This is a genomic window from Streptomyces yatensis (assembly GCF_018069625.1).
Lineage (GTDB): Bacteria > Actinomycetota > Actinomycetes > Streptomycetales > Streptomycetaceae > Streptomyces > Streptomyces yatensis.
In genome coordinates this window covers 6980627-7206423 of record NZ_CP072941.1, presented here as the reverse complement: position 1 = coordinate 7206423, position 225797 = coordinate 6980627, and the positions used below count along the sequence as shown (strand labels likewise).

Here is a 225797-nt window from a genome sequence, read left to right as displayed (position 1 = left end):
CAGCCCCCGTCATCGAGCTGCAGCGAACCGCGGACATGCATCCGGCGGTACGGCGCGGCCTGGGACACCGCCCATCGGTCGGTGCCCGAGGAGGGAGTGACCGACAGATTCTCCGCGCCGCGCCAGAAGTTCTGGGTCGCGTTCCCCTGGAACCAGTCGGCCTCGGCGTGCACCGCGCCGTTGATGGTCACATCGTCCGGTGACATCCCCAGGCCCAGCACCTGCGTGTAGAAGCCCACATTGACGTCGGCGCTGTAGGTGCCCGGCTTGAAGAGCACCGCATAGCGGTTGGAGCCGAACTGGTTCCGCTCCTGCTGCTGGAAGATGGAGTTCAGCCGGCCCTGGATGGTCGACGCGGGCATCGTCGGATCGAAGACGGCGACGTTCGGGCCGAGGTCGGGGCCGTCGCCCGGCTGCTCGGGCGCGGCGGCCACCTGGAAGGACTGGGCGGCGCTGCCGTTGCAGGTGTACTGCGTGAGCTGCACCCCGTCCTGCGTGGAGGCGCTGGGCACATCGAGGCATTTGCCGCTGTGCCGGTTGACGAAGTGATACGCCCCGCCGCCCTCGTCCACGGCGCGCCACTGCTGGTTGTCGCCGCCGCCGTAGGTCCACAGCTGGACGGGGGCGCCGTCGGCCGTGGACACATCCGTCATGTCCCACGCCTGGGCGGAGTCGTTGCGGTTGTCGACGCGGACGTAGCCGTCGCCGGTGTCCTCGAACTTCCACAGCTGGGCGGCGGAGTTGTTGCAGGCGTACTGCTGGACGGCGGTGCCGTTCACCGTCGCCGCGCCCCGCGCGTCCACGCACTTGCCGCTGCCCTTGTTGACGGCGGTGGCCCAGCCCGTCGGCAGCGCCGCGGCCTTGGCGCTCGCCCCGGGGGCCGTGGCCAGCGAGCCGCACACCGCGGTGAGCAGCGCGAAGACGGCCAGCAGAGCCGCTCTCGGGGATCGGGCGGGCCTCGGGGGTCTGGAGCGTCTCGCCCATCGTGCCGGTTCTCGCATCACGGAAGCCTCTCCTCGTGGGGTGGGGAAGAGCGCCCCGGTGCGGTCACAGGGCGGTCGCGGCGCGTTCCAACGAGTCCTCGTCACCGGCTCGTTGGTTGGTCCGTACCGCGGTTTTGAGGACGGTATGACCATGGGATTCCGGTGTCAATACGAGCCTTAAGTCAAGCCGTGAAATTGTGTGCGCTGTGGTGTGTGGGGCGAGGCCGTGCCGCGTGCGGAAGCGTCTGTGCTGCGTACGGGCGAGGCCGCACTGCGTACGGGCGGGCCTGTGCTGCGTACGGGCGAGCCCGCCCCGGTGGCCGCGTGTCAGCCGCGCCGGCCGCGGGCGCGCGTAGTGGGATGGCCGCTGTGGCGCGCGATACGGGGATCCGGCGGAACAACGGTTTCCGGCGCAACGGTGCCACGGCGCTGCGGCTCGTGGCCGTCGCCGCCCTCTACTACGCGGGCGCCTGGATCGGACTGCTGCAGGAGCTGGTGCGCGATCAGGTGACCCCGCTGTGGCCGCCGACCGGCATCGCCCTGGCCTGTCTGCTGACGCTTGGGCCCATGGCCTGGCCGGGCATCGCTCTCGGGGCCGTCGCGGTCAACGCCCCCATCGGCCCCTCGCCCCTGGCGGTCCTCGCGATCGTCGTGGGCAACACCCTGGCCCCGATCTGCTCGTATCTGCTGCTGCGGCGGGTGGGCTTCCGACCCGCCCTGGACCGGCTGCGGGACGCGCTGGTCCTGGTCTTCCTGGGCGCCCTGGCGGGCATGCTGATCAGCGCCACCGTGGGGACCGCCGCGCTCATCGTGTCGGGCGCGCTTCCGGTGGGCGACTTCTGGACCGCCTGGTCGGTGTGGTGGACGGGCGACGCGATGGGGGTGCTGGTGATCACCCCCCTGCTGCTGGTGCTCCACCGCCTGCTCCGCCGCGTCCGGCTGCCCCGTGACGTCAGCCCGTACCGCCTGCTGGAGGCCGCGGTCCTGCTGCTGGGCACGGCGGCCGTCACCCTGGTCGCCACGCGGACCGAGGTCAGCCTGCTCTTCCTCGTCTTCCCCTTCCTGATCTGGGCCGCCCTGCGCTTCCAACTCGCGGGCGCCGCCCCGTGCTCGCTCATCGTCTCGGTCCTCGCGATCGCCGCGACGGCGGAGGGCACCGGTCCGTTCTCCCACCATGCGCTGCCGGCCCGGATGGTCACCCTCCAGGCGTTCAACGGCTCGACGGCCCTGACGGCCCTGCTGCTGTCGGCGATCATCACCGAACGGAACGCCACCCGCCGCCAGATCGAACACGTCTGCGCCCAACTGGCCGAAGCCGTCTTCCGCCTCGCCCCGGACGAGCCCCGCCCGCCCGAAGGCGACCGGAAGTCCACGGACCGGCGGTAGGGGGCTGACCGAGGGCGCCGCCGGGAAGGTGCGCCGGGCTGGAAGCACCACTCGGCACCGGGCGCCCGGAACCGCTCCCCCGCGATGGCCGTCCTTTCCAGCGACTCTCGACGGACAGGGACCATGACCGCGACCCACGCCACCCGCTATCTCTATCTGACCCGCCACGGCGAGGCCACGCCGGACGAAGACGGGCTCACCCCCACCGGCCGCCGCCAGGCCGCGCTGCTCGGCGAGCGGCTCCGGGACGTCCCGCTGTCGGCGGTCCACCACGGCCCGCTGCCCCGGGCGGCCGAGACCGCCCGGCTGATCGGTGACCGGCTCGACGGCGTACCCGCCCATGCCTGCGAACCGGCGGGCGACTATGTGCCGTACACGCCCCGCCGAGCCGAACTGCCCGCCGATTCCGCGGACTTCCTGCTCGACTTCGTCCATCGCTTTCCACCCGATGAGCGCGCTCGCGGCCCGCTGCTGGCCCGTACCGCCGAGGAGCGCTTCACCGGGCCCGTGGACGGCCCCGAGGACCGCCATGAGCTGGTCGTCACCCATAACTTCCTCATCGGCTGGCTGGTCCGAGCCGCGCTCGACGCCCCGAAGTGGCGCTGGCTCGGCCTCAACCAGTGCAACGCGGCGCTGACGGTCATCCGCTATCCCCCGCCCGGCCGTCCGCCCTCGGTGCTCTTCTCCAACGACATGGCGCATCTGCCCGCGCCGCTGCGCTGGACCGGCTATCCGCCGGAGCTGCGCCTCACTTCCTGACCACGCGCAACTGGCGCAACCGGCCCCCGGCTTCCGCCGGGGGCCGGGCCCGCGCTGTTGGGCCCGGCCCCCGCCGTGTCCGAGTACGCAAGCAGCCCAGCAAGCGTGAATAAGGACAGCCATACGGTAGAGCCGGGCACTGACAACGGGGTCGCGGCGAACCGAGGAAGACACTCGAACGTATGAGCGGTTCGCCAAGGGCAGAGCGCCGCCCCCTTCCCGTCGGGCGCGACGCTCCTACCCTGAGGGGGTGAGCAGCCACGCGTCGAACCGAGCCCGCGTCATTCCCCTGCGTCCGGCCACCACGGACCCGGCACCCCAGGCCGGGGCCACCGCCGAGGCCGCCGGAGCCCCCGCGGCGGGCCCCGCCGTTCCGGCCGCCCCGGTTGCCCCGGTTGCCCCGGGCGGCCCGGTTGCCCCGGGCGGCCCTGTCCGGCGGGAGCAGCCGGGCCGGGAGCCGGTGAAGGAGCCCCTGCTGCGGGATCTCGTCGGAGGCGTGCTGCGGCGCGAGCGGCTGGCCCAGCAGCGCACGCTCAAGGACGTGGCCGAGGCGGCCCGGATCTCGATGCCGTACCTCTCCGAACTCGAACGGGGCCGCAAGGAGGCGTCGTCCGAGGTCCTCGCGGCCGCCGCCCGCGCGCTCGGCCTCAGCCTGGCCGACCTCCTCGCCATGGCCCAGGGCGAGCTGATCCGACTCGTCTCCGGCCCGCGGCGGCGGCGCGACGGCGCGGTGGTGTCGGTCGCGTCCCTCACGTCCGTCGCCTCCGCCGGCTCCCTCACGTCGGCCACCTCCGTCGCGTCCCCCACCTCCGTCACGGACCGCGGGTCCCGGCACGCGGGGCGGCAGGGCGAGGTACGGCTCGCCGCCTGAGACACCGTGACATCGCCGCCCGACGCCCCGCGCCCGAGGCACCGGCCCGCCCGGGCCGCCCCCGACCGACGCGACGGCCTCGCCCGCGCCGCACACACAACGCCTTCGTAGCCGCGGCACGTGCCGCTCGACGAGCGTTCGATAAGTTGCCCACCATGACTGAACCGGGGTCCATCGCCTGGCCACCTGCCCCGATCACGACGGAGCGGCTCGTGCTCCGCGAGTCCGAGGCCCGGGACCGTGCGGCGTTCATCGAGCTGTTCAGCTCGCCGGAGGTGAACACCTACCTCGGTGGCCCTCGACCGCGTGATGCGTGCGAGCGCACGTTGCCCGAGACGCCCGAGAGGCGCCCCGGCCTTTTCGTGATCGAGCTCGACGGAGCGATGATCGGCACCATCGAGCTCAACCGGCGCGACGCGGAGCGCCGGAGTCATGTCCGCCCGGATGCCGGGGAGGCCGAACTCGGCTACCTGCTCCTGCCGGAGGCATGGGGCCACGGCTACGCCGCCGAGGCGTGCACGGCGGCGCTCGGCTGGTTCGCCGACGCGCTTCCGGGCCATCCGGTGGTGCTCTGCACCCAGACCGCCAACACCCGCTCGATGCGCCTCGCGGCGAAGCTGGGGTTCACCGAGGTGCAACGGTACGAGGCGTGGGGCGCCGAACAGTGGATGGGCGTATGGCCCCCGGTCCCGCCGCCCGCTTGAGCTCCTGTCGATGCGGCCGTACTCGGCGAGCCCGGCGCCGAGTGGGGTGGGATGGCCCTCGCGGCCGCACATCCGCAGCAGGCCATGTCGGAGTACCTTCCGGGAGCGATGAGGCATGCCGAGCTCTCCCATGTGCCGTGGCCTGGCCGGTAGGCCGGCCGTTCTGGGGATCCGCGGGCTCGCAGGGCGCCCTCTGCCACGAGCTGCGATCTCATCACTCATACACTGGGTACATGTCCGCTATGTCTGCCGCCGAGCCGTCACCGCCTGCTGCCGAGGTGCTGCGGCAGCGCTATGTGCGAAGGCTTCCCGACGCGCTAGGCGAACTGGCCGGGCCGGCGCACGGCTCCGTCCAACTGCCGCTGCATGTGGCGTGGTCGGGTCTGACGCGGTTCGATCTGGACCGGCCGCGGTCGCGGATGAGCATGTACCGCACCGTGCTGGCCGAAGGGCAGCACGGCGGCCTGATCGCCCTGCTGAACCGGGACCTCCTGATAAACCAGTGGCCCGTCCTGCGCACGCTGATCAGCCGCGCCATCCGCGACGTATGGGAAGAGGCTTTTCCCGAGCTGGCCGCCGCCCGCCCGGCAGCCGCAGCGTGAACCTCAGCCACCTGCACCGCCGGCTCCTCTCCGACATCCTGGCCATCGGCGCCCCCTACCCCCTGGTCATCACCGGCGGGTACGCCGTCCAGGCGCACGGCCGCCCGCCTGGCGGGCGCGGAGTGGTACGAGGACGACGAATTCATCGCCTACGGGCTCACCGAGAGGGACACGTCCACCTTGCGGGACTGGGCCCGGGACTGGGCCGACGACCTCGCCCAGCGCCTGCACGAGGACGCCCAGGACGACTGACCAGCCGCGCGGGAGGGTAAAGCCACGGGCAGTCGCCAACGAGGCTACAGAGCTGTACGAGGTTGTCCGTCGACAGGTCGAGGTAGAGGGGCAGGGCCGTGCAAGCGGTCGGTGATGACCTGGCGCAGGGGCGCGGCGATGAGGGGCTGGTCGCCGTGGGAGAGGCGGCGGGCCGTCCGGGCCCGCCGCCGTACCGCCGCCCGCCGCATCCCTCTGATGCCGTTTGGTGACAGGAAAGACACGCCACCCCCACACCAGGCCCTCACAATTCCTGTGTCGCCACACCCGCCGGCTCCACTGGCAACTACGGGGGAATTCCATGCATCGCTCCATCACATCCGCCGCCGCGGCCGTCGTGCTCGCCGCCGCCCTCGTGGCGTGCGGGGGTTCGGACGGGGACAGCAACAAGGCCGAGGCCACGAAGAGCGCCGGTTCCGGCGGCGCCGCCGCGTCCGACGGCCGGCGGACGCCGGACGCCGCGCCCACCAGCACAACGCAGAGTGCCGCCAAGGTCGGTGACACCCTCTCGCTGGAGGGCCTGCCCGGTATGGGCTCCACGGGTACCAACGTCCAGGCCGACGTCACGCTGAAGAAGTACGAGGACCACGCCAAACCGGCGCTGGAGGCCTTCGCGGCCCCCGACGGACAGCGCCTGGTCGCCACGGAGTTCACGATCCTCAGCACCGGCGACGCCACCTACGACGACCCCGGCAACCTGGGGGCGAAGGTCGTCGACTCGACCGGGAAGGTGTACCCCGGCAAGCCCGGTAGCCCCACCGCCGGTGAGTCCATGGACCTCACCATGATCCTCCAGCCCGGCGACAAGGCCACCGGCTGGGTGATCTTCAACGTGCCGCAGGACGCGAAGATCACGGCCGTGACGTACCAGATGGACTCGCTCCTGCAGACCAACGGAGAGCACACCGGCAGGTGGAACCTCCCCGCCTGAGTCCGGAGTCCGGAGTCCGGAGTCCGGAGCCCGGAGTCCGGAGTCCGATGGGCCGGGAGGTTCGAAGGAACGCGCTCAGAAACCCCGGCCCGCCCGCCGGCTCAGCACCTCGTCGGCGAGCCCGTACGCCACCGCCTCCCGCGCCGTGAAGACCTTGTCGCGGTCCATGTCGGCGCGGAGCGTGGCGGCGTCGTGGGGCGTATGGCGGGCCAGCACCTCCTCGACCTGCGAGCGGATCCGGAGCATCTCCTTGGCCTGCAGGCTGAGGTCCGAGACCGTGCCCTGCTGACCGCCGCTCACCGGCTGCCCCAGCAGCACCCGGGCGTGCTCCAGCACGAACCGCCGCCCGGGGTCTCCCCCGGCCAGCAGCACCGCCGCGGTCGAGGCCGCCTGCCCCACACAGAACGTCGAGATGGGCGCGGACACGAACGTCATCGTGTCGTAGATCGCCATCAGCGAGGTGAACGAGCCGCCCGGTGAGTTGATGTAGATCGCGATCTCCTGCTCCGAGCTCGACGATTCGAGGTGGAGCAGCTGCGCGATGACGACGTTGGCCACGCCGTCGTCGATCTCCGTGCCGAGGAAGATGATCCGCTCGGACAGCAGCCGGCTGTAGATGTCGTACGCGCGCTCCCCCTGCGTGGTGCGCTCGACGACGGTCGGAATCGTGTACTGCCCCATGTCAGATCCCCATCCTGCGTCGCGCCCCGGCCGGCCGTACGTCCGCGAGGGACTCCAGGACCCGGTCGACCATTCCGTACTCCTTCGCCTGCTCCGCCGTGAACCACCGGTCGCGGTCGCCGTCGCGGGAAATGGTCTCCACGCTCTGTCCGGTGTGTTCCGCCGTGATCCGCTCGATGGACCGCTTCATGAATTCCAGGTTCTCGGCCTGAATCGCGATATCGGCCGTGCTCCCGCCGATACCGGCGGACGGCTGATGCATCATGATGCGGGAATTCGGCAGTGCGTAGCGCTTTCCCGGCGCTCCGACGGTGAGCAGAAACTGCCCCATGCTCGCGGCGAATCCCATGGTGAGCGTGGAGACGTCGTTCGGAATCAGCCGCATCGTGTCGTAGATCGCCAGCCCCGCCGTCACCGAACCGCCCGGGCTGTTGATGTAGAGGTTGATGTCCGACCGCGGATCCTCGGCCGACAGCAGCAGCATCTGCGCGCACACCCGGTTCGCGGACACCTCGTCCACCTGCGTCCCGAGGAAGACGATGCGCTGGGTCAGCAGCTGCGAGGCGAGGTGATCGTCGAACCGCGTGGGTGCCGTGTCCCCCTCCGCGGCTCGCGGAATAGGCCCCGGCTCCCAGCCGGTGGTGAATGCTCCGAATGTTCCCATCGGACCTCCCTGTGAGTGCCGCCTGTGCGTACCGCGACGCACACCGCCGCGGTCCTTTCACCATGGGCCCCATTCGCTTGCGCGGTAAGGAATCTCGGCCCGCGGCAGATTCGCCCACGGCAGACCCGGTCCGGCGGCCCATAAGGCGGTCTTGCGGGGCGTCTCGCCATTCCCGAGACTGCCGGTAAACGAGCCGACAGGGGGGCGGGCGCGATGGCCGTGCGACGACGAGGGCAGCGGTTACGGCAACGGCAACGCCGACGTAAAGCGGCCTTACGGCGAGCGAAGGCACGGCTGCACCGCACGGCCTGGAGCGGCGGCGCGGTGGCACTCCTCGCGCTGGCCCTGCTCTGGAAGACGGTGTGGCCGTACGTCGTCGGGGCGATCCTCATCGGCCTGCTCGGCGGCGTCGGCTGGTGGTTGCGGCGTACGCAGCTGCGCACCGTGGCGGAACACCGCGCCTGGCAGACCGAGGAGGAGAACGCGGCGCGCGAGCGGTCCATGGCCGAGGTCGACGCCATGACCTGGCAGCGGTTCGAACGGTACGTCGCCGAGCTGTGCCGCCGGGACGGCTGCACCCAGGTCGTCGTCTCCGGAAAGTCGGGTGACCTGGGCGCCGACGTCGTCGGCCGGATGCCCGACGGGCGCCGGCTGGTGATCCAGTGCAAGCACTACGCACCCCATCGCACCGTGCCGAGCGGCGATATGCAGAAGTTCCTCGGCACCGCGAAGGCCGAACACGCCGCGGACGTGGCGGTGTTCGTCGCCACCTGCGACTTCACCCGGGAGGCGGAGCGGCTCGCGGTGAAGCACGAGATCGTCGCCATGCACCGCAACCTCCTCGGCGCCTGGGTGCGGGGCTCCACCTTGGAGTCGCTGATCCCGCTCAACGGGGCGGGCCACGGCCGTCGGCCACGGGGCCTCAGGGACACTCGGGGCACAGCCGCCCGCCCCGCGACGGCCCCACGCCCACCGGGCCAATCCGGCGCCCCCGGCCCCGGCCACCACAGCCCTCGATGAGCTCCCGGCCCAGCCGACCGACCCATGCCGATCAGGCCCCGGCGGGGGCCGTATCAGGACCTCATACGGGCAGTCTTGTGCGCGACCCGTGACACACACAGCATCACGGGCCTACCGTCACAACCAGGTTCGACCCATGCCGAGCGCGAGCCCCCTCTCCCCAGGTGTGGCCTCTCGCCGCGATCGAGCCCGCTCGCGCCCCCGCGCCAATCCCCGGGGGCGCTGGCATGTGCCCGCACGGTCGCGCCCCGGCGTCAGGGTGTCGCACGCAGCTGTGCGGCCTCCTGGCGCAGCGCCTCCACGGTGGCCGTCACCTCGGGAGAGCGGTCGCGGGCCGTGACGGCGACCATCGCCCGGCCGAGCCAGGCGGGGTCGTCGACGCGGACGGTGCGGACGCCGGCGGGGATCGCGGCGGCGGCCACTTCGGGGAGTACGGCGATGCCGAGACCGGTGGCGACGAGGCCGAGGCGGGTGGGCCATTCGCGGGCGGCGTAGGCGATCCGCGGGTGGTCGAGGGTGGGCCAGGCGCCGAACTGGGGGTCGTCGCGGAGGCCCTTGCCGACGATCCAGGGCTCGTCCCTGAGCTCGGTGACCGGGATGGTTCCGCGACCGGCGAACCGGTGGTTCGCGGGGACGGCGAGCAGCAGGCCGCCGTCGAGGAGCAGATCGCGGCGCAGTCCGTCGAATGCGTAGCCGGGCAGATCCGCTCCCACGCCGATCACCGCGACATCGATGCGGTGGGCGCGGAGTTGGCGGAGCTGGGTGGGCGAGGACGCCTCGCCGAACTCGACGATCAGCGCCGGATGGTCGTCGCGCAGCCGGGCCAGGGTCCGGGGGACGAGCACGGCGGCGGCCGAGGGGAAGGCCGCGATGGAGACGCGTCCGGTGACATGGTCCGTCAGCCCGGCGAGGTCCGCGCCGACGGCGTCGATCTCGCTGAGGACCGTCGCGGCCCGGCGGGCGAGCACCATACCCGCGGGTGAGGGCGTCACCCCACGGGCGCCCCGGACGAACAGCGGTGCGCCCGCGGCGGCTTCCATCGCCGCCACCTGACGGGACACCGCCGACTGGGTGTATCCGAGTGCGTCGGCCGCGGCGGTGAACGATCCGGTGTCGACGACGGCCCGGACGACGCGGAGACCGGTGAGGGACAGCTCGGCCATGCCACCACTCTGACACATTCCGGAACCGCATGTCTCCTATACCAGACCTTCGCTGGTGGAATGCCCAGACCCGTCGCACGCTGGAGGAGCGACAGCAGCCAGACCATCACAGGGAGCACTCATCATCATGGCGAAGACGTGGTTCATCACGGGCAGCTCGAGGGGGTTCGGCCGCGAGTGGGCGGACGCCGCGCTGGAACGCGGCGATCATGTGGCGGCGACGGCCCGGGATGTCAGCCGGCTGACCCCTCTGGTCGAGCGGTACGGCGATGCGGTGCTGCCACTGCGGCTCGATGTCACCGACCGCGCCGCGGTGGATGCGGCCGTGCGGCGCGCCCATGCGCATTTCGGTTCGCTGGACATCGCCGTCAACAACGCCGGCTACGGGCATTTCGGCATGGTCGAGGAGCTGACCGAGGACGAACTCCGGGCCCAGCTGGAGACCAACTTCCTGGGCGCGGTGTGGGTCACACAGGCCGTTCTGCCCCTCATGCGGTCGCAGCGATCGGGACGGATCCTCCAGGTGACCAGCGAGGGCGGCGTACGGGCCTTCCCCGGCATCGGCGCGTACCACGCCTCCAAATGGGCCCTTGAGGGATTGTCGGAGTCCCTGGCACAGGAGGTGGCGGCCTTCGGCATCCATATCACCAACGTCGAGCCCGGCCCCTATGCCACCGACTGGCTGGAGCGCGGGGCGCGGCACAGTGAGCGGCACCCGGACTACGCCGAAGTCCACGAGGCCACCGCGGTGGATTTCGAGGTCGGTGACCCGCGGGCGACCCGCGACGCGATTCTCCGGATCGTCGACGCGGAACGGCCCCCGCTGAGGATCTTCCTCGGCAAGTCCTTCACCGATGTCGCCGATCTCTACGAGGAGCGCCTGGCGACGTGGCGGGAGTGGCAGCCGGTCTCCCTGGCGGCGTTCGGTTGAGCGCCGTTCGGGTAAGCGGCGCTCGGTTGCGGGGCACGCCCGGGGCCCGCTGCGCACCCTTCTCGACGCGCCCCCGACCGCACCGCTCGCTACGCTTGAGGGGAGGTCGGCAACGGACATGAAGCCGGCCATCACTCCGGGGAGTGGTCCCCATGGCAGCCGCTGGCAGCTACGGCGCAGCCCTCACCGACCTCGGCGAGCGTCTCGTCGGCGACGTGATCACGCCGGGCGACGCGGCCTATGACGAGGCCCGCAAGATCTTCAACACGATGATCGACCGGCGCCCGGCCGCCATCGCGCAATGCGAGACCGCACAGGACGTCGCCCACGCGATCCGCTTCGCCCGCGACCAGGGTCTGCCGATCGCGGTGCGCGGCGGCGGACACAGCGTGGCCGGGATGTCCCTCGTGGACGACGGTCTCGTCATCGACCTGCGCCGGATGGACGGGGTGACGGTCGACCCCGTCGCCCGTACGGCCACGGTCGGCGGCGGCGCGATCATGAGCGGGCTCGACCGGGCGACGCAGCCGTACGGCCTGGCGACGACCGGAGGCCGGGTGTCCACCACCGGGGTCGGCGGCTTCGTACTGGGCGGTGGCGCGGGCTTTCTGGACCGCGCCTTCGGTCTGGCCTGCGACAACCTCCTGTCCGTGGAGCTGGTGACGGCGCAGGGCGACCAGTTGCACGTGGACGAGAAGGAGCACCCGGAGCTGTTCTGGGCCCTGCACGGCGGTGGCGGCAATTTCGGCGTGGCCACCGCCTTCACCCTCCGGCTCCATCCGCTCACCACCATGACGGCGATGCTGCTGCTGTGGCGCCCGGAAGCGGGTCCGGCCGTGGCGCGCGCCTACCGCGACTTCTTCGCGTCCGCGCCGGGCCAGGTCGGCGGAGGGCTGCTCTATCTCACCGGCCCGCCGGAGGAGTTCGTTCCCGACGACATGGTCGACACCCTCGTCTGCGCGGTGCTCATCACGTACACCGGCCACGAGGAGCAGGCCCGCGCCATCTCCGCTCCCCTGCTGCGACTCGGCCACGACGCGGAAATGATCACGGAGCTGCCCTACGCGGATCTGCAGTGCATGCTCGACGACCCGCCCGGCTACCGGAACTACTGGTCCGCGGAATACCTCGACTCCTTTCCGGACCAGGCGGTGGACCGCTTCTGCTCGCGCGCCTCCGACATGGTCGTCCCCTCCCCCTCCCAGCACGTGCTGTTCCCCCAGGGCGGAGCGGTGAGCGGGGGACCCTCCGACTATCCGCTGCCCTGGCGCGGGGCGGCCTGGATCGTGCACCCCTTCGGCCTGTGGGACGACCCGGCCGACGACGCCCGCGTACGGCAATGGGCCCATGACACCCGCGCCGACGTCCGGCCGTGGTCCCGCGGCGCGGTCTACCTCAACTTCATCGGCAGGGAGGGCCGGGACCGGGTCATCGAGGGGTTCGGCGCCGAGAACTACCAGCGCCTGGCCGGGGTGAAGGCCCTGTACGACCCGGACAACGTCTTCCGGCTCAACCACAACGTCGAGCCCCGCATCGAGCCCCGCCCGGCGGGGCGGTGACGCCGGACGGGCCGGCGTCTCGTCCGCTCCCGCCACGGCAGGCCGCGTCAGGAGAGCCAGTCGGTGTAGCGGGTGGTGGCGAGGTGGGCGCCCTTGTCGGTGAGGACGTCGCCCTTGACGGCGGCGAACATGCCGGCGGTGGGGTCGGTGACGACGGTGCGGTCGTCGCCCGTGTGGGACAGGGTGATCCGGCCCAGCTCGTCCAGGGTGAAGACCTCGGGGCCCGCGATGTTGTGAATGCCGCGAATGGGGGTGCCCGCGGCGACCTCCGCCACCGCGGCGGCCACGTCCTTGGCGGCGATGGGCTGGATCGGCGTGGCGGGCAGCCGGACGGTCTCGGCGTCGGAGGTCCAGGACATGGTGGCGTCCATGAACTCCATGAACTGCGTCGCCCGGACGATCGAGTACGGGATCGGCCCGGCCGCGAGGATCTCCTCCTGGAGCACCTTGGCCCGGTAGTAGTCCAGCTCCGGCACCTGGTCCACGCCGACGATCGAGAGGATCACGAAGTGGCCGACGCCGCCCCGCTGAGCCGCGGCCAGCAGGTTGTCCATCGAGGTCTGGAAGAAGGCCGGGGAGGCTTCGTCGAAGGTCGGCGAGTTGGTCAGGTTGACGACGACGTCGGCTCCCTCCACCGCCTCGTCCAGCCCCTGGCCGGTGATGACGTCGACGCCGGTGGACTGCGAGTGCGGCACCGCCTCGTGCCCGGCGGCGTTCAGATTCTTGACGACCTGCGATCCGATCAGCCCGGTACCGCCGATGACTGCGAACTTCATGACATGCCCTTCGTCGGGATTACGTCTGAAACACGGCATATGGGTACCCACACGAGCGGGGCATCCACCAAACTCGGACACATCTTGTCCGAGAAAATACGCGGACACAAGTTGTCCGAGTAGACGGGCTGATTACAGTGGTCCCGTGAAGATGTCCGGCGGAGTCGAGTGGGCCCTGCACTGCTGCGTCGTGCTCACGTCCGTCGAGGAGCCCATCCCCGCGACCAAGCTGGCGGAACTGCACGATGTCTCGGCCAGCTACCTGGCCAAACAGCTGCAGGCGCTCTCCCGGGCCGGGCTTGTGCGCTCGGTCCAGGGCAAGGCGGGCGGTTACGTACTCACCCGGGAGCCCGGCTCGATCACGGTGCTCGACGTGGTGGAAGCGGTCGACGGCCCCGCCGCGGCGTTCACCTGCACGGAGATCCGCCAGCGGGGCCCGCTGGCCACCCCGGCCGAGTCCTGCACCACACCGTGCCCGATCGCCCGGGCGATGTCCGGGGCGGACGCGGCCTGGCGGGAAGCGCTGCGCGCCGTCTCGATCGCCGATCTGGCGCTGGACGTCGCCGAGACCTCGGGGCCGTCGGCGATGACGCGCGTCAGCGCGTGGCTGACGGCGCCGCAAGGCTGAGCGCCACGCGCGGCCCCTGAGGACCCGAGGCCACCGAGTCCCCCGAGGCCCGAAGACCCCGAGCCCCCTGCAACCCCCGAAGCCCCGGGGACCCCGAGGCCCCCGGGGAGCCCTCGGCCCCCGAGGACCCCGAAGGCCCTGCGGACCCTCACTAACCCTCGATGAAGGTGACCGTCTCGTCGAGCGGTGCCCGACCCGTACGCTCGAGCCTCTGCGCGGGGTCTTCGTACCCGATCGACATGCCACAGAAGAGCATGAGCTCGTCCGGGGGCGAAACGATCTCCGAGACGCTCTTGCGGAACTTCGCCCACGCCATCTGCGGGCAACTGTGCAGCCCCTCGGCGCGGAGCAGGAGCATGACGGTCTGCAGATACATGCCGAGGTCGGACCACTGGGCCGGGCCCAGGTCGCGGTCGATGTAGCAGAACAGCGCGGCGGGCGCACCGAAACACTGCCAGTTCGCGGAGGCGGCCCGCTGGCGCCCCTCCACGTCCTCGCGCGCGACACCGAGCGCCCCATAGCGCTGCTCGCCGAAGGCGGACCGGCGATCGCTGTACGGGGACTTCATATCGGCCGGGTACTGCACGTACTCCGCCTCATCGAAGGGCTCGCCCGCGGCCAGGCGCTCGCCGGCCCGCTTCTTGAGCTCGGCGAGCGGCGCGCCGGTCAGCACGTAGATGTTCCACGGCTGAACGTTCGATCCGGACGGCGCCCAAGCCGCTGCGGACAGCACACGCTCCAGCACCTCTCTCGGGACGGGCTGGTCGGTGAAGCCTCGCACTGCCCGTCGACTCGTGACCGCCTCATAGACGTCCAAGATCGTCTCTCTCCCCTCTTGCTCCATACGACGCGATACGTCCATCTCAGTTACACTCACTACAGTATCATTCAATACTATCTCGTGTTTAACTATCGTCGAGCGCTCATGCTCAGCTCTGCCCCGGGCTCCCCGCCCCGGGCGTCACTCTTGGAGAAAGTTCATGGTCACGCTGCTGCACATCGACTCGTCCGTGCTTCCGGGCGAGGCGTCCTCGTCCCGTTCGGTCACGGCCGCCTTCCGCAAGACCTGGGAGGAGCAGCACCCGGAGGGCACGGTGATCTACCGCGACCTCGCCGCCGACCCCGTCCCGCACATGACCGCCGCCGCCTGGTCCGCCGGTTACACCGCCCCGGCCGAGCGCACCCCGGAGCAGTCCGTGGCGTTCGCCGTGCGCGAGACGCTCATGGAGGAGCTGGAGCAGGCGGACGCCATCCTGATCTCCGCCCCCATGCACAACTTCTCGATCCCCTCGACCCTCAAGGCGTGGCTCGACAACGTGCTCCTGCTCGGCCGCACCGCGGGCGAGACCCCCTCCGCCGAGGGCACGCCGACCGTCGTCGTCGCCAGCCGCGGCGGCTCCTACGCACCGGGCACCCCGCGCGAGGGCTTCGACTTCGTGCAGAACTACCTGGAGGCGGCCCTCAAGCGCACCCTGGGCCTGGACCTCGACTTCATCGTCCCGGAACTCACCATGGCCCCCCGCAACCCGGCCATGTCCGAGCTGATCCCCCTCTACGCGGCATCCCGCGAGCGCGCCTTCGAGGACGCGACCGCCAAGGCCATGGAGCTCGCGAAGCGACTCGCCGCGTAGCCCGTACCGGACGACGAACGCCGTGTGACGCCGCGCCCCAGGCTGGTCACACGGCGTTCGCGCCCCCACGCAAGAACAGAGGGGCGCCGGCCCAAGCCCCAGGACCCCCACAACCCGGACTGGGCGAAACGCCCCTACTCCTAGCCCTCCGCGGGATAGGCGAACCGGTTCAGCAGATCCGTCAGCTGCTCGGGCTCACCGGGCGCCAGCTCGGCGACCAGCCGCTCAGCCAGCGGCTCCGCCGCCACATGGGCGGCGTCGAAAAGCTCGACCCCCTGAGGCGTGATCTCCACCGCCCGCACCCGCCGATCCCCCGGAACGGCCTTCCGTACGACCAGCCCCTTGCGCTCCAGGTCGTCCACGACCCGCATGATCCCCGCCTTGTCCGACCCCGTTGCCGCCACCAGGTCCCGCTGCACGGTCGGCCCGCAGTCGACCAGCACGATCAGCACGGCGAAATGGCGCAGCTCAATGCCGAGCGGCCGAAGCGCCTCCGTCATCACCCCAGCCGCCCTCCAGTGCGCCCGGCGCAGCAGCAACCCGAGCGCGAACGGCGAGGCATCCCCGGGGCGACCGGTCGCACGCGAGGCGGTGGGCTGGGGCGAAACATCGGCGGTCATGAGACCACATTACAGCCAATCATCCGTTCGATACGGTCTCACTTGAAACCAAATCCGGCGACCAGGCTTCCGCGCCCGCTACGGCTTCTCCCCCAGCGCGGCGCGGAGCCAGTCGAGAGAGCCCTGATTCAGGAGTTCGTCAGCGAGGCGCTTGCCGGTGTCCGTCACCAACCGGCCGCGGCTGTTGTCGACCCATCGCTGAGCGTTTTCGTATCCCTGCGCCAGGTATTCGAGCCCCTGCAGCAGACATTCGAGCTTGTCCGCGTCCCGAGCGCATACCGCCTCGGGCGACTCCTTCGCTTCGTACTCACCGACCCATGCCCGCACAGCGGAGGCGAGCACCTCGGGCATATCGGCGGTCTGGTCCGCGGTCACCGCCTGTGGGTCGGGGCCGGGCGCGTACTTCTTGCCCAGGTGGTTCATGTCGCCGGTACGCGTCTCCTGAGAGTCGTGCCAGACGGCCATGAGCGCGGCCCGCGCCGGATCGGCGCCTTCGAGCTGAGCGATGACCGAGGCGATCAGCGACGTGCGCCAGGCATGCTCGGCGACGGATTCCGGGTCCCGCACCCCGGCCATCCACCAGCCCGTCCTGCGGTTCTGCTTCAGCACCCCGGCTTCGAACAGAAAACGTGCCACCGCATGCAGATCGTCAGCCACCGTCAACTCCTCTCACGCCTCAGCGAGGCGGATCGCGATCGCTACCGCCGGGCCACCACCATCATCCTCTCGGCCTGATCGTCGCGCCCGCCCCCAGGGGCGCACGAGGCGAAATAGGGCGTGCGACCCCCTGTCACGCAACTACTCCTGTGTCAGGAAATTGTCACACCATCACGAGATCGACCCGGATGCGCTGGAATCGTCATCCACACATCAGGGGGGATCTGATCATGTCTGATAACGCCCAACTCGCCCGGACTGGCTCCGCCGCCGGCGCCATCGTCGTCGGCAGCACTGTGATCACCGGCTGGTGGCTGCTCGCCGTCGCCGCCGGCATCATCGCCGCGGGCGCACTCGCCATCCGGTTCGGCTTCCGCCGTGGCCGCCAGGCGGGCCAGCAGTGACCCGACCCGGCGTGCTCGCAGCACACTCCCACCGCTCAGGCATGGTGTTCACCGGCGCCGTGGCCCTCACTTTGGCGGCGGCCTGGGCCGCACAGCACGCCCTCCAAGCGGCCCACTATGGCGGCCCAGCCGGCAGCCGCCTCGCTGCGGTGTGGACCATCACGTTCGCGATGCTCATGCTCCAGACCGTCATGTACCACCTGGAGCGGACCCGCCGCCTCACCCCCCGCATCAAGCGGCAACTGGACGCGTTGCACGTCTCGATCCTCATGCCCACTTACAACGAGGACCCCGGCTACCTACGGCTTGGTCTCCAGTCCTTCATCGACCAGTCGCGCCGGCCGGACTCCGTCCATGTCGTCGACGACGGGTCAACGAACACCGACTACGCCGAGGTGCGCGCCTGGTGGCACGTCGCGGCCGCCACTGCCGGGATCGCGACCTCCTGGCAGCGCGTGCCCAACGCCGGGAAGCGGCACGCCCAGGCGCACGGCGTGCGCAAGAGTTCCGACGCGGACATCTACGTCACCGTCGACTCCGACTCCTGCCTGGCACCGAACGCCATCGAGCAGGCGTTGGTGCCGTTCGCCCGCCCGCGGGTGCAGTCTGTCGCCGGGATCGTCATCTCCACCAACCACCGCGCGAACCTGCTCGCCAGGATCACGGACCTGTGGTTCCTCACCGGGCAGTTGGTCGATCGCAGCGCCCTGTCCGCCATGGGGAGCGTCCTCGTCAACAGCGGTCCGCTCGCCGCCTACCGGGCTGACGTCGTCCGGGACAACCTCGACAGCTACCTGAACGAGACGTTCATGGGCCGCCCCGTGATGTTCTCGGACGACTCCCTGCTCACCCTCTACGCCCTGCTGCGCGGCCAGACCGTCCAGCAGCCCTCAGCCGTGGTTTTCACCGCCATGCCGGAGAAGACCGGACACCTGCTGCGCATGTACCTGCGGTGGATGCGCGGCTCCACCATCCGCTCCATCTGGCGCATGCGCTACCTGCCGCTGAACCGGTGGGCGTACTGGGCCCACCTGCTGCGCTGGTTCCAGGTGGCGCTGTCCACCACGGTCCTGGTGTGGCTGCTCGTGGTCGAACCGGCCGCCTACGGCAACTACCCGCCCGTGAGCTTCCTGGTGGTGCCTTTCCTCATCGGCTGGGCGCAGGGCCTGCGTTATCTGGGCATCATCCGCAGCGACGAGCGGATTCGATCCCGCATCCTCACCTGGCTGCTCATGCCGCTCGCGGTGGTGTGGGCCTGGACGGTGCTGCGGTTCATGCGCTGGTACGGCGTGGCGACGTGCGCCAAGACGGGCTGGGGGACGCGTCAGAACGGGGCTGAGGTCTCCCTCGGGGGCGGGTCCGGCGGCGGTGCTGATGCTGAGGCGCCGTTGGCCAAGCTGCTTGACCCACTCAGCGAGACCACTATCGAAATGCGGATTCCGCGGCGCACCACAGCCTGATCGAGTACCGGACTGGAGCTATCGCCCACGCCGGTGGACACGGGGATTCTTCATTCCGATCGTTAACGCCCCCTCGTCCGGCCTTCAGGCCGGGCGAGGGGCTCTTTGATGTGTCAGCTCCCCAGCACGTCGATGAGGTGATCGTCCAGGTCGGCGACGAAGTCCTCCCGCCGCCAGGGTCGCAGTTCCTTGCGTGCCCGACGCAGGCGGAGCGCCGGCACACGTCCGCCAGTACTCGCGGCCGAGTCGATGCAGGTGTGCAGGAGGGTTGCGGCGCTCTCCGGAGCGTCCAGCCGAATGCAGGCCAGGGCCTGATCGGTGGAGATGATGGCCCGCTGCACCCGCTCCCGCGCCGGCCCCAGCGCCGCCGCGCTGCCGGCGAAGAAGTCGTGAGCGACCGCCGCGTCTCCCACATACAGCTCACACAGCCCTTCGAAGCCGCGTAGGTGATCAGCGCTGAAGCTCGTGGCCGCTGGGTCGGTGCCGGTGTCGTTCTCGCGGTCGATGTCGTACCAGGCGAGGGACAGCGCGGTCTGTGCGTGCCGCTCGGCACCCGACCGAGCGGCGATCTCGGCCTGGAGCGCATGGGCTCGGGCCCGCACGCGGACGCTGTCGCCCGTACGGGCATCCCGCACCGCTGCATCGACCAGCCGGCGCGCCGAGTCGAGACCAGGAGTCGAGTAGAGCGTCACCAGAGCGTGGCTCATGTGGACAACAGCCCTGCGCCACCGGTCGTCGAGCTGCCCGGCCGTGGCCGTGGCGGCTGCGTATAGGGCGTGGGATGCCTGGTCGTCGCGGGTTTCGAACGCCAGCCGTCCGGCGAGGGTGTACGCCTGTGCCGCGACGGTGCGCAGTTCGGGCAGCAGGGGTTCGGGGACGCCACCGGTCAGCAGTCGCCGACAGGACTCGATCACCGGGGCGAGCAGTAGCTGTAGCCGGGCGAAGGGCAGCGAGCCGACTTGGGCGTTGACGTCGCCTACGGCCGTCGTCAAATCGGCCAGCAGTACGTCATCGACGCGTGCCGGATCGGTGAGCGCGGCCGCCATCGACAGCCGGGTCGTGGGCCCGAGCAGGGCGAGCAGGCCGGAACCGTCATCGGTGGCGGTACGTACCAGTAAGGCGCGCAGCTCGCTCAGTCGGTTGCCCGCCTCGCCAAGGTGCGCCAGGGCGTCGAGCAGCTCGGCGAAGTCGCTGCCCGGCCCAAGGGCAACGTGGCCGTCGGTGCCTCGGGCGTAGAGGTGTGCGAGCAGCAGCTGATACCGGTCGCTGGGGAGGACGGGGCGTTTCGCGCTCTCCCATCGTGCGACGGATCGCTGCACGCTCGGAACCGATGAGTCGAGGGGCTGGCCGAGGCGGCGCGCGGTGTCGATGAGTGCCCGGGCGGTGTCGGCCAGGGACCACCCTCGCGCCCTTCGGAGGGACTTGAGGGCAGCAGCGCCGCGAAGTGTTGCGCACGTGCTCATGCCCTCATCATGCCGGTGGCCCCCGTCACACGGGCACGATCAGCTGCGCTTTCCCCCGCTCGGCACCGTAGTTGATCGTGTACCAGGTGCCCGACTCCCCGCGCGGACCTGCCAACGGGAAGCCGGCGATCATCTCCGAGCGGTCGACCATCCACCGGTTTCGGGCATGGAAGGCCGGAGTCCCAAGCTCCGGGGCGCATAGCTCCACCACTTCGGCGATGCGACCGCGGCCGCGCGTAATGGCCTGCCGAGCCTCGGTGGGCTGTTGCCGGACCGTGCCGGGGACGACCACGGTGATCTGCGCTTCGGAGTTTTCGGCCAGCCACAGGAGGGCCAGGCTGTCGATGCCCTTCGCGCCCCCGATGTAGAAGCGGGTGCCGGCATCGGCAAAGGGCGCGAGGTAGCTGGTGAACAACTCGGCATAGGTGGGGAGTTCACGATGCGCGGTCGAGCGGGTTCCCGTAATCGTCACAGCACGACTCATGATCCACTCCGTGTCACAGGTTGTCATATCCCGCCGCGTCTGCCCGTGCGGTGAGATCGCTGCATGGACGCATCCCATTACCGCGACCTCGCCGACGAACTGAAAGCCTACGGACTGTCGAGCCGAGCCCTGACCTGGGCGCCGCCCCACGGCGACACCGTGGAGATGGTGGAGGTCGGCCAGTACTGGGATGCTGTGCGCGCCCCCGTGGAGATCGGCGAGCGGGCGCTGGAGTTACTCGGGGCAGCGACGGGCGCCGTCATCGCCGATTACGCACAGATGTACTGGCTGCTCGCGCCCGGGAGCGCCCAGTACTGGCGGCGCCTCCCGCAGGTGCGGGCGCTCGGCGCGGCCCCGACTTCCTACATGGGCGTTCCCGCTATCGGCCACACCGGCGGGCCGGTACTGCACTGGCGTATCCCGCTCGGGCCCGACCGCTACCTCACCGACAGCCCGCTCCTACGCGGGGCCCTGGCACAGGCGGTTGCCGCCGAGCTCGGCACCGACCGGGAGGTCGGCCGGTGACCAGCGCCCCCGACACAACCCCCGATCGCGGCCCCTCGCCCCGCGCCCCTCGTCCTGGGGCCGTACCCGCGGTCCCTTCAGTTCGCCGAGGGCCAGTTCGAGCTGCTGGCCGTGAGCCTGGAGTCCGCTCCTCTTCCGGAGGAGCGGACGGCATGACGGCCAGCCTGCCGTCCGGCCTGGAGCTACCCGATCCTGACGACTTGACCGGGCCCCAACTCCAGGGCTGGCACTGCGCCCTGTGCGAGCGGCGCCTGTTCGCCGACCAGCGGCTCGGCACGGTCGAGTGGACCTGCGGCGGCACCACCGAGGTGGTCGAGCTGTGGGTATGCCGACCGTTGTGCACGGAGGCCGCCGGTGCGTAGGACCGCCCCGTTCGCCTTCCGTACCGCCCGGCTGGGCCTGCCGCTCAGCGCGATCCCCACGATCCCCGCGCTAGCGACGCTCGCGGTCCACCTCCGCATCGCGGGCGATCCGGCCCCATAGACCGGGTGGGCCGCCGGGCTCCGGCCCCCCGCCGGAGCACGCCACCAGCGGTCCGCCTTCCAGACCCCCTGCCGGTCGGCCCAGCCGAGGCGCGGCCGCCGACACGACAGGGGATGAAGGGACTCCGGCCCGGACTCGGACCCCGGGCCGGAGCCCCGCCCACAGAAGACTCGTCCCAGCCGCTTGGGAACCCGCCGGAAAGCACTGACACCCGTACACATCGTCCGTACTCTCGACAGCAGGAGGTGACCACCGTGTCGCAATGGGTAAACCCTCGAGCAGTCGAGATCGTGCGATTCGCGGGCCGGTTCCAAGCGCCTGACGAACTCCCGGATGACGCCTGCGGATGCTGGTCCGGCCGTCGACGGCGACCGGGAGCGACTCAGCGCCCTCGACGGCTCGCGGCCACCGTGTTCGTTGGCGCCGAAGGGGCGCTCTACGCCGTGCCGTGCCATCGGTGCGGCGGCACGGGAGTCACCCCGTGATGGCGACGAGGGACGTGCCTGGTACTGGTCGCCTCTCTGTGGGGGCGTGACTGGTCAACGGCTGGCCGAGCTTGCGGTCGTACCGTCCGTCAGCCCTGTGGGGGGATGCTCAATGCCCGGACGAGCTGGGTCAGTTCCTCGCGGAAGAGTTTGTCCGGGCTCACCGTCTGGGTGCGCATATGCCCGTAGATCTCCAGTGACACCAGACCGTGCAGATGTCCCCAGAGCCGCAGGGCGAGCGCAACGGCGGCGGGCGGCAGTTCCGGGAAGGCCGGGCGTACCTTGTCGAGAAGCCCGGGGTCGAAGTCTGACCACGCGAACTCGCTGCCCTTGTAGAGATGTGCCGCATGGGGCCAGGCGGCCGCAGCGAGTGCGGTGAGCCCCGTGCAGACCCGGCGTGCGGCGTCCGGGGCGGCGCCACCCTCGGGGGCGTGGTAGCCGGGAACGGGGTCGCCGTAGACGAGCCGGAAGCCCTCGGGGTTGGCCAGCGCCCAGTTCCGGAAAGCGCCGGCCCACGCCTGGATCTGGGTGGCCGGGTCCGTGGCGGGGGCTGCTCCCCAGGCGGCTTCCACGGCGTCGGCCAGCGCGGTGTACACATCGCTGATGAGCGTGGTGACCAGGTCGTCGCGGGTGGCGAAGTAGCCGTAGATGGCGTTGGCGGTCATGCCCATCTCGCGGGCGATGGCCCGCAGGGTGATGGCGTCGGGCCCGCCCGAGGCCATCAACCCGAGTGCCACGCTCTTGATTTCGGCCGTCGCCTCGGCCCGTAGCCGCTCACGTCGTCCTCTGCTCCCTGTACTCGCCACCCGCCCACTCTACAGCGTCACCTTCCTTGGCGGCCGTATCCAAACTGCACGCCGTATAGTCTCTGCACAGTGTCACCGAGTTGTTGGTGCGCACCCATGTCCGCGCGAACAGGGGAGAATCATGTACATCGGAGTCATAGGAGCCACGGGAACCATCGGCAGCAGGATCGTCTCCGAAGCGCTCGACCGGGGACATCACGTCACGGCGTTCAGCCGCGATGCCTCTCAGGCGGAGATCAACGACAAGCGCGAGAACATCACCTGGGCAAGCGTCGACATCCTGGACCCCGCGAGCATCGCAGCCGTCCTGCCCGGACTCGACGTGCTGATCAGCGGGTTCCAGCCCGGCAATGCCGCCAAGGACATGGCGGATACGGTGCGGCGCTCGGTCGCCGATCCCACCGTCTACGCCACCGCGGCACGGGCCCTTCTGACGGCGCTCGAGACCCACCTCAGGACCCGGCTGATCGTGATCGGCGGCGCGGGCAGCCTGGAGATCGAACCCGGAGTGGTGCGCGCCGACTCCGACGAGCTTCTGTACGCCAGCCTCGATCAGCTCGGGCTGCCCCGGGAATACGCGGCAGCGGTGCGCGGCCACCGGGACGCCTTGAACGTCCTGCGCACCTCGAACCGGCTCTGGACCTACTTCAGCCCCGCCGAGGACATCGCCCCCGGCGAGCGCACCGGTCGCTTCCGGATCGGTGGTGATCAGCCCGTCTTGGATGCCGACGGACGCAGTCGCATTTCGGCGGAGGACGCCGCTGTCGCTCTGATCGACGAGGCAGAGCTGCCGCGTTTCGTGCAGCGCCGCTTCACGATCGGCTACTGAAAGCCGCGTCCGCTATTCCCCACGGGGAAGTGCACGAACTTCCCCGTGGGGACTGACGACACCTCCGTCGAGGCGTCTGTCGAGGCGTCGCACGCCAGGGACGCATGCCCTATTCGGTCTCGAGGAGCCTCAACAGCATCCGACGCAGTTCAGATTGGTCTCGTTCGTCGAGTCGCGCCATCATCGTCGAGAACTCCGAGGCAAGAGCTTCGAGGGCCTTGGCGCGCACGCGCTGCCCCTCGGGAGTGGTCATGAGGCGATGGCGGCGCAAGTCGGTCTCGTCGATCTCTCTGCGCACCAGCCCGCGCTCAACGAGGTTCCGCAGGTACGTCGTGACGCTCGCCTTGGGAAGCATCAGCTTCCGTGTGAGTTCCGCCGGGTACTTACACGCGTCCACCTCGTCGAGCACGAAGAACTCCTTCGTCTCGAGCCCCAGCTCTTCGAGCTGCGGGGCGGCAGCGTTCATGACCCTGGTCAGAAGTCGTTGGTTCAACTTCCACAGCTCAGCAGCGTCATCCGCCGGCATGGCACTCCTTGAGATATGGTACGGACTCGCGCTAGTTCGGTTTGGAACAAGACGGAAACCGAACAGCTCCCCAGGATTCTACGCGGAAGGCGCTGACCCCTCGTGCCACAGCACATCTCCATCCCCCGCGACACCCTCGACCTCGCCGCCGATCTCTACCTCCCGGACGGCTTCGCCGCCGCAGAGCCTCAGGCCGCGGTCGTGCTTTCCACGCCGGGAAGCAGCGTCAAGGAGCAGATCGGCGCGAACTACGCGTCCCGACTCGCCGAGAACGGCTTCGCCGCCCTCACCTTCGACCCTTCCCACCAAGGACAAAGCGGTGGACAGCCCCGTGACCTCGAGGATCCCTACCGTCGCGGCGAAGACATCTCCTACGCGATCGACGCGCTGAGCACCATCCCCGGCATCGATCCACAGCGGATCGGCGCGCTGGGCATCTGCGCCGGTGGCGGCTACGCCGTGCACACCGCTCGCACCGATCACCGCATCAAGGCGATCGCCACGGTCGTCGCCGGCAACATGGGCGAGTCCTGGCGCGGGCCCGGCTTCTCCCCCGACGGCCCCGCCGCAGCACTCGATGACCTTGCCGCGGCGCGGACGCGGGAGGTCATCGGGCACGACCTCGAGCGGGTCAACTGGCTGCCGGACACCCTCGAGGACGCGGCGGCGGCCGGATTCACCGACATCGACACCACTCAGGCGATCACGTACTACCGAACGCCGAGAGGCGGCAACGAGCACTCGACCAACCGCCGCCTCCGCCGCAGCGACGCGCTGCTCCTCGGCTACGACGCCTTCCACCTCGTCGACCGGCTGCTCACCCAACCGCTCCAGGTGATCGTCGCGGGGCGCCAGGGGAACACCGGCCAGTACGAGGCGGGCATGAAACTGTGGAAGCTGGCCCCCAACCCCATCGATCTGCTCATCGTCGAAGGCGCCGGACACTACGAGATGTACGACGAGCCCCGATACGTCGACCAGGCGATTGAACGGCTGACGGCCTTCTACAGCGCCCATCTGTAGCAGTTCGCCACTACCAGGCGTTGTCCGTGCCGAGGAACAGCTCGGCGATCCGCCACTCGCCCCCGGCGCGTTCGAGCCCGAAGGTGTAGAAGCCGGTCGCGACCACGCCCCCGCCCCCGCCCGCGTTCGACGTGAGCATGAGGTACGCGTGCACCAGCGCCGCCTCGGCGTTCGCGCTGTGGAAGGCCACGTTGACCAGGTTGTGCCGTCGCTGGTCGGTCTCCGCGGCCATCGCGTCCCGTACGAACGCGAGGATCGCCTCACGTCCGACGACGGGCCCGAGGTCGGTCTCGTCAGCGATCTTGAACGTCCATGTGGCGTCCTCGGTCAGGACGGCACCCAGTGCCTCCAGGTCCTGCTGGTCCAGGGCGAAGGCGTAGCGCGCCAGCGTCTGGTGGACGGCGAGCTGGTCGGCCGGGTCGAGGGCCACCTGCCCCGGGCGGATCGCGGCGAGGTGGGCGCTTCCCCAGCCGGGGGCGGCCTTCGCGCTCATGCGACCGTGAGGACGATCTTGCCCCGGAGGTGTCCCTGGGCAGCTCGCTCATGCGCCGCGCGGGCGTCCGCGAGCGGGAAGGTGCTGTCGATCGCCACGCGGATCGTGCCGTCCGCGAGCAGCCGCCCGAGCTCGGCGAGTTGCGCGCCGTGCGAGCGGACCTGGGCGGCCGTGACCGTGACACCCAGCTTCGCGTTCTCCTCGTCGTCGAACTCGCCGAAGTACACGGGGTAGAGGGACCCGCCGCGCTTGACGGTCTGCAGGAAGCGCCTGCTGTCGGGGCCCCCGACGGTGTCCAGGACGAGGTCGACGTCACGGGCGACGTCCTCGGGCCGCTCCTTGGTGTAGTCGATGAACTCGTCGGCGCCGAGTTCGCGCAGGAACGCCTCGTGGCCGCCGGAGGCCACGGCGATGACGCGGGCCCCCTTCCACTTGGCCAGCTGGAGGGCGAGGTGCCCCACGCCACCGGCGGCGCCGTTGACGAGCACCGTCTTCTCGCCGTCGAGTGCCATCGGGCGGTGCTGGGCGGCCTGGAACGGCGAGGGATGGTCGTGCCCGAGCTCGATCAAGAACTGCCACGCGGTCAGCCCCGACATCGCCAGGGCGGCGGCGTGCACGTGGTCGACGCCGGCCGGCTTGCGGGCGAAGTCGGACGCCGGCGCGGTGACGTACTCGGCGTAGGCCCCGGCCTGGAGCGCGGTGGGGAAGCGCAGCAGCCCGAACACCTCGTCTCCGGCCGCGAAGCCGTCGCCGTCGGCGACATCGGCGGCAACCGCTTCCACGACGCCCGAGACGTCCGTCCCCGGGATCAAGGGGAGATCCATCGGGGGCTTCAGCTCGGCCGGTACGTTCGGCATTCCCTCGCGGGCGTACCAGTCCGGAGGGTTGACGCCGACCGCGTGCACACGGACGAGCACCTCACCCGGCCCCGGTTCCGGAACGGGCGCCTCCTCGTGACGCAGCACCTGGGGGCCGCCGAACTCGTGCAGCCGGATCGCCTTCATGGTCTGTGTGGCCTGTGTGGGCACAGCTCTCTCCTGCGTCTCCCCGAGGGGTAAACTAAGTGAACCACGGATCCGTTTTTCCGGACCAGTGATCCGAATATACGGGTCACTGGTCCGGATATGCAAGGGAGGGCAGATGAGGGCGGATGCCCGGGCCAACCACGACCGTCTGCTGGCCGTCGCCGGCGCCGTCATCACCGAGCAGGGCGTCGACGTGTCGATGCGCGATATCGCCCGCCGGGCCGGGGTCGGGCTGGCGACGCTGTTGCGCCACTTCCCGACCCGGGAGGCGCTGCTCGAGGCCCTGCTCCGCACGAGCTTCGACGAGCTGACGGCGCGGGCGGCCGAGGTCGAGACCACGAGCTCACCCCAGGACGCGGTGATGTTGTGGCTGCGCGACTTCGTCGCGTGCACGAAGAACTACCGCGGAGTGGTGACGGCGATGATGAAGGCGATCGAGGACCCCGAGTCCGCGCTCCACACCTCCTGCGTCACCATGCGCGGGGCCGGCACCCGGCTCCTCACCCGCGCCCAGGCCGCGGGCGTGGCGCGGACCGACATCGACGGCGCCGACCTCTTCGCCCTGGCCTCGTCGCTCGCCTGGCTCGGCGACCAGCCCGGGCTCGAGGCGCGCGCCGAGCGCCTTTTCGGGGTGGTGGTGAGCGCGATCCTGACGGATCGAGCGGCGGTGTGAGGCCGGAGGACGGACCCCGTCGCGGGCACCGCCCCCTTTGCCCGTCTTAGCCCGTCGATCCGCGCGGGCTACGCCACGCAGCCCGCTGCCGTTCGCGAAGCCCCCCTCGCGCTCACAGACGTGCCCGTCGAGGCCGCCGAGCCCGCCCCCGCGCCCGCGCGGCACGCATCCGCCGCCGCGCCCACGCAGCACCCACATCCGCCTCGCGCCCCCGGCGCCCCGGCGACCCGGCGACCCGGCGACCCGGCGACCCGGCGACCCGGCGACCGGCCACACCTCTCAGGCGGCGAACGCGTCCACCCCGGTCAGCTCGGCGAACAGCGCCCACAGGCGGGTGGCCTGCTCCGGGTCCGTGGCCCACTCCTTGACGCCGACCCGGGAGCCGTCCGCCGGGGCGGGCTCGGCGATCTCGCAGTCCTCCAGGTAGACGCCGCCCCTGCCGTCCAGCTGGGGGGAGGTCGCCGCCCACACCTGCGTGGCCGCACCCTGCTGCGGTGTCTTGAACGCCTCGGGGTGGAGCAGGTTGCCGTCCTCGTCGATCCAGCCCCGCTCGACCATCTCCTGCTTCGGCAGGTGCCGCTGCAGCGGAGTGAGGATGCCACCGGGGTGCAGCGAGAAGGCCCGCACGCCCCGCTCCCGGCCGAGGCGGTCGAGCTCCACGGCGAACAGCACGTTCGCCGTCTTGGCCTGGCCGTACGCCTCCCACTTGTCGTAGCCGTCGCGCCAGTGGACGTCGTCCCAGCGGATGGGGGAGGCATGGTGGCCGGTGGAGGAGACCGAGACGACGCGGGCGCCGCCCGCCTCGATCGCCGGCCACAGGCGGTTGACCAGGGCGAAGTGGCCGAGGTGGTTGGTGGCGAACTGGGCCTCCCAGCCCGGCCCGACCCGGGTCTCGGGGCAGGCCATGATGCCCGCGCTGTCGATGACGATGTCCAGGTTCCGGCCCGAGGCGAGGAACCGCTCGGCGAAGGCGCGCACGCTGTCCAGGTCGCCGAGATCCAGTTCGCCCACCTCGACACCGTCGATCCCGGCCAGGCCCTCCCGCGCCGCGCCGACCCGGCGGGCCGGGACCACGACACGGGCGCCGGCCTTCGCCAGTGCGCGGGTGGTCTCGACGCCGATGCCCGAGTAGCCGCCCGTCACCAGAGCGAGCCGACCGGTGAGGTCGATGCCCGCGAGGACGTCGTCGGCGGTGCTCCGGGCGCCGAAACCCGAACCGATCCTGTGCTGGGGTGTGGTGCTGTCGCTCATGACGGCACGCTATGGATTCGAGGGCGCTCGAAGTCAAGCGCGGCCCGCGGCGGTGGCCCGGACAGGCCGCGAACGAGGAAGCGGCCCCGGCCGGACGGACGAATCGTGCCCCCACGCACGATGTCAGTGACGGTTCGCCTCGGCGGGCGGGATCGGTACGTTGGCATCGTAGTCGTCCTGGCCGCCTGGATCGTGCTGGTGCGGTGGTTGACCTCTACGACCGACCGGACCGGCGCCGACTCGACCCGGACCGGCGCCGACTCGACCCCGATCGGCGCCGAGTCGACCCCGATCGGTCACTTGACGATGTCCAGGATCGCCATCATGCCCTCGTCCTCATGGTTGAGGATGTGGCAGTGCAGAACGGTCTTCCCGGTGTAGTTGGTGAAGCGGATCCGGATGACGAGCTTGCCCTTGGCCGGAACGTTGGCGATGTCCTGGAGGCTGTGGCCGTGGTGGGGCACGCCGTTGATGCTCATCAACTGGAAGTGGTTGGTGTGGGTGTGGAAGGAGTGCTCCTCGTTGCTCTTGTTGACGACGGTCCATTCCTCGGTGGTGTTCAGCTTCGATCTGAGGTCCACCCGGTGCGGGTCGAACTGCTTGCCGTTGATGTAGTACTTGGTCCCCGCCGTGTTCTCGGAGAACACCACGGTGCGCCGGCGTGCGAGCGGGAGGTGGCTCAGGTCCTCCGACGGAGCGAAGGTGGTGGGCATGGCCACCCGCGCCACCGGTTTCCCCGAGGAGACCAGGGTGGCCAGCTTCGCCCGGGGGAACTGATTGCCGGCCGGGCCGGTGCTGTACGGAAGCGTTTCCAGCACGGTGCGCCCGGGCCGGCCACCGGTGACCAGTACGTCGAAGCGGGTGGCGGCCGCCAGGAGGAGGGTGTCCCTGGTGAAGGTGCGGTCGACGGGAAATCCGTCCCGTCCGATCACCCTGAACCGATACCCCCGCAGGCGCAGCTTGTAGTAAATGTTCGCGCTGATATTGGCCAGCCGCCACAGCTGGACCTCGCCGGGCCGGATGCGGATGGTGGGGTCGAGCTGGCCGTTGACGGTCCGGTGGGTGGGGGCGCCGATCTTCAGGCCCTGGGTTTTGACCGCGTCACCCTGCACCTGGAAGTCCTTGAGCGCGATGGTGTGCTCGGTGATGTGGCGCAGGGCCGGCGGCAAGTACTGTTGCAGCCCGTCGACCACGATGATTCCCGCCAGTCCCCCGGCGACCTGGGGAGCCGAGAGAGGATGGGCGTGCGAGTGGTACCAGTAAGTGCCGGGCTTGAGGGCCTGCGGGAACCGGTATCGGTAGTGGTACGTCTTGCCCGCCCCGATATGGATCAGGACGTTGTCGGCGGGGGCCTTGGGTGACACATGCAGCCCGTGCACATGGAGGTTGGTGTAGGGGCGCACCCGGTTCACAAAGTCCAGCTCCACCTTGTCACCCGGGCGGATCCGCAACGTGGGGGGCATATAGCGGTCGTTGTAGGTGAGGGCCCACCGCTTGCGGCCGGCCACGTCGACCTTGCGCCGCTGTACGACGAGCCGTGCCCGCAGCAGCCCGTTGTGGCTCACCAGCTCCGGCGGATCCTTCAGCCGGGCGCCCAGTGCCACCTCTCGCCGTACCGCCGGTTTCGGGGACGGTGCGGAACAGCTGGACAGCGCCGTGGCGAGGGCGAGAAGCGTCACGGCGGCACGGCAGGTCGGTCGGGATCCCATCGCTGTCTCCGGAGGTGAGCGGGGGACGATGTGTGTCGCGGCGCCGCCGGGGCCCGAACTCGAGGCCCGGAACGCCCAGGCGGAGCCGGAACTCGAGGCCCGGAACACCCTGGCCGGCACCGAGCCGTTGGCCGTTGTGCGCCGTGCCCATCCCACCCCGCCGCCTCGGCCACCGCACCCCGACACGCTGACCGGGTCCGCTGAATGCCTCCGGAGACCGAGGCCCTGCGGGATGGAAGTTCCGTCATGCGACATTGAAGAACGGAGTGACCACGACGGCGCTGTGGAGGTCAGGCGGATCGCGGCACGATGCTCACCGCGCGGTAGTCGTACCCGTCCTGTTTGAAGCCGGGGGCCTCCCACTCGAGGTCCACCTGCTGTCCGGGCGACAGGGTGCGGAAGCCGGTCACCTGGATGTCGGAGAAATGGCCGAAGCAGCCGCCCGGAGTCTCGGGCGAGTCGAGCACGCCCCAGCCTTCCTCGTCGCTCCACTCACGGACCGTCGCAGTCACCATGGGGGAACCCTACGGGTTCCGCTCGGGCCCGTGGCACTTGGCGTCAGGAGTCGCGCACTCGTTGCACGGTCAGTCCTCCGCGTCGCGGACCAGGAGTGCGATCTGTACCCGGTTCTCGACCGCCAGCTTGGCGAACAGGCTGCTGGTGTGGGCCTTGACGGTCGCGACGCTGATGTGCAGCCGCTGGGCGATCTGCGGGTTGCCCAGTCCGTCCGCGATGGCCCGGGCGGTTTCGCGTTCGCGTTCGGTCAGTGTGGACAGCTGCTTCCGCGCGGCTTCGCGGAATGAGTGGCGGGCGTGGGCGGACTGCGGGCCGGTGGCCGCGGCGATCACTCGTGCCGTGGCCGCCGGGGACAGCACGGGGTTGCCGTCCGCGACGGTCCGCACCGCGTCGAGGATCTGCGGCGGTTGGGTGTCCTTGAGGACGAACCCGAGTGCTCCGGCGCGCAGGGCGCCGAGCACGAGGTCGTCGGAGTCGAAGGTGGTCAGCATGAGCACCCGTGGCGCCGGGCGCCGGGTGAGGAGTTCCCGGGTCGCGCTGAGACCGTCGCGGCCGGGCATCCGCACGTCCATCAGCACGACGTCCGGCCGCTGCTCGTCCACCACGGCGATCGCGGCGTTCCCGTCGGCCGCCTCCGCGACGACGGTCAGGTCCGGTTCGCCGTCGATGACGAGCCGCAGCGCCATGCGCACCAGCTGTTCGTCGTCGACGATGACGACACGCACCGGCTCCCGCTCGCTGTCCACTCAGGTTCTCTTTTCGTGGGTGGGGTGTGGCCAAGGTAGTTGTGCGGTGAGGAGATATCCGTCGTCGGGTGTGCGGTGGTGGTTGAGCTTTCCGCCGGCGAGGTCGATGCGTTCGGTGAGGCCGAGCAGCCCGAATCCCGATGCCGGTGGCTGTGCGGTGGCCCTGGTGGCCGCGGAGTTGTGCACGCTGACGTTGAGCGTGTCGCCCGCCGTTCCTTCGAGGGCGATGCGTACGGATGCGCCGGGGGCGTGTTTCGCGGCGTTGGTCAGGCCCTCTTGGACGATCCGGTAGCAGGTTCGTCCGACGACATCGGACGGAACCCCCGCCACGGTGGTGGCGAACGTGACGTCCAGTCCCGACGCACGGGCATCGGCCACCAGGTCGGGGATGCGGTCGAGGGAGGGTTGCGGCGGTTCCGGGCGGCCCGGGTCGGCCCGGAGCACACCGAGGACGTCCCGTAGTTCTTCCAGTGCTTGGTGGGAGCCGTCGGCGATGCCGCGGACCAGCACGCGGTTCTCCTCGGCGGTGAGGTCGCCGCGGTGGTCCAGCACTCCGGCCTGCATGGCGACCAGGGAGATCCGGTGCGCGAGCACGTCGTGCATCTCGCGGGCGATCCGATTGCGTTCCAGGGCGCGGGCCTGCGCCGCGCGGGCGGTCTGTTCCCGTTCCGCGCTCTCCGCCCGTTCCCGCAACGACCGCACTTCGACCCGGCGCGCGCCGATGGCCATGCCCACGGCCACCGCGATGCCCGCGGTCAACGCCGGGAAGGTGAGTTCGAGCCACCACGAGTCGGACGTGCGCTGCACCGGGTAGAGCCCGCCGGTGAACTGTGACGCGGTCACGAAGGCCAGCCCAACGACCCCGCTCTCCACCGGACGGCGACGAGTGGAGAGCGAAACCAGCGCCAGAAACGCGGCGCCGGCGGCGAGTGCCGACGCGGTCGAGGCGATCGCGACCGTCATGGCGACGGCCAGCGGGAACCTCCGCCGCCAGACCAGCGCCGTCAGGCAGCCGAGAGCCACCAGCGGATCACCGATGAGGAACCACGAGCTGGTTTCGCCCGTCTGCTGCCGCATCACCACACCGATGGAAAGCCAGAACGGTACGCCCGCCGCCGCTGCCGCCGCGAGCCGCCAGGTCTGCTGCCACCACTCGAGCCGTGGCACGACGTCCGTGTTCACCTGGTCATTATCGCGAGACCGTACGGCCGGCGAATCCGACCAGGGGTGGGGCGCGACCTCGACCAGAGTCGAATCAGCACCTCGCCCGTGGTGGCAGACGGTTCGAGCCGCCGGGCCGATGTGCCGGCCGCGCCGCGCGAACAGACTCGTTCACGTGCCGAGACAACCGGACACGAGACGGAGAAACGCGATGCGCAAGGGTGGCTATGCGGCCCTTGAGGCGGTCGGGTTGGTGATCACAGCCCTGGCCGCCCAAACGGTGATCCGCGGTTTGCTCGACCGGGACTCCGAGGTGCTGTGGGGCATCCTCGACTGGGTCCCTGGCGGCTTCACCGGCCGGCTGATCCTCCTCGGATGCATCGCGCTCCTCGGAACGGTGGCCGGTGGCTGGGCACACACCCGCCAGAGACCGAACACCGGGTCTTTCGGTCATTCCGGCCGAAGCCACGGCCGAGGAAAGCTCTGACGGCACCGGGACGCCCCGGCTCGCCGATGCGGCACGTGAATGCGGCCGGCGGCGGGCCGTACCAAGCCGCCCATTCCGGCACCCCCCGTGCGTCCCGCACACCTCATGCGCCCCATTCACCCCACACGCCCCGCACACCCCTATACACCCCGTATATCCCATACACCCCGTAGGCCCCCTCAGGAGGACCTTCGCATGCGCAGAACCCTGCCCCTCGCCCTCGCCACCACCGCGGTAGTGGCATCCGCAATGGCGGCGACCGCGATTCCAGGAGCATCGGAGGCGGCCGCGACACCGGACACCGTGCGGTGGGGCCCGTGCTCGGAGAAGGCCGCCTCCTCGCGCCTCGAATGCGCGACGCTCGAAGTCCCGCTGGACTACCGGGATCCGGACGGCCGCCAGATCGAGATCGCGATCTCCCGGCTGGCGAGCGAGAAACCGTCGCAGCGCCGCGGCGTACTGCTGACCAATCCGGGCGGCCCCGGCATCACGGGGCTGGGCTACCCGGCCGTTCTTGCCTCCTCAGGGCTGCCGCGGAAGGTGCTGGACTCCTACGACGTGATCGGCTTCGACCCGCGCGGTGTCGGCCGCAGCACGCCGGTGACCTGCGACCTGACGCCGGAACAGCAGAAGCGCGGCAACCTCCCGCCGTACGCGCACACCGCGGCCGATGTCGCGCGGGAGGCGGGGAACGCGCGGACCATCGCCGAACAGTGCGCCACCTCCCGGACGGCGTCGATGCACCCGCACATCACCACCGCGAACACCGCGCGCGACATGGACCGGATCCGGGCGGCGCTGGGCGTGCCGAAGCTGTCGTACCTCGGCGCCTCCTACGGCACCTACCTCGGTGCGGTGTACACGACGATGTTCCCGGAGCGCAGCGACCGGATGGTGCTGGACAGCAACCTGGGCCCCGGCGGTTACGACGTCACGGCCACGCGGTTGTTCGCCCGTGGGATGGAGGACCGGTTCCCGGACTTCGCGGCGTTCGTGGCCGCGCACCCCGAATACGGTCTGGGCACCACACCGAAGCAGGTGACCGCGAAATTCTTCGATCTCGCGGCGCGGTTGGAGGCGAAACCGGTCCAGGGCTACGACGGGAATCTGTTCCGCGGGATCACCTTCGACTCCCTCTACAGCGATGCGAACATGCCCCAGCTGGCCAAGACCTGGCAGGCGCTCGACACGAACCGGCCAGCGCCGCCCAACCCACCGCTGCCGAACATGGAGAACTTCATGTCCGCCCGCTTTTCGGTGATATGCGGCGATAATCGCTGGCCGGAAACGGTCCGGGAGTACCAGCGGAATGTCGCGGTCGACCGGCTGAACCACCCCATGCTGGGCGGCTCCTCGGCCGGTATCGGACCGTGCGCGTTCTGGCCCGACACGCGGGTCGAGCCGCCGGTGCGCATCGGTGGCCGGGGCCCGTCGAACGTGCTCATGGTGCAGAACGAGCGCGACCCGGGCACTCCGCTGGTCGGCGCCCAGAAGCTGCGGCGGGCGTTCGGGAAGCGGGCCACGATGGTGACGGCCGACCAAGGCGGGCACGGCGTCTATCCGTTCGGCCCCAACACATGCGCGAACGACGCGGTGACGGCATTCCTGACCACCGGGCAGCGTCCGACGCAGGACCTCGCCTGCGCGGCGGAGCCGGGCAAGTAGCGGGAGCCCAGACATGTTCAAGGACGTGCGGCACCGCCGGGCCGTGCAGCGGGTCAAGGCCGGGGACGGGCGAGCGCTGAAGCGTTTCCGCTGGTGGCAGATGCTCTCCCGGGCACTGTTCTACCTCCGGCTGATGAACGACGACGGCCGGCAGACGGTCTACGCCGTCGACGTCAGGCATCAGAAGCAGTCGTCCGGGGTCATCGCCCATCTGTACCTCGACGGCAGACATCACGCCGAGTCCAAAGTCCCCGCCGTCTTCCCCGTCCAGGGCGGCACCGTCGAAGTAAGGGCGAGCACCTTCGGACTCAAGCGCTGCCACTACGTCACCGCCGGGAGGACCGAGCACCAGCTCGTCCCGGACCCCAAATCCGCCGAAGGCCGCCGCGCCCGCCTCGACCGATCGCACCCCGCACTGAGCCGCTGGATCGGCTTCCTCTCGGTGATCGTGCTCGCCATCGGCCTGGTGCTGCTGGTCCTCCAGCTCGCCGAACAGATCACCCGGGCCCCGGAGGGGGTCGCCCAGTACGTCGGCACCTTCACCTCGCCCATCGACCTACCGGCCTGGGGCAACACGTTGGTCGGGCTCTGCACGGTGGCGGCCAGCACCGAGCGGGCGCTGCGGCTGCGTTACCACTGGCTGCTCGATGGCGGGGCGGGATGAGGCGGTGAGCAAAGCCCCGTACCGATCTCGGTGCGGGGCTTCGTGGCTGGTCCATCACTGTGGGCGCAGACGGGTTCGAACCGCCGACATCTGCCTTGTAAGGGCAGCGCTCTACCGCTGAGCTATGCGCCCTGGGGGAGCTGTCAGCCTACAGGGTCCCCGGGGTGGTGCGGCAATCGTGAAGGCGGCCCGGGGAGGGGGCCACGTCGGGGTTCGGTGAGAGAAGTCCGCAGATCGCGAACCGAACCGAGCGCTGTGCTCGTCAGTGTCGGGTGGGAGAATGACATTCGGACCTGGGCAATCCATCGGGAGCGGGTAGTGGCGGCGACATCTGCAGAGTCTGCGCGTCCATCGCGGGAGTCTGCGCGTCCGGGAGCCCGTATGCGTCGTTCGCGGCGTCCCTCCGTGCTCGGGCTGATGTTGCTGCCGGTGCCGTTGTTGGCGGTGGTGGGGGCGCTTTCGTTCGCTGGTGGGAGCGGGGGGCGGCGGTGGTTCGGGGGGCGGGGGGAGAGTCAGCGGGCCGAGGCGCAGGCGGCCAAGGACGCCGCGGCGGCGGCGTTCTATGAGCTGGACACGGCGCAGCGGGATCTGCGGATCTCCATCGAGACGATCACCGCCGTGGACGATTCGCCCGCCGCGCGCCGGACGGCGGCCGACTTCTCGGCGCTGGGGCAGCGGATCGACCAGGTCAGCCGGGACTACATCACGGCGGTGGACGCGCATGATCTGGATCGGGACGATCTGGACGCGGCGACGGCCTCCCGGGCGCGCGCCGATCTGACCCGGGCGACGGACGCGCTGGAGCGCACCAAGGCGGATCTGGACCGGTTCGCGCAGGGGCTGGGCCCGCTGCTGGAGCAGGCCGAGACGCGGCTGGCGCGGCTGGCGCCGGCGGTGGAGCGGGCGCGGCAGGCGCTGCTCGCGGCGAGTAACGCGCTGGACGCGGTGCGTGCGTCGGGGCTGCGGGCCGACGATCTGGCGGCCCGGCTGGCGCTGTCGCCCGAGTTGACCAAGCTCAATCAGGGGGCCGGGCAGCACGGTGTGCAGGAGACCCTGCGGCGCGCCGATGATGTGCTGCGCAGGGCGGAGGCGGTGCGCGGGGAGGCCGAGCGGCTGCCGGAGCGGGCGGCGGAGATCGACAAGCGGCTGGTGTCGCTGCGCACCCGCGCGCAGGCGATCACCACGCGGGCCGCCGGGGTCGAGCCCGTCCTCAGCGAGCTGCGCCGTCGCTACACCGCGGCCTGCTGGCAGGATCTGCAGCAGGTCCCCGCGCAGGCGGCGCGGGACGTGGCGCAGGCCGAGGAGAAGCTCAAGGAGGCGCAGGCGGCGCGCGAGGAGCAGCGCTGGCCGGACGCCACCGCGCTGCTGGCCACCGTACGGGCGCTGCTGAACAGTACGGACGAGGCCGTCTCGGCGGCCGGGGACCGGCTGCGGCGGCTGGACGAGGTGTCGTTCGACCAGCAGAAGGAGATCGAGCGCACCCGGTTCGCGATCCGCGACGCGCAGCGGCTGGCCATGGCCGGGCGCTCCACGCCCGATCCGCGCCACGCCCGCCCGCTGGACGACGCCGTGGAGCGCCTGGAGCGGGCCATCGCGGGGCTGGAGGGGCGGCATCCGGACTGGTGGCACTTCCTCTCCGAGACGGAGGCCGTACGGCAGACCGCCGCCCGGGTCGTCCAGGGGATTCGGGAGGAGCGGGGCAGCGGGCACTGAGCCCGCGTGCCAGGGTCCCTGTCGTCCGGGGCCCTGTCGTCCGGGGCCCTGCCGTTCGGGGCCCTGTCGTTCGGGGCCCTGTCGTTCGGGGGGCTGACCTGCGGTGCGGTGGTTATGCTCCTGCCATGCCTCGCTATGAGTACCGCTGCCGCGCCTGCGGCACCACCTTTGAGCTGAACCGGCCGATGGCCGAGTCCTCCGCTCCCGCGTCCTGCCCGGACGGGCACGGCGACACGGTGAAGCTGCTGTCCACCGTGGCCGTCACCGGCGCCTCGTCCTCCTCCGCCTCCCCGGCCCGGCCGCCGTCGGGTGGCGGTGGCGGTTGCTGTGGGGGCGGCTGCTGCGGCTGAGGGTGCGCCGGTGTTCAGCTGCGGGTGCGCCCGTGTTGAGCTGAGGGTCGGCGGCGGTTGAGCTGCGGTTGAGCCGACGGGGGCGGGGGCGGATCCTGGGAGGTACGTACCCGTGCCGCGCCTCCGTACGTACGCGACGCACCCCGATGTGCGCGCGTACGTCATTACGCGACGGTGGCGTGGCGTCCGCGGGGTACCGCCTCGACCGCGCGGAGCGCGAAGCCGAGGTCCGGCGCCAGCAGAAGGAGGCCGGAGATGGCTATGGGCCGCCCCTCCCCCATCGGTCCTCACCCCGCCGGAGTCGCACGGCACTTCCCGGAGCGGATCGGCGCGCACACCTCGCTCGATGAGCATCTGCCGGTCGATCACCGGCTCAGCAAGTTCTACCGCGTCGGCGCCGGGCTCATGGGGCTGGTGCTCGTCGCCTTCGGCTGCCTGGGCCTGGTCGACCAGGTCGGCTTCTTCGACATCGGCGGTGACACGGTCGCCGGGCTGAACACCAACGGCGCGCTGAGCGTGCTCTCCATCGTCATCGGACTGCTGCTGTTCGTCGGCATGGTCATCGGCGGCAACTTCGCCTCGACGCTCAACCTGGTGCTCGGGATCCTCTTCCTGCTGAGCGGGTTCGTCAATCTGGCGGTGCTGGAGACCACCTTCAACTTCCTGGCGTTCCGGATGCAGAACGTGCTGTTCAGCTTTGTGGTGGGGCTGCTGCTGATGTGGTTCGGCATGTACGGACGGGTCAGCGGCGGGCTGCCGCATGACAATCCGTACTGGGTGACCCGCCACCCCGAGCAGGCCGAACGCGAGGCCGCCCACGCCCGGGACCTGATCGCCGCGCGCGGGCGCGCCGCCGAACAGACCGGTACGACCGCCCCGCCCGGCACCCCGGTCACGCCTGGAGCCCCGGGTGGGCCCGTTACGGCCGGTGCCGGTGCGGGGGCAGAGGGGGGCCGTGAGTCCGCCGAGCGCCGCGGTGAATCCGGTGAGCGACGTGGTGCCGGCGAGGAGTCGGGTGAACGGCGCGGTCAGCCGCCCGGTAAGTGGGGCAAGCTGGATCAGCCCGGCGGCGCCGAGCCCACCGATAAGCCCGACAAGCCCGACAAGCCCGGGGGCCACCGCTGGGCCCGGTTCTTGCGCCGCCCCCGCTCTCGGTGACGCGGTCGCGGTCGGCCCGGCCCTCGTGACGCGGTCCGGCCTCCTGACGAGGTCGGCCCGGCCGCCTCAGCCCAGTCGGCGCGCGAGCGTCAGGCCGTCGGCGACGGTCAGCATGACCGCCTCCATCCGGACGTCCGCCGCCACATGATCGTTGAACGCCTGGATCGCGGCGCCCGCGGTCGACGGCGTCGGGGCCGTGACGTCCCCGTGGTAGAAGACGTTGTCCGCGACGATCAGACCGCCGGGGTTCATCCGCGGGACCAGTTCCTCCCAGTACGGGATGTAGTTCCCCTTGTCCGCGTCGAGATAGGCGAGATCGATATGCGGCTCGGCGGGCATCGCGCGCAGGGTGTCCAGCGCGGGCGCGATCCGCAGGTCGATACGGGCCTCGACACCGGCCTTGGCCCACGCCTTCCGCCCGTACGCCGTCCACTCCTCCGACACATCGCAGGCGATCAGCCTGCCGTCGGCGGGCAGCGCCTGGGCCATGGCCAGGGCGGAGAAGCCGGTGAAGGTGCCGACCTCGACGATGTGCCGGGCACCGACCAGCCGGACCAGGAAGGCCAGCAGCGGGGCCTGCTCCTCGGCCGACTGCATCCCGGCCTCCCGCGGGAGGCTGCGGTGGGTGACCTCGACGAGCTCGCGCAGTACGGGGTCGAGCGGCGGATTGTGCCGCAGGACGTAGTCGTACAGCTCGGCCGTGATCGGTGTGCTCTTGCTCTCGGCCATCGCGGCCCCCTTCGGTCTGCTCGGCTTCCCGGGCGATGTCGCACATGCCGACTGTCGTCTCCGGCGTGTCCGGCGTGTCCGCGTGTCTGTGGTGACGTGGTGCCTGTGGACACTGTGGTGACTTGGTGACTGTAACCCGACGTCACGACAGCGCGAGAAGTTCCGAAGGGGGCCCTGGGCGGATGGCGGGACGGTTCAGTCCCGGCCGCGGGAGACGGCGCGGATGACCTGGCTGCGGGCGCGCGCCCAGGTGACGGAGGACCGTTCGCCCAGGGCGCGGACGATGGCCTCGCCCGCCGCGACGCCCGTCTCCTCGACCACGGTCACCTGGGGTGCCGTCCAGCCGACGTCGGCCAGCTCGCCGTGGCCGGGGCGCCAGGCGCGGTCGGCCGCGAGCAGCAGATCGGTGTCGAGCAGCGAATCGCCCGCGGCGAGCACCTCGTCCGCTCCGGTGCGGTTTTTGATCTCGGCGACGGCCGCGCTCTTGGTGAGCGGCTTGGGCACGGCGTAGATCTTGCGGCCCTGCAGGGAGACCGTCCAGCCGCGCGGCTCGGCCCACTGCGTGAGTTCCTTGACGTACTCCTGGGGCAGCAGCTCCCGTTCGACGACGAGATAGGCGAAGAGCTCCTCGGCCACCCGCTCCTTGAGCAGCCAGGCGGGGTCGGCGGTGGCGCTGAGGTGGGCGCGCACCTCCTCCAGGGGGGCGCAGGCGTCGGCGAGGGCGGTACGGACCCGCTGGTTCCAGTCGGCGTCGGGCTCCCCGTTCACCAGCAGCTGGCCGCCGTTGGCGCAGATCGCGAACCGGGAGGCGGGGCCGGGGAGGCGGATGCGGCGGTACTGCTCGACGGTGCGGGTGGTCGTGGGGACGAAGACGGAGGTGCGGACCAGCTCGGCGAGCAGCCCGGCGGCGGTCTCGGTCATGTACGACAGCGGTCGGCCCTCGTACGTCTCGACGCACAGCAGCCGTGGGGCCTCGGCGTCCGGCATGTCGAGGCCGAGCGCGGCCGCGGAGTAGATCAGGGTGCGGTCGAGATCGCTTGCCACCAGGACGCTCATCGTGCGGCCACCGTTCTTTCGTCTCTGTTGGCGATGCCCGCCGTGTTCGCCTCGTGTGCCGTGTCTGTGGTGTCTGCTGTGCCTGCTGCGTCTGCTGTGTCTGGTGTGTCTTGTGTGCCTGATGTGGTTACTGCTTTTCCGTCGGCCCCGGTGGCACCCCGGGTGTAGCGCGGGTGGATCAGCCCGACGCAGGTGTACGGGAGCCCGTCGATCTCCTCGACCGGCACTCCGCGCTGCTCGGCGAGCAGCCGCACATGGTCCAGGTCGGCGCCCGCGCCGCGCTGGGCGAGGATCTTCCACGGGACGCGCCGCAGCAGCACCCGGGTGGTCTCGCCGACGCCCGGCTTGACGAGGTTGACGTCGTGGATGTCGTACTCCTGGCTGATCCGCTCGACCGCGGCCCACCCCTCCCAGGTGGGGGTGCGGTCGGTGGCCGCGAGCTGCCCGGCGTCGGCCATGGCGGCCTCGGCGACCTCCGCGAAGCGGCCCGAGACGGTGTCCAGGAAGTATCCGGAGACATCGGATCCGGCGAGCTCGCGGTAGTACTTCGCGCCGTGGAAGTCGTTCGGCCCGACGAGGTCGGCGCGGAGCACGGTGCGCGATATCAGCCCGGAGACGGTGGAGTTGAGGCATGCGGAGGGGACGAGGAAGTCGTCCCGCGTGCCGTAGGTGTCCACGCAGCGGCCCGGGTCGGCGAGGACCGCGATCCGCGGGTCGAAGTCCGGGTACGGGGCGAGGGCGTCCGACAGCTCGCGGGTGATGGCGCCCTTACCGGTCCAGCCGTCGACGAAGACGACGTCGGACGGGTCGTGGTGGTCCGCCAGCCAGCGCAGCGCGGCGGTGTCGATACCGCGGCCGCGCACGATGGAGACCGCGTAGTGCGGGAGGTCGAGCCCGTGGGCGTGCTGCGCCCAGCGGCGCATCAGCACCCCGACGGGGGTGCCGGCGCGGGCGAGCGAGACGAGGACGGGGCGCGGGGAGCGCTCGGCGAGCACGGTCTCGGTGACCGCGCCCACGGCGCGGGCGATCCGGGCGGCGGAGGCGTCGAGGGCGGCGCGGAAGAGCTCCTGGTAGCGCGCGTTCGGCTGGTACTCCACGGGCAACGACTCGGCGTAGTGCGCGCCCCCGCTCTGGATCGCCTCCTCCCGCTCCTCGGTGGGCGCTTCGAGGGTGACGTGGGAGAAGTCCTGGAGCAGCCAGCCGACCTCTTCGGGCGCGTAGGACGAGAAGTCCGGTCCGCGCAGGGGCTCGTACGACGGTTGGTGCATGGGCGGAGCCTGTCGTTCGGGGACGGTGCGGGGGGTGGGTGGGGTCTGGGGGCGGTACGCCGGCACGACGGCCAGGACCAGCCGGTCCGTGTGCGCGCCCAGCGCGGCGAGCAGCCCGCCGGGGGCGTGCAGCGCGGGCGTGTCGGCGGTCGAGTCGACGACGGCGACGACGGCGTCGAAGCGGCGGCGCGGATCGGCACCGGGCGCCACGTTGTAGGCGTAGCGCGGCCCGGGGCCGTCGGCGGGCTCGTCGTGCGCGGGGAAGGTCAGCCGGGTGCGGATGGCGTATCCGGGGTCGTCGACGGCGAGCACGGGTGAGCGGGTGGTCGTCGAATACCGCACCTCGACGCCGTCGAGGACGTCGTCGAGCGCCTTCGCGAGACGCAGCGGCGCGTACATCAGCTCCTCGAACCCGAGGACGAGGACGCGGCGGGGGGAGGGGCGGGGCGGCCGGGGCCGGCTCGCGTGGTCCCCGGTGGGCGTGGCCTGGTCGTCCGGCGCCAGCGCGTTCGCGAGGTTCGGCGCTTGCGACAGCGCGTTCGCGAGGCGGGTGGCCATGGCGGGGAGTGCCGCTTCCAGGCGGGCGCGGTGGGCGGGGGTGAAGCCGTGGCGGCCGCCGTCCGGGAGCCCTTCGGGCCAGCCGAGGTCCACGCGGGCCACGGCCGAGCCCGCGTCGGGGGTGGCGCCTGCCGGGGGTGCCGTGGGGGTGGCGCCTGCCGAGCCCGCGTCGGGGGTGGCGCCTGCCGGGGGTGCCGCGGGGGTGACGCCTGCCGAGCCCGCGTCGGGGGTGGCGCCTGCCGGGGGTGCCGCGGGCGCGCCCTCGTCCGGGGCGGTCGCCGCCTCGTGTGCGGCCACCAGCTTCGCGCCGCGCTCCAGGACGTCGTCCGGCAGATGCACCGTTCCGGCCGCGGCGGCGACCAGGTCGACGCGGGCGCCGAGGTCGGCCGCGAAGGCGTCCAGGCGGGCGCGGTCCTCGGGCGAGCGCATGTCCACCAGCGCGACCACCACATAGTGGTCGCGGGGGAAGCGGCGGTGGAGGGCGGCAATGGTGTTCAGGACCGTACGGCCCGTGGAGAACTCGTCGTCCACGAGGACCAGCGGGCCCGTCGAGGCCAGGAGCCCCGGGTCCTCGGGGAGCAACAGATGGGAGGTGGCATGGCTGTGCTCCTCCTCGAAACCGCCCACCGTGGCGACGCCCGGGACCGGGCGACGGGTGGAGTGGAGGTACGGGGCGAGGGCGAGCCCGTCGGCGACGCTGTGGCCGAGCCCGGTGGCGGTCTCGGCGTACCCGAGCACCACCGCGCGCGCCGCCGCCTCGTCGCCCAGCAGCTCCCGCACCCGGCGGCCGAGCCGCACGCCCGCGTCGTGGACGATGGCGGGGCGCTGCGGGACATGCTTGCCGAGCACGTTGGAGACCAGCAGATGCGCCCGCTTGGGGTTGCGCCGCAGGGCCAGCCCCAGCAGCTCGCGCAGCTCGGCGCCGCCGTCGCCGCCGCCCTGGCCGCTGACGCCGTTGCCGGCCTGGCCGCTGACGTCGTTGCCGGCCTGGTCGCTGTCGTTCCGGCCGCTGACGCCGCCCCGGCCGCCCTCGCCCTCCCGGCGCGCCTCACCGCCCCGGCGCGACACGCCCGCCCGGCGCACCCCGCCGTCCAGCCGTACTCCCAGCCGGTCCGCGACCCACTGTCCCGACCACACGTTGCCCACGCTCACGCCGCCCTGCGCCTCGTTTCCATCGTCGTTCGTCCGGAGTCGTCCGGAGTCGTCCGGAGTCGTCCGGGGGTCCGTCCCGGGCCCGGTTCGCTTCGCTCTACGTCCGCAGGCTTGCCGCCAGCAGTTCCACGAAGCTCACATCCTCCCGGGCGACCCCGAAGACCTCCGCGCGCCGCAGGGTCCGCTCGGCCCACGCCCGGTGCGGCTTCACCTCGTTCATTTTGTTGGTGTACGAGGAACGCAGCACCCCTCCCCCGCAGCGCTGGGGCTCCAGGATGTCCACCGCGTCGCTGAATTCCTCGTGGCTGACGACCGACAGCGCGTGGACGGGGGCCACGTGGGTGGGGTGGATGCAGGTCTTGCCCTGCAGACCGTTGGCGCGGTCCAGTTCGATCTCGCGCAGCAGCCCGTCCATGTGGTGCTCGATCAGCGCGGTGCGCAGGGCTTCGGCGCGGCCGCTGCTGAAGGGGCTGATCCGCAGTTGCGGTTTGAACATCCGCTCATGGGGTTTGAAGTACTCCCACACCGGCCCGGTGATCGTGAAGCCCGTGCCGTCGGCCCGGCCCAGCATGTTCACCACGTCCGCGATCACGGAAGCGACCAGCTGGACGTCGTACGCGGTCATGTCCGGCGCCCTGCGGAGCCCGTACGCCGAGCACAGATCGGTGACCCCGAGGCGCAGCGCCAGCACCCGCTCGCGGTACTTGTCGACAATCCGGCTGATGCCGCTCAGGGTGTCGGTGCGCGTTTCGCGGTGCATCAGCTCGGGCGATTCGAGAACCGGCATCGCGAAGAGCCGCCGTCCGCCCAACGCCTCGGTCACCTGGGCGCTTTCGGCCGACATCAGCGCCTCGAGGAAGGCCCGGCCGCGCTCCTCGGTGAACTTCGGCAGTACGAATCCGGACAGCAGCCGCACCCCCGCTCCGAGCCGGGTGACGAGATCGACGATCTGCTCGGGGGTGCGGACCCGGATGAAGAGCAGCGGCAGCGGGGTCCCGGGGGCGAGCCCGGACAGCTCCGCGAACTGCCGTATGAGGTTCTCCTCCGCCCCCGGCACCTCGGCGTCGTCGATGGAGTCCTCCAGGCACAGCACCATGGACACCACGCCGCGACCTGCCTGTTTGACGATGTCCTCGGCGAGCTTGGGCCGGGTCGCCGGGCAGTACAGGGTCGCGCCGAGCGCGACGGCCAGCGTCCGGGCGGGCGAGTCCACGCCGAATTCGACGGGCTCGCGATGAAAGACGTTCGCCCGCACCTCAGCCGGCAGATGTTCGAAATGCCGCATCTAACTCCCCGTACTGCCGGTACGCCGCCTCGGCCACGCTGACCCGCGGTTGGCCGATAATCGTACGTGCGACCCTGGGTCAAAAGTTCCCCAAGGGCGTGAAAATCACGTAACCCATGTGCGTCCGCATGGTGTCCGGCATACCCGCCCTGCCGTCCTGTACCACCTCCCCGCCGCCACCCGCCCCGCACCCTGCGTTGTCCCAGCACCCACTGGGAAGGCAGGATTGCCGCCATGACGCAGGCGATGCTGAAGGGATCGAACATCCCGCTGGAGGCCACGGCCATACGCGCGGTGTTGCGCTGGACCCCCGGCACGGACGTACCCGACGTGGACGCCTCGGCGCTGCTGCTGGACGCGGACGACCGGGTGCGCTCGGACGAGGACTTCGTCTTCTACAACCAGCCGAACCACCCCTCGGGTCTGGTCCGGCACCTCCCCAAGAAGCCGAACCAGGACGCGCTGACGGACACCATCGAGGCCGAGTTCACCGGGCTGGAGCCCGCGGTGCGCCGGGTGGTGCTCGCCGCGTCCGCCGACGGCGGCACCTTCGGACAGGTGAGGGATCTGAGCCTGCTGCTCTACGACGCCTCGTCCGGTGCGCCGCAGGAGGCGGACGCCGAGCCGATCGCGATCTTCGCGGTGCTGCCGGAGACCGGTAGGGAGGCCGCGCTGATCTGCGGTGAGCTCTACCGGCGCGGCGACACCTGGAAGTTCCGGGCCCTGGGACAGGGCTACGAGACGGGGCTGGTCGGGCTGGCCACGCAGTACGGGATCTCGGTGGAGGACGGCGAGGCCGCGGGCGGCTCGGACGGCGACGGAGCCGCGGCCCCGGCCGGGGCAGGGCCGGAAGGCGGCGCCGCTCCGGAGCCCCCGGCCATCCCCGCTCCCACCCCCGAGCCCCTGACCGCCGGCGCTCCGGAGCCCCTGGCCGCTCCCGAACCCCCCGCCACCGCGGCGCCCGCGGCCGCCGCCACCCACGCACCCCCGGCGGCCCCCGGCACACCGCCCCCGTCGTCCGAAGCGCCGACCCGGCCCCACTCCCCCGCCCCGGCGTACGGCTATCCGCACGCGGCGTCGCCCGACCCCTGGGATCCGCACCGCACCCAGCCCATGCAGCCCCCCACGGCGCACGGCGACAGCGGCTTCGGCTATGTGCCCCCGCAGGCCCCGCCCCAGCCGCCGCAGGCCCCGGCCGCGGGGTATCCGCAGCCGCCCGGCCAGCCCCCGGCGCAGCCCGGCTACGGCTATCCGCCCCAGCAGCAGACGTACGGCTATCCGCAGCCGCCCGCGTACGGCTATCCGCAGCAGGTGCAGCCGACGGGGCCGGTGGCGCCGCCCCCGCTGCCGATCCCCGTCCAGGTGCCGGACCCGCATTTCGTCCTGCCGCCGCAGGGGCCGCAGTTCCAGAACCGATAGCTCCGGAACGGACGGATGGGGGCGGGGCCGCGGGCCGGTCGGGTCACACCGTGACCCGACCGCACCGCCGGCAGCCGGTCAGCCCGGCCGCCCTGCCGGCAGCCGGTCACACCTTGGACTTGTAGCCCCGGCCCCATTGGAGGCCCCATCCGTACAGCCGGTCCAGCTCCGCCTGGAAGCCGTAGACGTACTTCACCTCGCGGCGGACCATCATCTCGCCCTTGACGTTCTCGATCAGCACGACGGCGCAGGAGCGGGCTTGCGGGGCCCGCTCGTCGAGCGCGATCTCCACCCGCGGCCCATTGCTCGGATAGAGCGTGACCAGGCCGTGGGTGCGGTCGAAGGCGGGGGTGCCGTCGTAGATGTAGACGAACACGAGCAGGCGCTTGATGTCGTCCTTGTGGTCCATGTTGACGTAGACCGTCTCGCCGGATCCGGAGCCGAACCGGTCGTCCCCGCTGAGCTTGACGTACGGCGCCTCGTTGAGATTGCCGAAGAACTCCCCGAGCGGCTGCACCACGCCCTTGGAGCCGCTCTTCAGCTCGTACATCACCGCGAGGTCGAGGTCGACATTGACCATCGCGGGCCCCTGGGCCTGCACCGGCTCGGGCTTGAACATCCGCAGGGGGTGGCGCAGCGAGCCGCGCCCCGCCCTGCTGTTGAAGTCCGAGGTGCGCATCTGCCAGGAGAGGTTGATCCGCAGATTGCCGCTGGCGGCCCCCTGTTTGGTCAGCGAGATCGTCGATTGCCGCTTGGTCAGCTCGACCACACCGGACGCGTCGCCGCTGTCGAACTCACGCCACGCGGACCGTCCCCAGTTGCTCCAGAACGCCATGGTGCGCACCCCACCCTTCGTGGCCCCGCTGCCTCAAAGCCGATCAACTGCCGCGGGGCGGCCGGGAGGTCGGAAGACCTCGGCCGCCCCGCTCAGAGCGTTCCTCAAACACCGCCGCGTCACACTCCCCGGAGGTCGGACTCCGGGAGTGACTTCGGTCGGACTCGGGCTCCGGACTCACGGACTCCGGACTCACAGACTCCGGACTCACGGACTCCGGACTCACGGACTCCGGACTCCTCCGGACTCCCGGACTCAGACTCCGGACGTGACTTCCGTCTTGGTCTCCGAGCCCTCGCCCGCGGCCGTCATCCGGCGGTTGCGCACCACCGAGGACCAGTACGAGGCGGCGATCAGCACCACGCCCACCAGACCGGTGATGACCTCGTTGATCTCGTACTTGATCGTGACCAGCAGGATGACGGCGAGCGCGCCGATCGCGTAGTGCGCGCCGTGCTCCAGGTAGACGTAGTCGTCCAGGGTGCCCCTGCGGACCAGGTAGACGGTCAGCGACCGGATGTACATGGCGCCGATGCCCAGACCCAGCGCCATCTCGAAGATGTCGTTGGTGACCGCGAAGGCGCCGATGACCCCGTCGAAGGAGAACGACGCGTCGATGACCTCGAGGTAGAGGAACAGGAAGAACGCGGCCTTGCCGGCGAGGCCGGCCACGGAGGCGCCGCTGGAGCCACGGCCGCCGCTGCCACCGCTGCCGTTGAGCTGGGCGTTCGCCGCGCTCTTCGTCTCCTCGCCGTCCTCGTCCGCGCCCTTGGCCTCGTCGGCCTCGTCCTCGTCTTCCTCCTCCTCTTCGAGTTTGTCCTCGAAGTAGCTGGAGATGCCGCCGACGATCAAGTAGGTGACCAGACCGGCGACCCCGGCCAACAGGACGGTGGAACTCTTGTCACCACCGCCGTGGGCCACGTCGGTGGCCACGGTGGTGGCGGAGATCAGCAGCACGACCAGGGCGACGACGACCGAGAAGGTGTCCAGCCTGCCCAGCTTGGCGAGCGGCTTCTCCAGCCACCCCAGCCACCTGATGTCCCGGTCCTCGAAGATGAAGTCGAGGAAGATCATCAGGAGGAAGATCCCACCGAAGGCCGCGATCGCCGGATGCGCCGCCGTGACCAGGTGCTCGTACTTGTCCTTGTCGTTGATCGCGAGATCGACGGCCTCGACGGGACTCAGCTTCGCCGTGATGGCGACGATGATCACCGGGAAGACCAGGCGCATACCGAAGACGGCGATCAGAATGCCGACCGTCAGGAAGATCTTCTGCCAGAAGGCGTTCATCTTGCGGAGAATGCCCGCATTGATGACCGCATTGTCGAATGAGAGCGAAATCTCCAGGATCGAGAGGATCCCGACGATTGCGAGCCCCTTCCACCCCCAGAGGACGCCGGCCAAGGCCAGACCGATCACCGTAATGGCGAACGACCAACCAAAGGTTTTGAGGAGCACTGCCAACCCATTCCTTCGTCGTAAGGTCTCCCCCGCGCGCCGTTTACGCGGCTTTACGAAACGTTGACTCCGAAGTCTAGAGCGATGCCACGCAGACCCGACGCGTACCCCTGCCCCACGGCCCTGAACTTCCACTCGCCCCCATAGCGATAGACCTCGCCAAAGATCATCGCGGTCTCGCCGGAGGCGTCCTCGGAGAGGTCGTAGCGGGCCAGCTCCTGGCCGTCCGCCTGGTTCACCACCCGGATGAAGGCGTTGCTGACCTGCCCGAACGTCTGGCGCCTGGTATCGGCGTCATGGATCGAGACCGGGAAGACGATCTTGTCGACCTGGGCCGGGACCTTGATCAGATCGATCAGCAGGGACTCGTCGTCGCCCTCGCCCTCCCCGGTGAGGTTGTCGCCGGTGTGCTCGACGGAGCCCTCGGGGCTCTTGAGGTTGTTGTAGAAGATGAAGTACTCATCGCCGAGCACCCGCCCCGACTGGCACAGCAGCGCGCTGGCGTCGAGGTCGAACGGCGCTCCGGTGGTGGAGCGCGCGTCCCAGCCCAGGCCGATGAGCACGTGTGTGAGATTCGGAGCGGCTTTGGAGAGGGAGACATTGCCCCCCTTGGCGAGTGTGACGCCCATGATGCTGATTCCTCCCCGGGGTGGTGCGTGGGTGATGCGCGTCCGGCGCCGCACCCCTGCCTCTGGGGCGCGGGGGTGCGGCGCCGGAATGGCTCGCGCGGAGGCCGCGTGCGGCCTCGTACGGGCCCCTGAACAGCCTTGGACGGCCGGTGACGGCCCTCGATGGCGCTCGACGGCTCGCTCAGACGTTGACGCCGAAGTCCTGCGCGATACCGCGCAGGCCCGAGGCGTACCCCTGGCCGATGGCGCGGAACTTCCACTCCGCCCCGTTCCGGTACAGCTCGCCGAAGACCATGGCGGTCTCCGTCGAGGCGTCCTCGGAGAGGTCGTAGCGGGCCAGCTCATTGCCATCGGCCTGGTTCACCACGCGGATGAAGGCGTTGCGCACCTGGCCGAAGCTCTGCTGCCGGGTCTCGGCGTCGTAGATCGACACCGGGAAGACGATCTTGGCGACATCGGCGGGGACGCCCGCCAGGTTCACCTTGATCTGCTCGTCGTCGCCCTCGCCCTCACCGGTGATGTTGTCTCCGGTGTGCTCCACGGAGCCGTCGGGGCTCTTGAGGTTGTTGAAGAAGACGAAGTTCTGGTCGTTGCCGACCTTGCCCTCGGCGTTGGTCAGCAGGGCGCTGGCGTCGAGGTCGAAGTCCGTGCCCGTGGTGGTACGGGCGTCCCAGCCCAGACCCACGACGACCGCGGTCAGGTTCGGGGCTTCCTTGGTCAGCGAGACATTGCCGCCCTTGCTGAGGCTGACTCCCACGAGTCCTCCCAAAAAGGTTCGTCAGGAGCACTGCGTGCCCCTTCATCAAAGGTTTCCCATCAGGATCAACGCGTCGATCCTAGTGAGCGGTTCCCCGCTACTACAGGGTTTCGAGGGCCTTGACGTAGTCGTTCAGGTCCCGGGCGTCGGGCAGACCGTTGACGATCGTCCAGCGCACCACACCCTCCTTGTCGATCACGAAGGTGCCGCGCACCGCGCAGCCCTTGTCCTCGTCGAAGACTCCGTAGGCGCGGCTGGTCTCGCCGTGCGGCCAGAAGTCCGACAGCAGCGGGTACTCAAGACCCTCCTGCTCGGCGAAGACCCGCAGGCTGAAGGGCGAGTCATTGGAGACCGCCAGCAGCTGGACCTCGTCGTTGACGAACGTCGGCAGCTCATCGCGGAGCGCGCACAGCTCGCCGGTGCAGACGCCGGTGAAGGCGAACGGGTAGAAGAGCAGCACGACGTTCTTCTCGCCCCGGAAGTCGGAGAGCCTGACCGACTCGCCGTGCTGGTTCTTCAGCTGAAAGTCGGGGGCCTTCGTACCGACCTCTATCGCCATGGGGACATCCCTTCGCTCACGTTCGGAAGATCACGTTCGAATGATCATGTGGTGCGCGTCCACCCTACGGGCAGAGCCCCCCTCCGAAAGGGAACGGAGGGGGGCTCTGAGGTGTGGATCCGCCAGCCTCAGCGCTTACCGCTGCGAGCGGCCTTCGGCGTGACCAGACGGCTGCCCGTCCAGTCCTTGCCCGCGTTGAAGCTCTTGGTCTGGGACAGGCCTGCGGTGGTCGCGGCCTCGTTGATGTCGCTCGGCTCGACGTAGCCGTCACGGCCGGTCTTGGGCGTCAGCAGCCAGACCGGTGCGCCGTCGTCGATCATCTGGATGGCGTCCACCAGCGCGTCCGTCAGATCGCCGTCGTCCTCTCGGAACCACAGCACAACGGCATCGGCCACATCGTCGTACTCCTCGTCGACGAGCTCCTGGCCGGTGATCTCCTCGATGGACTCGCGGAGCTCCTGGTCGACATCGTCGTCGTAGCCGATCTCCTGGACCACCTGTTCGGGCTGAAAACCCAGCCTCGCGGCAGGGTTGGTCCGCTCCTCCGCGTGGTCCGCGGTCGCGCTCACGGATTGCCTCCTGTCATCTTGCATTCACTCTTCGAGTCTGTGGGGCCCCGCGCGCGTACGCGAGGGCTTGGGCGTAGTCCACACGGGCCGGGCGGATCGCGCAAGTACCCGGCCAGCGATCCCGCCCAAACGTTGACGTGTCGCCGCAACTCCCATCATGGAGGAACGACACGCAACGGCGCGCGGCCGACCGGATTGCCCGAGGATGTCCGGCTTACGTGTGTGTCTAGCCACCCTACGCCGCCCCGGCGCCGAACGGCCGTACGCAGACGACCCCGGTCGTGGGCGTAAGGTTGCGATTCGGCCGTCGCACGCCGAACGGCCGCCGGAGCGCCCGTCTCACCTGGTGATGGTTACCACTCGGTAGAGGTGACGTATCCCGTACCCGAGGTACACGATGGACAACGGCGCTACAGCAGCAGAGCACGAATCCATGTGCGTGCACAGCACGACCGAAAAGCGAAGGAATAGCGTGGCTTCCGGATCCGATCGCAACCCGATCATCATTGGCGGCCTTCCCAGCCAGGTCCCGGACTTCGATCCCGAAGAGACCCAGGAATGGCTCGACTCGCTCGACGCAGCCGTCGATGAGCGAGGCCGGGAACGTGCCCGCTACCTGATGCTTCGCCTGATCGAGCGCGCCCGCGAGAAGCGTGTCGCCGTGCCCGAGATGCGCAGCACGGACTACGTCAACACCATCGCCACCAAGAGCGAGCCGTTCTTCCCCGGCAACGAGGAGATCGAGCGCAAGGTCCTCAACGCGACCCGCTGGAACGCGGCGGTGATGGTCTCCCGGGCGCAGCGCCCGGGGATCGGGGTCGGTGGCCACATCGCCACCTTCGCCTCCTCCGCCTCGCTGTACGACGTGGGCTTCAACCACTTCTTCCGCGGCAAGGACCACGACAGTGGCGACCAGATCTTCTTCCAGGGCCATGCCTCCCCCGGCATCTACGCCCGGGCCTTCCTGCTGGACCGCCTGACCGAGGACCACCTGGACGGGTTCCGTCAGGAGAAGTCCAAGCTCGGTCACGCGCTGTCCAGCTACCCGCACCCGCGGTCGATGCCGGACTTCTGGGAGTTCCCGACCGTCTCCATGGGCCTGGGCCCGCTCGGCGCGATCTTCCAGGCGCGGATGAACCGCTATATGGAGGCACGCGGCATCGCCGACACCTCCAACTCCCACGTCTGGGCGTTCCTGGGCGACGGCGAGATGGACGAGCCGGAGTCGCTCGGCCAGCTCTCCCTGGCCGCGCGTGAGGGCCTGGACAACCTGACCTTCGTGGTCAACTGCAACCTGCAGCGGCTCGACGGCCCGGTGCGCGGCAACGGCAAGATCATCCAGGAGCTGGAGTCGCAGTTCCGCGGCGCCGGCTGGAATGTGATCAAGCTGGTGTGGGACCGCACCTGGGACCCGCTGCTGGCCCAGGACCGGGACGGGATCCTGGTCAACAAGCTGAACACCACGCCGGACGGTCAGTTCCAGACGTACGCGACCGAGACCGGTGGCTACATCCGCGAGCACTTCTTCGGCGAGGACCAGCGGCTGCGCAAGATGGTCGAGGGCATGACCGACGACCAGATCCTGCACCTGGGCCGCGGCGGTCACGACCACAAGAAGATCTACGCGGCGTACGCGGCGGCCAAGGCCCACAAGGGCCAGCCGACGGTGATCCTCGCGCAGACCGTCAAGGGCTGGACGCTCGGCCCGAACTTCGAGGGCCGCAACGCGACCCACCAGATGAAGAAGCTGACGGTCGACGACCTCAAGCGCTTCCGCGACCGGCTGCACCTGCCGATCCCGGACCAGGAGCTGGAGTCCGGCCTGCCGCCGTACTACCACCCGGGCCGGGACTCGGAGGAGATCCAGTACATGCACGACCGCCGCAAGGCGCTGGGCGGCTACGCGCCGACCCGTGTCGTGCGCGCCAAGCCGCTGCAGCTGCCGGGCGACAAGACCTACGCGGCGCTCAAGAAGGGCACCGGCCAGCAGTCGATCGCCACCACCATGGCGTTCGTGCGGCTGCTGAAGGACCTGATGCGGGACAAGGAGATCGGCAAGCGGTTCGTGCCGATCGCGCCCGACGAGTACCGCACCTTCGGCATGGACTCGCTCTTCCCCTCGGCGAAGATCTACTCCCCGCTGGGCCAGACGTACGAGTCGGTCGACCGTGAGCTGCTGCTGGCCTACAAGGAGTCGCCGACCGGGCAGATGCTGCACGACGGCATCTCCGAGGCGGGCTGTACGGCCTCGCTGATCGCGGCGGGCTCCGCGTACGCCACGCATGGCGAGCCGCTGATCCCGGTCTACGTCTTCTACTCGATGTTCGGCTTCCAGCGCACCGGTGACCAGTTCTGGCAGATGGCCGACCAGCTGGCGCGCGGCTTCGTCCTGGGCGCGACCGCCGGTCGTACGACCCTGACCGGTGAGGGCCTGCAGCACGCGGACGGCCACTCCCAGCTGCTGGCCTCGACCAACCCGGCGGTCGTCGCGTACGACCCGGCGTACGGCTTCGAGATCGCGCACATCGTCCAGGACGGTCTGCGCCGGATGTACGGCGAGAACAGTGAGGACGTCTTCTACTACCTCACCGTCTACAACGAGCCGATCCAGCACCCGGCCGAGCCGGAGAACGTGGACCGCGAGGGCATCCTCAAGGGCCTCTACCGCTACCGGCAGGGCGAGAAGGGCGCCATCCCGGCGCAGATCCTCGCCTCCGGTGTCGCGGTGCCGTGGGCCATCGAGGCCCAGCGCATCCTGGCCGAGGACTGGAACGTCAAGGCGGACGTCTGGTCGGCCACCTCCTGGAACGAGCTGCGCCGCGACGCCGTCGAGGCGGAGGAGCACAACCTGCTCCACCCGGAGGAGGAGCAGCGCGTTCCGTACGTCACCCGGAAGCTGGCGGACGCGGAGGGCCCGAAGGTGGCCGTCTCCGACTGGATGCGTGCGGTTCCCGACCAGATCGCGCGCTGGGTGCCCGGCACGTACCAGTCCCTGGGCGCGGACGGCTTCGGCTTCGCCGACACGCGCGGCGCGGCCCGGCGCTTCTTCCACATCGACGCCGAGTCGATCGTGCTCGGTGTCCTGACGGAACTGGCCCGTGACGGCAAGATCGACCGCTCCGTCCTGAAGCAGGCGATCGACCGCTACCAGCTCCTGGACGTAGCCGCGGCCGACCCTGGCGCGGCGGGCGGCGACGCGTAGCCGTCTGCGACGGCGGGGAGCCGTGACGCGGTAGCCGTCCCCGCCGCGCAAGCCGTCTGCGACGGCGGTGACCCCCGACGCGGGGGCGGGCTGGATCCCCAGCCCGCCCCCGCGTCTTCGTGTGCCCCGGGGCCCCTGTCCGCCCGGGCCCCGCCCCGGGCGGACAGGGGGTGGGGTGCGGCGGGGGCGACGCCCCACACCTCGCCCGGGCCAGGGAGCTCCGCCCCACACCCCGACCCCAGGGGCTCCGCCCCACCACACCCCGTCCCCAGGGGCTCCGCCCCCGGTCCCCCGGCCCGAGCGCCGGACGGACCTGGCACCAGGCCGGATCCGGGAGCGGCGGAGCCGCACCGCAGAGCCCGCCCCACAGACGGCGATGGGGCCCGAACACCCAGACCCCGGACCGACCACAGCCACCCGACCAGCCCCCGGCCGGCGCCCTGGGACAACCCACCCGACCCGCGTCAGACGGAGCCCCGGGGCAGCGGAGCCACCCGATCGCGGCCACCCCAACGGAGGGTGGTGAACCCCCGTCCGCGCGGCGCGTGGCCACACACCCGCAGGGCCCCCGGGGCCCAGGGGCGAAGCCCCGGTTCGGGAAGGGGCGGGTAGGGGAACACCCAGACCCCGGACCGACCACAGCCACCCGACCAGCCCCCAGCCGGGCCCCGAGCAGCGGAGCCGCACTCGATCGCGGCCGCCCCAACGGAGGGTGGTGAACGCCCGTCCGCGCGGCGCGTGGGCACACACCCGCAGGGCCCCCGGGACCAGGGGCAGAGCCCCCGGTTCGGGAAGAGGCGGGTAGGGGAACACCCAGACCCCGGGCGGACCGGTCAGCGTTCCCAGATTTTGAAGGCCCGTACCTGGTACGGGGTTTCGGGGGCCCAGGACCCCGTGGGGTACGTGCGGAACTCGGCCGTCTCCGCGCACTCCCCGCTCTGATACGCCGTCACCGGACGGCCCGTCCGGTTCGCCAGCGAGGCCGCGGTCGTGCCGGACGGCAGGGGGACGCAGCTTTCGATGTCGACGCCGGCCAGTTCATGGGTCTGACGCGCCCCCGTGAAGCCGCCGCTCCGCCACAGGCACAGCTGACCGGCGGCGCAGTTCCCCAGGCGCGGTGGCGCGGCCGCGGCCCGGGCCGTCGCGGCCGAGGCCCCCGCCGCAGCCGGGGCCGCCGCGCGGCCGGGGCCGCCGCCGCGGCCGGGGCCGCCGCCGCGGCCGGGGCCGCCGCCGCGGCCGGGGCCGCCGCCGCGGCCGGGGCCGCCGCCGCGGCCGGGGCCGCCGCCGCGGCCGGGGCCGCCGCCGCGGCCGGGGCCGCCGCCGCGGCCGGGGCCGCCGCCGCGGCCGGGGCCGCCGCCGCGGCCGGGGCCGCCGCCGCGGCCGGGGCCGCCGCCGCGGCCGGGGCGGCCGCCGCGGCCGGGGCCACCGGCGCGAGGGTGGCGGCGAGAGTACTGGCGAGGGCCAGAGCCGAGACCGCGGCGGCGGCCGTAGTGATCTTGCGCATGTCGTTTTCGCTCCCCGTGTGGAACCTGTGGAAAGAACAGAACGGGAGCCAGCGTGTCCGCCGGCTCCCGTTCGCCACCATGGGGTCGATCAAGGTCCACCCTGATAGGGGGTTGACCGCGAGGGGTCAGATGTGGACGCCCCCGCCGGCCGCCTCCGCGTTCTCACCGCGCTTGGTGAAGCCCGCGACCAGCGCCGCGACCACCGAGACGACGGCGGCCACCGTGAAGGCGAGGCCCATCCCTGACACGAAGGTGTCATGCGCGACGGCCGTGATCTTCCCCGCGATCTCCGGCGGAGTGCTCTTGGTGACGGGCGCGATGCCGACCTCGACGGCGTCCGACGCCTTGGACTCCGCGCCCTTGGGCATCGGCGGCAGCCCGGCGTCGGCCCACTTCTGCGGCAGCGTGTTGTCCACCCTGCCCGCCATGACCGCGCCCAGGACGGCCGTGCCCAGGCTGCCGCCGACCTGCATCGCGGCCTGCTGGAGGCCGCCGGCGACACCGGCGTGCTGGATCGGGGCGTTGCCGACGATGACCTCGGTGGCGCCGACCATCACCGGGCCGAGGCCCAGACCCAGCAGGGCGAACCAGATGGACATCTCGAGCCCGCCGCTGTCCACGTCCAGCCGGGAGAGGCCGAACATCGAGACGGCGGTGATCACCATGGCGGTCACCAGCGGCACCCGCGGCCCGAACTTGGTGATCAGCGCGCCGGCCAGCGGCGAGGCGACGATCATCATCGCGGTGAGCGGCAGCAGCCGCAGTCCGCTGTCGACGGGGCTCAGCCCGTGCACGTTCTGCAGATAGAAGGTGACGAAGAACAGCCCGCCCATGAAGCCGAAGGCCATCAGCACCATCAGCACGGTGCCCGCGCTCAGCGCCACCGAACGGAACATGCTCAGCGGCAGCAGCGGCTCCCGCGTCCGGCTCTCCCAGAAGACGAAGACGACGAAGCAGACCACCGACAGGCCGAGGAAGAGCAGTGTGCGCTGGTCGGTCCAATGCCAGTCGGCGGCGTTGATCAGCGCCCAGATGAGGCAGAACATCGCACCGGACAGCAGCACGATGCCGGGGAGGTCGAAGGAGCGCGGGGCCTTCTCTGCGCGGTGGTCGACCAGCAGCAGGAGGCCCAGGACCAGCGCCAGGACGCCGACGGGCGCGTTGATGAAGAAGACCGACTGCCAGTTGACGTGCTCGACGAGCAGTCCGCCGACGATGGGGCCGGCGGCGGTGGAGGCGCCGATCACCGCGCCCCAGATGCCGATCGCCATGTTGAGCTTCTCGGCGGGGAAGGTGGCGCGCAGCAGTCCGAGCGCCGCGGGCATCAGCAGCGCGCCGCACAGGCCCTGCAGCACCCGGAACACCACGACGAGCGAGACCTCGCCGGAGAAGCCGATGGCGGCCGAGGAGATGGCGAAGCCGATGACGCCGATCAGGAAGGTCTGGCGGTGGCCGAAGCGGTCACCCAGCTTGCCGGCCGTGATCAGCGCGACGGCGAGGGCCAGCAGATAGCCGTTGGTGATCCACTGGACATCGGCGAGCGAGGCGCCGAGGTCCTTCTGGATGGCCGGGTTGGCGATGGCGACGATCGTGCCGTCGAGGGCGACCATCGTCACGCCGAGGGCGACGGTGAGGAGCGTCAGCCATGGATGACCCCGAAGCCCTTTGGGGGCATCGGCTATGGGAGGTTCCGACGCCGAATCGGCGACGGTGGTCGAAGAGGTCATGACCGGAGGCTAATGTCAGCGTCTGACAATTGACAAACCGATTCATCCGCCGGTAACTGACGTTTCTGTCACAGGTATTCTGAGCAGCCACAACGCGGCCCCGAGCCGACAGAAAGCGAGCCGATAGGTGACAACGGACGAGGCAGTGGCGGATCCGAAGACGCCACCACCGCCCGGGCTGCGCGAGCGCAAGAAGCAGCGGACGCGGAACGCCCTGGTGCGCTCCGCGCTGGAGTTGTTCACCCGTCAGGGATATGAGCACACGACGGTCGACGAGATCGCCGGGGCGGTCGAGGTCTCCCAGCGCACCTTCTTCCGGTACTTCGCCAACAAGGAGGAGGTCGCCTTCGCCAGCCAGGAGTCGGCCGAGTGCCACTTCTTCGCCGCCCTGTGCGGGCGCCCCGCGGACGAGGCGCCGCTGGCGGCGCTGCGCGGCGCGGTGCTCGACGCCTGGGGCAGCATCGGGGACGCCATCGAGCAGATGGTGCCGCCCGAGCTCCATATGCGGATGTACCGGGTGATCGAGTCGACGCCGAGCCTGCTCGCCGTGCATCTGCGCCGCACCGCCGAGATGGAGGAGCGGCTGGCGAGCGAGATCGCCCGCCGCGAGGGGCTGGACATCGACGCCGACCCGCGGCCGCGGCTGGTGGTCGCGATGTTCAGCGGAGTGATCCGGGTGTCCGGGAAGCTGTGGGGCGAGGGCGAGGAGGACAGCATGGTCACGTTGCGAGACCTCACCGCGTTCCATCTTGATTACGTGGGCCCTACCCTCGCCGAACAATGGGATAAATAGCACCAATTCCGACATACCTCCCTTGAATTCCCGCCGTCAAACGTGAGATGAATCACGGCATTTGGCGCGTGGCACCACGCTTCTCCTAGGGTGTGCCGCGGTGACTTCCTTCTCGGAGCTCGGCTCCCCCTCCCCCGGTTCCACCGCTTGGCGCGCCCTGCTCGCGCTGGCGGTGGTGTTCGTTCTCCTCGCCACCACCGGGTGGACGGCCGTACGGAGCCACAGAGGAGCCCCGTCCGCGCTCACCGCGTCGATCAACGCCTGGCGCAACGGATCGCTCGGCGGCCGTGCGCTGCCCGATCCGTACGGCTCGCCGCGCGCCCTCGGCCGCTGGTTCGACTCGCTCACCAGGGCCCAGACGGACCGCCTGGTGCGGCGCTATCCGCTGGCCGTGGGCAATCTCAACGGCGCGCCGGTGGAGCTGCGGTTCAAGGCCAACCGCGTCGCCCTGACCCAGGCGCGCGGCGACGAGCGCAAGCGGATGCACGACCCCCAGCTCACCCCGATGGGCCGCTCCGACGCGACCCGCCGGATGGATCGCTACCAGGATCTGCTGGGCGCCGGGCGGCAGATCCTCTCCTTCGATCCGTCGGGCGGCGGACGGGCCGCCGAGGTCTTCGGCGACCTCGCCCACGCCAACCGGGTCTCGATCGTGGTGCCGGGGGTGGACACCGACATCCTGACCTTCCAGAAGTCCGGGCGCCCGTACACCGCCACGGTCGGGATGGCCCACGCGCTCTACGAGAACGAGCGGGCCGACGCCCCGGACACCAAGACCGCCGTCATCGCCTGGGCCGACTACACCTCCCCCGCCGGAATCGGCATGGACGCGGCCACCGGCAAGCTGGCCGCCCAGGGCGCGGTGCGGCTGCGCGCGCTGGTCGACGCGCTGCCCGCGCTCTCCCGGGTCTCGCTGATGTGCCACAGCTACGGCTCGGTGGTGTGCGGGGTCGCCGCCCGCGATCTGCCGCCCAAGGTCACCGATATCGCCGTGGCCGGCAGCCCCGGGATGCGCGCCGACCACGTCTCCGACCTGGGCACCAGCGCCCGGGTGTGGGCGATGCGGGACTCCGGCGACTGGATCGGGGACATTCCGCATCTGGAGGTCGGCGGGCTCGGTCATGGCGCGGACCCGGTCTCCTCGGGCTTCGGCGCCCGGCTGCTGTCCGCGGACGGGGCGGATGGACACGCCGGATACTTCGAACCGGGCACGACCAGCCTGGACAACTTCGCGCGGGTGGGAATCGGTGCTGTCCAGTCCGTGAGCTGCGGCGACGGCGACGACTGCACCGCGGGGCTACGCTGACGGCCGGCGCAAACACCGGAAACTCTAGTGACGCGCGTAGCCTCAAAGGGGGACGGGCGGGCCACCGCCGCATACGATGAGCCGCATGGGTGATGTGCTGGCCGGTTTTCAGACCGTCTGGGAGTTCGACACCGACTCCATGCTCATCCGCTTCGAACGGGGGATCCGCACGCCGAAGCTGCTGCAGGCGCTCGGCGAACGCCGCATCCCCTTCGAGGCGCTGTCCGGAGTGGAGCTCGCTGTCGGCAAACGGGGAACGGTGGTGCTGCGCGCCGTGCCCAGACCAGGCGCCGACCCCCTGATGGACGCCGCGGACGGCCAGCTCAAGGAGGCGTACGACCCGTACCGCCTGGTGCTGCCGGCCGAGCGGGAGACGCTCGCGGACTACTACGCCGAGCGGATACGCGAGTCCCTCTGCCCGGACGCGGACGTCCCCGCCGAGACGCAGCTGGTGACCGTGCCCCCGGCGCCGCTGTCCTTCAAGGCCTACGACGGCAAGGCGTCCTTCGACGGCAAGGCGATCTCCTTCCGCTGGTTCTGGACCGGCGCCTCCTCGGAGAAGTGGAAGGTCGGGGACCAGCGCTTCCGGATCGACGAGCTGACCGGTGTGGAGTGGCGGTCCCCGGAGAGCCGGGGCTCGGCGGGCACCGTCCCCAAGGAGGGCTCCGCCAAAGGCGCATCGGCCAAAGGCGGTGCCGCCAAGGACGGCACGGCCAGGAACGGCACCGGCAGGGCCGCCCCCAAGGGCGGTGGCCACGGCTATCTGCGGCTGCTGCGGCGCTCCGCAGAGGACGAGCCCCTCGGCCGCCCCGACCAGGACCCGGCGGCCGTCGTGTTCGGGATGGGCTACGGCCTCGTCCACCAGTCGCTGCCGTTCGCCGCGGCCGTCCTGGAGGCGATACGGGCGTCCTCCCCGGTGCCGTGCACCGAGGGCGCCCCGAGCCCGAACCGGGCCGCCGCCCCGCGCCGCGACCCCGCCGACATCGCCGAGCGCATCCGTCATCTGGGCGAGCTGCACACGGCCGGGCTGCTGACCGACGACGAGTTCAGCGCGAAGAAGGCCGAGCTGCTGGCGGAGCTGTAGGTGTCCGGTCCCTCCTCCGGCCCGGCGTCCGGCGCCGCCTCCGCCACGGCCGCTTCCTCCACCGCGCACGAGAGCCTGCCCAAGGCCGCCCGGCGGCAGGCGGGCGCCCTCGCCCGGGCCCTGGTCACCCCCAGCTATCCGGCGACACCGCTGTTCGCCCAGTCGCCCCGGCGCTGGCTGCGCCGGGTGCCGTACGGCGTGGCGATGATCCTCACCACGATCCTGGTCCCCACCTCCGCGCAGGTCCTCTCCAACGACTACGGGGTGGGCGGCGGCGTGGCCACGCTGATCGGCATCGTCCAGACCACCCCGCTGCTGCTGTCCGTCACCCGTCCGCTGCAGGCGTGGTGGATCGTCCTGCTCTCCGACATCGTCTGCGCCCTCGTGGTGCTCGGCACCGCCGACCACCTGGAGAACCGGGTGTGGCCCTGGCTGCCGGGCCCCATCATCGGCTATCTCTTCCTGCTGCTCGCCCTCGCCCTGCGCGAGCCGCGCCGCACCCTGGTGGCGGTGTGGCTGGTCACCGGCACCGCCGGACTCTCGCTCGGCATGGCCTTCCCGGACAAGAGCAACGGCAGCAATGTGGTGCTGTTCGTGCTCGGCGGAGTGGTGCTGCTGGTCGCCGGGGCGCTGCGGGAGCGCGGGGACGCCCAGCGGCGGCTGGCCGAGCAGGAGACGATCAGCGAGGCCGAACGGGCCCATCGCACCCTGCTGGAGGAGCGCACCCGGATCGCCCGCGAGCTGCACGACGTGGTCGCCCACCATATGTCCGTGATCACCGTGCAGGCCGACAGCGCCCCGTACCGCATCGGCGGTCTGCCGTCCGAGGCGGAGCGGGAGTTCTCCACCATCGCGGCCACCGCCCGGGAGTCCCTCGCCGAAATGCGGCGGCTGCTGGGCGTGTTGCGCAGCGAGGAGACCCGCGGTGAGCGGGCGCCGCAGCCGGGGCTGCGGCAGGTGCCACAGCTGGTCGAGGCGACGGTACGGGCCGGCATACCGACCACGCTGACCATCGCGGACGAGGTGGCCGAGCTCGAACCGCTGCCGCAGGCCGTGGGGCTGTCCGCGTACCGCATCGTGCAGGAGGCGCTGGCCAATGTGGTGCGGCACGCCCCGGGCGCCACCACCCGGGTCGCCGTCTCGGCGGCCGAGGACCGCTCGGCGCTGACCCTGCTGGTGGTCAACGGCCCGCCGGTCAGCGCGCCCACCAAGCCCCTGGAGACCAGCGGCACCGGCCATGGCCTCGTCGGCATGGTCGAGCGCGTACGGCTCGTCGGCGGCATGCTCGACACCGGCCCGCTCCCCGACGGCGGCTTCCGCGTCGCGGCCCGGCTCCCCCTGGTAGACCTCGAAGAGACGGACCCGTCATGACCATCAAGGTGATCATCGTCGACGACCAGGCGATGGTGCGGGCCGGGTTCGCCGCCCTGCTCGCCGCGCAGAGCGATATCGACGTCGTCGGCGAGGCGCCCGACGGGCGGGAGGGCGTGGAGGTCAGCCGGCGCACCCACCCCGACGTGGTGCTGATGGACGTCCGGATGCCCGAGATGGACGGGCTCGAGGCGGCCCGGCAGCTGCTGGACCCGCCGCGCGGGGTCATCCACCGGCCCAAGGTCCTGATGCTCACCACCTTCGATGTGGACGACTACGTCTACGAGGCGCTGCGCGCCGGGGCCAGCGGCTTTCTGCTCAAGGACGCCCCACCGGCCGATCTGATCTCCGCGGTGCGGGTGGTCGCGGCGGGCGAGGCGCTGCTCGCCCCGTCCGTCACCCGCCGGCTGATCGCCGACTTCGCCCGCCAGCGCCCCGCCCCGCGCCGCGACGGCCCGTCCTCGCGGCGCGGCGGGCTGACGCCGCGTGAGACCGAGGTGCTGGAGCTGATCGCGCGGGGCCTGTCCAACCAGGAGATCGCCGAGTCGCTGGTGCTCGCGGAGCAGACGGTGAAGACGCATATCGGCCGGGTGCTGGCCAAGCTGGGGCTGCGCGACCGCGCCCAGGCGGTGATCTTCGCTTACGAGTCGGGCCTGGTGACACCTGGTCAGTGACCCCGGGCCGGGCCGCGACCCCCTACTGGGGTATGACATCCCACTTGGCACCGGGGGGTGACGTACCGCCACCCGACGGCTCCCTACCTTTCCCTCCGTTCACCGACTGAACCGCTGACGGAAGAGGATGCCCCGGCCATGTCCCAGACGCTACGCACCAGGCACTACGCGCGACGCCTGATCACCGCGGCGCTCACCATCACCGTCATGGCGGGGACGGCCGGCTGGACCGTGGCCCACGAGGAGCAGGCCATCACCGGCCCGCCGCCCGGCACCACCGCCTGGCTGTCGGACCATTCGCTGGGCGGGGCCGGGCGCGAGCTGCCCGATCCGGCCGCCACCTCGCCCGCCGGGATCGCCCGGTTCTTCGCCCGCCTCACCGACGTCCAGCGCGAGGCGCTGGTCATCCGGCATCCCCAGGTGGTGGGCAATCTGGACGGCGCACCGCTGAGCCTGCGGTACGAGGCCAACTCCCGGGCGATCCGGGCCGCCTGGCACCAGGAGCGGAAGGCCGACCCCGCGAGCCCGCTCGCCGAGCGGTACGCGGCGCTGCTCGCACCCGGCCGCCGGATCCTCGCCTTCGATCCGCGCGGACGCGGCCAAGTGGCCGAGGTGTACGGCGACTTGGCGACGGCCCGGCGCACGGCCGTGATCGTGCCGGGCTCGGACATCGACCTGGACGCCTTCGACCGCACGGGCGATCCCTACGGCGCCCCGGCCGGGATGGCGCGGTCGCTGCGGGCGCAGATGGCGAAGGACGCGCCCGCCATCCCGACCGCCGTCATCGCCTGGGTCGGCTATACGACCCCGGTCGGGCTGGGCCCGGACGCCGCCACCAGCCGGCTGGCCAAGGCGGGCGCGCCCCGCCTTGACCGGTTTCTCGCGGGACTCGCCGTGACCACCGCGGCGACCGCCGACGCCCCGCCCGCCGTCTTCTGCCACAGCTACGGCTCGGTGGTCTGCGGTCTTGCCGCCTCCGCGATGGACCGCGCCCGCGTCTCCGACCTGGTGGTGCTGGGCAGCCCGGGGATGCGCGCGGACAGCGCCGGAGCCTTGCGCACCGGGGCCCGGGTCTGGGCGGCGCGGGACCGCACCGACTGGATCCGGCGGGTGACCGGCTATGACTTCCTGGGCCTGGGCCACGGCGACGACCCGACCGATCCGTCCTTCGGCGCCCGGGTGGTCTCCTCCGAGAGCGCCCAGGGCCACACCGGCTATTTCGCACCGGGGACCGACTCGCTGCGCAACTTCTCGCGGATCGCGCTCGGGGACTTCGACGCGGTGCGATGCGCCGAGGAGGACGGCGGCAGTCCGGGCACGGGGCCGGACTGCCGCCAAGGTCTCGTCTGACCGCCGTCCCGCCCGCCAGGCAGCGGGTGGTGCCGGCTGCCGTCGGCCCGTCGGCCGTGCGCGCGTTTCTGGGCGCCGGACCGCCCGGACGGAGCGCCCCGGGACCGCCCCGGGCGGAGCGCCCCGGCGAGCCGACAGCCGCGACCCGCCGGGCCCTGGCGCCCGCCGCTACGACCCGACGCTCGCCATCACCAGCACGGCGACCGCCCGCCGCGCCCCGGACGTCCGCCCGGCGCGTCCTACCGGTCACACTCGGCACCCGGCAGCACCGCGCACCGGCGGCATCGTGGTTTCCCGGCCCCGGACGCCCGGGGAGCGCCCCGGCGAGGCGACAGCCGCGACCCGCCGCTACGGCCCAACGCCCGCCATCACCTCACGGCAACCGCCCTCCATTCCCCGGACGTCCGCCCGGCGCGTCCAACCGGTCACACTCGGCACCCGGCAGCACCGCGCACCGCGCACCGCGCACCGCGCACCGCGCACTGCGCACTGCGCACCGGCGGCATCGTCATGCGTGGTACGCCGTACAAGCCCAGGCACTGCCCGGCGCGCCGGGGGCACCGCGCACCGCGCACCGCGCACCGACGGCATCGTCATGCGTGGTACGCCGCACCTGGTCGGCACTTCCTTCGCTCCGGACAGGCCAAGGCACTGCCCGGCGCCGCAGGCTACTCGCGGCCCGCGCTCGTCAGGCTCATATCGGCGTAGCGGGCGCCCGCCACCTGTCCGGCGATCGGCTCCAGCGCGGCCAGCTCGTCCGCGCTCAGCTCGATCCGGGTCGCGCCGGTGTTCTGCTCGATCCGGGCGCGGGTGCGGGTGCCGGGGATCGGCACCACGGCGAGCCCGTGCACCTGGGCCTGCTGCTGCACCCAGGCCAGCGCGATCTGGGCGAGCGTGGCCCCGCGCGCCTCGGCGATCTTGCGGATCGGCTCCAGCAGCGCGGCGTTGGTGGCCGCGTTGTCGCCGGTGAAGCGGGGCTGCAGGCGGCGGGAGTCGTCCTCGCTCAGCTCCTGCTCGGCCTGGACGAAGGAGCCGGTGAGGAAGCCGCGGCCGAGCGGCGAGAACGGGACGAGGGCGACGCCCAGCTCGGCGGCGGTGGCCGCGACGCTGTTCGCTCCGCCGTCCTCCACATCGCGGGTGAACAGCGACCACTCCGACTGCACCGCCGCGATCGGATGCACCGCGTGCGCCGCGCGCAGCTCCTTGGCCGTGACCTCGCTCAGCCCGAGGTGCTTGACCTTCCCCTCGGCGACCAGCTCGGCCATGGCGCCGACGCTCTCCTCCAGCGGCACCTCGGGGTTGCGCCGGTGCATGTAGTACAGGTCGACATGGTCGACCGCCAGCCGCCGCAGACTGCCCTCGATGGCCCGGCGGATGTACGGGCGGTCGTTGTGGACTTGCATCTTGCCGAACGGATCGCTCTCGTCGCGCTCGATGGCGAACTTGGTGGCCAGGGTGATCCGGTCACGGTGGGCCCGGACGAAGGGGGAGATGAACTCCTCGTTCCGCCCGAAGCCGTAGACATCGGCGGTGTCGAAAAGCGTGACGCCCAGCTCCAGGGCCCGCTCCAGCGTGGCCCGCGCCTCCGCCTCGTCATGGGTCGGTCCGTAGCCCCAACTCATGCCCATGCAGCCCAAGCCCTGGACGCCGACCTCCGGTCCGCCGGCCCCCAGGCCGACGGTCGCGATGGTCTCATTCGTGCTGTTGCTCATACGGGGTCAAACCTCTCGGACGCCCGTCGGGCGTCAGCGTAGACATCGATCTTGTAGTCGAGGACTTCGAGCGTGCTCTGGAGCTCGGCGATCCGCTCCCGCACATTCGCGCGGTGCGTGGTCAGCAGCTCCTCGCGCTCGGCGAAGGTGTGCTCGCCCTCGCGCACCAGCTCGGCGTAGCGGACCATGTCCGCGACCGGCATCCCGGTCAGCCGCAGCTTGCCGACGAGGTCGAGCCAGTCCAGGTCGCGGTTGGTGAAACGGCGCTGGCCGGTGTGCGTACGGTCGACATGAGGCATCAGCCCGATCCGCTCGTACCAGCGCAGGGTGTGGGCCGTCAGCCCGGTATGGGCGACCACCTCACTGATCGTGTAGCCGTCCCGCCCGCTGGGCCGGGGGTGCCCGCCCCTCCCCGCGCAGGCGCGGACCTTCACCGGGGCGCTCTCCATCAGGGTCATGCCGATTCACCTCTCGCAGGTCGCCGATCCGCACACCTCATCGACGTCTTCAACGCTATTGACTTGGAGTGCACTCCAAGCAAGCGAAGATTTGGCGGAACCTTGGCACCCGCGGTGGGGCTGCTCCCCTCCCCTCCCCGCCCCTTCCCGGCACCGGCCGATATGCGGCTCCGCCGCGTGCGGGGCTCCGCCCCGGGCCCCTGCCGCGTCGCGGGCAGCGCGGCCGTCGCCCCGGCCGGCGAGCCGATCACGGCCACGGCCGACCCGCCACCCCCAGGTTCCAGGGGCGGAGCCCCTGGTAGCGGGAAGGGGCGGGGAGGGGAAAGGACCCCCGCCGGACACCCCGTAGGCTCATGGGCATGGAGAGCCTGCGGATGATCGAGAACTGGCCGGTTCCGACGGCGGCGGCCGCCGTCGTACGCGCGGACGGCACCCTGGCCGGATCGTACGGCCCGACCGGCCATCGCTTCCCCCTCGCCTCGGTCACCAAGCCGCTCGCCGCCTACGCCGCGCTGCTCGCCGTCGAGGAGGGCGCGGTGGAGCTGGACGAACCGGCCGGGCCCGAGGGCTCCACGGTGCGCCATCTGCTGGCGCACACCTCCGGGCTCGCCTTCGACGAGCACCGGTCGGTCGCCGCGCCGGGCAACCGCCGGCTCTACTCCAACGCCGGGTTCGAGGTACTGGGCGATCACATCGCCAAGGCCACGGACATCCCGTTCCCGGAGTATCTGCGCCAGGCGGTGCTGGAGCCGCTCGGCATGACCGCCACCGAGCTGGCCGGCTCGCCCGCCAAGGACGGCGTGTCGACCGTGGACGACCTGGTGCGCTTCGCGGCGGAGCTGCAGGCCCCGCGGCTGCTGGCGGCCGAGACGCTGGCCGAGGCCAGCTCCGTGGTCCACCCGGGTCTCACGGGTGTGCTGCCCGGCTACGGCCATCAGCGGCCCAACGACTGGGGGCTCGGCTTCGAGATACGCGACGGCAAGTCGCCGCACTGGACCGGCGCTTCCTCCTCGCCCCGCACCTTCGGACATTTCGGCCAGTCCGGGACGTTCCTCTGGGTCGACCCGGACGCCCGCGCCGCCTGCGTCGCCCTGGCCGACCGGGCCTTCGGCCCCTGGGCGGTCGAGGCCTGGCCCCCGTTCACCGACGCGATCCTGGCCGAACTGGGCGCGTAGACCGCCCTCGGCCACAGGCCCTCCGCCATAGACCCTCAGCCGTAGACCGGCTCCGCGTGCATTTCCCAGATCAGCAGCTCGGCGGGGCCCTCGGCGCGCGCCTCCAGCCCCTCCGCGTCCGAGAGCCGGGCCGCGTCGCCGGGCCCGAGGGTCTCCCCCTCGATCCGCGCCGCGCCGCGCACCGCATGCACGTACACCCACGGCGCGTCCGGCAGCGCGGTGCGCTCGCCGTCCGCCAGCCGCCGCACATGCAGCACCGCCTCGGTGCGCTCCAGTGCGTACGGGGTTCCGTCGGCGATGCCGCGCACCACCTCGTACCCGGGGTCCTTCGCGGCGTCCGGGCCCGGCACCAGCCACATCTGGACGAAGGTGAGGGGCTCGGCGCCCGCGTTGCGCTCGGTGTGACGCACTCCGCTCCCGGCGCTGAGGCGCTGTACGTCGCCGGGGCGCACCACGGTCCGCGCGCCCGTGGAGTCCTCGTGGGTGAGCTCGCCTTCGACGACCCAGGTGACGATCTCCAGATCGCGGTGCGGATGCTCGGCGAAGCCCGCACCGGGGGCGAGCCGCTCCTCGTTGCAGGCGACGAGGGACCCGAACCGCACGTTGCCGGGGTCGTAGTACCCAGAGAACGAAAAGGCGTGGCGCGTCTCGATGCCCACGCCCTCCCCACCCGGATACCGTGCACCGGACCGCTGTATCCACATCACCCGGTCCACGGTAGTGCGCCCCGACCCGTCCGCCCCCGGCCCCGCCCCTACCCCCGCGTAGCCTCCCGCCCCCAGCGCTCACCACCCGATAAGGCAGTCTTGTCCTCGTGCCTGAACCAGCCTCGAACACCCCGCATCCGCACAGTGCCACCCTGCGCCGCCTGGAGAAGTCCTCCGGGAAGCTCGCCGCCAACGCCATCGCGCGCATGGACGAGCAGCTGCCGTGGTACCGCGCGATGCCGCCCGAGAACCGCTCCTGGATCGGGCTGGTGGCACAGGCGGGCATCGCGGCCTTCACCGAATGGTTCCGCCACCCCGAGGCGCCCCAGGCGATCAGCACCGATGTGTTCGGCACCGCCCCGCGCGAGCTGACCCGGGCGATCACACTGCGGCAGACCGTGGAGATGGTCCGCACGACCATCGAGGTCATGGAGTCGGCGATCGACGACGTGGCGGCCCCGGGCGATGAGTCGGTGCTGCGCGAGGCGCTGCTGGTCTACGCGCGGGAGATCGCCTTCGCCACCGCCCAGGTGTACGCGCAGGCCGCCGAGGCCCGCGGCGCCTGGGACGCCCGGCTGGAGTCGCTGGTGGTCAACGCGGTGCTGTCCGGGGAGGCGGACGAGGGCGCGCTGTCCCGGGCCGCGGCGCTCGGCTGGAACTCCCCCGAGCATGTGTGCGTGGTGCTGGGCACCGCCCCCGACGGGGACAGTGAGCTGACGGTCGAGGCGATCCGGCGGGCCGCCCGCCACGCCAAGCTGCAGGTCCTCACCGGGGTGCTGGGCGACCGGCTGGTGGTGGTCGCGGGCGGCTCGGACAATCCGCTGCAGGCGGCGAAGGCGCTGATCGGGCCGTACGCCCCGGGTCCGGTGGTGGCCGGTCCCGTGGTCTCCGACCTGCTGGCCGCGACCCGCTCGGCGGGGGCGGCGGCGGCCGGGCTGAAGGCGTGCACCGCCTGGCCGGACGCGCCCCGTCCGGTGCTCGCCGACGATCTGCTGCCCGAGCGCGCGATGGCCGGGGACCCCGCTGCCCGTGACCAGTTGGTGGAGGAGATCTACAGACCGCTGGAGGAAGCCGGTTCGGCACTGCTCGAGACACTGAGTGTGTACCTCGAACAGGCGAGCAGTCTGGAGGGGGCGGCCCGGATGCTCTTCGTTCACCCGAACACCGTCCGCTACCGGCTACGACGTGTGACGGACGTCACCGGATGGTCACCTTCCGACGTCAGGTCGGCGTTTACTCTGCGCATAGCCCTGATCCTGGGCCGTCTCGCCGACGCGAACATATTGCCCTGACCGTTTGTTGGACCTCCACAATTCCCCTGACGGTTCTTCGTCCTTGTCCTCACGGGCGAGTCGGACCGTCCACAAGAGAGAGTGTGAGAGTGCTCGTACTCGTCGCTCCCGGCCAGGGCGCTCAAAAGCCCGGCTTCCTCACCCCCTGGCTCGACCTGCCCGGCGTCACCGAACGTCTGACGTGGTGGTCGGCCGTGTCCGGGCTGGACCTCATCCACTACGGCACCAAGGCCGACGAGGAGGAGATCCGCGACACCGCGGTGGCCCAGCCGCTGCTGGTGGCCGCCGGTCTGGTCTCCGCCCACGCGCTGTTCGGCGAGGGCATCGAGGGCGCGACCGGTCTCGCGGGGCTGCCGAGCCGTATCGGCGCGGTCGCGGGCCACAGCGTCGGCGAGATCACCGCGGCCGCTGCCGCCGGTGTGCTCACCGACGAGGCGGCCATGGTGCTGGTCCGCCGGCGCGGGCTCGCCATGGCGGAGGCCGCGAGCCGCACCGAGACCGGAATGGCCGCCATACTGGGTGGTGAGCAGGACGATGTCGTCGCCCATCTCGACAAGCACGGACTGACCGCGGCGAACGTCAACGGCGCCGGACAGATCGTGGCCGCGGGCACCGCCGAGCAGCTGGCGGCGCTGGCCGAGGACAAGCCCGAGGGGGTGCGCCGCGTCGTACCGCTCAAGGTGGCCGGCGCGTTCCACACCGATCACATGGCCCCGGCGGTCGCCGCCCTCGAGGCCCTGGTCGCGGGTGTTCCGGTGGCCGATCCGCGCACCGCTTACGTCTCCAACCGTGACGGCGGGGTCGTGACGTCCGGGGCCGGGGTGATCGAGCGCATGGTCGCCCAGGTGTCCAACCCGGTGCGCTGGGACCTGTGCATGGAGACCTTCCAGGAGCTGGGCGTCACCGCGCTGATCGAGGTGGCCCCGGGCGGCACGCTCACCGGCATCGCCAAGCGCGCGCTGCCGGGCGTCACCAACCTGGCGCTGAAGACTCCGGACGATCTCGACGCGGCCCGTGCGCTGATCGAGGAGCACGCCATTCCCGCCGTCGCCACACCGGCCGAAGAGGAGCTCCGAGAAGCATGACCGCGAAGATCAAGCCCAGTAAGGGCGCCCCGTACGCGCGCATTCTCGGCGTCGGTGGCTACCGTCCGACCCGGGTGGTGCCGAACGAGGAGATCCTCAAGCACATCGACTCCTCGGACGAGTGGATCCGTTCCCGCTCGGGCATCGCCACCCGGCACTGGGCCGGTCCGGATGAGACGGTCGCCGCCATGTCCGTGGAGGCGGGCGGCAAGGCCATCGCCGACGCCGGCCTGAGCCCGGAACAGATCGGCGCCGTGATCGTCTCGACGGTCTCGCACTTCAAGCAGACCCCGGCGATCGCGACCGAGATCGCGCATCTGCTGGGCACCGGCAAGCCGGCCGCCTTCGACATCTCGGCGGGCTGTGCCGGCTTCGGCTACGGGCTGACCCTCGCCAAGGGCATGATCACCGACGGCACCGCGGAGCATGTGCTGGTCATCGGGGTCGAGCGGCTTTCGGACCTGACCGACCTGGAGGACCGCGCGACGGCCTTCCTGTTCGGCGACGGCGCCGGCGCCGTGGTGGTCGGCCCCTCCAAGGAGCCCGCGATCGGCCCCACCGTCTGGGGCTCGGAGGGCGACAAGTCCGACACCATCGCCCAGACGCTGCCCTGGGACGTCTACCGCGACCAGGACGCCGCCGAGGTGCGCTACCCGGCGCTGCGCCAGGAGGGCCAGGCGGTCTTCCGCTGGGCCGTCTACGAGATGGCGAAGGTCGCCCAGCAGGCCCTGGACGAGGCCGGGGTCGCCCCGGAGGACCTCGACGCGTTCATCCCCCACCAGGCCAATATGCGGATCATCGACTCGATGATCAAAACCCTCAAGCTGCCGGAGCACGTCACGGTCGCCCGTGATGTGGAGACCACCGGCAACACCTCGGCCGCCTCCATTCCGCTCGCCATGGAGCGGCTGTTGGCGACGGGGCAGGCGAAGAGCGGCGACACCGCGCTCGTCATCGGATTCGGAGCGGGTCTCGTCTACGCAGCGACGGTCGTTACCCTCCCTTAGGCTCCATAGTCCATATCCACGCAGCTCGGCAGAAGTCGGACGCTGCGCCACCACCGCAACACACCGAAGAAGGAGCGCCGCAATGGCCGCCACTCAGGAAGAGATCCTCGAGGGTCTCGCCGAGATCGTCAACGAGATCGCCGGTATCCCGACCGAGGACGTCCTGCTGGACAAGTCCTTCACCGACGACCTGGACGTCGACTCGCTGTCCATGGTCGAGGTGGTCGTCGCCGCCGAGGAGCGCTTCGACGTGAAGATCCCGGACGACGACGTCAAGAACCTCAAGACCGTCGGCGACGCCGTCGACTACATCCTCAAGCACCAGGGCTGAGCCCCCTCAAGGCCGTTGTCGCCACCCATGCGGTGGCCGGTCCAGCACCTTCTACACGTGGAGTAGGAATTCCTGTGAACTCGACCAATCGCACCGTGGTCGTCACCGGTGTTGGTGCCACGACGCCGCTGGGTGGCGACGCCTCATCGACTTGGGAGGCCCTGCTGGCCGGCCGGTCCGGCGTCAACCTCCTGGAGGAGGAATGGGCGGCCGAGTTGCCGGTCCGCATCGCCGCGAAGATCGCGGTGGAGCCGGGCACGATCATTCCGCGCCCGCAGGCCCGCAAGCTCGACCGCTCCGCGCAGTTCGCGCTGCTCGCCGCCCGTGAGGCGTGGGCGGACGCGGGCTTCACGGCCAGGGCGGGCGAGGACTCCTCGATCGACCCCGACCGGCTCGGCGCGGTCGTGGCCTCCGGCATCGGCGGCGTCACCACGCTGCTCGACCAGTACGACGTGCTGCGCGAGAAGGGCGTCCGCAAGGTCTCCCCGCACACCGTGCCGATGCTGATGCCCAACAGCCCGGCGGCGAACGTCAGCATCGACCTCAACGCCCGCGCGGGCGCGCACACCCCGGTGAGCGCGTGCGCGTCCGGCGCCGAGGCCATCGGCTACGCCATCGAGATGATCCGCACCGGCCGCGCCGATGTGGTCGTCGCGGGCGGCACCGAGGCGTCCATCCACCCGCTGCCCATGGTCGCCTTCGGCAACATGATGGCGATGTCCAAGAACAACGACGACCCGCAGGGCGCCTCACGCCCCTTCGACGTCGACCGCAACGGCTTCGTGATGGGCGAGGGCTCGGGCGCCATCGTCCTGGAGTCGGCGGAGCACGCCGCGGCGCGCGGCGCCCGGGTGTACGCGCAGGCCATCGGCCAGGGCATTTCGGCCGACGCCCACCACATCACCCAGCCGGAGCCGTCCGGCAACGGCATCGGGAACGCGCTGCAGAACCTGGTGGAGAACACCGGCATCAGCGGTGCCGAGATCGTGCACGTCAACGCGCACGCGACCTCGACGCCGCAGGGCGACCTGGCGGAGATCAAGGCGCTGCGCAAGGTGTTCGGCGACGACGTGGACCACATGGCGGTCTCCGCCACCAAGTCCATGACGGGCCATCTGCTCGGCGGCGCGGGCGGTGTGGAGACGGTGGCCAGCGTGCTCGCGCTGTACCACCGGCTGGCCCCGCCGACGATCAACATCGGCTCGCTGGACCCGGAGGCGGACGCGGACGTCGTGACCGGCGAGGCGCGGGCGCTCCCGGCCCAGGGCCCGATCGTGGCGCTGAACGACTCGTTCGGCTTCGGCGGCCACAATGTGGTGCTGGCCTTCCGCTCGGTCTGACGCGCGGACGGCCTGACGGCCTGACGGTTTGATGCGCTCTCCGACGCGCTGATACGCGGGTGTGGCCCTACCCGAGTGTGGCCCTACCCGAGTGTGGCCCTACCCGAGTGTGGCCCTACCCGAGTGTGGCCCGCCTCCGGCTCCGGCCGGGGGCGGGCCGTTCGTATGTCAGGGGGCCTCACCGTCGAAGCTGGCGAAGTACGAGGCCACCATGTCCTCGTCGCCGTGGCCCGCCTCGATGGCCCGGCGGAACCGCTCCTGGCCCGCGGCCGCCAGGTCCAGCCGCACTCCGGCGCGCTCCCCGGCCTCCACGATCAGCCGGGCGTCCTTCTCGGCGGTCTTGGTCGCGAAGCTGGGCTCGAGGTCGCCGCGGAGCAGCTGGCCGGACTTGACCCGCATATAGCCGTTGTCCAGCGGTCCGCCCTCCACCCCGTCCAGAAAGCCCTGGAAGTCCACGCCCAGCCCCTTGGCGAGGGCGACCGCCTCGGCGGTGGCGTGGGTGACGTTCAGGACCCAGCTGTTGAGCACCAGCTTGAGCCGGGTGGCGGCGGCACCCTCCGCGCTGTCGCCGACCCACACCGTACGGTTGCCGATGGCGTCGAAGACCGGCCAGACGACCGGGCGGACGGGGTGGGGGCCGGCGGCCAGCACCAGCAGCTGTCCGTTCTCCGCGGGCTGCTTGGTGCCGAGGACGGGCGAGTCGATGAGGACGAGGTCCTTCTCCTGGGCGAACGCGGCGAGCGATTCCATCGCCTCCAGCCCCGCCGTGGTGGCCTGCACCCATACGGCCCCGGGGCGCAGCGCGGGGGCGGCCTGCCGCATCGTCTCGAGGGCCGCGGCGCCGTCGTAGAGGATCGTCAGGACGACATCGGCGCCGTCCACGGCCTCGGCCGGGGTGTCGGTGACGCGTACGCCGTCCTGGCCGAGCGGCTCGGCCTTGGACCGGGTGCGGTTCCACGCACGGACGTCGAGCCCGGAGCGGGCGAGGTTGCGGGCCATGCCGGAGCCCATGATGCCGGTGCCGAGGACCGCGACGGACGTTGCCGGGAGTTGTTCGGTCATGCCGCCACGCTAAGACCTGAAGCGCGCTCCAGGACAAAGGGGTGGCGGCGCGTCAGCCACCAGGACCAGCGCGGTCAGGCACTCGGACGACCGTGTCAGGCACTGGGACGATCGTGTCAGGCGCTCAGACGACCTGGTGCAGCCAGCGGACGGGGGCGCCCTCACCCGCGTAGCGGAACGGCTCCAGTTCGTCGTCCCAGGGCTTGCCGAGCAGCTTGGCGATCTCCGCCTCGAGGTCGCTCTCGCCGCGGACGGAACGGGCGAGGGCGGCGCGCAGCCGGTCCTCGGGGATCAGGATGTCGCCGTGCATTCCGGTGACGGCGTGGAAGATGCCCAGTTCGGGGGTGGAGCTGTAGCGCTCGCCCTCGGCGGTGGCGCAGGGCTCGGCGGTCACCTCGAAGCGCAGCAGATGCCAGCCGCGCAGTGCGGACGCCATTTTGGAGGCCGTGCCGACCTCACCCTGCCAGGAGAACTCGGCACGCCAGGTGCCGTTCGCCGCGGGCTGTTTGATCCAGTCGAGGGTGACACGCACGCCGAGGACGCCCGCGATCGCCCATTCGACGTGCGGGCACAGCGCGCGCGGAGCGGAGTGCACATACAGAACTCCACGTGTCGTCACCGGGGCCTCCTGTGCGGTTCGAGGTGCGCCTTCCCCAGCGGCCTCGCGCCCGTACCGGTCCCGCCCGGGACATCGGATCACATTCTGCCCTAGTGATCACTCCCACACCAGTCTCGACGTCACCTTCAGTGAAATTTATCGTGCAGAATTCTCTAGAAAGTGGACAGGATGTGACGGGGCGTAATGTGTTGGTACCGCATAGCGCGCCTTGTCGCCGGGATGACGCTCATCGGCCACAAGAAAAACGTACCGTGCGATCCAGCCGGAGGAGTGACGTACCGTCGGTCCGGATAGATATCACCCAACAGCCGGAGGGGGAACAGCCATGCGGGTCAGCGCGACACGCCGGAAGCATGCGGCGGCCGCTTCCTCGACCACGCGTACGGTCGTGCGCCCGACCCCGCGCACCACTTCGCGCACCGGCCGCCGCGCGGCCGGGCGCACCGCCGGGCGCACCGGCGTGGTGCTGTTCACGACCGCCGCCGTGCTGAGCTCGGCGGGCTGCTTCGGCAGCTCGGACGACCCCTCCCGGCACGGTCCGACCCGCGCCGGGAAGACCCCCGGCGCCAAGCGGACGATCGTCTGGAACACCCGGCCCAGCTCGATCGCCTCCTTGGGCGACTCCATCACCCGCGGCTTCGACGCCTGTTCGGTGCTCTCCGACTGCCCCGAGGTGTCCTGGTCCACCGGCACCGATGTGCGCAGCCTCGCCCAGCGGCTGCTGCCCGCCACCACCGCCCGTTCGGGCACCCACAGCTGGAACTTCGCCAAGACCGGCGCGGTCGTGGCCGACCTCCCCGGCCAGATCGAGGCGGCCGCGGCCCGCAAGCCGAAGCTGATCACCGTGATGATCGGCGCCAATGACGCCTGCCGGAACTCGGTCGACGAGATGACCTCCACCGAGCAGTTCCGCTCCACCTTCACCTCGGCGCTCACCCGGCTTCGCCGTGACCTGCCGAAGACCCAGGTGTATGTGGCCAGCGTGCCGGATCTGAAGCGGCTGTGGTCCGAGGGGCGGAAGAACGTCTTCGGCAGGCAGATCTGGAAGCTGGGCATCTGCCCGTCGATGCTGAAGGACTCCGAGCACCTGGACGCCGCCTCCAACGAACGCCGCCAGCGGGTGGCGGACCGGGTGACGGAGTACAACAAGGTGCTGAAGGATGTCTGTGGGCGCGATGTGCTGTGCCGGTACGACCCGGCCGTGCACGATTACCGCTTCACCACGTCCGAGCTGAGCAAGTGGGACTGGTTCCACCCCAGCAAGGCGGGCCAGCAGCAACTCGCCGAAATGGCCTACCGCCGCATCACCGCTTCCGCGTCCTGACCCCGAGCCGCGGCCCGGCTCCCGGCCAGGAGCCGGGAGCCGAGCGCGGGACGCGGTCCCCCTCCCTCCTTTATGCGGCTCCACCGCACGGCCGGGGCTGCGCCCCCGACCCCCGGGGCCTGGGTGGGGCGCGACCCCTGGCCCCCGGGGGCTGGGGCGCAACCGTCTAGGGCACAGCCGCGCCCCCCGGGGGTCTAAGGCGCAGCCCCGGCCCACCGGGGTCTAGGGCACAGCCCCGCCCCCTCGGGGTCTAAGGCGCAGCCCCGGCCCACCTGGGTCTGGGACGCAACCCCGGCCCCCCGAGGCCTGCGACGCAACCCCGGCCCACCGGGGTCTAGGGCACAGCCCCGCCCCCTCGGGGTCTAAGGCGCAGCCCCGGCCCTCCGGGATCTGGGGCAGAGCCCCGGCCCTCCCAGGTCTGGAGCGCAGCCCCGGCCCACCGGAGTCTGAGGTGCAGCCCGGCCCCCGGGCCTGGGACGCAGCCCCGCCCCCCGGAGTCTGCGGTGCAGCCCCTTGCCCCCGGGTCTGGGACGGAGCCTCGGCCCTCCCGGGCCTGGGGCGCAGCCCCGGCCCACCCGGGGTCTGGGGCGCAGCCCCGGCCCCCCGGGGTCTGGGGCAGAGCCCCAGGTTCGGAAAGGGGTGGGGAGGGGAACAGCCCGCCGCAGGCGTCGCGATTCGTCGGCCACCATCTGCCCGGCGGACGCGAGCGGGCTCGCCACGCGCCGGACGGCGTAGCTCAGGCTGTCGGCTGCACGGGCACCGGGGCCGACAGGCGGCGGTCGGCGACGCTGCGGCCCGCCTCTGCCGCGTAGATGCCGGGGATCAGGCGCCAGGCGCCCACCGTCTCGTCCCAGATCTCCGCCGCCCGGCGGGGCAGGGGGAGGGACACCTCCGCCGTCTCCCCCGGGCCCGCCCCGACCGAGGCGAACCCCGCGAGGCGCCGCACCGGCCGCTCCTCGCCGTCGTCCTCGGGCACGGTGAGATAGAGCTGTACGACCTCACGCCCCGCCCGGGGCCCGGTGTTGCGGACCCGCACGGTGACCGTTCCCAGCGCGGGTGCGCCGTCGGCGGGCTCCCCGGCGGTCTCCGCCGGGGTCTGCGCCGGGGTCTCCCCGGCGGTCTCCGCCGACGTCTCCGCGGGGGTGAAGTCCATCGCCTCGTAGGCCCAGTCGGTGTAGCCGAGGCCATGCCCGAACCAGTACGCCGGAGCGATCCCCTCCCGCCGCTCCCACGCGCGGTAGCCGATGAACACGCCCTCGTCGTAGACCAGTCGGCCCTCGCTCGGGGTCACCGCGCTGACCGGGGCGTCCTCGAGCCGCTCCGGCCAGGTCGTGGGCAGCCGGCCGCCGGGCTCCTCCGCGCCCAGCAGGACATCGGCGAGCGCTGCGCCCGCCTCCTGGCCCGGGAACCAGCTCAGCAGCACCGCGGCGACCTCCTCCCGCCAGGCCATCTCGACGGGCGAGCCCGCGTTGACCACCACCACGGTGGGGGTGCCGGTCGCGGCGACCCGCCGCACGAGCTCGTCCTGACGGCCCGGCAACTTCAGATGCGCGCGGTCGAACCCCTCGCTCTCGACCCGCTCGGTGGTGGCGACCACCACCACGGCCACCTCGGCCGCCGAGGCGGCGGCGACGGCCTCCCGGAGCAACTCCTCGGCGTCCCGCTCCGGGGCCCGGTGCAGCAGGCTGAAGCAGACGGCGTCGAGAAGGGCCTCCTCGGGGCGGGCCACCGCACACGTGAGGCTGACCTCCACCGGTTCACCCGCCGTGAGCTCCACCTGGCCCCGGGGCACCGGCGAGCCCATGAACGCCTCGAAGGGGTCGCCGACGTCCGGGGGCAGCTGCTCCCCTTCGAAGAGCACCGTGCCGTCCACGACCAGCCGGAGGCCGCCCAGCCCCCGGGTGCCGAAGGAGTGCGCGCCGCTCTCGCGCGGGGTGAAGGTGCCGACGGTCTCGACGGTGTGCAGCTCCTCGTAGCGCACGCCCTCGGGGAAGTCGCTGATCCACTGCACCTGCCCACTGGCCAGCCGGGACTCCCCCAGCACCCGCCCGTCGGCGGCCCGGACCACGGCGCGCAGCTCGAACCCCTGGGCGGCGGGGGTGAGTTCAACGGTGGGATCGGCCCCCACCGCGTAGCTGAACCGCACCTCCGGCGGCAGGGCGGCGCGCAGTCCGTCGAGCGGTGAGACCACATGGTCGGGGAAGACCACGGCCGAGCCGCCGCCCAGCACCCGGGCGTCGCGCGCCGCCGCCCCGATCAGGGCCAGCGACCGCACCCCGCCGGGGGCGCCGGCGTCGAGGGGCAGCACCGCGCCCCGGCCGCCCGCGCCCTCGTTCCGCAGCAGCACGAAGGAGCGCCGGGCGATCTCGCGGGCCAGCGCGTCCCCGTCGATCGGACCGGGCCGGTCGGCGGGGGCGACGGCCGGGGCCGCGCCGTCCAGGACGCCGACCCGGGCGGCCAGGGTGAGCAGCCGCCGCACCGCCTCGTCCAGCTCCGCCTCGGTCACCCGGCCGTCGCGCACCGCGACGGCCAGCGCCTCGCCGTAGACGGTCCGGGGGCCGGGCATCGCGACATCCAGCCCGCCCTTGAGCCCGCGCACGGTGTCGCGGGCCGCCAGCCAGTCGGAGACGATGAAGCCGTCGAAGCCCCACTCCTCGCGCAGCACTCCCTGCTGCAGCTCGCGGTGCTCGGTCATGGTGGAGCCGTTGACCCCGTTGTAGGCGGCCATGATGCCCCAGGGGCGCGCGTTCTTGACGATGGCTTCGAAGGGGGCGAGATACAGCTCGCGCAGCGCCCGCGCACCGATCTCGTTGTCGACGGTGAAGCGCTCGGTCTCGGCGTCGTTGGCCACGAAGTGCTTGACGGTGGTGCCCACTCCGCCGTCCTGCACACCCGTCACATAGCCGCTGCCGATCTCGCCGGTGAGATACGGATCCTCGCTGTACGCCTCGAAGTGGCGCCCGCCCAGCGGGGAGCGGTGCAGATTGACCGTGGGCGCGAGCAGCACATGGACGCCCTTGCGCCGCGCCTCCTGCGCGAGCAGCCGGCCCGCCCGCCGGGCCAGCTCCGGGTCCCAGGTGGCGGCGAGCGCGGTGGGGCTGGGCAGGGCGATGGAGGGGTCGTCGGCCGTCCAGTGGACGCCGCGGACGCCGATCGGGCCGTCCGACATCACCAGCGAGCGCAGCCCGATCGCCGGAACGGCGGGCAGGCTCCACATGTCCTGCCCGGACAACAGCCGTGCCTTGGTGTCCAGATCCAGCAGGCCGAGGGCCTTCTCCACGGCCTCCGCCGTGCCGTCGTCGCCGATCGCGTCCGCCATCGCTCGCCCCTCCCGGTGCGGGTCCTGCCCGGTCCTCGTCCCGGCCATCCTGGACCCGATTACCTGTCAGCAGGTAGGTACCGTTATCGATTCGTTATCAAACATGCTCTACGGTACGAGCATGGACAGGGCGATGGAGCGCGGTACGCGACGCGGTGCGGAACGACGGGCGGAGATCGTCCGGTCCGCGCTCGAAGTGATCGCCGAGCGCGGCTACCGGGGCGCGACCCTCAGCGCGGTCGCCGAGCGGGTGGGGCTCACCCAACAAGGGCTGCTGCACTACTTCCCGACCAAGGACTCCCTGCTCATCGCCGTGCTCAAGGAGCGCGACCAGTGGGACACCGGCTCCGCGCGGCGCGACGGCGGGGACGTATGGCCGCTGGACCTGCTCACCTCGCTGGTGGAGTACAACGCGATGCGCCCCGGCATCGTCCAGACCTTCTCCGCGCTCCTCGGCGAGAGCGTCACCGACGAGCACCCGGCGCGCGGCTTCTTCACCGAGCGCTATGAGAAGGTGCGCGCCGACATGGCGGCCACCCTGCGCGGCGAGTTCGGCGACCGGCTCCCCGGCGGTCTCACCCCCGAGGCCGCGGCCCCGCTGGTGGTGGCGGTGATGGACGGACTGCAGTTCCAGTGGCTGCACGACCGGGACGCGGTGGACATGCCCGCCCTCTTCCGGGCCTTCGTCTCCCTGCTGGGACAGGGAGACGAAGAGACCGAGGGGTGACCTCGGCCTGCGGACGTCGCGCGCGGGGCGGACGTCGCGCGGGCCGTCTCGTGACGGCGGCTCAGCCGTGGTCCGCCACCAGCTTGACCTCCCGCTCGACCCCGACCGCGTTCCTCGGCAGCGGCACGAAAGCGGCATCGGCGGCCGCGAAGGCATCGGCGGGGTCGAACCTCAGCAGCGTGCCCTCGGCCTGCGCCGATCCCGGCTGATACGCCCCCACGTCCACCGCGTCGATCAACCAGCGGTGCCGCTGCCCGTCGCAGACCGCGCTGTGGCCGCCGAGGCCGTGCCGCTCCCGGCCCTGGCTGAGGGTGATAAGAACGCTGGCCCGCGGGTTCTCCGCCCCTTCCCGGACACACCGATAGCTGCCGTACAGCGTGACGGCCCCGTCCGGGGTGACGTCCCCGGTGCGGTCGATGACGAGATCGTCGGTCCAGGGCAGGGGCAGACGCGGCGGGTCCAGCCGCTCTCCCCGAGTGGCAAGACCCGATTCGGGGCGCAACTCCGGGCGGTCGGGCCCGGCGGGCGCGGCATGGGCGGCCGGGGCCGCCATGAGGAGAACAGTGAGGGCGCCGAGGGCGCGGCGGTTGCGCATGGACGTACATACCTCCTGGGGCGGGGAGCGGACACCCGCCACGGACTCCGTCGCGTCCTTGCGAGCGGAGTCGCCGGACGGATGCCCGTGAGCGGGTGCCTGTGAGCGGGTGCTCATTTCCCCGTACAGCTACCGGGCCCTCGAATCCGTCCGGGGGAACCTCACCCCCGGGCGGCGTGTCCGGCACCGCCCAACGGGTGGCCACCGGGCGCCCGGTTGACCCGGCGGCGCCCTTACGGTGCGCGTGAAGCGCGCGAACCGTGCTCAGGGCGACCCGCTCCGCGGCGGGCAGCCGCGATGTGCCGGACGGGCCGGGCGCCGCGGGCGGCGGCTTACGGTCCCCGCGCGGCGCCCTTACCGTCCCCACGCGGCGCCCTTACGGTGCTCGCGGAGCGCGCTTACCGTGCTCGGGGGCGCCCTACGGTGCTCGTGGCCCCCTTACCGTTCCCACGCGGCGCCCTTACGGTGCTCGCGGAGCGCGCTTACCGTGCTCAGGGGCGCCCTTACGGTGCTCGTGGCCCCCTTACCGTCCCCACGCGGCGTCCCTACCGTCCCCGTGCCGCGCCTTACCGTCCTCGCGCGGCGCCTCACCGTCCCCCCCGCGCGGCCCTCACCGTCCTCGCGCGGCGCCCCTACGGTGCTCGTGGCGCCCTTACGGTGCTCGCGGAGCGCTTACCGTCCCCGCGCGGCGCCCCTACCCTCCCCGCGCAGCGCCTCACCGTCCTCGGGGCCCCCTTACGGTGCTCGTGGCGCCCTTACCGTTCCCCGCGCGGCGCCCTCACCGTCGCGCCGCGCCATTACCGTCCTCACGCAGCGCCTTGCCGTCCCCGCGCAGCGCCCTCACCGTCCCCGCGCCGCGCCCTCACCGCCCTCGGGAGCGCCCTTACGGTGCTCGTTCCTCCGGGGCCGCTTCCTCGAACCTCCCCGTCGCCGCGGCCACTTGGCGCGACGCCGCCGCCGGATCGCCCCGCAGCCCCGGGGCCAGGGTCAGCGTGACGGCGACCGAGACCGCCGCCATCGTGGCCATCGCCACGGCCGGCGAGGCGGGCTGGGCCAGTGCGCCCGCGAGGGCGGCGGACACGCCCTGCATGGTGAGCATGCCGGAGGAGTGCAGCCCCAGGGCCTGGCCGCTCATCGCGTCCGGGGTCAGGGCCATCAGCCGCTGCTGGAGCGGCAGCGTGGCCGAGAAGCCGATCGAGGCGAGGGCGACGGCGGTCAGCGCGAGGGGCAGCGGCGGACGCAGGGCGAAGACCAGATACGGCGCGGCGAGCAGCAGCCGCAGGGGCGCCGCGAGCCGCTCCCGCCGGTGCGGTGGTAGCAGCCGTCCGGTGAGCAGGTCGCCCATCAGCATGCCGAGGGAGCCGACGGCGAAGAGCAGTCCGGCGTGCCGGGGCGCGTAGGGCACGAAGAGGGATTCACAGCCGACGATCAGCCCGTTGGGCACCCAGAGCGCGTAATAGACGTGGCGGCGGGGCGCGGAGGACCACAGCCGTGCGTTGACCCGCCAGGTCTCGGTGACCGAGGGCCGTCCGCCGGCCCGGGCCGGGCGCCCGCTCAGACCGAACCGGGCGGCGGCCGCGGCCAGCAGATACAGCGCGGCGGCGGTGAGGAGGGTGCCGCGCGCCGAGAGGGCGGTCACGAGGAGGCCACCGGCCGCGTAGCCGCCGATCTGCATGGTGCCGCCCGACATGTTGATCACCGAACGGCCCAGCAGATAGCCCTCCTTGGGCAGGATCTCGGTGAGCAGTCCGTAGCGGACGGCGCCGCCGAGGGCCGCCGCGGCGCCCATCCCGAACACGAGGGCGAAGACGGCCGCCACCGGCAGCCCGGGGAGGGCCAACGCGGCGGTCCCCAGGGCGAAGAGCACCGCCAGCCCGGACAGCGCGGCGCGCGGTGGCAGCCGGTCGGCCGCCGACAGCAGCGCCAGCGCGCCCGCCACTTGGGCGAGCGAGGGGCCGAACATGCTGAGCGCCGAGAGCAGCGGTGAGCCGGTGGCCGCGTAGACCAGGGTGCCGAGGGCGAGCCCGCTCGCGGTCGAGGCGGCCACCTGGGTGGCGGAGATCAGGAACAGCGGGGTGAACTCCGGGGTCCGGAACACTTCCGAATAGGTGCGCATGGCCTTCAGGCTCGGGAGTCTCCGCGCGGTGGCGTTAATGTTTCGCGCGGACGCGAAACCACGTGGAACGACGCGAAGCGACGCGGTGGCGGCGGGGGTGGCCGGATGGGGCTGTGGCTGGTCGACGCGGACACGCTCGCGCGCAGCCGGTTCGTCCACTCCGCCCTGGCCGAGACCACCGCGGCCCTGGTCACCCTGGAGCGGGCGAGCGCCGCCCACCCGGGCGAGCGGGCCTGGCTGGATGCCCATCTGCCCGCCTACCGGGCGCGGTTGACCGACGACCCGGTCACCGCGCTGCTCGTCCGGGCCGCGCTGGGCCGGACCTGGCTCGCGGACTTCCTCACCCAGACGCCGGGCGAGGGCGAGCCGTCCCTGGAGGAGGAGCTGGCCCGGATGCGCGCGACGCCCCCCGCCGCCGCGCGCCGCGACCTCGCGGTCTCCCTCGGCCGTTCCCCGCTCCCGGCCGCGCTGTGCCGCGACGATCTGCCCGGGCGGCTCGCGGAGCTGCTGGAGTGGGTGTGGACGGAAGCCGTACGGCCCTCCTGGCCGCGCCGCCGCCGGATCATCGAGACCGATGTGGTGGCGCGCACCGGCCAGGTGAGCCAGGGCGGCTGGGCGGCTACGCTGGATGCCCTGCGGCCGGGGATGCGGTGGCTGGGCGGCAGCCGGTTGCAGATCAACGTCCATGACAACCCGCCCCGCGCGGTCCACGGCGCCCAGTTGCTCCTCGTCCCCGTCACCCCCGCCACGGGCTGGGTCTCCTGGGACGCGCCGCACCGCTACGCCGTGATCTATCCCTGCGCCGGCGCCCTGACCACCCCCGGCCCTCCCCCGGCCCCCGACTCGCTGGCCCGTCTCCTCGGCCCGGCCCGCGCGAGCGTCCTGGTCCTGCTCGACACACCGAAGAGCACGACCCATCTGGTGGCCCTGACCGGCCAGACCCTGGGCTCGGTCGGCCGCCATCTGCGCGTCCTGCGCGAGGCCCGCCTGGTGCGGCGGCGACGGGCGGGACGGTCGGTGCTGTACGACCGGACGACGGCGGGCGAGGTACTGGTCGAGGCCCAGCGAACCGCCTAGTCCCCGGACAAGCACAGCAACGAACATCCCTGGACCCATGTTGTCCAGTGAGATGATCGGTCATGATGGTTCTTGATCGGTCATGATGGTTCGTCACGTTCGAATGTCATTCGACGCACAACCATTGACACCCCTGACGGGGGCTGACTACGGTCACGCCAAGATTTCGAACGTGTGACGAAATATCGAACATCGCGAAGGGTCGATTGCTGTGCGCATCACCGGTATCAGTACGCATGTCGTCGGCACCCCCTGGCGCAACCTCACCTATGTGCAGGTCCATACGGACGAGGGGATCACCGGCGTCGGCGAGACCCGCATGCTGGGGCGGACCGATGCGCTGCTGGGCTATCTGCGCGAGGCCGAGCTCAACCACCTCGCCGGGTCGGACCCGTTCGCGGTGGAGGACCTGGTCCGGCGGATGAAGTACGGCGACTACGGCCGGGCGGGCGAGATCGTGATGTCCGGCATCGCCTGTGTGGAGATGGCCTGCTGGGACATCAAGGGCAAGGCGCTCGGAGTGCCCGTCTGGCAGCTGCTCGGCGGGAAGGTGACGGACAAGGTCAAGGCGTACGCCAACGGCTGGTACACGGTCGAGCGCACCCCCGAGGCGTTCCACAAGGCGGCCTCCACGGTGGTGGAGCGCGGCTACCGGGCGCTGAAGCTGGACCCGTTCGGCACCGGCCACTTCGAGCTGGACCACGCGGAGACCCTGCATTCGATCTCCCTCGTGGAGGCCGTACGGGACGCGATCGGGCCGGAGGCCGAGCTGCTGGTGGAGATGCACGGGCGGTTCAGCCCGGCGACCGCCGTCCGTATCGCCGGGGAGCTGGAGCGGTTCCATCCGTCGTGGCTGGAGGAGCCGGTGCCGCCGGAGAACCTCAAGGCGCTGGCGAAGGTCGCGGAGAAGACGCGTCTGCCGATCGCCACGGGTGAGCGCATCCACGACCGCATCGAGTTCCGCGAGCTGTTCGAGTCGCAGGCCGCCGACATCATCCAGCCCGACGTCGGCCACATCGGCGGCATCGGCGAGGCGCGCAAGCTGGCCGCCACGGCCGAGACGCACTACGTGCTGATCGCCCCGCACAACGTGGGCGGCTCGGTGCTGACCGCCGCGTCGCTGCAGCTCGCCGGCTGCACCCCGAACTTCAAGATCCTGGAGCACTTCAACGACTTCGCCGACGCGGAGATCAAGAAGGTGGTCAAGGGGGCCCCGCAGGTCGTGGACGGCTACTTCCAGCTCTCCCACGAGCCCGGTCTCGGCGTGGAGCTGGACACCGACGCGGCGGCCGAATTCCCCCAGCAGCAGGCCCACTTCGACCTGTGGGCCGAGGGCTGGGAGAAGAGGGATCCCTCCGGGGGGCGAGGCGAATGAGCGCCGTGGAACGTCGCGCCGTCGTCGAGATACGGCCGCCCGTGGCCGGGGCCGCCCGGCTTCGCCCAGTCGGCACGCGCCTCGCTCAGGGGCCGAAGGGCCGACGTCCGAACGGGCTGGAGACACACGGTGCCGAGGGGAGCCGACGCATATGAGCCGCACGGAAGACGTCCTGGTACTCGACAAGCCCGGCAGCCACCGGCTGGAGAGCCGGGCGATCGCCGAACCCGGCCCGGGTGACGCGCGGGTGCGCGTCCACGCCTCCGGGATCTGCGGCAGCGACCGCGAGCTGTACCAGGGCAACCGGCCCGAGGGGTACGTCCGCTATCCCGTCACCCCCGGCCATGAGTGGTCCGGGACGGTCGAGGCGGTCGGCGCGGGCGTCCCGGAGGCGCTCGTCGGCCGTAAGGTCGTCGGCGAGGGGTTCCGCAACTGCCAGGTGTGCGACCGCTGTCACGCCGGGGACACCACCTTGTGCACGGCCGGGTACGAGGAGACCGGCTTCACCCGGCCCGGGGCGATGGCCGACACCCTGACCCTGCCGGCCCGGCTCCTGCACCCGCTGTCCGACGACGCCGATCTGGGCGCGGCCGCCCTGCTGGAGCCCGCCGCCTGTATCGCCGCCGCCGCGCTCAAGGCCCGGGCCCGGCCCGGTGAGCGGGTCGCGGTGGTGGGCACCGGCACGCTCGGCATGATCGCCGTACAGTTCCTCGCCGCCGTCTCCCCCGGGCGGCTGCTGGTGGTGGGCACCCGCCCGGACCGGGAGCGACTGTCGCTGGACTTCGGCGCCACCGACTTCCGCACCCGGGACCAGCTCTCCGACCACCTCTCGGGCTACGACGTGGTCATCGAGACCGCCGGATCGGCCTCCGCCGCCCGTAGCTCCGCCTCGCTGCTGCGCCGGGGCGGCCGGCTGGTGCTCACCGGCATCCCGGCGGCGGGCGCCGACGGGCTGGACCCCACCGATCTGGTCGTCCGCCAGATCGAGGTGCAGACCGTCTTCGGCGCCCCGCCCGCCGCCTGGTCGCACGCCGTACGGGTCTTCGACGCCGGGCTGCTGACCCTGCGGCCGCTGATCACCCATGAACTGCCGCTCACCGACTTCGCCTCCGCGATCGAGCTGGTCGGCAGCGGCGATCCGGCCGTCGGCAAGGTGCTGCTGCGTCCGCAGGACCTCGACTAGCAGGGGGCTCGACCAGCACATGTGGCACGCCTCCCGCACCCGTCTCCCGTCATCCCACCAGCCTCCCGGACCGTCTCTAGTCATCCACCCAGCCCCACCCGGACAACGATGTCCTGGGCAGCACCAGCCGGACGCCGAACCACCGGCCATCACTCCACAGGGAGCACCGTGACCGCCGCCTCACCCACCACTCCCGGCCCCCGCCGCCCCGCCGACGCGGCCCTCGCCTCGCTCGGCCACGCCACGCCCGCCCCCGACCCCGCCGACGCCTCCGCGCACACCTTTCCCGACGGCGGCACCTGGCGCACCGAGATCCCGTCCGTCGAGGGTCCGGAGGCGCTGGCCACCGTGTTCAAGGAGGCCGGGCGGCTCGATGTGCCGATCCACCGGATCAGCCAGGGCAGCGGCGTGTGGATGCTCACCGATGCCGAGATCACCGAGATGGTGGAGTCCTGCGCCGAGCGGAACGCCGAGCTGTGCCTGTTCACCGGCCCCCGCGGCACCTGGGACATCGGCGCCGCCACCCGCTCCGACTCCGGCGGCGGCGGGCTGCGCGCCCGTGGCCATGACGCGGTGGCCGGATGTGTGGAGGACGCGCTGCGCGCGGTCTCGCTGGGCGTGAAGTGCCTGCTGGTCGCCGACGAGGGGGTGCTGTGGCTGCTGAACGGGCTGCGGGAGCGCGGCGAGCTGCCCGCGGACACCACCTTCAAGCTGTCCGCGCTGGTCGGCCCGGTCAACCCGGCCTCGTTCGCGGTGTACGAGCAGCTGGGGGCCGACTCCATCAACATCCCCTCGGACCTCACGCTGGAGCATCTCACCGAGATCCGCCGGGTCTCCCGCGCCCCGATGGACTTCTATGTCGAGGCCCCGGACGACCTCGGTGGCTATGTCCGGCTCTATGACGCGGCGGAGCTGATCCGGCGCGGTGCCCCCATCTATCTGAAGTTCGGGCTCAGCAAATCCCCGGGGATCTACCCCTACGGCGCCCAGCTGCGGGACGTGGCGCTGGGCAGCGCCCGTGAGCGGGTGCGCCGCGGGCGGCTCGTGCTCGACCTGCTGGGCCGGCTGGGCGCGGACGGCGGGATGTCCCCGCTCGGCTCCCGGCTGCCGGGCCCGCTGCGGCGTTTCACCGCCGACGCGGCCCCCTTGAATTCCTGACGCAACGACGCCCCAGGGAAGGACCCCAACACCATGCGCACGGTAAGAGGAGCACGAGCCGCGGCGATAGGCGCCGGCCTCCTCGCGCTCTCGCTGACCGCCACGGCCTGCGGCCAGGAGGCGGTCGGCGGCAGCCGGTACAAGAGCAAGGAACGCGGAGGAACGATCGGCATCGCGATGCCGACGAAGTCCTCCGAGCGATGGATCGCCGACGGCCGGAACATGGCCAAGCAGTTCCAGGCGGCGGGCTACAAGACGGACCTGCAGTACGGCGAGGACGACGTACGCACCCAGGTGGCCCAGCTCGAAAACATGATCACCAAGGGCCATCGGCTGCTGGTGGTCGCGCCGATCAACGGCGGGGCGCTCTCCGACGTCCTGAAGCAGGCCCATGAGGCCAACATCCCGGTGATCTCCTACGACCGGCTGCTCCTGGGCACCAAGAACGTCGACTACTACGCGACCTTCGACAACGAGAAGGTCGGCCGGCTCCAGGGCCAGTACATCGCCGACAAGCTGGGGCTGTCCAAGGGCCGCAAGGGCCCGTTCTCCATGGAGCTGTTCGCCGGGTCCTCGGACGACAACAACACCAAGTACTTCTTCAACGGCGCGATGAAGGTCCTCAAGCCGTACATGGACAAGGGTGAGCTGGTCGTCCGCTCCAAGCAGACCAGTCTCAACCAGCTCTACACCGAGAAGTGGAGCGGAAGCGCCGCCCAGGACCGCATGGAGGACCTGCTCAACAAGGCGTACAGCAGCCGCGATGTCGACGCCGTGCTCTCGCCGTACGACGGCATGTCCATCGGCATCCTCTCGGCGCTCAAGGGCGTCGGCTACGGCACCAAGGCCAAGCCGTATCCGGTGGTGACCGGGCAGGACGCCGAGCTCGCCTCCGTGAAGTCCATCATCCGGGGCCAGCAGACGCAGACCATCTACAAGGACACCCGCAAGCTGGCGAAGGCCACGGTCGACATGGCCAAGGCGGAGCTGACCGGCGGCAAGCCCCCGGTCAACGACACCACGTCGTACGACAACGGCGAAAAGGTCGTGCCGACCTTCCTGCTCAACCCGGTCAGCGTCGACAAGTCCAACACACAGGTACTGGTCGACCAGGGTTACTACACCGCGTCGCAGCTGAAGTAGGGCGGTTCCGGGCTATGAGCACCATTCTCGAATTGCGCTCCATCACCAAGACCTTCCCCGGTGTCAAAGCGCTCTCCGATGTCAATCTCCATATCCGCAAGGGCGAGATCCACGCCCTGTGCGGGGAGAACGGCGCGGGAAAGTCCACCCTGATGAAGGTGGTCAGCGGCGTGCATCCGCACGGCAGCTACGACGGCGAGATCGTCTTCGAGGGCGAGGCATGCGCCTTCAAGGACATCCGCGCGAGCGAGCAGCGCGGCATCGTCATCATCCATCAGGAACTGGCCCTGATCCCCTATCTGTCCATCGCCGAGAACATCTTCCTCGGCAATGAGCACTCCCGGCGCGGCCTCATCAGCTGGAACGAAACCCTTCGGCACGCCACCGCGCTGCTCAAGCGGGTCGGTCTGACGGATTCGCCGCAGACCCGCGTCACCGATATCGGCGTGGGCAAACAGCAGCTGGTGGAAATCGCCAAGGCGCTCTCCAAGGAGGTCAAGCTCCTCATCCTGGACGAGCCGACCGCGGCGCTCAACGACGAGGACAGCGGAAAACTCCTCGATCTGCTGCTGGAATTCAAGGCGCAGGGTATCTCCTGCATCCTGATCTCCCACAAGCTGAATGAGATCCGCCGGGTCGCCGACTCCGTCACCATCCTGCGCGACGGCCAGACCATCGAAACCCTGACCGTCCGGGAGACCCCGGAGGCCGACCCCGAGGTCTCCGAGGACCGCATCATCCGCGGCATGGTCGGCCGCGATCTGGACCACCGCTTCCCCGACCGCACCCCGTACGAGGGCGAGGACGCCTCCGAGGTGGCGCTGGCCATCGAGGACTGGACCGTCCACCACCCCATCGACCAGCAGCGCAAGGTCGTGGACGCGGTGTCGCTGAATGTGCGGCGCGGCGAGATCGTCGGCATCGCCGGGCTGATGGGCGCCGGCCGCACCGAGCTCGCCATGAGCGTCTTCGGCCGGGCGTACGGGCGCTATGCGGGCGGCCGGGTGTTCCGGGACGGCCAGGAGGTCCGCACCCGCACCGTGCCGGAGGCGATCGACCACGGCATCGCGTACGTCACCGAGGACCGCAAGACCTACGGGCTCAACCTCGACGACACCATCAGCCGCAATGTCTCGCTCTCCTCGCTGACGAAGGTGGCGCGCCGCGGCGTGGTCAACGAGCACGAGGAGTCGCGGGTGGCCGAGCGGTTCCGCACGACCATGAACATCAAGGCCCCCACGGTCTTCGAGCGGGTCGGCCGGCTCAGCGGCGGCAACCAGCAGAAGGTCGTCCTCAGCAAGTGGATCTTCGCCGGTCCCGAGGTGCTCATCCTCGACGAGCCCACCCGTGGCATCGACGTCGGGGCCAAGTACGAGATCTACACGGTCATCAACGACCTTGCGGCCCAGGGCAAGGCCGTCATCTTCATCTCCTCCGAGCTGGGCGAGCTGCTGGGGATGTGCGACCGGATCTACACGATGGCGGCCGGGCGGCTGACCGGGGAGGTGCCTCGGGACGAGGCGACCCAGGAAGTTCTGATGCGCCATATGACGAAGGACAGAGGAGACGAAGGATGAGCACGGCCACCCAGAAGACCGAGAGCCCGGCCCCACCGCCGGCCAAGGGCTCCTCCAGCGTCGGGACGCTGCTCCTGGAGAGCGTGCGGACCAATATGCGCCAGTACGGGATGCTGGTCGCGCTCGGCCTGATCATCGTCATCTTCCAGATCTGGTCGGACGACATCCTGCTGCGCCCGCTGAACGTCACCAACCTGGTGCAGCAGAACGGCTACATCCTCATCCTCGCGATCGGCATGATGATCGTGATCATCGCGGGGCATATCGATCTGTCGGTCGGCTCACTGGTCGCCTTCATCGGCTCGGCCGCCGGCGTGATGATGATCAAGCACGATATGCCGTGGGGCCTCGCGGTCGTCCTGTGTCTGCTGATCGGCGCGGCGGCCGGGGCCTGGCAGGGCTTCTGGATCGCCTATATAGGCATCCCGTCCTTCATCGTCACCCTGGCCGGAATGCTGGTCTTCCGCGGCGGCACCCAGATCCTGCTGGAGGGTCAGTCGCTGTCGCCGTTCCCCGACGGCTTCGAGAAGATGAGCACCGGCTTCATCCCGGAGATGGGCCCGTACACGCAGTACCACAACCCCACGATGGTGATCGGCCTCGTGGTCTGCGCCGCCGCCGTCTGGCAGGAGTGGCGCGCCCGGCAGCAGCGGGCCGCCTATGAGCTGGACGTGGTGCCGCTGGGTCTCTTCTTCGTCAAGTGCGCCGCGATCGTGGCCGCCGTGATGGCGTTCACCATGACGCTGTCCAGCTGGCACGGGGCGCCGTACGGGCTGCTGATCCTGGCCTGCCTCTTCGTGATCTTCAGCTTCGTGATGCGCAACACCGTGGTCGGCCGGCATGTGTACGCCCTCGGCGGCAACCAGCCGGCGGCCAAGCTGTCGGGTGTCCGGGACAAGCGCGTCACCTTCCTTGTCTTCGTCAACATGGGTGTGCTGTCCGCCCTCGCCGGTCTGGTCTTCGCCGCCCGGCTGGGCTCCGCCACCCCCAGCGCGGGCCTCAACTTCGAGCTCGAGGCCATCGCCGCCGCGTTCATCGGCGGCGCCTCGGCCAGCGGCGGTGTGGGCACCGTACTCGGCGCGATCATCGGTGGTCTGGTGCTCGGCGTGCTCAACAACGGCATGTCGCTGGTCGGCATCGGCACCGACTACCAACAGGTGATCAAGGGTCTGGTGCTGCTGGCCGCGGTCGGCTTCGATGTCTGGAACAAGCGCAAGGTCGGGTCGTAACCCATCAGCTGTCCCTCATGGAACTAGCCTTATGGAGCCGCATATGACCACGAGCAGACGCACGGTGATCACGGCTGCGGCGGCGGCCGGACTGGCGGCTTCGGCCGCCACGACCGGCACCGCCCACGCGAAGAGCGGAGGGGACTCCGCGGGCAGCGGGGGAGACTCCGCGGGCAAGGGAGGCGCGGTGAAGGAACACTTCGGCACGCTCGCGGACGGCACGGACGTCGACCGCTGGACGATCGAGAACGGCCGCACCCGGCTGCGCGTGCTCAGCTACGGCGGCATCGTCCAGGGCCTGGAGATCCCCGACCGCCACGGCCGCCGCGCCAATGTGTCGCTCGGCTTCGACGACCTGGACTCCTACGTCGCCGACAGCCCGTACTTCGGCGCCCTCATCGGCCGTTACGGCAACCGCATCGCCCGCGGCACCTTCACGCTGGACGGCGAGAAGTACCAGCTGCCGATCAACGACGGGCCGAACAGCCTGCACGGCGGCGACAAGGGCTTCGACAAGCACGTCTGGTCCGTGGAGGCGTTCCGCAAGGGCGCGGACGTGGGGCTCACCCTGCGCCGGGTCAGCCCCGACGGCGAGATGGGCTACCCCGGCACGCTCACCGTGCGCGTGGACTACACGCTCACGGCGGAGGGCGACTTCCGCATCGACTACGAGGCCACGACCGACAAGGCCACGGTCGTGAACCTCACCAACCACACGTACTACAACCTGGCCGGGGAGGGCAGCGGCTCCATCTACAACCACCGGCTGGAGATCGACGCCGCCCGCTACACCCCGGTCGACAAGACCCTCATCCCCACCGGCGAACTCGCCAGGGTGGCCGGGACCCCGTTCGACTTCCGCCGCGCCAAGGAGATCGGCCGGGACATCCGGGAGGCGCACCAGCAGGTGCTCTACGGGCAGGGGATCGACCACAACTTCGTGCTGGACAAGGGCATCACCAGCCGTCCCGAGCACTTCCTGACGGTGACCGAGCCGGAGTCCGGCCGGGTGATGAGGATCGCCACGACCGAGCCCGGTGTGCAGTTCTACACCGGCAACTTCCTGACCGGCACGTTCGCGGGCACGTCGGGGAAGGTCTACCGGCAGGGTGACGCCTTCGCCCTGGAGACCCAGCACTTCCCGGACTCGCCGAACCAGCCGTCGTTCCCGTCGACGGTGCTGCGGCCGGGGCAGACGTACCGGTCGACGACGGTGCACTCGTTCTCGACGCGCTGAGCGGCTCCGCCGCGCGCGGCCCGGTAGCTCATCGGTTCCCCTCCCGTACCGTGCTTCAGAGCACGGCACGGGAGGGGTTGTCGTTTCCCCCGGCCCCCCGGCCCCCGGCCCCCGGCGCCCGGCCCCAAGCCCCCGTCACCCGTCACCCGTCACCCGTCATTCCTCACCCGAGAGGACCCCGCATGAGACCGATACGCCCCCGGCTCGCCCTGCTCGGCGCCGCCCTGCTCACCGCCGCTCCCCTGAGCCTCGCCGCGCCGGCGACGGCCACAGCCGACACCACCGCCACCCCCACCGTGGAGGAGCGACGGCTCGACGAGGTCATGCCGCAGGAGATCCTGCGGCGCAGCGGGTTCGACGACGCGGCGCCGGACTTCGCCCGCGCACTGGCGGGCGTACGGTCCCCTGCCGAGGCCGAGCGCGTGATCACCCGCGAGGGCCGGGCCCTGTGGCAGCGCGCCGTGGACCGCGCACAGGGCCGGGGCCCCGCGGGCGGCGACCTCAGCAGGGACGACGACCGGCCGCTGTACTGGGCACGGCTCGGCATGACCCGCGCACTCGGCCAGTGGCAGCCGGGCTTCCCGCTCCCCGAGGCCCGCCGCGCCGCGCTCCTCACCACGCTGGAGCGCACCTCACGCGGCGAGGACTCGCTCGACCTCCCCGCCGGTCAGCACATCAAGCGCATCGTGGTCACCGGCTTCGACCCGTTCCAGCTGGACGACGACGTACGCCGCTCCAACCCCTCCGGCGCGGCGGCGCTCGCCCTGGACGGGACGACGATCCACACGGACAACGGCCCGGCCCGCGTCGAGACCGCCGTCTTCCCCGTCCGCTGGACGGACTTCGCGGACGGCACGGTCGAGCGCACCCTGCTGCCCGCCTTCCGGTCGGGCCCGCGCCGGGTGGACGCGTTCATGACGGTGAGCCAGGGCCGGGTGGGCCGCTTCGACGTCGAGCGCACCAACGGCGCCTGGCGGGGCGGCTACCCCGACAACGCCAACATCTCCCGCACCGAGACCGTGCCCATCCCGTCCGGTGTACCGACCCCGACCCCCCAGCCCCAGTGGACGACGACCAACCTCCCCTACGACAAGATCGTCTCGGCGAACACCGGCCCGGTCCGCGTCCACGACCACACCGAGGTCACCGAGATCCCGGCGGGCGCCACGACCCCGGTGGTCCAGCCGAACGGCCCGACCCCCGGCTCGACGGCCCGCGCGGGCGGTGGCGGCGACTACCTCTCCAACGAGATCGCCTACCGCGCCACCCTGCTGCGCGACGCGGTCGCCCTGAAGGCCCCGGGCGGCCATCTCCACACCCCCGTCCTCCAGTTCGGCCCGGGCAACACCGACCCCACCACGGGCCAGATCACCGACCCCGACTTCGTCCACCACCGGGAAGCCATCACCGCCCAGGTCCGCTCAATCCTCACGGTGGTCGCAAACACGACCCGCTGAGACCCCGGGCCCTCGATCGGCGAGCAACAGCGCCAAGGGCCCAGCCGGAAGCAGAAAGCGGCCCTGCCCGACCGCGTCGATCGCATCCCCCATCGACCACCACGAAAGCTTGAAGTCCTGTTTAGTAGGCGTGAGTTCCTGAGGCCCGACGGTCAGCCGTCGGGCCTCGAAAAGATGCACCCGCGCCGTGGAGCCGAGCGTCATCGCATACGACCCCAGCGAACGCCACTTCTCCGCCATGACCCCGGCCTCCTCCCGCAACTCCCGCCGCGCACACTCCTCCGCCGTTTCCCCCGCCTCCCTGCGCCCGCCCGGCAGGAACAGATACTCACCGCCATGGCGGGGGAAATCCGCGCTCAACACGGCCACCAGCCCATCGGCGTCGCGGGCCACCACGACAGAGGCGTCACGGACCGGCCCATGCCCCTTAATATCGTCGCTCATGGCCGGCGAGCGTAGCGGCCATCACCGCACCATCGCCGCGTACGGCACGTTCATCACGACGGGACGAGCGATTCCCCGGCCATGAAATCCGTCATCGCCGAAGGCGTCGCCGTGATCGTCCGGGCGGGCATCTACGCCTCGACGCCCGCCGCCCTCGCCGACGATGACCTTGTGGTGAGCGGCCCCGGCGGAGATGGCCGGGCCGCCTTCGTCACCCACGACGACATCGCCGATGTGATCACGGCCGTCGCCCTGGACGAGGGGCCCCGCTCCGCGCACGACGGGGCGACGCTGGAGGTCACCGGGCCCGAGGCGCTCACCCTTGAAGAAATGGTCGCCCGGATCGCCTCGGCCACCGGACGGCCCTACCGCTATGTCCCCGAGACCGTGGAGGAAGCCTTCGCGCGGCGGTGGCGGCTGGGCATCAACGGGGTGCAGATCGAGAGCTGGATCTCCTGGTACCAGGCCATCGCGAGCGGTGAGCTGTCCGCGGTGACCGATGTCGTCCCGCGGATCACCGGCTCGGCCGCGACCCCGGTCGAGCGGGCCGGCTGGTGGCCCACGCCCAAGACGGCCTGGTAACCCAACTGCGCCGCAGGGCGTTACGGCGCGCCGTTGAAGGCCGGGCCCACCGCCGTCTCGCCCTGCGGCGTCGCGTCCTCGTCCTCGCCCGTCAGGTCGCGGACCAGCAGGGTCGCGCCCGCGACGGCGCCCGGCATCAGGAAGACCGCGACCAGGGGGAGCAGGAAGAGGAGGGACAGCGGGACGCCGAAGCCGAGGGAGAGGAGGCGGCGGGAGCGGAGCATGCGGCGGCGCTCCTTCAGCAGGACTCCACGGCGCAGCAGGGCGATCGAGGTGAGTTCCTCGGTGAGGAAGAAGCCGGTCACGCAGAAGGCCACCGCGGGGATCACGGTCTGGCCGACGCCCGGGATGAAGCCGAGCGCGAAGAAGAGCACGCTCCAGAGGGTGACGCGGATGAGCAACGCGATGGCCTCGCGCAGCCCTATCCACAGCTCCGCCCAGATCGACAGGCCGGAGTCGGGGACCGCGCCGCCCTCGGAGCGGTCGACCTGCTCGGAGAGCGACTCGTAGAAGGGCTGGCCGACCAGGAGCGTGACCGCGGTGAAGGTGAGGACGGCGAGGAAGAGGCAGGTGGCGGCGAAGAGGATCGTGAGCGCGCCGCGGAAGATGCCGAGCCAGGGCGATGACCAGTCGTCGGCGAAGGGCGTGGCCCATGCGATGACGTCATCGGTCCAGAAGAAGAGGGCGACGAGGGCCGCCGCGTAGCCGACGAGGGTGATCAGGGCGGGAATCATCCCGAACCCCCACCATCTCCCGTGCCGGGCCGCCCAGCGCTGCCCCTTCATCAGATAACCGAAGCCATTCACAAGATCACGCATGGGCCGAAGCCTACTGGCCTAACGTGGCGCGAAAAGGACGCCGAGTTTATCGATCTCGTCACCGGCGCGGCCGGTGAAGCCCACGATCCGCCAGCCCGCGGGGGCGGTGTAGGTGGCGGCGTCCGACGTGGGCGATCCCGCCGTCACCGTACGGCCCGTGTCGGTGGTGAACGCCGCCGAGAAGACCCGGGTACGGCCGTCCTTCCGGCCCCGGGTGAGGGTCACGGAGGTGAGGTGTTCGGCGGGGCCGAGGGTGAGGGAGACCGGGGTGCCGCCCGTGCCGCCGTGGGTGAGGGTCGCGCCGCCGTCCATGGCCAGGGACACCGCGTCCAGCCGGGAGCCACCGCGCAGGGTGAGGGTGCGGGGCGCGGGCGGTGCGGCGGGCAGGTCGTCGGCGTCGTTGAAGGCCGTGCCGTGCGGGCCGCCGAACTGGTCGCTGGCGCGCAGGGCGCCGGAGGTGTGCCAGGACAGGTCCACGGTGTGCGGATAGTGGTCGGACAGCGGCTTGTCCTCGGCGTCCAGGAACGATGTGTGCTCGTTGTGATAGCGGGTGGCGGTGAGCGAGAGCAGCGGGCCGGAGCGGTAGAGGACCTTGTCCACGACCTCGCAGGTGTCGGTGACGTTCTCGGGGTCACAGACGAGCGCGTCGGAACCGGCGGGCGGCGCCGAGCCGCCCCGGACGAGATCCACCCACGCGTCGGTGAGGCCATTACGGGTGGCCAGATCGCGGATGTTGTCGGCGGTGCGGGTGTAGCGGGTGTTCGTGTCGCCCATGACGAGCACCGCGTTGCCGGCGGAGTTGGCGGTGATGTAGTCGGAGAGCTGGCTGATGTTGGCGCGGCGCGCGGCGAGATCGGCGTCCGTCGTCCCCGCGTTGGTGTGCACGTTGTACAGGTCGAGATACGCGCCCTCGGCCAGCCGCACCCGGGCGAGGGTGAAGCCCTTCGGGGTGAGGCAGTCGGTGCCGTTGCACCTCTTCCACGTCACCCGCTCGAAGTCGTCGTACGGCAGGTCGGAGAGGGTGTTGAGGCCGTCGCCGAAACCGGCGCCACCGCTGGTGGGGGTGCGGTACGGATGGTCGTCACCGGCGTAGAGCGCGGCGTGGTAGTTGAAGTCCTCCTGGACGTTGACGATGTCGTACGCGCCGAGCCGGGGCGAGATCAGCGGGGTGTTCTTGGCGGGGTGGCCGGAGGACAGGCCCTCGGGGAGCCCGGCCACGTTGTAGGTCAGGACGTTGAACGTGCCCGAGGTGGCCTGGTGGGTCCCGGTGTCCGCCACGGCGGGCGTGGCGCCGGATGTCGTGGCAGTGGCACAGAGGGTGAGCGCCGCCGCGGCAGCGACGGATAAGCGTCCGATGAGTCTCAAGGAGGCATCCTCTCGGCTGATGAACCGGTGACAAGGGGCTGTTGCACGTGCGGTGTTCGGCTGGTGTTCAACCGCGTTCCTTACCTTCGCGCTCATGGCCCCCGGACATCACCACCCTCATGATGAACACGCGGTGCACAGCCTTCCCCCCGCCCTCGACCTGTCCGTACGGGACGAGGAGCTGACCCCCGACCAGCTCTCCCGGCGTTCGATGCTGCGCCGCGCGGGGCTGCTGGGCGCGGGGCTCGGTGCCGTGAGCGTGCTGGACGGCGGCGCCGCGCGCGCCGTCGCGGCGACCCGTGCGGCGCCCGGCTCCCGGCAGCACGGCGGCGGCTATCTGTGGCTGGCCGGGGACCATCACATCCACACCCAGTACAGCAACGACGGCAAGTACCGGGTCATCGACCAGGTGCGGCAGGGCGCCCGGCACGGCCTGGACTGGATGGTGATCACCGACCACGGGAACATCACCCACGCCCGGATCGGGGTCGAGAAGGTCAACCCCGATATCCGCGAGGCGCGCGAGACCCACCGGGACGCACTCGTCTTCCAGGGGCTGGAGTGGAACATCCCCGGCGCCGAGCACGGCACGGTCTTCGTCCACCCCGGCCGTGACGAGGTGGCGGTGCTCAAGGAGTTCGAGACCTCCTTCGACGGGTCGGTCAAGAACGCCGGCGACTCCACCCCGCAGAACGAGGCCCTGGCCATCGCCGGTCTCGACTTCCTCTCCGACGCGGTGCGCCGGCGGCGCGTCAAGGCCGCGCTGATGCTCGCCAACCACCCCGCCCGCAAGGGCCTCGACTCCCCGCACGAGATCCGCGGCTGGCGGGACGCCCAGCCGCACATCGCCGTCGGCATGGAGGGCGCGCCGGGCCACCAGGCGGCCGGGATCCCGGCCTCCGCACACGGCCCGGGCGGTGCGCGCGGACTGTACGAAAACGCCCCCGGCCCGCAGTCCTTCGCCGCGTACCCGGCCGAGTCGTACCGCACCTGGGGCGGCTTCGACTGGATGACGGCGACGGTGGGCGGGCTGTGGGACAGCCTGCTCGCCGAGGGCAAGCCGTGGTGGATCACCGCCAACTCCGACTCCCACAACGTCTACGCCGACACCGCGATGCGCGGCCCCGGCAGCGACTTCGAGACCAACGGGCGGCAGGACGACCCGGTGTACCGGGGCGGGCTGGACCTGGAGGAGAACGACTACTGGCCGGGCCAGTACAGTCGCACCCATGTGGGCGCCGAGGACTTCTCGTACGCCGCCGTCATGGACGGCATCCGGGCGGGCCGGGTCTGGGTGGACCACGGCGGCCTGATCAGCGGCCTCGACGCGCGGCTCAGCGGCGATGGGCGTGACGGTGGGAGCCGGGGCCGCTCGGTCACCCTCGGCGGCACCCTGCATGTGGCGCGGGGCGCCCGGGCGCGGCTCGAGGTGGACATCGCGCTGGCGAACGGCACCAACTGGGCGGGGTTTGCGCCGAAGTTGGCGCGGGTGGACGTCATCCAGGGCGAGGTCACGGGGGCGGTCGGCGACCGCGACACGTTCGCGGCACCGCGCACCCGGGTGGTGAAGTCGTTCGAGATCAGCCGCACATCGGGGGCGGTGCGGCTCTCCTACGACCTCGGCGCCGTGGACCGTCCGCTGTACGTACGGCTGCGCGGGACCGACGGCAACCGGACGGCGGTGGGCGCGCGGGGCGCGGCGGTGGATCCGCACGGCCCGGCGATGGATGTGCCGGGCGATGCGGATCCCTGGCGCGACCTGTGGTTCTACGCCAACCCCATGTGGGTGCTGCCCTCCTGACGACCGGGCCGGGTGCGTCGTCCGTCCTGACGACCGGGCGGGGTGCGTCGTCCGTCCTGACGACCGGGCGGGGCGCATCCGCGCCTCAGAGCTTGCCCGGCTGCGCGCCCGTCCGGGAGTGCACACCGGTTTCCGCGTCATGGCCGGAGACCGTGGAGAGGCCGCCGAGGGCGAGCACCGCGGCAACGCCCGCCGCGACCGCCGTCAGCCGGCGCCGGTCGCGGGCGGTGACGGGGGTGCTCAAGGCGCTGGTGACACCGGTGGCGCCGGTGACACCACCGATGTCGCCCGTGGTGCCGTGGTCGTGCGTCGAGCGCATAGGGGAGTCCTCTCATTCGGAGGATCTCCACACGGGAGGGGTAATCGCTTGCGGGATGAGCGCGAATGAGCGGACAAGCACGCTGATCGCAAAGGCCGGTGGAGATCGCCAAAGGTGCGGCTCTGACGGGTGCGGGGCCCTGACGCCGGGCGGTGCGGTCAGGATCGCCCCGGCGGCCAGCAGCCATCCCGGAAGAAGCTAGTAAGCGCTTGTGACGCTGTCAACACCCCCTTGCCGCAAGGGAGTTGGCCATAAGGAGAGTTGACGGGGACGGACTTTGCCGAATCCACAGGCGTCCCACAGACACCGCCCCTACCTTTCCATGCCCATGACAGACTTATCCTCCGCCCCCATGGGGCGACGACGCGTCCTGGTCGCCGGAAGCGCGGCCGCCGCGGCCATCGGAATCGGCGCGGGCACGGCCGCCGCCCGCCCCGAGACGGCCTCCACGGCCACCACGAACGCCCGGGTTGCGGCGGCCCGCGACGCCGCCGCCATCTGCACGCTCACCAAGGAGCTCACCGAGGGCCCGTACTACCTCGACCACGCCCTCGTCCGTGCCAACGTCGCCGAGGACAAGAAGGGGGTCCCGCTCCAGCTCACCCTCACCGTCGTGGACACCGCCACCTGCGCACCGCTCAACAAGGCGCTGGTGGAGATCTGGTACTGCGACGCACTCGGCGAGTACTCCGGCTTCGTCGGCAACAACGGCCACCAGGAGCCGGACGACGGCACATTCCTGCGCGGTGCCGTGCTCACCGGCGCCGACGGGGTGGCCAACCTCACCGGCATCTATCCCGGCTGGTACCGCGGCCGCTGCATCCATGTCCACCTCAAGGTGCACACGGACGTCACGCTCACCCCGGACGGCTCGTTCACCGGCGGCAACGAGATCCACACCGGACAGCTCTTCTTCGACGAGAAGATCACCGAGGCGGTGGCCAAGCTCTCCCCGTACTCCACCAACACCGTCCCCCGCACTCCCCTGTCCGCCGACGGCATCTACGGCAACGGCGGCACCGCCGCCGGGCTGCTCGCCGTGACGGCGCTGGGCAGCACCCCGTCCGCCGGTTACCGCGGCACGCTCACGGTCGGCGTCGACCCGGACGCCTGACCCGCACCCAGCGGCCACCGAGCTGAATCCCAGGCCCAGAGTGGCGCTCGGCCGGGCGAGCCCGGCCGAGCGCCTCCCACGTTCCACACGATCACTCCCATCGGCGGGGGACGGGAGAAACCCAGTGGTGCGGTCGCCCTCCCCATGCTGGAGTGAGCGGAATGAACCCTGAAGAAGTACTTGCCTTGTTGGACCGCCAGCTGAGGCGCGACGCGCGGGCCGACGGCCACGGAACCCGTGTCGAGCGTGACGGCAACGTCGTGCGGCAGGTCGGCACGGATCACGACTGGAACGGCATCCTCTGGACGGACCTCGACGAGAGCACGGCGGACGCCGCGATCACAGCCCAGACGCGGTACTTCGCCTCGCTCGGCCGCGAGTTCGAATGGAAGGCATACGCCCACGACCGGCCCGGTGACCTCGGGAGGCGGCTGACGTCGGCCGGGTTCACGCCCGAGCCGCAGGAGGCGGTGATGGTCGCGCCGGTCCGGGACCTGCCCACCGACGCCACACTGCCCGAAGGCGTCCACCTGCGTCCGGTGACCGACCCCGCCGGGGTGGACCTCGTGGCGAACGTCCACGAACAGGCCTTCGGCACCAGCAGCGCCCACCTGCGGCAGCGGCTGCTCGCCCAGCTCGCCGAGAACTCCGAAACCCTCAGCATGGTCGTCGCGATGGCCGGCGACCTGCCCGTGTGCGCGGCGCGGATGGAACTGAACCCGGGCACCGACTTCGCCGGTCTCTGGGGCGGCGGCACCGTGGCTGCCTGGCGAGGCCGGGGCATCTACCGGGCTCTGGTCGCCCACCGCGCCCGGACCGCCGCCGACCTCGGCTACCGCTACCTCCAAGTCGACGCCACCGACCAGAGCCGCCCCATCCTGGAACGACTGGGGTTCACCGTGCTGAGCACCACGACTCCCTACATCTACGATCCCCACCACGAGGCGTAAGTCGCTCAGGCCAGGCGCTCAGGCCAGGCGGATGACGTTCCAGGACATCGGCTCCAGCGTGGTGCGCAGGGCGCCGTCCGCGAGCGCCGTGCCCTCGCCGGGGTGCGGGGTGACGCGCTCGGGGTCCGTGAGGGTGTTACGGGCCTCGGGGTCCGCGTCGGCGAGGACGGTGTGCTCGACGACGCGGGTCACCGGCAGGGCGTGCAGGGCGACCTCCAGCGGGAGGGGGCGCTGCTGGTCGCGGTTGACCGCGAAGACCGTCACCGCGCCGGTGGACTCGTCGAGGACGGCGGTGGCGTGCAGCAGCGGGACCTCGCCGTAGACGGCCGTCTCGTACGCCGGGCCGTCGACGTTGACCTGCAGCACCCTCCCCCGCCCATGGGCCGACGCCTGCGCGAAGGGGTAGAAGGTGGTCTGCCGCCAGGCGGGGCCGCCCGGTTCGGTCATGATCGGGGCGATGACGTTGACCAGCTGGGCGAGGCAGGCGACGGTGACGCGGTCGGCGTGGCGGAGCAGGGCGATCAGCAGCGAGCCGACCACGACGGCGTCGGTGACGGAGTAGTTGTCCTCCAGGAGGCGCGGGGCCTCCTCCCAGTTGAGCGGCTCGGCGTGGTGATAGTGGGTCTGGTACCAGACGTTCCACTCGTCGAAGGACAGGTTGATCTTCTTCTTCGACTTCAGCCGGGCGCCGATGTGATCGCAGGTGGCGACGACGTTCTCGATGAAGGACTCCATGTCCACGGCCGAGGCGAGGAAGGAGTCGCGGTCGCCGTCGCGCTCCTCGTAGTAGGCGTGCAGGGAGATGTGGTCGACCAGGTCATACGTCTCCCGCAGGACCGTCGCCTCCCAGGTGGCGAACGTCGGCATCGACTGGTTGGAACTGCCGCAGGCCACCAGCTCCACCTCCGGGTCGATCTGCCGCATCGCGCGGGCGGTCTCGGCGGCGAGCCGTCCGTACTCCTCGGCGGTCTTGTGCCCGGTCTGCCAGGGGCCGTCCATCTCATTGCCCAGACACCACAGCCGGATGCCGTACGGATCCTTGTCGCCGTGGCCGATCCGCAGGTCGGCGAGGGCGGTGCCGGACGGGTGGTTCGCGTACTCCTGCAGCTCAAGGGCGTCCGCGACACCGCGTGTGCCGAGGTTGAGCGCCATCATGGGCTCGCCGTCGACCTTGCGGACGAAGTCGATGTACTCCGAGAGACCGAACCGATTGGTCTCGGTGGACCGCCACGCGAGATCGAGCCGGCGCGGCCGCTCCTCCACCGGCCCGACGCCGTCCTCCCACTTGTAGCCGGAGACGAAGTTGCCACCGGGATACCGGATGACGCTGACGCCCAGCTCGCGGATCAGCGCGAGGACATCGGTCCGCAGCCCGGCCTCGTCGGCGGCCGGGTGGCCGGGCTCATGGATGCCGGTGTAGACGCAGCGGCCGAGGTGCTCGACGAACGAGCCGAAGAGGCGGGGGTTGACCTCGCCGACGGCGAAGGCGGGGTCGAGGGTGAACCGGGCGGAGGCGGTGGCAGAGGCGGCGGAGGCGGAAGGGGAAGGGGTCTGCGGCATGGCGGCCCATCTCTTCGGGTGCCGCGACCACGCGACGTCGCGGTTTCGCGGCTATTCGGCATATCGACCAGCGCTCGTTTCTTCGAACGTGACGGTAAGATCTCGCCGCCACGTGCGTCAATGGCGGGGCGGGGGTGCGTTGTTCGGGGTGCGCGGCTCGGTCGGGCGCGGGTTTCGTCTCGCGCCGCACACAACTCCGCAGCTCAGCCGCGCCGCCCGGCCGATCACCACCCGGCCGCGCCATCCGCGCCCCGCCCTACTCCGGGCGCATCCCCGTGCTGGACAGCCTGAGCCGCAGCTCCCGCTCCTGGTCACCCGCCACCGCACCCTGCTCGCGGACCTCGAAGGCGCGGGCCAGGACGTCCGCCACCTGTTGCACCTGGCGGGGGCCGCCCTGGAGGTCGGCGGTGACGGGGGCCGTCAGGGAGGCGGGTCGGGGCTCTTCGCGGGGGTCGGCCACCTCGAAGACGGAGGTCCACACCGTGGGCCGCCCCTCCCCCGCGTCCTGCGGAAGGTTCGTGGTCGCCTCGTCGGACTCGTAGCACGTGCGCAGCACACCGAACACGGCCTCGGCGTCGTAGCGCGAGATCCCGCTCACCGCCACCAGCACCTGCGAGGCGGACCGAGGCTGTTCCGGACCGGCCAGCGTGGACATGGGGGCCACCTTTCCGTTCGGTTCTTACGGCTCCGGCGAACGCCGGATCTCCTCGGGTACCCACCACCCCCGGGTACATCACCTCATGCGCGGGGCCGGTACCAGCGCCGGTGCCGGGGCGTTCGCCGGCGACGGTGGTGCCGCGGTAGCCGACCGGCCGACGCCCCCTGCCAGCGGATGGCAGGGGGCGTCGGATCCGTGGCCCGGCTCCTCGCCGGGTCCTCGGCTCGTCAGTCCTCGAAGGCGACGATCATCTTGCCGGTGTTCTCACCGCGGAGCATGCCGAGGAAGGCCTCCACCCCGTTCTCCACACCCTTGATGACGGTCTCGCGGTAGTGCAGCTTGCCCTCGCGGATCCAGCCGCCGACCTCCTCGAAGAACTGCCCCTGCAGCGCCTGGTGGTCCCCCACCAGCATGCCCTGCATCCGCAGCCGCTTGCCGATGACCATCGCCAGGTTGCGCGGGGCGGCGGGCGGCTCGGTGACGTTGTACTGCGAGATCATGCCGCAGACGGTGATCCGGCCGTGCACCTTGAGGCGGCCGATGGCGGCCTCGAGGTGCTCGCCGCCGACGTTGTCGAAGTAGACGTCGATCCCGTCGGGCGCGGCCTCCTTCAGCTGCTCGGCGACCGGGCCCTTCTTGTAGTTGAAGGCCGCGTCGAAGCCGTACTCGTCGAGCAGCACCCGGACCTTCTCGTCCGAACCGGCGCTGCCGATCACCCGGGAGGCGCCCTTGAGCTTGGCGATCTGGCCGACCTCGCTGCCGACCGCGCCCGCCGCGCCCGAGACGAAGACCGCGTCGCCCTCCTTGAAGGAGGCGACCTCCAGCAGCCCCGCGTACGCGGTGAGGCCGGGCATGCCGAGCACGCCGAGGTAGGCGGGGAGCGGGGCGACCTCGGGGTCGACCTTGACGGCGCTCTTGGCGCTCACCGTCGCGTACTCACGCCAGCCGCCGAAGTGCAGGACGTGGTCGCCGACGGAGAGCCCCTCCGCGTTGGAGGCGATGACCTTGCCGACCGCGCCGCCTTCCATCGGCTGGTCGAGCTGGAACGGCGGCGTGTACGACTTCACGTCGTTCATGCGCCCGCGCATATACGGGTCCACCGACATGTAGAGATTGCGGACCAGCGCCTGCCCGGGGCCCGGCTCGGAGACCGGGGCCTCGCGCAGCGCGAAGTCCTCCGGCTTCGGCCACCCCTGGGGGCGGGCGACCAGGTGCCATTCACGGCCGGTGGTGGGGATGACGGACATGGAAGGTGCCTCTCATACGTTTCAGCAGATGAAACAATCATGCTGCTGGATATTTCATGCTGTCAAGTAAATGGGTACGCTGGTTGGCATGACGTCCCGCATCGACCCGCTGACCCTCGAGGTCGTCGAGCTCATCGGCACCATCGTGGCCCGTTATCACGAGGAATACGAGGAGGCCGCGGCCAAGCACTCCCTCACCGGGGCACAGGCCCGGGTGCTGGGCCTGCTCTCCGGCGGCCCGACGCCGATGCGCCGGCTCGCCCAGCAGCTGAAGTGCGAGCCGTCGAACGTCACCGGGATCGTGGACCGTCTGGAGTCGCGCGGCTTCGCCGAGCGCCGCCTGGACCCGGCCGACCGGCGGGTCAAGCTGGCCGCCGCCACCGAGGCGGGCCGGGAGACCGCCGAACGGCTCCGGGGCTCGCTCGACTTCGCGCGCGAACCGCTGGCCGAGCTCTCGGACGAGGAGCGTACGGTGCTGCGCGATCTGCTCAAGCGGATGCTGGGCGTCGCGCCGTAATGGCCGTGCCGTAAGCCGCGCCGTAGAGCATCGCGAATGCGCGTCGCCGGGACGCCCGGCTGCGGGGTGTCCGGCGGATCTTTCCCCTCCCCGCCCCTTCCCCGACACCAGGGGCTCCGCCCCTGGGACCCCGGGGTCCGGGGCGGAGCCCTGATCCGGGGTCCGGGGCGAAGCCTCAGTTTCGGGAAGGGGCGGGGAGGGGAGCAGCTCGCCGCGGGCGTCAAGGCCCAGCGGATACCTAGGTGCACCACCACAGGAAGCGATTGCAGGTCTCCGAGGGCGACGGGGTCGGCGTCGGTGCGACGGTCGCCGGGGCGGTGGGCCCCGGATGCGACGGCGCGGTGGGCCCCTGGGTCGTACCGGGGCCGCCCGGGGCCGAGGAGGTGGCGTCCGAGGGATCCGAGGACGAGTCCCCGTCCGGATCGGACGAGGTGCCGTCCTTGTCGTCCTCGGACTTCCCGTCGCCCTTGTCCTTGTCCTTGGACGCGTCCTTGTCCTCGTCCTGGCCGCTGTCCGACGCCGAGGGGAGCTCGCTCGGGCCGGAGGTGTCCTCGGTGACCGGCTCGTCGGAGTCCGACACCCCGCCGCTGCGGTCGGCCACCGGCTCCTGCCGGCTGGGCGACGGGGAGGACTCCCGCCAGTGCCCCTCGGTGGCCAGCTCGGCCACGAACACCGCGGCCAGCACCGGGCCGAGCACCGCCGCCATGATCGTCACCCGACGGCCACGGCCCCGGCGGGCCCGACGGGCGCGGCTGCCGATGAGGCGGGGCTTGGGCTTGCGGCGCGAGGCGCGGGTGGCGCCGACGGCGGGGGACGCCTGCGCCGCGCGCCGGTCGGCTCTCCGCTCCGCCCGGGGCGCGGGCGTGTCGGCCCCGCCCTCGTGTGCCGTGTCCGATGCGGCGGCGGGCAGGCCGAGGTCCCCAGCGGGCGTCCCGCAACCAGGGCAGGAGACGGCACCGTTGAGATGGCGGCGGCAGGGAGAGCAGTAATCCATTTCGCCGGGCAGGTTATGTGACCAACGGGTAGGTCAGCAGGACGCGGGGTGTGAGGATCCTGTGCAAAGACCGTACGAAAGCCCTCGTCAGGCCGCGTTCCACCGGCCGTCGGCGTCCGCCCGGCCCCGCTCAGCCGGCGAAGGCGGGCTGCGCCAAACCTTGCCCCGCACCCGCGATGACCAGCAGCGACCCGGCGAGCGGCGGCGCAAAGGCGCCGAGTCCGGCCCGTGCCGAGGTCAGATAGAGATCGGTGAGGTCCGCACCGCCGAAGGCACACGCGGTGGGGCGCGGGAAGGGAAGCTCCACCACCCGATCGAGTGTCCCGTCGGGGGCGTAGCGACGGATCGCGGCGCCGTCCCACAGGGCGACCCACACCGCGCCGTCCGCGTCCACGCACAGCCCGTCCGGGAAGCCCGCGCCCTTCTCGACCTCGGCGAACGGCCTCCGGCCTGCGACCACCGGACCATCGGCGTCGTCCACGTCGAAGACGTCGATACGGCGGGTGGGGGTGTCGATGTAGTACATGAGGCGGCCGTCCGGGCTCCAGCCGATGCCGTTGCTGACCGTCACCTCGGGCAGGAACTCCGCATGGGCGCCGTCGGCCCCGATCCGGGAGAGCGTGCCGCCGCCGGTCCTCTCGTCGTACCGCATGGTGCCCGCCCACAGCGCGCCGTCCGGCGCCACCGCGGCGTCGTTGCCACGGCGGCCGGGGACCGCCTCGCGCAGCAGCCAGTCGAAGCCGCCGTCGGCGCCGTACGTCCCGATGCCGTCGCGGAGGTTGACCACCAGACCGCCGCCCGCGCGGGGCTTGGCCGCGCCGACATGCTGCTCGGTGGCCAGGGTGGTGCGGCGGCCGGTGGCGGGGTCGTAGGTGTGGACACGGGAGGAGAGGATGTCCACCCAGATCAGCCGCCGGGCGGCGGCGTCCCAGGTGGGTCCCTCACCGAGCGCGGCGCTCGCGCGCACCGCGATCTCGAGCGATGGCCGTGTGCTCATATGTCCCGCCTCCGATGCCCCAGCCGCACCGACAGCTCTCCCGCGCCCTTGGCCGCCAGCTCCTCCAGCTCGGCCTGGCGCTCCTCGCTCCAGCGGATCGTCGGCACCGAGATCGACAGCGCCGCGACCACCTTGCCCGTGGAGTCCCGTACGGGGGCCGCCACACAGCTCACATCCGGGTTGGACTCCCGCTGCTCGACCGCGATGCCGCGCTCGCGCACGGTGAGCAGGTGGCGGCGCAGTTCGACGGTGGAGGTGATGCTGTTGTCCGTCATCGCGGGCAGCGGCTGCTCGTCGGAGAGCCGCGCGTCCAGGGCGTCGTCGGTCAGGGAGGCGAGCAGCATCTTGCCGACCGAGGTGCAGTGGGCGGGCAGCCGGCGGCCCGCGGCGGAGACCATGCGGACGGCGTGGGTGGAGTCGACCTTGGCGATATAGATGACGTCCATGCCCTCGAGGATCGCGACATGCACGGTCTCGTCGCAGGTCTCCGCGACGCTCCGGGCCACCTGCTGGCCCTCGGCGGCCAGGTCGAGCTGCTCGGCGTAGCGGCTGCCGAGCTGATACGGCCGTACCCCGAGCCGATAGCGGCCGGGCTGGTCGGGCATCTGGACCAGATAGGAACGGGCGGCCAGAGTGGTCACCAGCTCATGGACGGTCGTACGGGGCAGGCCGAGCCGGCGGGTGATCTCGGGTGCGGAGAGGGTGCCGTCTCCGTCCAGGAAGAGCTCGAGTATGTCCAGAGCCCGTGTCACCGCGGGCACCAGCCGTCCCATAGTGCTCGCCCTCCCCTTCTGGTCAGATGGCAAGCGTTCGAGATTCCGGCCGGTGGCCGGTATCGCGAACACAGGTTATGCGGAGCGGACTTCCCCCGGCAATGGTCCGGCAAAGTAGGAGCCATGGATTCCGCGCCCGGCTCGTTCCCCCAGCCCGACTCATTTCCCACCCCCTTCCCCTTCGTCCTCGTACTGCTGCGGCGGATGGCCGACCATCAGCCGGGGCTGGTCGAGGACGCACTGCGCGAGCTGGGCTTCGGACGTGCGGTGATGCGCGAGGCCAACCGCCGCTGGCAGGCCATGCAGCGCTCGCCGCGACGGCGCTCGGCGGTCGCCCGCTACCGCTCGGTGCTGGGTCCGCCGGAGTCCACCTCCACCCGCCGGATCGGCGATCTGAGGAGCGAGGCGCTGAGCTGGTCCGTGCCGCTGTGGCCGGATCTGCGGTTCGAGGTGCTCACCGCGCCGAACGGGGCGGTGTGGAACGAGTGGCTGGTGCGCGCTCCGGGCGCGCCCGGGCCGCGGCTGCGGACGGCCGCCGACCTCGTGCCCTGGTCCTGCACGGTGGACGAGGTGGCGCGCGCCTTCGCGCCCGCGCGGCCCATGGAGGGCTCGGCGCCCACCCGCTGGCGGCTGGCCTTCGACGCGCCGGAGACGGAGAACGGCGAACTCCGCCACTATGTGGCGGAGTTCACCTGGGGACTGCTGCAGCGCGTGGAGGACGTCAGGCCAGCTTCGCCGACAACGTGATCTCCGTACCGGCGAGCGCCTGGCTCACCGGGCAGTTCTTCTTGGCGTCCTCGGCCGCCGCGGTGAACCCGGCCTCGTCCAGGCCCTCCACCGTGCCCTCGACGGTGAGGTGGATGCCGGTGATGCCGGTGCCGGGCTGGAAGGTGACGTCGGCCTGGGTGGTCAGCTGGGTGGGCGGGTTGCCCGCCTGGGTGAGGCCGTGCGAGAGCGCCATCGAGAAGCAGCTGGAGTGGGCCGCCGCGATCAGTTCCTCGGGGCTGGTCTTGCCGTTGGCCTGCTCGGCGCGGGACGGCCAGGAGACCGGCTGCTCGCCGATGCCGGAGGAGTCGAAGGTGACGGTCCCCTGCCCCTGGGCCAGATTGCCCTGCCAGACGGTGTGCGCGGTACGCGTCGTAGCCATGCTCGCTGTTCCCTGCTTCCTGTCGGACGTGCGGTATGCCAATACGGTCGGAGATGATCAACCGGCGGGGGTGCCACCGCTTCCGGTCGCCCCCTGCCCGGAGATCGAGTCCGAGCCTACGTTCCAGGCGACCACGGCCGGGCGACCATGCTCAGTTCCGAGTCGACTCACGGTCGCGGTGTCCAGCCGGAAGAGCGCACCGGCGGACGGGGGCAGGCCCAGCCGGCGGGCGGTGAGCACCCGCAGAACGTGGGCGTGCGCCACCAGCACCACATCGGGGCCGTCCTCCGCCGCCAGCTCGGCGGCGATCCGGTCGAGCACCCGGTCCACCCGGGCCCCGATCCGCTCGGGCGACTCCCCGGGGTGGTCGGGACCGCCCGGCGGGACGCCGTCGGTCCACAGGTTCCAGTCGGGGCGGGTGCGGTGGATCTCGGTGGTGGTGATGCCCTCGTAGCCACCGTAGTCCCATTCGTGCAGGTCGGGCTCGACGGTGAGGTCTTCCAGCCCGGCGAGCCGGGCGGTGCGCAGGGCCCGCGCCATCGGGCTGACCAGGGTCAGCCCCACCTTCCGCGCGGCGAGCGGCGGGCGCAGGGCGCGGGCCTGCTCCTCACCGCGCGGTGTCAGGGGCACATCGGTCCAGCTGGTGTGCTTGCGCGACCGGCTCCACTCGGTTTCGCCGTGCCGGATCAGCACCAGCTCAGCCACGGTTGCCGGAGGCCTTCTGGTCGCCCGCGGCGGCCTGCTCCTTCTCCTCGTCGATGGCCCGCTTCTCGTTCGACGCGGCGGCGATGGAGGCCCGCACGCTGTCCATGTCGAGGTCGCGGGCCTGGCCGATGAGGTCCTCCAGGGCCGGCTCGGGGAGGGCGCCGGGCTGGGAGAAGACCGCAATGTTCTCCCGCACGATCATCAGCGTGGGGATGGACTGGATGTCGAAGGCGGCGGCCAGCTCGGGCTGGGCCTCGGTGTCGACCTTGGCGAACAGCAGATCCTGATGGCGCTCGGCGGCCTTCTCGTAGATGGGCGCGAACATCCGGCACGGCCCGCACCAGGAGGCCCAGAAGTCGATCAGGACGAATTCGCTACCGGACACGATCTCGTCGAAGTTGTCCTTGGTGAGCTCGACGGTGCTAGTGCTCATGCCTGCGTTACCCGCTTCCGTACGTCGGCAGATGCCACATGCACGGTAACCCCGCCACCGCCCGTGGTTATTCCGGGGCCGTGGCGCCCCGACGGCTGCTCCGCGGGTCAGGCCGTCCGGAAGCGTATGCCCAGGTCGGCGGGGGTGAAACGGCGTACGTCCCTGGTGGACAGCCCGCGGTCGGTCCCCCGGAAGACCCAGAAGCCACCCGTCCTGCCGTGGCCGTAGCCGGGCGCGGCGGCGACCACCTCGTCGTGCCCGTCCCCGTCGACGTCGAGCAGCGGGGGCTGGGGGGCGAAGGCGTCGAAGCCGTACGGAGTGTGCCGGCCGGGCACCCCCGGGGTGTCCAGGTCCAGGGTCTGCTCCCCGCCGTCCCCCTCGTGCGCGCTCGCGGCCGGGTCGTACTCGCCGCCGTGCCCGCGCCGCGCACCGGGCAGCAGGGTGAGCCGGCCGTTGCCGTAGTTCTTCTCCGGGGTGGCCACCACCAGGTCGGGACGGCCGTCGCCGGTGATGTCGCCGACCGACGGGGAGCCGCCGAAGCCGTCGCCGCGCCGTGCGTCGCCGGGCAGGCCCGGCCCGGACGGATCGACCGTGAGCTCCGAACGCCCCCGGCCCAGACCGGACCTGGCCCCGTGGACGACGGTCAGCCGCCCGGCGCCGGAGTGCCGCCCGGGGCCGAGGGTCCCCTGGCCGGGCGCGAGCAGATCGTCGATCCCGTCGTGGTCGGCGTCCCCGGCCGCGGGCTCGCGCGGGCCGTCCTCCGTGCCGAGGGCGTGGGCCAGGCGGGCCTCGGGCCGCTTGTCCCGCACCAGGCCCTTGGGGCCGCCGCGGTAGTGGGCGACGGGGGTGTCGAGGGGGGCGGTGTCGTCGGGTTCCGGTTGGCCGGGCTGGTCGGGCTCGCCGGGCTTGTCGGGGCGTTCCGGCTGCGCGAGGTCGTAGCGATAGGTCAGCACCACATCGGTGCGACGGTCGCCGTCGAAATCGCCGGTGGTGGCGGTGGCGGGTGCCGCGCGGCGGGCCCGGCCGGTGGGGAGCGGGGTGGTACGGGCGGGGCCCGCCTTGGTGCCGAACGGCCCGTACAGCACCCGGACCGCGCCCCGGCCGTCCGCACCCCGGCCGTCCGCACCCCGGCCGTCGGCAGCCGAGGCCAGCAGATCGGCCGCGCCGTCCCCGTCGAAGTCCCCCACGGCCAGCGCCAGAAATCCGGCCGCGTCGCCCTGGAGCGGGCGCGGCGCGGCCAGCCCACGGGGGCCGCCGCGCAACATCACCGTCTCCCCCGTCCGCTCGCCCCGCGCCGAACTCCCGTGCCGGAAGCGCGCCGTCACCAGGTCGGTGAAGCCGTCGCCGTCGAGATCGGTGCGCAGCAGGGGCCCGACGTAATCGTCCTCGGCGCCGTCGACGACGAGGCGGTGCCGCCGCGGGTCGAGGCCGTGCGCCGAGCCGTAGACCACCGCGAGCCGGGCGGGCAGCGGGCCCCGGGAGGCGCTGGTGGGGCGGATGGCGGTGGCGAAGTCGTCGTAACCGTCGCCGTTGAAGTCCCCGAGCGAGACTCCGGCCGTCCCCTTCGTGGCCCCCTCGACCGGCTTCGGGCCCCCGTGGCCACCGCCCTCGCTGCATCCGGCGAGCAGCAGCACGGACACGGTCACGGCGGCGACGGGAACGGACGAACGCACGGCGGCACCTCGCGAGGCGGATCGAGCGGTCATGGACAACGGTCGGGGACGAACGGGCGGTGGTCGGGGACAAGGAGCACGGACAAGGAGCACGGACAGCGGGCACGGCTACGGACACAGCCACGGACACGAACGCGGATGCGAACGAAGGCTTCATCGCTCAAGGACTCCAGGAAGCACGATCGGGTTGCTTCGCGGAGGTCCCCCGCCGACGCCCCGCCGATGCCCTCCGACGCCCCTCCGACGCCCTCCGACGCCCCCGCGGAATGCACGCGACACCGGGCACCGAGGTTGCGATCATGGCGAGAAAACCTCTCCGGACGAGGAAGGGCGATGCCCGATGCCGGCCATACCCGCCGACCCGACCGTGCTGCACCCGATGCCCGAGCAGCCACGGGTGGTGCTGCTGAAGCCGCTGATCACCTCGCCGCTGATCGAGGTCGGGGAGTTCTCGTACTACGACGACCCGGATGACCCCACCGCGTTCGAGACCCGCAATGTGCTGTACCACTACGGACCCGAGCGGCTGGTCATCGGGAAGTTCTGCGCGCTGGGCGAAGGGGTGCGGTTCATCATGAACGGCGCCAACCACCGCATGGACGGCCCCTCCACCTTCCCCTTCCCCATCATGGGCGGTTCGTGGACCGACCACTTCGACCTGATCACCGGCCTGCCGGGCCGGGGTGACACCGTGGTGGGCCATGACGTCTGGTTCGGCTACCGGACGATGGTGATGCCCGGTGTCCGCATCGGCCACGGGGCGGTCATCGCCTCCGGTTCCGTGGTGGTGGACGACGTCCCCGACTACGGCATCGTCGGCGGCAACCCGGCCAAGCTCATCCGCCGCCGCTACGACGACGCGGACATCGCCCGGCTGCTGGCCCTGGCCTGGTGGGACTGGCCGATCGAGCACCTCACCGCCCATATCCGCACGATCATGTCCGGAAGCGTGGACGGGCTGGAGGCGGCGGCGCCGCGCTGAACCCCGAGCGGAGAGGCGGCTTGCTCTGCGGCCCTGGCCGTAGAGCAAGCCGCCCCCTCCCCTCAGTGCTCGAGACTCATGTACAGCCGGGTGCCCCGGGGCTGGTAGCCGACGCGTTCGTAGACCCGGCGGGAGCCGTCACCCGAGTACTCCAGCCATACCGACTGGGCTCCTCGGGCGAACATCGTCTCGGTCAGCGCGGCGGTGACCGCGGCGGCGATGCCCTGGCCGCGGAAGGCGGGCCGGGTGCCCACGCCCGCCAGTTCCGCGGTGCCCACGGCGGGCGCCGAGCAGGTGGCCCCGCCGGCGCAGCCCCCGTCGGGCGCCCGGACGAACCGGACCGCTCCCCCGTCCTCCTGGATCCGGCGCAGCCGGGCCGCCCCCTCCGGGGACGAGGCGAACTCACCGGCGAACGCCTCGGACAGCGCGGCGTCGATCGCCCGGTAGTCCTCGTCCGTGGACGGGACGGCGACCGGGACCGCCGTGGGGCCGGCCTCCGCGTCCTGAGGAAGGGTGAGCGTGTCCGGGGTGCACACCAGATACGCGTGCACCGCCTCCACGGTGAACCCCGCCTCCCGCAGCGCGGGCTCCACGTCGGGCGCGGCGTCCGGCGCGAACTCGAGCCGGGGCTTGAGATCGCGTACCCGGAACGCCTCGATCAGCTCCTTGACGTCCCGGGCGGTGGGCCGGGTGCCGGGGAGCGGGGTCGCGTAGTTGATGTACGGGCTGGTGGTGCTGGGATCGAATCCCGCCACGAAGCCTCCGGCTTCGACCAGCACGGGGCGGCGGCGGAGGTTGGCTACGGCAAAGCTCTGGACGTCGGTGCCCAAGGTGATGTGACCTCACGTAGAAGCGCGGCGGAAGGCGCCGCGAGAGGAATGGCGTGCGGATACGTGGGGCCGCCGTGAGGAGACGCGTGTGGCACCGATCGTTCAGTGCCGACGGCGGCCGCTGGGGGACGCCGAGTCCATGGGCTTCAGTCCTTTGACAGGTAGTAGGCAGAAGTGATCGCCATCCGGAACCTATCGCACGGCGTGGGCGAGTGGCAGTTCGTTTTTTGGGGCGGCGGCGCGAGCGTCGGCCAGTGCCCGGCCTTTTCTCCGTTCAGAGGATTGACGCGGACACACCACGACCTTACCTTCTCGACAGGTCTCGTCGTTCACAAAGAAACATCGTCTTCATGTATGTGGACGCGCGCCTACCCCCACCCCCCACGGGAAGGCATTCCCATGCGCCTCCGTACGCTGCTCGCCTCGCTGGCGACCGTGACCGCCGTCATCGGTGGTCTGGCCCTCGCGATGCCCGCCGGTGCCACCACCGCGGCCGCTCCCTTCGCCGACCCGTCGAAGGCGCCGGGCGGCAACTTCGACCTGTCGGTGTGGCAACTCCAGGAACCGGTCGGCTCCCCCGGCAAGCCGACGACCATCCCCTCGTCCCGGCTTCAGGGCTCGAACGGATTCCAGGACGACTACTTCTACACCGACAAGCGCGACGGGGCGATGACGTTCTGGGCGCCGGAGAAGGGCGTCACCACACCGAACTCCAACTACGCCCGCTCCGAACTGCGCGAGATGAACCGCGGCGGAAGCGCCGCGGACTGGTCGCTGAGCGGCTCCCACAAGCTCCAGGCGACGCTGCGCGTGGTGTCGGTGACGAAGAACGTCTGCGTCGGGCAGATCCACCTCGGCTCGGGCGGATCCTCCACAAAGCCGCTGGTGGAGCTGTACTACCGCGCCAACGGCGACATCGTCCTCGGAACGGAGAACTCGCCCGAGGGCGGCCAGACGCTGCACAACGTGGGCCATGTGTCGGTCGGCAAGACCTGGAACTACACGATCGGCGTCTCCGGCGGCGACACGATCGATCTGACGGTCAACGGCAGCACGACGCACTACGCCATCCCGTCGTCCTTCTTCCCATACAAGCAGTACTTCAAGGCCGGCTCCTACAACCAGTCGTCCTCCGACAGCACGACGAACGGAGCGCGCGTCGGCTTCTACGGCCTGACCGTCTCCCACAGCTGAGCACCTGAAGACCCGGCGGCCAAGGAAGCCGCCGGGTCTTCGGCTCGTCGGTGTCACCCACCCGGAAACCGAGCCACCCAGCGCCGCTGCCACGGCGTCTCGACGGCGCGGGGATGATGGTGAGCGCGCGCCCACGCGACAGCGTCGGCGGGCGCCACCCCCGCCATGATGGCCAGGCAGGCGATGACGGTCCCGGTGCGCCCGACGCCGCCACCGCAGGCGACTTCGACCGGCGTGCCCGCCCGTGCCTGCCGGTGCAGCGCGCGGATCTGCCGCACGGCCAGGTCGCGGTCGCGCGGCAGCAGGAAATCGGGCCACTCGATCCACGCCCGCTCCCACTCCAGCTCCCCGTCATGCCGGTCGCGCAGCCGGGTGGACCCCAGATAGAGCCCGAAGCCGGGCACCGGCCCGTCCGGTCGTGGGTGGCGCAGCCCCCGGCCGCGCACCCAGGAGCCATCCGGCAGCCGAAGGGCACTGGTCAGTGGTGCGTCACTCATCGGTCCCCGCTCCCCGCTCCCGGCCCGAAGACCCACATCGCTCGACGTGTCGAAACACAGCCGCCCTTCGGCAGCGTAGTCCGGTAGCGCGTCGCATAGCCCGCTCCCCCGCGGTTACCCGGACGGGACGAGCGGGGCGTGAGCAGAGTGCGGTGCGGTCCGGCGCGCTCGGTTCCACTCTCCGCCGGGAAGAAAGGGCCACGGCCATGACGACTCCCGGCAATTTGCCCTCACCCGAGCAAGGGCTCGTTCTCACCCACTTCCTGACCGTGCGCGATGTCGTGAGATCGAGACGCTTCTACGCCGACATCTTCGGCGGCGAGGTCGTACTGGAGGAGAACCCGGCCATCGTGCGGGTGGCCAACAGCTGGATCATCATGAACCCCGGCGGCGGGCCCACCCCGGACAAGCCCGAGGTGACGCTCGTGCCGCCGGAGAACGGCAACACCGTGTCCAGTTTCCTGAACGTCCGCGTCGCCGATATCGCCGCCTTCTACGCCGACGCCGTGGCCAAAGGAGCGCGGTTCCTCACGGAGCCCCTCGACCGCAAGGCCGAGCTGCGCTGCTATCTGCGCGACCCCGACGGCTATCTCATCGAGGTCGGCCAGGCCACCGGCATGCTCCGCGGCGTATTCGCCGACCGATGACCCACGGCCCCTCTTGGCCCGGACGGACAAACGAGCGCGAGTGCGCGGCGGCGCCCCGACCGGGCGCTCCTCAAGGTCAAGGGAGGGAGCTCCCAGCACCCGGTCGGTGCGCGCGCATCAGACGGTCGCGGCCAGCCAGCCGATGGTTTCGGTGGTGTGCTTGCCGTCGCTCTTGGTGGTGCCGGCGTACACCTCGTTCAGGCGGATGAGGAAGCCCGTGTTGGTGACGTCATGAACGCGGATGCCCGGTGTCTCCGGGCCGTTGAAGGTCTGGGTCAGTGGGAGGACGACGACGTTGGAACCCGCCGGAAACGGGGTGGGGAAGGTGACGCGCGTGAAGGTCGAGGTGTTACCGCCAGTCGTCTCGATGGCATTGTCCGAGTTCAGGTCGATCTTGCCGGTCTGGATGAAGCTCATCGACAACTTCCTTCGTCAGCGACCTGGTTGCCCGGCCGTCGTCGACGGCCGACAGGACACTCGTCACGAAATGGGCTTTGTATGCCGATGTCCCACAAACGAGTGATCACCTTTCAGACAGCGCGGCCGTGCACATCTCCTGGTGGTCTCCCTCGGCGCGAGTTCCGGAGCATGGGGCGAGAGTCGCGGGCATGGCACCGCGACGGCACAATCGCCGTCGCCTTATCCGCAGGCGAAACCGCCCCCCGGCTTTCAGTCCAAGTACACGGAGGTAAACGGCTTCCGCGGTCGCGTCGATGTGGCACTTCGGCCTGTTCCAGTTGCCGCTCGCCGAGCAGCTCATCGCCGGTCATGAGCGCGTCTTCGTCCGCGGCTTCATCGGGGGGCTTCTGGTCAGCAAGTCCGCGTTCACGCAGTCCGACTACGACTTCTACGCCCACTACCTGAAGGAGCCGGACCGCACACTGGCCTGGATGCGCATGTACCGCCAGCTCCGCGAGGACGTCCGGCAGAACAAGAAGTTCCTGGCCGAAGGCAAGCTGAGGATGCCCATCCTGGCGATCGGCGGCCAGGCGTCGTTCGGCGGCAAAATCGCCGACCGATGGCGCGACTACGCCCTGAACGTCCACGGCCGGGTCCTGAAGGGTTCGGGTCACTGGGTGACCGAGGAGAAGCCGCGGGAAGTGACGGCCATGCTTCAGTCCTTCCTGCGGAAGTAGTCCAGCGGTTCGGCATCCCCGACACCGGCCTGCCCTAACACGTGAAAGGTGAGGACGGGGCGGCCAGACCGATCGAGCGCCGGATTACCGATACGGCCGTTGCCTTCGGCAGGATGGGCGCCATGACCGAGATCCGTACACCCCGCCTCCTCCTCCGTCGCTGGCATGAGGACGACCTCGCGCCGATGGCGGACATCAACGCGGACCCGCGGGTCATGCGCTGGATCGACGACGGCTCGGTGCGCGACCTGGACTACACGGCAGAGGCCATCGAGCGGTGGGAGGAGGAGTGGGACGAGGAGGGCTTCGGACTCTTCGCCGTCGAGCTGCTGGCCTCGGGCGAACTGGCAGGCTTCACGGGTCTGTCCGTGCCCGAGTTCCTGCCGGAGGTACTGCCCGCCGTGGCCATTGGCTGGCGGCTCGGCTCACAGTTCTGGGGCCAGGGATACGCGTCCGAAGCCGCCCACGCCACGCTGGAGTTCGCGCTCCAGGACCGCGGCCTCGACCGCGTCATCAGCATCAACCGGGTGGGTGACGACGCCTCCGAGAACGTCATCCGCAAGCTCGGCATGGTGCCCGAGCGAGAGACGTCGCACCCGGTGTACGGCTACCCGCTGCGCGTTCGCGCCATCGATCTCACCGAGTTCCAGGCGTGAACCGGCCGCGAACCGCGGCCACGGCGCGCGGTCAGCGCAGAGCACGCCGCGCCGCGTACCCCAGCACACCGGCCGTCAGCAGGATCAGCCCGGCCAGCGCGCCCGTCGCCGCCCACTGCATGGCGTCCATGTGGGAGAACGGCAGATACTCCTTCGACCAGCCGACCACCCCCTCGCGCCGCAGGCAGGCCGACCTGTCGTCCGCGTTCGTGCAGGTGCCCCAGCCGCGCAGTGAGCCGTCGCCGGTCACATAGGAGGTGTCCACCTCCAAGGCGTTGGCGGGGATCTTCGGAGAGTCGCCCTCGCCGAACCGGCCGCCGCCCGTGGTCTTCGTCACCGTGGTCGCGAACATCATCCGCATCTGCGACCAGACGGTCTTCAGCGCCAGCAGGGCGACCAAGGTCACCACCATCGCGGGCAGCGTGCGCCGCGTCAGCAGCCCGGCGGCGGCACCGATCAGCAGGCCGAGCACGGCCAGGGCCACCGCGACCGGTCCCGTGGTGTCGAACCCGCCGGCACTGGTGAAGTCGGCGTTGACAGCCATGTGGTTCGCCAGCTTGGAACTGGTGGGATCTTATGGGGGAGTTAGGCGTGCCTGAGGAACGGACGGACCCAATGCAGCGACTGCACACCGAGAACTCCTTGTCCGACCGTTCGCACGTTGACGGTCCGGTTGTCCAAGCGGGCGTCATCCATGGTGGCGTCACCATCCACCACGCCAACGAGGCGCGAGAACTTGAGACGCCCTGCATGGCGACCGGTTCGAGCATCCGGACGACCAGTGACCTCTATGAGTGGGCAGACGAACCAGCTGACCCCGATACATCGGCAGGCCCGTGGACTCCAGAAGATGGGGCCAGGGTGCTCGTGGAAGGGCTTGCTATACAGGCCGTGGTGCTCAGGGGAATGCGTCCTGTAGTGCTCTCCCGTAAAGTCCCGCGTCCTGCGAAAGTTTGGAGGGTGGTCTTCGGCATACTGGAGACGCGGGGGTTCACCACCGACCTGGGCGCAGATCACCCGGTTCTCCGGCCCCTGGACGGCCCGGACTTCCCGTTCACTGTCACCAGCAGTGACCCTGAACTATTCAAGGTCTACCCCGCCGCCTCGGCCTTCGAGATCGAGTGGCACCTTGAATTGGAGTGGTCGAGTGCCGGCCGTCACGGGACGCTCACCGTTGACGACGGCGGCCGCCCCTTCCACTTCCTGCCGCGCCCCCGGTTGACCGAGCAGTGAGCGTGATTCAAGCTGAAGTTGCTGGTCAATGAGGCTGGTGTGAGACGGCTGGTCGGCGCTCGTGCTGACCAACACCGAGATCTCCAGGAGACAGATGATCTCCGCCGCAGACACCCGCCCGCCACCAGCACGAGCACCGGACCGTCACCTCACACCAGGCTTCGTAACCAGCAACTTCAGGTTGAACAAGGCTCATTGGCCTCGCCGTGGGCGGGAGCCAGTGAACCCGGCGGACTCGGTGCGGCTTAAGACGCCGGCTTCGAGATAGGCCATCTCCTGATCAGCGAGAGCCTTGAGCGCGGCAAGGACCCGTGCTCGGGCCAGGGTGGGGAGAGCTGCGGCGGCTTGCGCGGTCGGGAGCACCAGCAAGTCCGCTCGGCCGTCGAGGTAGGTGAGACAAGCTGCGTCGGCGCGGGTGAGGGGATTGGTGGCTACGACATAGCTGAAGACCTGTCGACGGCGCATCTGAACCCAGTCAGCGGCGATCCGTCGAAGGACGGGTATGCCGTTCGGGGCTCCCTGGAAGACATTTTGGGCGGCCTGCTCCGGGGCCTGCCCGTTGTGAACAGGACCCGAGGGCACGAGCAGGTCGCCGCGTAGCTCGGCGACGAGTAAGTGGGTGGTCCCTATGGGCACGAGCAAGGACACTCCTGCCACCGGTGGCCGCCAGTTCTCGTAAGGAGCCGATTTCCGTGAGTGGCGCTGACGAGCGAAGGGAGCCGCAGTGGTCGACCTGAGTGTTCGCGTCATAACCGCGCGCCCGTCACGACGGTGACGAGTTGGCGGAGGTGTTCTGGGGAGCTGGTGCTGGGTATGGGTGCGACGTGGTCTCCGAGGCGGAGCAGCCAGTTGAGAGCCGCGTCGATATGCCCCTGCCGTGCGAGAGCACCGGCATCGAGCGGCCGGTACGGCACATAGGGGATGGAGAGGTCCCGGCAGAGTTCGAGCGCCGGGTCGTGCCGGTCCCCGCTCATGTTGAGGACGTTCTGCACGGCGGCGACGGTGGTGTCATTGGTGACGGTACGGATCTGCTCGGGCGTGACCTTCGACAGACCGATGTGCCCGATCTTGCCCTCGTCCTTCAGGGCTTGGAGGGTGCCGATCTGGTCCGCGACGGGCACGTCGGGGTCGATGCGGTGGAGGTAGCAGAGTTCGAGCCGGTCCACGCCCAGTCGCCGTAGGCTCCCCTCGACACATGCCCGCAGGTAGACGGGGTGGCCATGCGGAACCCAGGTGTCCGGGGCGGGACGGGCCAGGCCCACTTTGGTCGCGATCAGTACGTGCTCGGGGTACGGGTGTAAGGCATCGTGGATGAGGTGTTCGACCGTGTGGGGCCCGTAGGCGTCCGCGGTGTCGATGTGCGTGATGCCGTAGGCGTGGACGGCCTGGCGGAGCACGGAGAACGCGGTGGCCCGGTCGGCTGGATCGCCCCAGATGCCGGGGCCGGTCAGGCGCATCGTGCCGAAGCCGAGCCGGGAGACGGTCTTCCCGGCGAGGGTGATGGTGCCCGCGGGCGGCGCGATGGTCATACGGCGGCCTCCTGGAGGCAGAGCTGAAGGGCGCGTTCGATGGCGCGGGTGTGACTTTCGGGGTCGCTGGTGACGCGCTGGTGCGGGATCCCGTCCTCGGCCAAGAGGCCGTGGACGTGGCGGTCGACCAGGAGGCGGTAGCGGTGGTCGTAGTCGTGGCTCTGGTCGACGGGTACGTCCGGGTCGAGCACGGTCGCCAGGAGGAGGTCGTACTTCGGCGCCTGCGTCGAGGCGAGGAGTCGCAGGCGTTCCCTCTCCAGTCGGTGGGCGTGCTCGCCGCGGTGCTCAAGGGCCGCGTGGTAGTACGCGAGGGCGTCGAAGGAGGCTCGGTCGACGAGGACGACGTCGGCGCCTTGTGCTGCGGCGGCGATGTCGTCGGCGATGCCCTGCGTGATGATCCACTCGGTGGAGGCCGCGGTGTGGTGCTGCATTTTCGGCAGGCCGATGGCGGCGGCGCGTTTGGCGAGTCGGCCTGTGCGGGCCACGGTGAGCCCGTGGCCGCGCAGTTCCATCTGGATCCGCTTGAGCAGTGTCGTCTTGCCGGTGGAGTGGGTGCCGAGCACGCCGATACGGATGGGCGTCTGCTGGTGGGTCACCACAGGGTGGGGTCCTCTTCTGGCATGGGGGCGCCTGGCAGGCCGGGCGGCACGGCCGCGGCGACGAGCTGGTCCCAGGTGTCGTAGTGGCTGGCCATGGCGATGAGGAGCTGTGCGGTGGCGTAGGCGTCGTAGGTGGCACGGTGCCGCTGGGCAGGAGCGGCCGTGAGGTCCGGCGCGGTGTGCTTGATCAGGGCGTCGAGGCTGTAGCGCGGCAGGTCCTTGTACGTGGCCTTGGCCAGGCGGAGGGTGTCGAGGACTCCGGCCGGTTCCCAGTTGGGCAGGTGGGCCTTGAGCACTCGGTAGTCCGTGTGGGCGTTGTGGGCGCAGATCCACGCCTTGCCCAGGAGCGCGTGGACCTGCTCGGCGATCTCCCTCCACGTAGGGGACTGCGCCAGGAGTCCGTTGGTCAGGCCGTGGATGCCGGCGGCGCGGGGGGTGACGGGCCGGGGTGGGCGGATGAGCCACGCTCCGGCCGTGCTGGTGTCCGGCCCGCCGTCGTGAACGGGAAGGGCGGCCACCTCGACCAGGTCGGGCGGGTTGGCGCCGTTGCCTTCGACGTCTACGACGAACAGGGTGGGCCAGGTGGCGAAGTTCATGGTGCGGGTGTTCCGTTCTGCGTCGGCCAGCCGATGGGGGCACGGCCGTGCTGGCGGTAGTGGTGAGGCTTCTCGCGGTCGTGGCACTGGTAGCCGTAGCCGTGCTGGAGGTAGTAGCGCGGCGGCTCGTCCAGGCCCTCGACGATGATGGCCCGGTCGGTGATCTCAACGGGCCCGGTCGCGCCAAGGGTTCGGGCGCTTTCGGTGACGTCCGCGAGGTCGGGTTTGTCCCAGGCCGCGTGGCACAGCGCGAGCTGCTTTTCCGGACAGATGTCGCACAGCTCGCGGACGCCGTAGTGGCCGTTGTAGTCGGCCTCGCCGTGGGCGTAGGCCACGCCGCAGCTCGTCTTGCGGAACAACGCTCCCCACGGGGCGGAGACGTCCTCGATGCTGCGGAAGGCATCGAGCACCCGCCGCTCGGCCGTCTCGGGAAGGATCTTGCGCCGGGCGGTGTCCTCGTACGGCACGGGCAGCCCGTGCGCCTGGTAGTAGGCGGCGATCTCCTGGCGGAAGAACAGGCCGGTGAAGACCGTGGCGTGCGCGTACCAGGACAACTCCCGCGCCCGCTCCAGATGGGCGTCGGAGTCGTTGAGCCCGGGGACGATCGGCCGCCAGTACAGGATGGTGCGGTACCGCTCGGCGTGCTCGTAGAGGGTGCGCAGGCTCTCGGCGGCGATCTGGGAGTCCACCGGCTCGATGGCCTCGTGGACGATGCCGGAGTGGGTGACCAGCACGGTCAGGCGCAGGTTCTTGAAGCTGTTGAGGACCTCGCAGTCGGCCGGGGAGACGCGCCAGCGGGTGATGACCAGGACATGGTTGGTCAGGCCCCGGTCGTCCAGGTGCCGCAGCACGGTGAACAGGTGCGGTTTGACGGCCGGAAGCATGGGGTCGGTCGCCCGGTTCAGAAGCTGGAGCGGCGTGGTGTGCGGCCGGAAGTACGGGTGCTCGACGAGAGCGGTAACTGCCGCCTCGTCGCTCATCAGTCGGCGGGGGACCTTCATGTCGAAGTTGTCGAAGGTGTGCCGGATGCAGTATCCGCAGTCCAGCGGGCAGCCGATGATCCAGTTCAGGGAGAGGCCGGACTTGCGGTACTCGATCACGTCCGCCAGGGCGGGCTTCAGCCCGCCTATCGTCTCCGTGGCAAGGATCGGTAACGGGCGTTGCTGGTACAGCTCGCTCATGATGCCTCCAATTCAAGGGAACGGCGTCAGTTCTCGACGGACGTGCGCTGGCGCGGGGGGCTCGGTGGGGAGAGCAGGGCGCGGCGATGGGCGCCGTACCAGGTGCCGAAGTCGCGACGGGCGGCGTCCGGGTCATCGCTGGTATGGACGAGGTTGCGGACCAGGCGCCGCTCGGCGAGCGCCGCGGCCAGGCTGTCGTCCCCGAGGTCGCCGCGGATGGTGCCGGCCGCGGCCCTGGTGGGGTCGAAGTGCCCCAGGAGCTGACGAAGGCGGTGGTGTACGCCTGGTTCTCCGTGGGCCAGTGCCACGGTGACGGGACGGTTGGCGTACTCCGCGTCCAGGCAGGCGGGGATGTCGCGGTCCGGGAACCAATCGGCGTCCACCAGCAGGTCCCAGTAGTGGACGTGCGCCTGCCACGCCTGAACGGTCAGGTCGAGCCGATCCGACACGGCGACCTGGGCTGCGCCGATCCGGTCCAGGACGGCGTCCACCAGGGCGCGCTCGACCGCGTCGGGCTTGCACAGGATGACCGAGCACCGCTCGAAGTCGGGATCGGCGGGGCGGCGGCCGTCGCTGAACCAGGTGGCGAAGTCGCGGCGGGCGGCGTCCGGGTCATCGCTGGTGTGGACGAGGTTGCGGACCAGGCGCCGCTCGGCGAGCGCCGCGGCCAGACTGTCGTCCCCGAGGTCGCCGCGGATCGTCCCGGCCACGGCCAGCGTGGGGTCGGTATGCCCGACGAGTTGCCGCAGACGGGCGTGGATACCGGGCTCACCGTGGGCGAGTGCCACGGACACCGGGCGGTCGGCGAACGCCTCATCGAGGTAGGTCGGCAGATCACGGGGGGCGCGCTTGGCGTCAGCGAGCAGATCGCGGTACACGACGTGGGCCTGCCACGGCTGCGCCACACGGTCCATGCGGTCCGTGACGGTGACACCAGAGGCTCGGATCATGTCGAGCACACGCTGGACCAGGCCACGCTCCACGCAGTCCGGCTTGCACAGAATGACCGCCCAGCGGTCGAAGTCGACGCCGTCGACCACAGCGCCGCTGGGTGGCTTCCGGCTCACTGCTCGCCTCCGTCCAGGGCGGCAGCGCAGGCCGACCAGCGGTGGCCGACGAGCCACCGCAGGCCCGGGTCCAGAGCATCGAGGACATCCGGGTTCACCGTGTCCACATGGTCGTGCTGGATCTGCCGATAGACCTCGAACAGCAGCACAGCCTGCTGCCAATAGGGATCGAGATCCGAGCTCGTGATGTGTGCCGCGCTGTAGTGGGCCTTGTTCGTGCGCAGCATCTCCTCGCGTTCAAGGACGTGCGCCACGGTCGCTTCGGTGGTGCTGGCTGGCATCGCCGGGAAGGGGAACTGGATCGGCGCCGAGCGGGTGACGGCTTCCAGAAGGACTCGGTGGACGCGGTCGGCGTTACGGTCGCAGATGTGGGCCGAGCCGATGAAGTGGGTGTAGGTGCCCAGCTCAAGGCCGAGCTGGACGGCCGCGAACTCCTGAACCATGGTGAAGCTGAAGACATCCGAGAGCAGACCACAGTCGAGATCGTTGGCCCGCATGTAGCACACCATGTGCAGCCGCTCATCCCGCACCAACAAGTGCAGCCCGGCAAGGCACGCCATATCCGGGTTGTCACTGATCGCCAGCTCGTCAGCGGCGAAGACGGGAAGGTAACCGCGCTTGCTGTCCTGCTCGCCGCGGAGCAGTTCCAGGACGTGGTCAAAGGGCGACACCGTGTCGCCGTCGGCCGGGTTGAAGATCGTGTGCCCGTAAGCGGAACCGCCCAGATGGATGCCGTCCCGGGAGCTGGAGCGCATCGACGGCGCGTAGTAGCCGATCATCTCCAGGTCCCTGCGGCCGGCCAGGTACCAGAGTGCTTCGGCGAAGTGGAAGACCGGGTTCGTCTTACGCGCTGCCAGGAAGGGCAGTCGCCGGCGCGGGTCCGACAAGCGGAAGCTCGCGCCGATCACCTCGCGGGCGTCGTTGCCACGGGCAGAGATGTGGTGATCGTGATCCTCGGATACCAGCCTCAGTAAGGCCAGGTATGCCTCTTCGAGGCCGGGGAGGCTGAGGGGTGTGAGCATGATTCTCCTTGGATGTGCAGTCGCGGCCGCGGCCGGTCGGCGGGGATGCTGAGCCCGGCCGCCCCTTGCCTCACCAAGGAGCAGCCGTCGAGGGCCGCCACGGGACCGAGCGCCAGCCCGGCCGTACCGGTTCGCGACAGCACAGGGCATTCGGTCAGGTGGCCATCGCGTCAACGGCCACCATGGCTGCGTGCTCCGTGGCCATGATCGTGTTGAAGGCGCGGTCGACGCGGTCCACCGCCTCCTCCTCACGGAAGCTCCCGAGCACCGCCCAATACGTCCGGCCGACTTGGCGTGCCATCACCCATCGCGCCTGGACCCGTAAGGAGGCCGTATCGAGCAGCCCGGCCCGGAACTTGGCCGAAAGGAAAGAGATCAGCCGGTTGCAGTGCAGGATCTTCGTGTACTCCTCGTCGGGCAGCTTGCCCGGGGCTGTCCACATCGCCCGCAGCGCGGGGTTGGACAGCGCCTCGGTTATCAGCTCCTGATGTATCTCCTCGGCATGAAGGGCGAGCCGCTGCCGGTTCTGCCTCTCAGACTGCACAAGACGCGCAATGCCGAACGCGGCGGCGAGAACGACGTATGAGGTCTTCATCCCACACCTTTCGTAGGGACTTCGTGAGCCCGGCACGAGACGTCGTGCCGGGAGATTGGTGCCGCTCGGGGCACCGGGACCAATGTCGACCGAGGCCCCGAGCGGGGCACTAGACGGAGGCCGATCTGACCTGCGGGCCGTGGTCCCGCTCATCGACCAGAGCGGTTGCCCCCTTGATAGGGAGACGGCTGCAGATACGGGCGGCAGCCTCCATCGCGCCCTTGATCACCTCACGGCCGTACGAGGCTTCGCGGCGTGTCTGCCGAGAGGGGCTGGATAGGGACAGGACGGCCGCCAGGTCTCCATCGCGGCCGCACACCGCCACCGCCAGGACCAGGCCGTCCTCGTCGGCGCCCTGTACCCAGCCGCGGTGCCGTATGCGGGAGCAAGCAAGGGCATCGTCCCGAGTCTCGTGCCCCCGACTGAGCCGCCGCCATGCGAGGAAGACACGCGAGACAGGGTCTGCATTCGCTATTGCCCTGGCTGAATTGCCCTCACCGGTAGCCGTCTTGAGTCGTAGGGCCTCGGCGACGCAGATCCGCTGATCGCCATACCGCTGATGAAGACGCACACTTGCGCCAGTTGTGGCCCGCAGTGCGCTGAGTTCCCGCCGCAGTTCACGATCCGCGATGGCGTGATGCGCCGCCATTGCCAGGCGGGTCAGCCTGGGACCGATGATGTACTGGCCCTGCTGGTCGGCTTCGACCAGGCCCAGTTCCTGCATGGCGAGAACGAGCCGGTGCACCGTGGGACGCGTCAAGCCGGTTTCTGAAACCACCGCCGGGAGGCACGCCGGTCCCTTTTCCAGCACAGAGAGAATCGCGGAAATCTTGTTGAGTACGCCGACGCTGCTCGGCAGCATACTCGGAGCAGTAATCGTCATTATCTCCCTTAGCAGAATCGCGAGACAGAGTGCGGAGTGGGCCCCGGGCCAAAACTTCTGGAGCTGGTTGCTTCATCCCGTGCCGGACCGAGTAAGCCGAGCTCCCAGCCACGATGGACAAGATGTGCCAGTGTTTTGGCGCCCACCAGGGCCATCAGCTCAAGCACATCTCTGCGGATCTCATCCGCCCAGATCCCGCTGTTCGCAGCAATCCACTCCAGATCCTGACCACCCGCCAAGCCGCAGAGAACTTCGTGCTGCCCCGCACAGAGCACAATGCCCCCATCATCGATTAACTCGGGCGGGGAGATTTCCCTCAGCATGTAAGCCCTGTGCACGGCACCCGGCCTCTCAGGTGAGTGGAGCTTTGCTGCGACGTATCTCAAGCAGCGGTTCACCCTGGAGGTACACACCCCCATTTCCGTGGCCGCTTCTGCCGGAGTCATACCAATCGCAGTGAGCCGTAGGGCCTCGCGCTCACGATCAGACAGCCTCAAACGGCCTGAGGATTCGGTCACAGTGACCCTTTCCAATTGCGATACCTATGGGTGCTATGGCGGGGAAATTGACGGCTCAGGCGGCGATCTGTTCGGGCAGGTATGCAAGGTCCACGACCGTGCAACCGTGTAGGGCGACCACTTCGCGGCAGGCGAGCGTCCAAGGCAGTCGCGGGTCGTCGTACGCCACGAGCGTGAACTGCTCGGCGGTGCTGGGCACGGGCTTGACGGGATCGGGCGTGTACACGATCCCGGCCACCCCCCAGGCGGTGACGTCCTCCACCAGCACCGCCACATACCCGCTCCGTAAGGACCGGCCCCGTACCGCTTCAGCGACACAGCCACCGCACGCAGGCGGCGTGGCGGTCCTTTCTCCATCCGTGATCAGCCTGCCGACCGCCGCCTGCAGCAAGAAGACATACCGTCCATCGGATCGGTCATCAGCGGGTCGGCCGCAGTACTGACACAGCATGTGAGCCATCGCCTGCCGCTGGCGCAAAGCGTGAACACGGCCGAGCAGTGGCGCGCCGGCCCCGCGCTTGACGGGGACTCTGATCCATAGCGCGCCCCGCCGACGATCGGCGATCCCGTACTCGTCCGCGTAACCGATTCCCACGCCGCCGCGGCGGTGTCGCGTCGTGATCGCGCCCAAGGGCGCGTTTTCTCCTGTCCACGGAGCGATGTACGGCACGCGCTCAGTGCCCGCGAAGTACTGAGGCGGTCGTGGACGCCGAACGGCAGTGCTGGGGCAGTCCGGCGGCAGCCAGGGGGTCGACGGCCACTGGTCCCGACGCATGTGTTCAGTCCTTTCGGAGGTCGCTCTTCGTGGGTAAAGCCCCTCTTCGGCGGTCTTGAGACTCCGCGGGGGAACGGGAATAAGTCGCCGAAGAGGGAGTAGTGGGTTCGCGTCACGCCTGGTGTAGCCGCCGCCCCTCCCTTCCTGGCAGTTGGAGCAGGGGCGGCGGCCAGCCCCCACCAGACGTGGGTCCGGTTAGCGCGGTCAGCAAGGTGCAGTCATGGAAGCGACATGGCGACTTCTGCGCTCATCAGGCGGCGCTTTCAAGCTGGGCGGCAACCTTCGGCAGTTGCTCCAGGAGCGCGCTGGTTAGCCACCCCAGCCGACGAAGTTGGCCGACTGCCTGCCAGTAGCCACCGGGTCTCACTTCGGAGCACAAGAGGTGGGCCCACTCGATCAACTCCGCAACCGACTGTTGTTGCTGGTCTGTCGCCAGCGCGATGTTTGCGAGTTGCCGCACGGTGACACGTAGGCGCCTGTCGAGCTCATCGAGCTCATGCTCTTCAGGCGCCTGGCTGTCCAAGACGTTGGCCAAATCCTCAAGGACTTGGTGCCCATCAAGCGGGTCCCAACCCCGCAATCCGTGCAGGACACGCAACAGAGTGGAGGCTTCGGGCTCGAGCCTCGATAGCCCCCCGATCCCGCACACAACGATCACTTTGCCGCTCACCAGCGCCCCCTCTCGGCGGCGATCGAGAAGGTGCACCAAGTAGTTGCGCCTCCGTCGCTGGTTCCCCACGCGCCGTTATGTGCGGTCGTCATCCACTCGACGAGCTGGAGTCCCCGGCCGCTCTCAGCGTCGCCGTCGACACGCCGGATGACGGGCAGCCATGGCGTCTCGTCGTGGACAGAGATACGTAATAGGTCGTCATCCTGGAGGCCGATCACGAGGGTGATCTCCGTCCCGTGGCTGTGCAGGATCGCGTTCGTGACCAGCTCGGAGACAGCCAGGACCACGTCATCCGACATGTCAGCCAGCCCCCAGTGCTCCAGGCAGGCTTTGGCCAGGTACCGCATCTCCTTGACGCGGCGGGCGTCAGCCTCAGGTAGCTGGTCGCGTGGGCCACGCTTGGCGACTTCGAAGCGGACCCTCATCGCATCGCCGTTGTCCGACATCTCCGGGGTGCCAAGCGAGGAGCAGTCCTGCCTCCCCCGCTTGGTGAAGGCGTTGACGGCTGCGGGCCTCATCAAGCCAGCTCCTCGTGAGTCGGACGGATATGCCGCCGAACGCCGGAGGGGGCCGCGGTTCGTCACGCGACGCGGTCTTCCCGGCGTCCACGCACCCAGGTAACCGCTACGAATGCCCTTTTGTTGATGCCAAGTTGCACAGATGCTGCTCGCCAGAGCAGTGCCATTTTGACTATCTCTTTACCCTGGGTGTAGGCGCGCGCCCTAACGTAGGGTCATGCCGGAGACACGGAACGAACAGCTCGCGGCGTGGATGCATACGCACAAGTTGAGCGCGGAGGAGCTTGCCGACCTCGTCAATGACGCCATCGGCACGCTGACGGGGACATACGGCACTGTCAGCAAACGACACGTCTTCAAGCTGCTGAACGGCGAGGTTCGATGGCCACACGGCAAGCTGCGAATGGCTCTCCAGACAATCACAGGTCACACGGCGCCGGAGTTAGGGTTCGCCCCGAGGGGCAAGAACCCCCAAAGCCCTGCTCCGGAAGAGGACCCCGTGTATCGCCGCGCCTTCCTTGCCGCCGCCACTGCAGCAGGCGTCTCGTTGCCCAAATCGCCCGCTGGTGAACAGCGCCGTCAGCGCCTCAGCTCCAACGACGTGGAGAAATTGAAGGCGGAACTCGCAGCTTGGACCAGTGCAGAGAACCAATACGGCGGCACCCCGGGACTAGAGCGGCGCGCCGCTGACCTCACCAACGAGGTCATCTCCCTCCAGCAGGAGCACTCCGCGTCGACGCGCATTCGCTCCGAGCTGTATATCCTCGGCGCAGCCTTCTCCAACAGCGCCATGTGGGCCGCCATCGACGGACGCCGTCTGGACTCCGCCCAGATTAATCTGGACCGGACCATACGCCTCGCTGGTCTGTCCGGCGACCAGGGCACCCAGTTCCGGGTATGGAACCATGGCTCGATCCTTTTCCAGCACCTCAAGCGCCCCACCGATGCATTGGCAGCGGCCCAAAGGGCCCAGGCATCTGTCATCACCCGGCGCGACCCGCTGTTTGCCTCGCTAGCCATGGCCCGTCTCGCGGTGAACCACGCCGAGCTCGGGGACGCCAGGAACACCATGCGCTACCTGGACTTGGCGCAGAAGGCACTTGACCGCGCCGACCCGCACAGGCACCGTCCGACCTGGATCGAGTTCTACGACCAAGCTGAACTCGATCATCTCGCGATGCTTGCGCATGTCCACCTACGGCATTGGCCTGACGCTGAAAAACATGCCCACCGCAGCCTCGCGTACTTGCGGCCGGACCTGAAGCGCAATAGTGCCCTGGTGCGCGCGCACCTTGCTGTCGCGCAACTCGGCCAGAACGAGCCCGAACAGGCTGTCGCCACAGCGCAGGGCATCTCCGACGAACTGGTGAGGCACGCCCGCGTCCGCAAGCTCCTGGACCGCTTCGCCCAGCAGGTCACCGCCCTCGATCCCGATAACTCCGAGGCCCGCGACTGGCAGGCCCACTACCGAACGGTGGTCGCATGACTGAAGCTGCTGCCCTGACGCTCGTCCGTACCAGCGAGGTCGAGACGTACCGGCAACTGTTTCTTGACATCCACGTGGAGGTCCGTACCGAGGTCGGGCTCATGGAAGATCCCTTCAACGCTGTGGACCTGTTTGATGAGCGTCTGACCAGATACGCCTCCCGAGACGGATGGGAGGCCGTGATCGGCTACAACGGAGAGGAGCCAGTCGGCTACGTCTTCGGCGTGCCGCTGGGCCCTGATTCACTGTGGTGGTCCAGCATGCGGCAGCCCGCGCCAGAGGACTTCACGCAGGAGACGGGCAGCCGCACATTCGCCGTCAACGAGATCCTCGTCCGCAAGCGGTGGCGGGGTACAGCGGGGGCAGGCACTTCCCGCGTGCTGCACGAGACGCTTCTCGCCGAGCGCATGGAGAAGCGCGCGACGCTCTTGGTCGATCCCACTCGCTCCGATGGGCGGCTAAAGGCGGTATACGAGTCCTGGGGATACCAGGACGTCGGCGAGCAACAGCCCTTTTCCAACTCCCCCGTGTTCGCGACCATGGTCCGCGATCCGCTCAGTGTCCCGACCGAGACATGACCCATTCGTCAGCTGCCTGAGCTGCCGCAGCCAGCCATTACCGGTAGCGGCGCGACGGCACCATGGCTGACGTCACCAGGGTGTTCTTCTCCTCACCTTCTTCCCGAGGGTCATCAGGAGCCGGAGCCCGACGTACGCCGTCGATCTGCCGCTCGATGCCACGCAGATTCTCCTGCAGATCCATGGTCACGACGCCGTCGACGGTGACCTTCAACGGGTCGGCAAGCAGCTTCGCTCGCCGCTCCCCCAGCACCTCCAGCGCCACCGCACGAGCCGATCGCAGCCGGAAGAACCGGCGCTCCAGGTCGGCCGGGTCCGTGTCCGGTCCGAGCTGCGCCAGCAGCCACGATCGCTGGAACTCATCCACCAGCGTGCCCTTCCTCTTGTACGGGAGCGGCCCGCCACCGAGGCGTTCCCGGTGGCGGGCCGCAGCTCACGGCGACGCCGAAGCAGATCGCGAGCGGCGTGGCGGCGACTTCTTCGAACTGCCTCCGCCGGCGCCCTCCGGCTCCGGGTCGACCGTCTTCTCTGCGGTCGGGTCCGGCTCGCCGACCGCGATCGGCAGCGACCCGCGCCCCTCGGGCGGAACTTCCCACGCGTCGGGGTGGGTCACCAGGCCAGCGAGGCGCGGTTCGGGCTCCTCGCCGGGCAGGAGAATCAGCTCCTCCCGCGTGGCCGGGTCCTGCACGTACACGGCCGCTTTCAGTCGAGACACCGGCATCACAGGACCTTCGCCACGATGTGCGCGTCCGGGGTGTGCATGACCGGCATACCGACCGCCGCGCCCTTGGTGTAGATCTGCACCGGATCATCCTGGACCCCGCGGGTGATGATGATGCCCGGCGCGTCCTCGCGGATGATCTCCGGGTTCGTGCCCCGCGAGAGCACCAGCGCCTCGGCCGTCACCCCGATCTGGGTCTGGGCCCACTTCTCCCGGTCCGGCGGGATCAGGCACCACAGGTCGTCCGGCAGCACCTTGCGTGGCTTGCCGTCCACCCTCACCTGCGCCTTGTAGAAGGTGATCGGCGGCAGCGAATAGTTGCCGCGCACCACGTTGATCTGCTGCGGGGTGAGCGTCGCCGTCGGCGTCGTGGACGGGTTCACCGACCCGTAGTAGGCAGCCCGGTAGGAGTCGTTCGCCGCCAGGTAGGAGAACGCCTTCCGGCTGGTGACCACCAGCTCCGGTTCCGGCGCGCCGACGTCGTCCAGGTGCTGGATCCACCGCAGCTCATCCGCGATCGGATCCGACTCCGGGTCCCACCACGGCCGCTGCGCGACCGGCATGTTCGCCGCGGGGACGTTCCAGTCGACCTCCAGCGTCAGCCCGTTCTCCTGCACCAGCGAGAACTTCCCGTCGGCCAGCACGTCGCCAGCCGCCATCTCCAGGCGTGACTGGATCGCCTCCACGTGCCGCTCGACGTCGTCGTACAGCAGCTCGATCAGCCGGTCCTGATCCGAGCCGTGCGAGGCTTCCAGCAGGATCTGCTCCTGCTCGGAGACCATCAGCTTCTGCCCCAGCGCGGGCAGCGCCCCCTCACGGGAGGTCTGCCACGCCTCACGGGTGGCGAACGGCACGCTCGCGTTGTACGCCCGGTACTTCGCCACGTTCACGTACCGGCCCGAGTCCTTCACCCGCCACTTGACCTCCCGCAGCACCAGCGTGGGGAAGATCTTCTGTGTGAGAAGGAAGTCCTTCGGAGAAGGGATCGCCCGCGCGAACGCTGTCAGGTCGACAACGCCCACGTCTTTCAACAGGTCCTGAATCGACACAGGTCAGGCCCCGCTCACACGAACCGGATCAGCGCCGCCCGCGGGTGCCAGGTCAGCTGCGACAGGTCGATACCGCCGGGCACCTTGGACGCCTTGACCGCCCCGTGCCACAGCAGTGCGGCCGGAACCCGTGTCTGCCCCGGCGCGAACGGCGCCTCGGCGATCACGAAGCCGCGGAGCACCTGGCGGCCGCAGTGCGCCTCCGGGTCGTAGGGCCCGTACAGGCCCGACTCGGTGACCTTACCGACCGGCACACCCGAGAAGACCCGGCCGTACGGGTCGCAGCACTCCCCGCACTGGTAGTGGACTCCTTCGGTGAACAGCGGCAGGTCGAGGGTGATCGTGTCGGTCTGGTCGGTGCCGTGCAGCGACGCCAGCCACTCCCGGTTGGCGGTCAGGTACTGCGAGGACTCAACGGGCTGAATGGACATGCTCTGTCTCCATGGACGATGCGGTCGGCTTCCGCACACCGCCCTCCAGGGCAGTGCCGTCCACGGGGAGAAGGGGCGTGGTCCCCTGTGCGTGCTTCCGATCAGCTCGTGGCGTCGCTGAACTCGGGTATCAGGCCACGGCGACGGGCCATCTCCAGCCCAGCGGTGCCCGGCTTCTGCGGGGGCGCTGTCCGCGACGGGCCTCGTCCGGCCGGAGCGCCCGCCGGGGCCGCTGGCACCAGACTCCGCACCTCGCCGAACAACTCCGGCCGCCGCGAGCGCAGGGCCTCGGCCGCCGCCTGGATCTGCGCCTCGTCGGCATCCTCGTCATCGACAGCCAGCAGCCGCTCAGCATCGGTAAGGTCGTCGCCTTCCGCGCCCAGCGCCACCAGCGCCGCCCGGCGAATCGCCTCACGCTCCCGCTCGGCGGCCAGCTCCTCACGTCGTGCGGCCTGCAACTCCCGCTCGGCCGCCGCCCGCTCCCGACGCTCGACTTCCGACAGCGCGGCCTGCTCAGCCTCCCGCTGCACGGTGACGAACTCCGTCAGGGCCTTCGGCGTATCGAACCTCAGAGTCGAGAGCAGCCGCTTGATCGCAGCACGTTCCCCCTGAGCCTTTTCCCGCGTGAGCATCTTGCCCAAGCGGTCCTGGGTGACGGTGACCTGCTGTTCCTGGCCGCCTTCCTCGGCGTCGTCCAGGCGGTCGTTCACCTCGTCCTCAGACGAGGCCCCGAGAATCGGAAAGATTGGCCGCCCGTCACGGCGAAAACCGACAGGGTGGCGCGGCGGCAGGGGCCGGACCATACAACTCCTCCAGGTGCGCGCCCCACGCTGTCGATCAGTCTAGCCATGGCCGCCGACAGCACTACCGCTTACCGTCCGACGACTAAGTCCTGTCGTCAAACTTCCGTCTACCCCACGACGCCTGGCGTTCGATCGCTCGCTAGGTCAGCCGTGTGCCCGATGCGGCGCCACAGGACCGTAGACGGAGGGCCTAACGTCATGCGGCAGGTGCAGCGCAGGGCAGTCCGGCTCATGTTGGATGAGACTGCAGCCGGTGCGGAGCCGGGAGGATGCACCCCCTTCCGTGAACAGGACTTCAGGAGGATACGTCTCGAACGGATCGCCGCCATAGTCGATAACGGCTGTTCCGTGATGATCGAGGCAGGTCCAGTCGATCTCCAGCCGCCAGCCAACCTCTTCAGCACCCACCGCCGGCTCGATCCAGAGTTGCTCCGGATCGACGGAACTGATCGTCAGGGGAAAATCCACCCCCTCGGGCCTTAACTCCGGTTGGCCCGCCTCAAGGTCGAGGGAGAACTTCCTCGGCTCCAGAGGGCCGCGAATGTGGGCTCGATAGCACGCCCGTCGTGGTTGGCGGCGAGAAACGATCACGGACCGGGCCCGGTGCAGGATCACCGCTCGCGTGGTCCGCGCCTGCAGCGTCACTACGTACACGCTGCCGCTCGGCGCCATGGGACGGGGCGGGGAGGCGTCCACGACGAGGTCCGCGTGCCACTCGCGTGGGTGGATTTCCACGCCGACGACGATCGGGTTCTCCATGTCGCCGACATCGTCGCCCACGGTCGGGTGAACGTGAACGCCGCCGGCGATGCTGCCCGCTTGAATCAAGTTCCGATGCGTTCCACCAACCACGCTGTTGTCGGTACTCCGCGGCCCGCCCTGCTGGGTGACGCTCGGGACCCGCCGACGTTCCTCACCGGACAACGTCACCGGGACCCCGTGCAGCTTCTCCAGTACTTGACGCCCGACCTCGGCTGCCCGCACGAGGTCGTCTGGGAGATCGAGCGCGGCACGCCCGGCATGGTAGACGGACTTCCGCAAGGACCGAAGCTCCGGCACCATCTCCTCTGCGGTCGACCTGTCGATCTTCGGGAACGCATGCGGCCACGTCACCGCCGAGGGAGTCAACACGCTTGCGAGAGACCCGATTCCCATGCTCAAGGCACCGAGGATATTCGTGGTGTAGTCGTCCAGGAAATCGACCAGTTCGGAGAGTTCGGCCGGACTGAGCGTCGTCTTGGGCGGGAAATCCGACATCACACCTCACAGCTGCCTTTGCGGCCCACGCAAGTGGCTTTGCGCCCGGGGTGTAACGTCACCCCAGTCATGTAGGGGGTTCCTCGTCAACTTGTTGCGACAGTAGTCAACTTGGGTCAAGAAGATGAGGAGCGACTGAAGCACGTCCGCACCTTCCCGGCCAACCGCGCTGGTTCCCCTAGGAGTTGTTGCCGCATCTTACGCCCACATCAGGAGCGAGGCGAGGGTGACAGCTGTCTGGTAGGACTCGGGCGTCTTGTTATATCGGGTCGCGGTACCGCGCCCTTGCTTGAGCCGGTTGAAACTCCGCGAGGTGGTTCTTGCCGGTCAGGCCGCCTCTGGAACGTCGGAGGGGGCTGCGCCCCTTTCTTCGGGCCCCGGCAGCGTGCTGATGGCCACGCACCACGGTGGAGTCGACCGAGACCAGCCATTCAAGGTCGCCAGCCCCGTCCGCCTGTACTTGGGTGGCCCGGAGCATCCGTTTGAAGGTGCTTGGCCCAGTGCCAGAACCGAGTGTGAAGCGTGGCCCACGACCCGAACCGCTCGAGCACGTCCCGCCAGGCCGTACGCGTACGGAACTTCCACACGATTCCGTTAAGAAGCCTCCGGTCGCCCAGCCGCTTACGCCCATGCAATGAGGTTGGCAACAGCGGCCGAACGAACTCCCGCTAGGCAGCGGACAATTCGTGACGCTGTATTACCCAACTGCGGTCCGTCGCGCAAGATCGCCCTTTGGCGACAAAGCCTGGTGCCGCCCGCTGGCAGACGCGAACCCGAATGGCACAGGCCGCCCGCCGCTGCTCCTCGACGGCTCTCCGCCTCCACCGGCGTCGCGCCTCGGCTCCTCCCCGTCCCCCGACTCTTCATCCACATCCCCGCGGCGGGCCACTGCCTCCGCCATCCGTGCTGCTGCCTCCTCCTGAGCCTTCGCGCGGATGCGCTCCACTTCCTCCACCGCATCCTTGATCGGGTAGCCCGCTTCAACCAACATCGCCACCGCCGTCTCCAACGACAGCACCCCGCCCCCGTACGCCTTGACGACCTCCTCCAACACCGCCCCTCGGTCCGTCGGAGATCTCCAATGAGGCGTTCCAAGGCGACGTCGCCGTCATCTTCGCCCACGCCGCCCGCGACACCGAAAACACGTGGGTCGTCGGGGCACAGACCGGGCCCCACTGCCCCCTGCTCGGCTAGATCCGCACTGTCGGCCGGGGCCAGGAGCACGCCGCCGACGCCGCCCTTAAGTGGGTCCGGGGCCACTGCGCCGACCGCGAACTGGAGATCCTTCGGATCCAGAACCTGAGCGATCAGTACCCGGAGGACCAGCGGCCGCACTTCGCGCTGCTCCGCTTCTTCATCGCCCGACCGGATGGGCCGGACGTGTCCCAATGGGGCCCGTCCGCCGGCCCCAGCACCCGCCCCGGCAGCTCACGAGGCCGCGCCGATAGGCGCGCTTCACGACGATCCCGGAAGGCCGCGTAGTCACCTGCGGACATCACCTGGGCCACTGGTGGGCCGTTCGGGCCACTGTAGGGCCACTTGATCTTGCTCTAAACGGATGAACGGGAGTCCCCGCGTCGGCGCGGCGACTCCCGTTCCTATGTCTGCGCAGGTCAGGATGGGTCTGCCCGCGTAGTGCCCTGGTGGGGCGGGTGGGACTCGAACCCACGGCCGACGGATTATGAGTCCGCTGCTCTAACCGGCTGAGCTACCGCCCCGTAACGGCGCGTCGTACACATCCGCGCGCGCCGTCTGCCGCAGCATAGCCGCTCATACGATCTGCTGCTTCGAAGGGCCGGTGGTGGGAGCCCCCCTGGCTTCGATCATGGCGTAGATCACGTCCACAGGGGCCCGGAAATGAAAAAGGACCCCTCGAGGGGTCCTCCTCACTGCTCCCCCGACTGGACTCGAACCAGTAACCCTCCGGTTAACAGCCGAATGCTCTGCCAATTGAGCTACAGGGGACCGAGCTCCCCCGACTGGACTCGAACCAGTAACCTGCCGGTTAACAGCCGGCTGCTCTGCCAATTGAGCTACAGGGGATTGCTCCGTGTGCCGCGACCGTGACCCCGCCCGGGGCTCCCGGACGGCGTGCGCTCGCTGCGACACATACATTAGCGCAAGCAGGGGGGTGCTCCGCCAATCGGTTCGCCGCGTCCGCCCTCGGGCGATCCGCGGCCGATCCAGGGATGATCTTCTACGTGATCGTGGGTGATCTGCGGCGCGGGCGGGTAGGCGCGCAGCACGACCCCGGGGTCCGGACGTGAAGGACAGCGAGAAGGGCAGGTCGATGCGCTACCGGCTGACGTTCATCACTGGGATGGCTGTGGGTTACGTGCTGGGCACGCGAGCAGGCCATGAGCGGTACGAGCAGTTGCGCGCCTGTGCGCAGAAGTTCGCGCGGAATCCAGCCGTCCGCAATACCGCCGAGTCGGCCGCGCAAGGAGGCCGAGTGGCCGCCGTGCGCGCGCTGGACAAGGTCCGGCCACTGCGCGAGAAGATCGGGCAGCGCGACGCCCGCGCGGTGGGCGAGGACGACTGGGGCACCAGCAACACCTGACCGCGGCGGTGGCATGATCTGATCCATGGGGATAGTCGCCGGGTTGGACAGTTCGTCCGAGAGCACACGAATCGTCGTCTGTGACACCGATACGGGTGCCGTGATCAAACAGGGGTACGCCCCGCACCCGGTCGGCGGCAGCGGCGATGTGGATCCGCAGGCGTGGCTGATGTCCCTCGGCGAGGCCGCCGAGGGCGGGCTGCTCGAAGGGGTCCAGGCCATCGGCGTCTCGGCGCAGCAGCACGGGCTGCTGGCGCTGGACGCGGGCGGGGTGCTGGTGCGCCCCGCGCTGATGGGCAACGACAAGCGCGCCCAGTCCGCGGCCGCCGACCTCACCGAGGCGCTCGGCGGCCGCACCGCGTGGGCCCAGGCGGTCGGCGCCGTGCCGACCGCCTCCCAGCCGGTGGCCAAGCTGCGCTGGCTGGCGCGGAGCGAGCCGGACTCGGCGCACCGCGTGGCCGAGCTGATGCAGCCGCACGACTGGCTGGTCTGGCAGCTGCTGGGGCGGCCGGTGCGGCGGACGACCGACCGCGGCACGGCCTCCAGCAGCGGCTACTGGTCGGCGGCGAACGGGTCCTGGCGCCCGGACCTGGTCCAGCTGGCCCTCGGTCACCAGGTGCGGCTGCCGGAGGTCATCGGCCCGGCCGACGCCGCCGGGCACACCCCCGAGGGGCTGCTGATCTCCGCCGGTACGGGCGAGACCATGGCCGCCGCCTTCGGGCTCGGGGTCGGGGCCGGCGACGCGGTGATCTCCCTGGGGGCCTCCGGCTCGGTCTTCTCCATCCACCACGAGGCGCTGGCCGATCCGACCGGCACGATCCTCTCGTACGCGGACGCCACCGGGATGCATCTGCCGGTGGTGCATACGCTCAACGCGGTACGGACGCTGCGCGGTACGGCGGAGCTGCTCGGTACGGATCTCGACGGGCTCTCCGCGCTCGCGATGAAGTCCACCCCGGGGTCGTACGGACTGGTGCTGCTGCCCTATTTGGAGGGTGAGCGGACCCCACATCTGCCGCATACGGCCGGCACGCTGACCGGGCTGCGGCGCGAGTCGATGAAGCCCGAACATCTGGCGCGGGCCTCGTTCGAGGGCATGCTGTGCGGGCTCGCGGACGCGCTGGACGTGCTGCGCGGGCGCGGCGTCCAGGTGCGGCGCGTCTTCCTGCTCGGGCCCGCGGCCGATCTGCAGGCCGTCCGCGCGATCGCGCCCGCGCTGCTGGGGGTGCAGGTCGTGGTGCCCCAGCCCGCCGACTACGCCGCCCTGGGCGCGGCCCGCCAGGCCGCGTGGGCGCTGGGCGTCTCGCACGGCACCCAGTCCCCGCACGAGCCGCCGCGCTGGCCGGCCGCGGCGAGCCAGGTCTTCGAACCGGGCGAGGAGCTGCCGGTGGGACAGGCGGTGCGGCAGCAGTACGTGGCGGTGCGCGAGCAGACCCACCCCGGGGCCTTCGAGCCCGGAGCCGTCGGGCCCGGAGCCATCGAGACGGGAGTCCAGGAGACCGTCGGCCATGCGGCAGGCAGTGGGTTCGAGACCGGCGGGTACGAGGCCGGGGGGTTCGAGTCCGGTGCGTACGAGACCGGTGGGTACGAGTCCGGGGGCGGTCATGACCATGGGGCGCCCGGAGGTTACGGGGCCATGTGAGGCCCGGGCCCTGGAGTCTCGGGACGCGGGGCCGGTGCCCGGATCGCTAGTCCAGATAGCCGCGGAGCTGATCGGCGAAGGCGTGGTCGCGGAGCTTGTTGAGCGTCTTCGACTCGATCTGACGGATCCGCTCCCGCGTCACCCCGAAGATCCGGCCGATCTCCTCCAGCGTGCGGGGGCGGCCGTCGGCCAGTCCGTACCGCAGCTGCACCACCTTGCGTTCGCGCTCGCCGAGCGTCGACAGCACGGCCTCCAGGTGCTCGCGGAGCAGCAGGAATGCCGCGGACTCCACGGGTGAGGCCGCGTCGCCGTCCTCGATGAGGTCACCGAGGGCCACATCGTCCTCCTCGCCCACCGGCGCGTGGAGCGAGACCGGCTCCTGGGCCAGCCGCAGCACCTCGCTCACCCGCTCCGGGAGGAGGTCGAGATGGGCGGCGACCTCCTCGGGGGTGGGTTCGTAGCCGCGCTCCTGGAGCATCCGGCGCTGGACCCGGACCACCCGGTTGATCAGCTCGACGACGTGCACCGGGACCCGGATCGTCCGGGCCTGGTCGGCCAGGGCGCGGGACATGGCCTGACGGATCCACCACGTGGCGTACGTCGAGAACTTGTACCCGCGGGCGTAGTCGAACTTCTCGACCGCGCGGATCAGGCCGAGATTGCCCTCCTGGACCAGGTCGAGCATGGTCAGGCCGCGGCCGATATAGCGCTTGGCGACGGAGACGACGAGGCGGAGGTTGGCCTCGATCAGGCGGCGCTTGGCCATCCGGCCCAGGACCACCAACCGGTCGAGGTCCACGGCGAGTTGGGAGTCGAGGTCGGGGGTGTTGCCGAGCTTCTCCTCGGCGAAGAGGCCCGCCTCGACCCGGCGGGCCAGCTCGACCTCCTCGACCGCGGAGAGCAGCGGTATCCGCCCGATCTCGCGGAGGTACTGGCGGAAGAGGTCGGCGGAGGGGCCACTGGTGTCGGCGCGGGCGGGCGGCTCGATCGGTTCGATCGGTTCGACGGGCTCTACGACGGTATCGGCGCTCTCGACGGGCTCGACCGGCTCGACGGATTCCGCTTCGGGGCCGGAGTCGGGAGCGGAGTCGGAATCGGAGTTGGAGTCGGGGCCGGCGGCCAGGTCGGCCATGGCGTCCGGTGCGGCGTCCTGGTCGCTCTCCGGTGCACCCTCCGGGGCGAGGTCCGCCGGGTCCTCGGGCACGGCCGGCGCTACCGGTGCGACGCCGGGCGGGCGGGCGGACACGGGGTGCGGCGAGGCCGCGAGGGCCGCGTCGGTGAGGGTCTGGGTCTGCACGGGGGCGACCTCCAGGGTGATCGCTGCTGAGGGGGCAGAACGATCGGGCACGGCACGGCGGCCGCGCCGCCGTCCGTCCCGTACATCATGAGCGGATCTGCGGGGGATTCCGGCCCTACCTGACCAACACCGCCGCGCTCCGAGGACTCAGGCACCGCACCCCAGTGTGGAGTACGACACAGGCCCGCCACGAGGGGCGTGCGAGCACTTTTTGCTCAGCGGCCCGTGACCGTACGACTACCCGGCGGCTACAGCGCCCCCTCCGGCCCGCCCGCCGAGCCATGAACGGGCTGGCCGGAACCCATCCATCGGCCCCCTGCCGCCCTCACCGACCTCGCTGCGCCGAGCGCCCGCTCGGCCTACAGGGCCGCCGCGCCCCGGTCCCGGAGGGACTGGCCGTACTGCTGCAGCACCCACAGCTCGTTCTGCACGGCGGCGAGATGGGCGGGGTCCGCATGCTGCCCCAGGCGCTGGAGGGCGCCCCGCACCTCGGTCACGCGCTGATTCACCGCGGCCAGCCGGACGGCCACCAACTGCACGCCCGCGTACACCTCGTCCGGGTCGCGGCGGGTGTGCGGCGGCTCGACGGCGAGCTCGGTGACCATCGCCCGGACCGTGTCGTCGGGCGCCACCTCCCGGACCCGGGCGAGATAGTCGGCGTCCGCGGCGGCCGTACCGCCCGCGTCCTCGATGGCGCGGCGCACCGCCGCGTACGGCGGGGCGGTGAACTCGTCGATGCCGTAGGCGTCGAAGGCCGGGGAGACCAGGTCCGGATGCTGAAGCGCCAGCTTGAGCAGCTCGCGCTCGACGCGGTGGGCGGGGCTGCGCAGATTCAGCGCGGGACCGCGCGGGACCGGCGGCGCGCCGCCGGCACCAGGGCCGCCGCCGGGCCCGCCATGGCCACCTTGCCCGCCCTGCCCACCTGGGCCGCCATGGCCGCCGCCCCGCTGGTCACCGCGGCCGCCGCCGTACCGGGACCCGCCCAGGCCGCCGCCGCGCTGATCGCCGCGGCCACCGTGCTCGGGGCCGCCCGGGCCGCCGTTCTGCCTGCTGCGGGCCAGCCCGCGCACCCGGCGGATGATCGACTGCTCCTCCGCCTGGGTGGCGATGCCGACCATCCCGATCAGCCGGATCGCATAGCGGTCCCGCAGCCCGGGGTTCTTGATCGCCGCGACGACCGGCACCGCCTCGTCGACGGCGGCGATGCGCCCCTCCTCGGTGTCCAGGTTGTACCGGGAGACGATCGACTTCAGCGCGAAGGCGAACAGCGGCGTACGGCTGTCGACCAGGGACGCCACGGCCTCGTCGCCGCGGGCCAGGCGCAGTTCGCACGGGTCCATCCCGTCGGGCGTGATCGCGATGGAGGTCTCGGCGGCGAACCGCTGGTCGTCCTCGAAGGCGCGCAGGGCCGCCTTCTGCCCGGCCGCGTCGCCGTCGAAGGTGAAGACGACCTCCGCGCCCGCGTTGTCCATAAGGAGCCGTCGGAGGATCTTGATGTGGTCGCCGCCGAAGGCGGTACCGCAGGTGGCGATGGCGGTGGTGACCCCCGCGAGATGGCAGGCCATGACGTCCGTATAGCCCTCGACCACCACCGCGCGGCTGGCCTTGGCGATGTCCTTCTTGGCGAGGTCGATGCCGTAGAGGACCTGGGACTTGCGGTAGAGCGGGGTCTCGGGGGTGTTGAGGTACTTCGGGCCGTTGTCGTCGTCGCGCAGCTTGCGGGCGCCGAAGCCGACGACCTCGCCGGAGATGTCCCGGATCGGCCACATCAGGCGGCCCCGGAAGCGGTCGATGGGGCCGCGCCGGCCCTCCTGGACGAGCCCGGAGAGGATCAGCTCCTTGTCGGTGAAGCCGCGGCCGCGCAGAAAGCGGACGAGGTGGTCCCAGCCGGCCGGGCTGTAGCCGACGCCGAAGTGCTGCGCGGCGGCCTGGTCGAAGCCGCGCTCGGCCAGGAAGGTGCGGCCGATCTCCGCCTCGGGGCGCTCCAGCTGCTCCACATAGAACTGCGCGGCCGCCTTATGGGCCTCGACCAGCCGGGTGCGCTCCCCCTGCTGGCGGCCGGGGGTGTAGCCGCCCTCCTCGTAGCGCAGGGTGATGCCGGCCTGGGAGGCCAGCCGCTCGATCGTCTCGGCGAAGGAGAGGTGGTCGATCTTCATGACGAAGTCGACGGTGTCGCCGCCCGCCTGGCAGCCGAAGCAGTAGTAGAGCCCCTTGCTGGGGCTGACCTGGAAGGACGGGGACTTCTCGTCATGGAAGGGGCACAGGCCCTTGAGATTGCCACCCCCCGCGTTGCGCAGCTGGAGGTATTCGGACACGACGGCGTCGATCGGGACCGCTGCCCGCACCGCCTTCACGTCGTCATCGTTGATCCTGCCTGCCACGCCCGAATTCTACGGCCGGGGTCCGACATGGCTGTCCGTCGCCTGCCGTACCCCGGCGGGAGCGTGCTCGGGGGCCTACGGGAGCGTGCCCGAGGGCCTACGGGAGCGTGCCCCAGGGCCTACGGGAGCAGCGAGGTCAGCGGGACGGACGGGTCGGCCAGGGCCACGGTGTCGAGCTGGTCGCCGCCGCGGATGAGCCGTTGGATCGATTCGGTGACGTCCCAGACGTTGACGTTCATACCCGCGAGGAGCCGGCCGTCGTTCAGCCAGAAGGCGATGAACTGCCGCTTGCCGACGTCGCCGCGCACCAGCACCTGGTCGTATGAGCCGGGCGGGGCGTAGCCGGAGTACTCCAGGCCGACGTCGTACTGGTCGGAGAAGAAGTACGGCACCCGGTCGTACGCGACGTCCTGGCCGAGCATGGCGCGGGCCGCCGCCGGGCCGCCGTTCAGCGCGTTGGCCCAGTGCTCGACGCGCAGCCGGGCGCTCTGCGGCAGCGCGGCCCGTACGGGGGTGCCCTCGAGGAAGCCGAGCGGGGCGGCGGCGACGTCGCCCGCGGCGAAGATGTCGGGGTCGCTGGTGCGCAGCGAGGTGTCGACCGCGATGCCGCCGCCCGCCGCGCGGTCCACCACCTCCAGGCCCGCGGCCTCGGCGAGGGCGGTGCGCGGGGCGGCTCCGATGGCGGCCAGGACGCTGTGGGCGGGGTGCTCCTCGCCGTCGTCGGTGAGGGCGGCCAGCACCATGCCGTCCTGGCCGGTGATCTCGGTAAGGCGGCCACCGAAGTGGAAGCGGACCCCGTGCTCGCCGTGGAGGTCGGCGAAGAGGGCGCCCAGCTCGGGGCCGAGGACGGGGTGGAGCGGGGTGGGCTCGGGCTCGACGATGGTCACCTCGGCGCCGTAGCCGCGGGCGGCGGCCGCGACTTCGAGGCCGATCCAGCCGGCGCCCGCGATGACCAGCTGGCCGTTGTCCCGGCCGAGGGTCGTCAGGACGCCCTTGAGCCGCTCGGCGTGGGCGAGCCGGCGCAGATGGTGGACCCCGGCCAGATCGGTGCCGGGGATGTCGAGACGGCGCGGCTCGGCGCCGGTGGCCAGCAGCAGCCGGTCGTAGTGGACCCGGGTGCCGTCGCCCAGGGTCACGGCCTTGGCGGCGCGGTCCAGGTGGACGGCGGGCAGGCCGAGGTGGAGCTCGATATCGGCCTGGGCGTACCAGGCGGGCTCGTGGACGAAGACGCTGTCGCGCTCCTGGCTGCCGGTGAGGAAGCCCTTGGACAGCGGGGGCCGTTCATAGGGGTGGTCGCGCTCGTCACCGATGAGGATCACCCGCCCGGTGAAGCCCTCCGCTCGCAGGGTTTCCGCGGCTTTCGCCCCGGCCAGCCCCCCTCCGACGATGACGAATGTCTGGTGTGCGTCGACCACTTGTGTCCTCCTCGCTGCCGAGCAGTGCCGAGCAGTGCCTCTATGAGTGCCTTACCCCGGTCGCGTCAGGTCGTGCTCCGAAAGCGGTGCCACATGCTGCGCCCATGGCTGTGCCGGGAATTTGTGCCCGAAAGCTGTGCCGAAAGCTGTGCCGAAAGCTCTGTCACAGGGGAGCCTCCCGCACCGCGCGTGCGTCCGGAAGGGCCCGTACGCCGGACGTGTGCACGCAAGCCGGATCCGGCGGGCGGCGGATCACGAGGTGAGCCGGGCATGGAGCCACCGGGCCGAGGTGTCGGTCAGGGAGGCGATCTGGTCGACGATCGCCCGCAGCCGGCCCCGGTCGTCCCCGGCCGCGTCGAAGAGCGCGCGGAACTGGGGGTCCAGGCCGACGGGGGCGCGGGCGATCAGGGCCTCGCCCAGCTCGGCGATGACGACGCGCTGATCGGCCCGGACCAGCTCCTGGTCGGCGCGCTGGATGACATACCGGTCGGCGACCGCCTTGAGGACCGCGCACTCCAGGCGGGCGGCGCGGGGGACGACCAGCTCGGCGTGGTAGCGGGTGAAGCGGCCCGTGCCGTACGCCGCGCGGGTGGCGCCCTCGGCGGCCAGGCAGAAGCGGCCGATGAGCTGGCTGGTGGCGTCCTTGAGACGGGCCTGGGCGACCGACGAGCCGTCGTAGCGATGCGGCCACCACTCCTGGCCCAGCAGCCGGTCCAGCGCCTCGGCCAGCTCGCCGGGCTCGGCCCCCGGGGCGTAGCGATCGGCGGCGACGGCGAAGACCTCGCGGCGCTCGGGCTCGGCGAGCAGGCTCTCGGGGTCGAGATGGCCCGCGTGCAGCCCGTCCTCGACGTCGTGCACCGAGTAGGCGACATCGTCGGCCCAGTCCATGACCTGGGCCTCGAAGGTCTTACGGCCCTCGGGGGCGCCCTGCCGGAACCACGCGAAGATCGGGAGGTCGTCCTCGTAGACCCCGAACTTCGGGGAGCGGGGGCTGTACGGATGGCCGCCGCGCGGCCAGGGGTACTTGGTGGCGGCGTCCAGCGCGGCGCGGGTGAGGTTGAGGCCGACGCTCACCGGCTCACCGGCCTCCGGGCCGGGGATGAACCGCTTCGGTTCGAGCCGGGCCAGCAGCCGCAGCGACTGCGCGTTTCCCTCGAAGCCGCCGCAGGGCTCGGCGATCTTGTTGAGCACCCGCTCGCCGTTGTGCCCGAACGGCGGATGGCCGAGGTCATGGGCGAGGCAGGCGGTCTCCACCAGATCCGGGTCGCAGCCGAGGGCGGCCCCCAGCTCACGGCCCACCTGGGCGCACTCCAGGGAGTGGGTCAGCCGGGTGCGGGGCGTGGCGTCGAAGGCCAGGGCGCGCCCGGCAGGGCCGGGGTCGGCGGCCGGTGCGGCGGACACCACCTGGGTCTTCCCGGCCAGCCTGCGCAGCGCGGCGGAGTGCAGCACCCGCGCCCGGTCCCGCTGGAAGGCGGTCCGGCCCGGCCGCTTGTCGGGCTCGGACGCCCAGCGCTCGAGGTCCGCCGGGGCGTAACCGGGCACGTGGCCGATGTCGGCCTCGGGGGCACCGGTCGGAGGGGCCGGATCCGGATCAGGTGGTGCGCTGCGACTCATACACCGACGGTAGCCGCCGGGGGTGACAAGGGCGCAAAGGCGAGGGTCTGTTCGTACCGGCGCAGTATGAGACGCGCCACCGCCGGATGGGCGCCGAGCGGGGCGGCCGCGACCCCGGGGGTGGCGCTCATGTTCTCAACGGCGTTCGCGCACTGCGTGGCGAAGCGGCCGGGTGCGGTGAAGTAGGAGGCGGCGGCGATCCGGTCATGGCCGAGGGCGGCCAGGGCCCGTACGGCCTCGGGCACGGTGGGCCCGGAGCCGGAGGCGTAGCCGGGCAGGACGGGCACACCGCCGAGCCGGGCGCTGAGCAGGGCGGCGGTCCGGGCCACGTCGACGGCCGCATCCGGGTCGCGGGAGCCCGCCGCGGCCAGGACGACGCCCACCCGGTGCGGAGCCGCGACGCCCGCGGCGGCAGTCCTGTCCGGAGCCCCGGCGCCGGTCCCGCACGGAGCCCCGGCACCGGTCCCGTACGGAGCCGCCGCGCTGGTCCCGTACGGAGCCGCCGCGCCCGGGCCGTACGGAGCCCCGGCCCGGTGGCCCGCCTCCGTCAGCCGGGCGTGCAGCGCCTCGGCGAGCAGCGGGTCCGGGCCGAGCGGGGCGGCGATCCGGGCGGCGAGGTGGGGCGCGGCGGCGACGGCGTCCGGGATGTCCTGTTTGGTGTGGTAGCCGCGGCTCAGGAGCAGCGGGACGAGCACGGCCTCACCGCGCAGCGCGGCCAGCGTGTCGGTCAGCAGCGGCTGGTTGAGCTCGATATGGCCGAGACGTACGGGCAGTCCGGGGCGGAGCGCGCGGACGCGGTCCAGGAGTGCGGTCACGGTGCGCAGCGCCTCGGGGTCCCGGCTGCCGTGGGCGACGGCGACGAGCGTCGGCGGCCGGTCGCGGCCACCCTGGCGGCTGCCCTGATGGCCGCCAGGGTGGCCGCCAGGGCGGTGGCCGTGGCCCAGCCGGTCGAGCTGGGTGGTGAGCTGTGCGGTGAACCGGGTCATGAGCCGCTGGACACTGTCGAAGTCCGCCGTGCTGTCGGGGCCAGGAGAACCGGAGTGGGGCGTCATGGCCAGAGCCTGGCAGCGGCAGATTGCACCGCCGTTGCGCGGCCGTGACGGGTGGTTGCGCCGATATCACCGGCCGCCGGACACCGCGCTGAGGTCCGCTTCCCGCAGGCGTAATCCGGGGCGACGCGGGTCGTAACACGGCCGTAGCACCCTCCTCGGCATGGCGCACGTTCCCGGGGAGCACTCCCTCGCCCCCGACCCCGCCCCCGACCCCGCACCCGTCGACACGCACTGCCCTTACTGTTCGCTGCAGTGCGGGATGACGCTGCGCCCGGTGCCACCGGATGGGGAGACGGGTGGCGTCGAGGTCATCGAGCGCACCGCCTTCCCCGTCAACCGCGGCGCGCTCTGCGGTAAGGGCCGCACCGCGCCCGCTGTGCTCTCCTCCCGGGTGCGTCTGACCGAGCCGCTGGTCCGCCGCCCTGACTCCGGTCGGCTCGAACCGGCCACCTGGGAGGAGGCCCTCGACCGGATCGCCGAGGGCCTGGCGGCCGCCGGCCGGGCGCACGGCCGGGACGCGGTGGGGGTCTTCGGCGGCGGCGGGCTGACGAACGAGAAGGCGTACGCGCTGGGGAAGTTCGCCCGGGTGGTGCTCGGCACCTCGCAGATCGACTACAACGGCCGGTTCTGCATGTCCTCGGCCGCCGCCGCCCATCAGCGGGCCTTCGGTCTGGACCGCGGGCTGCCGTTCCCGCTGGCGGACGTGGCCCGCACCGGATGCGTCGTCCTCGTCGGCTCGAACCTGGCCGAGACCATGCCGCCCGCCCTGCGCTATCTGACCGAGCTGAAGGAGGCGGGCGGCCGGCTGATCGTGGTCGACCCCCGGCGCACCCGTACGGCGGAGCAGGCGGATCTGCATCTGGCGCCGCGCCCCGGCACCGATCTCGCGCTCGCGCTGGGGCTGCTGCACCTGGTGGTCGCGGAGGGCCGGGTGGACGAGGAGTTCGTCGAACGGCGCACCAGCGGCTGGCCCGAGGCGCGGGCCGCCGCGATGGCCCACTGGCCGGAGCTGGTGGAGCGGATCACCGGCGTCCCCGTCCCCGACCTCCGTAAGGCGGTCACGATGTTCTGCGACGCCGAGAACTCGATGGTGCTGACGGCGCGGGGCCCCGAGCAGCAGTCCAAGGGCACCGATACCGTCGGCGCGTGGATCAACCTGTGCCTGGCCACCGGCCACGCGGGCCGCCCGCTGTCCGGCTACGGCTGCCTGACCGGCCAGGGCAACGGCCAGGGCGGCCGCGAACACGGCCAGAAGGCCGATCAGCTGCCCGGCTACCGCAAGCTGGCCGACCCGGCCGCGCGCGCCCATGTGGCGGCCGTATGGGGCGTCGAGCCCGACGCCCTCCCCGGGCCGGGGCGCAGCGCGTACGAGCTCCTGGACGCGCTCGGACGGGACGTCCGGGCGCTGCTGCTGATGGGCTCCAACCCGCTGGTCTCCGCCCCGCGCGCGGCCCATGTGGAGTCCCGGCTGCGATCGCTGGACTTCCTGGCGGTCGCCGACGTCGTGCTCTCGGAGACCGCCGCGCTCGCCGATGTGGTCCTGCCGGTGGCCCAGTGGGCCGAGGAGACCGGGACCATGACCAACCTGGAGGGCAGGGTCATCCTCCGCCGGGCGGCCCTCACCCCGCCGCCGGGCGTCCGCACGGATCTGTCGGTGCTGGGCGGGCTCGCGGCCCGGCTCGGCTGGGAGAAGGGGTTCCCGGCCGACGCGGAGGAGGTCTTCGAGGAGCTGCGGCGGGCCTCGGCCGGGGGCCCGGCGGACTACTCGGGCATCACGTACCGGAGGATCGCGGAGGAGGACGGGGTGTTCTGGCCCTGCCCGGAGCGCGCGGAGGAGAGCGCCCGTACGGGCACCGAGGGGCCCCATTCGGAGGGCGCCGAGCGGCCCGGCCCGCATCCCGGTACGCCGCGGCTGTTCCTCGACCGGTTCGCCACCGACGACGGGCGGGCCCGCTTCGCCCCCGTGAGCCATCGCCCGGCCGCGGAGGAGCCGGACGCCGCCTATCCGGTGCTGCTGACGACGGGCCGGGTGCTGGCCCAGTACCAGTCGGGCGCCCAGACCCGGCGGGTCAGCGAGCTCAACGAGGCCGCGCCCGGCCCCTACGTCCAGCTCCATCCGCTGCTCGCCGAGCGGCTCGGGGCGGCCGAGGGCGTGCCGATCGCGGTGGTCTCCCGGCGCGGCCGCGCCGTGGCCCCGGCCCGCATCAGCCGGGACATCCGGCCGGACACGGTGTTCATGCCGTTCCACTGGGCGGGGCCGGGGCGGGCCAACACGGTGACGAACCCGGCGCTGGATCCGGTGTCGCGGATGCCGGAGTTCAAGGTGTGCGCGGTGCGGCTGGAGCTGGCCGAGGGCTGATCGCCCCGGTCAGCCCCGGCTCCAGCTCTCGACCTCCTTCAGGTACGCCGCCCGCGTCTCCTCGTCCAGGAAGGCGGCCTCGAAGGAGTTGCGGGCCAGGGTGCGCAGGGTGGTCTCGTCGAGGCCGAGCGCGTCCCGTACGGCGGTGAAGTTGTCGGCCACGTAGCCGCCGAAGTAGGCGGGGTCGTCGGAGTTGACCGTCACCAGCAGACCGGCGTCCAGCATCGCGGGCAGCGGATGGTCCGCCAGGCGGTCCACGACGCGCAGCCGGACGTTCGACAGGGGGCAGACGGTCAGCGGGGTCCGGTCCGCCACCAGCCGGGCCACCAGCGCCTCGTCCTCCAGGCAGCGCACCCCGTGGTCGACGCGGTCCACGCCGAGGATGTCCAGCGCCTCCCACACATACGCGGGCGGCCCCTCCTCCCCCGCGTGCGCGACACACTTCAGCCCGGCCTCCCGCGCGAGCGCGTACACCTCGCGGAACTTCGACGGCGGGTTCCCGACCTCCGCCGAGTCCAGGCCGACGGCGGCGATCCGGTCCAGGTGAGGGCGGGCCGCCTCGAACGTCTCCAGGGCCGACTCGGCGCTCTCGTCGCGCAGGAAGCACATGATCAGGCGCGTGGTGATGCCGTACGTCCCCGGCGCCGCGTCCAGCGCGCGGCCGATCCCGCGGATGACCGCGTCGATCTCGACACCGCGCGCGGTGTGCGCCTGCGGATCGAAGAAGATCTCGGCATGGCGCACACCCTGCTCACGGGCGCGGGCGAGATAGGCGTGGGTGAGGTCGGCGAAGTCGTCCTCGGTGCGCAGGACGGTCATCAGCGCGTAGTAGAGGTTCAGGAAGTCCTGCAGATCGCTGAAGGAGTACGCGGCCCGCAGCTCCTCCTGGGTGGCGTACGGCAACTCGACCCCGTTGCGCTCGGCGAGCGCGAAGGCAAGATCGGGCTCCAGGGTGCCCTCGATGTGGAGATGGAGCTCTGCGGTGGGGATCGGGGGCATGGAGGGGATCACCTGCTGGTCCTCGGCGGTGCGGAATGACTGGTCAAGGCTATGCGGGAGCGGATGCATCACCCTTGTGGGGGTAATGCGAACGGAAGACGGATACCACCGGGGGGCCGTCGCTACGGTGAGCGAGACAGTACGCTCCGTAGCAGATGGAGGACACGGTGACCGCGATATTGGAGCGGCCGATGACCACAGAAGACACACCGGCAGCCGAGGGGCCCCGAAAGGCCCTGCGCACGGAGTTCGAGGAACTGCTCCGTACCACGGAAGAACTGAATACACCGGACGGCTACAAGGCCGAGCTCATCAGGGGGAAGATCGTCGTGTCGCCGTGGTCGAGGCCGTTTTACAAGCGGCACATGAGGTCACTGCGCCTGCAGCTCGCCCCCCATGTCCCCGAGGGCCATGACGCCGATACATCCCCCTTCCTCTTCAGCTTCCCCACATCCGAGCGCGCCTACGGCCCGGATCTTCACGTCGCGGACCTGAAGGCGTTCGTGGGTGACGCACGCCATGTGGACGGCGCGGCGCTGTCCCTCGTCGCCGAGCTCACGTCCGTCTCCACCCGGGATGTCGACTGGCAGGAGAAGCTCGAGGTCTACGGTCGCCATGTGCCGGTCTACCTCGTGCTCGACATGCAGACCGAAGAGATCACGGCCTTCTGGGACCCTTCGGACCACGGCTACCTCGCCCGTATGACGGTCCCGTTCGGTAAGCCGCTGCCCATCCCCGCGCCGTTCGGCTTCGAGCTCGAGACGACCGATTTCGTGGATGAGCCCGAAGAGGATCAGGAGGAAACGGCCAAGTAACCGACGCAACCGCCGCCCCCTCTCCCGCGTCCCACAGCGCGACCGGATCGGTGATGCGAAGAGGGGGAGAGCATGCGGGGGTGGGTGCGGGGGCGGTTGCCGCGGACTCGGCGGGGGTGGCGGCGGCTGGTGCAGGGGGGCGTCCTCGTCTGCGTACTGGCGCTGCTCCCCGCGACCTGGCTGCGGCTGAGCACGGACGACCGGATCCATACGGTCGCCGATGTGCCCTCGGCGCCGGTGGGCGTGGTCTTCGGGGCGGGGCTGTGGAACGGGGAGCCGTCGCCATATCTGGCGCACCGGCTGGACGCCGCCGTACGGCTCTACCGGGACGGCAGGGTCCGTGCGCTGCTGGTCACCGGGGACAACAGCCGCCATGACTACGACGAACCGGACGCGATGCGCGCCTATCTCGTCAAGCGCGGGGTCCCGGACCGGCGGATCGTGAGCGACTTCGCGGGCTTCGACACCTGGGACTCCTGCAGCCGGGCCCGGCGGGTCTTCGGGGTGCACAAGGCGGTGCTGGTGAGCCAGGGGTTCCATGTGCGGCGGGCGCTGGCGCTGTGCGGGGCGGCCGGGATCGACGCGTACGGGGTCGCGGTCGACGAGCCGCACGATATGACCTGGTACTTCGGTGGGACCCGGGAGGTCGTGGCGGCGGGCAAGGCGGCCCTGGACGCGGCGTTCGAGCCGGATCCGCACTTCCTGGGGCCGCGGGAGCGGGGGATCGAGCGGGCGCTGGCGGGGCGGGGGGCTTCCGGCTCCCGCTGAGCCCCCTCGGCCCTCGCCTCCGGGCGCCGGGCGCCGTCAGCCGATCGTGGTCTCCGACACCACCCACGCCAGATAGTCCTCGCTGCCGTTCACGATGGGCGTGGCGATGACCTCGGGCGTCTCGTAGTCGTGCGCCTCGCGGATATGGGCCTCCAGTTCGTCGTAGCGCGCGGCGGTGGTCTTGAACAGCACCTGCCACTCGGCCGCCGTCTCGACCTCCCCCTCCCACCGGTACACGGATGTCACGGGCTGGCTGATCTGCGCACAGGCCGCCAGCCGGGCCTCGATCGCCCCGCGGGCCAGCGACTCGGCCTTCTCGGGGGTGTCGGTCGTGGTCAGTACGGTCAGGTAGTCGGCCACTGCTGCGGTACCTCTCTCCACGGCGCGGTCGTACGGCGCGGCTGCTAACTGGCGCCCACCACGCTAGCCGGTGAGGATTGAGGGAACCCGCCAACGATCAGACCGGACCGTTCGAGGGGCACTCATGGATGACCTCACCACGCTCGCGCGCCACCATCTGGACCAGGCCAAGGCCGATCCGCACGGGCGCAGCGCACATCTGTTCCTGCACGACGGCCCGCTGCGGCAGAGCGTGATCGCCATGGTCTCCGGCTGTGAGCTCGATGAGCACAACGCTCCTCCGGCGGCCAGTCTCCAGGTGCTGCACGGGCATGTACGGCTGACCGGCGGCGGCGACCGGATGGATCTCATCGCGGGCCAGGTGCAGGAGATCCCGCATGAGCGGCACGGGTTGCGGGCGTTGGAGGACTCGGTGGTGCTGCTGACCGCCGTGACCGCCACACATGGCTGTCCCACCCCCTACGAGGACGCGGCCACCACCTGACGGCGGCCTAGTCGCTGCCGCCCCCGCCACCACCACCGCCGCCGCAGGAGTGGTGGCCGCCGCCGTGGCCACCACCGTGGTCGCCGCCGTAGCCACCGCCGTGGCCGCCCCCGTGGCCTCCGCCGACGCCTCCGCCGTGGCCGTCGCCCCACGAGTGCGTCTCGTAGAAGGACACGTGGTCGGGGTAGCCGGGGTCGTAGGCGATGAGGGTGTGCCGCTCCCAGTAGGCCGGATCGCCGTTCGGGATGGGGATCGCCGCGCTGACGGCCTTGCGCCGCGCCGGCTCCGGGAGGACGACGGGGCCGTGGAAGACGTACGAGGGGAGCGCCCCCTCCCGCACGGCCGCCTCCACGCGGCGCCGGCCGGTGCGGGTGGGGCGGCCCCGGAGCCGGGTGAGCAGACCGCCGGCGGCGAGCCGGTCTCGGATCGCCTCCAGCTCGGGTCCACCGAGCAGCGTGGGGACCACGCGGTCCACCGGCTTCGAGCGGGGGCACAGCGCGATGAGCGCGCGCTCGACCGGGTGCCCGGCCTCCCCCGCCGCCTTGGCGTGTATCCGGGAGCGGCGGAGGGTGATCACCTCCCGCTCCTGAAGCGCGATCAGGAGCGTCTGGATCACCCACCGCCGCCCGCCCACCAGATAGGCGATGTCATAGAGGTCCAGCGCCTGGCCCGCCGCCTCCTGTGGCTCCGCCGAGGCGGGGCGTCTGGATATGGCCCACATCGGAATGCCCCCGTCCATCCCTGTCCATCCGAGTCCATCCGCACTACTCACTTACCGTCAGTTTTGTCCTTCTGAACGGTGATGAACCCGGATCGACGCGGTTTCAGAGCAGGATTTGAGCTTTCCTGCCCTCACTGGACGGGGTCGCGTCCCTATTCGGACGGGGTCGTGACGGACACCTCGGCGGACGGTCCGGTGCCGGTGGCCGTCACCGCCGCGATCGAGAAGGTGTACGCGGTGGCCGGACGCAGCTTGCCGATCACCCGCAGCATCCCCTTGGCCCGGGGCTGGGCCGCCAGGACGTCGCGCCCGGTCACCGTGATGGTGCGGCCGTCGGAGACGGTGATCCGGTAGCCGATGACGGGGGTGTCGCCGGTGGTCTTGGGCGGGGTCCAGGACAGCCTGGCGGCCGTGGCCTCCGCGTTGGCCTTCACGCCGGTGGAGACGGCGGGCAGGGCGCCGGGGCCGTCGGCGGTGGGCGTGACGGGGGCGGCGGCCAGCGACCGCTCGCTCTGCCCCACCTGGTTCCGGGCGGTGACGGTCACCGTGTACGGCGTGCCGTTGGTGAGCCCGTCGACCACCGCGTACGCGGTGCGCTTGAAGCGCGCCGCCGGGACGGTGGTGGAGACGGTGTGGCTGCCGTTGGTGGCGGTGGCGGTGACGGCGTACGAGGTGACCGGGGACCCGCCCTCGACGTACGACGGGTTCCAGGTGACGTACGCCGAGCCGTCCGCCGCGAAGTCGCCCACCCGGGTGGGTGCTTCGGGCACCGAGCGAGTGGCGAACGTGCGGTCGAGCAGCCCCCGGTAGCGGGGTTCGAGACCGGCCGCGGCCACGATGTCGGCCGGTGCCTTCGAGGGGTCGGCCAGGATGTGGTTGCCGCTGGTCACCACGCCCTTGTCATTGCCGTCGCGGTCGCCCTGCTCCCAGTAGTTGCCGACGATGCGGGTCGGGTCGTTGTTGCCGAGGTCGTCGCGGTAGTCGACATGTGCGCTGAGGACGTTGGCCTGGGCGCCGTAGAGGACGTTGCCCTCGACCGTGACGTAGGTGCAGCCGTTGTCGGTGTAGACGGTCCGGCCCAGCCCCCACCCGTCGTGGATGACATTGCCGGTGATCTTCTCGCCGTTGTCGAGGGAACTGCCGGTGAGGCCCTGGGTGTAGACGCCCGCGCCGTCGTCGAGGGCCTGCATGTAGTCGTGGATGAGGTTGTTGGCCACCGCGTTGTCGTGCGACACATTGGCGGTGGCCGGTTTGCCGATCTTGTCGGGCCAGCCGCCCCAGCCCATGGAGATCGCCGAGTAGCCGACGTGGTCGATCTGGTTGTGGGCGATGGTGTTGTGCTGGGTGTAGCCGTTGAGGATGGCGACACCGCCGTGGTACTCGCGGGGCAGCGCGTAGAGGTGGTTGTTGGTCACCGACACCTTGCGGGTGAGGTCGGCGTCGCTGCCGGGCCGGGGGGCGTCGACCCCGCCGATCTCCATGCCGTTGCCGGAGATGTCGGTGAAGACATTGCCGCGCACGGTGGTGTTCTGCGTTCCGGTGCCGAGTTCGAGCCCGGCCGCGCCGAGGTGGACGAAGGCGTTGTCGGAGAACTCCAGGTCACGGCCGTGGCTGATGGCCACGTTGCCGGGCATCCTGGTCCAGGACGCGTACGGGCAGGTGCCGCCCGGGGTGTACTCGCACAGCCCCTGGGTCTTCCAGCCCTCCTTGCCGGTCACCGTGTAGCCCGCCTGCACCTCGGAGAAGCCCTCGGGCGAGGAGGGGGTGAGCCAGGTGGCGTACGAGAACTGGATGCCTCGCAGGGCGATGTCGTGCAGCGGCGCGCTTCCGGTGCCCCGCCCGTCGACCAGCTTCTCCAGGACCGGTGCCTCTATATCCGCGGTGCGCGGGTTCTCCCCGGCGCGCGGGCGGTAGTAGACGGTGCGGGTGTGCCGGTCGAGGTACCACTCCCCGGGCTGGTCGAGCACCTCGAAGGCGTTCTCGACATAGCCGGGCAGTGCGTCACTGGTGAGCTTGGCGGGGCCGACCATGTTGATGCTGCGGCCGGGGATGTCGGGGAACTCCACGCGCCTGGTGGAGTTGTCCCAGCACGGCTGGGCCATGGTGACGGTGGTGCCGCTCATCGAGCCGATCGGGCAGCGCGGTTCGGTCCAGGGGCCGAGGCCGTACTGTTGGACGTTCCACAGCGCCTCACCGCTGGGGTAGACGAACTCGATGTCCGACGGGTTGCGCCAGCGGGCGAGGGTGTCGGCGGACGCGGTGTAGCCGGTGGCGGTGGACGTGAGCGTCACCGGTATCGGCCCGCGCGCCCGCTGGGCACGGACGCCGTTCACATACAGCTGCCGGGTGTTGTCCAGCCCGGCCGGCGCGGACGCCGACCACAGCCCGGACCTGCCCTTGACCGGCTTCCAGCGCTGGACGGCCCGGCCGCCGCTGAACACGGTGCCCTTGCCGCCCTGCCAGATGACGCGGTGCCCCTTGCCCCCGGAGTCACGGGAGTCGAGGACGAGCGGCCGGGCGAGGCGGTACGTACCCGGCGCGAGGTGCACCGTGAGGTCGGTTTTCTGGTGTGGGACGCGCTTCCGTACGAGGTCGCGGGCGCGCTCGGGGGTGCGGACGGGGGCGGTGCGGGTGCCGGGCGCGCGGTCGTCGCCGTTCGGCGCGACATACACATCGGCGGCGGGGAGCGGCGCCCGCGCGACGGCGTCGGCGGTGCCGCCGAAGGCGGCGCCGAGGGTGGCGAGGACGGCCGCGACGGCGGCGAATCCGGGGGCCTTGCGGGCGGTCCGGGCCGTCCGGGCGGCTTGGGCGGCTTGGGCGGTCCGGGTGCGTGAGCGTACGTACTCCGACATGTCCCTCCCTGCGGAACCTTGCTGGAACCTGTTGGAACCCTGCTGGAACTCGTGGAGTGGCCCCGGGAAAGGTAGGATCTATAAGAGGAACACGTCAATATAGGCGGCGGAATCCACCTAGCTTCGCCTCTGCGGCATCAATTCATTGGATCTATCGGCTCGGTGGCTGCCTGATGACCGCGGCGGGAGCACCGGCCACCGCCCGCGCTCCTGCCGCGCTCATGAGCCCGACGGCGCGTCAGGACGCCGTGTCGTGGAGCACGGCGAACCGGCCGCGGGCCTCGCCGTCCTCCGACAGCCGCCAGCCCGCGCTGACATGACCCCGGACGCCGGCCGTCTCCGCACCGGACTCCGGACGCAGCACGCGCGTCACCTGGAGGGCGACCCCGTCGCCCAGCAGCAGCCGGGTGCCGTCCGGCCCGTTGGCGACGGCCGCCGCCTCGGCGGCCCCGGCCGGGACCTCGAACCCGGCCCCGGTCACCTCGGCGGTGACGGAGGGGTCGGGGGTGTCGGACACGCTCTGCGCCTGCGGCTCGGCACGACCCTGGAGGAGCGCGAGCAACTGGCCCACGAGCACCGGGTCGTGCGCCCCGTCGTAGATCCACCGCTGCCCCAGCACCCCGTGCTCGGTCGTGCCGATGAGGGCCTGCTCGGCTCCGGCGAGCGGAGCCGCGCGGTAGGTCATCGGTACGTGGTACCAGGCGGGCCGATCACCGGCGTCGTCCCGCACCACCATGAACTCGATCCCCACCTCGCCCTCCGGGTCGTCGAGCCGGAAGCCACCGACCCGCGACAGCTCGGGCGCCCGCTCGGCGGCGGCGTACCACGGCTGCCCGGGCAGCCAGGCCGTGAGCAGTTCCGTCTTGGTCGGACTCATCGTGGTCTTGTGAATGATCGACATGACGGGAGAACATTTCGCCCCGGCGTGTGCTTCCCACGGAACGTGTGCTTCCCCCGGAACGTGTGCTTCCCCCGGAACGCGCGAGGGCCCGGCGCGCCGTGCGCGCCGGGCCGGTGGCCGGTCCCCCCACGGGCCGGCCGGTTGGTTCGGGCCGATCCCCCCACGGGCCGGCCGGTTGGTTCAGGAGCGGGTCGCCCCGACCGCCGCGCTCGTCGCGTCCGCGGACCGGTCGTCGGCGCGGTGCCCCTTCTTGATCACCACGATCTCGCAGGTCTTGGACGGCTTACCGGGCTTACCGGGCTTGCCCGGCTTGCTCGGCACACCGGGCGTGGTCGGCTTGCCCGGCTTGGTCGGCGTCGTGGGGCGGGCGGGGACGGCGGAGTCGTCGTCCTTGGTCCCGGCCTTGCCCTTGATGATGACGACCGTGCACACCTTGCCGGGCTTGCCCGGGAGGCCGGGGAGGGTGGGGATGGCGCAGACGTCGCCATGCCCGCGGGTGCCGCCCTTCGGCGCCACGGTGACCTTCTTGCCGTCGGCCTTGACCCCCGCGGTGGCCTTGCCCACCTCGGTCAGCTCGACCGGCTTCGCGGGCTTGGCGGGCTTGGCGGGCTTGACGGCCGTGCCGCTCGGCACCGCCCGGCAGATGATCGTGTCACTGGGCTTCGACTTCGCCTTGGAGGCGGAGGCGGCGGCCGACGCCGAGGAGTGGGACGAGGACGAAGCCGAGGCGGGGACCGCGGCACCCAGCGCCAGGGCACCGGCCGCCATGGCGAGCACGACACCGCGCCGCTTCGCGGACGTGGCATGAGGCAGGAAACGAGACATGGGCACAGCTCTCCTTCGTTCGGGGAGTGGAACCGGCTGCCGAAGGACCTTGATCCGTCGGCACACTCACCGTGGCGCACCGATGCTGAGTCCTCGCTGAACCGCCTGAGGCCCCGCTGAAACCGCTGCCGGTTCAGCGGGGCCTCAGCTTGCCCATGCCATCCTGACCGCGTGCGCATACTGGTGGTGGAAGACGACGCCCGGCTCCGCGAACTGCTCACCGAGGGCCTGGAGCAGGAGGGTTTCACCATCGAGACGGCGGCGGACGGGCTCAGTGGCCTGGCGCTCGCCCGCTCCGGCGGATACGCGGCGATCGTGCTGGATGTGATGCTCCCCGGATGCTCCGGCTATCAGCTCTGCTCGCGGCTGCGCGAGAAGGGCGACTGGACGCCGATCCTGATGCTCACCGCCAAGGACGGCGAGTACGACGAGGCCGATGGGCTCGATGTGGGCGCGGACGACTATCTGACCAAGCCGTTCTCCTTCGTCGTCCTGATCGCACGGGTGCGGGCCCTGGTGCGGCGCGGCGGGCTGGACCGGCCCGATGTGCTGGAGCTGGGCGATCTGCGGCTGGAGCCCGCCGCGTTGGCCTGTGCGCGGGGGAAGGAGGAGGTCACGCTCACGGCCAAGGAGTTCGCCGTGCTGGAGTACCTCGCCCGGCGCGCGGGCCAGGTGGTCTCCAAGTCCGAGATCGTGCAGAGCGTCTGGGACACCGCGTACGACGGCGGGGCCAATCTCGTCGAGGTCTATATCCGGAGCCTGCGCCGGAAGATCGATGTGCCGTACGGACGGCGGTCGATCCGCACGATACGGGGCGCGGGCTATCTGCTGGCCCGCGACGGAGGGTGAGACGGTGGGGCACATCGGCGCGGACGCGGGGCGGACGGCGGACACGGGGCACATCGCGAACGCGGGGCAGGACGCCGGGCAGGACGTCGGACACCCGGCAGACGGTGACGACCCGGAGCACACGGGCCGCCGCCGCCCGCACCTGACGTCCGGGCTGAGCGTGCGCGCCAAGGCCGTGCTGGCGGCCGCCGGGACCGTGGCCTTCGCGATCGGGCTGTGCATGCTGGCCCTGGTGCTGGCCCTGCAGCACAACCTCCGCGCCAGCGCCGACCTGGACGCCAGGAACGCCGCCGTGGCGATCAAGGGCCAGCTGGCGCAGACCTACCCCGCGCCGCAGCGGGCGCTCATCGTCGCCCCCGGCGCGGTGACGATCAAGGACGTCTCCGGCCGGACGGTCACCCCCACCATGCCGACGGAGGCCGGCTCGCGGCGGACGGAGGCCACGCCGCGGGACTCGGCCGGTTCCACGATGCTTCCGGCCGAGCCTGTCAAACCCGTCCAGGCCGGGCAGCCGTACAGCGTGAAGGTGAGCCCCTCGACCACCGCCGTCGACAACGCCACCGGTCTGCTGCTGCGCCAGGCCGCGCCCGCGGCCGCCGGTCTGGTGCTGTTCGTGGCGGGGCTCACCTGGCTGCTCGTGGGGCGCGCCCTGCGTCCGGTCGCCGCGATGCGGCGGGAGTTCACCGAGATCACCGAGCGCGATCTGCACCGCCGGGTGCCGGTGCCCCGGGCGCGGGACGAGATCCACCGGCTGGCCCGGACCATGAACGCCACGCTGGACCGGCTGCACCGGGCCATGACCCGGCAGCGGCAGTTCGTGGCCGACGCCTCGCATGAGCTGCGCAGCCCCATCGCGGCCGTACGTGCCCAGCTCGAACTGGTCCTGGCCCGCCCGTCGCGTACCGACTGGCCGGCCGCCGTGCACAAGGCGCTGCGGGACACCGACCGGCTGCAGGCCGTCGCCTCCGATCTGCTGCTGCTCGCCCGGCTGGACGCGCAGGAGGCGCCGCGCACCGCGGCGGTGGATCTGGGCGCGCTGGCGGCCGAGGAGGTACGGCGCCACCCGGGCGCGCTCACCTTGGCCGGGGAGCAGGAGCGGGCGGCCGTGGTGACCGGCAGCCGGGTGCAGCTCTCCCGGCTGCTCACCAACCTCGCCGACAACGCCCGCCGGCACACCCGCACCACCGTCTCGATCACCGTGGCGGTCCGCGGCGGCCTGGTCGAACTGGCCGTGGACGACGACGGTCCGGGCATCCCCGAGGCCGACCGCGAGCGCGTATTCGAGCGGTTCACCCGGCTGGATGACGCGCGGGCCCGCCAGGACGGCGGCACCGGTCTCGGCCTCGCCATCGCCAATGACATCGCTCACGCCCACGGTGGCACCCTCACGGTGCTGACCAGCCCTCGGGGCGGGGCTCGCCTGCTGTTGTGCCTGCCGCGGACGGACGTCGCCCAACCCTGACCCCGGTGCGGACGCGGCGGCTCACTCGTGAGAGTTTGGCAACTACCGGACCAGACTGATCAGTTGGTCAGTAGTATCTGCCCTTTCCTGGCCGTGTCCCAGATGGAGGTGTCAAAGGTGCTGTCGGGGACGGAGGCCGTCGTCGTGGCCGCGTCCGCGGTGCTGGTACTGGTGCTGTCGCTGTGCCTCACCTGGGTGGTCAGACTCCGTCGCGCGCTGGCTGACGCGCGTACGGCGACCGAGCGAGAACGAGCCGTTTCCGAACGGGAACGAGCCAATACCGCGCGCGAGCGCGCGCTGGCGGCCGAGCGCGGCGAAGAGGTCGCGCGGCTGGCCGCCGTACAGAGCGATCTGGACGAGGCGGCGCGCCGGGAGCGGAGGCTGCGCGACTCCGTGCAGGCGTCGTTCGAGTCCGTGGCCCGCAATATGCACGCCATGTCGATGGTGCAGCAGCAGGTCCTCGACGGCCTCGAGCAGCATGTCGAGGACGCGCGGCTGATGGGCGAGGTGATGAAGGCGGACCACGCGGCCGCCCAGATGACCCGTAAGGCCCAGACGCTGCTGGTGATGTGCGGCATCTGGCCCGCGCGGCGGGAGACCCGGCCGGTGTCGCTCTTCGACTGTGTGCGCGGCGCGCAGTCGCGCATCGTGGAGTTCGGCCGGGTGGACGTCCACGGCGGGCAGACCCTCTACGCGGTGGCACCCGCCGTGGAGGGCCTGATGCACGCGGTGGCCGAACTCCTGGAGAACGCCACGGTCTTCTCCCCCTCCCGCACCCAGGTCGCGGTCGCCGTCCGGGAGGTCGCGGCGGGCGCGGTCATCGAGATCGACGACGCCGGGCTCGGCATGCCGCCGGACGTGCTGGAAAAGGCCGTGGGCCAGCTCCGGGACGGTCTGGACCTGGCCCAGCTGGGCGCCGTGCCGCGGCTGGGGCTCGCCTGTGTCGGGCGCTGGTCGCGGGAGCTGGGCTTCGGGGTGGAGCTGTCCACGGCGTCGGCGTACGGCGGGACGCGGGTGGTGGTCTTCGTACCGCACCGGCTGCTGACCGAGCCGACGAGCGCGGTCCGGGCGGCGGACCAACGGCCGGTGGTCGTGGAGCCGGTGACCGTCGGCACGGTGAGCCACGACGCGGGCGGCACCGGCCTCGGCCCGGCCGCCGCGGACCCGGCCGGAAGCGGCTCGTTCAACGGCCTGCCCCTGGAAGACGCCCCCGACTCCCCCGGAGCTCCCGCGCCGCTCGGCACCGGGCTGCCCCGGCGCCGCAACCGCCGCCGCCCGGCCTCCGGAACCGCCACGGCCGACGCGGCCGATGTGGCCACCGCCTCCGACGCCCCCGCCCGCGCCGCGCCCACCCCGCACACCAGCGCCTCCTGGACGCCGGAGGCCGCCCGCGCCTCCATCACCAGCGTCGTCTCCGGCACCCGCCGCGGACGGGTGGAGGCGGAGGCGGAGGACGCGGCCCTACCGCCGGCGGAGGAAAAGAGTCCGGACCGAGAAGACCGAGACCGAGGAGGAGGCCGGTAGTGGCCGGAACCATATCCAAGTTGCCCGATGTGGGATGGATGCTGCGTCCGCTGACGGGGATCCCCGGGGTGCGGCATGCCGTCGTCGTCTCGGAGGACGGTCTGCGCATGGGCCACGACTCCGCCGAGGGACTGTCCGGTGAGGTGTCCCGGCTCGGGGTGGACGAGGCCGAGTCGCTGGCCGCCGCCTGTGCCGCGTTGACGGTGACCAGCCAGTCCACCGTCTCGCTGCTGTTCGGCGAGGAGGCGGGGGTGCGGCAGCTGATGATCGAATCCGACAGCGGGTTCGTGCTGTTCACCTCGGCCGGTCAGGGCGCCTCGCTGGGGGTGGCCACCGACACCGAGACGGATGTCGGCCTGGTGGCCCAGCAGATGCAATTACTGGTCGCGAAGATCGGTGCCCATCTGAGCAGTCAGCCCCGGGACCCGATGGGCCGCCCGGCGTCATGAGCTCGCCCGGTGAGGAACGCACGACGGCCGCGGTGCGCCCCTACGTGATCACACGGGGGCGCGCCGGTTCCTCACGGGATGCTCTGCCGCTGGAAACGCTCGTCATGGCGTCCGGGAGCGCGCTGCCGCCGCATCTGCAGCCCGAGTACCGGCGGATCGCCGACCACTGCCAGGGGCTGCTGTCGGTGGCGGAGGTCGCCGCCCATCTCGGTCAGCCGCCGGCCGTGGTGCAGGTGCTGCTCGCGGATCTCATCGACTGGGGGCACATCGTGGCGCGTCCGCCGATCCGGGTGGTCAAGCGAAAACGTGCCGATTTGGACTTGCTGAGGAAGGTGCTCGATGGGCTTGAGAGCAAGCTCTGAGATCTCGATGGCCGGTACGGACGGCACAACGCAGACGAACCCCACGGCCCGCCAGGGCGACGCGGACCGCACGACCCGCACAGACCACACCAACGAGACAGGCGAGACGGACGAGACGGGCGATACGGACGACATGGACGACATGGACGACACCCCCGTCATGTACGTGCAGTCCAGCGTGGCCGGGGCCGCCAAGATCCTGGTGGTCGGCCCGATGGGCGTCGGCAAGACCACGCTGATCGGCACGGTGTCGGAGATCAAGCCGCTCTCCACCGAGGCGACGATGAGCCAGGCCGGGGCGCGGCTGGACACCAAGGTGCGGCCGTCGAAGACCACGACCACCGTCGCGCTGGACTTCGGGCGGATCACCCTCGGCGGCGAGCTGGTGCTGTATCTCTTCGGCACCCCCGGCCAGCAGCGGTTCCTCCCCGCCTGGAAGGACCTGGCGCGCGGCGCGCTGGGCGCGCTCGCGCTGGTCGACACCCGCGACCTGGAGGCGTCCTTCGACGCCATCGGGCATCTTGAGGACCTGGATGTGCCGTTCTCCGTCGCGGTCAACGCCTTCCCGGACAGCAAGCCGCACAGCGAGGACGATCTGCGCTCCGCGCTCGATCTGCTCCCGCACACCCCGCTGGTGATCTGTGACGCCCGGGAGCACCAGTCCTCGGTCAAGGCGCTGATCTCGCTGGTCTCGCATCTGATCGAGACACTCACGGAGGCGTCATGACCGCCCCGGCCCCCACCCGGGTGCCGCTGTACGGAACCGCGCTCGACGGTCCGCTGACCGACCTGTACGAGCGGATGCGCCGCGACCACGGTCCGGTGGTCCCGGTGGAGATCGCGCCCCGGGTCGAGGCATGGCTGGTCATCGGCCACCGCGAGCTGCTCCATCTCACCCGCGACGAGCAGTACTTCTCCCATGACCCGCGCCGCTGGAGCCCGCTGCGCGAGGGCCGGGTGGCCGCCGACTCCCCGCTGATGCCGCTGGTGGGCTGGCGCCCGGCGCTGCTGTTCGCCGACGGCGCGGCGCACCGCCGGATGCGCTCGGCGGTGGCCGACGCGCTGGGGCGGGTCAACGGCCATGAGCTGATCCGTACGGTGCGGGCCACCGCGGAGCGGCTGGTCGCCGGGTTCGCCGACCGGCACGCGGCGGATCTGGTGGAGAGCTACGCGCGTCTCCTGCCGCTGCAGGTCGTCACCGAACTGCTGGGGCTCGACGAGGAGAACGGGGCGCGGCTGGTCGAGACGCTCACCACGATCGTCGCCCCGACCGTGGCCGCCACCGGCGCCAACAAGCGGATGGGCCAGATTCTGCTGGAGCTGATCGCCGGGAAGAAGCGGCGGCCGGGCGCGGATCTGACGTCCTGGCTGCTGGAACACCCCGTCGGGCTCAGCGACGAGGAAGTGCTGCACAACCTCGTGGTGATCATCGTCGCGGGGAACAACACCACGGTGAACTGGATCGCCTCCACGATCCAGATCCTGCTCACCGACCCCGCGTTCCGCTCCTCGCTGACCCACGGCCATCTCACCGTCGACGACGCCCTGGACCTGGTGCTGTGGCGCCAGCCGCCCACCCAGAACTTCCCCGGCCGCTACGCCACCCGCGATCTGCGCTTCGGCGGCCAGGACATCCGCGCCGGGGACATGCTCATCCTGGGCCTGGCGGGCGCCAACGCCGATCCGGAGGTGTTGCCCGAGGACGGGCGGCCGGTGGTCGGCAACCGCTCCTACCTCGCCTTCGGCGCGGGCCCGCACACCTGCCCGGCGCGGGATCCGGCGCGGCTGATCACCCGCACCGCCGTGGACACCCTGCGCCACCGGCTGCCCGATATGGAGATCGCGGTGCCGGAGGAGCAGCTTCCGTGGATCACCTCGCCGTGGTCCAAGGGGCTGGCGAAGCTGCCGGTGCGGTTCTCGGCGCCGCAGCTCGCCGCCGACTCGCCGTCACCGGCGTCCGATTCCCCGGGCCGGACGTCCGATTCCGCGACTCCTTCGACCTCGCACTCCCCGGCTTCTCCGACCTCGCACTCCCCGGCTACGACCCCCGCCTTCCCGGCCCCCGACTCCCCCGCAGGAGACCGCAGATGACCGATGGCCGATGCCCCGTGTCGCACGCCGACCTCGCACCGCACCGCCTGGACCCCACCGGGGCACGCCAGCACGCGGTCAACGAAGAGCTGCGCGCCCGCGGGGCCGCGGTCCCGGTCCTGCTGCCCGGTGACGTACCGGGGTACGCCATCACCCGGCACGAGGAGCTGAAGGACTTCGTCACCCACCCCGACGTGGCCAAGAACGCCTGCCACTTCGCCGCCCTGCAGCGGGACGAGCTCCCGCCCGGCTGGCCGATGCGGACCTTCGCCACCGTCCGGGGCATGATCACCGCGGACGGCGAGGACCACAAGCGGCTGCGGTCCCTGGTGACCCGGGCGTTCACCCCGCGCCGGGTGGACGCGCTGCACCCGGTGGTCCACGAGCTGACCGGCACGCTGCTGGACCGGCTGGCCGCGGCCGCCGCCGCGGATCCGGACGGGGTGGCCGACCTGCGCCGCCACTTCGCGCTGCCGCTGCCGATGAGCGTGATCTGCCGGCTCCTGGGCGTCGACGACCAGTACCAGGACCGGCTGCACGAGCTGTCCAACGAGATCGTCTCCACCCACACCGCCCCCGAGCGGGTCCCGGACGCCAACCGCGAGATGGTCGCCATCCTCGGCCAGGTGGCGGCGGCCCGGGCGAAGGACCCCGGCGACGATCTGACCAGCGCGCTGATAGCGGCCCGTGAGGAGGACGGCGACCGGCTCGCCCAGGAAGAGCTGATCGGCACCCTGATGCTGACGATCATCGCCGGGCACGAGACCACGCTCAACCTGATCACCAACGCGGTGCGGGCGCTGTGCAACCACCGCGACCAGCTCGACCTTGTCCGCTCCGGCACCGCGAGCTGGGCCGATGTGGTCGAGGAGACGCTGCGGTACGACGGCCCGGTGAGCTACTTCCCGTTCCGCTACCCCACCAGGGACCTCCCGGTCGGGGACACGGTCATCCCCAAGGGCGCGCCCGTGCTCGTCTCGTACACCGCCGCCGGGCGCGACGAGCGGGCGTACGGCCCGGACGCCGGCCGCTTCGACGTCACCCGGGGCGCCCGCCATCTGTCCTTCGGCCACGGCGCCCACTTCTGCCTGGGCGCCCCGCTGGCCCGGATGGAGGCCGTGATCGCCCTCGAGGCCCTCTTCACCCGCTTCCCCGACCTCGATCTGGCCGTCCCGGACGAGGAGCTGGTCCCGCACCCCAGCTTCGTCGGCAACAGCCCGCAGCGGCTCCCCATCCGGCTCGGGGCGGCTCACAGCGCCTGAGCCGGTGCGCTGAGGGCAGCGTTGCCTCCGGGAAACGGCGGGGATGCGGCCGGGTAACAGGCACCCCGCACGCTTCCTGGCATGGAGTCGAACAGCGAGCGGAGCCCGCGGCAGCGGCGGCGGGTGGTGATCGTCGGCGGCGGGATGGCGGGCACGAGGCTGGCGCAGCAGCTGGCCGTCAGTGCGGGCGAGGGCTCCCTCGACGTCACGATCATCGGCGAGGAGCCGCACCCGGCGTACAACCGGGTGCTGCTCGCCGAGGTCCTCGCCGGGCGGTACGCCCCGGAGGTCATCGCCCTGCCCACCCCCGCCGGCGGGGCCGGGGCCGGGGTGCGGCGGCTCAGCGGGGTGCGGGTGGTCCGCGTCGACCGCCCCACGGCGGAGGTGCTGTGCGACGACGGCCGTAGCGTGCCGTACGACGCGCTGGTGCTGGCCACCGGCTCCAACCCGGTGCTGCCGCCGCTGCGCGGCCTGTTGGAACCGGACGGCCGCGACGACCTCCATGCCCTCCCGGGCGGCGTCCACGCCTTCCGCACCATGGACGACTGCCTGGCCCTCGGCGCGGCGGTACGGCCCGGGACGCGGGCCGTCGTCATCGGCGGCGGACTCCTCGGCGTCTCCGCCGCCCGGGCACTGGCCCGGCGCGGTGCCCAGGTGGTCCTGGCGCACCAGGGCGAGCACCTGATGGAACGCCAGCTGGACCCGGGCGCGTCACGGCTGCTGCGACGGCATATGGCGGCGCTGGGCGTGGAGATCCACACCGAGTGCCGGGCCCGGGGCCTGCGCACCGACGGGCAGCCGGTGCCGACGGTCCACGCCGTCGAACTGGCCGACGGATACGCCCTGGAGGCCGAACTGGTCGTGCTCGCGTGCGGAGTCCGGCCACGGGTAGGGCTGGCACGGGCGGCGGGGCTGGAGGTGGCGCGCGGCATCGTCGTCGACGACGAGCTGCGGACGAGTGACCCGCGGGTGTTCGCGATCGGCGACTGCGCGGAACACGCGGGCGTCGTGTACGGCCTGGCAGGCCCAGCCCAAGAGCAGGCCGACGTCCTGGCCCAGCTGCTATTCCCCACCCCGCCCCTCCCCGAACCAAGGGGGCTCCGCCCCCTAGACCCCCACCGGGGCTCCGCCCTCGAACCCGGCCAGGGCTCCGCCCCCAACCCCCGCCAGGGCTCCGCCCTCGAACCCGGCCAGGGCTCCGCCCCCAACCCCCGCCAGGGCTCCGCCCCCGAAGCCGACCAGGGCTCCGCCCCTGACCTCGACCGGGACTCCGCCCCCGAACCCACCCGGGGCTCCGCCCCCGGCCCCGCGCCTGGGGACCAGGTTGTGGGCAATCGTCCCGCGGAGGGGGCACCTCCCAGCGGTAGCTGGGGGAGGGACGGGTGGGCACAACCCGGCCACCGGGCCGCACCCGGCGCCGACACCCCAGCCCGCTACACGGGCACCCGTACGCTCACCCGCCTCACCCTCACCGCGGCGCCCGGCCCCGCCGGAGCGAGCGCTTCGGGCACCGATGGCCCCCTCGACCTCGCCGCCTTCGGCACCCCCACTCCCGCCCCCGGCGACGACGTCATCCACCTCACCGACGCCACCCGCAACACGTACCGCAAGGTCGTGGTCCGCGGCGACCGGCTCCTCGGCGGCATCCTTCTCGGCGATCTCGGCACCGTCGGCGCGCTCGCCCGTGCCTGGGAGGGCGACGAGCCGCTCCCGGCCACCCCTCTGCTCCACCTGCTGACCAACGATGGAGGCTCCTGACGATGAGCGCACCGATCACGACAAGCGCCCCGATGACCACGCCGAGCGCGCCGAAGACCGAGACCCCCGCCGCCCCCACCATCGTGCTGGTCGGCCACGGCATGGTCGGCCAGCGGTTCCTCGAAGCGCTCGTCGAGCGGAACGTCACCGAGACCCCCGCCCGCATCGTCGTGTTCTGCGAGGAGCCCCGGCCCGCCTACGACCGCGTCCAGTTGACCTCGTACTTCTCCGGCCGCACCCCCGACGAACTCTCCCTCGTCGAGGACGGCTTCATGGCCCGGCACGGCATCGAGCTGCACCTCGGCGATCCGGCCGAGTCCATCGACCGCGCCGCCCGCACCGTGACCGCCCGCTCCGGGCTGACCGTGGCGTACGACACGCTCGTGCTGGCCACCGGCTCATATCCGTTCGTCCCGCCCGTGCCCGGCAAGGACATCGACGGCTGCTTCGTCTACCGCACCGTCGAGGATCTGCTCGCGATCGAGGAGTACGCCGAACACCGCACCACCGGCGTCGTCGTCGGCGGAGGGCTGCTGGGCCTGGAGGCGGCGGGGGCGCTCAAGGGGCTCGGGCTGACGACGCACATCGTGGAGTTCAACCCGCGGCTGATGGCCCTCCAGGTGGACGAGGGCGGTGGCGCGGCCCTGCGCCGCACCGTCGAGGACATGGGCCTGATCGTGCACACCGGCGTCGGCGGCAAGGAGATCACGGCGGACGACAACGGCGCGGTCATCTCCATGGCGCTGTCCGACGGCTCGTCCATCGACACCGACCTCGTCATCTTCTCGGCGGGCGTCCGCCCCCGCGACCAACTGGCCCGCGACTGCGGTCTGGAGGTCGGCGAGCGCGGCGGGATCGTGGTGGACGAGCGGTGCCGCACCAGCGATCCGGCGGTGTACGCGATCGGCGAATGCGCGCTGGCCGCCGACGGCCGGGTGTACGGGCTGGTCGCGCCCGGCTATGAGATGGCCGAGGTCGCGGCCGACACCATCACCACCCAAGCCACCACCCAGGCCACCACTCAAGCCACCGCCCAAGCCACCACTCAAGCCACCAAGCGCTTCAAGGGCGCCGACACCTCCACCAAACTGAAGCTCCTCGGCGTCGACGTGGCCAGCTTCGGCGACGCCCACGGCACCGCCGACGGCTGCCTGGACGTCGTCTACTCCGACTCCCGCACGGGCGTCTACAAAAAGCTCGTGGTCGGCGCCGACGGCGCCCTCCTCGGTGGGGTGCTGGTCGGCGACGCCGACGCGTACGGCATGCTGCGCCCGCTCACCGGCTCGGTGCCGCCCGTCGCCCCCGAACAGCTCGTGCTCCCGGCGGGGCTGGGCGCGCCCGCCGCCCTCGGGCCGTCGGCGCTGCCGGACGAGGCGGTCGTCTGCAACTGCCACAACGTCACCAAGGGCGCGATCCGTTCGGCCGTCACCGACCACCACTGCACCACCGTCCCGGAGGTGAAGAAGTGCACCAAGGCGGGCACCGGCTGCGGCAGTTGCGTCAAGGCGCTCACCTCGCTCGTCAACGACGAGCTGGAGGCGGGCGGCATCAGCGTCGACAAGGGGCTGTGCGGCTGCTTCGCGTACACCCGCGCCGAGCTGTACGAGATCGTCCGCACCCTGCGCATCACCACCTACGCCCAGCTGCTGGACAGCCACGGCCGGGCCGAGGCCCGGCAGGGCGACGGCTGTGAGGTGTGCAAACCCGCCGTCGGCTCGATCATCGCCTCGCTGGCCCCGACCCTGGGCGCGAGCGGTTACGTCCTGGACGGCGAGCAGGCCGCATTGCAGGACACCAACGACCACTTCCTGGCCAATCTGCAGCGCAACGGGTCGTATTCGATCGTGCCCCGGATCCCCGGCGGGGAGATCACCCCGGAGAAGCTGATCGTGATCGGCGAGGTGGCCCGGGACTTCGAGCTCTATACGAAGATCACCGGCGGTCAGCGGATCGACCTCTTCGGCGCCCGCGTGGACCAGCTCCCGCTGATCTGGGCACGGCTGGTGGACGCCGGATTCGAGTCGGGCCACGCGTACGGCAAGGCGCTGCGCACCGTGAAGTCGTGCGTGGGACAGACCTGGTGCCGCTACGGAGTGCAGGACTCGGTCCGGATGGCCATCGACCTGGAGCTGCGCTACCGAGGGCTGCGCTCACCGCACAAACTGAAGTCGGCGGTCTCGGGGTGTGCCCGCGAATGCGCCGAGGCGCGCGGCAAGGACTTCGGCGTGATCGCCACCTCCACCGGCTGGAACCTGTACGTGGGCGGCAATGGCGGAGCCGATCCGCGCCACGCCGATCTGCTCGCCCAGGACCTGGACGATCAGGAGCTGATCCGGCTCATCGACCGGTTCCTGATGTTCTACATCCGCACCGCGGACCGTCTGGAGCGCACCTCGGCCTGGCTGGAGCGGATCGAGGGCGGCCTGGACCATGTGCGCGATGTGGTGGTCGACGACTCGCTGGGGCTCTGCGCCGAGCTGGAGGCGATGATGGCCGATCATGTGACCGGCTACCGCGACGAGTGGGCCGAGACCCTGGGCGACCCGGAACGGCTGCGGCGCTTCGTCTCCTTCGTCAACGCACCCGACGCGCCGGACCCGACGGTGAAGTTCGTCCCCGAACGCGACCAGGTCAAGCCGGACCTGACCATCCTGTCCGGCCCCACTCTCCCCGTCCGTACCCTCGAAGGGACTGCCAGCCGATGACCATGGCACCCGAGCGGACCGCCGTCCGCGTGGAACTCCTCGTCGACCAGCGGTGGTTCGCCGTCTGCGAGCTGACCGACCTCACCCCCGGACGCGGCGTGGCCGCCCTGCTGCCGGACGGCACCCAGGTGGCGGTCTTCCTGGACCGGTCGGGACGCACGTACGCGATCGCCAACCGCGACCCGTTCACCGGGGCGTACGTCCTCTCCCGGGGCTTGCTGGGCTCGGCGGGCGGCCGGCCGTTCGCCGCCTCCCCGCTGCTGAAGCAGCGCTTCGACCTGGAAACGGGGCGATGCCTGGACGACGAGGGGGTCGCCGTCCAGGCGTATGTCACGCGGACGCGGGAAGCGGCGGCGCGCGCCGCGTAGCGGGAGTCGGCGCCGTCGCCCGAGGGAGTCGGCGCACGTCCCGTGAGCGATCAGCGCACGCCCTGTGAGGGACCACCGCACGCCCCGCAAAGCGTCACCCCACGTCGCGGGAGACCACCACCCCGCACATCACAGGGTCGCTCTGGCAGCCCGCGGTCCCCGCGGCGAACACCCCGTTCGTCCCGGGGACCGCGGCGATGCCGGACACCGTGGACATCTCGCTGTGCTCGGTGACGTCGGCGGGCAGCGCCTCCGTCGCCCATTTCGTACCCGTCCAGCGGGACAGTACGGAGTGGCGGCCGCCGGCGGACCAGCCGGCGATCCACAGGCGCCCGGCGCCGTCCGCGCCCGCGGCGTTGGCCTCGTCGACGGGCAGTGCGGGCAGCGACCGCCAGCGGCTGCCGGTCCACTGGTTGGCCATGGTGGCCTCGGGCGCCTCAGCGTCGTTGGTCTTGCCGACCACGTAGACCGAACCGCGGCCGGTGGCCACGGCGTGGTTGGCGACCCAGCCGGTCGGGTGCTCGGCCGGGGTCGGCACCTCGCGGACCGTCCAGCCGCGGCCGTTCCAGTGGTAGAGCAGCGGGTCGGACACATCGCCGGTCACCGCCTCGGCGGTGATCCACACATCGTCAGGGCCGGTGCCGGTGATGTCCCACGGCCGCACCTCACCGCCACCGGGGGCGGCGGGGAGCGACACCTCCTGCCACGCGGAGCCGGTCCAGCGCTCCAGGCGGGACGTGGAAGCGCCGCTGTTCTGGTCCCAGTCGAAGCTCGTCAGCCAGGCCGACTTCTCGCCGAACGCGGCGATGTCGCCGACGAAGCTCATCCACCCCTCCGGGGGCGCGGCGTGGGCGGTGTCGGCCCACTTCTCGCCGTCCCAGTGCCGCACCACGACCGGTGAGGTGGTCTCGCCGGACTGGACACCGGCCGCCCAGACGTCGTCGGGTGCGGCGGCGCTGACCTTCTCCAGCTGCCCGGGCTCGTCTCCGGTCCCGGCGGCGGGCACGTCCGTCCAGGTGGTGCCGTTCCAGTGCTTGATCACGGGGGCGGGCCCATCGGCGCCATCGGTCTTCCGGCCCACCGCCCAGGCGTCCTTGGCGCCGGTCGCGGCGACGTCCCAGAACTCCGTGGAGACGGTCTCGCTCAGCGGCGTCCGCAGCGTCCACGGGGTGGCGGCGCGGGCCGCCGGGCCGGACGTGCCGCCGATCGCGGCGTTCGCGGCATTCGCGGGGGCGGCCTTCGCGGCATTCGCGGGGGCGGCCTTCGCGGCATTCGCGGGGGCGCCGTTCGCGGCATTCGCGGGGGCGGCGTTCGCCGGGGCGGCGAGGGTGCCGAAGGTACCGAGGGTGCCGAGTGCTACCGCACACACCGTTCCCGCGCTACGCAGCCATATCCGGCGGGCTCCGGGCCGTCCTGTGGTTCTGTCCATGACCTTCCTTCTGCTCGGGTGGGGCTCTCAGAAGGAAATGGCCGCCGCCCGGCCGTTCTTACAGCCCGCCCCGGCCGGTCATTCGGGGATTTCCGGGGTCTTCAGCTGCCGGTCGGTCCACTCCGACTGGACGGTGGCGGTGTAGTTGACCACCGTGCCCGAGGTGAGCCCCGCCTTCGCGGCCTTCGCGTCCGGCTCGGTCAGCACCTCCTGCTCGGACAGCAGGGCCCCGGTCGCCGGGTCCACGATCAGCTCGGACCGTCCGGTCCCGTAACCGGGCCGGTCGGACGCCGGCAGGGCGAAGCCGACGCCCTCGCGGCCCAGCGGATCGGTCACCTCGCCGAGCGCGCGAATGCCCGGCAGCCCCGCGATGACGCGATACGCGGCGGCCCGTACCTCGGCCTTCACCGGCAGGCCGATCAGCCCGGCCGCCTGCCGCCACATCCACTCGGTGCGGCCGCGGACCTCGCTCCCGCCGTCCTCCCGGTACAGGTCCGCCAGCACCTGCTTCAACTTCGCGCTGTCGCCCGGGAGTTTCCGCAGGTCCTGGTAGGTGACATTGCGCGCGCCGAGGGCGGCGATCCGGTCGCCCGAGTTGATCCGGTCCACCGTCGGCCGCTTTCCGGCCCCGGTCTCGATCCGCAGACCGAGTCTGCCGCCCTGTCCGGTGTCGGCGAGCGTCAGGTCCTTCGGCGAGCCGGCGGCCCGCCAGCGCGCCGCATCGCGCTCGCTGCGGGGCTCGGTGGTGGCGTCGAGCCCCATGACGTTGAGGCTTTCCGTGCCGGGCCGTACCCCGAAGGACTGCTGCTGCTTCTCCGAGGAGGACACCGCGAAGGTCTCCCCGGACGCGTCGACGACGCCGATCCAGCCCGACCGCGTGCTCACCTGCCAATAGGTGCCCTCGTCCGCCGCTGTCCGGTCCAGCCGGTCGGCGACGTGTTGCAGCGCCAGACGGCCGTCGGCGGGGATGTGCCGGGCGCCGTCCGCCGTGGGGCCGGGGCCGGCGGACGTCCGGGAGCCCTCGGCGCCCGAGCCGCCCTGCGGCAGGGTGGCGACCAGCACCCCGGCGGCGGCCGCGGTCGCCGCGACGGGCAGTGCCCAGCGCCAGGTGAACATCCGCGGGGACCGGCGGAGTTCCGGCGCCTCGGCCCTGCCGGCCAGGATGGTCTCCAGGTCGCGGCGGGCGCGGGCGGAACCGGCGAGGTGGTCCGGATCGAGCTCCGGGGGCCGCGCGTCCGCCAGGGTCTTCATCACATCGTGCCGCTTGCGTGCCATCTCAGGTCTCCTTCACTGTCACGTTCGCGCGCGGGGCGCGAGGGCGAGGGTCACGGCCGGGGGCGGGGCCGGGACCGGGACCGGGGCTGGAGTCAGGGCCAGGGGCGGGGCCAGGCCCGGGGCCGGGTTCGATTTCGGGGGAGGGTCCGAGCGCGTCCACGGCCCGTTCCAGCCGCCGTCTGGCCCGGTGCAGCCGCACCGCGAACGTGGCGCCGGAACAGCCGAGGACGCGCGCGGCCTGTCTCGGGCCGAGCCCGTGCCAGGCGACCAGCGTCAGCAGCTCGCGGTCGGCGGCGGACAACCCCGCCAGCGCCTGCAGCGCCACCGCGCGCTCGGTCACCCCCGCGGCCACGTCCTCGACCCGGTCGCCGGAGGTGATGATGCGCTGGGCCTCCTGAGCGGCCAGGTCGTACTGCCTGCCGTCGCGGCGCCGCAGCTCGCGGGTCAGATTGCGGGCCACGCCGAGCAGCCACGGCAGCGGCGGCGTGGGGATGTCCCGCATCCGCCGCCAGGCCACCGTGAAGGTCTCGCTGGTGATGTCCTCACCGACCTGCCGACCCACCAGGCTGGCCGCGTAGGCCAGCACACGGGGGTGGCACTCCTCGTAAAGGTCCCGAAAGCGTTGGGCGTCGGTCACGCCGTCTCCTCATCTCGGCTCACTCACCATGCAGTGGTCGAGCGCCGCGCTTTCTTACACCCGGGGAGAGGAAAGTTTGGGCGGCGAGGTGGCTGCACCCTGGGGCGGGGTGTCCGGCCAGGTGGGGCGGGGGGCGCTCAGCCGGCCGTACGAGGCCACCGGCCAGGCGGACGACGGCACCCAGCCGGCGGAGCGGCGCCAACGACCAGGCGGCCCACGGCGCCCGGCCCGGCCGCGCGGGGCCACCGGCCAGGCAGACGAAGGCGCACGGCCGGTGCAGCAGGTCAACCACCCGGCAGACGACGCCCCTCAGCCGGTCGGGCAGGGCGAACGACTAGACGTACGAGGTCGGTCAACCGGTCGAGGGCGGCCCCCGACCAGGCAGACCACGACCTCAGCCGGTCGGGTGAGGCCACGACCAGGCGGCCCACGACGCCCCACCCGGCACGCGGCGCCAACGACCACGCGGACCACGACGCCCCACCCAGCACGCGGCGCCAACAACCACGCGGACCACCGGCACACACCCGGCACGCGGCGCCAACAACCACGCGGACCACCGGCACCCAGCCGGCCGAGCAGGCGCCCCCGCCAAGCGTGAAGTCGCCCCGCGCGGTGGCGTGATGGCGGCGGAGGGCGACACCACGGCGCTGCGTAAGCTCAGGAGCTTGTGGGGACGTCCCTCTCTCGTCTCTTCACGTCCGATCCGGTTTTCCGGAAGACTTCTGCAAGGTTCCGAGGGTGCGCCCCGGAAAGCGAGAGGCGGGGGTGGCTCCCGTCAAGCGAGGAGGCGGAATGGCTACGGAGAGCAGGGGCACCGAGGGCGGCGCCCGGCCCAAGGTGACGATCACGGCCATCGCGCAGGAGGCCGGGGTGTCGGTGCCCACGGTCTCCCGGGTGGTCAACGGCCGTTCGGATGTCTCGCCCGAGACCCGGGCCCGGGTCGAGGACCTGCTGCGGGTCCACGGCTACCGCCGCCGCCAGCGCGTGCCCGGCGACCGCGCCGCCCTGGTGGACCTGGTCTTCAACGATCTGGACAGCCCCTGGGCGGTGGAGATCATCCGCGGTGTGGAGGAGATCGCCCACCAGGACGGGGTGGGCACGGTGGTCTCGGCGATCCACGGTCGTGCGGGCTCGGCCCGGCAGTGGCTGAAGAACCTGCGGGCCCGCGCCTCGGACGGGGTGATCCTGGTGACGTCCGTGCTGGAGCCGGTGGTCCACGAGGAGCTGCGGCGGCTGAACGTGCCGATCGTGGTCGTCGACCCGGCCGGCTCCCCGGCGCTGGACGCGCCCACCGTGGGGGCGACCAACTGGGCGGGCGGCATGGCCGCCACCGAACATCTGCTGAGCCTCGGCCACCGCCGGATCGGCCTGATCGCCGGTCCGCCGCGGCTGCTGTGCAGCCGCGCCCGGCTGGACGGCCACCGTGCGGCGCTGGAGGCGGCGGGCGTGCCGTTCGATCCGGCGCTGGTGGTCCAGGGCGACTTCTACCACGAGTCGGGTTTCCACGGCTGCGATCAGCTCATGGACGCCGACGCCCCGCCCACCGCCGTGTTCGCCTCCAGTGACCAGATGGCTCTGGGCGCGATCGAGGCTCTGCGGCGCCGGGGGCTGCGGGTTCCGGAGGATGTGAGCATTGTCGGCTTCGACGACTTGCCCGAGGTGCGGTGGTCGGCGCCGCCGTTGACGACGGTACGACAACCGCTGGCGGATATGGGGAAGTTGGCCGCGCGGACGGTGTTGCGGCAGGCGCGGGGGGAGGAGATCGAGTCGCCGAGGGTGGAGCTGGCCACCCAACTGGTCATCCGCGCCAGCACGGCCGCACCCGCCGAGGGCTGATCTCCCGCCCCAGGCGCTGCCCGCCGGGGGCCGATCCCCCACCCAGGCACCGCCCGCCGAGGGCCGATCCCCCACCCAGGCACCGCCCGCCGAGGGCTGATCCCCCACCCAGGCACCGCCCGCCGAGGGCTGATCCCCCACCCCGCCCCTCCCCGAAACGGGGGCTGCGCCCCCGCCCCCGCCGGGGCTCCGCCCCGGACCCCGGGCCTCAATCTCCCCGAGCTACCGCCGGGAGGTGCCCCCTGACGGGCTGGATTTTCCAGCCCGTCCGGCGATTGAGGACACGCCCGAAGGGCGTTCGGGGGCGGGGGCGCAGCCCCCGATACGGGAAGGGGCGGGGTGGGGAACAAACCCACCCGCCGCCGCACCCCTTGACACCGCATCAGCACCCCCATACCTTCCACGCAACCACTTCCGAGAATTATCGGGCTACTTCCGGAAGGCACACGATGCGCATACCTCGGTCAAGGTCAAGGTCAAGATCAAGGTCCACCCTCCGCGCGTCCACCCTCGCCGCAGCCCTGCTGCTGGCCGGGACGGCGCTCGTCGGCTGCGGGAGCGGCGGGCCCGGGGGTTCGGATGACGGGTCCCTCGATGTCTGGGTCTACCAAGACGCCTCGACCAAGGTGCAGCGCGAGGTCGTCAAGCGGTTCAACAAGACCTCCGACATCAAGGCGAAGCTCACCCAGGTGCCCGGTGAGGGCTATTCGGACAAGATGCGCACCTCCATGGGCACGCCCAACGCACCGGATGTCTTCTTCAACTGGGGCGGCGGCAGCATCAGCGACTTCGTCAAGAAGGACATGCTGCTCGGCCTCGACCCGGCCATGGCCAAGGACCCGGAGCTGAAGAAGGCGTTCATCCCCACGATCCTCGACGCGGGCGCGGTCGACGGGAAGCACTACGGCATCCCGATGCGCGGGATGCAGCCGGTGATCCTCTTCTACAACAAGGACGTCTTCGAGGACGCCGGGGCGAAGCCCCCGAAGTCCTGGGACGATCTGCTGAAGCTCATCGACACCTTCAAGGGCAAGGGCGTCACCCCGTTCGCGCTGGCCGGCACCGATGCCTGGACCGAGCTGATGTGGGTGGAGTACCTGGTGGACCGCTACGGCGGGGCCGGGGTGTTCCGGAAGATCCAGAGCCAGGGCATGGCGGCGTGGGACGACCCGGCGGTGCTCAAGGCCGCGCAGACGGTCAAGGACCTGGTGGACCGGGGCGCGTTCGGCAAGAACTACAAGTCGGTCAACTACACCGCCGACGGGGCCTCCACGCTCTTCGCCAAGGGCAAGGCGGCCATGCATCTGATGGGCAGCTGGGAGTACGCCAACCAGAAGGCCAACCAGCCCGCGTTCGCCAAGTCGGGTCTTGGCTGGACCACCTTCCCGGCCGTCCCCGGCGGCAGCGGTGACCCCAAGAGCGTCGTCGGCAACCCGACCAACTACTGGTCGATCAACGCCAAGGTCAAGGGCGACAAGCAGAAGGCCGCCCTCGAGTTCGTGAAGTTCGCGGCCCAGCAGGACTACTCCGGCGACCTCATCGCCAACGGGGACGTGCCCGCCACCTCCGACGCCACCTCCCTCCTCGGGAAGCATGAGAACCCGGACTACGCGCGGTTCCAGTACGACCTGGTCAAGCAGGCCCCCGACTTCACGCTCTCCTGGGACCAGGCGCTGCCCGCCACCTACACCCCGCCGCTGCACACCGCCGTGCAGAAGCTGTTCAACGGGCAGCTGGGCCCGGCCGCGTTCGTCGACGCCCTGAAGGGCATGTGATGGCGGACGCCGCCGCGCCGCGCGAGCCGCGCCGGAGCGTCGGCCGACCAGGTGACCGACCAGGAGGTGACCGACGAGGAGATGGCCGGTCGGTGATCGGTCGACCCGGCGTCGGCCGTCCTGGCGTCGTCTGGGCCCTGCCCGGGGCGCTGTTCTTCGTCTTCTTCGCGGTGGCGCCGATGGTCCTGGTCGGCGCCCTCGCCTTCACCGACTGGGACGGCATCGGCACCCCGAGCTGGACCGGGATGAGCAACTGGTCCCGGCTGTGGGACGACCCGGAAACCCATCAGGCCATCTGGCTCAGCCTGGTGCTGACGGTGCTGACCTGGGTGTTCCAGACCCCGCTCGCCCTGCTGCTGGGCGTATGGGCGGCCGGGCGGCAGCGCAACCGGGCCGTGCTGTCGGCGATCTTCTTCCTGCCGTTGCTGGGCTCCTCCGTCGCGCTCGCGCTGGTCTGGAAGTCGCTGCTGGACCCCAACTTCGGCCTGATCGCCGACATCGGGCCCGCCCTGGGCTTCGCGGACGGCGATCTGCTCGGCAGTTCCAAGGGGGCCTTCGGGGCGATCCTCTTCGTCACCGCCTGGCAGTTCATCCCGCTGCACACCCTGATCTACCAGGGCGGCGCCCGCGCCGTCCCGCGCTCGCTCTACGACGCGGCCGCGATCGACGGCGCCGGGACCGTACGGCAGTTCTTCTCGATCACCCTGCCCCAGCTGCGCAACACCATCGTCACCTCCTCGGTGATCATGGTGGTGGGCGCGCTGACCTTCTTCGACACCGTGCTGATCCTCACCAAGGGCGGACCGGGCACGGACACCACGATCGTGCCGTATCTGATGTACAAGAACGGCTTCCAGGCGTTCGACCTCGGCTACGCCAGCGCGGTCGCCACCATCCTCGTCGTCGTCGCCACCACCGTCTCGCTGCTGCTGGTGCGGCTCACCGGCTTCGCCGCGATGCGCAGCACCCGGGAGGGGATGTGACCGACGTCCTGCCCGGCCCCCCGAACCGCTCGCCGGACCACCCCCCGGACGGCGTCCGTACGCCGAACAAGACCGCGGCGGCCCCTGGCCCCCGCTTCCGCCGCCCGGGTCTGCCCCGCCGCCCGCGTCTTGTCGGGCGCGGCTCGCGGACCCCCAACTACCCCGCCGGGCTCGGCTCGCTGATCTGGCTCGGCATCGTCGGACTGCCGCTGTACGTCCTGGTGGCCGCCACCTTCCAGACCCGCGACGGCTATATCGACGACGGTCCGCTGGCCCTGCCCGACCACCCCACGCTCGCCAACTACCGGCGGGTGCTGCGCTCCGACTTCCTCTCCTACCTCCTCAACACCGCCCTGGTCACGGCCGTATGCGCGGCGATCGTGATCACGCTGTCGGTCACCGTCGGCTACACCGTCGTGCGCGCCCGGGGCCGCGCCTCCCGCCGGATCTTCCAGATCTTCCTGCTCGGGCTGGCGATCCCCTCCCAGGCGGTGGTGATCCCGGTCTATCTGGTGATCACCAAGCTCCAGCTGTACGACACGCTGCTCGCCGTGATCCTGCCGACGGCCGCCTTCTCCCTCCCGGTCAGCGTGCTGATCCTGGTCGGCACGATGCGCGATATCGACGAGGAGCTGTACGAGTCGATGGCGCTGGACGGGGCGAGCCCGACCCGGGTGCTGCTCCAGCTCGTCGTGCCGCTGTCGCGGTCCGGGATCTCCACAGTCGGGGTGATGTCGGCCCTGCACGCCTGGAACGGCTTCCTCTTCCCGCTGCTGCTCACCCAGTCCAAGAGCAACCGGCTGCTGACCCTGGGGCTGTACGACTACGTGGGCGAGTTCCGGGTGGACACCCCGGCGCTGCTCACCGCCGTGGTGCTCTCCATCCTCCCGATCTTCCTCGTCTATCTCTTCGCCCGCCGCCAGCTGATCAACGGACTGATGGGCATGGGCGGCAAATAGGCCGGCCCCGGCGCACGCAGGCCGCCTCCGGCGGCAGGCAAACAAGCCGTTCCCCCACCTCGACAAGGAGCTTCATGCCTCAGCCCTGGCAGGACACCTCCCTCTCCGCCGAGGACCGCGCGGCGGCCCTGCTCTCCTCGATGACGCTGGAGGAGAAGCTCGCCCAACTCGCCGGCGTATGGCCGGGATCCGAGGCCGAGGAGGGCGAGGACGTCGCCCCCCTCCAGCACGAGGTGTCCGAGGCCGTGGACCTCGACGGCCTCCTCCCCCATGGCGTCGGCCAGCTCACCCGCCCCTTCGGCACCGCCCCCGTCGAACCGGCCGAGGGCGCCGCCGCGCTGGCCCGCCTCCAGACCCGGATCGCCGCCGGGAACCGCTTCGGGATCCCGGCGCTGGCCCATGAGGAGTGTCTGACCGGCTTCTTCGCCTGGCGCGCCACCGTCTTCCCCACCCCGCTCGCCTGGGGCGCCTCCTTCGACCCGGCGCTGGTGGGGCGGGCCGCCGAGCTGATCGGCGGTTCGCTGCGATCGGCCGGTATCCACCAGGGGCTGGCGCCGGTGCTGGACGTGGTGCGGGACGCGCGCTGGGGCCGTACGGAGGAGTCCATCGGCGAGGACCCCTACCTGGTGGCGACCATCGGCACCGCGTACGTCCGCGGCCTGGAGTCCGCCGGGATCGTCGCCACCCTCAAGCATTTCGCGGGCTACTCCGCCTCCCGCGGTGGCCGCAACCACGCACCGGTCTCCATCGGCCCGCGGGAACTCGCCGATGTGATCCTGCCGCCCTTCGAGCTGGCGGTGCGGGACGGGGGCGCGCGGTCGGTCATGCACTCCTACAACGACATCGACGGGGTGCCCTCGGCCGCCAACCCGTGGTTGCTGACCGAACTGCTCCGCGACACCTGGGGCTTCACCGGCACCGTCGTCGCCGACTACTTCGGGGTGTCCTTCCTGGAGCTGGCCCACCGGGTCGCCGCCACCCGGGGCGACGCGGCCGGGCTCGCCCTGGCGGCGGGGGTGGATGTGGAGCTGCCCGCGGTGCGCTGCTTCGGCACCCCGCTGCGGGACGCGGTGCGGGCCGGGGAGGTGGACGAGGCGCTGGTGGACCGGGCGGCGCTGCGGGTGCTGCGGCAGAAGTGCGAGCTGGGGCTGCTGGACGCGGACTGGTCGCCGATGCCGTCGGCGCTCGCGGAGCCCGCCGAGGCCGCGGCATCAGTGGAATCCGCAGGACGCGTCGGCCTCGATCTCGACCCGCCCGGGATGCGGGCCGTGGCGCGCGAGCTGGCCGAGGAGTCGGTCGTGCTGCTCGCCGACGACGGCGACGTGCTGCCCCTCGCGCCGGATGCCCGGATCGCGGTGGTCGGCCCGCTCGCCGACGACCCGGCCGCCATGCTCGGCTGCTACACCTTCCCCCGCCATGTGGGGGTGGAACACCCCGAACTGCCCCTGGGCATCGAGGTGCCGACGCTGTTCGCCGCGCTGCGCGCCGAGCTGCCCGGTGCACGGATCACCCACGCCGAGGGGTGCGCCGCGCCCGGCCCGGCCGGGTCCGCCGGGGAGCCGGGGGCGGCGACCTCGGCCGGTGCGGCGGCGCTCACCGCCGAGAGCCGGCTGGCGCAGGCGGCCAGGACGGCGGCGGACGCGGATGTGTGTGTCGCGGTGCTGGGCGACCGCTCGGGCCTGTTCGGCCGGGGCACCTCGGGTGAGGGCTGCGACGCGGATGACCTCGAACTCCCTGGTGACCAGGGGGCGTTGCTGGACACCCTGGTGGCCACCGGCACCCCGGTGGTGCTGGTGCTGTTCACGGGTCGGCCGTACGCCCTCGGCCGCTGGTCGAGGCTGCTGGCCGCCGCCGTGCAGGCGTTCTTCCCCGGTGAGGAGGGCGGCCCGGCGGTGGCCGGGGTGCTGAGCGGCCGCGTCAACCCTTCGGGCCGGCTTCCGGTGAGCGTCCCGTACGCGTCCGGCGGCCAGCCCTGGACGTACGCACAGCCGCCGCTCGGGCTGCGGGGCGACTCCAGCTCGATCGACCCGACCCCGCTGTTCCCGTTCGGCCACGGGCTGTCCTACACCTCGTTCGCCTGGGAGCGCCCGGAGGCCGACGCGGCCGAGGTGCCGACCGACGGGGAGACCACGGTCCGGCTGACCGTGCGCAACACCGGTGACCGGGCCGGGACGGAGGTCGTGCAGCTCTATCTCCACGACCCGGTGGCCCGGATCGCCCGGCCGGTGTCCCGGCTGATCGGCTACGCACGGGTGCCGCTGCGGCCGGGTGAGTCGGCCGAGGTCCACTTCACCTTCCACGCCGACCTCGCCTCGTATCCGCTGCGGGCCGATGGCACGAGGGTGGTGGAACCGGGCACGCTGGAGCTGCGGTTGGCCTCCTCCAGCGCCGACTCCGGCGTACGGCATACGGTCCCGCTGACGCTGACCGGGCCCGAGCGCACGGTGGACCACCGGCGGCGGATGGTGTGCGAGACGCGGGTGAAGTAGGAGCGCGTGAGGTGGGGGCGGGTGACGTAGGAACGGGTGAGGTGGGAGCGGTGACGTAGCGGCGGGGCGGGGCCGGTTCAGACCGGCCCTTCCCCCTTCTCCACCAGCGCCCAGGCGTGGGCGAACAGCTCGGGCAGGGTGCGGGTGGGCAGCGGGAGGGGGTTCTCCAGCCGTCGGTTGTAGGAGCGGCGCAAGCCGATCAGCTCCGCCTTCCACGCCTCCATGGGCTGGTACGGCTTCTTGGCGTGGATCCACTCGCCCGGCAGGAACACCTGGCGGCCCGCCCGGGGGCGCTTGTCCTGGATGACCAGGCCGCGCCCGGCCAGCGCGGCGGCGGCCGTCTGGTGCCGGGCGGTCTTCCAGCCGTTCCAGGTGCGGACGTTCCGGTCGGTCGGCGCGGGCAGGGCCAGCAGCTGAAGGTAGAGCGCCGCCGCGTCCTCGTCGAGGCCGAGCGTGTCGGCGACGCGCGCCACGAGGTCGGGCGCGGAGGCCGCCGGGTTCGACTCGTACGCGCCGGGCGGCAGCGGGGCGCTCTCGATCCGCTCGACGATGCGCGCGCAGGCCGGACCGCGCAGCCACTCGACGAGGGGGAGATCCTCCCGGCCGGAGCCGGATGTGGCCTCCGCCAGGGCCCTGGACCGCTCGTCATCGCCGTAGTACGCGGGGCGGAAGTACACCCGGGGCGGGGATCGATCCCTCCTGCGGCTGACCATGCCGTCCGTGATGACGGTGAGCCCGTCGTCGATGCTCGCGACATCCAGCCGCTCCGGACCCGCGTACGGCCGGAACCCGAACCGCTCCTGGAGATCGGCGACCGTACGCCCGGAACCGGCCGGGAATCCGGCGCGCAGCAGCAGCCCCGGGTGGTCCAGCCGCTCGAGGAGCAGCCGCACCAGGCCGGGCACCCCCTCGCGGACCGGGTCGCCGGCGGGGAGTTCGGCGTAGACCCAGGACAGGTGCGGCACGACGGAGCGCAGGCGGTCCTGGAACCGCATGATGTCCCACCGGGCGTCGGTGAGCAGCGGGCCGTGCTCGCTGTTCTTGAGCCAGGTGTCAAGGGGCGCGCTGAGCCCGGGTTCGGCGGCGGGGTGGGTGAACGCGGCGCAGAACTCGGCCGCCGATACGCGGAGCAGCTGCAGCTCGACGACCGCTTTGAGCGTGCGCTCGGGCACCACGGTCCGCCGGCCGCGCCGCGCCTGCCACGCTGCGGCGAGCCGCTCCGCCACTCCCCGCATGCCGCCCGGCTCCCACAGCTCGGCCGGGTCCTCGGGCAGCACATCGGCCAGCAGCTCCAGCCGCTCCAGCGAGGTCAGCCGGGCCAGTTCGGCCGCGCCGTCCTCGGCCTCGGCGACCTTCAGCCGCAGTGTCGCCCGCTCATCGGCGTCCAGGAACGGGACGTACATCCGCTCCAGGAGCCCGGCGAGCGCGAGGGCCGCGGCGGGGCGCCCCAGGCCCGTACGCTCCCGCAGCAGGGCCACGGCCTCCTTGTCCCACGGCGCGGGCCCGCGCTCCCGCACCAGCGCCACCAGCCGCCGCAGTTGCTCACGACTCCCCCAGCCGCGCGGCGCCTCCCGCACCTCCTCGATCTCCCCCAGCCTCGGCGGCTCCGCGTCCCCCGTCCGCAGCTCGACGAAGCTGCGCCGCCCCTCACGGGGCCACCCCACGCTGACGGCCGCCCCGCGCTCGTCCCGCACCGCGGCCCGCTCGGTGACCACGATCCCGGTGCGCAGCCGGGCGGCCGGATCGGCGAACGGGCTCTCCGCCCACATCTCCAGCAGCGCCAGCAGCCGCTCGCGCCGCTCGGGGCGCGTGGACGCGACGGCGGCGCGGAGCGCCACGGCCCCGATCCGCCCGATGAACCGCAGCCACGACCCTTCCCCGGCGATCCCGGGCCCGTCCGCGCCCTCTCCCTCGCCCCCGGGTCCCTGTGGTCCCTGGGGATCCCACGTCCCGGTCAGAAAGCCGCCGGTCCGCTCGATGCAGGCCAGCGCCCCGGGCCGCCACATTCCCGTGCCGTCGATGAGCCCGCCCAGCGCGGGCACCACGCGTCGGTCATCCACAGCCGTCCACGCACCGGTCGCCATCGGACGTCCCCCGTCCTCCCCCGTCGAATCCGCCATGGGCAGATCATCGCTCATGGGACCGACCATCCAGCTACCCGCTTCACGCTCTTGACTATTTGCTATAGCAGGAGCACTCTTACCGCCATGAGCACTGACGCCCTCGGCCCCGTGGAAACCGTGTCGCTGGCCGACCAGGCATACCGGCGGCTGAGGGACGCGATCCGTGAGGGCATCCTGCGGCCGGGCGAGAAGATCACCGAGCGCGATCTCGCCGCCCGGCTCGGAGTGAGCCCCACCCCCGTCCGCGAGGCGTTGCGCCAGCTGGTGCATGAGAAGGTCGTCGAGCGCGTCGGCCCCCGGGCCCTGCGGATCGCCGACCATTCCTCGGCCGCCCGCTCCGAGATCGTCGAGGCCGAGGTCCGGCTGTCCGCCCTGATGGCCCGGCTCGCCGCCCGTAACGCCACCGCCCAGCAACTCACCGACCTGGTCTCCTTGCTGGCCCAGACCGACCAGATCACCGCGGGGATCGAACAGACCGTCGCCGAGGAGGGGTTGGACGCCGATGTGTCCGAGCGGCTCGCGGCCGTCTTCCACAAGCTGCGGCTCTTCCATCGCCAGGTCGAGTCGTGCGTGGGCAACCCCGTCCTGGAAGGCCTGCTCGGCCAGGCGAGGGCCTTCAGCTACGAGGAGCGGTTCGACCTCACCATGAAGCTCGCACCCGAGCACGCCGAGGCGTTCCGCGCCCGTTACCACGAGCACCGCCAGCTCCTGGACGCGCTTCTCGAACGGGACGAGGAGCGCGCCGAGGAGCTCGCCGCGCGGCACCACCGCGCCGCACTCGTCCAGCTCTCCGGCGGCTGACCCCGAACTCCGCCGACTGACCCCGAACTTCGGCGGCCGACCCCGGGCTCCGCCGACCGACCCCGAACCCCGCCGACCGACCCCGGGCTGCGGCGACCGACTCAAGACTCCAAGCTCCAGCAGCCCCCCGCGACTCCAACGGCCGACCGACCTGAAGACCGACCCCCGCCCCCTGGGCGCATAGCGCGCGCTCCGGCGGGCAGCCCCTTCCCTCACTTGCTATAGCATGTAGCACAGGAGTCCTCGCGATGCCCGAAACTCCCCCCATATCCCCGCCCGGCTCGGTGAGCACCCTCCCCCGCCCGGCACCCGGCGACCACATGAACCGCAACGCCGTGCTGTGGGTGGCCCTCGCCGTCTTCGCACAAGAAGCGGTGTGGAACTTCTACGACACCCAGGTTCCCGAGCAGCTGCGGCACTACTTCACCTCCGCGGGCGTGGTCGGCCTGATCATGGGGTTGGACCACTCCTGGGGCATCTTCACGCAGCCGTCCGTCGGGTTCCTCTCCGACAAGCTCGCCCGCCGCCGCACCGGCCGGTGGCCGATCGTGCTGATCGGGGCCGCGGCCGCGACCGTGCCGTTCGTCCTCATCCCCTGGGCGACGACCCTTCCCACCCTGATGGTGTGCGTGGTCGGTTTCGCCGCGATCGCCAACGCGTTCAAGGGCGTTACCGAGACCCTGGTGTCCGACTACGTCGCGCCGTCCAACCGCAGCAAGGCGCAGGGCTTCATCAAGGCCGGCGTCAGCCTGACCATCGTCGTGTCCTCCCTGATCAGCCTGCTCGTCGTCGACCGGTCCCTCCGCCTCGCGTTCGCCATACCGCCGCTGCTGATGCTGATCATGCTGGGGCTGTCATGGGCGTTCCTCGGGCGCCGTCACACCGCCGTGCTGCTGCCGGAGGACGAGGAGGAGAAGGCCGCCCCCGAGCGGGAGTTCGCCTCCCCGTGGGCGGTGCTGAAGGACGCGCTGCGTTCGCCGTCCAGCCCGACCCTGCTGCTGATGGTCGGCATCTTCTGCTTCGCCGGCATGTGGTCCGCGCTGCGCTCGCTCATGACCCCCTACGGCACGGAGGTGCTCGGTCTGACCCGCGGCGAGGCGGCCGGTCTGGCCCTGCCGGGGGCGGTGGCGTTCCTCGTCTGCGTGCTGCCGATCGCGTACGCCTCCAACCGGCTCGGGCAGCTGCGCGCGATGCGGTACGGCGTCGGGCTGTTCATCGCGGGCCTGCTCCTCGGGTTCACGGTGCCGACCGTGCCCGGCACGATCACCTCGATGGTGCTCTGCTCGCTCGGATACACCTCGTTCGCCGTCAACGCGCTGGTCGCGCTGTGGAACCTGGCACCGACCCAGAAGGTGCTGGGCACCTACACCACGCTCTACACGATCGCCTCGGCGTCCGGGATGGCCTTGGGCCCGGCGATCCTCGGCACCACGATCGACCTGACCCGCTGGCGCTATATGGACCTGAACGCCGCGGTGTTCGCCGGCGTCACCTTCCTCGTCTTCACCCGCCTGGTCCGCCGCGCACCCGACCGCGCCACCGACGGCGCCACCGACGGCGCCGCCGCCTGACCGGCCGAGATCCCCTCTTCCCGCACGATGAAAGGCACCACTTTCATGGAACTCCGCATCCTGGCCCCGACCGGCGCGCTCGGCGCCGGGTTCGACACCGACGCCTTCGCCCGCGGCGTCGCCGCCCTGCCGGACGTGATCGCCTGCGACGCCGGCTCCACCGACTCCGGCCCCGCCGCCCTGGGCTCGGGCACCCCGAAGCTGTCCGCCCAGGCCGTCACCCGCGATCTGCGCCTGCTGCTCAGGGCCCGCGACGAGCTCGGCGTACCGCTGATCATCGGCTCCTGCGGCACCTCGGGCCGCGACGACGGTGTCGACTGGGTCGCCGCCATCGCCCGCTCCATCGCCGCGGAGGAGAACCTGAGCTTCAAGCTCGGCCTGATCTACTCCGACCAGCCCGCCCAGCGCCTGCGCGACCTGTATGACGCGGGCAGGATCCGGCCGCTTCCCCATGCGCCCGCCATCGACCGCGACCTGTTCGACCGCGGCCACACCGTCGCCATGATGGGCATCGAACCCCTCCAGGACGCCCTGCGCGACGGCTGCGAGGTGATCCTCGCCGGACGTGCCAGCGACACCGCCCTGTTCGCCGCCGTCCCGCAGCTGCGGGGCGCCGACCCGGGCCTGACCTGGCATATGGCCAAGACCATCGAATGCGGTGCCGCCTGCGCGATCCCGCCGTCCGCCAACGGGCTGCTCGCCACGTTGCGCGAGGACCACTTCGACGTGACCACCCTCGCCGACGGCACCCGTCTGACCCCCCGCTCCGTCGCCGCCCACACGCTGTACGAGAACACCGACCCGTACCGTGTCGCCGAACCCTCGGGCGTACTCGACACCACCGGGGCCACCTACGAGGCGGTCGACGAGCGGACCGTCCGCGTCCGCGGCGCCCGCTACCTGCCGGCCGACGACTACACCAACAAGCTCGAGGGCGCCGAACTCATCGGCTACCAGACCGTCGTCTTCGGCGGTGTGCGCGACCGTGTCGTCATCGACGCCCTGCCCAAGCTGGTGCCGATGGCCAAGGAGTACTTCGAGGCGAAAATCCTCGACGTCTTCGGCGGAACGGTCGACCCCGCCGACGTGGACATCGACTACCGCCTCTACGGCGCCGGCGCGGTCCTCGGCGGCAGCGAACCCGATCCGCTCGCTCCCCGCGAGCTCGGCGTGCTCATCACCGTCACCGCGCCCGACCAGGCAACCGCCCACGCCATCGCCACGTTCGTCGCCCACGCCAGCAGCCACCTGCCGGTCCCCGAGTACGACGGCCTGGTCTCCACCCTCGCCTACCCCTACTCCCCGCCCGAGACGGACAGGGGCCCGCTCTACCGCTTCACCCTCCACCACGTCGCCACGGGCGTCGCCCCCACCGAACTCTTCCGCACCACCACCGAGGAGCTGTGAACCCCATGACCACCCTGCTCGACTACTGCTCCCTGGTCCGCTCCAAGAACGCCGGCCCCTTCACCCTCACCTTCGACTTCATGTGCCACGACCAGGCCGCCTACGACGCCCTCGTCGCCACCGGTTTCCTCAACCCCGCCCTCTTCGCCACCCTCTACGACGCCGACCCCGACCAGATCCTCGTCGTCAACCACCCCCTCGCCCTCGCCGTCAAGGTCTCCCTCCCCCGCCCCACCGTCCAAGGCGACCTCCGCGACACCGACTGCTACGCCGGGCAGCAGTACGCCCCGCTCATGGACATGGAGGTGACTCCCGCACCACTCCATTCGAGTTGAGCCGCGGGCCACCGCCCGCTTCTCTGGGGCCCAGCGGCACGCGGACGCCAACGTCTACCCGGACGTGCTCATGGATTTGATGGACCATCGTGAACTCCCCACGGTTGTGCAGCTACTGCGCAGCGCTCACGAGGCTGCTCGTGCGCGGTTCGCGCGGCGACACGAACCAGGACCTGCCTGATGCAGCGCTGGCGTTCGAATCCCGATCCACACGCCTCGCACCTTCACCACTCCACCCTTAGGCTGTCGCCGGACACTGGGGCTACCGGCGCGTAGGGCACACCGCGAAGGAGCGCGTGATGAAGGGCTGGACCGCGAGCGACATCCCCGATCAGACCGGCCGCACCGCCGTGGTGACCGGCGCCAACAGCGGCCTCGGCTTCGTCACCGCCCGGGAGTTGGCACGGCGCGGCGCGCAGGTGGTGCTCGCCTGCCGCAGTGAGGCGCGCGGGGCCGAGGCCGCGCAGCGGATCCGGGCGCAGGCGCCGGGCGCGTATGTGCGGGTCGCGCCGCTGGACCTCGCGGATCTGACGTCCGTACGCACCTTCGCGGCCGAGTACCAGGGCGACCGGCTCGACCTTCTCATCAACAACGCGGGCGTGATGGCCCTCCCGCGCCGCAGCACCGCCGACGGCTTCGAGATGCAGTTCGGCGTCAACCACCTGGGACACTTCGCGCTCACCGGGCTACTGCTGCCGAAGCTGCTGGAGGCGGGCCCGGGGGCGCGGGTGGTCAGCGTGTCCAGCTTTATGCACATGCTGGGGACAGTCGACCCGCGCGATCTGAACATGGAGCGCGGATACCGCCGTTGGACGGCGTACTCCCGCTCCAAGTCCGCCAACCTCCTCTTCATCCACGAGCTGTCCCGCCGCCTCCGCGCGACGAACGCCCACCTGGTGGCCGCCGCCGCACACCCCGGCTACGCCTCGACCAACCTCCAGACCGCCGCCCCGAAGATGGAGGGCCGCCGGGCGACCAAGCGCTTCATGGAAATCGGCAACCGCTACTTCGGCCAGAGCCCGGACCAGGGCGCCCTCCCCACCCTGTACGCGGCCACCGCCCCGGACGTCCACCAGAACGACTTCTTCGGCCCGCCCTTCCAGGGGCTGTGGCACGGCTCCCCCGTCCGCTCGACCCGCGCCAAGTGGACCCGCAGCGACACGGCGGGCCGGGGACTGTGGGCCGCGTCCGAGCGGCTGACAGGGGTGCGGTACGAGACGCTCGCGAACTGATTCACGGCGGCGGCTGCGGACAGCCGAGCTCGGGGCGCAAGCGGTGGGGACCGCAGGCGATCAGACATACGGAGAGAAACCGCTGCCCGGTGAGGTACCACCCTCCGGCGACGTCCTCCCCTCCCGCCACCGCCTTGGCGGCGCTCCGGACCCTCGCGGACAGCGTCTCGGGCGCACGGTCGTGGACGGAGGCGAAGGAGCCCGCGTGTTCGTGGGCCCGCTCGCCGAACCAGTCGGCGGCTTGGGTGGGGTCGGTCCAGGTCGCCTGGACGAAGGTGGGGGGCTTGAGCAGCCAGTGGGCGAGTTCGAGGGGGACGACTTTGGAGTGCTTGAAGTCCGGATGGAGGGGGCGTCGGGGGCCGTCCTTGAGAAGTTCGTGGCCCGAGCCGAGCCAGGTATAGCCGTGGTGGTGCCGCAATGTGCCGCCTTCACTGACGGAAGAGGGCAGCCCCCGCGATGGCCGGGACTGCCCTGCCTACCGGGGTTATCGACGGCCGCAGCCGTCACCGCCACCGCAGTCGCCACCCGAAGGGGGCGACGGTGCGTCGGAGTCGGGCATGGTGTCGCCGTCTTCCGGGTCCTGCCATAAGACGGCCTTGTGTCCTGCCAGCCGCATCGGGATGATTCCCTTCTGTGCTGTCGGCACGGGGGCTCTCCTCGCGCCGTGGTGCACCTGCACCCGTTCCGGCTGGGCTCGACCTGCCAGGGCTCCGGCCCAGCTGGTACGGGGGTTCATGGGGGAGGCGGGATGCGTACCGCTTACGCCGAGGCAGCGTTCTTCGTCTGCTCCTCCAGCGCGGCCCGCATCAGGACGTCCGCGAGCCGATTCGCGCTGTCGAGGGGGATGCGCCCCAGGGCCACCAGTGGATAGCCGGACACCGTGAGCTCGCCCCGCAGGGTCGGCCAGTACAGCTCCCCGCCTTCGACGCCATGCGGCACGTCCGGGGTGAAGCCGAGGCGATGCAGGGCCTGGCGCAGCAGATCGGCCACGGCCTGGGCCTCGGCTCTGGCCATGGCGTGGCCATCGGCACCCAGCGCCTCGATGTCCTGTTCGCGGATTCGCATCTCTCCCACTTCCGCCGTGTTCTGCATGAACAGGACGCTAGGGAGGGGCAGCTGGCGGGTGCCATGCAATGTTCTCGAATGTTCTCGCTTCCCTGGTGGATGTTCTTGATTGATCTCACGCAGGGTTAGGGAAGGCATACCGAGCGCACCCATAAGTGCGACATGCTCGGGGTGTCCAGATCAACAAGGGAGGGCGTGATCATGGCGCGACGACTGCGCTTCAACGGAACGGGTTCTGGCGTTGGGGGCTGCCCGGCCGTACACGAGGACTTGGACAGCGGAGAGATCGTCATCCACGGAACACCGCTTACCGACCCCGAGGACGTTGCCAAGCTCCAACACCTTGGAGAAGGCGAGACACCCATCGTGGTGCCGCGCGAACTGCTGGTCGACTTCGGCCCCAAGGAGGCCACTCGCCCGCCGCGCATCATCGACCTGGATGACTTCGGCAAGCTCTTCGAGAACTTCGAGCACACCGCCTGGCGGCTGGAGACCCGCCGCCGGTTCGCGAGTGATGAAACGGCGCCTGACTTCCAGGCGTTCGTCGAGACGGGCGAGGCTCCGCTGGACCTCTACCATCCGTTCTTCACCACGATCCGCAACCAAACTCAGCAGGGCAAGCGGTGCGAGCGAGTGCGCATCGTGGACGATCCGCCCACGATCGGCCAGCGCTACCTCCTCTACAGCGCCAAGCGGAACTGCGACATGGGAGAGGACATCCGTAATCTGTGGCGCGCCGATTCCGACCGGCTGCGGCTGCCCGCAGAGGACTTCTGGATCTTCGACTCTCGGCTCGTCGCTCTCCTCAACTTCGATGACGACGACAACCTGCTCAACGTGGAGCTGATCACGGAGCCGGTGGCGGTCAACCGGTATCTCCAAGTCCGTGACGCGGCATGGCACTACGCCGTGCGGTACGACACGTTCGCAGCGGGACTGACTACGTAGGTTGCAAGTAGCGTGTGACCGGTGAGCACTGACTTTCAGCAAGCACGGGTGGCCCTAGGAGCGCGGCTTCGGGAACTGCGTACGTCATGCCCTGGAGGTCGGCTCACCGGTCCACAACTCGCCGAACGGCTGGGCTGGCCGCACTCCAAGATCTACAAGTTGGAGAACGGGCGCCAGACCGCGACAGCCGAGGATCTGCGCGCCTGGGCCACGGCATCCGACCAGCCGGAAGCCGCCGAGGAACTGCTCTCCCGGTTCAACGGGCTGGAATCCCACATCCGATCGTGGCGCCGCCAACTGGCCGCTGGACACAAGCCCGTGCAGGACGCGATCACCGCTGAACACGACCGCACAGCCACACTGCGCATCTGGGAAAACTGTCTCGTGGCGGGCATGCTCCAGACGGCCGACTACGCGCGATCGGTCTTCACGCGGAACACCGACCTGCACAAGTCTCCGCGAGACATTGAGGCCGCAGTCCGTGCCCGGGTGAAGCGCCAGGAAGGACTGTACGACTCGCGCAAGCGGTACCACATCATCATGTGGGAGGGCGCCTTGCGCGCCCTCGTCTGCCCGCCGTCGGTGCTCGCAGCCCAGCTCGACCGGCTCATGAGCGTCATCGGCCTGGACACGGTCGAGCTGGGCATCGTCCCCTTCGCCGCGCCCTTGAAGATCCAGCCCGCCAACGGATTCTGGGTCCACGACGAGCGGCTGGTGCTCGTCGAGGACTGGCACGCGGAACTCTGGATCAACGACGCCGACAGCATCGCCCTCTATCTGCGCGCCTGGAACACCCTGCGCGAATCGGCCGTCTTCGGGGCCGACGCCCAGCGCTTGATCAACGAGGCCCGGCGGGGGCTGATCGGGTAGTGTGGCCGTCGCCCGTACGCACCGAGGAGGTGAGACCCATCAATGCCAGTTCAGGCTGGGTGCTCTCGCCGCAGGGATACACGGGATAGCTGACTGCCGGGAGTGCCCTCAAGGATTCCGAAAGGCCTCCAGGCTCCCATGTCGGCTTCATCAGCTTCACCTTCACTCATCACCTTCCCCGCCGTCGTCACCAGGCTCCGCGCCGCAGGGTGTGTGTTCGCCGAGGACGAGGCACGGTTGATCCTCGCCACGGCTCGTACCCCGGCCGGACTCCTCGCCATGGTGGAGCGGCGCGCCGCCGGGCTGCCGCTGGAGCATGTGCTCGGCTGGGCGGAGTTCCGGGGGCTTCGGATATCCGTCGACGCCGGGGTCTTCGTACCGCGCCGGCGCACCGAGTTCCTGGTCGATCAGGCCGTGGCACTGGCCCGACCCGGGGCCGTGGTGGTCGATCTGTGCTGCGGTTCGGGCGCGCTGGGCGCCGCGCTGGCCTCGGCCCTTGGCGAGGTGGAGCTGTACGCGGCCGATATCGACCCCGTCGCGGTGGCCTGCACGCGGCGCAACGTCGAGCCCGTGGGCGGCACGGTGTACGAGGGCGATCTCTACGAACCGCTGCCGGGCGCGTTGCGCGGCCGCGTGGACGTCCTGCTGGCCAACGTCCCGTACGTACCGACCGAGGAGGTCGGGCTGCTGCCGCCGGAGGCCCGGGTGCACGAGGCGCGGGTGGCACTGGACGGTGGCGTGGACGGCCTCGATGTCCTGCGCCGGGTGACCGCCGAGGCGGCCCGATGGCTGGCCCCGGGCGGCTCACTGCTCTTCGAGACGAGCGGTCGGCAGGCGACCTCGGCCCTCGCCATCGCCGCTGACGACGGCCTGGAACCGCGACTGGCCGAATGCGGGGAGCGGGAGGCGACGGTCGTCATCGGGACGAGGCCGTCGACACCTCAGGGGATGTCCGCCGCACGTTGACGCCTGAGGCACGGAGCCAACCCAGCCCCTCCGGCGCTTGAGGAGCCAACCCAGCCCCTCCGGCGCTTGAGGAGCCAACCCAGCCCCTCCGGCGTTTGAGGAGCGGGGACCTGGGGCGCAGCCCCGGCGTGGATCTGGCAAACCCCGGCAGGGGCCTGGGGCGAAGCCCCGGCGGGGGCCTGGGGCCAAACCCCGTCAGGGGCCTGGGGCGGAGCCCGGGCAAGGGTCTGGGGCGGGGATCTGGGGCGAAGCCCGGGCGGGGATCTGGGGCGAAGCCCGGCGGGCGTCTGGGGCGGAGCCTGGGGCGAAGCCCGGAGGGGATATCTGGGACGGAGCCCCAGCAAGGGTCTGGGGCGAAGCCCGGGCGGGGGCCTGGGGCGAAACCCCAGCAGGGGCCTGGGGCGAAGCCCGGGCGGGGGCCTGGGGCGCAGCCCCGGCGGGGGCCTGGGGCGAAACCCCAGCAGGGGCCTGGGGCGCAGCCCCGGCGGAGGCCTGGGGCGAAACCCCAGCAGGGGCCTGGGGCGCAGCCCGGGCGGAGGCCTGGGGCCAAACCCCAGCAGGGGCCTGGGGCGCAGCCCCGGCGGGGGCCTGGGGCGCAGCCCCGGCGGGGGCCTGGGGCGCAGCCCCGGCGGGGGCCTGGGGCGCAGCCCCGGCGGGGGCCTGGGGCGCAGCCCCGGCGGGGGCCTGGGGCGCAGCCCCGGCGGGGGCCTGGGGCGCAGCCCCGGCGGGGGCCTGGGGCGCAGCCCCGGCGGGGGCCTGGGGCGCAGCCCCGGCGGGGCCTGGGGCGCAGCCCCGGCGGGGGCCTGGGGCGCAGCCCCGGCGGGGGCCTGGGGCGCAGCCCCGGCGGGGGCCTGGGGCGCAGCCCCGGCGGGGGCCTGGGGCGGAGCCCCGGCGGGGGCCTGGGGCGGAGCCCCAGTTTCGGGAAGGGGCGGGGAGGGGAAAGAGCCGCCGGACACCGCGCGCACGGCGCGGGCAAGGGCCGCTTGGAGCCCCCTGGGCGTCACTCAGGTCGTGGCGGGCGACGTGGTCGGCCACAGCGGCGGCCCCCGGGCCACCGCGCACCCGGGCCCGGCGCACCCAAGGGCGCCCAAGGGCGCCCAAGGCGCCCTACGCGCGCAGTTCCTCCGCCGCATCCGTGACCCGGGCGATCAACCGCAGCAGCGTCTCGCGCTCCGTCTCGTCCAGCGGGGACAGGAAGACCCGGTTCATCCGCGCCGTCCGCCTGACCAGCTTCCGGTGGACCATCGCCCCTTCCTCCGTCAGCCGCAGGACATTGCGGCGGCCGTCGTTCGGGTCGCGGACCCGCTCCAGCAGGCCCCGGCGGGCCAGCCGGGCGACCAGGTCGGCGATGGTGGAGCGGTCGAGGTGGACGTGTTCGCTCAGCGTCCGCTGGTCGATCTCCGGCCTCTCCGTCAACGCGTTGACCACCGCGAACTGCGGCGAGGTGATCTCCTCGGAGACCATCGCGCCCCACAGCAGGGAGTGCGCCTGCTGGAAGCGGCGGGCCAGGTGCCCGGGGTGCGTGTTCAGATCCACCGCGCCGCCCATGCCGTGCCCTCCCGGCCTTCCCACTCCGCCATTCGTCCGTGCACTGAGTGATTCTGCCCTGTGGAAGACCCCATGTCGAGGGGCCGACATTCGACCTAGACTCTCTTGACGAGCGCACCAGCCAATGGCAGCGTGCGAAACCGGCACCACATTAGTCAGCACACTGAGTATCTGAGCTGAGCACCCTGACCGTGGACTGAGCGGAGTGACGATGGCCGACATCCGAAGCCTGCAGGACGCCGTGGCGGACCTCGTCCACGACGGGGACACCCTCGCGATGGAGGGCTTCACCCACCTGATCCCGTACGCCGCCGCGCACGAGGTCATCCGCCAGGGCATCACCGATCTGACCCTCGTCCGGATGACGCCGGACGTCATCTACGACCAGCTCATCGGCGCCGGACTCGTCCGCAAGCTGGTGTTCTCCTGGGGCGGCAACCCCGGCGTCGGCTCGCTGCACCGCCTTCGCGACGCCGTCGAGAACGGCTGGCCGCGGCCGCTGGAGCTGGATGAGCACAGCCACGCGGGCATGGCGAACCGCTATGTGGCGGGCGCCTCCAAGCTGCCGTTCGCCGTGCTGCGCGGCTATCGCGGCAGCGACATCCCGACCCGTACGGACACCGTCTCCACCGTCGTCTGCCCCTTCACCGGGGAGGAGCTGGCCGCCGTCGCGGCGCTCAACCCCGACGTCACCGTCATCCACGCCCAGCAGGCCGACCGCGCCGGCAATGTGCAGCTCTGGGGGCTCACCGGCGTGCAGAAGGAGGCGGCACTCGCGGCCGAGCGGGTGCTGGTGACCGTGGAGGAGATCGTCGAGGAGCTGACGCCACGCCCCGGCGGGATCGTCCTGCCGACCTGGGTGATCGACGCGGTCTCCGTCGTCCCCGGCGGTGCCCACCCCTCCTACGCCGCCGGGTATTCGACCCGCGACAACACCTTCTACCAGGCATGGGACCCGATCGCCCGCGACCGCGAGGCGTTCACCCAGTGGATCGACGAGAACGTGCGCACCACCGAGGGAGCTCTCACCCGATGAACGCGACCCCCACCGGCACGACCGGGTTCACCAGCGACGAGCTGATGGAGGTCAACGCCGCCCGCGCCCTCGCCGACGCCACCACCTGCTTCGTCGGCATCGGGCTCCCCAGCACCGCCGCCAACCTCGCCCGCGCCACCGTCAACCCCGGCCTCGTCCTCATCTACGAATCCGGGACCATCGGCTCCAAGCCCACCCGGCTCCCGCTGTCCATCGGCGACGGCGAACTCGCCGACACCGCCGACGCGGTGATCTCGGTGCCGGAGATGTTCAACTACTGGCTGCAGGGCGGCCGGATCGACGTCGGCTTCCTCGGCGCCGCCCAGGTCGACCGCTACGCCAACATCAACACCACCGTCGTCGACCGCGGCCCGGACAAGCCCGAGGGCCGCCTCCCCGGCGCGGGCGGCGCCCCCGAGATCGCCTCCAACTGCGGCAAAGTGCTGATGGTGCTGCGCCACTCCACCCGCAACTTCGTGCAAAGGCTGGACTTCGTGACGACCCTGGGCCACGGCAGCGGCCCCGGCGACCGTAAGAAGCTCGGCATGCCGGGCGCCGGACCCGTCGCCGTGATCACCGACCTCGGGGTGCTCCGCCCCGACCCGGCCACCGCCGAGCTGGTGCTCACCGCACTGCACCCGGGCGTCACCGTGGAGCAGGTGCGGGCCGCCACCGGCTGGGAGCTGACCGTCGCGGACACCGTGGACACCACCGAGCCGCCCACCCCCGATGAGCTGGCGGCGCTGCGCGCCCTCAAGGCCGCCGGGAAGCCCGCGAAGGAGACCCGATGAGCCCCACTCCCCTGCGTGACGTCTATATCGTCGACGCCGTCCGCACCCCCGTCGGCAAATACGGCGGCGCGCTGGCCGGAGTGCGCCCCGACGATCTGGCCGCCCATGTGGTGCGCGGCCTGCTCGCCCGCATCCCCGACCTCGACCCGGCACGCATCGACGACGTCTACTTCGGCAACGCCAACGGCGCGGGCGAGGACAACCGCGATGTCGCCCGCATGGCCGTGCTGCTGGCCGGGCTGCCCGTCACCGTGCCCGGCGCGACCGTCAACCGGCTGTGCGCCTCGGGCCTGGAGGCCGTGCTGCAGGCCGCCCGCGCGATCGCGGTCGGCGACGCCCATATCGCCCTCGCGGGCGGGGTGGAGTCGATGAGCCGCGCCCCCTGGGTGCTGCCCAAGCCCGAGCGCGCCTTCCCCGCCGGACATCAGCAGATGTACTCCACGACCCTCGGCTGGCGGATGACCAACCCGGAGATGCCGCCGGAGTGGACCGTCGCCCTCGGCGAGGGCGCCGAGCTGATCGCCGACAAGCACGGCATCACCCGCGAGGCGCAGGACGCGTTCGCGTTCGGCAGCCATGAGAAGGCGGCGCGGGCGTGGAAGGACGGGGCGTACGACGCCGAGGTGCTGCCGTACCCGGACAGCGATCTGCTCCGCGACGAGTCCATCCGCGACTCCACCTCGACCGAGGCCCTGGCCAAGCTCAAGCCCGCCTTCCGCAAGCCCGGCGGCACGGTCACCGCGGGCAACTCCTCGCCCCTCAACGACGGCGCGGCCGCGCTGCTCCTCGTCGACGAGGAGGGGCTGAAGGCCACCGGACGCGAGCCGCTGGCCCGGATCGGCGCCTCCGCCGTCACCGGTATCGAGCCGCAGTACTTCGGGCTCGGCCCGGTCGAGGCCGTACGCCGCGCCCTTACCAAGGCGGGCCGCTCCTTCGCCGATCTGGCCACGCTCGAACTCAACGAGGCGTTCGCCGCGCAGGTGCTGGGCTGTCTCGCCGAATGGTCCGCCGAGGACCCCGGCTTCGACCCCGCGATCGTCAACCCGCGCGGCGGCGCCATCGCCATCGGCCACCCGCTCGGCGCCTCCGGGGCCCGGCTCACGGGGGCCGTCGCCCATCAGCTCGCCGCCCGCGGCTCGGGAACGGGCCTGGCCACCTTGTGCATCGGCGTCGGACAGGGCCTGGCCCTCGTCCTGGAGAGGTAATCCCGAAACGGCACGGAACGGCACGGCCCAGCGCACCGCACCGCACGGCACCGCACGGCACGGCACGGCACAGCGGATGGCACGGCACGGCTGGCAATGGCTGGAACGGCTGAAAGGTAAGGCTGACGGCAGACATGGCTCTCACCCAGTCCGACATCGACCGCGAACTCGCCCACATACGGGAGTCGTACGACACGGCGCGCGCCGAAGGTGCTCCCGCCGCCGACCATCCGCCGCGCGACTTCCCCCCGTACCGCAGCAGTGTGCTGCGCCACCCCCAACAGCCGCTGGTCGCGGTCCACGGCGACCCGGAGACCGTGGAGCTGCACACCCCCGTCTTCGGCCACACCGACATCACCGCGATCGACAACGACCTCACGGCACAGCACCAGGGCGAACCGCTCGGCGAGCGCATCACCGTCTCCGGACGGCTCCTGGACAGCCGGGGCCGCCCCGTCCGCGGCCAGCTCATCGAGCTGTGGCAGGCCAACGCGTCGGGCCGCTACGCCCATCTGCGCGATCAGCACCCCGCGCCGCTCGACCCCAACTTCACCGGTGTGGGGCGGACGTTGACCGGCGACGACGGCTCGTACCGCTTCACCACCATCAAGCCGGGCGCCTATCCGTGGCGCAACCACGAGAACGCGTGGCGCCCCGCGCATCTGCACTTCTCCGTCTTCGGCTCGGCGTTCACCCAGCGCCTGGTCACCCAGATGTACTTCCCCGGCGATCCACTCTTCGGCTACGACCCGATCCTGCAGTCGGTGACGGACCCGTCGGCGCGGCAGCGGCTGGTCGCGGCGTACGACCACGCGCTGTCGCAGCCGGAGTGGTCGCTGGGCTACCGCTGGGACATCGTGCTGGACGGGCCGTCCGCCACCTGGATCGAGGAGGGCCGCTGATGGCCGAGAGGCTCGTACCCGGCGAGAAGCTCGTACCCGAGCAAGGGCTCGCACCCGAGCAGGGGCATGCACCGGAGCGAAGGCTCGCGCCCACCCCCTCCCACACCGTGGGCCCCTTCTACGGCTATGCCCTGCCCTTCCCCGACGGCGGCGAGATGGCCCCCGCGGGCCACCCCGACGCCCTCACCCTCCACGGCTACGTCTACGACGGCGAGGGAGCGCCCGTCCCGGACGCGCTGATCGAGCTGTGGCAGGCGGGCCCGGACGGCTCGCTCGCCGGCGCCGGCGGGTCCATGCGGCGCGACCCGGTGACCGGCGGCTTCCTCGGTCGCAACGGCGTGGACTTCACCGGTTTCGGCCGGATCGCCACCGACGCGGACGGCCACTGGACGGCCCGTACGCTGCCGCCGGGCGGCCCGGCCGCGCCCGCCGCCCCGTACATCAGCGTGTGCGTCTTCGCCCGGGGGCTGCTGCACCACCTCTTCACCCGCGTGTACTTCCCCGGGAACGCCGAGGCCAACGCCGCCGACCCGCTGCTCGCCGCGCTGGATCCGGCGCGCCGCGAGACGCTGGTGGCGACGGCGGGGTCCCCGCCGGGGACGTATCGCTTCGACATCCGCCTGCAGGGCGAAGGGGAGACGGTCTTCCTTGAGTTCCGGTAGTTCTCGCCCCTCGGACGGCCATGACGTGGGGCTGCTGTCCCCGGTGCGGGCCGGGTCGGCGGTGGAGGCCGCCACGGGCGACACCGCGTTTGTGCAGGCCATGCTGGACGCGGAGGCCGCGCTGGCGTGCGTGGTGGCACCGGCCGGGGCGGCGGAGGCGGTGGCGGGCGCGGCCCGCGTCGAGCTGTACGACGTACGCGATCTGGCGCTGCGCGCCCGCTCCGGGGGCAACCCGGTCATCCCGCTGGTCGCCGATCTCACGGCGGCGGTGGCCCATACGGACGGCGAGGCCGCGCCGTATGTCCACCGGGGCGCGACCAGCCAGGACATCGTGGACACGGCCATGATGCTGGTGGCCGCGCGTGCGCTGCCGCTGATCGTGGCCGATCTGGACCGTACGGCGGCGGAACTGGCCCGGCTCGCCGCCGCGCATCGCGACACCCCGATGCCCGGCCGCACCCTGACCCAGCACGCCGTGCCCACCACCTTCGGACTGAAGGCGGCGGGCTGGCGAGCGCTCGTCCTGGACGCCCGCGACCGGCTCGCGGCGCTGCGGCCACCCGCCCAACTGGGTGGCGCGGCGGGCACGTTGGCCGCCTTCGGGGAGGGGGCCGGGCTGCTGGCGCGGTTCGCCGAGGCGGCCGGGCTGGCCGAGCCCCAGCTGCCGTGGCACACCCTGCGCACCCCCGTCGCCGACCTGGGCTCGACGCTCGCCTTCACCGTGGGGGCGCTGGGGAAGGTGGCGGCGGATGTGCTGGTGCTGTCGCGGACGGAGATCGGCGAGGTGGCCGAGGGCGCGGGTGGCGGATCGTCCGCGATGCCGCACAAGTCGAACCCCGTACGCGCCACGCTGATGGCCGCCGCGGCCCGTCAGGCCCCGGGGCTCGCCGCGATCCTGCTGGGCGCGCTCGCCGCGGAGGACGAACGGCCGGGCGGGGCCTGGCACGCCGAGTGGCAGCCGCTACGGGAGCTGTTGCGGCTCGCGGGGGGCTCCGCCCGGGACGCGGTGGAGCTGACGTCCGGTCTGAAGGTGTTTCCCGAGCGGATGGCCGAGCATCTGCGGCTGACGGATGGTCTGATCGTGAGCGAGCGGATCGCGGCCGAGTTGGGGGAGGTCGTCGGCCGCGCCCGGGCGAAGGAACTGCTGAGCGAGGCGTCGCGGCGGGTCGCGGAGGGGGGTGTGGGGCTGGCGGAGGCGCTCGCGGGTGCGTTGCCGGCGGAGCGGCTGCGTGAGCTGATGGATGCGGGCGCGTATGTGGGTGCGGCCCCGGCCCTGGTCGACCGTGCGCTGGGGCGCGATGCGTAACGGTTCCGGGCGGCAAGCTCCCCTCCCCGCCCCTTCCCGAAACTGGGGACTCCGCCCCCAGCCCCCCACTCCGGGGACTCCGCCCCCAGCCCCCCACTCCGGGGACTCCGCCCCCGGGCCCCCGCTGGGGCTCCGCCCCAGACCCCGCTCCTCAATCGCCGGAGGGGCTGGATATGCCCCCGGGCCCCAGGTCCAGGGGCGCAGCCCACAGTTTCGGGAAGGGGCGGGGTGGGGGAGAACAACCCGCCGCAAGCGCACCCGCACACCCACCACCCGGAGCACCCCGTGACCGACAACCGTCCGCACCACCACCTCACCGGCCCCACCCACCCCACCCCCGCCCCACCCCTCATCCTCGGCCCCTCCATCGGCACCTCCCTGGCCGTCTGGGAGCCCCAGCTCCCCGCGCTCGCCCGTGAACACCGCGTCCTGCGCTGGGATCTGCCCGGCCACGGCCGCTCCCCCGCCGCGCTGCTGCCCTCCGACGGCTCGGCCGGCGGTTCGGCCACCATCGGCCGGCTCGCCGACCTCGTCCTCCGTCTCGCCGACGATCAGGGGTGGGAACGGTTCGCGTACGCGGGCATCTCGATCGGCGGCGCGGTCGGGCTGTACCTCGCCGCCCACCACCCCGACCGGGTGAGCTGCCTCGCCGTCGTCTGCTCCTCGGCCCGCTTCGGGGACCCCGCCGTCTGGCGTGAGCGGGCCGCGCTGGTGCGGGCCGAGGGGACGGAGGCGATGGTGGCGAGCCGTCCGGGCACATGGTTCTCGCACCACTTCGCCCACACACCCGCCGGCGCCGCGCTGATCGAGGATCTGCGCGCCACGGACCGCGCGGGCTACGCCGCCTGCTGCGACGTTCTCGCCACGTACGACATGACGGCCGACCTGGCGAGGATCACGGCGCCCACCCTCGTCGTGGCCGGTCGCGACGACCCCGCGACCCCGCCCGCGCACGCCCGCCGGATCGCGGACGCGGTGCCCGGCGCGAGTCTGCTGGAGATCGCCGGGGCGGCCCATCTGGCGGGAGTCGAGCGCCCGGAGGCGGTCACGGCCGCCCTGCTCGCCCACCTCACCAGCACGGCGCCACCGCAACCCGGTGACGACGCCTCCCGCCACGCCGCCGGAATGGCGGCGCGGCGGGCCGTCCTCGGGGACGCGCATGTGGATCGCGCGGTGGCCCGGACGACCCCGTTCACCGCCCGCTTCCAGGACTTCATCACCCGCTACGCATGGGGCGAGATCTGGACCGGCGACGGTCTGGACCGGCGGACCCGGAGCTGTATCACCCTCACCGCGCTGATCGCCCACGGCCATGAGGCCGAGCTGGCCATGCACATCCGGGCCGCGCTCACCAACGGGCTGACCCGGGAGGAGATCGGCGAGGTGCTGCTGCAGTCGGCGATCTACTGCGGTGTCCCGGCGGCCAACTCGGCCTTCGCCACCGCCCAGCGCGTCTTCGACGAGCTCGACGCCGACGGCAACGCCGACACCAGCGCCGATGCCGACGCCAGCGCCAACACCAGCCCCCACGTCGACTCAGCGTCACATTCCGGTACCGAAAAGTGACATCCCTTCGCAATACCTCTGTCGTAATCCGCCTCCATCGTTGATCGTTGGGTCGTACGGAGACCGGGAACGGAGACCGGGAGACGAGGGGGCGCACGCCGATGTCCATGAGCCGCCGAAGGCTGCTGGGTGCGGGCGGAGGGCTGGCCCTGACGGGGGCGCTGGCCTCCGCCTGTGGGTCGAACACCGGGCGGGACGGCGATGACCACGCCGGCCAGCCCGTCATCGAGCAGTGGTACCACCAGTACGGCGAGCCCGGCACCGAACAGGCCGTCAGGCGCTACGCCGACGCGTTCGACCGGGCCAACGTCCAGGTGCAGTGGCGGCCGGGCGCCTACGACCAGCAGACCGCCGCCGCGCTGCTCACGAAGTCCGGCCCGGATGTCTTCGAGGTCAACGGCCCGACGCTGGACCAGATCCAGGGCGGTCAGGTGGTCGACCTCACCGATCTCCTCAGCGAGGCCAAGGACGACTTCAACCCGGCCGTGCTCGCCCCGAAGACGTATCAGGGCAAGATCTGGGCCATTCCGCAGGTCATCGACACCCAGTTGTTCTACTACCGCAAGAGCATGCTGGAGGACGCCGGGGTGGAGCCGCCGCGCTCCCTCGATGCGCTGATCGACGCGGCGAAGAAGCTCACCACCAGGGACGTCAAGGGCCTCTTCCTGGGCAATGACGGCGGTCCCGGCGTCCTCGGCGGCACCCCGCTCAACGCCGCCGGGCTCACGCTGGTCACCGAGGACGGCAAGGTCGGCTTCGACGACCCGGCCGCCGCCCGGACGCTCGGCAAGCTGCGTCAGCTCTACGCCGAGAAGTCGCTGCTGCTCGGGGCGCCCTCCGACTGGTCGGATCCGGCCGCGTTCACCCAGGGGCTCACCGCCATGCAGTGGTCCGGGCTGTGGGCGCTGCCGCAGGTGAAGAAGGCGCTGGGGGACGACTTCGGGGTGCTGCCGTTCCCGCAGGACGGGGCGCACGGCGCACCCGCGGTGCCGGTCGGGGCGTACGGGGCGGCGGTCAGCGCCCGGTCCCGGCACAAGGCGGTGGCGAAGGCGTATGTGAAGTGGCTGTGGGTGGAGCGGACCGACTACCAGGAGGACTTCGCGCTCCGCTACGGCTTCCACATCCCCGCCCGGATCTCGCTGGCCACGAAGGCGGCCAAGCTGCGGCAGGGCGCGGCCGGTGAGGCGGTGCGCTACGCCACCGACCACGGCCATGCCGAGCCGCTGCTGTGGACCTCGGCGAGCAGGACGGCCTACCAGGACGCGCTCAGCCGGATCATCAAGGGCGGCGCCGACCCGGACGGCGAGCTGCGGTCGGTGGTCCGCAAGACCGAGGCCGAGCTGCGGCGCGTGCGGAAGAAGAACTGATGCGGGGGCCGCTGACCACCACCACACTGACACGCAAGCTGCTGGGGCCGCAGAACCGCCATCTGTGGTTCTGGATATTCGTCGGCCCCTTCGTCCTGGGGCTGACCCTCTTCACCTATGTCCCGCTGGCCTGGAGCGTGTATCTCAGCTTCTTCGACGCGCACAACACCGTCTCGCCCACGGAGTTCGTCGGGTTCGACAACTACACGGCGATGCTGGGCGACGACGCGTTCACCGGCAGCCTGGTGACGTTCCTGGTCTTCACGGCGTTCATCGTCCCGGCGACCTATGTGCTCTCGCTCGCGCTCGCGCTGATGGTCAACCGGCTGCGCTGGGCACAGGCGTTCTTCCGTTCGGTGTTCTTCCTGCCGGTGGCGTGCTCGTATGTGGTGGCGGCGCTGATCTGGAAGATGTCGATCTTCAACGGGGTGCGCTTCGGGCTGGCCAACACCGTGCTGGACTGGTTCGGCGCCGATCAGATCGCCTGGCTGTCGACCACGGACCCGCCCTGGTACTGGCTGGTCATCGTGACCGTACGGCTGTGGCTGCAGGCGGGGTTCTACATGGTGCTGTTCCTGGCCGGGCTGCAGCGCATCTCGCCCCGGCTCTACGAGGCGGCGGCCGTGGACGGGGCGCGGCCGGGGTGGCAGGTGTTCCGGCACATCACCTTTCCGCAGCTGCGGGCGACCTCGGTCGCGGTGGTGCTGCTGCTGGTGATCAACGCCTTCCAGGCGTTCGACGAGTTCTACAACCTGCTGTCGGACTCGCGTGGCTACCCGCCGTACGCCCGTCCGCCGCTGGTCTACCTCTACTACACGGCGCTGGGCCAGGGGCAGAACCTGGGCCTGGGCAGTGCGGGCGCGGTGATCCTGGCGCTGATCATCGCCGTGGTGACGGTGGTGCAGGCGCGGTGGTTCGGCCTGGGCCGGAAGGAGGACTGATGCGCACTCCCCGTAGCGCTTCCCCGAGCACTCGCCCGGGCACGCGCCCAAACGATCCCCCGAGGCCTCGCCCGGGCATCCCCCCGAACACGCGCGATGTCCGGGACGCCCTCGTCGGCGTGGGGCGCGCCGTGCGGCTGGTGCTGCTGCTCGCGCTCGCGCTGCTCTTCCTGATCCCCTTCTATCTCCTGGTGCGCAACGGTCTGTCGAGCGAGGCGGACATCACCTCGCCGGAGTGGCGGTTCTTCCCGAGCGAGCTGCACTGGTCCAACGTCCGCGAGGTGTTCGACGACCCCAATGTGCCGATGGCGCACGCGCTGCTCAACTCCTCGCTGATCGCGGTCCTCACCACCGTGGGCACCCTGCTGCTGGCCTCGCTCGCCGGATACGGCCTGGCCCGCATCCCGTACGCCTACGCCAATGTGGTCTTCTACTGGATCCTGGGCACCTTGATGGTCCCGGCGGCGGTCACCTTCGTGCCCAGCTTCGTGCTGGTCAGCTCGCTCGGCTGGGTGTCCACCCTGCGCGGTCTGGTGGTGCCGACGCTGTTCAGCGCGGTCGCGGCGTTCATCTTCCGCCAGTACTTCCTGGGCTTTCCGCGGGAGTTGGAGGACGCGGCCCGGGTGGACGGGCTCGGCTACTGGCGCACGTACTGGCAGGTCGTGGTGCCGAACTCCCGGCCGGTCTTCGCGGCGGTCGGCACGATCGTCTTCATCGGCGCCTGGAACTCCTTCCTGTGGCCGCTGGTCATCGGCCAGGACCGGGACGCGTGGACGGTGCAGGTGGCGCTGTCGACGTTCACCACCGCCCAGACCGTCAACATCCATGAGCTGTTCGTGGCGGCGGCGGTGTCGATCGTGCCGCTGCTGGTGGTCTTCCTCGTCCTGCAGCGGCATATCGTCGCGGGCGTCGAGCGCACCGGTATCGACGACTAGGCGCTCCGCGGGATGTGCCGTGATGTGCCGTCGTCCGGCCGCGGCGCCGTCGTGGCTGGTGGCCCACGCGGCGGAGCCGCATATCGACACGGCCGCGGCGGAGCCGCACATCGGCACAGCCCCGCGCCCCTTCGGGGCGCACCCGAACCGCACCGGACTTCATCGAGGCCGCTCAGACGCCGGTCAGTGGGCCGGGCCGCCGTCCGGGGCCGGGCCGTACCGCCGCAGCCAGACCTCGGTCTGGGACAGATGCGAGCTGGCGGCCGCGGCGGCGGCCGCCGGATCGCGGGCGGCCACGGCGTTGATCAGCGCCTCATGGCCGAGGTCGCTGGCCAGCCGGATGGTCTCGGCCTCGGGGGCGCCGTAGATGCTGTAGTGACTGCCCCGGGCGCGCAGCACATCGGCGAGGGCGGCCAGCGCCTCATTGCCGCCGGCCTGGCAGAGGGTGGAGTGGAACTCCCGGTCCAGCGCATGCCGTTCCGCCTCGTCCTCGGAGGTGGCCAGCCGCTTCTGCACCTCGCGCAGCCGGGCGAGCACCTGCTCGTCGGCGCGGGCGGCGGCCAGCGCGGCGGCCTGGGCCTCCAGGGGGCGGCGTACGTCGAACAGCTCCAGCAGTCCATCGAGCGGCAGGACGTCCACGGTGGCGGCGAATCCGGCCAGCATCTGCCCGGGGCGCAGCGCCGATACGAAGGTGCCGGCGCCGTGGCGGGACTCCAGCATCCCGAGGGCGGCGAGCGAGCGCACGGCCTCGCGCAGCGAGCCGCGCGAGACGCCGAGCCGCGCGCAGAGCTCGGGCTCGGCGGGGAGCTGCCGGCCGGGCGCCAGCTCACCCTTGGCGATCATGGCGCGCAGCCCGTCCGCCGCCTCATCGGTCGCGGCCATCCGGCCACCCCTTCCTGCCCGCCCGTTCCTGACCGCTCGGGCTCAAGTCATTAGATGACTCCATGCTACCGATCGGCTTCGTTACGCCCATTTTACGTCAAGGGCCTGTTCAGACCGGCGCGATCCCTCTACGGTTCCCGGGAGCTCGATGAAGTCATCGGACAACTCGTCGGACGACTCGTTCCGATACGTCATCGCACGAGTCGTCGGACAACTCACGCACCTCCCTCAGTGAACCAGGAAGGGACCCATGACCGCCGCCCCGTCGCACTGGACGCTCGATCCCTCGGTCGGCCATCTCAACCACGGCTCGTTCGGCGCCGTGCCGCGCACGGTTCAGGACGCCCAGCGGGCGCTGCGCGAGGAGATGGAGACCAACCCGGACGCGTGGTTCCGCGAGCTGCCCGAGCGGGTGGGCCGGGCGCGGGCCGCCGTGGCGCGGTTTCTGCGGGTCCCGGCGGAGCACACCGCACTGGTGGCCAACGCCAGCGCCGGGGTGAGCACCGTCCTGGGCTCCCTGGCGCTGCCGCCCGACGCCGAGGTACTGCTGACCGATCACACCTACGGCGCGGTGGCGATGGGCACGGCACGGGCCGCCGAGCGGGCCGGGGCCCGGGTGCGGACGCTGCACATCCCGCTGGACGCGACCGCCGAGGAGATCGCGGCCGTCGTCGAGGGGGCGCTGAGCGAGGTCACCGCGCTGGTGGTCGTGGACCAGATCACCTCGCCCACCGCCCGGCTCTTCCCCGTGGCGGAGATCGCCCGGCTGGCCCACGCGGTCGGGGCGAAGGTCCTGGTCGACGGCGCGCACGCGCCCGGCATGCTGGCCGATCCGGTCGGCCTGTCCGGGGCGGCCGACTTCTGGGTCGGCAATCTGCACAAGTGGTGCTGCGCGCCGCGCGGTACGGCGGCGCTGGTCGCGCGCGGCCCCGACGCCCAGGACCTGTGGCCGCTCACCGACTCCTGGGGCACCCCGGACCCCTTCCCCCAACGCTTCGACGTCCAGGGCACCTTGGACCTCACCGCCTGGCTCGCGGCGCCGCGCTCGCTGGAGTTCGTCGAGGAGACGTACGGCTGGGACGCCGCCCGCGAGCGGATCTCCAAGCTGGCCGAGGTGGCCCAGGGGCTGCTGGCCGACGCCCTGGGCGCGGACCTGACCGCCGTCGGGGGCAGCGAGGCCCCGGCGATGCGGCTGGTCCCGCTGCCCGCCGGGCTCGCCACCGACCACGAGGCCGCCCATGTGCTGCAGCGCGCGATCGCGGCCGGCACCGGCTGCGAGACCGCGATCACCTCCTGGGACGGGCGGGGCTTCCTGCGGCTCTCGGCCCATCTCTACAACACCGTCTCCGACTACGAGCGACTGGCCGAGCGCCTGCCCGAGGTGCTCAGGGCCTGAGCGGCCTCGATGAAGTCCCGCGCGGTTCGGGTGCGCCCCGAAGGGGCGCGGGGCCGTGTCGATATGCGGCTCCGCCGCGTGCGCACGACCAGCCACGACACAGCCGCGGATGAACGACCGCACCTCGCGGCACTTCCCGCGGAGCGCTAACGCAAGGGCCCAGCGAAGGAGTGACCACCGCCATGCGCAACAAATCCATCGAAGCCACCATCGAGGACGCCGCGAGCCCGGAGACGCGGCTGGCCCGCGCCCTGGGCCCGCTCCAGCTCACCCTCATGGGCATCGGCGTCACCATCGGCGCGGGCATCTTCGTACTGACCGGCACCGCGGCCGCGAACTACGCCGGGCCCAGCATCGCGATCTCCTACACCATCGGCGCGGTGGCCACGGCCCTGGTGGCGCTGTGCTACATGGAGTTCGCCAGCACCGTCCCGGTCGCGGGCAGCGCCTACACCTTCGCCTATGTCTCGCTCGGGGAGCTGGTGGCCTGGCTCATCGGCTGGGACCTCATCCTCGACATGACGATGGGCGCGGGCGCGGTGGCCAGTGGCTGGTCGCAGTACGTCACCGACTTCCTGGCGACCTTCGACGTCCACCTCCCGGCCTCCGTCTCCGGCCCGGACGCCGCCGTCAACATCCCGGCGGTGCTGGTCATCCTGGTGCTCACCGCCATCCTGGCCTCCGGGGTGCGCACCACCTCCCGGATCAACACGGCGATGACGGTGGTGAAGCTCGTCGCCATCGTCATCTTCCTCGCGATCGGGGTGACGCACATCGACGCGGCCAACTGGTCGCCGTTCATCCCGGCGTCCCAACCGGTGGGCGGCGACGGCGACATGTGGGAGCAGCCGCTGCTGGGGTGGGCCGGTCTCGGCGCGGACGCCACGTTCGGCATGGCCGGGATCCTGACCGGTGGCGCGATCATCTTCGGCGCGTACTCCGGCTTCGACATCATGGCCAGCAACGCCGAGGAGGCCAAGCGCCCGCAGCGCACCCTGCCCATCGCGCTGCTGTCCACCGTCGCCGTCTGCGCCGTGCTCTACGTCGCCGTCGCGCTGACCGTGACCGGGATGCAGCACTACTCCAAGCTGGACAACGCCGCCCCCATCACCGGCGCGCTGAAGGCGGCGGGCGCGGACTGGGCGGTGCGGATCGTGGGCATCGGCGCGATCTGCGGGCTGACCACGGTCGTGATGATCATGCTGCTGGGGCAGAGCCGGGTGTTCCTCGCGATGAGCCGCGACCGGCTGCTGCCCGAGTGGTTCTCCCACGTCCACCCGGTCACCCGCAGCCCGCGCCGGATCACCTGGACCCTCGGGCTGCTGGTCGCGTTCATGACGGCGGTACTGCCCATCGGGGACCTCGCCGAGCTGGGCAACATCGGCATGCTGACCTCTTTCATCGTCGTCTGCGTCGGCGTGGTCTACCTGCGCCGCTCCCGCCCCGACCTGCGGCGCGGCTTCCGCACCCCATGGGTGCCGGTCGTGCCCGCCGTCGCGGTGCTGCTGTGCCTGCTGCTGGTGGGCAATCTGCCGCTGATCACCTGGGCCCGGTTCCTGGGCTGGATGGCGGCCGGACTGCTGATCTACCTGTGCTGGGGCCGCCGGCACAGCAAGGTGGCCACGGGCGAACTCGCCGCGGGAGCCACACCGGGGACGGCGGAGGACCACGCGATGGCCGAGGGCCGAAAGGCCTAGCCGCGGCGGACGCTGAGGGCGACGACGGAGACGAGGAACCAGAAGGCGCCGAAGGCCGAGTATCCGGCGACGGTGGACAGGCCGCTGGTCGCCGAGGCGGACATGGCGGCGGTGGCGGCACCGGCGAGGACGGACTGTCCGCCGCTGATGATCATGGGCCACTGGCCGCCGACGGTGCGCCGGCGCCGGACCGCCACGACGAGCTGGATCGCCCCGGCGAGGAGGGCCCAGACGCCGAACACGAGAAGGGCCGTCCCGATGGTGGAGAAGACGGCGATGAGCATTCCGGCGGTGGTGGCGAGGCCGAGAGCGATGTTGATCGTGCTGACGCGGTTCGTGGCGCCGGTGGCGGCCATCCGCCGCTCGAGGAGCGTGGCGATCACGTCCCACAGGGGGTAGACGACGAGCAGCACGGCCGCGATCACCGTGGGCCTGTCCTTCGACACGAGCGAGGCGGAGGTCGCGAGGACGAGTGCCACCCAGATCAGCGAGAAGGCGATGCGGATCAGATAGAGCGATCGGAGCCCGGAGGGCGCCGTCGTGGTGCTGGTCGTGGACGTGGCCGGAGTTTCGGTGGTGTGAGTCATCGGGTGTCCCGTTGTGATCGTGACGATGTGAGACGGTCGCCTCGATGAGGAGTCTCAGCGGTCTCGGCAGGCGCGATGTACTTCGATCGAAGTAGTTCTGCCATCCGCTTCGATCGAATGAGCTCTGCCGTGTCCCCACCGGCCGGATCAGGTTCGCCGTCTACATCATTCGAAGTACACGGCCGCGGCACACGTGAACGAGAATCGGGGCATGGTCAAGGCGCAGAACAGTCCCGACGGGCCCGCGGCACCGCTGTGGGTCCGTCGCCCCGAGGCGCTGCACCGAGCCGCCTACGTGGTGGCCGCGCTGGTGTTCACCGGGCAGATCGTGGCAGTGGTGCTGAGGGGCTCGGACGGGCCGACGGCCCTCTCGGTCCTCCTCGCCGGTGGCGGTGTCGCCCTCTCCTGGTGGCAGCCGTGGGCCGGACTGGTCGTCACGAGCGCGGCATCCTTCGCCGTCACAGCGGTGGGCCACGACCCCCTGTCGGTGTGGATGATGGCGGTGCTCGTGCTCTTCTCGGTCACCCTCCGGGGAAAGCAGCCGCTGGCCGGAACCGGCATCGTGGCGGCGTTCTTCCTCGGGGCCTTCATGACCTTGGGAGGATTCCGTGGCGGCGCGATCGTGGGAGCCGCCGCCCTCTTCTCGGCCATAGCGGGAGGGGCGACGGGGGCCGCGCTCCGCATCCATCGGGACCACTGGTGGATCTTGGAGGAGCGGGCCGAAAGCGCCATCGCCACCCGCGAGATCGAAGCCACCCGACGGGTGACCGAGGAACGGCTCCGCATCGCACGGGACCTCCACGACGTCATCGGCCACCAGGTGGCGATGCTGAGCCTGCACCTCGGTGCCGCGGAGATCGGGCTGCCCGAGGACGCGGAATCGTCCCGGCAGGCCCTCGTCTCGGCCAGGTCCAGCGCTCGTACCGTCGTCGTCGAGACGCAACGGATCCTCGCGCTCCTCCGCGTCGGCGACGACACTTCCGACGGCGAGGCCCTTCGGCCGACGCCGTCGCTGAGCGGCCTGGAAGGGCTGATCGCCTCATACGAGAGCATCGGCCTCGACGTCCGGCCCTCCATCGACATCCCCACCGGTTTCGTGGAGCCCAGCGTCGGCGTGACGGTCTACCGGGTCGTTCAAGAAGCACTCACCAATGCCTACCGGCATGGAGAGGGGGCGGCGACGGTGGAGGTGCGCGAGCGCGAGGGCAGGATCTGCGTCACCGTGGAGAACCGTGTCGCGCATGCACTCCGCGGCTCGGGCTCGGGAACGGGAACGGGCTCGGCCTCCGGCTCCGGCTCCGGCACGGCCTCCGGCTCCGGCTCCGGCTCCGGCTCCGGCTCCGGCTCCGGCAGCGGACTCGGGCTCATCGGGATGCGCGAGCGCGTCGAGTCCTCCAGCGGGCGGCTGACGATCGACAGTGACGACGGACGATTCCGGGTCCACGCGGAGTTCAGCCCCCTGGGAGCCGTCGTCTGATGACACGCATTCTGATCGTCGACGACCAGGACGACATGAGGGCCGGCATCCGAACGATGCTCGCGCTCGACCCGAGTCTGGTGGTCGCGGGTGATCTCTCCGATGGACTCCAGGTCCTCCCCTTCCTCCGGGACCACCCCGTCGACCTGGTCTTGATGGACATCCGGATGCCCGGCATCGACGGTGTCGAAGCCACCCGCCGGATCCGCAAGGAGCACCCGCCCGAAGAGCTGCGGGTGATCGTGCTGACCACCTTCGACCAGGACGACATCGTCCTCGCCGCCCTTCGCGCGGGCGCCAACGGCTTCCTGAGCAAGACCGTGAGCCCTGCCGAACTCGTCGCCGGGATCAGTGAGGTCGTCCGCGGTGGCGGTGCGCTGTCGGCCGCCGCGACGGCCGCGCTCATCGGCCATATGACCGACAGCCCGCCCCCGGTGATCGACCGCGAACTGCTGCGCCGCTTCGACGCTCTGACCCCCAGGGAGCGGGACGTGGTCGTTCTCGTCGCGAGCGGTCTCGGCAACGAGGAGATCGCGGCCCAGATGTCCGTATCGCCGTTCACCGTGAAGACGCATGCGGTGCGGGCCATGACGAAGGTCGGCGCACGTGATCGGGCGCAACTCGTCTCGTTCACCTTCCGGGCCGGCCTCTATCCCTGAGCCACCGAGCGGAGCCTGCGGTACGGCCGGCAGTACGGCCCGCAGCACGGCCGGGCCGAAACGCCTCATCCGCGCCCGGACGGCCCCCGCCAGCTCGTGGCGACCGGCGGGAGCTGCGCCGGTGAGCCGAAGACGCGCTCTCCGGGCGCCCCACCGCGCAGCAGCGCCGCACCCAGCGGCGTCAGCGTGTGCAGGACGGCGCTGCCCTGGCGCAGGGTGTGCACCAGGCCCGCCTCGCGCAGCACAGTGGCGTGCTGACTGGCCGAGGCCAGCGATACGCCGACCCGGCGGGCGAGTTCACTGGTCGTACAGCCGCCGCCGACCTCCAGCAGCACGGCCGAGCGGGTCTGCCCGACCAGCTTGCCGAGCGTCCGGGCGGACCCGCCCCCGGGCGCGGACGCCGTCCCGGACCCGGCACCGGCACCGGCCCCGGGCCCCGGCGCGAGGGCGGGCCGCTGCCCGGGGCGGAGCGGAAGGCCGCACGGGGCGTGTTCGACGGGGTAGACCAGTACGGGCGTCAGATCCGGGTTCCGGAACGTCACCGGCGTCCCCCGGCAGAAGAACGACGGCAGGAGCAGCAACCCCCGCCCGCGCAGCCGCAGATCGCGGTCCACCGGATAGTCGACCTCCAGCACGGGCGCCCGCCACCGCATCGTCGCCGGCAGCGAGGCCAGCAGCCCATCGGCGCCCCCGTCCAGCAGGGCCCGGCCCCGGGCCACCCGGTCGGCCTCGATCCGGGCCTGTATATGCGGCCAGTACGGCGCGACGGCGGCCTGGTGGTAAGCGCGTAACGTGCCGATCAGCCGGTCCAGCGACTTCCGCTCGCCCTCCCCCAGATCCCGTATCCACCCCGGAAGCGCCCGGGCCGCCGGCAGTCCGGCGAGCTCCGCGTTCAACCGCTCCCCCGGGGTGGCGCGCAGCGCGGACATCGCGGCATCGCAACCGATTACCCCTTCCGCGGGGGTCAGGAAGTCCGGGAAATAGCCGCGCGAGGGAATGAGCGGCGCGAGCAGCCGCGCTTCGCCGTTGAGTCGGTTTCGCGCCTCCGAACGCCATTTCCCGTATACGGACTCAGCCCGGTTCTCCCGCAGGCGATGGAAACTTAAAACGGTTTCCCAGAGCGCGTCCGGTCGGACCGCCATCCGCAGCCGGGCCAGATCGAGTTCACTGAAATGAACACGGAGCACCAGACCCCCACACGTGACATTGCGACCGCCCCCCGATCACCGATGAGTATGCACGCTGGCACGGTCAGTCACCACGCCCTTTTGGCCAGATGTGAAACGGGGAGCGGTGCGGAGGCCGGAAGAGGAAAGCTGTTCCCCAGGAAAACCGGGGGCCGCCGGTAAACACTTCCAGGGGCCGTCCGGAATTCAACAGGCGGTGCTCAGAGCCAGTTTGCTCGTTCCCGTGGGGGGTGACGAGTACGTTACGGCGACTGGGCACTTGTGTTGCCGCACGTAGCCGATGCGCGCGGCAACAGCTCCCGTGGGGGGAGTGAGAGGGGGCGGCATCTCCGCACAGGATGCCGCCCCCTTTAAGTTCCGCGCCGACGATGACGCTGCGCGTTGCGCTGCGCTGTGCGGGGACGTCGGTGCCGGGCGCCCCGCACCCGCGCCGGTCGCGTCGTGTCAAGGAGGCACGACGGCTCTCACTGAAATGGGGGCCGATCAGCCGCACCGGCGGAGCGGGGCGCGGGTACCGTTCTGAGTGTCGGAGTCAGAACGGAGTTCAGCATGCCATACGGCAACGACGAACATACCGGCGGAATCGGGCAGCGCATCGCCGAACTGCGCGCCGTCCGTGGCTACTCACTACGACAGCTAGGGCAACGCTCGCATGTCTCCGCGTCCATGCTCTCGATGATCGAGAAGGGGGACCGGAACGCCAGTGAGGAGATCGTGGCGGCTGTCGCCCGCGCCCTCGACGTAGGCGTCTCCAACCTGCGCGGCCAGCCCTACCGCCAGCAGCTTCAGCAGGACCGTATCGACCGCATGATCGAGCCTCTCGGCGGGGCTCTCGACAACTGGGACCTCGACCCCGACCCGGCCGCACCCCCACCACGCCCGCTCGCTGACCTACGCGCCGACGTGGCGCGCACGATTCAGATGCGCGCCGCAGCCAACTTGGGCGGGCTCGCCGAGAAACTGCCCTCCCTCATCGCCGAGATCCTTCACGCCATCCACGTCCAGGACGACCCGGGTCATGCGCGCGAGGAGTTGTACGCCCTCCAGACCGAGGCGGCACGCGGCGTTTGGCGTGTGGCGTACCGGGTCGGAGAGATGCACCTTGCCCGCCTGGCACTGTCACGTATGGCGCAGGCCGCGGCCCAGTCAGGTGACCCGCGGCAGGCGGCGGTCGAACGATGGATGCGTGCGCAGACCAGCGTCGAGGGTGGGCGCCCGGGAGTCGATACCGGGCTCCGTCTGGTGAACCAGGCGCTCAAGGAACTGGACGACGACGGCTCCTCGAAGACCCGGGCGGTACGCGGGGCACTGCACTTGAAGGGCTCCATCCTCGCCTCCCGCCAGGGAGACAAGGACGGTTCCGACGCGTGGCTAGAGGAAGCGCGCGGGATGGCGCAAGAGACGGGCGAGACGCGCGTCTACGAGCTGACATTCGGGCCGACGAACGTGGAACTGCACGCGGTTGCTGCGGCGGCGGACCAGGACAAGCACGGACTGGCGCTGAAGCGTGCGGCCAAGGTGGAGATCCCGCAGGATTATCCACCGGGCCGGGCCGGGCACTTCTACATCGATCTGGCGAGGGCCCAGGTGTGGACCGCCCGCCATGACGAGGCGTTCGAGTCTCTGCTCAAGGCACGGGAGACGGCGCCGCAGATGACGCGGCATCATCCGCAGGTGCACGAGACGGCGGCGGCGTTGCGGAGGGCGCGGGCGCGAGTGCCCGATCCGTTGCGCGAGTTTTCCCTGTGGTGCGGCGTGTAGCTGGTCGATCACCCTAAGTCAAGGACCCTGGCGTTCACAGTCTGTGGACACCAGGGTCTTGCTGTGTAGGCAGTATGTGACGGTCAGAACACAGACCGTGCACGGAGCCGACCATGACGACCACCAGAACCCCACCGTGGACACCCCCGAACACCGAGGGCATCGAGCCCTTACCGGTGGGCAGATGGTGGGACGCCGTCTCCGCGCCCACCGCCGTCGCGGACCGCGCACTGGAGCTGCTGGGCCGGGACTCGGGCGCGGTGATCCAGGACGACACCTACAGCAAGACGTACTGGCTGATCGGCACCGGCACCGCCCGCAGCTGGTGCCTGCGCCAGATCCGCGTCCTCACCGAACTCGCCGACGAAAGCACCCTCCTGGGCGTACCGCCCGCCACATGGGGGCCCGAGCACCCAACGTACTGGCGGATCCCGCTCGGCCCCGACCGGTATCTCACCGACCCCGCCCACCTGGCCCCCGCCCTGCGCCAGGCCGTCACGGACGTACTCGGCCCCGTCCCGGAAGGCCGCCAGCTCTGCTACCGCTGCCAGTTACCCACCGACGAACCGGTCCCGGTCACGATGGAGCACAGCGGCAGCGTCGCCGGCGCGACCATCTACGCCTGCCCCACCCACGCCCGGGACTACCCACGCGACGCGGTAACCCAGGCCGCCGCCATGCGCCGAGCCCTCGACCAGGGCAGAACCCGATGACAGCCGCCGAGCACACCCCCGAGCAGACCACCGACCCGTTCTCCGACGAAGCCTGGCGCGCCGCCATCGAACACGCCGCAGGCTGCCTCGCCTGCCGCACACCCGGCGCCGAATGCGCAACCGGCGAGCGACTGCTCCGCGCCTACGAAGCGGCCACCCGGCAGGCCCGCTCGGCGGAAGCCATGTGAGTCCCCGTCAACCTGCACACCTCAGGAGGTAGAACCATGACTGTCGAGAACAAGCACAAGGGCGATCCCGCCCCGATCAAGCCGTGGACGCCCCCGCCGCCGCCCCCGCCGGACGGCACACCACCCCCGAAAGGGAAGTGAGGGCCCATGACCGAGGACTGGCGACCACGCCATGCGGCACTGCTGGAAGCCCTCGCCGCGTCCGGCGAACTCCCGGACGCATGGCGCCCGGCCTTCGACGCCGTTCCACGCCACCACTTCATCCCCGGCGACATCTGGGAGCAGCGGGCCACCTGCGTCCCCGTCACGACGGACGCGGCCTGGTGGGACCTCGTCTACCGGGATGTGCCGATCGTGACGCAGGTGGACGACGGACAGAGCGACGGCCCGGGGATCGCGACCTCGTCCAACTCCATGCCCACGATGGTGGCGCGCATGCTCACCGCGCTCGAGGTCGCGGACGGGCAGCGGGTGTTGGAGATCGGCACCGGCAGCGGCTGGAACGCCGCACTCCTCGCCGCGCGCCTGGGGAGCCGGAACGTCACCACCGTCGAGGTCGATCCGGTGCTGGCGGAGAAGGCCGCGAAGGTCATCAAGGAGGCCGGATACAGCCCTGACGTCGTGTGGGGCGACGGCGCCCAGGGGTGGGAGTCCGGGGCGCCGTACGACCGGATCATCGCGACCTGTTCGGTGCGCCGCATTCCCCACGCATGGGTGCGGCAGACCGCGCCGGGCGGGCTCATCCTCGCCCCGCTGGCGGGGGACTTCTGGTCCGGGACGCTGGTACGGCTCGACGTCGGCGGTGACGGGGTGGCCACCGGCCGGTTCATCGGCGGTGCCCGGTTCATGCCGATGCGCTCGGAGCGCCCCGGCCCGGATGCCCCGGTGGACAGCGAAACCGGGCGGCGCGGCAGCACCGGCCCGCTATCCGCCGACACCCTGACCGGCCTCGGCTTCGCCCTCTACGCGGGCGCGAAACTGCCGGGCGTGGTCATGGCCGACGGAGCACCCGAGGGCAGGTATCAGATCTGGCTCCACGATCGCAACGGGTCGGCGGCCACGGTCACCGACGGGGAGGTGTGGCAGTACGGCCCACGCCAGTTGTGGGACGAGGCCACCGCCGTGCACACCGCATACGTGAACGACGGCAGCCCGGGCTCCGGCGACTTCGGGCTGACCGTGTCCCCCGGCGGACAGCGGCTCTGGCTCCGCTCACCTGACGCGCCCCTCGGCTGAGGACGAATGAAGGGGGCGGCACCTCCGCACAAGGTGCCGCCCCCTTTGAGATCCGGAGCCGCTGCCGGGGATGAGGGTGGGTGTTTCCCGGCGTCGGCTCCGGTGGCCTGATCGGCTGGTGGCTACCGCCCGTTCGCCGCCGCTCGGCCGGCCTCCAGGCGGGCCACGGGGATGCGGAACGGGGAGCAGGAGACGTAGTCCAGGCCCACCTCGTGGAAGAAGTGGACGGACTCCGGGTCGCCGCCGTGCTCGCCGCAGATGCCCAGCTTGAGGTCGGGGCGGGTGGCGCGGCCGGCTTGGGCGGCGTCGCGGACGAGGGCGCCGACGCCGTCCTTGTCGATGGTCTCGAACGGGCTGACGCCGAAGATGCCCTTCTCCAGGTAGGCGGTGAAGAAGCTGGCCTCGACGTCGTCGCGGGAGAAGCCCCAGACGGTCTGGGTCAGATCGTTGGTGCCGAAGGAGAAGAAGTCGGCGGACTCGGCGATCTGGGCGGCGGTCAGCGCGGCGCGCGGCAGCTCGATCATGGTGCCGAGGGTGAGCTTGAGGTCGACGCCGCGGGCCTGCTCGACCTCGGCGATGACGCGCTCGGCCTCCTCGCGGACGATCTCCAGCTCCTGGACCGTGCCGACGAGCGGGATCATGATCTCGGCCCGCGGGTCGGCCTTGGCGTTGGAGCGCTCGGCGGCGGCCTCGGCGATGGCCCGTACCTGCATGGCGAACAGGCCGGGGATGACCAGGCCGAGCCGTACGCCGCGCAGGCCCAGCATCGGGTTCTGCTCATGGAGCCGGTGCACGGCCTGCAGCAGCCGCAGGTCGTTCTCGTTGTGGTCCTTGCGGGACTCGGCGAGCGCGACGCGCACCGACAGCTCGGTGATGTCGGGCAGGAACTCGTGGAGCGGCGGGTCGAGCAGCCGGACGGTGACGGGCAGCCCGTCCATCGCCTCGAAGAGCTCGACGAAGTCGTCCCGCTGCAGGGGCAGCAGTCCGGCGAGCGCGGTGTCGCGCTCCTCGTCGGTGTGGGCGAGGATCAGCCGCTCGACCATCTCGCGCCGCTCGCCGAGGAACATGTGCTCGGTGCGGCACAGTCCGATGCCCTGGGCGCCGAACCGCCGGGCGCGGGCGGCGTCCTCGGCATTGTCCGCGTTGGCCCTTACGCGCAGCCGGCGCACCCGGTCGGCGTACGCCATGATCCGGTGCACCGCGCCGACCAGCTCGTCCGCGTCGTCGGCGCCCGCGTGCATACGGCCCTCGAAGTACTCCACGACCGGCGAGGGCACCACGGGGACCTCGCCGAGGTAGACCTTGCCGGAGGAGCCGTCGATCGAGACGACGTCGCCCTCCTCGACGACGATGCCGTCCTTGCCGTCCCGGCCGGGCACCGTCATCCGGCGCCGCTTGGTGTCGACTTCGAGCTCCTCGGCGCCGCACACACAGGTCTTGCCCATGCCGCGGGCGACGACGGCGGCGTGTGAGGTCTTGCCGCCGCGCGAGGTCAGGATGCCCTCCGCGGCGATCATGCCGTCGAGGTCGTCGGGGTTGGTCTCCCGGCGGATCAGGATGACCTTCTCGCCCGAGCGCGACCACTTGACGGCGGTGTACGAGTCGAAGACGGCCTTGCCGACCGCGGCGCCCGGGGACGCGGCGATGCCCCGCCCGATCTTCTGGACGGTGTCGCCGGAGGCCACCTCGTCGTCGAAGCGCGGGAACATCAGCTGGGCGAGCTGCGCCCCGGTGACCCGGCGCAGCGCCTCGGCCTCGTCGATCAGCCCCTGGTCGACGAGCTGGGTGGCGATGCGGAAGGCGGCCCCGGCGGTGCGCTTGCCGACCCGGGTCTGCAGCATCCACAGCTTGCCGCGCTCGATGGTGAACTCGATGTCGCACAGGTCCTTGTAGTGCGTCTCGAGGGTTTCCATGATCTGCATCAGCTGGTCGTAGGACTGCTGGTCGATCCGCTCGAGGTCGGCCAGCGGGACGGTGTTGCGGATGCCCGCGACCACGTCCTCGCCCTGGGCGTTCTGCAGGTAGTCGCCGTAGACGCCCTGGTGGCCGCTGGCCGGGTCGCGGGTGAAGGCGACGCCGGTGCCCGAGTCGGGGCCGAGGTTGCCGAAGACCATGGAGCAGATGTTGACCGCGGTGCCGAGATCGTGGGGGATGCGCTCCTGGCGGCGGTAGAGCTTGGCGCGGTCGCCGTTCCAGGAGTCGAACACGGCCCGTACGGCGAGGTCCATCTGCTCGCGCGGCTCCTGCGGGAAGCCCCGGCCGGTCTCCTTGGCGACGATGTTCTTGAACTCGCCGACCAGCTTCTTCAGGTCCGCGGCGTCGAGGTCCACGTCCACGGTGACGCCCTTGGCCTGCTTGGCGTCCTCGATGGCCTCCTCGAAGAGGTCGCCGTCCACGCCGAGCACGGTCTTGCCGAACATCTGGATGAGGCGCCGGTAGGAGTCCCAGGCGAACCGGTCGTCACCCGCCTGCGCGGCGAGCCCGGCCACGGACTGGTCCGAGAGGCCGATGTTGAGGACGGTGTCCATCATGCCGGGCATCGAGAACTTGGCGCCGGAGCGTACGGATACGAGGAGGGGGTCGTCCGCCTGGCCGAGTTTCTTGCCCATCTTCGCTTCGAGGGCGTCGAGGTGCGCACTCACCTCGTCGCGCAGGGCCGCGGGTTCCTCACCGCTGTCGAGGTAGACCTTGCATGCCTCGGTGGTGATGGTGAAGCCCGGTGGCACGGGGAGACCGAGATTGGTCATCTCGGCGAGATTGGCTCCCTTACCGCCGAGCAGGTCTTTGAGATCCTTGTTGCCCTCGGTGAAGTCGTAAACGAACTTCTGCTGATCTTGTGTTTCCGGCACGGGACTCGATCTCCTCGGCTCGGCTGCCCTGACGGCGGGGAGCGTACCCAGATCAAAGGCCCCTGAGCAGGTCCACTCCACCGTCATACGGCCGTAACCACCCGCCTGCCACGTGTTCGAAAGTACGGCGCCCGATCGAGGCTCGCTTGAAGTGCCTTCAAGCCTCGAACACACACCCACCCTCCGCCCGCGATAGACGCTTGGAATTTCACTATACGTAACCGTTGGTTCGAGGTGTCGAACATCAAGTGGGTGGCACTGAGTGCCACGCATTGGAGAGGTGAGCACAGCGGAGGACCACCGGATCACCCCTCGATCACTGCTCATATGAGCGACACCCCGATCAGAGTGGCGAGAATCACGCCTTGTCAGGGCCCATTGTCTCGCCTTTTGGATACAACGAGAGAGGCGCTGCTCAAACGAGCGACACGCCGGGAAGGGGCGGCAGAGCCCCCGGCCAGCGCACGACCCCGCCGACCGAACTGGCGAGCGGTGCCGGGCGCGTGCCGAGGGCCGGCAGAGCGATCGGATCGCGCCATATTTCGCCACGGCGCGCGCGGCGGGAGCGGGAACGCCCGCCCGCGGCCCGCGGAGGACGGCGAGCGGATCCCCCGTCAGGACGCCTGACCGTTCCCCTCAGGACGTCTGAGCGTCGTCCGCCCCCCGCAGCCCGGCCAGGGCCTCGCGGGCCCTGACGGCGCAGTTGTGCTCCTCGCCCAGAACGCGCTCGGCGATCTCCAGCACGGCCCGCCACTCGGCCTCGGCCTCGTCGAGGCGGCCGAGGCCCTTGAGCGTGGTGCCGAGGTTGAATCGGGTCCACAGGGTGTTGGCACGCTCCGGTCCCAGGACCCGCTGCCGGGCCGTGAGCGTTTCCCGGATCTCCGTCTCGGCCTCCGCGAACCGGCCCATCTTGTTGAGCACGTTGCCCAGGCTGTGCCGGGCGGTCAGGGTGAGTCCGGCCTCCGCCCCCAAGGCCCGCGTGCGCCCCTCGACCACTCGGCGGTACAGAGCCTCGGACTCCTCGTAGCGCTCCTGGTCACGCAGCAGAGCGGCCAGTTGGACCAGGGTCAGCAGGGCGCTCGGGTCGTCCGGCGCCAACACCCGGGCCTCCCCCTCCATGGTCAGGCGGTACTCCTGCTCGGCCTCCGCCACGCGCCCGAGCTGAGCCAGGGCCCCGGCGCGGCTGTAGCGCGCGACCAGCGTCCCCTGCGCGCCTGGTCCCATCAGGCGGATCCGGTCCTGGAGCTCCTGGGTGAACGCCTCCAGCGCCTCCTCGTGCCGCCCGGCCAACCCCATGCTGACCGCCAGATGGTGCCGGGTGCTGAGGGTGCTGGGATGCTCGCCCCCGACCACGGCGGTCTGCCGTTCCAGAAGGTCGCGGTAGACCGCCTGCGCCTCGTCGTGCCGCCCCTGATCGTCCAGGACCAGCGCTCGTGTCCGCAGGGCGGTGAACGACTCTTGGTGCCGCTCCCCGACAGCGGCGAACGTCTCCGCCACCAGCACGTCGGCCTCGGACTCCGCCTCGTCGTACCGCCGCAGGCTGCGCAGGCGGTCGACGCGGTTGCGGCGCGCCCGGCGCACCCGCCAGTGGGTGGGGCTCAGGGCCGCCGACGTCCTGTCGACCAGGTCGTGCCACAGAGACTCCGCCTCTTCATGGCGCCGCCCGAGGTTCAGGATGTCGCCGAGCGTGAAGAGCGCCGTCATCAGGGCCGGGTCCACCTCCGACTCCGCCGCCGCGGCACATTCTTCGGCCGCCGCCCGCATCTCGGCCTCCGCCTCGTCGAGCCGGTTCTGCCGCCGCAGCGCGGTGGTCAGCCAGGCACGTGCGTTGACGGTCTCGTGGTTCGTGGGCCCGTGCAGTTCCCGCGCCATGGCCAGCGAGACCCGGAGTTCCTCCTCGGCCTCCTCCACCCGCCCGAGGTCCAGCAGCAGGCGCCCGCGCCTGAAGTGCTTGGCCTCGACATGCTCCCGGGCAGAGTCGGCGTCCCGCCGTCTCCACGCCTCGATCAGCGTGCGGCACTCCTCCTCCGCCGCGTCCGCCCGCCCGGCGTCGCTCAGCAGGTCGACGAGGTAACCGCGGGCGAAGAGCGTGTAGTCGTCCTCCGCGCCGTGCACCCTCGCCGAGATCGCGACCACCGCGCGCAGCTCGCGCTCCGCCTCGTCGTGCTCCCCGAGCTTGTTCAGGGTGATCGCCAGATGCCCACGGAGGTTGCGGGATTCCAGGTCGTCCCGGGACCTGAGCCCCCCGATCTGCTCCCGCGCCATCTCCCGCAGTTCGGCCACGTGATCCGTCCAGCCGGCGTCGATGAGCTGCTCGGCCAGGTCGGGCAGGGTCCGCACCCCCCGCCAGCCGGTTTCCGCGTTGCGCTCGTCGGCTTCGGCCAGCATTTTGTCGACGTAGTCGCGCACCGACTTCGGCAGCACCTCGTCCGCGCCGATCCGCCGCACCACCGCCATCACCGCCGGCTGGACCTGCTCGGAGGTGTAGGAGCGGGGCGGGAAGGCGGTGGCCGGTGGCACCGGCTGCCGTTCGGGCGCCCGCGGCGGCGGCGCCGGATCGTCCGGGCCCTCCTCCAGCAGTCCCAGCCGCTGCAGCAGCTCCGGGGACGCCGCCGCGAACGGGCGGGCCTCCTCGGCGACGCGGGAGTCCCCGTGGTCGCCGGAGAGCCGGGCGCGGAAGTCGGGGCCGCTGCCCTGGCGGTGCAGCAGGAACTCGGTGACCTGCGCCGCCGTCTCCAGCGCGTCCGACGTCCGGACCGCGTCCAGCAGCAGATCCGCGACCCCGTGGTGGAATTCGTACTCCTCCGCGCCGCCCTCCCGCCTCCGCAGCAGCCCGCCCAGGAACACCTCGGCCAGCTGGGCCGGGTGGAACCGCTCCCCACGCCCCGCGCCGGCCTGGTGGATCAGCCGCATCACCGGCAGCGTCAGGGGGTGGACGGTGGCCAGCGCCCCGGCCAGGCGCTGGGCCTCGGGTGAGGCGGCGCCCCGGAAGCGGCGCAGCCGCTCCTCGGCCGTCGGCTCGGGGACATGGGCCGTGGCCCGCGCGGCCACCGGCTTCTCCGCGCCGTCGAGCAGCATGACCGGCAGCGGCGCGCCGCTGCCGCCCGTACCGGTGAGCGCGGCCCAGGTGCCCAGTTCGCCCTCGGCCAGCTCCAGTACGGGCACGGGCGTCTTGCCGTCGTACGACACCAGGCCGCGCGGCAGCACCGGATGGCGCACGGACAGCGCGCGGCCCGGAGTGCCCTCCCGGCCACCGGCGTCGACCAGCAGCCGCTGGGTGGGCATTCCGCGCTCCGGCCACATCCGCGCGGGCAGCGGCTGGAGGACCGCCACCGGCGAGTGGCGGGCCCAGCGGCGCAGCAGCCGTGGAATCGCGCCGCCGCGCCACCCCGGGCCCACCCCGTCCGAGAGGACCAGCATCACGGTGCGGCCGGAGGTGTCGGTGAGCTGGCGCGGGGTGCGGCGCGGGGCGCCGGGGGCGTACGGACGCGCCCTGAGCACCGGCGCGGCGTCCTGGGCGCCATCCAGGCCCTGGGCGCTGTCCAGGCCGTAGGTCCGTACGGAGCGGAAGGCGCCCTGCCGCTCCAGCAGTCCGCGCACCTCGGCGGCGAGCTGCTGCCACAGGACCATCGACGGGCCGTCGTCCACGATGAGCGCGACACTCAGCCAGCGCTCCGGGCGGGGGCGCAGCACCACGTCCGGCAGCCCGGTTTCGGCGATCCACTCGGCGGTGGCGGTCTCGTCCACGCAGAAGGACGTGCGGGACGGCACGCTCCGCCGCAGGGGCCGCAGCGCGCGGGAGAGCCCGCGCGCCGCGGGGAGCGCCCGGACGCCCCGGACGCCCACGGCGCGCGCCGGGCGGGCCGCGGCGGGGCGGACGGCGCCGGGGGCGTAGAGCCCGGCGGGGGCGAGGGGGCCGGGCTCGGGTTCGCCCTCGGTGGGTGGCCCGGCGGGCTGCCGCTGGTCGGCCTTGCCGTCGTCGTCGCCGTCGGCCGCTCCGGGGGCGGGACCGGTGGACCCCGGGGACGACGCGGGCTCCCCCTCCGCACTCCGCGCCGTTGCCGTGGTCGCGGCGAACCACAGGGCGTCGCGCAGCTCCTCCTCGGAGAGCTCGACGCCCGCGTCCTCCAGCAGGGCGCACAGCCGCTCGATCATTACGCGTCGACTTCGTTCAGCGAGCGGAACAGCTTGTCGAGGACGTCCTGGTCGACCCGCACCCCGGAGGACCGCAGCCGGACCGCGTTGAGGAGC

At 71.3% G+C, this 225797-nt stretch carries 212 protein-coding genes, 4 tRNA genes and 1 pseudogene (2 of these 217 running past the window's edge); 113 read left to right on the top strand and 104 right to left on the bottom strand.

Features of this window, described 5'->3' with window-relative positions; translation table 11 throughout:
- Positions 1–1001, bottom strand: partial view of an RICIN domain-containing protein gene (locus J8403_RS29930; protein ID WP_246586052.1) — the start only. It extends 1231 nt beyond the left edge of the window; only the first 1001 of its 2232 coding nucleotides appear in the window; it begins with the start codon at positions 999–1001; its stop codon lies off the left edge, out of view.
- 342 nt (positions 1002–1343) lie between these two features.
- On the opposite strand from J8403_RS29930, the gene J8403_RS29925 reads away from it, so the two are divergent.
- The 7 genes and pseudogenes from J8403_RS29925 (at position 1344) to J8403_RS29900 (ending at position 6506) form a co-directional block, all read left to right on the top strand.
- Positions 1344–2369 carry an MASE1 domain-containing protein gene (locus tag J8403_RS29925; RefSeq protein ID WP_211125888.1) on the top strand — a complete coding sequence of 342 codons (1026 nt, stop codon included), beginning with the start codon at positions 1344–1346 and terminating at the stop codon, positions 2367–2369.
- A 123-nt stretch (positions 2370–2492) separates the two neighbouring features.
- Positions 2493–3128 (top strand): histidine phosphatase family protein, encoded by a 636-nt coding sequence (locus J8403_RS29920; protein ID WP_211125887.1) that lies wholly within the window; start codon positions 2493–2495, stop codon positions 3126–3128.
- 250 nt (positions 3129–3378) lie between these two features.
- Positions 3379–3999 carry a helix-turn-helix domain-containing protein gene (locus J8403_RS29915; protein ID WP_246586051.1) on the top strand — a complete coding sequence of 207 codons (621 nt, stop codon included), beginning with the start codon at positions 3379–3381 and terminating at the stop codon, positions 3997–3999.
- 155 nt (positions 4000–4154) lie between these two features.
- Complete coding sequence (locus J8403_RS29910) at positions 4155–4703, top strand: GNAT family N-acetyltransferase (protein WP_211125886.1); 549 nt, start codon at positions 4155–4157, stop codon at positions 4701–4703.
- Positions 4704–4945: 242 nt separating this feature from the next.
- Entirely contained in the window at positions 4946–5305 is a 360-nt protein-coding gene (locus J8403_RS29905; protein ID WP_425519908.1) for a hypothetical protein, read from the top strand.
- A pseudogene (locus J8403_RS44805) lies at positions 5302–5406 on the top strand (nucleotidyl transferase AbiEii/AbiGii toxin family protein); the annotation flags it as partial. The gene J8403_RS29905 and the pseudogene J8403_RS44805, both read left to right, overlap by 4 nt.
- Positions 5407–5876: 470 nt before the next feature.
- On the top strand, positions 5877–6506 hold the full coding sequence (locus tag J8403_RS29900; protein WP_211125884.1) for a hypothetical protein: 630 nt from the start codon (positions 5877–5879) through the stop codon (positions 6504–6506).
- Positions 6507–6581: 75 nt separating this feature from the next.
- On the opposite strand, the gene J8403_RS29895 is transcribed toward J8403_RS29900, so the two are convergent.
- Positions 6582–7187, bottom strand: a complete 606-nt coding sequence (locus J8403_RS29895; protein WP_211125883.1) for a ClpP family protease — start codon at positions 7185–7187, stop codon at positions 6582–6584.
- Between the two features lies 1 nt (position 7188).
- A complete protein-coding gene (locus J8403_RS29890) occupies positions 7189–7851 on the bottom strand; it encodes a ClpP family protease (protein WP_211125882.1) in 663 nt (220 codons plus the stop codon).
- 324 nt (positions 7852–8175) lie between these two features.
- Between J8403_RS29890 and J8403_RS29885 the strand changes: the two genes are divergently transcribed.
- Complete coding sequence (locus J8403_RS29885; RefSeq protein WP_211125881.1) at positions 8176–8871, top strand: restriction endonuclease; 696 nt, start codon at positions 8176–8178, stop codon at positions 8869–8871.
- A gap of 254 nt (positions 8872–9125) precedes the next feature.
- Here J8403_RS29885 and J8403_RS29880 read toward each other — a convergent pair whose 3' ends face one another.
- The gene (locus J8403_RS29880) at positions 9126–10034 is read right to left on the bottom strand and encodes a LysR family transcriptional regulator (protein ID WP_211125880.1); all 909 of its coding nucleotides are present in this window, start codon (positions 10032–10034) and stop codon (positions 9126–9128) included.
- 127 nt (positions 10035–10161) lie between these two features.
- Between J8403_RS29880 and J8403_RS29875 the strand changes: the two genes are divergently transcribed.
- Together J8403_RS29875 and J8403_RS29870 are read left to right on the top strand one after the other, a co-directional pair.
- Positions 10162–10965 (top strand): SDR family NAD(P)-dependent oxidoreductase, encoded by an 804-nt coding sequence (locus J8403_RS29875; RefSeq protein ID WP_211125879.1) that lies wholly within the window; start codon positions 10162–10164, stop codon positions 10963–10965.
- Between the two features lie 152 nt (positions 10966–11117).
- Positions 11118–12524, top strand: a complete 1407-nt coding sequence (locus tag J8403_RS29870; protein WP_211125878.1) for an FAD-binding oxidoreductase — start codon at positions 11118–11120, stop codon at positions 12522–12524.
- 47 nt (positions 12525–12571) lie between these two features.
- Here J8403_RS29870 and J8403_RS29865 read toward each other — a convergent pair whose 3' ends face one another.
- Entirely contained in the window at positions 12572–13300 is a 729-nt protein-coding gene (locus J8403_RS29865; RefSeq protein ID WP_211125877.1) for an SDR family oxidoreductase, read from the bottom strand.
- A 151-nt stretch (positions 13301–13451) separates the two neighbouring features.
- On the opposite strand from J8403_RS29865, the gene J8403_RS29860 reads away from it, so the two are divergent.
- Positions 13452–13928: an RrF2 family transcriptional regulator gene (locus J8403_RS29860; RefSeq protein WP_211128495.1), complete on the top strand. Its 477-nt coding sequence runs from the start codon at positions 13452–13454 to the stop codon at positions 13926–13928.
- A 151-nt stretch (positions 13929–14079) separates the two neighbouring features.
- On the opposite strand, the gene J8403_RS29855 is transcribed toward J8403_RS29860, so the two are convergent.
- Positions 14080–14745, bottom strand: coding sequence for a nitroreductase (locus tag J8403_RS29855; protein ID WP_211125876.1), 666 nt, complete (start codon positions 14743–14745; stop codon positions 14080–14082).
- Positions 14746–14908: 163 nt separating this feature from the next.
- Between J8403_RS29855 and J8403_RS29850 the strand changes: the two genes are divergently transcribed.
- Entirely contained in the window at positions 14909–15559 is a 651-nt protein-coding gene (locus J8403_RS29850) for an FMN-dependent NADH-azoreductase (protein ID WP_211125875.1), read from the top strand.
- A 140-nt stretch (positions 15560–15699) separates the two neighbouring features.
- Here J8403_RS29850 and J8403_RS29845 read toward each other — a convergent pair whose 3' ends face one another.
- Together J8403_RS29845 and J8403_RS29840 are read right to left on the bottom strand one after the other, a co-directional pair.
- Positions 15700–16179: a MarR family winged helix-turn-helix transcriptional regulator gene (locus J8403_RS29845; protein ID WP_211125874.1), complete on the bottom strand. Its 480-nt coding sequence runs from the start codon at positions 16177–16179 to the stop codon at positions 15700–15702.
- Positions 16180–16257: 78 nt separating this feature from the next.
- Positions 16258–16836 (bottom strand): HD domain-containing protein, encoded by a 579-nt coding sequence (locus tag J8403_RS29840; RefSeq protein WP_211125873.1) that lies wholly within the window; start codon positions 16834–16836, stop codon positions 16258–16260.
- A 230-nt stretch (positions 16837–17066) separates the two neighbouring features.
- Here J8403_RS29840 and J8403_RS29835 point away from each other — a divergent pair, with 230 nt between their 5' ends.
- Together J8403_RS29835 and J8403_RS29830 are read left to right on the top strand one after the other, a co-directional pair.
- Positions 17067–17240, top strand: a complete 174-nt coding sequence (locus tag J8403_RS29835) for a hypothetical protein (RefSeq protein WP_211125872.1) — start codon at positions 17067–17069, stop codon at positions 17238–17240.
- 41 nt (positions 17241–17281) lie between these two features.
- On the top strand, positions 17282–18700 hold the full coding sequence (locus J8403_RS29830; protein ID WP_246586049.1) for a glycosyltransferase: 1419 nt from the start codon (positions 17282–17284) through the stop codon (positions 18698–18700).
- A gap of 113 nt (positions 18701–18813) precedes the next feature.
- Here J8403_RS29830 and J8403_RS29825 read toward each other — a convergent pair whose 3' ends face one another.
- Together J8403_RS29825 and J8403_RS29820 are read right to left on the bottom strand one after the other, a co-directional pair.
- Positions 18814–20163 (bottom strand): NsdA family TPR-like regulatory protein, encoded by a 1350-nt coding sequence (locus J8403_RS29825; protein WP_211125871.1) that lies wholly within the window; start codon positions 20161–20163, stop codon positions 18814–18816.
- A gap of 25 nt (positions 20164–20188) precedes the next feature.
- Positions 20189–20647: a DNA-processing protein DprA gene (locus J8403_RS29820; protein WP_211125870.1), complete on the bottom strand. Its 459-nt coding sequence runs from the start codon at positions 20645–20647 to the stop codon at positions 20189–20191.
- Between the two features lie 63 nt (positions 20648–20710).
- Between J8403_RS29820 and J8403_RS29815 the strand changes: the two genes are divergently transcribed.
- The 3 genes from J8403_RS29815 to J8403_RS44420 all read left to right on the top strand — a co-directional run bounded on the left by J8403_RS29815 (position 20711) and on the right by J8403_RS44420 (position 21655).
- Complete coding sequence (locus J8403_RS29815; protein ID WP_246586048.1) at positions 20711–21172, top strand: hypothetical protein; 462 nt, start codon at positions 20711–20713, stop codon at positions 21170–21172.
- A 152-nt stretch (positions 21173–21324) separates the two neighbouring features.
- Positions 21325–21534 carry a hypothetical protein gene (locus J8403_RS29810; protein ID WP_211125869.1) on the top strand — a complete coding sequence of 70 codons (210 nt, stop codon included), beginning with the start codon at positions 21325–21327 and terminating at the stop codon, positions 21532–21534.
- Positions 21527–21655, top strand: coding sequence for a hypothetical protein (locus J8403_RS44420; protein ID WP_281427949.1), 129 nt, complete (start codon positions 21527–21529; stop codon positions 21653–21655). The genes J8403_RS29810 and J8403_RS44420 overlap by 8 nt, the downstream gene beginning before the upstream one ends.
- A gap of 574 nt (positions 21656–22229) precedes the next feature.
- Here J8403_RS44420 and J8403_RS29805 read toward each other — a convergent pair.
- Complete coding sequence (locus tag J8403_RS29805; RefSeq protein WP_211125868.1) at positions 22230–22946, bottom strand: TetR/AcrR family transcriptional regulator; 717 nt, start codon at positions 22944–22946, stop codon at positions 22230–22232.
- 121 nt (positions 22947–23067) lie between these two features.
- On the opposite strand from J8403_RS29805, the gene J8403_RS29800 reads away from it, so the two are divergent.
- Positions 23068–23775, top strand: coding sequence for an NAD(P)-dependent oxidoreductase (locus J8403_RS29800; protein WP_211125867.1), 708 nt, complete (start codon positions 23068–23070; stop codon positions 23773–23775).
- Between the two features lie 109 nt (positions 23776–23884).
- Here the strand turns inward: J8403_RS29800 and J8403_RS29795 are convergent, their stop codons facing one another.
- Positions 23885–24301: a MarR family winged helix-turn-helix transcriptional regulator gene (locus J8403_RS29795; protein WP_211125866.1), complete on the bottom strand. Its 417-nt coding sequence runs from the start codon at positions 24299–24301 to the stop codon at positions 23885–23887.
- Positions 24302–24403: 102 nt separating this feature from the next.
- Between J8403_RS29795 and J8403_RS29790 the strand changes: the two genes are divergently transcribed.
- Positions 24404–25324: an alpha/beta hydrolase gene (locus J8403_RS29790; protein ID WP_211125865.1), complete on the top strand. Its 921-nt coding sequence runs from the start codon at positions 24404–24406 to the stop codon at positions 25322–25324.
- 10 nt (positions 25325–25334) lie between these two features.
- Here the strand turns inward: J8403_RS29790 and J8403_RS29785 are convergent, their stop codons facing one another.
- Together J8403_RS29785 and J8403_RS29780 are read right to left on the bottom strand one after the other, a co-directional pair.
- Positions 25335–25817 (bottom strand): nuclear transport factor 2 family protein, encoded by a 483-nt coding sequence (locus J8403_RS29785; protein WP_211125864.1) that lies wholly within the window; start codon positions 25815–25817, stop codon positions 25335–25337.
- On the bottom strand, positions 25814–26821 hold the full coding sequence (locus tag J8403_RS29780; protein ID WP_211128492.1) for an NADP-dependent oxidoreductase: 1008 nt from the start codon (positions 26819–26821) through the stop codon (positions 25814–25816). Before J8403_RS29780 ends, J8403_RS29785 begins: the two co-directional genes overlap by 4 nt.
- A gap of 136 nt (positions 26822–26957) precedes the next feature.
- Between J8403_RS29780 and J8403_RS29775 the strand changes: the two genes are divergently transcribed.
- Positions 26958–27515 carry a TetR/AcrR family transcriptional regulator gene (locus tag J8403_RS29775; RefSeq protein ID WP_211125863.1) on the top strand — a complete coding sequence of 186 codons (558 nt, stop codon included), beginning with the start codon at positions 26958–26960 and terminating at the stop codon, positions 27513–27515.
- A 279-nt stretch (positions 27516–27794) separates the two neighbouring features.
- Here J8403_RS29775 and J8403_RS29770 read toward each other — a convergent pair whose 3' ends face one another.
- From J8403_RS29770 to J8403_RS29750, 5 genes are all read right to left on the bottom strand, one after another.
- Complete coding sequence (locus tag J8403_RS29770; RefSeq protein ID WP_211125862.1) at positions 27795–28766, bottom strand: SDR family NAD(P)-dependent oxidoreductase; 972 nt, start codon at positions 28764–28766, stop codon at positions 27795–27797.
- A 296-nt stretch (positions 28767–29062) separates the two neighbouring features.
- Complete coding sequence (locus J8403_RS29765) at positions 29063–30445, bottom strand: multicopper oxidase family protein (protein WP_246586047.1); 1383 nt, start codon at positions 30443–30445, stop codon at positions 29063–29065.
- A 320-nt stretch (positions 30446–30765) separates the two neighbouring features.
- Entirely contained in the window at positions 30766–30990 is a 225-nt protein-coding gene (locus tag J8403_RS29760) for a cold-shock protein (protein WP_211125860.1), read from the bottom strand.
- A 69-nt stretch (positions 30991–31059) separates the two neighbouring features.
- Positions 31060–31737: a response regulator transcription factor gene (locus J8403_RS29755; protein WP_211125859.1), complete on the bottom strand. Its 678-nt coding sequence runs from the start codon at positions 31735–31737 to the stop codon at positions 31060–31062.
- Positions 31738–32919 (bottom strand): sensor histidine kinase, encoded by a 1182-nt coding sequence (locus J8403_RS29750; RefSeq protein WP_211125858.1) that lies wholly within the window; start codon positions 32917–32919, stop codon positions 31738–31740. It lies immediately after the preceding gene.
- A gap of 190 nt (positions 32920–33109) precedes the next feature.
- On the opposite strand from J8403_RS29750, the gene J8403_RS29745 reads away from it, so the two are divergent.
- The 3 genes from J8403_RS29745 to J8403_RS29735 all read left to right on the top strand — a co-directional run bounded on the left by J8403_RS29745 (position 33110) and on the right by J8403_RS29735 (position 35714).
- Positions 33110–33385, top strand: a complete 276-nt coding sequence (locus J8403_RS29745; protein ID WP_211125857.1) for a hypothetical protein — start codon at positions 33110–33112, stop codon at positions 33383–33385.
- A gap of 195 nt (positions 33386–33580) precedes the next feature.
- A complete protein-coding gene (locus tag J8403_RS29740; protein ID WP_211125856.1) occupies positions 33581–35050 on the top strand; it encodes an alpha/beta hydrolase in 1470 nt (489 codons plus the stop codon).
- Between the two features lie 13 nt (positions 35051–35063).
- Positions 35064–35714 (top strand): hypothetical protein, encoded by a 651-nt coding sequence (locus J8403_RS29735; RefSeq protein WP_211125855.1) that lies wholly within the window; start codon positions 35064–35066, stop codon positions 35712–35714.
- A 60-nt stretch (positions 35715–35774) separates the two neighbouring features.
- On the opposite strand, the gene J8403_RS29730 is transcribed toward J8403_RS29735, so the two are convergent.
- Positions 35775–35846, bottom strand: a tRNA-Val gene (locus J8403_RS29730).
- Between the two features lie 249 nt (positions 35847–36095).
- Between J8403_RS29730 and J8403_RS29725 the strand changes: the two genes are divergently transcribed.
- The 3 genes from J8403_RS29725 (at position 36096) to J8403_RS29715 (ending at position 38935) form a co-directional block, all read left to right on the top strand.
- Positions 36096–37427 carry a coiled-coil domain-containing protein gene (locus J8403_RS29725; RefSeq protein ID WP_211125854.1) on the top strand — a complete coding sequence of 444 codons (1332 nt, stop codon included), beginning with the start codon at positions 36096–36098 and terminating at the stop codon, positions 37425–37427.
- A gap of 125 nt (positions 37428–37552) precedes the next feature.
- Positions 37553–37777: an FmdB family zinc ribbon protein gene (locus J8403_RS29720; protein ID WP_211125853.1), complete on the top strand. Its 225-nt coding sequence runs from the start codon at positions 37553–37555 to the stop codon at positions 37775–37777.
- Between the two features lie 255 nt (positions 37778–38032).
- Positions 38033–38935: a DUF4383 domain-containing protein gene (locus J8403_RS29715; RefSeq protein WP_211125852.1), complete on the top strand. Its 903-nt coding sequence runs from the start codon at positions 38033–38035 to the stop codon at positions 38933–38935.
- A gap of 66 nt (positions 38936–39001) precedes the next feature.
- On the opposite strand, the gene J8403_RS29710 is transcribed toward J8403_RS29715, so the two are convergent.
- The 4 genes from J8403_RS29710 to J8403_RS29695 form a co-directional block, all read right to left on the bottom strand.
- Positions 39002–39664 carry an O-methyltransferase gene (locus tag J8403_RS29710; RefSeq protein WP_211125851.1) on the bottom strand — a complete coding sequence of 221 codons (663 nt, stop codon included), beginning with the start codon at positions 39662–39664 and terminating at the stop codon, positions 39002–39004.
- Positions 39665–39859: 195 nt separating this feature from the next.
- On the bottom strand, positions 39860–40720 hold the full coding sequence (locus J8403_RS29705) for an HAD family hydrolase (protein ID WP_211125850.1): 861 nt from the start codon (positions 40718–40720) through the stop codon (positions 39860–39862).
- Positions 40717–43461, bottom strand: a complete 2745-nt coding sequence (locus J8403_RS29700; RefSeq protein WP_246586390.1) for a phosphoribosyltransferase — start codon at positions 43459–43461, stop codon at positions 40717–40719. The genes J8403_RS29705 and J8403_RS29700 overlap by 4 nt, the downstream gene beginning before the upstream one ends.
- 334 nt (positions 43462–43795) lie before the next feature.
- On the bottom strand, positions 43796–44983 hold the full coding sequence (locus J8403_RS29695) for an HpcH/HpaI aldolase/citrate lyase family protein (protein ID WP_211125848.1): 1188 nt from the start codon (positions 44981–44983) through the stop codon (positions 43796–43798).
- A gap of 234 nt (positions 44984–45217) precedes the next feature.
- On the opposite strand from J8403_RS29695, the gene J8403_RS29690 reads away from it, so the two are divergent.
- A complete protein-coding gene (locus tag J8403_RS29690) occupies positions 45218–46402 on the top strand; it encodes a TerD family protein (protein WP_211125847.1) in 1185 nt (394 codons plus the stop codon).
- Positions 46403–46508: 106 nt separating this feature from the next.
- Here the strand turns inward: J8403_RS29690 and J8403_RS29685 are convergent, their stop codons facing one another.
- From J8403_RS29685 to J8403_RS29660, 6 genes are all read right to left on the bottom strand, one after another.
- The gene (locus J8403_RS29685; protein ID WP_211125846.1) at positions 46509–47237 is read right to left on the bottom strand and encodes a TerD family protein; all 729 of its coding nucleotides are present in this window, start codon (positions 47235–47237) and stop codon (positions 46509–46511) included.
- A gap of 255 nt (positions 47238–47492) precedes the next feature.
- Positions 47493–48695 carry a DUF475 domain-containing protein gene (locus J8403_RS29680; protein WP_211125845.1) on the bottom strand — a complete coding sequence of 401 codons (1203 nt, stop codon included), beginning with the start codon at positions 48693–48695 and terminating at the stop codon, positions 47493–47495.
- 53 nt (positions 48696–48748) lie between these two features.
- Positions 48749–49324 carry a TerD family protein gene (locus J8403_RS29675; RefSeq protein WP_211125844.1) on the bottom strand — a complete coding sequence of 192 codons (576 nt, stop codon included), beginning with the start codon at positions 49322–49324 and terminating at the stop codon, positions 48749–48751.
- Positions 49325–49505: 181 nt separating this feature from the next.
- Positions 49506–50081, bottom strand: a complete 576-nt coding sequence (locus tag J8403_RS29670; protein ID WP_009718272.1) for a TerD family protein — start codon at positions 50079–50081, stop codon at positions 49506–49508.
- Positions 50082–50181: 100 nt separating this feature from the next.
- Positions 50182–50640 (bottom strand): peroxiredoxin, encoded by a 459-nt coding sequence (locus J8403_RS29665; RefSeq protein WP_211125843.1) that lies wholly within the window; start codon positions 50638–50640, stop codon positions 50182–50184.
- Positions 50641–50768: 128 nt separating this feature from the next.
- Positions 50769–51209, bottom strand: coding sequence for a DUF3052 domain-containing protein (locus tag J8403_RS29660; protein ID WP_014060347.1), 441 nt, complete (start codon positions 51207–51209; stop codon positions 50769–50771).
- Between the two features lie 472 nt (positions 51210–51681).
- Here J8403_RS29660 and aceE point away from each other — a divergent pair, with 472 nt between their 5' ends.
- A complete protein-coding gene (aceE, locus tag J8403_RS29655) occupies positions 51682–54411 on the top strand; it encodes a pyruvate dehydrogenase (acetyl-transferring), homodimeric type (RefSeq protein WP_211125842.1) in 2730 nt (909 codons plus the stop codon).
- A gap of 833 nt (positions 54412–55244) precedes the next feature.
- Here aceE and J8403_RS44800 read toward each other — a convergent pair.
- Both J8403_RS44800 and J8403_RS29645 read right to left on the bottom strand, forming a co-directional pair.
- Positions 55245–56015, bottom strand: a complete 771-nt coding sequence (locus tag J8403_RS44800) for a peptidase inhibitor family I36 protein (RefSeq protein WP_425519839.1) — start codon at positions 56013–56015, stop codon at positions 55245–55247.
- Positions 56016–56041: 26 nt separating this feature from the next.
- On the bottom strand, positions 56042–57643 hold the full coding sequence (locus tag J8403_RS29645; protein ID WP_211125841.1) for an MFS transporter: 1602 nt from the start codon (positions 57641–57643) through the stop codon (positions 56042–56044).
- Positions 57644–57770: 127 nt separating this feature from the next.
- Here J8403_RS29645 and J8403_RS29640 point away from each other — a divergent pair, with 127 nt between their 5' ends.
- From J8403_RS29640 to J8403_RS29615, 6 genes are all read left to right on the top strand, one after another.
- Positions 57771–58436: a TetR family transcriptional regulator gene (locus tag J8403_RS29640; protein WP_211125840.1), complete on the top strand. Its 666-nt coding sequence runs from the start codon at positions 57771–57773 to the stop codon at positions 58434–58436.
- A gap of 100 nt (positions 58437–58536) precedes the next feature.
- Positions 58537–59742, top strand: a complete 1206-nt coding sequence (locus J8403_RS29635) for an alpha/beta hydrolase (protein ID WP_211125839.1) — start codon at positions 58537–58539, stop codon at positions 59740–59742.
- 85 nt (positions 59743–59827) lie between these two features.
- Positions 59828–60826, top strand: coding sequence for a DUF4429 domain-containing protein (locus tag J8403_RS29630; protein WP_211125838.1), 999 nt, complete (start codon positions 59828–59830; stop codon positions 60824–60826).
- Positions 60827–62197, top strand: a complete 1371-nt coding sequence (locus J8403_RS29625; RefSeq protein ID WP_211125837.1) for a sensor histidine kinase — start codon at positions 60827–60829, stop codon at positions 62195–62197.
- Positions 62194–62871: a response regulator gene (locus J8403_RS29620; protein WP_211125836.1), complete on the top strand. Its 678-nt coding sequence runs from the start codon at positions 62194–62196 to the stop codon at positions 62869–62871. Before J8403_RS29625 ends, J8403_RS29620 begins: the two co-directional genes overlap by 4 nt.
- A 138-nt stretch (positions 62872–63009) precedes the next feature.
- Positions 63010–64221, top strand: a complete 1212-nt coding sequence (locus J8403_RS29615) for an alpha/beta hydrolase (protein ID WP_211125835.1) — start codon at positions 63010–63012, stop codon at positions 64219–64221.
- Positions 64222–64889: 668 nt separating this feature from the next.
- On the opposite strand, the gene J8403_RS29610 is transcribed toward J8403_RS29615, so the two are convergent.
- Together J8403_RS29610 and J8403_RS29605 are read right to left on the bottom strand one after the other, a co-directional pair.
- Positions 64890–65933 carry an aldo/keto reductase gene (locus J8403_RS29610; protein WP_211125834.1) on the bottom strand — a complete coding sequence of 348 codons (1044 nt, stop codon included), beginning with the start codon at positions 65931–65933 and terminating at the stop codon, positions 64890–64892.
- On the bottom strand, positions 65930–66391 hold the full coding sequence (locus J8403_RS29605) for a MerR family transcriptional regulator (RefSeq protein WP_211125833.1): 462 nt from the start codon (positions 66389–66391) through the stop codon (positions 65930–65932). Before J8403_RS29605 ends, J8403_RS29610 begins: the two co-directional genes overlap by 4 nt.
- Positions 66392–66750: 359 nt before the next feature.
- On the opposite strand from J8403_RS29605, the gene J8403_RS29600 reads away from it, so the two are divergent.
- Positions 66751–67566 carry a serine hydrolase domain-containing protein gene (locus J8403_RS29600; protein ID WP_211125832.1) on the top strand — a complete coding sequence of 272 codons (816 nt, stop codon included), beginning with the start codon at positions 66751–66753 and terminating at the stop codon, positions 67564–67566.
- A 35-nt stretch (positions 67567–67601) separates the two neighbouring features.
- Here the strand turns inward: J8403_RS29600 and J8403_RS29595 are convergent, their stop codons facing one another.
- Positions 67602–68270 (bottom strand): pirin family protein, encoded by a 669-nt coding sequence (locus J8403_RS29595; RefSeq protein WP_211128490.1) that lies wholly within the window; start codon positions 68268–68270, stop codon positions 67602–67604.
- 110 nt (positions 68271–68380) lie between these two features.
- On the opposite strand from J8403_RS29595, the gene J8403_RS29590 reads away from it, so the two are divergent.
- From J8403_RS29590 to J8403_RS29570, 5 genes are all read left to right on the top strand, one after another.
- Positions 68381–69565 carry a PucR family transcriptional regulator gene (locus tag J8403_RS29590; RefSeq protein WP_211125831.1) on the top strand — a complete coding sequence of 395 codons (1185 nt, stop codon included), beginning with the start codon at positions 68381–68383 and terminating at the stop codon, positions 69563–69565.
- An 89-nt stretch (positions 69566–69654) separates the two neighbouring features.
- On the top strand, positions 69655–70650 hold the full coding sequence (locus J8403_RS29585) for an ACP S-malonyltransferase (RefSeq protein ID WP_211125830.1): 996 nt from the start codon (positions 69655–69657) through the stop codon (positions 70648–70650).
- On the top strand, positions 70647–71657 hold the full coding sequence (locus J8403_RS29580) for a ketoacyl-ACP synthase III (RefSeq protein ID WP_211125829.1): 1011 nt from the start codon (positions 70647–70649) through the stop codon (positions 71655–71657). Before J8403_RS29585 ends, J8403_RS29580 begins: the two co-directional genes overlap by 4 nt.
- A gap of 82 nt (positions 71658–71739) precedes the next feature.
- Positions 71740–71988: an acyl carrier protein gene (locus J8403_RS29575; protein ID WP_020871568.1), complete on the top strand. Its 249-nt coding sequence runs from the start codon at positions 71740–71742 to the stop codon at positions 71986–71988.
- Between the two features lie 74 nt (positions 71989–72062).
- Positions 72063–73328 carry a beta-ketoacyl-[acyl-carrier-protein] synthase family protein gene (locus tag J8403_RS29570; RefSeq protein ID WP_211125828.1) on the top strand — a complete coding sequence of 422 codons (1266 nt, stop codon included), beginning with the start codon at positions 72063–72065 and terminating at the stop codon, positions 73326–73328.
- A gap of 168 nt (positions 73329–73496) precedes the next feature.
- Here the strand turns inward: J8403_RS29570 and J8403_RS29565 are convergent, their stop codons facing one another.
- Together J8403_RS29565 and J8403_RS29560 are read right to left on the bottom strand one after the other, a co-directional pair.
- Complete coding sequence (locus tag J8403_RS29565; RefSeq protein WP_211125827.1) at positions 73497–74390, bottom strand: NAD(P)-dependent oxidoreductase; 894 nt, start codon at positions 74388–74390, stop codon at positions 73497–73499.
- 124 nt (positions 74391–74514) lie between these two features.
- The gene (locus J8403_RS29560) at positions 74515–75009 is read right to left on the bottom strand and encodes a DUF3145 domain-containing protein (protein WP_059147850.1); all 495 of its coding nucleotides are present in this window, start codon (positions 75007–75009) and stop codon (positions 74515–74517) included.
- A 325-nt stretch (positions 75010–75334) separates the two neighbouring features.
- On the opposite strand from J8403_RS29560, the gene J8403_RS29555 reads away from it, so the two are divergent.
- Positions 75335–76333 (top strand): SGNH/GDSL hydrolase family protein, encoded by a 999-nt coding sequence (locus tag J8403_RS29555; RefSeq protein ID WP_211125826.1) that lies wholly within the window; start codon positions 75335–75337, stop codon positions 76331–76333.
- A 736-nt stretch (positions 76334–77069) separates the two neighbouring features.
- Here the strand turns inward: J8403_RS29555 and J8403_RS29550 are convergent.
- Entirely contained in the window at positions 77070–79652 is a 2583-nt protein-coding gene (locus tag J8403_RS29550; protein WP_211125825.1) for a glycoside hydrolase family 3 protein, read from the bottom strand.
- Between the two features lie 121 nt (positions 79653–79773).
- On the opposite strand from J8403_RS29550, the gene J8403_RS29545 reads away from it, so the two are divergent.
- A complete protein-coding gene (locus tag J8403_RS29545; protein ID WP_246586046.1) occupies positions 79774–80379 on the top strand; it encodes a TetR/AcrR family transcriptional regulator in 606 nt (201 codons plus the stop codon).
- Between the two features lie 61 nt (positions 80380–80440).
- Here J8403_RS29545 and J8403_RS29540 read toward each other — a convergent pair whose 3' ends face one another.
- Both J8403_RS29540 and J8403_RS29535 read right to left on the bottom strand, forming a co-directional pair.
- A complete protein-coding gene (locus tag J8403_RS29540) occupies positions 80441–80974 on the bottom strand; it encodes a DUF6299 family protein (RefSeq protein ID WP_211125824.1) in 534 nt (177 codons plus the stop codon).
- Between the two features lie 883 nt (positions 80975–81857).
- Positions 81858–83090, bottom strand: coding sequence for an MFS transporter (locus tag J8403_RS29535; protein WP_211125823.1), 1233 nt, complete (start codon positions 83088–83090; stop codon positions 81858–81860).
- A 105-nt stretch (positions 83091–83195) separates the two neighbouring features.
- Here J8403_RS29535 and J8403_RS29530 point away from each other — a divergent pair, with 105 nt between their 5' ends.
- The 9 genes from J8403_RS29530 (at position 83196) to J8403_RS29490 (ending at position 94526) form a co-directional block, all read left to right on the top strand.
- A complete protein-coding gene (locus tag J8403_RS29530; RefSeq protein ID WP_211125822.1) occupies positions 83196–84167 on the top strand; it encodes an ArsR family transcriptional regulator in 972 nt (323 codons plus the stop codon).
- A 211-nt stretch (positions 84168–84378) separates the two neighbouring features.
- Positions 84379–85542: a mandelate racemase/muconate lactonizing enzyme family protein gene (locus tag J8403_RS29525; protein WP_211125821.1), complete on the top strand. Its 1164-nt coding sequence runs from the start codon at positions 84379–84381 to the stop codon at positions 85540–85542.
- 151 nt (positions 85543–85693) lie between these two features.
- Positions 85694–86725: a zinc-dependent alcohol dehydrogenase gene (locus J8403_RS29520; protein ID WP_211125820.1), complete on the top strand. Its 1032-nt coding sequence runs from the start codon at positions 85694–85696 to the stop codon at positions 86723–86725.
- Between the two features lie 168 nt (positions 86726–86893).
- Positions 86894–87883 carry a hypothetical protein gene (locus tag J8403_RS29515; RefSeq protein ID WP_211125819.1) on the top strand — a complete coding sequence of 330 codons (990 nt, stop codon included), beginning with the start codon at positions 86894–86896 and terminating at the stop codon, positions 87881–87883.
- Between the two features lie 33 nt (positions 87884–87916).
- A complete protein-coding gene (gene chvE / locus J8403_RS29510; RefSeq protein ID WP_211125818.1) occupies positions 87917–89026 on the top strand; it encodes a multiple monosaccharide ABC transporter substrate-binding protein in 1110 nt (369 codons plus the stop codon).
- Positions 89027–89040: 14 nt separating this feature from the next.
- Positions 89041–90603, top strand: a complete 1563-nt coding sequence (gene mmsA, locus J8403_RS29505; protein WP_211125817.1) for a multiple monosaccharide ABC transporter ATP-binding protein — start codon at positions 89041–89043, stop codon at positions 90601–90603.
- Positions 90600–91832, top strand: a complete 1233-nt coding sequence (mmsB, locus tag J8403_RS29500; RefSeq protein ID WP_211125816.1) for a multiple monosaccharide ABC transporter permease — start codon at positions 90600–90602, stop codon at positions 91830–91832. Before mmsA ends, mmsB begins: the two co-directional genes overlap by 4 nt.
- A 43-nt stretch (positions 91833–91875) precedes the next feature.
- Positions 91876–93069 carry an aldose epimerase family protein gene (locus tag J8403_RS29495; RefSeq protein ID WP_211125815.1) on the top strand — a complete coding sequence of 398 codons (1194 nt, stop codon included), beginning with the start codon at positions 91876–91878 and terminating at the stop codon, positions 93067–93069.
- Positions 93070–93251: 182 nt separating this feature from the next.
- The gene (locus tag J8403_RS29490) at positions 93252–94526 is read left to right on the top strand and encodes a pyroglutamyl-peptidase I (RefSeq protein ID WP_211125814.1); all 1275 of its coding nucleotides are present in this window, start codon (positions 93252–93254) and stop codon (positions 94524–94526) included.
- Here the strand turns inward: J8403_RS29490 and J8403_RS29485 are convergent.
- Complete coding sequence (locus J8403_RS29485; protein WP_211125813.1) at positions 94491–94970, bottom strand: NUDIX hydrolase; 480 nt, start codon at positions 94968–94970, stop codon at positions 94491–94493. The two genes, J8403_RS29490 and J8403_RS29485, sit on opposite strands and share 36 nt — an antisense overlap.
- An 81-nt stretch (positions 94971–95051) precedes the next feature.
- On the opposite strand from J8403_RS29485, the gene J8403_RS29480 reads away from it, so the two are divergent.
- A complete protein-coding gene (locus J8403_RS29480) occupies positions 95052–95552 on the top strand; it encodes a Rossmann-fold NAD(P)-binding domain-containing protein (RefSeq protein ID WP_211125812.1) in 501 nt (166 codons plus the stop codon).
- 20 nt (positions 95553–95572) lie between these two features.
- On the opposite strand, the gene J8403_RS29475 is transcribed toward J8403_RS29480, so the two are convergent.
- Both J8403_RS29475 and J8403_RS29470 read right to left on the bottom strand, forming a co-directional pair.
- On the bottom strand, positions 95573–96370 hold the full coding sequence (locus J8403_RS29475; RefSeq protein ID WP_211125811.1) for an EI24 domain-containing protein: 798 nt from the start codon (positions 96368–96370) through the stop codon (positions 95573–95575).
- Between the two features lie 18 nt (positions 96371–96388).
- Positions 96389–97735 (bottom strand): jacalin-like lectin, encoded by a 1347-nt coding sequence (locus J8403_RS29470; RefSeq protein WP_211125810.1) that lies wholly within the window; start codon positions 97733–97735, stop codon positions 96389–96391.
- A 94-nt stretch (positions 97736–97829) separates the two neighbouring features.
- Between J8403_RS29470 and J8403_RS29465 the strand changes: the two genes are divergently transcribed.
- Positions 97830–99536 (top strand): PHP domain-containing protein, encoded by a 1707-nt coding sequence (locus J8403_RS29465; RefSeq protein WP_246586045.1) that lies wholly within the window; start codon positions 97830–97832, stop codon positions 99534–99536.
- Between the two features lie 85 nt (positions 99537–99621).
- Here the strand turns inward: J8403_RS29465 and J8403_RS29460 are convergent, their stop codons facing one another.
- Complete coding sequence (locus J8403_RS29460; RefSeq protein WP_211125808.1) at positions 99622–99855, bottom strand: hypothetical protein; 234 nt, start codon at positions 99853–99855, stop codon at positions 99622–99624.
- Between the two features lie 322 nt (positions 99856–100177).
- On the opposite strand from J8403_RS29460, the gene J8403_RS29455 reads away from it, so the two are divergent.
- Both J8403_RS29455 and J8403_RS29450 read left to right on the top strand, forming a co-directional pair.
- On the top strand, positions 100178–100969 hold the full coding sequence (locus J8403_RS29455) for an intradiol ring-cleavage dioxygenase (protein WP_211125807.1): 792 nt from the start codon (positions 100178–100180) through the stop codon (positions 100967–100969).
- Positions 100970–101130: 161 nt separating this feature from the next.
- Positions 101131–101919, top strand: a complete 789-nt coding sequence (locus J8403_RS29450; RefSeq protein WP_211125806.1) for a GNAT family N-acetyltransferase — start codon at positions 101131–101133, stop codon at positions 101917–101919.
- Positions 101920–101937: 18 nt separating this feature from the next.
- On the opposite strand, the gene arfA is transcribed toward J8403_RS29450, so the two are convergent.
- From arfA to J8403_RS29435, 3 genes are all read right to left on the bottom strand, one after another.
- On the bottom strand, positions 101938–103479 hold the full coding sequence (gene arfA / locus J8403_RS29445) for an arabinosylfuranosidase ArfA (protein WP_211125805.1): 1542 nt from the start codon (positions 103477–103479) through the stop codon (positions 101938–101940).
- Between the two features lie 256 nt (positions 103480–103735).
- A complete protein-coding gene (locus J8403_RS29440; RefSeq protein WP_211125804.1) occupies positions 103736–104134 on the bottom strand; it encodes a hypothetical protein in 399 nt (132 codons plus the stop codon).
- A gap of 230 nt (positions 104135–104364) precedes the next feature.
- Complete coding sequence (locus J8403_RS29435; RefSeq protein ID WP_211125803.1) at positions 104365–105384, bottom strand: NADP-dependent oxidoreductase; 1020 nt, start codon at positions 105382–105384, stop codon at positions 104365–104367.
- 88 nt (positions 105385–105472) lie between these two features.
- Between J8403_RS29435 and J8403_RS29430 the strand changes: the two genes are divergently transcribed.
- Entirely contained in the window at positions 105473–105901 is a 429-nt protein-coding gene (locus tag J8403_RS29430) for a MarR family winged helix-turn-helix transcriptional regulator (RefSeq protein ID WP_137965625.1), read from the top strand.
- A 238-nt stretch (positions 105902–106139) separates the two neighbouring features.
- On the opposite strand, the gene J8403_RS29425 is transcribed toward J8403_RS29430, so the two are convergent.
- From J8403_RS29425 to J8403_RS29415, 3 genes are all read right to left on the bottom strand, one after another.
- Positions 106140–106895 carry an SCO2400 family protein gene (locus J8403_RS29425; protein ID WP_211125802.1) on the bottom strand — a complete coding sequence of 252 codons (756 nt, stop codon included), beginning with the start codon at positions 106893–106895 and terminating at the stop codon, positions 106140–106142.
- Between the two features lie 130 nt (positions 106896–107025).
- Positions 107026–107892, bottom strand: coding sequence for an SMP-30/gluconolactonase/LRE family protein (locus tag J8403_RS29420; protein ID WP_211125801.1), 867 nt, complete (start codon positions 107890–107892; stop codon positions 107026–107028).
- The gene (locus J8403_RS29415) at positions 107889–108665 is read right to left on the bottom strand and encodes an IclR family transcriptional regulator (protein WP_211125800.1); all 777 of its coding nucleotides are present in this window, start codon (positions 108663–108665) and stop codon (positions 107889–107891) included. The genes J8403_RS29420 and J8403_RS29415 overlap by 4 nt, the downstream gene beginning before the upstream one ends.
- Positions 108666–108788: 123 nt before the next feature.
- Here J8403_RS29415 and J8403_RS29410 point away from each other — a divergent pair, with 123 nt between their 5' ends.
- Complete coding sequence (locus J8403_RS29410) at positions 108789–109412, top strand: hypothetical protein (RefSeq protein ID WP_211125799.1); 624 nt, start codon at positions 108789–108791, stop codon at positions 109410–109412.
- Here the strand turns inward: J8403_RS29410 and J8403_RS29405 are convergent.
- From J8403_RS29405 to J8403_RS29390, 4 genes are all read right to left on the bottom strand, one after another.
- Positions 109387–109812 (bottom strand): OsmC family protein, encoded by a 426-nt coding sequence (locus tag J8403_RS29405; RefSeq protein WP_211125798.1) that lies wholly within the window; start codon positions 109810–109812, stop codon positions 109387–109389. The genes J8403_RS29410 and J8403_RS29405 overlap by 26 nt on opposite strands.
- Positions 109813–109869: 57 nt before the next feature.
- Positions 109870–110517: a histidine phosphatase family protein gene (locus J8403_RS29400; protein ID WP_211125797.1), complete on the bottom strand. Its 648-nt coding sequence runs from the start codon at positions 110515–110517 to the stop codon at positions 109870–109872.
- The gene (gene trxA, locus J8403_RS29395; protein ID WP_211125796.1) at positions 110510–110950 is read right to left on the bottom strand and encodes a thioredoxin; all 441 of its coding nucleotides are present in this window, start codon (positions 110948–110950) and stop codon (positions 110510–110512) included. Before trxA ends, J8403_RS29400 begins: the two co-directional genes overlap by 8 nt.
- Positions 110951–111057: 107 nt before the next feature.
- Positions 111058–112623 (bottom strand): FG-GAP-like repeat-containing protein, encoded by a 1566-nt coding sequence (locus tag J8403_RS29390; RefSeq protein ID WP_211125795.1) that lies wholly within the window; start codon positions 112621–112623, stop codon positions 111058–111060.
- Between the two features lie 340 nt (positions 112624–112963).
- On the opposite strand from J8403_RS29390, the gene J8403_RS29385 reads away from it, so the two are divergent.
- The gene (locus tag J8403_RS29385) at positions 112964–113605 is read left to right on the top strand and encodes a CatB-related O-acetyltransferase (RefSeq protein ID WP_211125794.1); all 642 of its coding nucleotides are present in this window, start codon (positions 112964–112966) and stop codon (positions 113603–113605) included.
- A 62-nt stretch (positions 113606–113667) separates the two neighbouring features.
- Here the strand turns inward: J8403_RS29385 and J8403_RS29380 are convergent, their stop codons facing one another.
- A complete protein-coding gene (locus J8403_RS29380) occupies positions 113668–114435 on the bottom strand; it encodes a GNAT family N-acetyltransferase (RefSeq protein ID WP_211125793.1) in 768 nt (255 codons plus the stop codon).
- A gap of 399 nt (positions 114436–114834) precedes the next feature.
- On the opposite strand from J8403_RS29380, the gene J8403_RS29375 reads away from it, so the two are divergent.
- Positions 114835–115629, top strand: a complete 795-nt coding sequence (locus J8403_RS29375) for a polysaccharide lyase family 7 protein (protein WP_211125792.1) — start codon at positions 114835–114837, stop codon at positions 115627–115629.
- Positions 115630–115682: 53 nt separating this feature from the next.
- Here J8403_RS29375 and J8403_RS29370 read toward each other — a convergent pair whose 3' ends face one another.
- The gene (locus tag J8403_RS29370; protein WP_211125791.1) at positions 115683–116126 is read right to left on the bottom strand and encodes a protein-tyrosine phosphatase family protein; all 444 of its coding nucleotides are present in this window, start codon (positions 116124–116126) and stop codon (positions 115683–115685) included.
- A 206-nt stretch (positions 116127–116332) separates the two neighbouring features.
- On the opposite strand from J8403_RS29370, the gene J8403_RS29365 reads away from it, so the two are divergent.
- Positions 116333–116773 (top strand): VOC family protein, encoded by a 441-nt coding sequence (locus J8403_RS29365; RefSeq protein ID WP_211125790.1) that lies wholly within the window; start codon positions 116333–116335, stop codon positions 116771–116773.
- A gap of 117 nt (positions 116774–116890) precedes the next feature.
- Here J8403_RS29365 and J8403_RS29360 read toward each other — a convergent pair whose 3' ends face one another.
- Positions 116891–117190 (bottom strand): hypothetical protein, encoded by a 300-nt coding sequence (locus J8403_RS29360; protein ID WP_211125789.1) that lies wholly within the window; start codon positions 117188–117190, stop codon positions 116891–116893.
- A 296-nt stretch (positions 117191–117486) separates the two neighbouring features.
- On the opposite strand from J8403_RS29360, the gene J8403_RS29355 reads away from it, so the two are divergent.
- Positions 117487–117909: an alpha/beta fold hydrolase gene (locus J8403_RS29355; RefSeq protein WP_211125788.1), complete on the top strand. Its 423-nt coding sequence runs from the start codon at positions 117487–117489 to the stop codon at positions 117907–117909.
- Positions 117910–118031: 122 nt separating this feature from the next.
- Entirely contained in the window at positions 118032–118565 is a 534-nt protein-coding gene (locus J8403_RS29350; RefSeq protein ID WP_211125787.1) for a GNAT family N-acetyltransferase, read from the top strand.
- 31 nt (positions 118566–118596) lie between these two features.
- Here the strand turns inward: J8403_RS29350 and J8403_RS29345 are convergent, their stop codons facing one another.
- Positions 118597–119109, bottom strand: coding sequence for a hypothetical protein (locus J8403_RS29345; RefSeq protein ID WP_246586044.1), 513 nt, complete (start codon positions 119107–119109; stop codon positions 118597–118599).
- Between the two features lie 47 nt (positions 119110–119156).
- On the opposite strand from J8403_RS29345, the gene J8403_RS29340 reads away from it, so the two are divergent.
- Positions 119157–119798 carry a hypothetical protein gene (locus J8403_RS29340; RefSeq protein ID WP_211125786.1) on the top strand — a complete coding sequence of 214 codons (642 nt, stop codon included), beginning with the start codon at positions 119157–119159 and terminating at the stop codon, positions 119796–119798.
- 192 nt (positions 119799–119990) lie between these two features.
- Here J8403_RS29340 and J8403_RS29335 read toward each other — a convergent pair whose 3' ends face one another.
- The 12 genes from J8403_RS29335 to J8403_RS29280 all read right to left on the bottom strand — a co-directional run bounded on the left by J8403_RS29335 (position 119991) and on the right by J8403_RS29280 (position 129751).
- Complete coding sequence (locus J8403_RS29335; RefSeq protein ID WP_211125785.1) at positions 119991–120440, bottom strand: hypothetical protein; 450 nt, start codon at positions 120438–120440, stop codon at positions 119991–119993.
- 104 nt (positions 120441–120544) lie between these two features.
- Positions 120545–121327 (bottom strand): aldo/keto reductase, encoded by a 783-nt coding sequence (locus tag J8403_RS29330; RefSeq protein WP_211125784.1) that lies wholly within the window; start codon positions 121325–121327, stop codon positions 120545–120547.
- Positions 121324–121923: an AAA family ATPase gene (locus tag J8403_RS29325; protein ID WP_246586043.1), complete on the bottom strand. Its 600-nt coding sequence runs from the start codon at positions 121921–121923 to the stop codon at positions 121324–121326. The genes J8403_RS29330 and J8403_RS29325 overlap by 4 nt, the downstream gene beginning before the upstream one ends.
- Complete coding sequence (locus J8403_RS29320; RefSeq protein WP_211125783.1) at positions 121920–122522, bottom strand: 3'-5' exonuclease; 603 nt, start codon at positions 122520–122522, stop codon at positions 121920–121922. The genes J8403_RS29325 and J8403_RS29320 overlap by 4 nt, the downstream gene beginning before the upstream one ends.
- The gene (locus tag J8403_RS29315; RefSeq protein WP_211125782.1) at positions 122519–123703 is read right to left on the bottom strand and encodes a radical SAM protein; all 1185 of its coding nucleotides are present in this window, start codon (positions 123701–123703) and stop codon (positions 122519–122521) included. Before J8403_RS29315 ends, J8403_RS29320 begins: the two co-directional genes overlap by 4 nt.
- A 26-nt stretch (positions 123704–123729) precedes the next feature.
- Positions 123730–124770, bottom strand: coding sequence for a nucleoside-diphosphate kinase (locus J8403_RS29310; protein WP_211125781.1), 1041 nt, complete (start codon positions 124768–124770; stop codon positions 123730–123732).
- Positions 124767–125792 (bottom strand): thymidylate synthase, encoded by a 1026-nt coding sequence (locus tag J8403_RS29305; protein ID WP_211125780.1) that lies wholly within the window; start codon positions 125790–125792, stop codon positions 124767–124769. Before J8403_RS29305 ends, J8403_RS29310 begins: the two co-directional genes overlap by 4 nt.
- 154 nt (positions 125793–125946) lie before the next feature.
- Positions 125947–126387 (bottom strand): DUF6082 family protein, encoded by a 441-nt coding sequence (locus J8403_RS29300; protein ID WP_211125779.1) that lies wholly within the window; start codon positions 126385–126387, stop codon positions 125947–125949.
- A 109-nt stretch (positions 126388–126496) separates the two neighbouring features.
- On the bottom strand, positions 126497–127249 hold the full coding sequence (locus J8403_RS29295) for a helix-turn-helix domain-containing protein (RefSeq protein WP_211125778.1): 753 nt from the start codon (positions 127247–127249) through the stop codon (positions 126497–126499).
- A 594-nt stretch (positions 127250–127843) separates the two neighbouring features.
- The gene (locus J8403_RS29290) at positions 127844–128062 is read right to left on the bottom strand and encodes a hypothetical protein (protein WP_211125777.1); all 219 of its coding nucleotides are present in this window, start codon (positions 128060–128062) and stop codon (positions 127844–127846) included.
- A 751-nt stretch (positions 128063–128813) separates the two neighbouring features.
- Positions 128814–129233: a DUF6415 family natural product biosynthesis protein gene (locus tag J8403_RS29285; protein WP_211125776.1), complete on the bottom strand. Its 420-nt coding sequence runs from the start codon at positions 129231–129233 to the stop codon at positions 128814–128816.
- On the bottom strand, positions 129230–129751 hold the full coding sequence (locus J8403_RS29280; RefSeq protein ID WP_211125775.1) for an ATP-binding protein: 522 nt from the start codon (positions 129749–129751) through the stop codon (positions 129230–129232). Before J8403_RS29280 ends, J8403_RS29285 begins: the two co-directional genes overlap by 4 nt.
- A gap of 217 nt (positions 129752–129968) precedes the next feature.
- On the opposite strand from J8403_RS29280, the gene J8403_RS29275 reads away from it, so the two are divergent.
- Both J8403_RS29275 and J8403_RS29270 read left to right on the top strand, forming a co-directional pair.
- Positions 129969–131237 (top strand): NsdA family TPR-like regulatory protein, encoded by a 1269-nt coding sequence (locus J8403_RS29275; RefSeq protein ID WP_246586042.1) that lies wholly within the window; start codon positions 129969–129971, stop codon positions 131235–131237.
- Positions 131234–131815 carry an N-acetyltransferase gene (locus tag J8403_RS29270; protein WP_211125774.1) on the top strand — a complete coding sequence of 194 codons (582 nt, stop codon included), beginning with the start codon at positions 131234–131236 and terminating at the stop codon, positions 131813–131815. Before J8403_RS29275 ends, J8403_RS29270 begins: the two co-directional genes overlap by 4 nt.
- Before the next feature lie 37 nt (positions 131816–131852).
- Here J8403_RS29270 and J8403_RS29265 read toward each other — a convergent pair whose 3' ends face one another.
- The 10 genes from J8403_RS29265 to J8403_RS29210 all read right to left on the bottom strand — a co-directional run bounded on the left by J8403_RS29265 (position 131853) and on the right by J8403_RS29210 (position 138119).
- Positions 131853–132182, bottom strand: a complete 330-nt coding sequence (locus tag J8403_RS29265; protein ID WP_211125773.1) for a hypothetical protein — start codon at positions 132180–132182, stop codon at positions 131853–131855.
- A 66-nt stretch (positions 132183–132248) separates the two neighbouring features.
- Positions 132249–132530, bottom strand: coding sequence for a hypothetical protein (locus tag J8403_RS29260; protein ID WP_211125772.1), 282 nt, complete (start codon positions 132528–132530; stop codon positions 132249–132251).
- A 5-nt stretch (positions 132531–132535) separates the two neighbouring features.
- The gene (locus J8403_RS29255; RefSeq protein ID WP_246586041.1) at positions 132536–133558 is read right to left on the bottom strand and encodes a major capsid protein; all 1023 of its coding nucleotides are present in this window, start codon (positions 133556–133558) and stop codon (positions 132536–132538) included.
- Positions 133559–133599: 41 nt separating this feature from the next.
- The gene (locus J8403_RS29250) at positions 133600–134016 is read right to left on the bottom strand and encodes a head decoration protein (RefSeq protein ID WP_211125770.1); all 417 of its coding nucleotides are present in this window, start codon (positions 134014–134016) and stop codon (positions 133600–133602) included.
- 101 nt (positions 134017–134117) lie between these two features.
- On the bottom strand, positions 134118–134726 hold the full coding sequence (locus tag J8403_RS29245) for a hypothetical protein (protein WP_211125769.1): 609 nt from the start codon (positions 134724–134726) through the stop codon (positions 134118–134120).
- 237 nt (positions 134727–134963) lie between these two features.
- Positions 134964–136076: a hypothetical protein gene (locus tag J8403_RS29240; protein WP_211125768.1), complete on the bottom strand. Its 1113-nt coding sequence runs from the start codon at positions 136074–136076 to the stop codon at positions 134964–134966.
- Positions 136077–136507: 431 nt separating this feature from the next.
- A complete protein-coding gene (locus J8403_RS44795; RefSeq protein WP_425519907.1) occupies positions 136508–136726 on the bottom strand; it encodes a transposase in 219 nt (72 codons plus the stop codon).
- Positions 136727–137717: 991 nt separating this feature from the next.
- Positions 137718–137794 (bottom strand) — tRNA-Ile (locus J8403_RS29220).
- A 174-nt stretch (positions 137795–137968) separates the two neighbouring features.
- Positions 137969–138041: transfer RNA gene (locus J8403_RS29215), tRNA-Asn, on the bottom strand.
- Between the two features lie 5 nt (positions 138042–138046).
- A tRNA-Asn gene (locus tag J8403_RS29210) sits at positions 138047–138119 on the bottom strand.
- A gap of 247 nt (positions 138120–138366) precedes the next feature.
- On the opposite strand from J8403_RS29210, the gene J8403_RS29205 reads away from it, so the two are divergent.
- Both J8403_RS29205 and J8403_RS29200 read left to right on the top strand, forming a co-directional pair.
- A complete protein-coding gene (locus J8403_RS29205) occupies positions 138367–138636 on the top strand; it encodes a YtxH domain-containing protein (RefSeq protein ID WP_211128486.1) in 270 nt (89 codons plus the stop codon).
- A 25-nt stretch (positions 138637–138661) separates the two neighbouring features.
- The gene (locus tag J8403_RS29200; RefSeq protein WP_211125766.1) at positions 138662–140278 is read left to right on the top strand and encodes an FGGY family carbohydrate kinase; all 1617 of its coding nucleotides are present in this window, start codon (positions 138662–138664) and stop codon (positions 140276–140278) included.
- A 46-nt stretch (positions 140279–140324) separates the two neighbouring features.
- Here J8403_RS29200 and J8403_RS44415 read toward each other — a convergent pair whose 3' ends face one another.
- The 5 genes from J8403_RS44415 to J8403_RS29175 form a co-directional block, all read right to left on the bottom strand.
- Positions 140325–141575: an RNA polymerase sigma factor gene (locus tag J8403_RS44415; RefSeq protein WP_211125765.1), complete on the bottom strand. Its 1251-nt coding sequence runs from the start codon at positions 141573–141575 to the stop codon at positions 140325–140327.
- A 359-nt stretch (positions 141576–141934) separates the two neighbouring features.
- Positions 141935–143956 (bottom strand): DNA primase, encoded by a 2022-nt coding sequence (dnaG, locus tag J8403_RS29190; protein ID WP_211125764.1) that lies wholly within the window; start codon positions 143954–143956, stop codon positions 141935–141937.
- 119 nt (positions 143957–144075) lie between these two features.
- Positions 144076–145371: an NAD(P)/FAD-dependent oxidoreductase gene (locus J8403_RS29185; protein ID WP_211125763.1), complete on the bottom strand. Its 1296-nt coding sequence runs from the start codon at positions 145369–145371 to the stop codon at positions 144076–144078.
- 252 nt (positions 145372–145623) lie between these two features.
- The gene (locus J8403_RS29180; protein ID WP_246586040.1) at positions 145624–146985 is read right to left on the bottom strand and encodes a deoxyguanosinetriphosphate triphosphohydrolase; all 1362 of its coding nucleotides are present in this window, start codon (positions 146983–146985) and stop codon (positions 145624–145626) included.
- Positions 146982–148037: a sirohydrochlorin chelatase gene (locus J8403_RS29175; RefSeq protein WP_246586039.1), complete on the bottom strand. Its 1056-nt coding sequence runs from the start codon at positions 148035–148037 to the stop codon at positions 146982–146984. The genes J8403_RS29180 and J8403_RS29175 overlap by 4 nt, the downstream gene beginning before the upstream one ends.
- Positions 148038–148197: 160 nt before the next feature.
- On the opposite strand from J8403_RS29175, the gene J8403_RS29170 reads away from it, so the two are divergent.
- On the top strand, positions 148198–150396 hold the full coding sequence (locus tag J8403_RS29170) for a molybdopterin oxidoreductase family protein (protein ID WP_211125762.1): 2199 nt from the start codon (positions 148198–148200) through the stop codon (positions 150394–150396).
- Between the two features lie 9 nt (positions 150397–150405).
- Here J8403_RS29170 and J8403_RS29165 read toward each other — a convergent pair whose 3' ends face one another.
- Complete coding sequence (locus J8403_RS29165) at positions 150406–151395, bottom strand: adenosine deaminase (protein WP_211128483.1); 990 nt, start codon at positions 151393–151395, stop codon at positions 150406–150408.
- Positions 151396–151586: 191 nt separating this feature from the next.
- Here J8403_RS29165 and J8403_RS29160 point away from each other — a divergent pair, with 191 nt between their 5' ends.
- The gene (locus J8403_RS29160) at positions 151587–152210 is read left to right on the top strand and encodes a Uma2 family endonuclease (RefSeq protein WP_211125761.1); all 624 of its coding nucleotides are present in this window, start codon (positions 151587–151589) and stop codon (positions 152208–152210) included.
- A 72-nt stretch (positions 152211–152282) separates the two neighbouring features.
- Entirely contained in the window at positions 152283–152978 is a 696-nt protein-coding gene (locus J8403_RS29155) for a SanA/YdcF family protein (RefSeq protein WP_211125760.1), read from the top strand.
- Between the two features lie 36 nt (positions 152979–153014).
- On the opposite strand, the gene cutA is transcribed toward J8403_RS29155, so the two are convergent.
- A complete protein-coding gene (gene cutA / locus J8403_RS29150; RefSeq protein ID WP_211128482.1) occupies positions 153015–153338 on the bottom strand; it encodes a divalent-cation tolerance protein CutA in 324 nt (107 codons plus the stop codon).
- A gap of 124 nt (positions 153339–153462) precedes the next feature.
- On the opposite strand from cutA, the gene J8403_RS29145 reads away from it, so the two are divergent.
- Positions 153463–153822 (top strand): cupin domain-containing protein, encoded by a 360-nt coding sequence (locus tag J8403_RS29145; RefSeq protein ID WP_211125759.1) that lies wholly within the window; start codon positions 153463–153465, stop codon positions 153820–153822.
- A gap of 7 nt (positions 153823–153829) precedes the next feature.
- On the opposite strand, the gene J8403_RS44410 is transcribed toward J8403_RS29145, so the two are convergent.
- The 4 genes from J8403_RS44410 to J8403_RS29125 form a co-directional block, all read right to left on the bottom strand.
- On the bottom strand, positions 153830–154561 hold the full coding sequence (locus J8403_RS44410; protein WP_211125758.1) for a TIGR04222 domain-containing membrane protein: 732 nt from the start codon (positions 154559–154561) through the stop codon (positions 153830–153832).
- A 134-nt stretch (positions 154562–154695) separates the two neighbouring features.
- Complete coding sequence (locus J8403_RS44405) at positions 154696–157395, bottom strand: fibronectin type III domain-containing protein (protein WP_211125757.1); 2700 nt, start codon at positions 157393–157395, stop codon at positions 154696–154698.
- Between the two features lie 238 nt (positions 157396–157633).
- On the bottom strand, positions 157634–158296 hold the full coding sequence (locus J8403_RS29130) for a maltokinase N-terminal cap-like domain-containing protein (protein ID WP_211125756.1): 663 nt from the start codon (positions 158294–158296) through the stop codon (positions 157634–157636).
- A 180-nt stretch (positions 158297–158476) separates the two neighbouring features.
- Entirely contained in the window at positions 158477–159121 is a 645-nt protein-coding gene (locus tag J8403_RS29125) for a hypothetical protein (protein ID WP_211125755.1), read from the bottom strand.
- A 171-nt stretch (positions 159122–159292) separates the two neighbouring features.
- Here J8403_RS29125 and J8403_RS29120 point away from each other — a divergent pair, with 171 nt between their 5' ends.
- The 11 genes from J8403_RS29120 to nirD all read left to right on the top strand — a co-directional run bounded on the left by J8403_RS29120 (position 159293) and on the right by nirD (position 171951).
- Complete coding sequence (locus tag J8403_RS29120) at positions 159293–159970, top strand: response regulator transcription factor (protein ID WP_211125754.1); 678 nt, start codon at positions 159293–159295, stop codon at positions 159968–159970.
- 4 nt (positions 159971–159974) lie between these two features.
- Positions 159975–161432, top strand: coding sequence for a sensor histidine kinase (locus J8403_RS29115; protein WP_246586038.1), 1458 nt, complete (start codon positions 159975–159977; stop codon positions 161430–161432).
- A gap of 102 nt (positions 161433–161534) precedes the next feature.
- The gene (locus tag J8403_RS29110; protein WP_246586037.1) at positions 161535–162956 is read left to right on the top strand and encodes an ATP-binding protein; all 1422 of its coding nucleotides are present in this window, start codon (positions 161535–161537) and stop codon (positions 162954–162956) included.
- Complete coding sequence (locus J8403_RS29105) at positions 162956–163405, top strand: roadblock/LC7 domain-containing protein (RefSeq protein ID WP_078641264.1); 450 nt, start codon at positions 162956–162958, stop codon at positions 163403–163405. Before J8403_RS29110 ends, J8403_RS29105 begins: the two co-directional genes overlap by 1 nt.
- On the top strand, positions 163402–163767 hold the full coding sequence (locus J8403_RS29100) for a DUF742 domain-containing protein (protein WP_059148057.1): 366 nt from the start codon (positions 163402–163404) through the stop codon (positions 163765–163767). The genes J8403_RS29105 and J8403_RS29100 overlap by 4 nt, the downstream gene beginning before the upstream one ends.
- The gene (locus J8403_RS29095; protein ID WP_243979948.1) at positions 163751–164494 is read left to right on the top strand and encodes a GTP-binding protein; all 744 of its coding nucleotides are present in this window, start codon (positions 163751–163753) and stop codon (positions 164492–164494) included. The genes J8403_RS29100 and J8403_RS29095 overlap by 17 nt, the downstream gene beginning before the upstream one ends.
- Complete coding sequence (locus J8403_RS29090) at positions 164491–165858, top strand: cytochrome P450 (protein WP_211125753.1); 1368 nt, start codon at positions 164491–164493, stop codon at positions 165856–165858. The genes J8403_RS29095 and J8403_RS29090 overlap by 4 nt, the downstream gene beginning before the upstream one ends.
- Positions 165855–167120, top strand: a complete 1266-nt coding sequence (locus J8403_RS29085; protein ID WP_211125752.1) for a cytochrome P450 family protein — start codon at positions 165855–165857, stop codon at positions 167118–167120. Before J8403_RS29090 ends, J8403_RS29085 begins: the two co-directional genes overlap by 4 nt.
- 123 nt (positions 167121–167243) lie before the next feature.
- Positions 167244–168878: an FAD-dependent oxidoreductase gene (locus J8403_RS29080; RefSeq protein WP_425519906.1), complete on the top strand. Its 1635-nt coding sequence runs from the start codon at positions 167244–167246 to the stop codon at positions 168876–168878.
- A gap of 32 nt (positions 168879–168910) precedes the next feature.
- The gene (gene nirB / locus J8403_RS29075) at positions 168911–171583 is read left to right on the top strand and encodes a nitrite reductase large subunit NirB (protein ID WP_211128479.1); all 2673 of its coding nucleotides are present in this window, start codon (positions 168911–168913) and stop codon (positions 171581–171583) included.
- Positions 171580–171951, top strand: coding sequence for a nitrite reductase small subunit NirD (nirD, locus tag J8403_RS29070; RefSeq protein ID WP_211125750.1), 372 nt, complete (start codon positions 171580–171582; stop codon positions 171949–171951). Before nirB ends, nirD begins: the two co-directional genes overlap by 4 nt.
- A gap of 94 nt (positions 171952–172045) precedes the next feature.
- Here the strand turns inward: nirD and J8403_RS29065 are convergent, their stop codons facing one another.
- The 3 genes from J8403_RS29065 to J8403_RS29055 form a co-directional block, all read right to left on the bottom strand.
- Complete coding sequence (locus J8403_RS29065; RefSeq protein WP_211125749.1) at positions 172046–173380, bottom strand: hypothetical protein; 1335 nt, start codon at positions 173378–173380, stop codon at positions 172046–172048.
- A gap of 78 nt (positions 173381–173458) precedes the next feature.
- Positions 173459–174655 (bottom strand): CU044_5270 family protein, encoded by a 1197-nt coding sequence (locus J8403_RS29060; RefSeq protein WP_211125748.1) that lies wholly within the window; start codon positions 174653–174655, stop codon positions 173459–173461.
- 1 nt (position 174656) lies between these two features.
- Complete coding sequence (locus J8403_RS29055) at positions 174657–175292, bottom strand: RNA polymerase sigma factor (protein ID WP_211125747.1); 636 nt, start codon at positions 175290–175292, stop codon at positions 174657–174659.
- A 795-nt stretch (positions 175293–176087) separates the two neighbouring features.
- On the opposite strand from J8403_RS29055, the gene J8403_RS29050 reads away from it, so the two are divergent.
- The 5 genes from J8403_RS29050 to J8403_RS29030 all read left to right on the top strand — a co-directional run bounded on the left by J8403_RS29050 (position 176088) and on the right by J8403_RS29030 (position 183337).
- A complete protein-coding gene (locus J8403_RS29050; RefSeq protein ID WP_211125746.1) occupies positions 176088–177131 on the top strand; it encodes a LacI family DNA-binding transcriptional regulator in 1044 nt (347 codons plus the stop codon).
- A 449-nt stretch (positions 177132–177580) separates the two neighbouring features.
- Positions 177581–178906, top strand: coding sequence for an extracellular solute-binding protein (locus tag J8403_RS29045; protein WP_211125745.1), 1326 nt, complete (start codon positions 177581–177583; stop codon positions 178904–178906).
- A complete protein-coding gene (locus J8403_RS29040) occupies positions 178906–179889 on the top strand; it encodes a carbohydrate ABC transporter permease (protein ID WP_246586036.1) in 984 nt (327 codons plus the stop codon). The genes J8403_RS29045 and J8403_RS29040 overlap by 1 nt, the downstream gene beginning before the upstream one ends.
- A gap of 110 nt (positions 179890–179999) precedes the next feature.
- Positions 180000–180848 (top strand): carbohydrate ABC transporter permease, encoded by an 849-nt coding sequence (locus tag J8403_RS29035; protein WP_211128478.1) that lies wholly within the window; start codon positions 180000–180002, stop codon positions 180846–180848.
- 74 nt (positions 180849–180922) lie between these two features.
- Complete coding sequence (locus J8403_RS29030) at positions 180923–183337, top strand: beta-xylosidase/alpha-l-arabinosidase (RefSeq protein ID WP_211125743.1); 2415 nt, start codon at positions 180923–180925, stop codon at positions 183335–183337.
- A gap of 77 nt (positions 183338–183414) precedes the next feature.
- On the opposite strand, the gene J8403_RS29025 is transcribed toward J8403_RS29030, so the two are convergent.
- Positions 183415–185475, bottom strand: a complete 2061-nt coding sequence (locus tag J8403_RS29025) for a hypothetical protein (protein ID WP_211125742.1) — start codon at positions 185473–185475, stop codon at positions 183415–183417.
- Between the two features lie 69 nt (positions 185476–185544).
- On the opposite strand from J8403_RS29025, the gene J8403_RS29020 reads away from it, so the two are divergent.
- The 5 genes from J8403_RS29020 (at position 185545) to J8403_RS29000 (ending at position 190806) form a co-directional block, all read left to right on the top strand.
- The gene (locus tag J8403_RS29020; protein WP_211125741.1) at positions 185545–186261 is read left to right on the top strand and encodes a GntR family transcriptional regulator; all 717 of its coding nucleotides are present in this window, start codon (positions 185545–185547) and stop codon (positions 186259–186261) included.
- Positions 186262–186509: 248 nt separating this feature from the next.
- Complete coding sequence (locus J8403_RS29015) at positions 186510–187832, top strand: MFS transporter (protein ID WP_211125740.1); 1323 nt, start codon at positions 186510–186512, stop codon at positions 187830–187832.
- 45 nt (positions 187833–187877) lie between these two features.
- Entirely contained in the window at positions 187878–189239 is a 1362-nt protein-coding gene (locus J8403_RS29010; protein ID WP_211125739.1) for an acyclic terpene utilization AtuA family protein, read from the top strand.
- Between the two features lie 5 nt (positions 189240–189244).
- Entirely contained in the window at positions 189245–189574 is a 330-nt protein-coding gene (locus J8403_RS29005) for a DUF4387 domain-containing protein (protein WP_211125738.1), read from the top strand.
- Positions 189575–189873: 299 nt separating this feature from the next.
- Positions 189874–190806 (top strand): oxidoreductase, encoded by a 933-nt coding sequence (locus J8403_RS29000; protein ID WP_211125737.1) that lies wholly within the window; start codon positions 189874–189876, stop codon positions 190804–190806.
- Position 190807: 1 nt separating this feature from the next.
- On the opposite strand, the gene J8403_RS28995 is transcribed toward J8403_RS29000, so the two are convergent.
- Both J8403_RS28995 and J8403_RS28990 read right to left on the bottom strand, forming a co-directional pair.
- Positions 190808–191224, bottom strand: coding sequence for a hypothetical protein (locus J8403_RS28995; protein WP_211125736.1), 417 nt, complete (start codon positions 191222–191224; stop codon positions 190808–190810).
- Positions 191225–191565: 341 nt separating this feature from the next.
- Positions 191566–191898, bottom strand: coding sequence for a hypothetical protein (locus J8403_RS28990; RefSeq protein ID WP_211125735.1), 333 nt, complete (start codon positions 191896–191898; stop codon positions 191566–191568).
- Positions 191899–192072: 174 nt separating this feature from the next.
- Here J8403_RS28990 and J8403_RS28985 point away from each other — a divergent pair, with 174 nt between their 5' ends.
- The 3 genes from J8403_RS28985 (at position 192073) to J8403_RS28975 (ending at position 194655) form a co-directional block, all read left to right on the top strand.
- Positions 192073–192819, top strand: coding sequence for a DUF6879 family protein (locus tag J8403_RS28985; protein WP_211125734.1), 747 nt, complete (start codon positions 192073–192075; stop codon positions 192817–192819).
- 21 nt (positions 192820–192840) lie between these two features.
- Positions 192841–193689, top strand: a complete 849-nt coding sequence (locus tag J8403_RS28980) for a helix-turn-helix domain-containing protein (RefSeq protein WP_211125733.1) — start codon at positions 192841–192843, stop codon at positions 193687–193689.
- A 138-nt stretch (positions 193690–193827) separates the two neighbouring features.
- The gene (locus J8403_RS28975) at positions 193828–194655 is read left to right on the top strand and encodes a putative protein N(5)-glutamine methyltransferase (RefSeq protein WP_211125732.1); all 828 of its coding nucleotides are present in this window, start codon (positions 193828–193830) and stop codon (positions 194653–194655) included.
- 1107 nt (positions 194656–195762) lie between these two features.
- Here J8403_RS28975 and J8403_RS28970 read toward each other — a convergent pair.
- Positions 195763–196203: a MarR family winged helix-turn-helix transcriptional regulator gene (locus J8403_RS28970; protein ID WP_211125731.1), complete on the bottom strand. Its 441-nt coding sequence runs from the start codon at positions 196201–196203 to the stop codon at positions 195763–195765.
- Between the two features lie 211 nt (positions 196204–196414).
- Here J8403_RS28970 and J8403_RS28965 point away from each other — a divergent pair, with 211 nt between their 5' ends.
- The 10 genes from J8403_RS28965 (at position 196415) to J8403_RS28920 (ending at position 206914) form a co-directional block, all read left to right on the top strand.
- Positions 196415–197239 carry a CoA transferase subunit A gene (locus J8403_RS28965; protein ID WP_211125730.1) on the top strand — a complete coding sequence of 275 codons (825 nt, stop codon included), beginning with the start codon at positions 196415–196417 and terminating at the stop codon, positions 197237–197239.
- On the top strand, positions 197236–198030 hold the full coding sequence (locus J8403_RS28960) for a CoA-transferase subunit beta (protein ID WP_211125729.1): 795 nt from the start codon (positions 197236–197238) through the stop codon (positions 198028–198030). The genes J8403_RS28965 and J8403_RS28960 overlap by 4 nt, the downstream gene beginning before the upstream one ends.
- Complete coding sequence (locus J8403_RS28955; protein ID WP_211125728.1) at positions 198027–199235, top strand: thiolase family protein; 1209 nt, start codon at positions 198027–198029, stop codon at positions 199233–199235. Before J8403_RS28960 ends, J8403_RS28955 begins: the two co-directional genes overlap by 4 nt.
- A 134-nt stretch (positions 199236–199369) precedes the next feature.
- Entirely contained in the window at positions 199370–200137 is a 768-nt protein-coding gene (gene pcaH, locus J8403_RS28950; protein WP_211125727.1) for a protocatechuate 3,4-dioxygenase subunit beta, read from the top strand.
- Positions 200137–200799: a protocatechuate 3,4-dioxygenase subunit alpha gene (gene pcaG, locus J8403_RS28945; protein ID WP_246586035.1), complete on the top strand. Its 663-nt coding sequence runs from the start codon at positions 200137–200139 to the stop codon at positions 200797–200799. Before pcaH ends, pcaG begins: the two co-directional genes overlap by 1 nt.
- Entirely contained in the window at positions 200786–202105 is a 1320-nt protein-coding gene (pcaB, locus tag J8403_RS28940) for a 3-carboxy-cis,cis-muconate cycloisomerase (RefSeq protein WP_246586034.1), read from the top strand. The genes pcaG and pcaB overlap by 14 nt, the downstream gene beginning before the upstream one ends.
- A gap of 285 nt (positions 202106–202390) precedes the next feature.
- Complete coding sequence (gene pcaDC, locus J8403_RS28935) at positions 202391–203671, top strand: bifunctional 3-oxoadipate enol-lactonase/4-carboxymuconolactone decarboxylase PcaDC (RefSeq protein ID WP_246586033.1); 1281 nt, start codon at positions 202391–202393, stop codon at positions 203669–203671.
- A gap of 101 nt (positions 203672–203772) precedes the next feature.
- Positions 203773–205038 (top strand): ABC transporter substrate-binding protein, encoded by a 1266-nt coding sequence (locus J8403_RS28930; protein WP_211125726.1) that lies wholly within the window; start codon positions 203773–203775, stop codon positions 205036–205038.
- A complete protein-coding gene (locus J8403_RS28925; RefSeq protein ID WP_211125725.1) occupies positions 205038–205979 on the top strand; it encodes a carbohydrate ABC transporter permease in 942 nt (313 codons plus the stop codon). Before J8403_RS28930 ends, J8403_RS28925 begins: the two co-directional genes overlap by 1 nt.
- A complete protein-coding gene (locus J8403_RS28920) occupies positions 205979–206914 on the top strand; it encodes a carbohydrate ABC transporter permease (protein WP_246586032.1) in 936 nt (311 codons plus the stop codon). Before J8403_RS28925 ends, J8403_RS28920 begins: the two co-directional genes overlap by 1 nt.
- Before the next feature lie 183 nt (positions 206915–207097).
- On the opposite strand, the gene J8403_RS28915 is transcribed toward J8403_RS28920, so the two are convergent.
- Complete coding sequence (locus tag J8403_RS28915) at positions 207098–207796, bottom strand: FadR/GntR family transcriptional regulator (protein ID WP_211125724.1); 699 nt, start codon at positions 207794–207796, stop codon at positions 207098–207100.
- Between the two features lie 250 nt (positions 207797–208046).
- Between J8403_RS28915 and J8403_RS28910 the strand changes: the two genes are divergently transcribed.
- Entirely contained in the window at positions 208047–209192 is a 1146-nt protein-coding gene (locus J8403_RS28910; protein ID WP_211125723.1) for an aminotransferase class V-fold PLP-dependent enzyme, read from the top strand.
- Positions 209193–209374: 182 nt separating this feature from the next.
- A complete protein-coding gene (locus J8403_RS28905) occupies positions 209375–210889 on the top strand; it encodes an APC family permease (protein WP_211125722.1) in 1515 nt (504 codons plus the stop codon).
- Here J8403_RS28905 and J8403_RS28900 read toward each other — a convergent pair.
- Positions 210886–211476 carry a DUF308 domain-containing protein gene (locus J8403_RS28900; protein ID WP_211125721.1) on the bottom strand — a complete coding sequence of 197 codons (591 nt, stop codon included), beginning with the start codon at positions 211474–211476 and terminating at the stop codon, positions 210886–210888. The genes J8403_RS28905 and J8403_RS28900 overlap by 4 nt on opposite strands.
- Positions 211477–211687: 211 nt before the next feature.
- Between J8403_RS28900 and J8403_RS28895 the strand changes: the two genes are divergently transcribed.
- Positions 211688–212953 (top strand): sensor histidine kinase, encoded by a 1266-nt coding sequence (locus J8403_RS28895; protein ID WP_211125720.1) that lies wholly within the window; start codon positions 211688–211690, stop codon positions 212951–212953.
- Positions 212953–213612 (top strand): response regulator transcription factor, encoded by a 660-nt coding sequence (locus J8403_RS28890; protein WP_211125719.1) that lies wholly within the window; start codon positions 212953–212955, stop codon positions 213610–213612. Before J8403_RS28895 ends, J8403_RS28890 begins: the two co-directional genes overlap by 1 nt.
- A 65-nt stretch (positions 213613–213677) precedes the next feature.
- On the opposite strand, the gene J8403_RS28885 is transcribed toward J8403_RS28890, so the two are convergent.
- Complete coding sequence (locus J8403_RS28885; protein WP_211125718.1) at positions 213678–214799, bottom strand: ArsR/SmtB family transcription factor; 1122 nt, start codon at positions 214797–214799, stop codon at positions 213678–213680.
- 549 nt (positions 214800–215348) lie between these two features.
- Here J8403_RS28885 and J8403_RS28880 point away from each other — a divergent pair.
- The 4 genes from J8403_RS28880 to J8403_RS28865 all read left to right on the top strand — a co-directional run bounded on the left by J8403_RS28880 (position 215349) and on the right by J8403_RS28865 (position 218697).
- Positions 215349–216560: a helix-turn-helix domain-containing protein gene (locus J8403_RS28880; protein WP_211125717.1), complete on the top strand. Its 1212-nt coding sequence runs from the start codon at positions 215349–215351 to the stop codon at positions 216558–216560.
- A 113-nt stretch (positions 216561–216673) separates the two neighbouring features.
- The gene (locus J8403_RS28875; RefSeq protein WP_211125716.1) at positions 216674–217273 is read left to right on the top strand and encodes a hypothetical protein; all 600 of its coding nucleotides are present in this window, start codon (positions 216674–216676) and stop codon (positions 217271–217273) included.
- Complete coding sequence (locus J8403_RS28870) at positions 217270–217461, top strand: hypothetical protein (protein ID WP_211125715.1); 192 nt, start codon at positions 217270–217272, stop codon at positions 217459–217461. The genes J8403_RS28875 and J8403_RS28870 overlap by 4 nt, the downstream gene beginning before the upstream one ends.
- A gap of 147 nt (positions 217462–217608) precedes the next feature.
- Positions 217609–218697, top strand: a complete 1089-nt coding sequence (locus tag J8403_RS28865) for a methyltransferase domain-containing protein (protein WP_211125714.1) — start codon at positions 217609–217611, stop codon at positions 218695–218697.
- Between the two features lie 122 nt (positions 218698–218819).
- On the opposite strand, the gene ppdK is transcribed toward J8403_RS28865, so the two are convergent.
- The 3 genes from ppdK to J8403_RS28850 form a co-directional block, all read right to left on the bottom strand.
- Entirely contained in the window at positions 218820–221546 is a 2727-nt protein-coding gene (ppdK, locus tag J8403_RS28860; protein ID WP_211125713.1) for a pyruvate, phosphate dikinase, read from the bottom strand.
- A 636-nt stretch (positions 221547–222182) separates the two neighbouring features.
- Positions 222183–225701, bottom strand: a complete 3519-nt coding sequence (locus J8403_RS28855; protein WP_211125712.1) for a tetratricopeptide repeat protein — start codon at positions 225699–225701, stop codon at positions 222183–222185.
- A protein-coding gene (locus tag J8403_RS28850; protein WP_211125711.1) for an AAA family ATPase crosses the window boundary here: on the bottom strand, positions 225701–225797 show its 3' portion. The gene runs 863 nt beyond the window's last position; only the last 97 of its 960 coding nucleotides appear in the window; its start codon lies off the right edge, out of view — the gene reads right to left on this strand; its stop codon occupies positions 225701–225703. The genes J8403_RS28855 and J8403_RS28850 overlap by 1 nt, the downstream gene beginning before the upstream one ends.

Bases quoted from the DNA above. Each gene is read 5' to 3' on its own strand.
- J8403_RS29015 (WP_211125740.1), top strand. From the start codon at position 186,510: ATGCCCGAAACTCCCCCCATATCCCCGCCCGGCTCGGTGAGCACCCTC.
- J8403_RS29835 (WP_211125872.1), top strand. From the start codon at position 17,067: ATGTCTGATAACGCCCAACTCGCCCGGACTGGCTCCGCCGCCGGCGCC.
- J8403_RS28975 (WP_211125732.1), top strand. From the start codon at position 193,828: ATGTCGGCTTCATCAGCTTCACCTTCACTCATCACCTTCCCCGCCGTC.
- J8403_RS29270 (WP_211125774.1), top strand. From the start codon at position 131,234: ATGACTGAAGCTGCTGCCCTGACGCTCGTCCGTACCAGCGAGGTCGAG.
- J8403_RS29760 (WP_211125860.1), bottom strand. From the start codon at position 30,990: ATGGTGACTGCGACGGTCCGTGAGTGGAGCGACGAGGAAGGCTGGGGC.
- J8403_RS29305 (WP_211125780.1), bottom strand. From the start codon at position 125,792: ATGCTCACACCCCTCAGCCTCCCCGGCCTCGAAGAGGCATACCTGGCC.
- J8403_RS29480 (WP_211125812.1), top strand. From the start codon at position 95,052: ATGAAATCCGTCATCGCCGAAGGCGTCGCCGTGATCGTCCGGGCGGGC.
- J8403_RS29890 (WP_211125882.1), bottom strand. From the start codon at position 7,851: ATGGGAACATTCGGAGCATTCACCACCGGCTGGGAGCCGGGGCCTATT.
- J8403_RS29645 (WP_211125841.1), bottom strand. From the start codon at position 57,643: ATGACCTCTTCGACCACCGTCGCCGATTCGGCGTCGGAACCTCCCATA.
- J8403_RS28870 (WP_211125715.1), top strand. From the start codon at position 217,270: ATGACAGCCGCCGAGCACACCCCCGAGCAGACCACCGACCCGTTCTCC.
- J8403_RS29010 (WP_211125739.1), top strand. From the start codon at position 187,878: ATGGAACTCCGCATCCTGGCCCCGACCGGCGCGCTCGGCGCCGGGTTC.
- J8403_RS29925 (WP_211125888.1), top strand. From the start codon at position 1,344: ATGGCCGCTGTGGCGCGCGATACGGGGATCCGGCGGAACAACGGTTTC.
- J8403_RS29685 (WP_211125846.1), bottom strand. From the start codon at position 47,237: ATGGCGTTCTGGAGCAACTGGGGACGGTCCGCGTGGCGTGAGTTCGAC.
- J8403_RS28920 (WP_246586032.1), top strand. From the start codon at position 205,979: ATGCGCACTCCCCGTAGCGCTTCCCCGAGCACTCGCCCGGGCACGCGC.
- J8403_RS29460 (WP_211125808.1), bottom strand. From the start codon at position 99,855: ATGCGCTCGACGCACGACCACGGCACCACGGGCGACATCGGTGGTGTC.
- J8403_RS29465 (WP_246586045.1), top strand. From the start codon at position 97,830: ATGGCCCCCGGACATCACCACCCTCATGATGAACACGCGGTGCACAGC.
- J8403_RS29330 (WP_211125784.1), bottom strand. From the start codon at position 121,327: ATGACCATCGCGCCGCCCGCGGGCACCATCACCCTCGCCGGGAAGACC.
- J8403_RS28930 (WP_211125726.1), top strand. From the start codon at position 203,773: ATGTCCATGAGCCGCCGAAGGCTGCTGGGTGCGGGCGGAGGGCTGGCC.
- J8403_RS29615 (WP_211125835.1), top strand. From the start codon at position 63,010: ATGTCCCAGACGCTACGCACCAGGCACTACGCGCGACGCCTGATCACC.
- J8403_RS29870 (WP_211125878.1), top strand. From the start codon at position 11,118: ATGGCAGCCGCTGGCAGCTACGGCGCAGCCCTCACCGACCTCGGCGAG.
- J8403_RS29345 (WP_246586044.1), bottom strand. From the start codon at position 119,109: ATGGCTGTCAACGCCGACTTCACCAGTGCCGGCGGGTTCGACACCACG.
- chvE (WP_211125818.1), top strand. From the start codon at position 87,917: ATGCGCACGGTAAGAGGAGCACGAGCCGCGGCGATAGGCGCCGGCCTC.
- J8403_RS29630 (WP_211125838.1), top strand. From the start codon at position 59,828: ATGGGTGATGTGCTGGCCGGTTTTCAGACCGTCTGGGAGTTCGACACC.
- J8403_RS28915 (WP_211125724.1), bottom strand. From the start codon at position 207,796: ATGGCCGCGACCGATGAGGCGGCGGACGGGCTGCGCGCCATGATCGCC.
- J8403_RS28970 (WP_211125731.1), bottom strand. From the start codon at position 196,203: ATGGGCGGCGCGGTGGATCTGAACACGCACCCCGGGCACCTGGCCCGC.
- J8403_RS29690 (WP_211125847.1), top strand. From the start codon at position 45,218: ATGACGCAGGCGATGCTGAAGGGATCGAACATCCCGCTGGAGGCCACG.
- J8403_RS29175 (WP_246586039.1), bottom strand. From the start codon at position 148,037: ATGACGCCCCACTCCGGTTCTCCTGGCCCCGACAGCACGGCGGACTTC.
- J8403_RS29280 (WP_211125775.1), bottom strand. From the start codon at position 129,751: ATGAGGCCCGCAGCCGTCAACGCCTTCACCAAGCGGGGGAGGCAGGAC.
- J8403_RS29155 (WP_211125760.1), top strand. From the start codon at position 152,283: ATGCGGGGGTGGGTGCGGGGGCGGTTGCCGCGGACTCGGCGGGGGTGG.
- nirD (WP_211125750.1), top strand. From the start codon at position 171,580: ATGACCATGGCACCCGAGCGGACCGCCGTCCGCGTGGAACTCCTCGTC.
- J8403_RS28960 (WP_211125729.1), top strand. From the start codon at position 197,236: ATGAACGCGACCCCCACCGGCACGACCGGGTTCACCAGCGACGAGCTG.
- J8403_RS29130 (WP_211125756.1), bottom strand. From the start codon at position 158,296: ATGTCGATCATTCACAAGACCACGATGAGTCCGACCAAGACGGAACTG.
- J8403_RS29905 (WP_425519908.1), top strand. From the start codon at position 4,946: ATGTCTGCCGCCGAGCCGTCACCGCCTGCTGCCGAGGTGCTGCGGCAG.
- J8403_RS29385 (WP_211125794.1), top strand. From the start codon at position 112,964: ATGCCGGCCATACCCGCCGACCCGACCGTGCTGCACCCGATGCCCGAG.
- J8403_RS44410 (WP_211125758.1), bottom strand. From the start codon at position 154,561: ATGGACGGGGGCATTCCGATGTGGGCCATATCCAGACGCCCCGCCTCG.
- J8403_RS29785 (WP_211125864.1), bottom strand. From the start codon at position 25,817: ATGAGCGCGAAGGCCGCCCCCGGCTGGGGAAGCGCCCACCTCGCCGCG.
- J8403_RS29850 (WP_211125875.1), top strand. From the start codon at position 14,909: ATGGTCACGCTGCTGCACATCGACTCGTCCGTGCTTCCGGGCGAGGCG.
- J8403_RS29165 (WP_211128483.1), bottom strand. From the start codon at position 151,395: ATGCCCCCGATCCCCACCGCAGAGCTCCATCTCCACATCGAGGGCACC.
- J8403_RS29020 (WP_211125741.1), top strand. From the start codon at position 185,545: ATGAGCACTGACGCCCTCGGCCCCGTGGAAACCGTGTCGCTGGCCGAC.
- arfA (WP_211125805.1), bottom strand. From the start codon at position 103,479: ATGCCGCAGACCCCTTCCCCTTCCGCCTCCGCCGCCTCTGCCACCGCC.
- J8403_RS29170 (WP_211125762.1), top strand. From the start codon at position 148,198: ATGGCGCACGTTCCCGGGGAGCACTCCCTCGCCCCCGACCCCGCCCCC.
- J8403_RS29205 (WP_211128486.1), top strand. From the start codon at position 138,367: ATGCGCTACCGGCTGACGTTCATCACTGGGATGGCTGTGGGTTACGTG.
- J8403_RS29845 (WP_211125874.1), bottom strand. From the start codon at position 16,179: ATGACCGCCGATGTTTCGCCCCAGCCCACCGCCTCGCGTGCGACCGGT.
- J8403_RS29740 (WP_211125856.1), top strand. From the start codon at position 33,581: ATGCGCAGAACCCTGCCCCTCGCCCTCGCCACCACCGCGGTAGTGGCA.
- J8403_RS28905 (WP_211125722.1), top strand. From the start codon at position 209,375: ATGCGCAACAAATCCATCGAAGCCACCATCGAGGACGCCGCGAGCCCG.
- pcaG (WP_246586035.1), top strand. From the start codon at position 200,137: ATGGCCGAGAGGCTCGTACCCGGCGAGAAGCTCGTACCCGAGCAAGGG.
- nirB (WP_211128479.1), top strand. From the start codon at position 168,911: ATGACCACGCCGAGCGCGCCGAAGACCGAGACCCCCGCCGCCCCCACC.
- J8403_RS29830 (WP_246586049.1), top strand. From the start codon at position 17,282: ATGGTGTTCACCGGCGCCGTGGCCCTCACTTTGGCGGCGGCCTGGGCC.
- J8403_RS29620 (WP_211125836.1), top strand. From the start codon at position 62,194: ATGACCATCAAGGTGATCATCGTCGACGACCAGGCGATGGTGCGGGCC.
- J8403_RS28855 (WP_211125712.1), bottom strand. From the start codon at position 225,701: ATGATCGAGCGGCTGTGCGCCCTGCTGGAGGACGCGGGCGTCGAGCTC.
- J8403_RS29860 (WP_211128495.1), top strand. From the start codon at position 13,452: ATGTCCGGCGGAGTCGAGTGGGCCCTGCACTGCTGCGTCGTGCTCACG.
- J8403_RS29495 (WP_211125815.1), top strand. From the start codon at position 91,876: ATGACCACGAGCAGACGCACGGTGATCACGGCTGCGGCGGCGGCCGGA.
- J8403_RS29545 (WP_246586046.1), top strand. From the start codon at position 79,774: ATGGACAGGGCGATGGAGCGCGGTACGCGACGCGGTGCGGAACGACGG.
- J8403_RS29705 (WP_211125850.1), bottom strand. From the start codon at position 40,720: ATGAGCGTCCTGGTGGCAAGCGATCTCGACCGCACCCTGATCTACTCC.
- J8403_RS29295 (WP_211125778.1), bottom strand. From the start codon at position 127,249: ATGCTGCCGAGCAGCGTCGGCGTACTCAACAAGATTTCCGCGATTCTC.
- J8403_RS28925 (WP_211125725.1), top strand. From the start codon at position 205,038: ATGCGGGGGCCGCTGACCACCACCACACTGACACGCAAGCTGCTGGGG.
- J8403_RS28895 (WP_211125720.1), top strand. From the start codon at position 211,688: ATGGTCAAGGCGCAGAACAGTCCCGACGGGCCCGCGGCACCGCTGTGG.
- J8403_RS29745 (WP_211125857.1), top strand. From the start codon at position 33,110: ATGCGCAAGGGTGGCTATGCGGCCCTTGAGGCGGTCGGGTTGGTGATC.
- J8403_RS29410 (WP_211125799.1), top strand. From the start codon at position 108,789: ATGGATTCCGCGCCCGGCTCGTTCCCCCAGCCCGACTCATTTCCCACC.
- mmsA (WP_211125817.1), top strand. From the start codon at position 89,041: ATGAGCACCATTCTCGAATTGCGCTCCATCACCAAGACCTTCCCCGGT.
- J8403_RS29780 (WP_211128492.1), bottom strand. From the start codon at position 26,821: ATGAAGGCGATCCGGCTGCACGAGTTCGGCGGCCCCCAGGTGCTGCGT.
- J8403_RS29250 (WP_211125770.1), bottom strand. From the start codon at position 134,016: ATGTCCATTCAGCCCGTTGAGTCCTCGCAGTACCTGACCGCCAACCGG.
- J8403_RS29720 (WP_211125853.1), top strand. From the start codon at position 37,553: ATGCCTCGCTATGAGTACCGCTGCCGCGCCTGCGGCACCACCTTTGAG.
- J8403_RS28985 (WP_211125734.1), top strand. From the start codon at position 192,073: ATGGCGCGACGACTGCGCTTCAACGGAACGGGTTCTGGCGTTGGGGGC.
- J8403_RS29025 (WP_211125742.1), bottom strand. From the start codon at position 185,475: ATGAGCGATGATCTGCCCATGGCGGATTCGACGGGGGAGGACGGGGGA.
- J8403_RS29440 (WP_211125804.1), bottom strand. From the start codon at position 104,134: ATGTCCACGCTGGCCGGTCCGGAACAGCCTCGGTCCGCCTCGCAGGTG.
- J8403_RS29060 (WP_211125748.1), bottom strand. From the start codon at position 174,655: ATGGCACGCAAGCGGCACGATGTGATGAAGACCCTGGCGGACGCGCGG.
- J8403_RS28965 (WP_211125730.1), top strand. From the start codon at position 196,415: ATGGCCGACATCCGAAGCCTGCAGGACGCCGTGGCGGACCTCGTCCAC.
- J8403_RS29610 (WP_211125834.1), bottom strand. From the start codon at position 65,933: ATGAGCAACAGCACGAATGAGACCATCGCGACCGTCGGCCTGGGGGCC.
- J8403_RS29725 (WP_211125854.1), top strand. From the start codon at position 36,096: ATGCGTCGTTCGCGGCGTCCCTCCGTGCTCGGGCTGATGTTGCTGCCG.
- J8403_RS28890 (WP_211125719.1), top strand. From the start codon at position 212,953: ATGACACGCATTCTGATCGTCGACGACCAGGACGACATGAGGGCCGGC.
- J8403_RS28875 (WP_211125716.1), top strand. From the start codon at position 216,674: ATGACGACCACCAGAACCCCACCGTGGACACCCCCGAACACCGAGGGC.
- J8403_RS29880 (WP_211125880.1), bottom strand. From the start codon at position 10,034: ATGGCCGAGCTGTCCCTCACCGGTCTCCGCGTCGTCCGGGCCGTCGTC.
- J8403_RS29895 (WP_211125883.1), bottom strand. From the start codon at position 7,187: ATGGGGCAGTACACGATTCCGACCGTCGTCGAGCGCACCACGCAGGGG.
- J8403_RS29710 (WP_211125851.1), bottom strand. From the start codon at position 39,664: ATGGCCGAGAGCAAGAGCACACCGATCACGGCCGAGCTGTACGACTAC.
- J8403_RS29815 (WP_246586048.1), top strand. From the start codon at position 20,711: ATGGACGCATCCCATTACCGCGACCTCGCCGACGAACTGAAAGCCTAC.
- J8403_RS29300 (WP_211125779.1), bottom strand. From the start codon at position 126,387: ATGAAGACCTCATACGTCGTTCTCGCCGCCGCGTTCGGCATTGCGCGT.
- J8403_RS29125 (WP_211125755.1), bottom strand. From the start codon at position 159,121: ATGTCTCGTTTCCTGCCTCATGCCACGTCCGCGAAGCGGCGCGGTGTC.
- J8403_RS29160 (WP_211125761.1), top strand. From the start codon at position 151,587: ATGACCACAGAAGACACACCGGCAGCCGAGGGGCCCCGAAAGGCCCTG.
- J8403_RS28990 (WP_211125735.1), bottom strand. From the start codon at position 191,898: ATGCAGAACACGGCGGAAGTGGGAGAGATGCGAATCCGCGAACAGGAC.
- J8403_RS29475 (WP_211125811.1), bottom strand. From the start codon at position 96,370: ATGCGTGATCTTGTGAATGGCTTCGGTTATCTGATGAAGGGGCAGCGC.
- J8403_RS29045 (WP_211125745.1), top strand. From the start codon at position 177,581: ATGCGCATACCTCGGTCAAGGTCAAGGTCAAGATCAAGGTCCACCCTC.
- J8403_RS29530 (WP_211125822.1), top strand. From the start codon at position 83,196: ATGGGGCTGTGGCTGGTCGACGCGGACACGCTCGCGCGCAGCCGGTTC.
- J8403_RS29180 (WP_246586040.1), bottom strand. From the start codon at position 146,985: ATGAGTCGCAGCGCACCACCTGATCCGGATCCGGCCCCTCCGACCGGT.
- J8403_RS29065 (WP_211125749.1), bottom strand. From the start codon at position 173,380: ATGGACAGAACCACAGGACGGCCCGGAGCCCGCCGGATATGGCTGCGT.
- J8403_RS29605 (WP_211125833.1), bottom strand. From the start codon at position 66,391: ATGACCCTGATGGAGAGCGCCCCGGTGAAGGTCCGCGCCTGCGCGGGG.
- J8403_RS29420 (WP_211125801.1), bottom strand. From the start codon at position 107,892: ATGAGCACACGGCCATCGCTCGAGATCGCGGTGCGCGCGAGCGCCGCG.
- J8403_RS29550 (WP_211125825.1), bottom strand. From the start codon at position 79,652: ATGGCGGACGCGATCGGCGACGACGGCACGGCGGAGGCCGTGGAGAAG.
- J8403_RS29375 (WP_211125792.1), top strand. From the start codon at position 114,835: ATGCGCCTCCGTACGCTGCTCGCCTCGCTGGCGACCGTGACCGCCGTC.
- J8403_RS29555 (WP_211125826.1), top strand. From the start codon at position 75,335: ATGCGGGTCAGCGCGACACGCCGGAAGCATGCGGCGGCCGCTTCCTCG.
- J8403_RS29435 (WP_211125803.1), bottom strand. From the start codon at position 105,384: ATGTCCGTCATCCCCACCACCGGCCGTGAATGGCACCTGGTCGCCCGC.
- J8403_RS29715 (WP_211125852.1), top strand. From the start codon at position 38,033: ATGGCTATGGGCCGCCCCTCCCCCATCGGTCCTCACCCCGCCGGAGTC.
- J8403_RS29825 (WP_211125871.1), bottom strand. From the start codon at position 20,163: ATGAGCACGTGCGCAACACTTCGCGGCGCTGCTGCCCTCAAGTCCCTC.
- J8403_RS29770 (WP_211125862.1), bottom strand. From the start codon at position 28,766: ATGAGCGACAGCACCACACCCCAGCACAGGATCGGTTCGGGTTTCGGC.
- J8403_RS29665 (WP_211125843.1), bottom strand. From the start codon at position 50,640: ATGGCGATAGAGGTCGGTACGAAGGCCCCCGACTTTCAGCTGAAGAAC.
- J8403_RS29005 (WP_211125738.1), top strand. From the start codon at position 189,245: ATGACCACCCTGCTCGACTACTGCTCCCTGGTCCGCTCCAAGAACGCC.
- J8403_RS29100 (WP_059148057.1), top strand. From the start codon at position 163,402: ATGAGCTCGCCCGGTGAGGAACGCACGACGGCCGCGGTGCGCCCCTAC.
- J8403_RS28955 (WP_211125728.1), top strand. From the start codon at position 198,027: ATGAGCCCCACTCCCCTGCGTGACGTCTATATCGTCGACGCCGTCCGC.
- J8403_RS28910 (WP_211125723.1), top strand. From the start codon at position 208,047: ATGACCGCCGCCCCGTCGCACTGGACGCTCGATCCCTCGGTCGGCCAT.
- J8403_RS29360 (WP_211125789.1), bottom strand. From the start codon at position 117,190: ATGAGCTTCATCCAGACCGGCAAGATCGACCTGAACTCGGACAATGCC.
- J8403_RS44405 (WP_211125757.1), bottom strand. From the start codon at position 157,395: ATGTCGGAGTACGTACGCTCACGCACCCGGACCGCCCAAGCCGCCCAA.
- J8403_RS28865 (WP_211125714.1), top strand. From the start codon at position 217,609: ATGACCGAGGACTGGCGACCACGCCATGCGGCACTGCTGGAAGCCCTC.
- J8403_RS29430 (WP_137965625.1), top strand. From the start codon at position 105,473: ATGACGTCCCGCATCGACCCGCTGACCCTCGAGGTCGTCGAGCTCATC.
- J8403_RS29085 (WP_211125752.1), top strand. From the start codon at position 165,855: ATGACCGATGGCCGATGCCCCGTGTCGCACGCCGACCTCGCACCGCAC.
- J8403_RS29910 (WP_211125886.1), top strand. From the start codon at position 4,155: ATGACTGAACCGGGGTCCATCGCCTGGCCACCTGCCCCGATCACGACG.
- J8403_RS29800 (WP_211125867.1), top strand. From the start codon at position 23,068: ATGTACATCGGAGTCATAGGAGCCACGGGAACCATCGGCAGCAGGATC.
- J8403_RS29865 (WP_211125877.1), bottom strand. From the start codon at position 13,300: ATGAAGTTCGCAGTCATCGGCGGTACCGGGCTGATCGGATCGCAGGTC.
- J8403_RS29875 (WP_211125879.1), top strand. From the start codon at position 10,162: ATGGCGAAGACGTGGTTCATCACGGGCAGCTCGAGGGGGTTCGGCCGC.
- trxA (WP_211125796.1), bottom strand. From the start codon at position 110,950: ATGAGCACTAGCACCGTCGAGCTCACCAAGGACAACTTCGACGAGATC.
- J8403_RS29040 (WP_246586036.1), top strand. From the start codon at position 178,906: ATGGCGGACGCCGCCGCGCCGCGCGAGCCGCGCCGGAGCGTCGGCCGA.
- J8403_RS29675 (WP_211125844.1), bottom strand. From the start codon at position 49,324: ATGGGCGTCACACTCGCCAAGGGGGGCAATGTCTCCCTCTCCAAAGCC.
- J8403_RS29000 (WP_211125737.1), top strand. From the start codon at position 189,874: ATGAAGGGCTGGACCGCGAGCGACATCCCCGATCAGACCGGCCGCACC.
- J8403_RS29370 (WP_211125791.1), bottom strand. From the start codon at position 116,126: ATGAGTGACGCACCACTGACCAGTGCCCTTCGGCTGCCGGATGGCTCC.
- J8403_RS29535 (WP_211125823.1), bottom strand. From the start codon at position 83,090: ATGCGCACCTATTCGGAAGTGTTCCGGACCCCGGAGTTCACCCCGCTG.
- J8403_RS28900 (WP_211125721.1), bottom strand. From the start codon at position 211,476: ATGACTCACACCACCGAAACTCCGGCCACGTCCACGACCAGCACCACG.
- J8403_RS29540 (WP_211125824.1), bottom strand. From the start codon at position 80,974: ATGCGCAACCGCCGCGCCCTCGGCGCCCTCACTGTTCTCCTCATGGCG.
- J8403_RS29920 (WP_211125887.1), top strand. From the start codon at position 2,493: ATGACCGCGACCCACGCCACCCGCTATCTCTATCTGACCCGCCACGGC.
- J8403_RS29565 (WP_211125827.1), bottom strand. From the start codon at position 74,390: ATGACCGAACAACTCCCGGCAACGTCCGTCGCGGTCCTCGGCACCGGC.
- J8403_RS29240 (WP_211125768.1), bottom strand. From the start codon at position 136,076: ATGTCGGATTTCCCGCCCAAGACGACGCTCAGTCCGGCCGAACTCTCC.
- J8403_RS29145 (WP_211125759.1), top strand. From the start codon at position 153,463: ATGGATGACCTCACCACGCTCGCGCGCCACCATCTGGACCAGGCCAAG.
- J8403_RS29695 (WP_211125848.1), bottom strand. From the start codon at position 44,983: ATGCGGCATTTCGAACATCTGCCGGCTGAGGTGCGGGCGAACGTCTTT.
- J8403_RS29405 (WP_211125798.1), bottom strand. From the start codon at position 109,812: ATGGCTACGACGCGTACCGCGCACACCGTCTGGCAGGGCAATCTGGCC.
- J8403_RS29575 (WP_020871568.1), top strand. From the start codon at position 71,740: ATGGCCGCCACTCAGGAAGAGATCCTCGAGGGTCTCGCCGAGATCGTC.
- J8403_RS29455 (WP_211125807.1), top strand. From the start codon at position 100,178: ATGCCCATGACAGACTTATCCTCCGCCCCCATGGGGCGACGACGCGTC.
- mmsB (WP_211125816.1), top strand. From the start codon at position 90,600: ATGAGCACGGCCACCCAGAAGACCGAGAGCCCGGCCCCACCGCCGGCC.
- J8403_RS29425 (WP_211125802.1), bottom strand. From the start codon at position 106,895: ATGGATTACTGCTCTCCCTGCCGCCGCCATCTCAACGGTGCCGTCTCC.
- J8403_RS29490 (WP_211125814.1), top strand. From the start codon at position 93,252: ATGAGACCGATACGCCCCCGGCTCGCCCTGCTCGGCGCCGCCCTGCTC.
- J8403_RS29365 (WP_211125790.1), top strand. From the start codon at position 116,333: ATGACGACTCCCGGCAATTTGCCCTCACCCGAGCAAGGGCTCGTTCTC.
- J8403_RS29275 (WP_246586042.1), top strand. From the start codon at position 129,969: ATGCCGGAGACACGGAACGAACAGCTCGCGGCGTGGATGCATACGCAC.
- J8403_RS29820 (WP_211125870.1), bottom strand. From the start codon at position 20,647: ATGAGTCGTGCTGTGACGATTACGGGAACCCGCTCGACCGCGCATCGT.
- J8403_RS29900 (WP_211125884.1), top strand. From the start codon at position 5,877: ATGCATCGCTCCATCACATCCGCCGCCGCGGCCGTCGTGCTCGCCGCC.
- J8403_RS29450 (WP_211125806.1), top strand. From the start codon at position 101,131: ATGAACCCTGAAGAAGTACTTGCCTTGTTGGACCGCCAGCTGAGGCGC.
- J8403_RS29580 (WP_211125829.1), top strand. From the start codon at position 70,647: ATGACCGCGAAGATCAAGCCCAGTAAGGGCGCCCCGTACGCGCGCATT.
- J8403_RS29600 (WP_211125832.1), top strand. From the start codon at position 66,751: ATGGAGAGCCTGCGGATGATCGAGAACTGGCCGGTTCCGACGGCGGCG.
- J8403_RS29355 (WP_211125788.1), top strand. From the start codon at position 117,487: ATGTGGCACTTCGGCCTGTTCCAGTTGCCGCTCGCCGAGCAGCTCATC.
- J8403_RS29110 (WP_246586037.1), top strand. From the start codon at position 161,535: ATGGAGGTGTCAAAGGTGCTGTCGGGGACGGAGGCCGTCGTCGTGGCC.
- J8403_RS29520 (WP_211125820.1), top strand. From the start codon at position 85,694: ATGAGCCGCACGGAAGACGTCCTGGTACTCGACAAGCCCGGCAGCCAC.
- J8403_RS29775 (WP_211125863.1), top strand. From the start codon at position 26,958: ATGAGGGCGGATGCCCGGGCCAACCACGACCGTCTGCTGGCCGTCGCC.
- J8403_RS29795 (WP_211125866.1), bottom strand. From the start codon at position 24,301: ATGCCGGCGGATGACGCTGCTGAGCTGTGGAAGTTGAACCAACGACTT.
- J8403_RS29320 (WP_211125783.1), bottom strand. From the start codon at position 122,522: ATGAACTTCGCCACCTGGCCCACCCTGTTCGTCGTAGACGTCGAAGGC.
- J8403_RS29415 (WP_211125800.1), bottom strand. From the start codon at position 108,665: ATGGGACGGCTGGTGCCCGCGGTGACACGGGCTCTGGACATACTCGAG.
- J8403_RS29485 (WP_211125813.1), bottom strand. From the start codon at position 94,970: ATGAGCGACGATATTAAGGGGCATGGGCCGGTCCGTGACGCCTCTGTC.
- J8403_RS29595 (WP_211128490.1), bottom strand. From the start codon at position 68,270: ATGTGGATACAGCGGTCCGGTGCACGGTATCCGGGTGGGGAGGGCGTG.
- J8403_RS29050 (WP_211125746.1), top strand. From the start codon at position 176,088: ATGGCTACGGAGAGCAGGGGCACCGAGGGCGGCGCCCGGCCCAAGGTG.
- J8403_RS29350 (WP_211125787.1), top strand. From the start codon at position 118,032: ATGACCGAGATCCGTACACCCCGCCTCCTCCTCCGTCGCTGGCATGAG.
- J8403_RS29030 (WP_211125743.1), top strand. From the start codon at position 180,923: ATGCCTCAGCCCTGGCAGGACACCTCCCTCTCCGCCGAGGACCGCGCG.
- J8403_RS28880 (WP_211125717.1), top strand. From the start codon at position 215,349: ATGCCATACGGCAACGACGAACATACCGGCGGAATCGGGCAGCGCATC.
- J8403_RS29810 (WP_211125869.1), top strand. From the start codon at position 21,325: ATGACGGCCAGCCTGCCGTCCGGCCTGGAGCTACCCGATCCTGACGAC.
- J8403_RS29090 (WP_211125753.1), top strand. From the start codon at position 164,491: ATGACCGCCCCGGCCCCCACCCGGGTGCCGCTGTACGGAACCGCGCTC.
- J8403_RS29315 (WP_211125782.1), bottom strand. From the start codon at position 123,703: ATGAGCGAGCTGTACCAGCAACGCCCGTTACCGATCCTTGCCACGGAG.
- pcaH (WP_211125727.1), top strand. From the start codon at position 199,370: ATGGCTCTCACCCAGTCCGACATCGACCGCGAACTCGCCCACATACGG.
- J8403_RS29200 (WP_211125766.1), top strand. From the start codon at position 138,662: ATGGGGATAGTCGCCGGGTTGGACAGTTCGTCCGAGAGCACACGAATC.
- J8403_RS29735 (WP_211125855.1), top strand. From the start codon at position 35,064: ATGTTCAAGGACGTGCGGCACCGCCGGGCCGTGCAGCGGGTCAAGGCC.